This is a genomic window from Paenibacillus sp. ATY16 (genome assembly GCF_003399985.2).
Lineage (GTDB): Bacteria > Bacillota > Bacilli > Paenibacillales > Paenibacillaceae > Pristimantibacillus > Pristimantibacillus glycanilyticus.
Genome location: NZ_NMOK02000004.1, coordinates 330,386 through 554,927, shown reverse-complemented (window position 1 = coordinate 554,927; position 224,542 = coordinate 330,386). Strand labels below are relative to the sequence as shown.

Below are 224,542 nucleotides of genomic sequence, written 5' to 3'. Positions count from 1 at the left end.
GATCTTGGTACACAGACTATTTTACGTCATCTACACTAGCTACTCTCTTACCCAATAAGACCCTCACAGGGTCTTATCTGCCCGTCACCCCACCATATTCACTCTCCCAGCAGCACTTCCCAGTCGATAAGACCCTACCAGGGTCTTATCCTCTCCAAACTAGCTACTCTCTCCCTCTATAAGACCCCCGTAGGGTCTTATCCATCCGCGACTCCACCTTTTCCCTACTCCAAACTGCCACATCCATTTAATAAGACCCTGGCAGGGTCTTATCCCACCTACACTAGTTAGTTTCTTACCCAATAAGACCCTCACAGGGTCTTATCTGACCGTCACCCAGCCATATTCTCTCTCCCAACCGCCACTTCTCATTCGATAAGACCCTACCAGGGTCTTATTCCACCCAAACTAGCTACTCTCTTCCCCAATAAGACCCTCGCAGGGTCTTATCGAGTCCTTCGGGCCGATGTCCAGCCCCCAACCCCCAGAAAACACAAAAAATCCCGCGTCTACGACACGGGACTCTATTATGCACCTGTAACCAGACCTGATCTGACTTCGGCCGCCTGATGGCGGGCCGCTTTTCACCGGGTTCCTGCCTCTCGCATGCAGCTTTGGTCTGCCTTCGATCGAGCCCCTCGCCTCCTGCGCGCCGATTAGGCCCAGCGCACTTCGCGTGTGAAAAAAGCTAGCCCGGCTACAGCGTTACCCAGCCATATTTGATGGATTGAATAACCGCTTGCGTGCGGTCGTCAACCTCCATCTTTTGCAAGATGCTGCTTACATGGTTTTTAACGGTTTTCTCGCTAATGAACAAATACTCGCCAATCATCTTATTGCTCTTGCCTTCCGCCATAAGACGCAGCACTTCCGCCTCGCGGCGAGTCAGCGGATTGTCTTCGCCCGCTATGAACTTCACGCCTGGCTCCATGCCAGCCGCAGCGCCCGAAATCACGCCCATCTCATCGAGGTAAGTCATGCGGCGGAGCTGATTGATCAGCTTGCCTGTCACCTTCGGGTGAATATAAGCATGCCCGTTCACGACGGAACGGATCGCGTTAATAAGCGACTCCGCTTCCATGTCCTTCAGCAAGTAGCCGGTGGCCCCTTTGCGGAGCGTCTCGAATACGTAGCTTTCATCATCATGGATGGACAGAATAATGACTTTTACGTCAGGGAAAATCGTCTTCAGCCTCTCGGTCGTTACAACGCCGTTCTCGATAGGCATGTTAATATCCATTAACACGATTTCCGGAATCGTGTGGTTGCAAAACTCGAGCACTTGTATGCCGTCTCCGCATTCCCCAATGACCTCGAGATCGTCTTCCATGTTCAAAATCCGTTTAAGCCCTTCGCGGAAAAGTTGGTGATCATCCGCTAGCAATACTTTTATCTTGCGCTTACTTCCCGGCGCAGCCTGGTTCATCGTCATCTTACTCCTTTCTACTCTCTACGGTAATTGGGATGTTGATTATAATCTTCGTCCCTTGTCCTAATTTTGAGTCGATTTCCATCCTCCCTTCAAGAAGATCCACACGCTCGCGCATGCCAATCAAGCCGAAAGAAGAGTTGCTCTGCGCATGGGCTTCCGCCTGCTCGCTATGGAATCCAATACCGTTATCCACGATCGTAATCGTGACCGTCTCTGTCGTAAAAGCAACCTCCAGCGTAACAAAGGATGCTCTTGCATGCTTCTGTGCATTGGTGAACGCTTCCTGAACGAGACGGAAAACACCAGCCTCCATGGCTGACGGCATCCTGACTTCTTTACCGTTAAGCTCAAAGATTGTCCGGATCTTTGTCTTATCTTCAAAGTCGTGAGCGAACTTGCGAAGTGCAGGTACAAGACCCAAATCATCCAAGGCCATCGGACGCAGGTTGAAAATAATTTTTCTTATTTCCTCCAGTCCGGAACGAACCTGACCTTTCAGATCTAATAATTCGTCCTGCACCATTTGAAATTCCTTCTTTAGTAGCATTCTTTCCACAATTTCTGTTCGAAGCACGATATTGGCAAGCGATTGAGCCGGTCCGTCATGAATTTCGCGAGAAATTCGCTTCCGTTCCTCCTCTTGCGCCACGATGATTTTTAGACCTATCATCTGTCTCGTCTTCGCCGACTCCAATATGCGCGATACCTGGTTCAGGTCGCCGGACAAATACTGGAGCACCACATTGATTTGCGAGGCAATCGTCTCCGCCCGCTCGATCGACTTCTCGACATTGCGGACCCGCTTCTGCAGATCGTCCCGGCGAGTTTTCAAATACGCTTCCTTCTCCCGGTAGACCATCAGATCGAGCTGAATTTGAGTCGCCTTCTCGTAGGCGGTTTTGATGTCCTCTTCTTTATATCGAACAAAGTCTTTGCTAACTTCAGTCAGTCGAATGCGAGCGCGCCGGTAGTCCTGCTCCAGTTGGTCTACTCTTTCGATTGTCGTTAACGTTTCCGCCAGTACAATCTCGAGCTCTTGACCAAGGGATTCAAGCTCCTGGCGCGCCGATTCGCATATTTCGTAAATTTGCAGTTTGCTGTCCTCCATGACGGAGATCGCATTCGTAATCACTCTATTAATATCGACTATGTGCTGGTCCAAAACAATCGGCAACCTTTCTTACCACATCAGAAAGTATAAGTTTTCGAACTCGAAAACTAGCTTTCTGATTGGGGATAAAAACTACCACTGAAACGCGGCCCTTCATCTTCGAAGTACTTCGATAGAAGTTTTTCTCAAATTCTAAGAATATATAAGTTTCACCTTATAAATAGCGCTTAGAATTCTCGGAATGAAACACCACCCGCTCTCCAAGGAAAGCGAGGCCGTTTCACCTTGTTAAAGGCTATTCCCCTTTATCATAACACAGGTTGGTTGCCGCTCGTCCACCATTAATCGATGGCAATCTTTTTCGTTTTGTTATCGTAGGTGACCTTTAGACCCAATTTTTCGGAAACGAGACGGATCGGAATCAACGTTCTTCCGTTCTTGATCATTGGAGCAACTTCCGTCTGGGAGAGCGCGCCGTTGATATTAATTTCCTTTTTGCCGATAACCATTTCAAGCATTTTCGAACCGTTCAGAACGGTGACGCGATTGAGCTTATTGTCCCATTTCAGGGTAACGCCCATCGCATCGGTTACAAACCGAATCGGTACATAAGTCGTACCGCCCGTCTCGAACGGAGCTACTTCCATTGCAATGGTCTTGCCGTTGGATACGGCCGATTTTTTGCCAATCGTCATTTCGATATGGCCCTTAGTTGGTGTTGTCGTGGAAGACGCATATTGCAGCTTAATGTTATCAATGCCAACCGCGCCTGTTGCGGCACGCTCATCCTGACCGTCCGGCGTTGTCACCACGTAAACGCGCTTCAGCTTAACCGGATACGCCATTCCTTTGGCAGACAAGTCGGCTTTAACCGATTTCCAGCCTGTCCAGTCGAGCTGCTTCGCCAGGTCTACGAGGTGGACCGTGCCGTTGGCATCCACAAATTCGGCACGCAGCCAGTTAAGGCTCTTATCGCCGTATACGTCCATGGTCATCGATACCGGCGAGCCGTCGATCGATTTTCCGGAGCTGCCGTTAAACTGCGCGTATACCGCTTTTGTACCAGTTCCGGCACTAAAGTCATAGGAAATTTGCAGCGCTTTGCCTGACGTTTGGCCCGGCAGGTCCGTAACCAGCTTCACGCTGCCCGTTGTTGTCGCAGCAGGCGTCACCTGCGGATTAATCGCATAGGATACATTTTCGAATGTTTCAAACGTTTTCTCGGAACCACCCTGCGTGAACGGAAGCATAGTCCCATATCCATCGTAGCGGCCAATCGCGTAGCCCGTTGTCGTGCCCGGATTGACGGAGTTAACCGTAAGCGTGTCTCCGCTTGTTGTTGCGGTAAAACCAGTGAACTCCCATTGCAGCGAGTCGCCGGTCAGCTTGTAGGTTTTGCCGTTCTTCAAGGTAACTTTTACCGGAATGGACACCGTTGCGCCCTTCGACAGGACGCCTGCCGCCGTGTCGAGCTTCAGCTCCGCAATCTGGTCTTTGCCGATAACCTCAACCGGATAGGTAGCCGTTACGGAGCCGGATTTTACCGTAATGTTGGTTGTGCCCGGCTTGGAAGCCGTAAACGTATTGCCGCTGAACGAGCCAACGCCCGTAGTGCTGCCCCAGCTTGCGTTCGTTCCGTCTACCGCATAAGGATTGTAATACGTATCATAGCCTTTTACCGAGAAGGTTGTCTTTTGCCCCACAAAAAGAACGTTCGAACCGCTAATCGCAATCCCTTTCAGATTGCCTTGCGGCGCCGTTGTGAATACCCCAATCGAATTGGAAATGCTGCGCTGCGTTGTATCGTATTGCGTGGAATGAGCCAGACGAAGCGAAGTTTCGCCAAGCGGACGCTCAATCATCGTTGTTGAACCGCCGCCGTCGAGGTTGATCCCTTTGTATACGCCAAGCTTCACCATAACCTGCTGCAATTCTTTCAGATTAAGCCCCGTGCTGTCCCCGTAGTCCTCGCTTGTAATCAGATAAACCTTTGTACCGTCTTTGGAATAACCAACCGCCGTACGGGATACGTAGGAAGAGCCGCTTACGCCCGTAATATCGCGGGAGAAAGTCGCAGCCGCACCGTTATTAACGAGAATCGTATGTCCGCCTACCAGCATTTCAAAGGACGTAGGATCTACCTTTTGCCCGGATGTGGCGGATACGAGCGAGTAATCGGATGTTACGGACTGACCAACCTGCAAATGCTCGAGAATAAATTGTGCCGCAGTCCCGTGACCGCGCAGGATATAACCGTCTGCCGGAATCGCCCCGGTTAACGGCTTGCCGTCCGAAATTTGCTGAACAACTCCGTTTACGACAAGGGCTTCCGTTGGAGTCGTAGACGAGTTCTTAGGGCGCTCCGCGCCGCCCCAGGCGCTATTGTAAATATAGAGAGCGTTAAGATGGCTGTAGTTCGAAGAACCGCCCTCCGGAATATAAGCGGACTGGTTCAGCCCTGCCAGCGTAAAGCTGGAGCCGTCTGCGGACGTCACTTTACCGTCGAAGGTATAACTGTCGATGACCGGCTTGCGGTCTTTGGTCACGGCAAAAGCGTACATGCCCTTAATTTGCATCGGGCTGGTCATAAGCGTTCCGCTTGTTACCTGCGCGCCCATCGGCGAGCCTTCCGTTGTCGTGATAAACACGTCGGCGTTGATGCCCGCAACCGCGCCGTTCTCTTTCGTCATATTCATAACCGTATTCAGCTTGCCTACGGTATCGTTCTTGCCGCTCATCGTGTTCAAGTTCACATAAGGATTGGTGAGATCGACTTGAATGACATGGATATTCGCTTTAGCAGCTTTTCCGCTGCGCGTTGTCGTCCAGAGATAGTCCATTCTTTGCGCGCCAGCCGTAATATACGACTGTTGGAGAAGCTTGAGGGATGGCTCTGCCGTAGCAGCAGCCGCTGTACCTGCTTGGAACGGATTCAAGTCTAAAGATATAGCTGACGAGACTGGCTGAGCCAGCAATGTGCCACCGATTACGACAACCGCGATCTTTTTGCCTAGACTTCCCGTCTGCCGGACTTTGCTGTTATGTACCTTACTCATCGTTATAGCAACTCTCCTAATCTATTAATCTATCTATTATAGACTATTAGAAGGGGAGAAAAGTTCCGAGTATAAAAATTTCTTAATAAAAATGGGAGGATGGTCGTGCTGTAGTGTGGTAAAAAGGTAGGGCAAGGCTGCGAGAAAAGGTCATTCTTCCGATCGCTGTTGCAGACGAAATCTTTGAATTTAACGATGCTATCGTTAGATTTCGTCCTGAAAAGGCGAGCACTTCGTTTCTCCAGAATGACCTTTTCTCTCCGCCCCCTACCTGCCCCATCCCCAGCACTTGGGGGGATGGCCGAAAGAAAATAGGTCATCGCGTGGGCCTACTACCACCCACTGATGACCCACAGGTTCTATCTCTTAAGGCCCCTAGGGCCTTAACTAATTCTAAAGGTCCCTTAGGGACCTTTACTTCCCGTGCTACCCCACGGTTCCACCATTTCCAGCATCCTCTAGGTCAATAAGACCCTGGCAGGGTCTTATCCACATCAATCTAGCTACTTTAACTGCCATTAAGACCCTCGCAGGGTCTTATCACGCTACATCCCCACCATTTTTTCGCTTCCGTCAGCCTTCTCCCGGTTAATAAGACCCTGGCAGGGTCTTATCCACTCCAAACTAGCTACTTTCACTACCATTAAGACCCTTGCAGGGTCTTATCACGCTGCATCCCCACCATTTTGTCGCTTCCGTCAGCCATCTCCCGGTTAATTAGACCCTGGCAGGGTCTAATCCACTCCAAACTAGCTACTTTCACTACCATTAAGACCCTCGCAGGGTCTTATCACACCATAATCCCCACCGGCCGGCCCAGAAGACAGAAAAAGCCCCGTCGCAGCGACGGGGCTTTTAAATAGATTAAATTAATCTAATAGATCTACATACTCGAGCAATCGTTTAATCATAACGATCGCTTCGGCGCGAGTAGCGTTTTTGGTTGGACCGAAGGTGGTTTCGGTCTGGCCGGTGATAACGCCCATATATACGGCTTTAGCCAGGTCGCTTTTCGCCCAGGACGCTACTTTCGTCCGGTCGCTGAATTTGGACAGGTAAGTCGTTTCCGACTGTGGAAGCGAGATCGTAACCGCAGCAGCCTTTGTCGCGCGGGACATCATTACCGCCATCTCCTGGCGGGTAATCGGGCTGTTTGGCTTAAACGTACCGTCAGTATTACCCATTACGATACCAGCTTTGGAAGCAGCGCCGATATAAGCGGCTGTAGCGGTTCCCCCTGCTACATCCTTGTACTTCGAAGCATCGCTCCGGCTTCCGGACAAACCGAGGCCTCGAACAATATAAGCCGCGAATTCAGCGCGAGTAATGGAGCTTTGCGGATCAAACTTCGTTGTGGATCCCGAGCGGCCTTCGATAATGAATTTGTTCGACATCATCTTGATCGTTGAACCCGCCCAATGCGAGCCGATATCGGTAAACTTCGATGAACCGCTGACCAGAGCATAAGAGCTGTTGCCCTTCCGCTTGAACGATACCATATTCGTACCGTTCTCCGTCGAGAATGTGGTTGGTACGTACGACAGCTTGCCGGTTTGCGGATCCAGCCATACTACTGCACTGTTCGTAGCATTCACGGACGTCAGAGACTCAAAGCTCCGTTTCACATAGCCGCCAAATTCCGATAGATTCTTTTCGGTCGTCCCATTCACGACCGAGGTCTCAAACGTGATCGGCGTCGACAAGAGGGATGCTCCTGCTTTGCTGATAGCCGAAGTCAGACCGCTGGTATTGGAGTTAGAACCTTTTTCAATCTTAATCAAAAGGTTGCCGGTTGTTGAGCTCGATCCCATAAGAGAAGCCATGCTCTTGAAGGCTAGTGCGCTAAGCGGAATCTCATAAGAACTTGTTCCGTACTGGACCACAAAGGACGCGCCGCTACTTGAACGGTAAGCCGTCTCCAATACCGTTAACGGAACGGATACAACTGCCGCTCTCTCGGAGCTTGGCACCTGGAAAACAACGCGCGCATTGCTGATTCCCGCGCCTTTTGCTGCGGTATAAGCGGTAGACAGCTTATCGGCTTGAATCGTATAACGGGTAGTTGTGTAGCCAGCAGGCGAAATATCCGATGTCTGCGTCGCCATCGATGTCGTTAATCCAATACCTCCACCGCTTGCTTCTTCATAACCGCCTGGCAGCGAATCAATAAGCGTTGTCTGATTGGCAACCGTCACATTCGTAAAGCTGTTGATAACCGTGCCGTCTGACGTACGCAAGCTGTTAGTAGAAGTTGCGTAATAAGTAACGGTTACCGCATCGCCAACGCCTGGCGCTTTGGCAAGGGTCAATACGGCAGTATTGCCGCTAATGGTTATATTAGTAGCCGGATCAGCCGAATTATTAACCTTCACCGAGAAGTAGGCGGAGGAAGGCACATAAGAAGAGCTGAGCGTTTTCCAGAAGGACAAGGTCAATTTGGTTCCTTTGACAACCGCCCCGTATAACCCGGTATCCGAAGACGAACCGTTTCCTACCGAAGCCGTTGCATTCGTAAAGGCTGCCGCTTCATTGCCGGACAAATCAGCCACAGCTGTGTATAACTTGGAATAAGACACCTTCACCGATGAACCGGTTGGAATATCCGGACTTACCGTAAGAAGAACCTGTGAACCTGAGACGGTTACTTGCGTTACGCTGCGCAGCGAGTTGTTAACAATCACGCTGTACTGGCTGGTTGACGGTCTTCTGGCCGAATCCAGCGTTTTATTGTAAGTAATGATGATAGAAGTACCGTATGCGTCAATGGTTTGCACCGTGGGCAGCGATGTATCTACCGAGCTTGATAAGGAATAATTGCTGAAATTGCTTACCTTGTTGCCTGCGGCATCCTGCAGTGGGTAAGATCCGGCGCTGTAGGATACTCTAACGCTCGAGCTTGAATCGATTGAAGTATTCACAGCTAGGATAACTTTATTTGCCGTGCTATACACAGATGTTGGCGTGTAGTAATTACCCCCAACATAGACGCTGAATTGTGAATAAGCATAGCTGCTGACCGAAGCCAGATTTTTCGAGAAGATCAGAGTTATGATTCCGCCTGCAGCGGTTCCTCCCGTCAGCTGAGGCAGGGTTGTGTCCACAGCGGTAGTTACCGTCTGGGAAGCCAGGCTGAGTGCCTGGTTGCCCGAAAGATCCCGAATGCCAAGCGTTGCAACCGAAGGCTTGGAATACGACAGCTTCACTTGCTGCCCGTCTACGATGTTACTGGACAAGGTCAACGTGACCTTTGGTCCGGATACCGAAACCCCGATAACGGAGCGGTATGCGCCATCAACCGTGATATAGAAGCTTCCTGCCGTAGGAATCGAATTCTCCATTAGATCTTCGTTATAAGTCATTACAATCGTTGATCCGTTGGCTTCCAGTTTCGATATCGCCGGAGGAGTCGTATCTCCGCCAAGCGTCTTGAATGCCCATTGGTATTCGTTCTGAATACCGTTAAACGTATTGCCCGCAAGATCGGCTACCGCATCCGGGTCAATAACGACATAATAAGCCGTTCCTGCCTGCAGCGCCTGGTTTGGCGTAATAATGAGCTTCTTGTTGTTCAGCGGATCTACGGAAAACGAAGTTCCTACCGAAGGTGTCGCGCATTGACTGCTGGTGCTGCTCACGCACTGAATCCAGATCTGTCCGCCGCCCGGTTGTACGGCTTCGCTAAACGTGGCGGACATAGTCCCCTTAGGATCAGCCGAGGTTGAACTATTAGCCGGTGAAGTAGCGACCAAGGTCGGCTTCACATTATCTTGCGTAACCGTAAATCTCCAGTTGGATGAACTCGTTAACCCGTCATAATACAATCCTACACCGTCTTTAAAAGCACGGCTTCCGACAGTGACGTAGTATGCCGTATTATTCACAAAAGCTTTTGCGGACTCGCCGCCGTAAGCGCTTGTTGCGTCAATGGTAATCGTGTCCGTACCGCCGCCGGATACCCGGCCCGAAGTAACCGGAATGGAGCGGAACAACGTGCCGCTTGTTACCGTACGGATCTCGATCGTACCGCTATCCTGGAAGACAGGCTCCGTAAACGTTAATACAAGCTTGCCTGTTGTAGCGGTCAGAATACCGCCTGCTGTTGGCAAGAGGCTTTTAAGAGCCGGCTTGGTTGTATCATTGCCATACCCGGTTGTAAAATTCCACGCCGCAGCATTAGCAATTCCCGGGAACGGATAATTAAAGCCCGAATCCGTCTCGACAAAAGCTCCTGCATCCACAAGCACATAATAAGAGGTGTTCGCGTTAAACCTAGGACTTGCCGGCAAATTAACGGTTGCTGTCACTCCCGTAATCGCCACTTGAGACGAGCTTGTTTTGATTCTGGCAAAAGTCGTGTTGTTCTTCACGTCTCTGATTTCAATATACTTTTCGGCTCCGGCCGCAATGTTATGGTCGAACGTCATGGTCAGCTTATCCGTCAGGACGGATACAGAGGTCGCATAATTGGCGGGCGTAACCGTGACGATATTAAGAGGAGCAAGATCCGTACGGAAGCCCCAGCTTACATAAGAAGCTCCACCCAATTCCATCGCATTGCCCGCAGCATCCTGAAAAGCGGTTCTAGGGATCGTAACCGAATAGTCGGCGTTGGAATCCAGCGGAGTATTTGGCGTAATCGTGATGGTGCTTGTACCGCTGCCTTGCACCATGCTTGAGGTTACCGGAATATTTTTCGTATCCGTTACGCTGCTTAGCGTCACGCTGCCGCTTGCCGCATAGACAGGCTCGTTAAACTGAAGAATCATTTTACTGTCCACAGCCACTTTGGTTGCGCCCGAATCCGGCGACTTCGCAAGGATCGACGGCCCCGTTGTATCGACAACCGCTGCCGTTCTGAAGTTCCATGTTGTCGCACTGGAAATACCGGCATAATAAGCACCGTTAGATACGTTGGCAAAAGCGCCGTAATCAATCAACACGTAATAATCCGTATTTACATTTAAGATGGCATCCGGATTAATGGTTGCCGTGCGGCCTGTGGCATCGAGTCTGATTTTGTAGGAAGACATCGGAATGCTCTCGACAATATCGCTTGTATTATAGTTATAAATGGTAATAACGGCTGAATCGGCACCTTTTGTTACGGCCTCGTCAAACGTCAGCGTCAAATCGCTTGCAGGCGTAACGCCAATTGCATTATCCGCTGGACTCATGCCTACAACGATAGGTCCGCTTGATGCAGCTTGTGCCACGCGAGTGTCCACTGACCAACCCGAAAGAACGAGTTGGAGCACTAATAAGACAGCTATCATGAAACTTAATCGGCTTCGTACTAACATTTCCCGCAATCACTCCCCAGCTAAATACACTTGTACCCTATTTGTCGGCAAATCAACTTGAAAAATTTAGGCTAACTAGGTATTAGTCGAGGATCAGCGCGAAAAGGTTGCACTTTCCAGATAAAAAGAGTAAACAAAAAGCCCCGAATCCGAGGATTCAAGGGCTTTGATGTGAAAGCAATTATTTCGCAGCAAGTGCATCTGCTTTAAGGTTCTCTGCTTTGTCCACGCGCTCCCAAGGGAGATCCACATCCGTACGGCCGAAGTGACCGTAAGCAGCGGTTTGAGCGTAGATTGGACGGCGAAGGTCGAGCATTTTGATGATGCCTGCCGGGCGAAGATCAAAGTTCTTTTTGATCACGTCAACCAGAAGCTCTTCGGATACTTTGCCAGTGCCGTAAGTGTCAACGTTAATCGATACTGGTTGCGCTACGCCAATGGCATAAGCCAATTGGATTTCGCATTTGTCAGCCAGACCTGCGGCAACGATGTTCTTAGCTACATAGCGAGCTGCATAAGCTGCGGAACGGTCAACCTTCGTTGGATCCTTACCGGAGAATGCGCCGCCGCCATGACGTGCATAACCGCCGTAAGTATCAACGATGATTTTCCGGCCAGTCAGACCAGCATCGCCTTGAGGACCGCCGATTACGAAACGGCCTGTAGGGTTAATGAAGTATTTCGTTTGCTCATCGAGCCATTCAACAGGAACAACCGGCTTAATAACATGCTCAAGGATATCCTTTTGGATTTGCTCCAGCGAGATCTCTTCAGCATGCTGAGTCGATACGACGATTGTGTCTACGCGAACCGGTTTACCGTCCACGTACTCGATTGTAACTTGCGTTTTGCCGTCCGGACGCAGGTAGCCCAGCGTGTCGTTCTTACGAACTTCAGACAGGCGGCGAGCGATGCGATGCGACAATGCGATTGGCAAAGGCATCAGTTCAGGAGTTTCGTTCGTAGCAAAACCAAACATCAGGCCTTGGTCACCGGCACCGATATCTTCGTTTTCCTTCTGAACGTCTTTCCCGTCGCGGCTCTCAAGCGCAGCGTTAACGCCTTGCGCGATATCCGCGGATTGTTCATTAAGCGATGTCAACACCGCACAAGTGCTGGAGTCAAAACCGTATTTTGCACGCGTATAACCAATTTCTTTAATGGTACGGCGAGCAATAGCGGAAATATCGACATAATCAGCACGGGAGCTGATTTCTCCAATAACAAGTACAAGACCAGTTGCAACCGAAACTTCACAAGCTACGCGAGCGTAAGGGTCCGCTTCCAGAAACGCGTCCAGAACAGCATCCGAGATTTGGTCACAAATCTTATCCGGGTGGCCTTCTGTAACCGATTCCGATGTAAACAAGTGACGACCTTTTACAGACATCCGTATCAACCTCCTACAGCTAGTATGAAATAAGTGCAGACATCCTACACAAAAAATGAACCTTTTCCCGTAGGAAAAGGTTGTTAGACAACTCTCTAAAACAGTATAATACCGAAAATGTCGCTTGGTGTCAACGGATACCAATTTTTGATACAATATAAGTTTCCGGGCTAAAGTGAAAACGGCTCCGCCGTCCTTAGGCGGCAGAACGCGTTTCAATCCGGATAATTCTAAGCCATATATATAAGAAGAAATTTATAATCGCTTAGAATTTAAACGTAGCCGTTTAACACTTTTTCGGCTTGGGCAACCAGACGCTGCGTAATGCTGCCACCGATCGAACCAACATCGCGGCTTGTTACTTCCCGCCATTGAATGCGAGTACCGCCGCTTACTCCGCCAAGCTCGTCTGCAAACTCTGTGTCAGCACCTACGCTCACACCATGAGAAGCAAATAAGCCAAGCTCAGCTGCAAGTTCATACTTCATTTGGTTTAACGCTTCCTTACACTCAGGTACAACCACTCTGTTGGAAGAACGACGACTCATAATAAGAACACCTCCATTTATATTTAGGAACGTGGCTTTATTGTGTGTCCTTCCGGGCGGTTTGAAGCGTATAACTTATTTACTGTACGGGTAAAATGTTCTATAACATCCAAGCTTATTGAATTACGTAGCTGCCGCGTACCAATACAGTTAACGAACCTTTATAGGTAGGAGCAGTAGTAATACCACGCCCTGCGCGCGGGAACAAAATGTGATGGTTTGCCGTGATCGACTTGCCGTTGGTTAAATCTTTGCCATCCGTTAAATCCGCAATACCATTCGCGTCCGTACTATATACAACGGCTTTACCTGAACGCACGACTACCTCGGTACCTTCGTTCGCAATGAGGATTTTACCGTTAGGGACAGATACAACTTCAAGCTTTGCGCTTGCACTGCCTGTTTCCGGCTGCGTTGTTCCGCCGCCATTAGAACCGGAACCAGCCTTGGCAATCTGTTCATCCACATAGCTCTTGGTTACAACCGGATCATCGGCAGAACCTGGCACTGCCGCATTTGATTCCGCCTCAAGGGTTGTCGGCCAGTTCACCCCAGCAATAATGCCTGCTCCTACAAGAACAACAGCGAGTACAATCCGTAGTGCATACTTCTTCAATTTCGACAAGCTCCTTTCTTAACGCAATTACGCAAAATTACGCAAACAAATCTAGTATCTTCTATTAAGATACTAGATTTGAATGGGATTAACCAGTTATTTCTTACTTTAAAATTTCCTCATAAACTAGATTAGTTGTTTGTTTCAGCCAACCAGTTATACGAAGGAGCAAATTTCACGTCTTTGGAGAACAGCTTCTTCTTGTTGCCGTTAAACACTTCATACACATTTAATGTATAGTTGCTCCAATATTTATTATCTTTTTGTGTTTGAGTAATCTCGTTTGTATTATTACCGACTTTCCATTGCAGGCTGTTATCTGCTTTGCCTTCCAGGCTAACATTTTGCGTCCACAATACATCACCAGTTGGTTCATATACCAGTTCATATTGCAGTTTCGATTGTGTGAATCCATCATAGTTGTAATCACGGTTAACTGTGCTAGCCAGATTGATAACAACATTGAGTTCATTTTGAACAAAGATGCTGAATTGGGTAAGATCTACGGTATAAGGGCCGATTTTAATTCCTTTATTGTTGTTAAGCGTTGTTGTTTCGGCTGGAATTCCAAACAAAACCCCACGAATATAGCCGGTGGGTGTTCCTGTTGCACCTTTAAGCAATCCGTTTGTATCAATAGCTTCACCCATTAATAGTTGAAGCCCTTCTCGACTTACATTAGAAGGTAACTGAGTGTAAGCGATAACCTGCTCTTTATTGCCTGGAGAGATTGTCGTAGCTGTTTTCACAAAAGTAACGTCATAATAATTACCGTTTGCTGATTTGAAATATCCAGTCCACTGCGGCATCGTTTTACTCCTGGATTGATTGTTTGTCACATCGAGATACACGGCATAGAGATCATTTGTATCTCCGCTGTAAGTACGAACATCCGTTACTTTGACGCTCATTTCAGAACCAATCGATTTTTGAGTATAAACGCTACCGGATGATACCGAGTAGATTGGTGTAACATCAGACTTTGTAACCTCGGCTACCTCGACCGTGTCATTACCGGATTTCTCGTTTAATTGCAGCTTAAACTTCTTCCAGTTGTATCCGGTTTGCAGTTTGCCGATGAAAGTCATCGTAGTAGTAGCGCCTGGTGCGATACTGATATCTCCGGCATTTTTAACCGTTTGGCTAGTCAGTGTAATCGAATCATCAAGCAGCATGGTACCTGTAAGATCAGGCAATGGCAGGTATGTTGTACCACTGTTCTTCACTGCAAGCTTAGCTACTACGTTATCTTCATTATTCCAAGGCATGCGTTGTACAGATTGTAATTCAACGTTATAAGTGCCATTAGCATCTGTGAATGTTTGTTTTGCTGTGCCAGTGCTTGTATTGCCAACGGATACTGGTGTTACAAAAGAAACGACAGGCAGTTCAACTTGCGTATTATCAGCAGCCGTTACTTTTTGGGTAACAATGAATTTCCATCCTGATGTCGAGACCGTGTTCGGAATCGTGCCTGTCAATTCAATTGTATTTAGTACCGATGGCGCGAGAAGCAGATTTTGATCAGCCGTATCTTTCAACGTCAATTTATAAAGGCCTACCGATGTTTTGATATAGTAGTTATACTCCGGGAGATTAACTCCAAATTGGCTTGTATTGCGTGCTACATAAGTAAGATTAACCGAGTAATTATCCACCGTCTTGCCTACCGTTGTTTTATTAACTCGCATGTTTACGCTGGAACCGCCAACTTTAACTGCTCGATAACCGCCGGCCTTTACGTCATTTGTGTAGCCAGCAGGGAATGTAAATTGGCCAATCGTTTTCTCATAGCCCGAAACGGAGAAGTCAAATTTCACAAAGTTAAGAATGAGTTGATCCATTGTTACTTTCGAGCCTACCGCACTGTAGAAAGTAAGAGTTGTACTAGACTTTGGACTAACTGTTTTTTTGGTTGCTTTGTCTAGCAGCGTAAGAGTATATTTTGTGCCGCTTTTTGTTTTCAAACGTGCCCAATAATCAACAAGATTAATAGGACTGCTGCTTCCGTTATAAAATTCAAATGTGAAGCTGGCCGTAGCGCCGTTAACACTTGGGATTAAGCTGGCATCCGTAAGCTGCACATAGGAATTACCTGATATGTACACCTTCTTATTAACCGATGATGCCGTTGTCGCTGCCGCGAAAGATACCGGAATGGCACTTAGAAGCATCACAAAAGCGACGAAGAGAGATACGAGCATTGTCGATCGTTTAAAGCTTTTCCGCATTGTCACATTCACTCCGTATAATTAGATTTACTTAAATAGACGAGAATGGAATCCTATAAGTTTCGGCACTTTCAAAAATGTTTCGCCCTCTTCACTCTGAATCCGCCTATACAAGTAACTATAACGTGTTTATATGAACTATGTATGAACGATTCTTAGAAAATAAAAAGAAAGCTGAGAGCAAAGCTCTCAGCTTTCTTTTTTATTGCAATATTAGTGAGCGATGACGTAGATAACGCCAGCTTCATTAACATTGTTGTAAGTGTTAATGCTGCCTTGTACAGCAACAGTGTACTTACCTGCATCTGTTCCATAGCTATCCCATGCAACAAGTACGTCTGCATAAGTAGTTGCTTCAACAGTACCATCTGTTTTGTAGATGAAGTATTGTGTAGCAGGTGTTACAACATATTTCGTAGCTGTGCCACCTACAGTTGCAGTAACGAAGTTATTGCTAAGATCTACAGTAAAGGCAGTAGCCTCATCATCTGTAGGTCTTGTAGCAGATTTGCTTGTTTTAATAATGCTAGCATCATCATATTTCGAATCGCCTGTAGCAGCGTCTTTCAGCAATACGATGTCATTTTTAACTGTCAATGCATCGTACACAGCTTTAGTTACGGAAACAGTCTTAACTTCACCTTTAACGTTAACATTAACGCTATAAGTAATATCCGTAGCCGAAGTAGCAGTGCTGGATTTGCTTACATACAAACCTTGAACTGCATCAAGTCCTGCAGCTTTGTTCGAAAGAATAACAACGTATTGAGCAGTACCGTTAGTAGCAGTTTGAATCGCTACTTCGCTATTCTCAGTAACATCAGCTGCAGTAGCAGTTGTTACAGAAGAATTGTCGACGTTGTTTACATCAACCGTTGCTTTCAGATAAACTGTGCTGCTGTCCAGACGGTAGCTAGCAGTAGGGTTAGCTTGACCCGGAGTGTTAACTGTCAGAGCGGACGAAGATACCGATTTAACAGTTACCGCAGTAGCAGAAGATCCTGCTTTAAGTACGCTAACACCAGCAGAAGCCAGATCAAGAGTGCCGTCAGTATTGTAAGTCAGTTCTACCAACTTACCTTCGCCAACTTCAACTCCACCAACGATCAAGTTTGCATTATGTTGAGTGTAGATAGTTTGCTTAGTGTTATCCTTCAGAGAGAAGTAAACAACTTTAGTCCAATGCTCAGACACTTCACCGTCTTTAATAATTGTTGTATCAGGTGTAATGCTGTTGATGATTGCATAGTTGCCACTTACAACTGCGCCAGTAGTTGCATACCAAGCAGCTTTACCGCTAGCATTCAGATAGAGTGTGTAGTCAGTTCCTACTGCAGCTGCTCCAAGAGCATCCTGAGTACCAACATACGAGTAAACTTTTCCGCCGATAGTAACTGTTGCGTTACCGTCAACGTCAGTACCGAATCCTTGAATTTTACCACTTGCTGTGTTACGAGTTGCCGTAATTTTCAGCGCAAGGTGGTCAGCATTCTCAAGGACGTTCAGAACGTCATTTTCTTTCAGGTCAGCCAGTGTAGCAGCTTTGCCATCCAGAGTGATTGCTGTGTTAGCATCAACTTTAACGTTGTAAGAAGTATTGCCTTTAGCAAAAATTCTGCTGTAACCACTGTATGCAACTACATTGTTCAACACATGGTTGTCAGTAGAATCGCTAATTACGATTGCTTGAACTTTACCGCTAGCATTCAGGATCAAATCAGCGGTTTTATCATTAGGAACAGTGTAGTTGTAAACTGCCGATGTACCAGTACCCGATTGAGTTGTAGGCAATTCTTTAGTGTTCAGGTACACTTTCAGACCAGGTGCAGTTGTATAAGTAGCAGCACCATTGTTTACTTTGAATGTTGCGCCACCAGCAGTTGCCAGTGTAGCAGCGTCAGTGGAAACAGAAACGATTTTGCTTGCAGCTGTAACATCAGTTACTGCAATAACTTCACCGTTTTTGTTTTTCAGAACGCTAACCGTATGACCAAGCAGTTCGGACAGTTTTTTACCGCCTGTAACAAAGAAGCTAGAAGCAGTAGGAACATCAGTGCCATTCAGGCTGATTTGACCATTGGAGTTCAAAGCTACAGAAGTAGAAACGTCTGCTGCATCAAATGTACCCAATTTGCTGATGAATGGTTTTGCAACATAAGCGTCGATCGTGCCGTTACCGTCAGTATCAACACCATTTGTCAATGGAACCAGGTTGCCGTCAGCATCGTAAGATACCAATTGTTTGTCGAGAGTATTAGCTGTCAGTTCAGCAACAATACCGCGGTTAGCATTCGTACCACTTTTAACGTCAATGCCTTCGAACAGACCAACTGTGTCAGCTTGAAGCAGGACGTTGTAAGGCCACGAACCGGACAGGTGTTTGTCTTGGTAACCAAGAGCACGAACCAGGATCGCTACAACTTCTTCAAACTTGATAGTGTCGTTAGGACGGAAGTTGCCGTTATAACCTTGGATGAAGCCTTTAGCAGATGCTGCATTGATGTAACCAGTGTACCAAGCACCTTTTTTAACGTCCTTGAACGAAGGAGCTGTGTTAGCCATCAATGTTGCTGCACTTTCGTTACCAGTAGCAACGATAACGATTTTAGCCAGTTCAGCACGAGTGATCGTGTTGTCCGGTTTAAAAGTACCGTCAGCATAACCTTGAACGATACCCAGTGCAGTGAGTTGTTCAACTGCGGATTGTACTGGTTTGCCAACTACATCAGATGGAGTAGCTGCAAATGCAGGAACTGCCAAAGCGGAAAGCATGGAGCCAGCGAGTGCCAGCGAAAGTAAACTTTTTTTCATAACCTTTTTTTCTCCTCCTCTAAATACCTTCGGTTGTTGAGAGTTTTGTTTAGAAAATGAATTGCTCGTTTTTCTCATAGCCGATTCACCCCCTTCCCCGAGTTAAGAGCATAAATTAATAAATGAATATAAATGATGTCTGCTTCCATGCTTCAACCCTATGTAAGAACATGTCGCAGAAACTCGTAAACCTACGAAAAAACCATATAAATATATTACTAGAGAAGACCTACCACTTAACATTATACAATGGGCTACTCACAGCGTAAAGAGGAAGTTGAGAAATCATTCCACTTACAGGAATAATAGTAGTCCCAAGGTACTACATGCCTCGTTTTTGCAATGTCATGTAATTAAACGCACAGTAGCTCAAAAAGTTGCGCTCAGTTCAAAAAACTTCTGAGATTTTTTTTCGATTCGGTTGTTTATGTATTGTTACCCTTCCCTAGGTATGTACTTAGTATAGCTTGGCCTATCAGTCTCGTCATTGCAAAACATTTTCCATGGATAAACTTACTTTAGAAAATATTGCTTTAGAAATTAATAGTAATTAGTAAAAATTAATAATAGAGCAGACCGGCCAAAAGCCGATCTGCTCTGCCTCATTAATTCGCGTAAATTGCTGGCAATGTTTTGTTGTTTGCCATAACTTTGGCCATTATGATTGCTGCATCACTGCGCAAAAGTCTGGCTCTAGGTTCAAATACATATCCTGCCTTCTTATCATTCGGATCAATCATTGAACCCTGAATGAAGCCTTTCTTTTGAATGGCAAGAATGGATGGGATAGCGTAATAATCCGTATTCCCCGAATCTTTGAAAGCTTTATCCAAAGCTGCTTTTGCTTTAGCTGCATTGGTCTCAAGCTTCAGGTTAAGCGCCTTAGCAAGGATAACCGTAGCATCCTGACGTGTCAAGCTTGAATCAGGCTGGAAGCTCTTAGGTTGTGTGCCTCTTACAATCCCGGCTCTTGCTGCTGTTTCTATAAACCGATAGTCATAAAGTGCTTTAGGATTAATGTTCGTATCCACAATGACATCGCTAAAATGCTGCGTTCCCGCATAATTCAGAGGAATGTTGAGCGCCTTAACAATCATTCGCGCAAACTCGCCACGGGTCACATATTGGTCAGCTCCAAAGATACCGGTTGGATCTGAAGCGTTCATAATCCCTTTGGAGAAAATGGCCTCCATCGCTTCACGGGCATAAGGATGATCATTGATGTCGTTATAACCGTAAGTAAGCTTGCTTACCACATAGTAACCGAATTTGCTGAATGGAACTTTAATCGTATGTTTCTTCTCATCAACTGTACCGCCGATATTCTCCCACAAATCTTCTACGGGATCGTAACGGAATACGGTCACGGCTGTACCTGCTCCCTGCGCGATACTTGGATCATAGGACAATGTTAACGAACCAATCTGAGAAGGAACAACTTCTCTATTGTTGTTGCGTCTTAGGAAGAATTGCTTATCCGGATCACCCTGTACCAAAGGATACGGATAAGGATCTAATCCCGTCGTGATAGGGTCATATCCAGATGTGCTATTATCATCAGCTTGTCCACCGTCTATCCAGAACAGCGGGCTGACTTTAATAAACCGTTCAGAGAAGTATTTGCTCATAATGTAACTACCGGTTTGATTTTCCAGCCAGAAATCCGCAGGCTGTTTCCGATATTCATAACGATTGACAATACCGTCAGTTGGATTGGCAATCCCGAACAGCAGTTGATTACCGCTGTAAATCTGGCTGGAGTTGCTAGCCGTCGAATTATACGAAGGACGGATCAGCTTTGTATTCTTAGGAAAAGTAAGGGCTACGCTGCCATTAAAAGCCTTGTGTGAAGTCGCCATTGTTTCCGTGTATTGAGCTCCTGGAATATTAGCAGGCTGATAGTTTACTTTAAGCGTATCGGTAATCTTGTCTTTACCTCTCGTAATGACAATTGGGATAGCTGTTTCTTTATTCTCTTTCAATCCCGTTACGCGTACCTTAAACGATTCAATAGGCGTCGGATTAACCGGATCATTAGAATAATCCAAATAATTAACTTTCTTCGCCGCGATCTTGTTGATAGTCATCGTTTCCGCGCCAGGCGATGTGATAATTACATCCACATAGTTCTGATTTAGATTACGCTCTTCCATGACAGGCGCGAGTACCGTATAAGGGATAGAGATCGGATCCACCTGCAGTCGATACGTCGCGCGGGGACCGGTTTTGCCTGTATTAAATACGGTAATCAGATAAATCTGCGAACTTCCGTCATCCGGAACTTCCTGATTGTCCAAGATAAAATAGAAGTACTTGCCGTTCACGTCATAGAATACTTGCAGATTCGGTATCGTGTTATCTTGACTTGGCGTGCTTGGATTTATAATTTGAATTCGTGTGCCGTTGGACACCAATGTGAATTCCTTCGACAAATCCCATTCGATATCGCTCTTAAAATTCGGAGAGCTGATTTGCAAAATGTAATTGGTTTGGGATCCACCCAAAGCCGTTACTTTACCCTGGATAAGATCCGGTCTTTCGCCCAGGTCAAGAAAAGCAAATGTACCATATACCTTCATTTGAGCTTCCTTCGTGGAGAAGAAGCTTGATACCTTTGTAAAATTCGGATCGTTGGGTAAAGGTTCATTCCTGCTGATGCTGTATGGATAAACCCCATCCGTATTCGGTGCCGGAATAGTAGGTAAATTAGTCGGCACGATATTAAATTTGACTGTATTCTCGTAGTTGTTCTTCGCAGTGGTGAATACAATTCGAATCGTATTCTCGCCCGTCTTATTCAAAATATTAAAGGCAAGTTCCTCGTCTGCAGGATCTATCATGAATTGAGACAAGGATGAATTCTGAGTCAAACCGATTGCAACATTGTTCAAGTAGAAATACACGGTTTGCGGCTTCGTTGAAGTTGCCTGTTTCGAATATACGATGTCACTCTCATTAGCTACGTTGGAGAACTGTCCTGCAAATTTACCTAGTTGACTAAGCAAAAAGGTCTTCCCTGCATCATCGCCCAAAGTTGTATCATACTTAACAACTAATCCATCATAAATACTGTCGTACTTCGCAAAAGGACCATACAGCAGTTTCACCGCTACTTGCTTCATGCCATCCTTATCACCGTTCAACATAAAATACAGATTCTGCGTGCCAGCAGACGGCATCTTGGATATCTCCATAAATATGCGAAGGAAAGGGCGCGATACTCCATTAACATTGCGGTAAACAACTTGTTCAAATCCTAGCTGACGGAAACCGTCCGTTAACTTAACGCCCGATGAGTTCGCGAGGCTCATAATATCCGTATAAGAACCGCTTAAAGAAGAATAGTTGCCGATTAGAACTTCAACCCCCATCGGGAGCGCAAAAATATTAGCGTTTTCGATATCCGTACCAACAAGCGACTGAAGCTGCGATGCCTTCGTACTCATATCGGACGTATACCCATTCAAATAATTGACGTCGTAAATATAGGGCTTGGTACTGTTATGAAGCTTGAACGTCAACGTATCGGACTGTTCGGTCTGCTTTTTTACAACGTTATAACCTTTCAGATTAAAAGTGTAATTTTTTTCAGCAGTAAAAGCGTTAATACTTCCAAGGTTCGCCGAGAACTCGACTGTAATAAATTTGTCCGTTGGTTTGTATGTTACTGCATCCGGCGTAGTTCGGGTTACGGTAATCGTCGGAGTAGTCGTAAATTGAGCGTCAGGTGCGAATATAAACTTCGATACAACATCGGCTATATCGGAAACCTGCTGAACAGGAACAATCGCTTTACCTGTTAGTGATAACGAGCCAGTACTACTCGTATCAACGGAAAGATCCGGTCCTTGAGAAAGGTCAGCCGTAGTGGTCCCGTCTGTCAAGTTCACATCGTAGAAGGTGACGCTGCCGTTATAGAAAGCAAGCTCTCTTGTCGTTTCGATCGTCTGACTGTCATTCGAGACACGAATCGTGACAATGTTTTTACCCGCCTTGATATTGAGCGGTGAGGCGATAAACTTATAATCTCCCGAGTCGGAAACCCGATATTCGTAGCTCTTGCCATTCATGACAACAACAACTTTCGTTGCATTCGGCGCTACACCGCTGATGGAAATATCTTCGCTATCTTTGCCTTCTGACATTGGAGATTGAAGAATCGTTGTTGCATCCTCCAGAATGCTATATTGAACGCCGCGGATATTCGCAGTCAAGTCATATAACAACGGGTTATCTCGATATTCGATATAAATGGATTCGGTAACAGTTGACGTACCATATATCCCTTTGAACGTAATCTTGTTCAGACCCGGATAAAGTTCCAAGTTAGTCACAGTGAGATTATTACCAGTCAGCTTGATGTTGGAAGTCTGGTTCTCAATACTTTTAACTGGAGCTTCTGTCGGATCATTCCTCTTAATATTGTAGACACTATAGCTGATCGAGTTGCCTACAACACTATTAATCGTACCCGTCAGTGTGATGTACTTATCGGTAGTCATACGTGCGTCCTTAGCTGCGTACATCTCGTTGTTGAACATAAAATACGTCCCCGCGGCGGATGCTTTGTGCGGTGTACTAAACGGCGGCAGCAGCGTAATTAGAAGCGCCAGTGACAGCACAAGGGATAATAGCTTTTTCAAAACGATGTTCCTCCTTTATGTAATGGCTGTTAGCGTAATGAATAAATGAACGATCGACGGTTCCAACTGGTTGACATTGCAATTAGAGGTCGATTGTAAATAAAGCTGTATGTTCCGATTTCCTTCCTCCCTCACACTCTTCGCCCGAAGAATAGTTCTGTACCATTGTTATCGGTCCGCCAGCCCTAAAATGTTAGTTCATTTGGCAGATTGGAATGATAAAGAAATTTTAATGATCGCACAAAAAAAAGGCTGTCCTGAGCGGACAACCCTTTAATCTTACTTGTATGAGTGAATAGCATAATTATTTCGAGCTTCTAGCATCGACCTTCGAGCGAAGCATGCGGTTCAAGAAGTTGATAAGCGGACGACGCGACTTATCTACGATACCGATAAGCTCCGCGCCAATCTGAAGGCTGAAGATCACCAGACAGATCACGATAAACGTAATCCAGTTCGCGGAGGAAGATTGCACGACGGTTGATTGCAGAACCGCAAATCCGCCGAACACCGCAGCCACACTCCAGATGATAAGAACGGTCTTGCGATGGCTGAAGCCAAGCTCTTGCAGACAATGATGCAGATGTCCTTTGTCCGGCGCAAAGATCGGGCGCTTGTTCACAAGGCGACGGATAATCGCGAAGAACGTATCGGACAGCGGTACACCGATGATAAGCAGCGGGGTTACGAACGATACGATCGTAATCTGCTTGAAGCTCGTCATCGACAGCATCGCCAGGCAGAAGCCCAGGAACAAGGAACCGGAGTCACCCATAAAGATTTTGGCCGGATGGAAGTTGAAGTACAGGAATCCAACGATACCACCCAAGAGCAGAACGCTGAGCAAGATAATCGGCACATTGCCCATAATGATCGCCATCACGAGGATGGTTCCGATCGCAATAGCGGATACGCCGCCTGCCAGCCCGTCCAGACCATCGATCAGATTGATCGCGTTCGTTACGCCCACGATCCAGAAAATCGTGATCGGAATGGAGATCCAGGCTTCAATCGGCTGCATCGTTGCGCCAAACGGCACGTTCAGCAGGTCGATCTTCACTCCGAAGCCGAATACCACGACGCAAGCCGCAGCGATTTGCGCTACCAGCTTCACCTTGGCCGACAGCTCGAAGCGGTCGTCAAACGCGCCAATGAGGATAATCATCGTACCGCCAACCAGAACGGCGCGGATCAGATTCTCTCCCTCATGGTTCAGCAATCCGTCCGGAATGAACGGCATCAGAATGAGAAATCCGACCGCGAAAGCAAGATAGATCCCGAGACCACCCATACGGGGCATAATCCGCGTATGTACTTTGCGGTGGTTCGGTTTATCGATCGCTCCAACCTTGAAAGCGAATTTTTTAACTAGCGGTGTCATAACTAGAGCTATTATTAGAGATATGATAAATCCTAGTGTGTACAGTAAGCCTGCTGGCATATTGTGCAGCTCCCCTTTTTCTTTCTACCGAAGTGAATTATACTCCGACAGAAGAAGAAACTCCAAATCCCGTTTTCACTTATTTTCAACGGTTTTGGGAGGTTATTACGTAGTAGGGCGTGGTTTCTTGACGTTTTCTTTATCGCGAACCACTTTCACGACGAATTTCGGCAATACCATCATTCTTGGCAGCCTTTTCGGCTCCTGTAATAACCGGTAAAACCACTCCAAACGCAGCTTCTGGAATAGCAATGGCGCTCTTTTCAGCTTGCCTGCAATAATATCGAAGCTTCCTCCAACTCCCATAATAAGCGGGACTCCAAGCTGCTTCTTATATTTGGCAATCCAAGGCTCCTGCGTATCCGCGCCCCGTGCCACAAACAGTAAATCCGGTGCTGCCTGCCGAACCGCTTCGATTACTTCCGCGTCCTGTTCAGGGCCAAAGTAGCCGTTGCGGCAGCCTACGATGCGAACCTGCGGATATTGCAGCTGCAGCTTCTCGGCCGCGGCTTCAATAATTTCCGTCGATGTGCCAAGCAAATAAGCTGTCCATTTCCGTTTTTCGCCCTCTTGCATAAGACGATGCAACAGGTCAAAGCCCGTTACGCGTTCTGTCACCGGGGTCCCCACATAATTGGCCGCCCATACGACTCCCGCACCGTCCGGTACGATAAGCTCGGCTTTTCTCATCATCTTGTAGTAATCCTGGCTTTCGACAGCCGACATTACCATAATCGGATTAGCCGTAATGACATGCGTCTGGCGCTTGTGTTCGATTGCTTCTGTTAGATATTTGACCGTCTCGTCCATGCTCATCTTGGAGAATGGAATTCCGTAAATCGGCACCGTTGGAACTTGTTTCGACAAGTGAAAATCACCTCGATATGGTATGACGCAATAACTGCGCAATTTGTTGCGCTGGCTGCTGCGATTGTTGTCTTAATCGTTCGATCGCTTCGCGATGCTCCTCTTTCCAGCCGTTTGCGTCGTCCAGCAGCCGCTGGGCGCTGTCCGCGAAAACGATTGGATCCAGCTGTTCCGTCGTGCCGACCGGCGTTAGACCGAGACGGTGAAGAAACTGATCGATCTTCGGATCGTACGATAAGCCAAGCATCGGAACCATCTGGTTCGCCGCGTAGATGAGCGCGTGAAGGCGCATGCCGAACAGCGCATCGCAGCGGCTTACCTCCAGCAGCATTTGCTGGGGATCGTCGCCAGGGGCGGCCAGCTCAGCCGAGCTTCCGCCGGCCAGCCTGCCGCTGAGCCGTTCCATGACCACCTTCGACGCTTCCGCATCGTCGGGGGTATGGAACGGTAAGAACCTCAGCCGCACCGGGCGGCGGCTGGCAAGCTCGGCCAGCGCGTCTGCCGCGCGGCCAAGATCGTCGCCGTCCTTGCGCCAATGCCGCAAGGACACGCCCAGCACGGGCACAGCCGCGGCTTCGCCTGCAGCGGCTGCAGCCCGCCCCGCTGCCGCGCCAGCCGGCAGCGGCAGCCCCATTACCGGATCGGGTACAACCTCGATCCGGCCAGCCGCAACGCCAATCCGCTTCAATAGCTCAGCGGATTCGGCGTCCCGCACAGACACATACGCGCTCTTCCGCATGCTTGAGCGGATGAGCGGATCCATCCAGCGGCGGTTCACCGGCCCGATCCCTTGCGAATAAATAAACGTCGGCTTGCCAAGCCATTGGGCAAGCTTGATGATTCCGGTGTAATACGGAATCGTCTTTGCGCTTGTGGCGTCCTGCAGCAGGCTTCCGCCGCCGCTGATCAGCCCGTCGCTTGCGCGGAGCGCGTTCAGCACGTCCTTCGGGTGCATCCTCCGGACGGCTTCCACACCGTACATGCGGCTTGTCCAAGCCGGGTCGGCCGACAGCACGACCGGCTGAATTTGAACACCGTTAGCTTCGCCCTGCTCGGCTAACGCAAGCAGGATCGAGCGGAGTACCGCTTCGTCTCCGCTGTTGTGAAAGCCGTAGTAGCCGGAAATCACTATTCGGTAATTTTTTTTATCAGTCCCGGTGACCATTTACGCCATACCCCTTCCACCACTTGCCACACGCCGATCAAGATCAGGCCGATAATCGCGCCAAGGCCAAGACCGAGGAATACGCGGATAATCGAAATGTACAGCGGCGTATGAATGTGAGCGAACGTATCGACCATCGACAGCTGTCCGATCGAGCCTACAATAATGAACACCCACGCTGCACGGTAGCGAAGCGCAAGGAACAGACCCGCCAAGAGCAGCGGATGCGCCAAGAGGAATTCCTTGCTGCGCGGACGAACGCCAAACGTCTGCTCCAGCCAGTTGCGGAATGTCAGCTCCAGCGAAGAAGCCGAACCTTCGTTGCCTGTCCGGGACAGGTAGTACATACCTACTACGGCAATTACCACAAAGGCCACAACCATAAACACCGTAATCGGCATATTGGCAAATTTGCGAATACGGCGTACCGGAGAATTGCCGGTATAGAGCAGCACGTAAATCGCCGTTAAGCCGATAGGCGCCAAATGAAGCAGGCTGACGCCGCGGAATTGCTGCAGCACCATGCTATACGTAATATTGTTCAGAAGACCAAAGACAAAAGGCACCGCCATCAGCGAAATCAGTGCGGTTACGATAAACCAGATCACCGCAAGGCCAAGGCGGCGACCTACCGTCAAGCCTTCGAATACCCATTTGCCTTCGCCAGGAGCGCCGGCTCGTCCATTCCAGGCGGCTCCGCCCACCGTGCGGAGGCTGCCCTCGGTACGGGAATAGACGCGATTCATGACCCAGACAAGCGCAAGGGTAGGAGCACTGATGCCGGCTCCAAGCGCCAGCGCCTGCTCGGCAAGCGGACTGTTAATCTGGAACAGGCCCGCAGCCCCAACGAGACCGATCAAATAAAGCGGAATCAGCGTACCTGGGATAAATACGTTAATGAGCAGGGCGATCAGAGCAACGGCGCCTGCAGCTACGACCATCTTAAGCGGCTTGATGTAAGACGGATGCTTCACGTCAAACGGCTGAGCCAGATTCGGAGAGAAGCCTTCATCGGTCATGCGCTGAACCAGGCCGTCCTTGCCCTTCATCGTGATATAGAGATTATCCAGACCGCTTACGACGGCCGACTTCTCCAGGCTTGTCTGCACGCCGGCATTCAGGAAGAACATCCGAATGTTGCGGTCCTTCGCGGCAAGCAGGAAGCGGTCGGTAAGCACCTCCGGCGATTTGCCGATAGCATCTTCAGCCGACAGGGAGTACAAGCGTACGATATTATAATTTGTAATATATGCTAATTTATTTATGCCGGATTGAGGTTTTTTCAAGTTCTCGATCGTTGCGATACCCATGCCGTATTTGTTCAGCAATTCAGCGAACGAATTAAGGCTATGAAGCTCGACTTGATCCTTAAAGCCCTTCACCGCAGCACCGTCAAACAATACGCGGGTTACGCCGACTTCCTTCAGACGGGCCAGCTGCGCATCCGTTGCGGACTCATCGTAAGGCAGCACGCGGTCCGAGAACCGGGCCAGAATGTGAAAACCTTTGTCGTGCAGGGTCTGAAGCGTAATCGGGTCAAAATCCATCGGCTGCAGCAGCACGGACTGCAGCGGCATTTCAACAACAAGTCCGTTGCGGCCGTCAAAGGACCAAGGACGGTACGTTGCACCGGCATGATCCATTGCCTGACGGACGATTGGTCCAATCTTCTCTTCCTCTTCTGTGCCACTGAACAAAATATAAGTAAAGTTCTGTCCTACCGGCTCCAGCTTGCTTTGAAGAAGAGCGATATCCTTCGAGCTGTAATATTTCAGGCGTCCGGCCTGGGAAAGCTCCTTAAGGGAGCTTTCGTACAGGGACATCGTCGTAATGCCGGCGCCTTTCATTTTCTCCAACTGCTCGTCGATAAACTGCTGCGGCCGCGTCTGGTATTCCGAGATTTCAACTAGATCGCGATAATCGAATACGTATTCCACGGATTTCGAGGATGCTTCCATATTCATTCGATTCATACCGATCGGCAATGCGGCGATTACGCCAATAATTGCAATAACCCACAGCCAGAGTATCGCTTTGCGGTTCCATTGCTGCCAACGTTGAAGCACAATAATCCTCCGTTCAATCTCTTGCGAATGTAATCCCTATCTGACAATAACCCGCCTCGGCGGATTAAGCTTTGTTGTCTACGCGTTCCATAACGGCTCCGCGGAGTTTTCCAAGCAGCTCGGCTGCATGCTCCGTGGACTCCCCGCGAACGGCGAAATACACTTTAATCTTAGGCTCCGTACCGGATGGACGCAGGCAGAACCACGATCCGTCGGCGAGCATGTATTTCAGCACGTTCTCCGGACGAAGTCCGTCAAGTCCGCCAAGGTAATCAAGCACTTTCTCCACCTTCACGCCGTTGATCTCGGCAGGCGGATTGTTGCGCCAGTCATTCATAATGCCGGCAATTTGCTGCACGCCGTCAAGACCCTTCAGCGTACGCGACTCAAGACCTTCGAGATAGAAGCCATGCTTCGCATACAGCTCAAGAAGAACGTCGTACAACGTTTTTCCTTGACTGCTATAGTATGCCGCCGCTTCGCAAATCAATAACGAAGCCACAACCGCATCTTTGTCGCGGGCATAATCGCCAGTCAAATAACCGTAGCTTTCTTCATAGCCGAATAGGAAAGTATGCTCTCCCGTTTGCTCGTAAGCCGTCATTTTCTCGCCAATATATTTGAAGCCAGTCAATGTATTCTCTACGGCTGCGCCATAGGAACGAGCGATATCGGCCCCCATCTCGCTGGTAACGATCGTTTTGATCACGACGCCGTTAGCCGGCAGCTGGCCGCGCTCCTTCAATTGACTGAGCACATATTCGATCATCAGGGCGCCCGACTGATTGCCTGTCAGGACGACATATTCGCCATTGTTGTTTTTAACAACCGCACCCATGCGGTCTGCATCAGGGTCCGTACCCATAATAATGTCGGCATTAATCTCTTGAGCAAGCTTCATCGCAAGCGTAAAAGCCTCGCGCTCTTCCGGATTCGGGGATTTGACCGTGCTGAAGTAACCGTCAGGCGCCTCCTGCTCGGCTACGATATGAACATTGCTGAAGCCCGCTTTGCGCAGCACTTCGCGGACAGGCAGGTTGCCCGAACCATGAAGCGGCGTAAAGACCACTTTGAATTTCTCGCCAAGACCGCTTTGCAGCAGCTCTTTGTTCAAGCTTTGCGCAACAACGGTATCCGTGTATTGCTCGTCTGCTTCCGCATCAAGCCATACAAGAAGGCCTTGCGCTTCCGCGTCCTCGCGGCTCATTCTTTTCACTTGATCAAAACCGGTTACCTGGCCGATCGAAGCAATAACTTGCTCTGCGTCTTCAGGGATCAGCTGGCAGCCGTCCGCGCCGTAAGCTTTATAACCGTTATATTCCGGCGGGTTGTGGCTGGCCGTAATCACGATACCCGTCGAGCAGCCAAGCGCGCGTACCGCGTAAGAAAGCTGAGGCGTCGGGCGCAGCGATGGGAACAGATAGGTTTTCACGCCGTTTGCGGCAAGCACCAGCGCGGAGTCAAGCGCAAACTCTGGCGAGTTGTTACGCGAGTCGTGAGCGATTACCGCGGATGGCTGACCCTCTACTCGGGAGAGGATCCAGTTCGCGAGACCTTGCGTAGCTTTGCCTACGGTATAAGCATTCAGACGGTTTGTGCCTGCGCCCATAACACCGCGAAGACCGCCTGTCCCAAACTCAAGATCGCGGTAGAAACGGTCGGTAATTTCCTTCTCTTGTCCATCAATGCTGCGAAGCTCTTCCTTTGTAGCCTCGTCGATAAGCGCATCATTCAACCAAGCTTGGTAACGTTCAATTGCTTTTTCATTTTGATTCATTAAACAGCTTCACTCCTTTTTTATAAAAAGATGATTTTGCTTTATGAGAAAACCTCTATCGAAGCCATTCGACGATGAGCGACCGCGTTTAAAGGTAGGTTTTATCGCCAAATAAAAATTTCAAACTCCACTATCCTGGAACTCATGAAATTTTATTGTGGTGAGAAAACCTCTATCGAAGTCATTCGAAGATGAGCGACCGCGTTTAGAGGTAAGTTTTATCGCCAAATAAAAATTTCAAACTTCCATTATTCCGGAACTAGCGTTCCGACAAGGCAAACATAAGCTCGCCTTCCGCAACCACCTGGCCGTCAACCTTTGCTGTCGCTTTCCCTTTGCCGATCGGCCCTTTAAGACGGGTAATTTCCACTTCCAGCTCAAGCGTGTCGCCCGGCTTTACCTGACCGCGGAAACGGAAGCCGTCGATGCCTGCGAAGAAGCCAAGCTTGCCGCGATTCGCTTCAACCATCAGCATGGCAACGGAACCCACTTGCGCGAGCGCCTCAACGATCAGTACGCCAGGCATAACCGGATATCCGGGAAAGTGCCCAACAAAGTGAGGTTCGTTCATCGTTACGTTTTTGATGCCTACGGCTCGGACGCCCGGTTCTACCTCCGTAATGCGGTCCACGAGCAGGAATGGCGGGCGGTGCGGAATAATTTCTTGGATTTGATTGATATCGAGCATGAATATTCGCTCCTTTCACGGGTTAACAGGTATAAAATACGTTTACAATACGAAAACTAGTAGTACCCTTCATCAAACTGCAGGTTGTGAAGGTTAAGATAAGGGGGCTTGGCTGGCGGATATCGATAATCCACGGGCCAAGCCTCTTTGTGTGCCTGCTGCCTATTGCCCCGGCCCAATGGTTTTGTTTTGTCCGGAGCCCGGCTTGTTCAGCGCCTGGAACAAAATAATGTACACAATCGCCGTAAGGAACGAGAAGGCAATAACTGCCCACAAGTACGAATCGGCAAACGGTGCTTCCAGAAATACAAACATGATGCCGATATAAAACAGCACCGTTGTCAATTTGCCCATCCAATTCGCCGGCACGGTCTTTTTCCCTTTAAAGTGAAACACCATGCCTCCGGCTATCATTCCCAAATCGCGCAAAAAGATCGCTGCAGCCGCTGCCCACGAGATGTGGCCGGCAAGGAGTAGCGATAAAATGACGGAAATGAACATTAGCTTGTCTGCGAGCGGATCGAGCATTTGGCCGACTGTCGTTACCTGCCCTGTGCGCCGGGCAATATACCCGTCGAGTATATCCGTGAGGCCTGCTGCCACGACAACCAGAAAGGCGTAAATCATGTGTCCCTGCGCGAAAATCGCGACATAGACGGGGATCATTGCAAAACGCAGCGACGTTAAAAAATTCGGCAGATTCAAACGCGCACGCCCCTCTACCTTTATCCGTTTCTTCCATACAAGGTTCCCAATCATTATACAACTACCATATGAAAATGAAAACAGCACCCACCGTCCGCGGGAAACCAAAAAAAAGCTGCTCCCCAGTCACCATAACATAATGACTTCCGGAAACAGCCCTTCATTAATAAATATTCATGTTCTACGTATCGGAGAAAACCAAATCATACATATGCTGCCAGGTTTCCCAATGGAATACATCGCTGCCCGGCTGCTTGCCTACAACCGCATACCCGACATACAGACCGGTGAAGAGCATAATAACCATGATGACCGGCACAATGCTTTTGCGCAAAATCCAAAATGTGATCCGCGCACCTGTGGAACGCTGCTTTTTCTCGGAATGGTCGCCGCCCACCGTGTTGCTTTTTTCCTCGACTGGCGGCTTTTCCTGATTTTTCGGCGCGCTCCGCGTCAGAACCGCCCGTTCATCCGTCATACTCTCACCCTATCTATTTGCGCAGGCTGTTGGCTAACCCCATCATGGTGTCGCTGGACGTTAAAGCTCTTGCGGCCATTTGGTAAGCACGCTGCACATTAATAAGCTCCGTCATCTCGTCACCCAGATTAACATTCGATTGCTCCAGGGCGCCCTGACGAAGCGCTATGCCATTCTCGCCGCTTGGCGTTACGTTCTGCAGCACGTCTGCCACGTTAATGCCGTCGGCTATTTCATACAAATTATCCGCTACCAGCGTTAAGGCTGCGGGGCGGGTTGCTTGAACCAGCTTGATGGAGCCGAGCTCAATCGTGCTTCCGTCAGTAGCCACGCCTTCCGCGGTACCGTCCGGATTAACCCGAAGCTGGTACCCGCTTGGCACGACCAGAGGTCCCTCGCCTGCCGGCGTATTCGCAACAACCGGATAGCCTTCCGGCGTTGCCAAAATCGTATCACCGTTTGCCGCAACCGTCAACTGCAGCGCGCCATTGCGGGTATAAGCGCGGTCTCCGTTTGCGTTAACGGCAACCTCGAACAATGCGTCGCCTTCAATCGCAAGATCGGTATCCTTTTCCGTCGTTTTGATTGTCCCTTGCTGCAAATTAGGCTGAATCATTGCAAGCCTCGAGCCCCAGCCTTGGTTGAAGTTGAGGGAAGTCAATCTTCCGGGCTGATTGAACGCATCCGGCTGCTTCCTTGTATTATTCAGCAAATCCTCGAAGGTAGCTTCCTTACGTTTATAGCCTACCGTATTCACATTCGCAATATTATCCGCCAGCATGTCCAATTTCTGCTGCAGGGCATTCATCGATACGCTGGCATTAATCATCGAGCTGTTCATTTATGTTATGCCTCCTAAAAAGAATTGCCACACAGAGTGCTTAACTTTAAAAACTGTGGTAATTCTTACTTCGTAAGCCTAAGCTATACCCGGCCTACTTGATTCACCGCTTTATCCAAGCTTTCGTCATAAAATTGGATAACCTTCTGGTTCGCTTCATAAGCGCGCAGCGCGGCCATCAAATCAACCGAGGATTGCGCGGCGTCAACATTGGAGCGCTCTACGTAGCCCTGCCGCACTTCAACGCGTTCACCTGCCGCAACGGGACGGACATCCTGGGCATCGCCGGCCAGACGGAATTTCCCGTCCCCTTCGCGGGCCAGCTCATTGGGATTATCGATCCGGGTCAGTAAAAGCTGTCTTCCCGAATCCGCTCCCGTCTTTGCGTCAACGAAACGCTGGTCCGCCGTCAAGGTCAGGCCGTCCAGGCTGACGCCGGAAGGGAATTGAATCGGGTTGCCGTCCGTCCCGAGCACATTCGATCCGTCGCCGGCTACCAGGAAACCGTCCGAAGTCAAGGTAAAGGAGCCTCCGCGCGTATAGCGGATCTCCCCGTTCTTGTCCTGCAGCGTAAAAAAGGCTTGAGGCTGGAACGTCACTTGGCCGTCCGGCGATACGTATTTGCCGGAGGCATCAAAAGCCATTCCCGGCACGTCAATATTGGAAACAAGGGCAAAATCCGAGGATTTGCCCGTCTGCATCAGGTCGCCCTGCAGATGAATCGCAAGGCTTTCTTCGGCGAACACGCCGGTGCTGACCTTGCCAATCTGCTTCTCTTCCTTCTGGTCTACTCCCGTCAGCGACAGCAGCATCTCCGGAAAAGAACGGGTTACCGCATAGGTTTGTTTATAACCAGGCGTATTAATATTGGTAATATTATTCGTTATCGTATCGTGTCTGCGCTGCTGCGCGGTCATACCCGCCGCAGCCGTATAAAGACCTCTTAACATGTGCGCCTCCCCGGCCGGTCCGCTTGCGAAGCCGTGCTCTTAGAAAAATCGTATCTCTTCTTATATAATATCGGCTTCGCGCAGAGCCGCCGTTATAGATCCTCCCTGCGACCTTGGACTCAATTTATGCCTTGGCACGCCCCCCACAGCGCCCTACCCGCACAAATTAGGCCCGGCTTTTTTTGCCGAGCTTGTCCAAGTTATCCAGAAGAATGCCCGTTCCCTTCACGACGCAATGCATCGGATCCTCCGCAATAAGAACGGGAACCTTAAGCTCGTCCGCAAGCAGAGCATCCAGCCCGTCCAGCAGCGCGCCGCCGCCGGTCAGAATGACGCCACGGTCGATAATATCGGCGGACAATTCGGGTGGTGTGCGCTCCAGCACCATTTTAGCCGCAGCCACAATCGACATCACCGGATCCCACAGGGCTTCTCGCACTTCCGCGGAACGAATTGTAATCGTCAGAGGCAGACCGGATACCATATCGCGTCCGCGAATGTCGATCTCGTCATGCCGTCCATCCTCGTACACCGTACCGATCTTGATCTTGATATCCTCGCTTGTCCGTTCACCGATCAGAAGACGGTACTTATCCTTGATGTACTTCATAATCGCCGCGTCGAACTTGTCCCCCGCGACTTTGATTGAGGATGAGGTCACAACGTCGCCCATCGACAGAACCGCCACGTCGGTCGTTCCCCCGCCGATATCCACGACCATGTTGCCGCTAGGCTGGAATATGTCCATTCCAGCCCCGATAGCGGCAGCCTTTGGCTCTTCCTCCAGAAACACTTCCTTGGCGCCGCTCCGTTCAGCCGCTTCGCGAATCGCTTTCTGCTCTACCGACGTAATATTGGTAGGAGCGCAGATCAGAATGCGCGGACGGCTGAACCATTTGCGGCCTTCAACACGGTCAATAAAAGCCTTAAGCATAATTTCCGTAATTTCGAAATCGGCAATAACGCCGTCGCGAAGCGGACGGATGGCAACGATGTTGCCGGGCGTCCGCCCAACCATGCGGTGCGCTTCTTCGCCAACGGCGAGCACCCGTTTCGAATCGCTTTCAATCGCGACTACCGAAGGCTCGTCGAGAACGACGCCCTTCCCTTTCACATGAATGGATACATTTGCAGTACCCAGATCAATACCGATATCCTTGCTGAGCATAAGGCTATAGTCCTCCAACCAATAATGTAATCATCCCGTCCATAAATAGTTCCCACGACATAGGACATACTGATGTACATTATTCGCCAAAAACCACAAAATTCCTCTTATCTATGCGCACAAAAACTCGAAAAATGTTTAACTTTTGCCAGCTGCGATAACTTCCCGTTTCTTCGTGCTGGTCTTCTTGTATTTAATCTTTGTAGCTTCGCCTCCCCTCAGATGCCGGATCGACTTGTGGTACTCGAGAATGTGCTTCACCTGGTCCGCCAGGTCGGGGTTGATTTCCGGCAAACGCTCGGTCAAATCCTTATGAACCGTACTTTTGGAAACGCCGAACTCTTTAGCGATCGTACGTACCGTATGTTTGGTTTCAACGATGCAGCGACCTATTTTAATGGTTCGTTCTTTGATGTAATCATGCACGTTCCCGCCTCCCTACTCGAGATAGTTTGGTACAGTATATGAGGGGTACGGGTATATATTCTTTATGGTCAAGCCTTAGTGGCGTGTTTGGCCTAAAAATTTCATAAAAAAACGAAACAGGCAGAGGTTTTCACCCCTGCCTGTGAGACTTTCGTCCTATTTTTTCTCTTGAGCGAGCGATTGGCCAACAATGGAAGCCGGGTTAACCGACTTGCCGTTCTCCTGTACGCTGAAGTGAAGGTGAACGCCGAGATCCTTCTCGAGATCGTTGCGGCCCGCTACAGCGATTTTCGTTCCTTGCTTCACATCGTCGCCTACGGCAACTTGGATGTCGCTAAGGCTTTGGTATACCGTTACGAGACCGTCGCCGTGGCTGATCTCTACAACGTTACCGTTTGTCGGATGCTTCTCAACGCGGGTTACTTTACCGGAGAGAGCAGCGAGTACGTCAAACGGTTGATCGCTTGGATCCGCAAAGTCTACGCCGGTGTGAGGAGCAAGCGTGTTATCGCCGATTTGGATAACGGCTTTCGCTTTCTCGTCGCTCGTTGCGTTTACGTCGTAGTAAGGAAGCACTTCATCCAGGTTGTCTTTGTTTGCTACCGGCCATTCCATTTTCTCGCCTTTTCTTTCTGCTTGGAGCGCTTGGTCATCCGGCTTCGCGGCATCGCTGCCTGCAACGGTCTCCGTGTTTTCGGAAGTCGTAGCTGAAGTTTCTTTGGTGGTGTCCGAACCCTGGTAGATCCACATTAAGGCTACGATGATTGCCGCGGCTGCCATAAACGCTGCCGGGGTTACCCATTTCTTCGACAGCAGTTTTTTAAAGCCATTGCTAGACTTAGCGGCAGATACTTCTCCTATTACGTTTTTAGGAGATTCTTGCTTTGTTTTGTTTTGATTTTCATTCATTTGATATCACCTCACTAGCCATTGTTGCCAGAACAACTAGCTTTATACGTGAGGGATTACTATTTTTTGAGAAAAGAAACTTTTAATGAAATTTCGCTGCAAGCTTCGAAGCTTGTTCGACTTTCGTGCCCGTATAATAGTAGGTTACGATTTGCTCGGCGCTTTTCCCTTCTTCCGCCATGCCGTTGGCTCCCCACTGGCTCATGCCCACGCCATGGCCGTAGCCGAAGGTGGTTATCTCAATCTCGTCCCCGTCCAGCTTCCATGTAAACTCAGAGGAAGCCAGTCCAAGCTTCTCCCGGACTTCCCGTCCGGTATACGTCTTGCCGTCTATCCGAATATCGGCGATCCGGTTGCCGGCTGTCTTATCCAATACCCGGATAACCGGCTTCTTCTTGCCGGCGAGCCCTAATCTCGCATAAAAATCAGAGAGTTGCAGCTTCACCGTCTCCTGATAGCGGGGCGAAAGCTGCTTGTCCCAAGGACTCGCTACGCTTCGAAGGTAAGGAAGCTCCTCCTGAAAATATTGCTCCGAGTTCTCCGTATACCCATTGCTTGTGGAGAAAAACACCGCCTGAATCGGCTCGCCTTCATAGGTGATTACTTCCCCGCGAGTTTCGCTTACCGCTTTGTTCAACTTCGCCATCCTGGACTCCTGTTCATCTTGTGACCAAAGCTCCTTTAGCTTATCTAGCGAAATATAGATTTGATGTTCTATCGTATCGGTGACATCCGCACGGGAAGCCGCGCCCGTTGCCGGCATGCCGCTGCGATCATCCAGCTCAAGCCTTCTCACTATATAAGTACGTGCGGCGATGGCCTGGGCCTTTAACGCCTCAAGGCCAAAATCGGCGGGCATTTCCCCCGCAACCACGCCTCTGACGTAAGTCTCCAGCGTAACCCGCTCCGTACGTTGTTCCTTTGTTAAATAGACCGTAATATACGTTTCCTTGCTGCCTGCTGCCTTTGCCGGCTTTTCGGATGGAGACGGCAAAGGCGCCTGCCCGAACCCGTCGGCAGACGCCTTATTGCTAGACGTTACGCCGCTCTTCTCCCCCTGGAACCGATCAAGTCCGGTACTGCTTGATTCCGCGTTCCGGTATGCGGAAGTCGCAAGCAGCACAGACATACTCATCGCAATTCCAATTCCGAAGGCCGTCCAGCATACAGCGGCCAGCCATCTGCTGCCGGGACGCCTGATCGCCCGTTTCGGTCTGCCTATTACGTATCTCATAGATCTCCTCTCCGCCTATAAGCCGCTTTAAGAGAGTGGACTCTCTTAAAGCCGCCTTGATGGATTTATTCTATGAGCCTGATTAATAGGATAGAACCCGGGGTTCCCGTTCAAGCACGACGTATATTCTATTTGTTTTTAGTCATGGCGTAGCGCATCTACGGGACGTAGACTTGCTGCCTTGTTGGCTGGCAAATATCCAAATACGACACCTACGAAGGCCGAGAAGCCAAACGACAGAAGCATCGTATTCATCGGCACTTCGGTTGGCGTTTTCATAACCTGGCCTATGATATAAGAGGCTATATTGCCGATAAGGATACCTAGTAGTCCTCCGAGACCGCTTATCACGACGGCTTCTACGAGAAACTGGAATAAGATGTCCCTCTTCTTCGCCCCTAGCGATTTCCGTATGCCAATCTCTCGGGTACGCTCCGTTACGGAGACAAGCATAATATTCATAATCCCGATTCCGCCAACAACAAGGGAGATGGCCGCCACGTAGATCAGCTGCCGGTTCATCGTTTCGTTAACGGAATTGAGCGTCTTCATCGCTTCTTCCTGATTAAGAACCCGGTAAGCATTCTCGTTGCCTCGGAACTTCTCGTACAAGTTAGCTTCTACCTCGCTCACAACCGAAGACATCTGCTTGGTGTCCGTGACCTTCATATTAATCGTGGTTACGCCATTAACCTGAAAGATCTTCTGGGCCGTCGAAATCGGAATGAGAATCTTCTCGTCATTGGAGCCCGTCAACGAGTCGCCCTTGGATTCGAGCAAGCCTACGATCGTGAAGATATAACCGTTTATCGTAATCTTGCGTCCGACCGCGTCCTCCGGATCCACTCTTTCATCCTCGAACAAGTCTTGAGCGGTCTGCGTTCCGATAAGCGCTACCTTTGTCTTGTTATTGATATCGGGAGCAGCAATGTACCGGCCGTCCTGCACGCTGAAGTCTTTGACTTCCTCATATTCCGGCGTAATGCCTTCTACGCTTACGGACACTTGAGTCCGGCCGTATTTGGCATAACCGGTTGTGCTTGTAATGGGAGCAACTCCGCTAACGTTATTCAAGTCGCCTAGCTTTAGCGCCTCATCGACGGACAAAGAGGTTACCGTACCGCGTCCCGTAATCGTAACGGAGAGCGAATCCGGGCTGCCAAGCGTCGAGACCTGGCTTGCCACTTCATTGGATGATGCCTTGCCCATTGCCACAAGCGCAATAACCGTCGCAACCCCGATCAGAATGCCGAGCATCGAAAGGATGGTTCTAAGCTTGTTCGATAAGACGCTTTTGACCGCCATTATGAGGCCCTGCGAAATCTTCATGGCTGTCCCTCCTTTTCTGCTCCGTCAGCACCCCATCCCGGATGATTACCGTACGGCTCGCACGCTGAGCGACCTCCATGTCATGCGTAATCAATACAATGGTCTGCCCGGCACGATTAAGCTCCTCCATCATGCCGAGCACTTCCATGCCTGTCTTGGAATCAAGCGCGCCTGTCGGCTCATCCGCCAGCAGGAGCGGCGGATTGGTGGCTAGTGCCCGGGCAATCGCTACGCGCTGCTGCTGACCGCCGGACAGCTCATTCTGGCGGTGACCCATTCTCTCGCCAAGTCCAACGCGCTCCAGCGCTTCCATCGCCCGGCTGCGTCTTTCCTTCGCAGACAGCCCCCGGTAGATAAGCGGAAGCTCGCAATTCTCAAGCGCCGTCAGCCTGGGCAGCAGATGATACCCTTGAAAAATAAATCCGATCTTCTTATTGCGCATCACCGTGAGCTTGTTGTCGCTTTGTCCGCGCACCTCCATGCCGTCAAGCTTGTAGCTGCCTTCATTCGGTACGTCCAGACAGCCGATGATATTCATCAGCGTGGATTTGCCCGAGCCGGACGGGCCAACGATGGCCAGAAAATCGCCATGGTTGACCGTCAGCGAGATATTATGCAAGACCGTCATTTTTTCTCCGGCCATTTTGTAATATTTGACGATATCATTCATTTCAATGAGTGCGGCTTGCCCGGTCATCGCGCACCACCGCCGAAGCCAGTTGCTGCCCGTGTCGAGGTTCTTACGTTTCCGCCTCCGCCTCCGAAGTTGCCTCCGCCGCCAAAGCCGCCTGCCGGGAAGCTGCCGCCAAAGCCGCCGCCTCCGAAGCCGCCGAACTGCTGTTGCTGTTGAGTCGAGGACGAGCCCATTCCTTGCGCGCCCGTTGCTACCGGAATCAATACGGTATCGCCTTCCGCAAGACCGGATTTGATCTCCACGTAAGTCTCGTTGCTAATCCCCACCGTTACTTCCTTCAGCTGCCCGCCAAGCGTAATGCTCTCTCTCATCTGATTAGCCATGCCGTTTCTTCCGCCTTGGCTGCCGGCAGCGCCGTTGCCTCCAGGGAAATTACCGCCCGATGCATTGCCTTGGCCATTTCCTCGCGGGGTCGTACCGCTGCCGTTTGGCGCGGTACCTTGCGCTGCTCCTCCCGGCTTTGTTCCCGTTCCGCTCTGATTGCCGCCGTCCGCAGCCGCAATATTGCGTCCCGTGCTTTTTCCTCCGTCTGCCGTCGTTGTCCCTCCGCTGGCACCGCCTTGGAAGCGACCGCCCCCACCTTGACCAGCCTCGCCGGTACGGCCTTGGAAACGTCCGCCTCCGCCTTGCCAGCCGCCGGCGGCAGCCGCTTCGTTACCCGCAGCCCCTTGCGTTCCTTGGCCTTGACCTTGACCGCGTTGGCCTTGGCCGGTTGGCGCGGCCCCCGTTCCCGTACCCGTTCCGCTTCCGGCACCAGGCACGCGGACATAGGATTTTCCGCCGAATTCAACAACCGCGTTAACCGGCACAAGCACGGCATCCGTGCTTTGTTCCGTTACGATATCCGCCTGGCCGGACATGCCCACCATAACGCCGTCAATATCATTGAGCAGCAAGCTTACGCTGTAGGATGCGGAGCCGTTGGAAGATGTACCTTCCTTCGCAATTTCGGATACCGTTGCTTCAATGGTATGGTCCGTAATTGCGCTAAGCGTGATCTGAGCGGTTTGCTTCAGCTTGACCTGTGCAATATCCAGCTCGTCAATGCTTGTAACGAACTCGAGATGCGTGTAATCTACGATCTCCGCAATGGTCGTGTTTGCCTGAACCTCATCCCCAACGCTTATATCGCTGGTTGTAACCTCGCCGTCAATCGGAGCGATAACCTGCTTTACTTCTTTCGCTTGATCCTCATAGATCTTTTGCAGCTGATCGTTGTAATCGTCGATGGTGGACTGAAGATCGTCAATCTCATCCTTGATCGATTTCGTCGATTGCTCTTCATTCTCCGTGCCGATCGCCTGTTTATATTCCTCTTGCTTGTCCGCGATCTGATCTTTCGTTTTGGTGATATTTTTGTTGATCGTCTCGATCTGATCATCATAATTATCGTTGTCCTCGAAAGTAGCAAGCACCTGCCCTTTCTTCACCTTGTCCCCTTCCTTGAAGGAGAGCGTTGCAATCGTGCCGCTCTTGCCTGCGGTTACCGTCTCTCTCGAATTGGCCTCTACCGAGCCCGTACCGCTTATCGAGGTCTTAATATCGCCTTTGATCGCTCGAGCCTGAACGGCAAGAGGCGTCTCGGTTGTTGCCTTGTCGTCGCGCATGTAATAGTAGTAATACGCGCCCCCGCCGGCGGCAGCAAGAATAATGATGATACCAAGCCATAATGTCCACTTCTTCATTGACTGTACTCCACCCTCCATCGGTCATATCTACCGACGAATATATCACGGGAAAATGAACAGAGCATGAACAAGCCTATGAGCATAGGACTATGGGCTTCAGATGCTTGTGACGTGAAACACGCATTAGCTCTTGGAATTGCGCACAAAAAAAGCTGCTTCCTTGTCAGGAACCAGCTTTTTGACTTTTATATCCGTTACGCCCAAGTAGGCTGCACTTTCAAGACTGCGGCTTCGCGCTTGTAGGCGCTGACCGGCTCAAGCTCGACAGCTGGCGCTGCGGCTACCGCGGCAACCGGAGCTTCCGATTCAACCCGTCTGATATCCGCACCTAGTGCGGCAAGCTTGCCTGTAATATCGACATAACCGCGGTCTACGTGGTAAATGCCTGATACTTCCGTCTCCCCGTCTGCACGGAGTCCCGCACAGATCAGCGCGGCGCCTGCGCGTAAATCGGTTGCGCACACTTTGGCACCAACGAGCGGTACATTCCCGGTTACGAACGCCGAGCGGCCTTCGACCTTAATCTGCGCGCTCATCTTCTTGAACTCCTCCACATGCATGAAGCGGTTCTCGAATACCGTCTCCGTTACGACCGATGTGCCTTCCGATACAAGCAAGAGCGCCATCATCTGGGACTGCATGTCAGTCGGGAAGCCCGGATGCGGCAAAGTTTTCACATCCACCGATCTGAGCGCTTTTGGAGCACGGACACGAATGCCGTTATCCGATTCCGTGACTTCCACGCCCATCTCCTGAAGCTTCGAGATGACCGGCGTCAAATGGTCGCCAATCGCATTTTCCACAAATACGTCTCCGCCCGTGATTGCCGCAGCAATCATATACGTGCCTGCTTCCACACGGTCGGGAATCACGTTATGCGTTACGCCATGCATACGGTCAACGCCTTCGATCCGGATCTCGCCCGTACCGGCACCGCGAACCTTAGCACCCATGGCATTTAAGTAGTTAGCAAGATCAACGATCTCCGGCTCTTTCGCCGCGTTCTCGATCGTTGTTGTGCCTTCCGCCAAAGCGGCGGCCATCATAATATTTTCCGTTGCCCCGACGCTGGCTACATCCAGATAGATCTTCGCACCTTTAAGACGCGCCTTCGTACTTGCTTCAATGAAGCCGTGTCCAAGCGTAATCTCCGCTCCCATTGCCTCGAAGCCCTTCAGGTGCTGGTCAATTGGTCTTGTACCAATCGCGCAGCCGCCCGGAAGCGAAATACGGACCTTGCCGATTCTGGCGAGCAGCGGGCCCATAACGAGGAAGGATGCACGCATCTTGCGAACAAACTCGTATGGAGCCTCAAAGGTGGAAATCGTACCCGCAGAAATCCGCATCGTCTCATTGTTGTAAGTAATTTTTGCGCCTAACGAAGCTAATACTTTCTGAATGGTCATTACATCGTCGAGGAGGGGAACGTCACAGATGACGCTGTCTCCTTCCGCCGCTAATAACGAGGCCGCCAAAATGGGAAGTACTGCATTTTTTGCACCGCTGACACGGACCGTTCCCGATAGACGCTGGCCTCCGCGGACGATAATTTTGGTCATCTTATAGTTCCCTCCGCGAACTGAATTTCTCCAAACATTAGTTCCATTTTTAGTATAAGAAAATGACAATTCCATGCTTTATCCAACCTTCATCTTATCATTCATTTACACAAATCGACAAGCGGTAAATTATTACCAGAAAGGTCGTCAAAAAGCACTAAAAAAACCGCTTATGCCGAGTCGAAAGCACTACCCTCCGTTGCCGTTCGGGCAGCATTTTCAATTCGAATCCGGGGCTTTATATACAGTTGTTCGTAGTCTCGTGTCATTTTCATACCGTCCTGTAGTATCCATTGTTGTCTTTTTTGAACGTTGTTATTCGACAAAATACCGCAGGAGCTTCGTCCAGTTCCAATAATCGAGTATGAAACCGGCGAAGCCGTGACCGATAACGACCGCCATGACAACCTGAAACATCCTTGCCTTAGGACTGCGCGGGAATTTAAAAAATACATCCAGCTTGATCTCCTGCAGGATATACCAGACGAATACAATACTGAATAAATTAACGACGATTGAAAATAACGCGATGGTCCCGGTTGCATTTTGCGCATCGTTCACCATTTGATCGATACCCATCTGGTTTAAATTTCCCTTCTACACAATATGTCTGATTCATGGTTATTGTCTATATACCCGGTATAAAATCGTTGTAAACTCCGCCCGGCTCGCTTTTTTGCCCGGCTCGTATGCATTGTCCTCCGTTCCGCTGATAACCCCCTTCAGCTTCAGTGCGTTCAGCATCGGAGCGGCCCAATGATTGCGCCCTACATCCCTGAACGGATTGCCAAGCGGCGCTACGGGCCTCACCTGATCCGCATAACCGATAATCATCGCCATCTCGGCTCTCGTTACCGGCTGATCCGGGCGGAAGGTCCCATCCGGGAATCCTTTGATCCATCCCTTCTGAACCGCTTTGGCAATCGCCCCGTAAGCCCAATGATCGTAATCCAGATCCTTGAACCGGACATCGGCAGGCATGCCGTACACAACCGGCTTATACGCTTTGATCGCCATCGCTACCGCTTCCGCGCGGGTAATCGGACGGTTCGGTTCAAAGGTGTAAGGACCGGTGCCGCTCACGATGCCAAGCCGGCTCATCTCCACGACGGCATCCCTCGACCAGTGGCTCGCGATATCCCGGAAGCCTGCCACGAGCGGATCGAACTTCACTTTAAAACGGTAATACTGCTTGTCGAAAGCGCCGTTAGCCGTAAGCTTTATGTAGTACACGCCGGGCTGCAGAACCTTATTTGCGGCTTGAAGCGATCCGCTCCGTCCGGTCAGCTGAGTGAAGACCAGCTTCTGCTTCTTATCGTATGCTTCCAGCTTCATCATTTTGCCTGCCGGAACGTTAAACAAATTCAGGTCTACGACGCTTGTGGACGCAAGTCGGATTTGGAACCAGTCAACATCGCTTGCGCTGCCGATTACCCCGACGTATTCCGTGCCGGAGGTTGTCATGAGCGCTTCGTAATATTTGTCGTTGGGCTCATTGGGATCCGCGTATTTCGGAACGTAGTCCATCTTCAGCGTGTAGGTTCCGACGGTGGGACTTGCTTCGGAAGATATCGCATTGTGTACCCGGATATAGTACTTGCCCGGAGAAACGGTCAGGACCGGAGACTGCTCGGCTTCGCCTTCCCGCTCCTCATCGTAAGACATAAGCGCCTGGCCGGCCTGCTGAACCGCAAGCTCGGGATCAATTCGCACCGTATTGGTCGTTACCCGGAGACTTAGCGTACCGCCCTGTGTAAAAGTCACCGCATACCAGTCCCTGTCGGCTAGCTGATGGAACGAACCGGTGATGCTCTGACTGCGCGGCTGAAGCGTAAACGCCTCATACGGTTTGTCATTAGGCTCGTAGCTGTCCGGAGCCATGCTGAAGGTTGCCGTCAACAGATATGGCAGCTTCAAATCCATGTCCTTGTTCATATATTGAATCAGAAAAGCTTGCTTGCCTTTTTTTACTGCAAAATCAATTACGCGGCTCCCCAGCTTGGTCTCTGCCGAAGCTTTCAGCGTATCGCCGGCATAATACGATAAACGGACAGCCGGCGTTGCGCTGCCCTCCGGGGTCAGCTCCTCGAAATTCAGCGTGACGATGCCGTCGTAAGGAGCATCTAACGTATACCAGTCCAGATCGCTGCCGCCGGATAGCAGCGCCGTAACCTGTTTGCCTGCCGGCAGCGGCTTGGCGCTAGCACGGGTGCCGTTTGGTTCAAAGCGGTCGGACTTCGCCGTCATCGTAACGGCTTTATCCACCTGCAGCAGACCGTATCCGGATTTGTCATCCAGGCCGGGGGCACCGATATCCTTGGCGGACTGGCGGAGAAGCTCCCTCACCTGGTAAGGCTCAAGCGAAGGATAACGGGCCCAGACCAGCGCTGCCGCAGCCGCAACCTGCGGGGCCGCCATGGACGTCCCTTCTTCTTTCTTATAGCGTCCACCTATTGCGGTTGTATATACATTCCAGGATGCCGCAAGATCGATTTCCGGTCCGGGGTTCGAACGGGGATCCGGCGTATTGTCCGGCTTCGCTCCGCTGACGCCTAGCACAGTCGGGTAAGCAGCGGGGTACTTGACCTCCGCTTTATCCCCATGGGTCAACCCGTCGTTGCCTGCGGCCGCCACAAGGAGCACGCCTTTGCTTTCGGCGTAATTGACGATGTCCAGCATATAAGGCGAGTAACGGTTAAGACCAACCGACATAACCACAATCCGGGCTCCGTTACGGACCGCGTACAGGATGGCTTCCCCTAAATCGCGTTCCGTACCGTCTCCTTGCGAGTCAAGCGCTTTAATTGGCATCAGCTTGGCTTCCCAGAGGATGCCGCTTACCCCTACGCCGTTATCGCCTTCAGCCGCAATAACGCCGGCCACCGCGGTTCCGTGGCCGTTATCGTCATCCGGCGGTTTGTTCGGCTGCACGAAGTTGGTGCCGGGAACCAGATTCCGCTTCAAATCCGGGTGATCCAGATCAATCCCCGTATCCACGATCGCAATGGTCAGATCGGTCTGCGTCCGCACGGTTTTCCAGGCTTCCGGCGCGCCGATCTGCTTCAGGTAGGTCTGCTTGCCGATTTCAGGATCATCCGCCGCGATTTGCTCCGCGGCGAGGATGTGCACCCGCTCATTCGGGTGCACGTATTCCACGCCCGGCTCGCGTTGCAGCCGGGCGGCCCAGGCGCTGGCGTCCGCCCCGCCGTCCGCGGGCTGGACGAGCCAGACCTCCGCCGCCTCGCTGCTCTGGCGGCGGAGCACTCGCGTCCCGCGCAGCTCATGCGCCTGCGCGGGTTCGCGCCATTTGAGGAGCCAGCCTTGCGGCTCCTCTTTTGCCCCGGCGGGGGCGCCGGCGGCGGCTTTGCTCGCCGCAGCGGCCCCAGCCGGGGCTAAGCCTGCAGGGGCGGCGGGCATAGCCGCCCCGCAGGCGAGAATCCCCGCGAGGAGAAGCGCGGGGAGGGATCTTTTCAATACGCTGCCGAGAGCATCTCTTCTCATCAGTTTCTGCCTTTATCGGTATATTTGTCTCCGTCTCAAATTATACGTATGCTCTTGCCACACGTTTCTCTATGACCGTTTAATAGTCTCTATTTATCTCCTATTACCATTCGATTTCCGGCCCCCGATCTCCTGTCTCTAGCAAAAGATAATTACCTGTAAAGAGGATGATACAACCATGATATGGCTAAGTTCGCCTATCCTCCTACTCTTCCTTCACTCTCTAATCACTTTGGAACCTTAACCTCCACCTACCCCGGCATTTCCGCCGCATTCCCACCTTATTAATTAGGCTCCGCGCTTACTCCCCATTTTATATAAGACCCTGTCAGGGACTTATTCAATCCAACCTGGCAGCCCGCTAACCTGATAGAGGACCCGCAGGGTCTTATTCTATGCGAGCAAGCTGCCTACGGAGCTAGATTACTCCACTTTCAAAGCGATAAGACCCTGTCGGGGTCTTATCCTCCCTATTCCAACCCCCAACCAACTGGATAAGACCCTGACAAGGTCTTATCCTTCCACTCCCCGCTTTCCCACACCCCGCAAAAGAATCCCTAGCCGCCATACGCTTTTTCATCTCCATCCGATTCCCACCCCGCCTCGCCCCACGAAAAAAAAGCCCAGCGGCTCCAGCCGCTGGACTCCAACGAAATCTACCTCACGAACAAATCCGCCTGAATCGTAAACACCGCATCGATCCATTTCATCAGCGGACCCGGCAATACGCCAAGGGCAACCGTTGCGGCGGCGCAGATCCAGATGACGACTCCCGTTACAGCCGGCACATGGATGCGATCCTCTTCCTCGCCGTTCGACCGCATAAACATCTGCCGGATTATACCGAAGTAGAAGTAGTAGGAAATGACGGTGCTAACCACCATAATGGCTACCAGCCAGTAAGCTTTTACGCTGGCCGCGCCGAACAGGATGAATAGCTTGCCGAAAAATCCGGCCGTAACCGGCAATCCCGAGAGCGACAAAATAAAGATCAGCATAGCCGCCGCTGTCCACGGGGCCCGGTAATAGAGACCGGAGAAGCCTTTCAGATCTTCATGTCCCGCCGCGCTCGCAACTACCGTTACGACGGCGAATGCGCCTACGTTCATGAGCAGGTACGCAACCAGGTAAAACACAAACTCCGCGAAATTGTTGCTGTGTATGATCGTCACCGAGATTGCAATCGGAACAAGCAAATACCCGGCATTCGCTACGCCGGATAAGGCGAGCAGCCGTTTTACCTGCTTTTGCCGCAATGCAGAGACCGTACCGGCTATCATTGCGGCAGCGGCGATGACCAAGAGAGCGAAGAAGACATCGTCACCCGCTTGCTTTTCCGGACCGCCGGTGAGGAAGAACGCGCTGCTGTACAGGAAACGGAATACCGCTGCAAGAGCAGCCCCCTTCGCAATAACCGCAAGGAAAGCGGAAACCGGCGTTGGCGCTCCTTGATACACATCCGCTGCCCATACGTGGAACGGAGCAGCCGCGATTTTGATTCCGAAGCCCGCGATCAGGAAGAAGAATCCTACATAAACCAAAGCCTTATAGTCCGCAAACGCCTGCGGCAGCGCCGTCGGGAAATCCGCCAGACTTACCGAGCCGGTCACGCCGTACAGATAAGACATCCCGAACAACACAAAGGCTGACGCGATACCGCCCGTAACCACATACTTGAAAGCTGCCTCGGCCGACAGCGACGAGCGCTTCCTCAAGCCAACCAGCACGTAAGTCGTGATGCTGAGCAGCTCAAGCCCGATATACAAGGTAACGAGGTTTCCGGAGGAGGCCATCATCATAGCTCCGGCCGCTGCCGGAAGCAGCAAGTAATAGAATTCGGCTTTGTCCGTCACCGCGTCATCCTTTTGCGTGGAGCCAAGCCCCAGCAATACGACTAATGACGTACCGACCAGGAAGATTATTTTCAACAGATTGCCGTAATCATCCACCCGGTAGCTGGCGCCAAGGAGCGAGATGGCTTTACCGGCTTCAGCCGCCTCCGCCGCCGATACGCCGGAAGGATTCATATCCATCATCCGCCAGATGACTGCCGCAAGCGACAGCAGCAAGCCTGCTAAAGACAACCAGCCGATAACCGCGCGGTTCGTCCTCCACGGAAGAAGCAAGTCCGTTACGATAAGGATAAGGAACATGGCGGCAAGGATAAGCTCCGGGGCGAGATACAACGTATCCTGCCATGTCAGCGGTACGAATTCGGTCATCGCTTATCCCCCCATCCTTAACGAAAATAACGGCTTGAACAGGCCGTCGACGCTGTACTGGAACGTATCCGTCAGCACGGACGGGTAACAGCCCAGCAGCAGGATAAAAGCCAGCAGCACGATCATCGGCAGAGCTTCAACCAGCCTAGCGTCTTTTACCGCGAGATACCGTTCTTCAATAGGGCCAAAGGTTGTTTTCAGCACAGCCCTTAGGACATATACGGCGGTCAGAATGACGCCGATGACCGAGAAGCCGGCAATCCACGGCTGGCTGTCGAACAAGCCGAGCAGCGACAGGAATTCGCCCACAAAGCCCGATAGACCCGGCAGACCCAAGGATGCAAGACCTCCGGCAAGCAGAATGCCCGAGATAAACGGCATCGATCGCGCCAGCCCGCCAAGCTCGGATAAGGTTGTCGTCTTCGTTCTCTCGTACAGGCTTCCGACAATCAGGAAGAGAAGCGCCGAGATCAGGCCATGCGAGACAAGCTGGAACACGGCCCCCTGCAAGCCTATCTGGTTAAAGGCCGCAAGCCCCAGCAGAACGATCCCCATATGGCTGATCGAGGAATACGCGAGCACCAGCTTGAGGTCCGTCTGCCGGAAAGCAATAAGAGCCCCGTACAAGAGATTCGCGAGACCAAGAGAAGCCAGTACAATCGCCCAATCCTTCGCCTGCTCGGGGAATAACACAATACCGAACCGGATCAGGCCGTATGCCCCCATCTTGAGCAGCACGCCGGAGTGAATCATAACGATTGCCGGATGCGCCTCATTGTGTACCCTCAGCATCCAGGTATGGAACGGCAGAACCGGAAGCTTGATCCCAAACGCCACTACCAGCAGGAGAAAAATAACCGTATGCATCGCAGCCGACATATGGAACGGGTTTAGTCCGCCCGTCTGATCCGGAGCAAGGTTCACCCAAGCCGAAGGATCGGATAAATTGCGGACAATATCCGCATAACTGCCGCTGTAAATAAACGATGACGTCTCCTGATCGATATGGAAGCCGGCCGTATTCACGAGAAGGATAAAGGCAATCAGCATGATAGCCGACCCGAGGCCGTTATAGATAACGAAGTGATTAGCGGCCCGCTCCCGGTTGAAGTAACCCCAGATCCCGATCAGGAAGTACATCGCAATAAGCGTAATTTCGAAGAAAATAAAGAACAGGAATAAATCCCGCGCCATAAACACGCCAAGCACGCCCGTCTCCAGGAGCAGGAACCAAGCGTAAAACGCCTTCCATCGCTTTTTCACGTGAACGGAAGCAAAAGCCGCCATCGCCGTAATCAGCGTCGTCAGAATGACAAGCGGCAAGGACAACCCGTCGATGCCCACGTCATACTGGAACGACAGCGTATAGCTCGTTACCCCATTCGAGGCTTGCGTCTCTTTGTTTAACGGAACTTCTACCCAGGCAGCCGTCTCCTCAAAGGAGTTGCCGCCCTGATGCTTGTCGTAATCGGCATACAGCCATAGGGACAAGAGAAGCGGAATCAACGTAAACACAATAGCCGCAGTCTGCAGCCACCGGTTACGGTGCTTCGGCAGCAGAAGAATAACCAGAAGCCCGATAAGCGGAGTTACGAGAATAATCGATAGAATCGGAAGATCGGTCAGGTCCGTCATTTACCAAAACCTCCTTCCAACGATTGCCGCGATAATAACGATAAGACCTATAATTGCGGTCAAGCCGTACGTTTGCGTCTGTCCGTTATTCAGTCTGGTCAGCACCCGGCCGCCCGCTCCAGCCGTAACACCCACCAGCCGGACTGCGCCGCCAATCACGTATTCGTCGAAAGCATTCAGACTCTTGCCCACGGCGCGAACCGTTTTGACAATAACGGCGTCATAAAATTCGTTTACGTAATATTGCCGCTCCAGCAGATGAACAAGCCACGGCATCTTGGCTCCCGCAGCGCCGCGATCGATGCTGCCTTTGCCGTACATAAGCCATCCTACATAGATGCCAAGCACGCCAACGGCTATGGAAGCGACAATCGCGGCGCCGCTTGCATGAACGTCCTCCGCGCCATCCGTCAGCCAGCCGCCCAGCCAACCGTTCCAAGGCGTTTCGATAAAACCCGCTCCAACCGATATAACGGCAAGCACAAGCAGCGGAATGGTCATCACCTTCGAAGATTCCTTCACCTCGGCCGACTGCTGTAGACGGGATTTGCCCGTGAAGACGATAAAAAACAACCGCGACATGTACAGCGCCGTACAGAAGGCCGCCGCCAGTCCAACGGCAAACAGGAACGGATTCTCGTTAAGCGCGGAAGCAAGAATCGCATCCTTGGACCAGAAGCCCGAGAACGGCGGGATGCCGGATAGGGATAACGCTCCGATCGCAAAGGTCCATGCCGTGATTCGCATTTTGGAGCCAAGGCCGCCCATTTCGTGAATGTTCTGGGTATGTACCGCATGAATCACGCTGCCGGCCGCCAGGAATAATAGCGCTTTGAAGAAAGCATGCGTGAACAGATGGAAAATACCGCCCGTCATCGAGCCAAGTCCCATCGCCATCACCATGTAGCCAAGCTGGCTGATGGTTGAGTAGGCCAGAATCCGTTTAATGTCGTTTTGCGCGAGCGCTACGGTTGCGGCGAAAATCGCCGTAAACCCGCCGAAGTAAGCGACCGTATGCATCGCGGCAGCGGAGGCCTCGAAGATATCAAACGTTCTCGCCAGGAGAAATACGCCGGCCGCTACCATCGTCGCGGCATGGATCAAGGCACTGATCGGCGTGGGACCTTCCATCGCATCCGGAAGCCATACATGCAGCGGGAATTGACCGGACTTGCCGATAACCCCCATGAACAGAAGCAGAGCAATCGAGGTTGTAATGGTCGTCGTAATCGTACCGGACTGCCCTTCGGTAAACACATTATGTATACTGCTGAAATCAAGCGCATGGCCGGGCATATACCAGAACAATACGATAATGCCAAGCAGCAGCCCCGCGTCGCCGATTCTGGTCACGATAAACGCTTTTTTCGCCGCAGCGCGGGCCGCAGGTTTCGCATACCAGAAGCCAACAAGCAAGAAGGAGCAGACGCCAACCAGCTCCCAAAAAATATAGAAGACCAGCATATTATCGGACAGCACCAGCCCCAGCATCGCAAAGGTAAAGAGCGCGACATAGCCGTAAAAGACAGTAATCCGCTCATCCTTTTTCATATAGCCGGCCGAATACACGTTTACGAGAAAGCTGACCACCGTCACGATAACAAGCATAAGGGCATTCAGATTCGTAATTTCAAAACCGATTTTAAGCGTATATTCGCCAAGACCAATCCATTTGTAGCTGTCGCCGCTGTAATCTACCGCATTTGGTCCCAATCTCTCGATAAAAACGAGCAGGGACATGACCAACGACGCAAGCGAGCCGATCGAACCGATCAGCACGCCCGCCAGCCGGTAGCTTCTGCCCAGGGCCGTCAGCAGAAGGAAGGCAGCAAACGGGAAGAGCGGAATGAGCCACGCTGCTTTCGTTAATTGATCCACGGGTCACATCACCTCTTCATCTCGTCGAATTCATCTACGTTAACGGTACCTCGCGCGCGGAACAAGGCGATCAGCACCGCTACCCCAACGGCAGCCTCCGCCGCCGCCACCGTAATGGCGAACAAAGCGAATACCTGGCCGGTCAGGGACGGTACAACCCCGTATTTGGAGAACGCAACTAAATTCAAATTGACCGCGTTCAGCATAAGCTCAATCGATAACAGGACGATCACGGCATTCCGTTTCACCAAGGCTCCATACAGCCCGATGCAAAACAGGATCGCCGCCATCGTCAGATAGGATGGAAGCATGTTAATCCGCCCCCTTTTTCGCAATGGCAATCGCGCCGATAAAGGCAACCGTCAGCAGCACCGACAACAGCTCGAACGGCACGACGTATCCCGTATACAGCAGCTGGCCAATGCTCGACGTATTATCCTCCACCGCTTGCAGCGGCTGGGCATCGGGAAAATCCGTCGTCCGGATGGCATAGAACAGAATCCCGAACAGGCATAACGCTCCTACAGCGGCCAGCGTCTCGTGAAGAGGCTTAACCGGATCAGCCTGTTTATTCTGATGATTGGTCATCATAATGCCGAATATCATCAGAATGGACACGGCTCCCGCATAGATCAGCACCTGGACGAAAGCGACAAACTCCGCATCCAGCAGCACGAACATCCCGGCCAGGCCGAGGAACACCGCAGCCATGGAGATGACCATATGCACGACCTTTTGAAGGCTAACCATAAGGACAGCCCCGATGATCATAATCGCCGAGAAGATAAAAAAGGTGGCGAACTCGCCATTAAAATCAATATTGAACAACTTATTTGGCGCCTCCTTTCGCAGGAGCACCGATGTTATTGTTATCTTGACGGACCAGCGTATCGTTGTCGGTCAGCCACTGCACATCCTTGAACAGATCATCCCGGCTGTACGCGGACAGCTCGAAATGATTGGTCATCACAATCGCTTCCGTCGGGCAAACCTCGGTGCATAAATCGCATAAGATGCAAATTTCGAAATTGATATCAAACGTGTCGATGACCTTGCCTTTTTTGGCCGGATCGGGGTTTGGCTTGCCGGTCAGCGTAATGCAGTCGGTTGGACAGATTCTTGCGCACTGGTTGCAGACGATGCAGAGGTCCGGAATAAAATGCTGAATACCGCGGAACCGGTCCGGCATAACAATCGGCTCGTCGGGATAAGAAGTCGTCACTTTTTTCGATACCATTGATTTGAGCGTCACGCCAAGCCCTTGCACAAGTCCATTCATGGCTAGATCCTCCTAAAAAGAATTGCTTCGCAAGCATGAGCTTAAGAATTTCGAAGCAGCCTTTATTTTACGAACAGCTCCAGGTAACCTGCCGTCAGAAATACGTTCAGCAGCGATACCGGCAGCAGCACCTTCCAGCCCAGACCCATCAGCTGATCAACCCGGATACGAGGGAAGCTCGCCCGGATCCAGAATAAAAAGAACACGATAAACGCGAATTTGAGCAGGAACCAGATGATTCCCGGCACAAAATCAAGAAACGGCGCCGGCGCGTGCCAACCGCCGAGGAACAGCACGGTCGTCAAAGCCGCGATCGCGTAGACGTAGACATACTCCGACAGCATAAAGAATGCAAAACGGAAGCCGCTGTACTCCACGTGATAGCCGGCAACCAGCTCCGATTCAGCCTCGGGCAGGTCAAACGGCGTACGGTTCAGCTCGGATACCGCCGCAATCATAAACACAACAAAGCCGATAATTTGCGGAATGAAGTTCCAGTCCCAGAACCATCCGCCGGACTGCGCCGCCACGATATCCCTCAGATTAAGGCTGCCGCTAAGCAGGATGACGCCTACAACGGAGATAACGAGCGGAACCTCGTAGCTGATCATTTGCGCAGCCGAGCGCATGCCGCCAAGAAGCGCGTATTTATTGTTCGAAGCCCAGCCCCCAAGCACAATGGCCAAGGTGGAGATGCCCGATAAGGCGGCGTAATAGAGCAAACCTACGTTCAGATCGGCGAAATAAAGCTTTTCCGTATAAGGAATAACCGCGAGCACCGTAAAAGCGGGTACATAACAAAGTATAGGGGCAAGAACGAACAGGAGGCGGTCGGCTTTGCGCGGAATCGTGTCTTCCTTAATGAGAAGCTTGAATATGTCGGCCACCGTCTGGAGAAGGCCCAGAGGACCAACCCGGTTTGGGCCGATCCGAAGCTGCATCCAGCCGATAACCTTCCGTTCGAAATAAATGGCGTAGGTGACAAAGCCAAGCACAACGAACAGGAACACCGCGCCCCATAGAAAAATAATAACCGCATTGCCCCAAGTCATCGAGTCATGCAGCCATGCTCCCATCAGCAATCAACCTCCCCGACTACAATGTCGACGCCGCCGAGGATCGTAATCAGGTTGGTCATCGTCTCTCCAACAAGCAGCTTAGGCAAAATCTGCAGGTTTACAAAGGACGGCCGCCGGAACTTCAGGCGGTAAGGCTCTGCTTTTCCTTTCGAGACGATATGACAGCCGATCTCCCCGCGGGGCGATTCAATACGGACATACACTTCTCCCGCCGGAGGACGGATAACGCGGGGCACCTTGCCCATCGTCTCGCCGCCGGACGGCATTTGCTCAAGCGCCTGCTCGAGAATACGAAGGCTCTGCTTAATCTCCTCCAGCCGGATGACGTAACGGTCGTAGCAATCTCCGTTTTTGCCCAGCGGTACATCAAATTCGAAGCGGTTATACAAACTGTACGGTTCCACCTTGCGCAAATCCCAGTCCACGCCGGTACAGCGCAGGTTGGCGCCGGACAGACCATAGTCAATCGCCGTTGCCGCATCGTATCGGCCGATGCCTTTGATCCGGGCGAGGAAAATCTCGTTGCCGCTCACCAGCTTGTCGTATTCCTGCAGCTTGCCGTACATGTACGGAATGAAATCCCGCACTTTATCCAGCCACCCAGGCGGCGCATCCCATTTCACTCCGCCAACCCTCATATAATTGTAAGTCAAACGAGCCCCGCACAGTTCATTAAATAAATTAATAATGATCTCCCTATCGCGAAAGGCATAAAGGAACGGGCTCATCGCCCCGATATCCAGCAGGTAAGTACCCCACCAGACGAGGTGACTGGCAACCCGCTGCAATTCCATGACGATAAGGCGCATAAACTCCGCCCGCTCGGGAACTTCAAGCCCCATCATGGTCTCGACGGCATGAACCAACACGTAGTTATTGGTCATGGCCGCCACATAATCCATCCGGTCGGTATATGGGATAATCTGCGTATAATTCAGTTGCTCGGCAAGCTTCTCGGTACCGCGGTGCAAATACCCCATAACCGGGGTTGCTTCCGTGATGACTTCTCCATCGAGTTTGACAACGATACGGAATACGCCATGCGTGCTGGGATGCTGGGGACCCACATTTAGTAGAAGTTCTTCGGTACGAATCACGCTGCAGCTACACCTCCGAATCGAGCGGCTCATAATCTTTGCGCAGCGGATGCCCGACCCAATCGTCGGACATCATAATGCGGCGCAGATCGGGATGGCCCGGGAATGTTACTCCTAACAGATCATAGATTTCGCGTTCGTTCCAATTCGCGGTTGCCCAGACGGGCGTCGCCGAAGCGATAACAGGATCACTTCGGTCTGCCTTCACCTTCACCGCCAGCTCCCGCCGGCTTTCGAGATGAACCAGGTGATAGACAACCTCCAGATGCGTCTCGTAGTCCACGCCGGATACATTCCGCAAATAAGTAAAATGGAGCTCTTCATGCCGCTTCAGCAGTTCGGCAGTTGCGGCCCAATGCTCGTTCTTCACGATAATCGTCGGCATATGCCGGCTCATCTCGTTAATATAAGCATCCTCCAGCGCCTCTTCGTGAACGAGGCTGCGAATCAGCTTTGCTGCCGCATCAAGCTCCGGCTGCTTGGGCGACGGCTCCGGCGGTGGCGGCGGCTCCGCGCCCTCCGGCGCTGCTCCGCCCGCGTTCGCGGCTTCCTTCGCCGCCGCTCTCGCGGCGCGCGCTTCCGCCGCCGCCTTCAGCTTCGCCTCCCGCTCCGCATCCACCGCGCCCTCCGGCGCTGCTCCGCCCGCGTTCGCGGCTTCCTTCGCCGCCGCTCTCGCCGCGCGGGCTTCCGCCGCCGCCTTCAGCTTCGCTTCCCGCTCCGCATCCACCGCGCCCTCCGGCGCTGCTCCGCCCGCGTTCGCGGCTTCCTTCGCCGCCGCTCTCGCCGCGCGGGCTTCCGCCGCCGCCTTCAGCTTCGCTTCCCGCTCCGCATCCACCGCGGTCGCTGGGGCCTCTGCCGGAGATTGCGGTAATTCCGCGGCAGCCTTCGTTTCCTCTTCAGCTTTTATCTCTTCCGTCTTTATCTCTTCAGCCTTTATCTCTTCCGGCTTTTGCCCTTCGTCCTTCTCCTCGCTCATCGGTCCGTCACCCGCTTCCCGGTCTTCGCTTCGTAACGGATTTTCTCTTGCAGCTTGTTAATGCCGTAGATCAGCGCCGCCGGATTAGGCGGACAGCCCGGTATGTAAACATCGACGGGGACGATCTGGTCTACGCCTTTCATCACCGCATACGACTTGATATACGGTCCGCCGGCCGTCGCGCAGGAGCCCATTGCAATCACCCATTTGGGCTCGGGCATCTGGTCATACAGGCGGCGCAGCAGCGGTCCCATTTTCTTCGTCACGGTACCGGCGACAATCATCACGTCCGACTGGCGCGGCGAGGTACGGAACATCACCCCGAACCGGTCAAGATCGTAATGGGAAGCACCGGTTCCCATCATTTCAATCGCGCAGCAGGCCAGACCAAAGGTCAGCGGCCAGAGCGAGTTGCTCCGCGCCCAGGCTTTAAGCTGCTCCAGCGTTCCCATAAATACGTTGCGTTCCAGCTCCTTGCGTTCCTCCAGCGATATCGACTCTAAACTGAATTCCATTTCAGCACCTTCTTTTTCCAGGCATATAGAAGTCCGATAAATAGCATTGCCGCAAAAATGAACATCTCAACCAGCACAAAAAGGCCGAGCTTATTATATGCGACGGCCCAAGGGTATAAGAAAACGGTTTCCACATCAAAGATGACAAACATTAACGCAAAGATGTAATACCGGATGTTGAAGCGCACTTGCCCTTCGCCGACCGGCTCATTGCCGCTCTCGTAGGTTGCTTGCTTCGGATCATTCGGCTTATGCGGTCTGAGCAGTCTACCGACGGTCAGCGCCGCTGCCGGGAGCAAGATCCCGAGAAAAATAAAAATAGCCACGACGACATACTGGTTGACGTAATTGTCCACACCATCGCCTCCGTCAAAGCGGACCAGCCGCTTGGTCATTTTTCCTCACAATTATAACAAAAGCTTCCACAGCCGTCTATGAGAGAGTTGTTCGATTCCGCTTCCCCGAAGAGCCGGACAAGCCCATAACGGCGCGGCTTCCCGGGAACCGCGTGTCACCCGCCGGACGCCCGGTCAGCACGATACCCGCCTGTCACACTATTAGCCTATGCTCGCCACCCCTTGCGATATCCCAAAGTTAAACAAATCCACTCGCTCATCCTAGAACGGCTATTGGCATAGCGACTCTCTTAACGATATCCCGTATCGTTAAGACTTCCACTAGCACCCGTTCTGCCAATCTTAACGATGTCCCGCATCGTTAAGCAGCCCAGAATTCGCACGCCATTGCCACTTTTACCGCTTCACGCTTCTCTTAACGATGTCCCGTATCGTTAAGACTCCCACCAGCACCCGTTCTGCCCATCTTAATGATGTCCCACATCGTTAAGCAGCCCAACTCGCGCTGCTTGGCGGAATCACTCCCCCTCAACGCAATAAAAAAGGCAGGAAGGACGCCATCCACCAGGCGTCCTTCCTGCTCCTACACTTATCTAGACCGCGACTCCGTCAGCTTGAACTGGCCCACCAGCTGCTGCAGGAACTTCGTAATCGACTCTACGCTCTCCGAGGTTTGGCGTACGCTGTCCATCTCTCCGATCAGCTCCTGGACTTTGCCCTCCACGTCGGAGGAGACCTTGCGGTTCTCCATGCTGACGAGGGCAATCCGTTCCATCAGGTTCACTACCTCGTCTACGACCTGCGATTTCCGGCTGTCCTCGCTTTGCGCCGTCTGCAGCGTGCTCGCCGCGGCCGCAACGAGCTGCGTGCCTTCCTCGACGACCTTTGTCCCTTCGTCCATCGACGCGTAAGCCTGCTTCGCTTCATCATAGATTTGATGCGTAATCTGATGCACTTCCTCCGTGGAACGGCGGGTCATATCGGCCAGTTTGCGGATTTCCGATGCCACAACGGCAAAGCCGCGCCCCTGCTCGCCTACGCGTGCCGCCTCGATGGAGGCGTTTAATGCAAGCAAATTCGTTTGCGCCGAAATCTCCTCGATAACCTGCAGAACGCCGCGAATCTCTTCAACCGTATGCATAAACCGGCGGATCGTATCATTCGTATCGCCGACCTTCGAGGAGATATGCTGCATTTTATCCCCGATCCGGTCCACTTCCGATTGCGCCACGGCAATCTGCTCGGCAGCCTGCAGCTCCAAGAGTCGCAGCGTATCCCTCATCTCGTCGGCGGAATGCTTCGCCATATCGATATCCTTCAGCTGATTGCGGATGCTGCCGATCATATCGCCAACCTTGCGACTGACCCGCTCCGTCGACTTCGCGGTAACGGCCGCCGATTCATTCATGACATTTTGGCTGGATAATACGTCCGATGCGGCCAGCTTCACCTTCAGCATGATCCCCTCAAGGGAGTCGATCATGTTGTTAATCCATTTGGCAAGCTCTCTCGTCTCATCGTTGTCGAACTTGGCAGGCTCAAGACGCTGCGTCAAATCCCCTTTACCCTCCGCGTTAATACGAATGAACCGGTTGATTCGCCGCAAATTACGGACAACCCGGCGGGATTCCTTCCGCTGCACAGCACCGGCGATAAATTGTCCGAATACCAAAGTCCAGACGCCTGCAGCTGCCGCAGTTACCCATACCGGAGCTGCCGAGGCAAGAACCGCTACCAGCACGGCTACCAGCACGGCCTGAATGAGCGTCTGCAACAGCTGAAGCTTGCTGAAGCGCCAGCGGATACTGCGAATCCGATACACCTCTTCCAGGTCGCCTTCGCACATCATCCCCCATACATCCGGGCAATGCGGCATCTGCAGCGTTACGCCCTTCCCGATAACCGGGATATGGCGGTAATCCGAATAACCGGGGAATTCCACAAACAGGTTGCTGCCGTTATCAATCGTGTTGCGGACGCCGGGATGAAGCTGGCCCGTAGCCGGATCGGTGAAAATAATCTCCAGCTCCGTATGCTCCTTGATCGAGACCATTCCCCAGTCCGTCGTAACTCCATCCTTCAAATTCTCGCCAAACGTAAACGTCCGGTCCTCGAAGCGGCTTCGCGACAATGCGGTTCCAAGCGCGATATGCTGATTCAGGTGCGGTTTTGCCATAAAAATATAGTTGTCGCCCGAGTCCGGATAGACGTGGCCGGATTCCCTCTGGATCAGATCCCCCAGCACATCGTTCGGAACCCGTCCGCATAACGTCCCTGCATATTCTCCATTCACAGTAAGGGGAAAGATGAAGAGCAGGGTCATTTTATCGTGAAAAGAGGAGGATCTTGCTCCAAGGCTTAACGTAACCGGATCGCCGTAAGGTCCATACAAGCACGGCCGCGGCTTGCCGCCGGCTCTTGCGTAGTTAAGACCCGGTTCAATCACGCTCCCGCTGCCGTAAACCGTCCCTCCATGTTTCTCGTAGGTGGAGATGAGAACCTGTCCTTCCCGGTCAAGCAGGAACAGCTCCGTCCAGTCATTCCCTCTGGCATATGTACGTTCGAGCAGACGGGAAACGGCCAGCTTTTGTTCTTCCTGATGCAACGATTTGCCATCTATGGATACAGCCGCTACCTGCTCCGCCAGCCGCTCGATGTACCCCCAATATTCATGCGCCCAAGAAGTAAGCAGCTCTTTGCGCGTTTCCGCGATGCCTTCAAAGATCTGTTCAACGTCTTTCTTCATCCCATGATTCAAACGCCATGAGACCCAAAGCGGCAGTCCTTTTTTTGTACCCAGCCAGTCGAACATGTGCATCCCCCATATCCTGGTCATCTAGTATTTATGTCATATATACTAACATATGAGTTGATAAATTTTGATAGATATGTAAGGTATTTTTCGCCATTTTGTATAATTTTTTAAACTTTTTTGTTACATAAGCACTAAATGCGTCGAAAAAGACCGCCCTTAGACTCATATGGCGAGCCTTAGGACAGCCTTTCTTCCATAACTTTCTATTTTTTACCAGAACGATACATCAGATACATAAAATACGGCGCTCCGATAACCGCCGCTACCAGTCCGGACGGCAGCTCTTTGGGAGCAAGCAGCGACCGTCCCACCGTGTCGGCGAGGACCAGCAGCAAAGCCCCGAGCAAAGCCGTTAAAGGAACAAGCTTGCGGTATTTCGGTCCAACCAGCATGCGCGTCATATGAGGGGCGATGAGTCCGATAAAACCAATCGAGCCTACCGTCGCAACGGCTGCCGCCGCCATGGCAACGCCAACCCCGCCAATGACCAGACGTGTCCGGTCAACGCGAAGTCCCAGATTAGTTACGGTCGCATCCGAGAATTGAAGAACATCCACTTTGCGTGCCAGGTACCAAGCAACCGGCAGCAGGATAATCGGCCAGAACACGAGCTGCCAGAAATCATCCCAATTGCGCGCATAAGTCGTACCGGATAACCATACAAGCGCAGATGCCAGCGTCAGCTTCATGCGGATAACGAGCACCTGAACGATTGCGCTGGCCATCGATGAGACGGCAAGACCAATCAAGGCGACGACCGAAGGATTAAAGGAGCTTTTTCGCCCGAGCAGGAACACGATTACCGCAGCGCCTACAGCGCCGATAAAAGCGCCCGCAGGCAGCCATTGCACCGATACCTGCGTAAATACGGCGAGCATCAGCATAGCCCCAACGCTAGCCCCGCCTGTTACGCCGATAATGGACGGATCCGCCAGCGGGTTCCGGACAACTCCTTGCAGCAGCAAGCCGCTTACGGCAAGCGTGGCGCCGGCAAGCGCGGCTACCAGCGTACGAGGAATCCTCATCTCGACAATACGCTGCGTACTGTCCGCCCCGTGGCCGAACAAAGCGTTAACGACATCCGCAACCGGAATGCGCAAGCTTCCGAATGCAAGACTGACAATAAGACTTGCAACGAGCAGCAGCGAGAATATCGCCACCCACCAGCCAAACGGTACTTTCGTAGCCGAACGTCCAGGCGAAGTCCCTGTCTGCGGCGCCCCTTCCTTGCGGGCCTTTACCGTACGCAGAACAAGCCAAGCAAGCCATGGTCCTCCGATAAGCGCGGTTACGGCACCGGCAGGCAAAGGTCCAAGCGAATATTTGAAATGCATCGCGATGGCATCCGAGCCAATAACGATAATAGCTCCCCATAGGAAAGACAGCGGAAGCAGCACAGCATGCCGTTTAGCTCCTAACATCCGCATGAGATGCGGCGCTATCAGGCCCACGAAGCCGATGGGACCAACGACGCTGACGGCAGCTGCCGCGAGCAATACGGCGATGCCAAGACCCGTAAGGCGGATCCGTCCGACCTTTTGCCCCAGCGAGGTAACCGTATCCTCATCGAGCTCCATTAGATCCCATTTGCCCGCGAGCAGAAAAGCAAGCAGAAAGCAGCCGATAATCCAAGGCCATGCGTGCTGAACGCCGCCCCAATCATTTTGCACAAGCGAACCGGAGCCCCACATGAACAACCCTTGCGTCTTTTGTTCATGAAATAATTGAAGCACGCCCGTAAAAGCAGCCGCGGTCATCGTAACGATCATCCCGGACAAAGCAAGCCGCACAGGAGACGCCTTTGTACCTCCTGCCATGACAAAAGCCGCCGCGGCAGCAGCAATTGCACCGATGAACGTAAGCAGCAGGGGGAAGCCCATTGCAAGCCCCGGGAACATAATCGTTCCTACCGTCAGGGCGAGAAAAGCCCCCGCGTTAATTCCCAGCGTGCCGGCGGACGCGAGCGGGTTGCGGGTTACATTTTGAAATAACGCGCCCGCCACGGCCAACGCTCCGCCTGTCAGAATGCCGATCACCATGCGGGGCAGCCGGACTGTCCACAATATTTGATGCTCCAATACGGGAGTCGATTCAAAAATAGCCCGCCATACGGTCTTCACCGGTATAGCGGCTTCCCCAAGTGTCAGGTGATAAGAAGCTAAAGCAAGGAGCAGCAGAAGACCCGCCGCTGATAACAGCAGCGGGCTCCAGATGCCCTTACTTGTTTCCTTTGTAATTTGAAGGTTCGTATTCATTAGCCGAGCGCTTCAAGCGTGCGTTCTACAAGAAGCTTTGCAGACAATGGACCGCCAAACGGCCAGATGCCTTTCATGTCGTACACGCGATTTTCTTTTGCAAAGTTCAGGTTCTTGTATACTTCATTCTTGGGAAGCAGCTCGCTAAAGACGGTATCCGTCGCGCTTGTCGTGTACAATACGCTTGCGTCCGGCGTTTTGGTCAGACCTTCGATATCCGTTTCCGAATAGCCGTATTGCTGGAACGTGCTGTCCTGATGCGCATTCTTCAAACCGATCTTCGCGAGAATCGCCATAGCCATCGAGTTGTCGGTGAACAGACGGAAGGTTGCTACGCCTTCATTGGTCCAAGCTTGCGTGAATACAACCTCTTGCCCCTCTTTGCCTGCGCTAGCCAGCTTCGCTTTGGACTCATCGTAGTAGCTATGCAGATCGGCCAGTACTTTCTCGCCTTCCGCTTTTTTGCCCAAAGCATCCGCAATGGCCGAGAAGGTTTGTTCCATTTCGCTGTATTGGTCAAGTCCGCCCTCTTCCGGATACGGGTTAAAAATAAGCGTTGGCGCAATCGCCGACAATTGATCGTAAATCGCTTCGTGGCGGAAGTTTACGCCGATAATCAAGTCCGGCTCAAGGCTGGTGATCGTCTCGATGCTCGGCTCTTGGCGCGTGCCTACATCAACAACCGTTGCATCCAGCTTTGGATCAATAGCTCCGTACCATTCCCCGTAGCCCTTCACATCCGCTACTCCTGCAGGCTGTACGCCAAGCGCGATCAGATCCTCTGCATAGGTCCACTCCAGAACAACGATCTTCTTAGGCGTTCCGGTAATTTTCGTTTCGCCAAGGGCATGCTTGATGGTGCGTTCCGCCGTCTCGTCAGCTGTTGTATTTGTGCTTGCATTTGCATTCGCGTTTGAGCTTGCTTGCTCGGACTCTTGCTTGTTATTCCCTGCGTTGTTGCCTCCTCCGCATGCAGCGAGGAATACCATCATTGCCGCAAGAATGAGACCTGTCCATTTCATTTGTTTCATTGCTAGACCCCCATAAAATGATTATCATTCTCAACGATTACTTTCTCAATGATAAGGATTATCATTATCTATGTCAATAGAAATGAACCATCTTTTGGACAGAAAAAATAACCTGTCACCACATGATCATAAATTGTTCATGTCTGACAGGTCATTTATTTATCGCTAAATCTTTTATTTGCCGAACAAGGATTTAATCTTGCCCCAGCCCCCCGATTTCGCAGCCTGCTGCACAAGATTCGGTTGATCGGATAACTCTCTGGCATTCCAGATCGCCTGCGCATTACGTTCGAAATACCTTCTCCATACCGGCCCAAGCTCGGATTCGATCCGTTCATAGGCCTCCTTCATCTTGAAGCTCCGCCACTCCAGATGATGAGCATCGGAAGATACCAAATGAATAAGACCACGCCTGCAGAGCGTCCAAGCCGATTTCTCAATCCCTCTTCCGAAGCCCCCCAGCAAGGAATGAGTCGTTACCTGCGCATAAGCGCCAAGCTCTACCAGCTCAGCCAGACGGTCCGGATTCTGAACCACCTCCGCATTCCGCTCCGGATGGGCTATGACGGCACGGACGCCTAGCAGGCGCAGTTCGTATACGACCTGCTCCATCGATTTGGGAATCTGCGAGGAGGGCATTTCTATGAGTACATAAGGAGATTCGCCCATCGTCAGCAGCTTTCCGCTTTGCCAGTTGGACAAAAACTCGGAATGGATCCGTATCTCCTGCCCCGTCTGAATCTTCAGGGGGATAGCGAGCTCGCTTAATCTACTGTTCAATTCGGCAACCAGCTCTTTTACGCTTTCTTTGTCATTGCTATATTTGCCGTCGTAATGATGGGGAGTCGCTATAATCCCCGTAATTCCTTCAGCAGCCGCTGCACGGGCCATCTGAATCGAGTGATCCCAATCCGCCGCACCATCGTCGATGCCAGGCAAAATATGTGTATGTATATCAATCATGCCAGTGCCCCCTGCTCTACCGTTCATCTTATTTCCTCCATTGTGAGAGATTCTTATATTGAAGTCAATGAGACGCAAGTCGGCATTATGACAAAATCGCGATAAAACAATTGTCGAAATGAAAAAGCCGTTCAAATCTCTTTAGATGAGATTTGAACGGCTTTAAGTTCTTAACGTTCTGTAACGTTGATCCGGTTCGTTGCACGCTGCAGAGCTAGCTCTGCGCGCTTGAAGTCGACTTCGTCACGCTTTGCGGCCAGGCGCTCTTCAGCGCGCTGTTTGGCAGCTTGTGCACGGTTAACGTCGATTTCGGAAGCCAGTTCAGCGCTTTCGGCCAGGATAACCACCTTGTCCTTACGGACTTCGATGAAACCTCCGCCTACAGCAAGAACATCAACTTTACCGTCGCGCTTAATGCTGACCGGCGCAATACGCAGCGGCGTTACCAGCGGAATGTGGTTCGGCAAAATGCCGAGCTCGCCCGCGATCCCTTTAACGCTGACCATATTAGCCGTCTCCGCATATACCTTGCGCTCCGGAGTTACGATTTCAACCAGAAAAGTACTCATGTGGATTCCTCCCGCCTTTCGCTATTACAGCGTTTTGGCTTTCTCCACGGCCTCTTCAATCACACCTACATACCGGAAAGCTTCTTCCGGAAGGTCGTCATGTTTGCCCTCGAGAATTTCTTTGAAGCTGCGAACGGATTCTTTAACAGGTACGTATTTACCTTTGATACCTGTGAACGGCTCGGCAACGTGGAACGGTTGGGACAGGAACAATTGAATGCGGCGCGCGCGCGATACAGTCAGCTTGTCTTCCTCAGTCAACTCGTCCATACCAAGGATTGCGATGATATCTTGAAGCTCTTTATAGCGCTGAAGAATTTTCTTAACGCCTTGAGCTACGTTGTAATGCTCTTCGCCCAGAATGTCCGGGTTCAGGATACGGGACGACGAAGCAAGTGGATCTACCGCTGGGAAGATACCCATCTCGGAGATTTTACGCTCAAGGTTAGTTGTAGCGTCCAAGTGAGCAAACGTCGTTGCAGGAGCCGGGTCAGTATAGTCATCGGCAGGTACGTAGATCGCTTGGATCGAAGTAACCGAACCTTTTTTCGTCGATGTGATACGCTCTTGCAATTGACCCATTTCAGTTGCCAGCGTTGGCTGGTAACCTACCGCGGAAGGCATACGGCCGAGAAGGGCCGAAACCTCGGAACCTGCTTGCGTGAAGCGGAAGATGTTGTCGACGAACAGAAGTACGTCTTTGCCTTCAGCGTCACGGAAGTATTCAGCCATTGTCAGACCCGTCAGGGCTACGCGTTGACGTGCGCCCGGCGGTTCGTTCATTTGTCCGAATACCATCGCTGTTTTTGGAAGTACGCCGGAATCTTTCATCTCGTGGTAAAGGTCATTACCTTCACGAGTACGCTCGCCTACGCCGGCGAATACGGAGATACCGCCATGCTCTTGCGCGATGTTGTTGATAAGTTCCTGGATTGTTACCGTTTTGCCTACGCCCGCGCCGCCGAACAGACCGATTTTACCGCCTTTTGCGTACGGAGCAAGCAAGTCGATAACTTTGATGCCTGTTTCGAGAATTTCCGATTGCGTGGACAATTCGTCGAATGCAGGAGCTTGACGGTGAATCGGAAGGTTAATTTCCGAAGTTGCGTCGCCAGCTTGGTCGATTGGCTCGCCCAGTACGTTAAATACGCGGCCGAGTGTTGGCGCACCAACTGGAATTGTGATTGGCGCGCCTGTGTCTACAGCTTCCATGCCGCGGACCAGACCGTCAGTTGTGCTCATCGCAACAGCACGAACCAGGTTATCACCCAGGTGAACTGCTACTTCAAGCGTCAGATTAATATCGATGCCGCCTGCTGGGGCCTGTTGAACGATTTTGACGGCGTTCAAAATTTCCGGCAGGTTACCGCGTTCGAACTCCAAGTCAACGACTGGACCCATGACGGATACAACGCGTCCTTTTTTCATGGTTTTCCCTCCTGGTACTTTCTTTTACTTCTATATGCCTTATGCCTGCGCGTTCGCACCGGCAACGATCTCAGAGATTTCTTGCGTAATCGCCGCTTGACGAGCCCGGTTGTAGGTCAGCGTCAATTGGTTGATCATTTTGTTAGCATTCTTCGTCGCACTGCCCATGGCTGTCATGCGAGCGCCCTGCTCACTGGCTTTGCCGTCAAGCACCGCGCTGTAAATAAGCGTCTCCGCGTATTTAGGCAGCAGCACCTCCAGAACACCTTCCGGGGACGGCTCGTACTCGTACGAAGTTACCGGACCGTTGCCGCTTACTTCCTGCAGCGGAAGCAAACGAGTTTCTGTCGGGATCTGAGTAATGGCGTTTACGAATTGGTTGTAGCAGATGTACAGCTCATCGTATTTGCCCTCAGAGAACATTTTGACTGCGTTATAAGCGATCGATTTGATGTCCGCGAACGTTGGCGAATCGGAAAGACCGATAACCTCGTCGATGATCGGCATATTGCGGCGGCGGAAGTAATCCCGGCCTTTACGCCCGATTACGAACAATACGTACTCATCATTCGATTTGTGCTTCTCGCGAATCGTTTGCGTTACTTTACGAAGAACGTTCGCATTGTAGCCGCCTGCCAGACCACGGTCGGAGGTGATAACGAGGTAACCCGTTTTTTGCACCGGACGCGTCTCGAGCATCGGGTGTTTCACGCCTTTCGTGCCTGCTGCGATGCTTGCTACTACTTCCTTCAGCTTATCCGAATAAGGACGGGCTTTCGTTGATGCCTCTTGCGCTCTTCTGAGCTTGGAAGCCGCAACCATCTCCATCGCTTTCGTGATTTGCTTCATGTTTTGTTTACTTTTGATTTCGCGCTTAATATCGCGCATGCCTTTTGCCATTGCATTGTCACCCGCCTTTGTTGCTTTGCTGCTTTGATGGCGATGGATCGCGTGCTGGGCTATTTGTTACAGGAGTCTGTATTTCCCTTGTCCGCCATTGAATCCGTATCCTTTTGAACAATCACCTCGCGGTGAGGATACGGATCCAAAAGCGGAACGTAAACTCTTCGGCTCATACAGACCCTTTCACAAACGCCACGCGTTTAAACCTTCACGCAAAAAAACTAGCAAAGCCTGGTGTTAAGCGCCTGCGCCCGTACGAAGACGGGCGCGAGACATTTATTTAGAGGCTTTTATAGGCGATTAAGCCGTTACAGAAAAGCCTTTTTTGAACTTCGCAATCGCGTCAACAAGAGCTTTCTCGTTGTCGGCAACGAGGTCTTTCGTTGTACGGATGGACTCGCCGATTTCCGGATGGTTGGAATCCAGGAATGCCAGGAATTCTTTCTCGAAGCGCAGAATGTCCGCAACCGGAATTTCGTCCAGGTGGCCTTTAACCGCGGAGTAGATCGAGATAACTTGCTTCTCAACCGGCATCGGCTGGTTAACGCCTTGCTTCAGGATTTCCATCGTACGAGCACCGCGGTTCAGACGGGCGAGTGTCGATTTATCGAGATCGGAGCCGAACTGCGAGAACGCTTGAAGCTCGCGGTAAGCCGCAAGGTCCAGACGGAGTGTGCCGGCAACCTTTTTCATTGCTTTGATTTGAGCGGAACCGCCTACGCGGGATACGGAGATACCTACGTTAACCGCCGGACGTTGGCCGGAGTAGAACAGGTCGGATTCCAGGAAGATTTGTCCGTCCGTGATCGAGATTACATTCGTAGGAATGTAAGCCGATACGTCGGACGCTTGAGTCTCGATGAACGGAAGTGCCGTCAGCGAGCCGCCGCCAAGTGCGTCGCTAAGTTTAGCAGCGCGCTCGAGCAAACGGGAGTGCAGGTAGAATACGTCGCCTGGGTAAGCTTCCCGACCTGGCGGACGGCGGAGCAACAGGGACAATTCGCGGTATGCAGCCGCTTGTTTCGACAAGTCATCGTAGATAACGAGAACGTGCTCGCCTTTGTACATGAAGTACTCACCCATCGAGCAGCCTGCATAAGGAGCCAGGAAGAGCAATGGAGCCGGTTCGGATGCGCCAGCTGTTACGATAATCGTGTAATCAAGAGCACCGTGCTTGCGAAGGGTTTCAACAACGCCCGCAACAGTGGATTGTTTTTGACCTACGGCAACGTAGATACATTTCACGCCGTTGCCTTTTTGGTTGATGATTGCGTCGATCGCAATCGCCGTTTTACCTGTTTGACGGTCACCGATGATCAGCTCGCGTTGACCGCGGCCAACCGGTACCATCGCGTCGATTGCTTTAATGCCCGTTTGCATTGGCTCATGTACCGATTTACGGTCGATTACGCCAGGAGCCGGGGATTCAATCGCACGGAATTGAGTTGTGTTGATTGGGCCTTTGCCGTCAAGCGGCTGACCCAACGGGTTAACAACGCGGCCCAGAAGCTCTTCGCCTACTGGCACTTCCATGATGCGGCCCGTGCGTTTTACTTGGTCGCCTTCACGGATATCCGTGTAAGGACCGAGGATAACGACACCGACGTTGCTTTCTTCCAAGTTGAGCGCCATGCCTACAACGCCGTTGGAGAATTCGAGCAGTTCGCCCTGCATCGCATTTTCCAAACCGTGTACGCGGGCAATACCGTCACCGACATTGATTACGGTGCCGACGTCAACGACTTGAATTTCGGATTTATATTGTTCGATCTGTTGTTTAATCAGCGTGCTGATTTCATCAGGTCTGATACTCAATTCGTTCACCCCTATCTACCTGCATTAGATTTTAAACGATTTTTGTAAACGTTCCAGCTTGCCGGACAGGCTGCCGTCATACAGACGGTCGCCGATGCGTACTTGCACGCCGCCGAGCAAATCCGGTTTAACGATTTGTTCTGCAACAATTTTCTTGCCGCTGAGCTTGCCGAAGCTAACTTCTACCTCAGCCAGTTCCGAAGCCGACAAGCTATGGGCTGTATATACAACCGCATGCGCTTGGCCAAGCGCTTCGCCGGCGATTTTTGTATACGCATCGTATACATCCGAGATCAGCTCTTGGCGCCCGCGAACAAGAATAAGTTCAAGCGTATGAAGGACAAGCGCGGATACGTGATCGCCGAATGCGCCTTTCAGCACAGCGATTTTTTTCTCCGGCTCGATGCTAGGAAGCTCCAGGAATTTGCGCGCTTCGGCATCATTTTTCAGTCCTTGAACAATCAGCTTAAGCTGATCTTCCGTTTCCGACACGATGCCTTGCTCGTTAGCAAGCTCAAACAGTGCTTTAGCGTAGCGCTTCGCTACGACAGTATCCCGGCTCATTTGCTTCCAACTTCTTTCAGGTATTGGTTAACCAATTGCTCCTGGGATTTCTCGTCCACTTGCTTCTCGATAATTTTCGACGCGATTTTGACGGAAATACCGCCAACCTCTTCGCGAAGTGCAGCAACCGCTTTGTTTTTCTCGCTCTCGATATCTTTAACCGCTTCGTCCTTCAGACGAGTGGATTCGGATTTCGCAACTTGAATAATGTCATCGGCTTGTTTCGTGCTTGTAGCCTTAGCTTGCTCAATAATGTCATAAGCTTCTTTACGAGCTTCCTGAAGTGCTTGTTTTTGTTGCTCCAGCTGCTGTTCAGCTTCTTTCTTGCTTGTTTCCGCATTAGCGATTTGCTCTGCAACATACTGTCTGCGTTGTTCCATTACGCTCAGCAATGGGCCAAATGCGTAGCGTTTCAGCAAGTACAGAAGGATCAGGAACGCAACTAGCTGGATGACAAGACTCGACCATACGATATGCAAAAAACGTCACTCCCTTCTATAGCTTAAAACAATTTCATTCGAATTGCCGCCCCGCTGTGCGGGGCTGAACAAAAAGGAAGGCGTGGAGGCAAAGCCACACTCCCCGCCATGTTTATGCTTGCGATATTAGGATTTACCCAAGAAGATGAACGCGAGTACCAGTGTGATAACTGGAAGTGCTTCGACGAGTGCGACACCGATAAACATTGTTGTTTGAAGAGTACCGCGAAGTTCTGGTTGACGGGAAATACCCTCAACTGTGCGACCTACGATCAGACCGTTACCAATACCTGCGCCAAGTGCGCCCAAACCGAATACAATTGCTGCTGCAACTAATGCCAATGCTCCCATTAGAAAAATCCTCCTCAATTTTCGTGAAAATAGTTTTTTATATTTACCGCCGGTATTCCGCCGGTTTGAAGCCTTTAATGCTGCTCGCCATGCTCTTCATGCACAATCGCTTGCGACATGTAAACCATCGTAAGCATACAGAATACGAATGCTTGTATTGCACCTACGAATACGCTGAAACCTTGCCACACGACAAGCGCCGGGATACCCCAAACACCCATTCCGAGGATTACGGCAATCATGACCTCGCCCGCGAAGATGTTACCGTATAGACGCAAAGCAAGCGACAACGGCTTCGATACTTCTTTGATCAGGGACAGAGGCAGGAAGAGCCAATGCGGTTCAACATAGTGTTTCAGGTAATGCTTCGTGTTGAGACGAAGACCCTCGATATGCGTCAGCAGGATAACGATCAGCGTCAGAGCGCCTGTTACTGCAACGTCAGCAGTCGGTGATTTCCACCAAGCGATATGCGCTTCTTCTTCCCCGCCCAAATCAAGGTTCATACCGAAGATTGACGCACCGTGATGCACTTCAGTAACGATACCCAGCGGCAGACCAAGCATGTCGCCGACAAAAATATACATAATCAGGGTGAGACCGAGGATAAGATATGGACGGCCTTTCTTGAGGTCCATAGACGTACCGATAATGTTCTGCACGAATTCGATAACCCACTCCAGGAAGTTCTGAAGCTTCGTCGGATTCGTAACCGAAATGTTTCTCACTGAGAGCTTCGCAAGTACAAAGACAATGATGCTAGTGATCAAAATCATCGCGATTACGGCCAAATCAAATTCGATTCCAGCTACATGAACGATAGGAGAAATATGATCCATTAGTTATTTTCACCCCTTTCATCGGTAGGATTCGACGCCATCAGCTTTCTTCTGGACAAAAATCCCAATATGAGTGTTGCCAATTGTGCGACAAATAATCCGGCAACAGTCGCTGAAAGCTGAAACGTGTATGTTTGTGTCGCAATCACAACTGCCAACAACGCGACGCACGCCCGGGTGAAAAAGCCGATATTCATCCTTTTCGTACCTTGCGCGGCGGCATTCGCTCCGATCTTCGTAACCTTCCAGCCAAGTATTCTTGCGTTTACTAGACTGGCTGCTCCCCCGATCATCAGACCGCCCCACCAGCTCTCGTACTCGGGCAGCACTGCCCAAGCGATACAGCATAGGGACATGAATAAGAAAGTAACTCTTGTAACGGCTTTCAAGTGGGCCGACAAATCGTCCATTATTTCGCTTTGCCTCCCGCAAACGTCCGAATCAGGAATATAACCGTAATGATGCCTATTGCAAGGCCCGCTACCAGTCCGATGATGGAATAGTATTCGGTACCGTTTGCAAGATCGGCTTTATGACCGAGCCAGTAGCCAAGCCCCAGACATGCGGCTAGATCGGCCCCAATAGTGCCGACCAATCCCATTGCTCTCCAAGGGTCGTCTCCGAAACTGCCATGATCCGACTTATTCTGATTATCTTTGGACGGTTGTTCTTTGGATGGATCCATGCGGAATCACTCCAAAACTCTCATTTATTTTATCGAAGCTGTTAAACTTTTGTCAATTCATTTAAATTCAAACATTTAGTGAACAGCGGCCCGAAAATCCTTATAAATAAAGGATTTTCCGAGCTTCAAACCGTACAGTACCACTGTATGCTGTACATTGCTTATCTAGCAGCTGTCCGCTTCAAAAACTATGAACGTTGTGTGAACGGTTCTGGGCGCTCGCCAGTTCTTCCAAAATGATGCAAAATCGCCTGAACAATACGCGCGGAAGCTTGTCCGTCGCCGTATGGATTGGCAGATTTGCTCATTTTTTCGTACAAGGCCGCGTCGTTCAGAAGAGCGCGCGCACGGTTGTATACCGTGTCTTCATCCGTTCCGACCAGTTCAAGCGTTCCGGCTTCGATTCCTTCCGGACGTTCCGTTGTGTCCCGCAGCACCAGAGTAGGCACGCCGAACGACGGCGCTTCTTCCTGCAGGCCGCCGGAATCGGTCATAATCATATAAGCATGAGGATAGAAATTATGGAATTCGAAAACATCAAGCGGTTCGATTAATTGAATACGCGGATGATTGCCAAGAATTTCGTTAGCCGGCTCTCTTACCGCCGGGTTTGGGTGAACGGCATAAACGATTGCCACGTCTTCATGCTCGTCCGCAATCCGTTTAACCGCGCGGAAAATGTTGCGGTGCGGCTCGCCAAGCGCTTCGCGGCGGTGCGCCGTCATCAGAATCATGCGCTTGCCCTTCGCCCACTCGATGACCGGATGGGAGAACGACGGGTCAACCGTATATTGGAAGACATCCGTTGCGGTATTGCCCGTTACGTAAATCGACGCTTCCGACTTGTTCTCCTTGCGCAGGTTGCCAGCAGACCATTCCGTAGGGGCGAAATGCACATCCGACAGAACGCCCGCCAGCTGGCGGTTCATTTCTTCCGGATACGGGGACAGCTTGTTCCACGTACGAAGACCGGCTTCGACGTGGCCGACCTGAATTTGCTTCAGGAAGGACGCATAGCTCGCGAGGAACGTCGTCTGCGTATCGCCATGCACAAGCACGATATCCGGCTTCGCTTCCGCGAGAATAGGGTCCAGGCCCTCCAGAACGCGTACGGTTGTCTCGGTCAGCGTCTGGCGGTCCTTCATGACATTCAGGTCGTAGTTCGGCTGAATCTCGAAGAAATCAAGCACCTGGTCGAGCATTTGGCGGTGCTGCGCCGTAACGCAGACGATCGATTCGATCTGATCGGCATGCTTGTTCAATTCCAGTACAAGCGGAGCCATCTTTACGGCTTCCGGACGGGTACCAAAAATCGTCATTACTTTCAGTTTAGACAAAACGACTCACTCCTAAAATGAATGGTGACTTAAAGAGCTCAATTAGAGCGATTTGCGACATTCATCCTTATTAATTCGTACCGAACAGACGGTCGCCGGCATCGCCGAGACCCGGCACGATGTAGCCCTTCTCGTTCAAAGCATCGTCGAGGGCGGCAAGGTAAATATCGATTTCCGGATGCGCATCCTGTACCGCCTTGACTCCTTCAGGAGCAGCGATCAGGCACATCAGCTTGATCTGGTCGCAGCCGCGCTTCTTCAGCGAGTTGATCGCCGCAATCGCCGAACCGCCCGTAGCCAGCATCGGATCGATAACGATCAGCTGACGGTTAGCCGCATCCGTAGGCAGGTTAATGTAGTATTCGGTTGGCTGGAGTGTTTCGTGGTCGCGGACAAGTCCGATATGACCAACTTTTGCGGCCGGAATCAGCTTAAGCATCCCTTCAACCATACCAAGTCCCGCACGCAGAATCGGGATAAGCCCCAGCATGCGTCCGGACACCACTTTCGCTTCCGTCGTTGCGACTGGCGTCTCCACCGTAATGGTATCAAGAGGTACGTCTCTTGTAATTTCGTAAGCCATCAGAGTGGCTACCTCGTCAACCAGTTCACGAAAGTCCTTCGTATTGGTATCTTTGTTTCTAATAAAGGTCAGCTTATGCTGAATCAATGGATGGTCGCATATAACCACTTTGCTCATGGAGCGTAATTCCTCCTGTGTGAATAAGTTATCCCTATAGTCTTGGACACAATCCCGTTTATTATATCATTCCGCCCCCTGCGATGCATCCAGAGTTTTATGGCTATATAACGACGGTTTGTCTACAAAAAAAGGACGAAACAGATGTAATCTCTGCTTCGTCCTGTAAAATTATACCGATGCGTAGTGGCAAGAAGCAAAATGCCCCTTTTTCACTTCGACAAGCTTAGGTTCAACGGTTTTGCATTTATCCGTCGCCATCGGGCAGCGGGTGTGGAACTGGCAGCCTGCAGGCGGATTAATCGGGCTCGGCAGATCGCCGGCGAGTACGATACGCTCGCGGGTAGCTTCAATTTCCGGATCCGGAATCGGATTGGCGGACAGAAGAGCACGCGTGTAAGGATGCGCAGGGCTGCTATACAGCTCGCTGCTTTCCGCAAGCTCAACGATTTTGCCGAGATACATAACCGCAACGCGGTCGCTGATATGTTTAACCATCGACAGGTCATGGGCAATAAACAGATAAGTCAGGCCCATTTTCCGCTGCAAATCCTGCATCAGGTTCACGACCTGAGCCTGGATCGACACGTCGAGCGCGGAGATCGGCTCGTCCGCGATAATAAACTTCGGATCAACAGCAAGAGCGCGGGCGATACCGATCCGCTGGCGTTGGCCGCCGGAGAACTCGTGCGGATAACGGGTAGCATGGTCCGGATTCAGACCAACCAGATCCAGCAGATCCTCAACCTTCCGCTTGCGCTCGGCGCGGCTTCCCGCCAGCCCATGGATATCAAGCGCTTCGCCGATAACGTCGGTAATGGTCATCCGCGGATTCAGCGACGCATAAGGATCCTGGAAGATCATCTGCATATCGCGGCGCATTTGCTTCAGCTTGGCGCCTTTCATCTTGTAGATGTCCTCGCCGTTAAACGTAACGTTGCCGCTCGTAGGCTCGTACAGACGCAGAATCGTGCGGCCGGCCGTGGATTTGCCGCAGCCGGATTCGCCAACAACGCCAACGGTCTCGCCTTTGGCAATGGAGAAGTCGATCTCGTTGACCGCCTTCAGAATATTTCCTCCGCCCAAGTTGAAGAACTTGCGCAGATTGCTAACTTTTACTAACGGCTCGCTCATACGGACACCTCCCGTTTCGCAGGCTTCGCGTAAGGATGCGCCATCCAGCATGCCGATTTATGCGATTCATTGCCGTCAACCGGCAGAAGCTCCGGATCATTGTCGACGCAGACGCGCATCGCTTCGTCGCAGCGCGCGCAGAAGCTGCAGCCTACCGGCGGCTTGATGAGATCCGGCGGAGTACCGAAGATCGGAATCAGCGGCTCGTCTTTTTTCTGGTCCAGACGAGGCACGGAACGAAGCAGGCCTTTTGTATAAGGATGCTTCGGATTTTTGAAAATTTCCCACTTGGTTCCGGTTTCTACTACTTTACCTGCATACATAACGATAACGCGGTCGCAAATATCCGCAACGACGCCAAGGTCATGCGTGATCAGGATAATGGAAGTCCCCATGCGCTCCTGAAGGTCCTTCATCACGCGCAGAATCTGCGCCTGGATCGTTACGTCGAGCGCCGTAGTCGGCTCGTCGGCAATAAGAAGCGAAGGATTGCAAGCAAGCGCGATAGCGATCATCGCACGCTGGCGCATACCGCCGGAGAACTCGTGCGGGTATTGGTTAAACCGTGCCGCCGGGTTCGGAATGCCTACGAGACTCAGCATCTCTACCGCGCGGGCGCGGGCAGCCGAAGAGCTCATGCCCTGGTGCTTAATCAAACCTTCCGTAATTTGACGGCCGATGGTCAGCGTCGGGTTAAGCGAGGTCATCGGATCCTGGAAGATCATGCCCATCTCTTTGCCGCGGATGCTTTCCATTTCTTTCGGAGTTTTGGACAAGATCTCTTGTCCTTTGAACATAATCGAACCGCTGGTCATCGCGGGCGGGCTTGGAATAAGGCGCATCAGCGTTTGCGCCGTTACGGACTTACCGCAGCCGGACTCACCAACGATCGCCACGGCTTCGCCTTTATTTATATGAAAGTTAACGCCTCGTACCGCTTGTACGGTACCGCCGCGAACTTTGAAATTAACACGAAGATCATTCACTTCGAGCAAACGTTCCATAGTTGCACCTCCTACTTTTTCATCTTCGGATCAAGTGCGTCACGCAGACCATCACCGAAAATATTAAAGCAAAGCATGGTCAAGCTGAGCAAAATTGCCGGGTACAGCATACGCCATGGATATACAGTCATCGCCTTGATGGCGTCATTAATCAAAGTACCGAGTGACGCGGCCGGCGATTGAACGCCAAGACCAAGGAAGCTGAGGAATGCTTCTGCGAAGATCGCATTCGGAACCGTCATCGTGATCGTAACGATAATCGGGCCCATCGCATTCGGGATAAGATGTTTGAACATGATTCGAACAGGGTTTGCACCGAGTGCACGCGCGGCAAGAACATACTCTTGATTTTTGAGCTGCATGATTTGACCGCGAACGATCCAGGCCATGTTGATCCAGCCCGTAATACTTAAAGCGACGATAATGGTGAACATGCTTGGTTCCATAACGACAATAAGCAGGATAACGACAAGCAAGCTCGGGATCGAATATAAAATTTCGCAAATACGGTTAAGAATTTCATCGACTTTGCCGCCGAAGTAACCCATGATACTGCCCATAATAACGCCAACGATCAAATCGACAATCGCTGCGTAAATACCTACCTGAAGCGAAATGCCCGCACCCATCCATGTTCTTGCGAACATATCGCGGCCAAGGCCGTCCGTACCGAACCAGTGATTGCCGGATGGCGCCTGGTTGGTTGCCTTCAGATCATTTGAAGAGAAATCATTGCCTGTAAACTGATGAGTAATAGCTTGACCGAAAATCGCCATCAGGACGATAAGGGCTAATATCCAAAGGCTGATCATTGCCATACGGTTAGATTTCAGGCGAAACCAGGCGTCTTTCCAAGCGGAAATGCTTTCGCGGACAACCGTCTCCGGCTGCTTCTCGTCATGGCTCAGCTTTTCGAAATCGTTAGGCTGCAGCACAGCTTGTTCCTTCATCGATTAGCCCCCCTTCCTGCTGGTCATTTTAATACGCGGATCCACGAATCCGTAAGCAATATCGGTAAGGAAACGCGCCAGCATCAGAATGACGGCATAGAACAGCGTGAGTCCCATAATAAGCGTATAGTCACGGTTGGTAATACTGTTGACGAAGAACTTGCCAAGACCGCCGATACCGAAAATTTGTTCAATGACAACGGAACCGGTAATGATGTTTGCCGTCATTGGACCGATGTAGGTAACAACCGGCAAAATGGCATTGCGCAAAGCGTGGCGAACGAGAATCACGCGGCCGGACAAGCCTTTGGCGCGTGCGGTTTTCATATAGTCGGCGCTAAGCACTTCCAGCATGCTGGAGCGAACAAGTCGCGCAATAAACGCGGCCGGCAGGAAAGACAAAGCAATGACCGGCATAATAAAGTCCGTCGGGTCATTCAATCCGGCTACGTCGAACCAGCGCAATTTGACGCCAAATACATACTGCAAGAACGGAGCGACAACGAAACTCGGTATCGATACACCAAGTACTGCCAGCAAAATCGTAAAGCCGTCAAGAAACTTGCGGTGGTTAAGCGCAGCAATCAGACCGAACAAAACGCCTGCTGCAATCGCCAAAATAATGGCGAAGATACCGATTTGGAGCGAGTAGATAAAACCTGTCTTAATAATATCAACTACAGTAACGTACTGTTGTTTCATGGACATCCCGAGATTAAAGTGAACCAGGTTGTTCAAATAATGCAAATATTGAACACCCAGAGGATCATTAAGTCCGTACGCTTCATTCAAACGCTCTTGAATGGCGGGAGGAATGTTCTTCTCACTTTGGAACGGGTTGCCTGGAATGGCCTTCATCAGAAAAAAAGTGGCCGAGGCCAGTACAAAGATCGATACGATCATGAACAACAGCTTCTGAAGCACATAGCGGACCAAACGTCATGGCACCTCCTGAAAAGAATGATCACACAAAATGCCATTACCATGGTTATTTGTGATGATTCTTACATCGTAAGCATGGACTTTAAATGAACGATCACCCGAATAGCCATTATCAGAGCCATTATGATGATTCATTACTTAGAAAGCATAAGCTTTCGAAAATTAAAAGGTTTAAACTTCCGAAAGTTAAAAGTGAAAGGGGATATATGCAGCTATCATAGGCCGCATATATCCCTCAATCCGTGCCGAGCTTTAATTACTTCGCTTCGTAGTATCCGCGGTTGTAATCAATGTCGCCTTTGTAGTCGATAAAGATGCCTTTGAATCCAGGCTTAATCATATAAACCGTGCTGTAGTAGTAGATCGGCATAATCGCGCGAGTACCAACTACAAGCGATTCAGCTTTGGACATTGCTTCCATACGTTTAGCTTGATCGTCAGTGCTGTAAGCTTCTTTGATCAGAGCATCGTATTCTTTGTTGGCAAAGCCAGTGTTGTTGTTGCCGGATTTCGACGAGAACAGGTCGATGAACGTCATTGGATCATCGTAGTCAGCGCCCCAACCGCCGCGCGCCACATCGTAGTTCAGATGGTTACGGTTGTCGAGGAATACGCCCCATTCTTGCTTGCTAACTTCGGTTTTGATGCCGAGATTTTTGCTCCACATTTCGGCAATTGCTTCAGCAACCGCTTGGTGCAGTTCGTTTGTGTTGTAAGTCACTTTAACCGTAGGCATAGCCGTCAGGCCTTCTTCTTTCAGACCTTCAGCAAGCAGTTTTTTCGCTTCTTCAACGTCTTCTTTGAAGTAGTTGTCCGGATGCTCCGTACGGTAGTCTTCTTTCTCGCCTTTGATACCTGGAGGAACGATACCGTAAGCAGGCTTTTGCTCGCCTTTTGTTACGTTGTCAACGATATCTTGACGGCTGATTGCCATCGAGAGAGCTTGACGGATTTTTTCGTTATCGTAAGGCTTTTGCGTTGTATTGAACAGGTAGTAGTAGATCGATGCGCTGCCTTGGATTTTGAACTCATCCGGATTGTTTTGCTTCAATGTCGGGAATTGTTCGTTAGGGATCAAGCCAGTAGGCATACCCGCATAATCCAGTTCGCCTGTTTGGTACATGCTCAGCTCTGTATTCGAGTCGTTAACTTCAGAGAAGACAACCTTGGAGAGCTTGATATCGTCTTTTGCATAGTAGTTGTCGTTCTTAGCGATCGTAATGGAGTTGTTCTTTTTCCACTCGCTCATTTTGAACGGACCGTTGGATACCAGAGTCGAAACGTCAGTCGCCCATTGCTCGTTTTCTTTAACCGATTTGTGAACCGGATAGAAAACAGTGAAGGACATCAGACCAAGGAAATAAGGAGTTGGCGAGTTCAGCTCTACTTGCAGCGTGTGGTCGTCAACCGCTTTAACACCTACATCGTCAGCTTTTACGCCGTCAGCGGCAGTGTTGTAAGCTTCCGCATTCTTGATGTAGTACAGCTGGTAAGCATAAGCAGATGCTGCTGGCTTCAGGTTAGGATCGAGGGCACGCTTCCATGCGTATTCGAAGTCACCTGCAGTTACCGGGTCACCGTTGCTCCATTTCGCGTCATCGCGAATGGTGAACGTGTAAGTCTTGCCGTCGTCGGAGATTTTCCACTCTTTAGCGACAGCTGGTTCAACTTCGCCCTTCTCGTTCTTACGAGTCAGACCTTCAAACAAACCGTTTACAACAGTTGCGGACACTTGGTCTTGTACCTGAGCCGGGTCAAGGGACGGCGGTTCAGTTGCAAGGTTCATGCGGAACACAGAGCCTTCGCTGCTTCCGGACTCTTGCTTAGGTGTACAGCCGACAGCTACGAGAGCCAGTGCAAGCAGTACGGAAATCATGGTAAAGCCATACTTCTTCTTCGACATTTTACTTCCTCCCCTGGATCTTCTCCTCTTGCTTGCTATTGTAATAATTTGACATTACATAATTAAACAATGCGAGAAATAATACGAAACATTGAATATTTATCAATGAACATATGTTCAATCGCCCTGTTTTACAAATGTTCAGGCCAAATTAGTACAAAAGTAATGTTAATTAATATACCATTAACAAATATACATAATTTATAATGATTTGTCACGCCCCAGAAATTACATTTCTGAAATTGTCGAATTTTGACGAGATATGTAGTTTCGTGGAACCCGCTTATATATCATGCTGCATTCGCTTTAACTTAATTCATAACACCAAGGCGAAACGGCTATCGCGCTCCAAATGCTCCCCTTTCAAATCATAGAGAACGATTAAACAACGAACAATTCCATTCCTTCTATATCTGCGTAGCGAAATGACTATATCTAAATAAAAAAGAGGCCGTTCCCAAGCGGTCGATTGGACCTTTGGGAACAGCCTCTTTTGCAAAGATAGCTATTAGTATTTCATGTTCGGGTAAAGCGGGAATTGAGCAGTCAGGTCGCGGACCATGCCGGTTGCTTTCGCCAATACCGCTTCGTCTTTCGGGCTCTTCAGCGTCATTGCGATAATTTCGCCGATTGTTTTCATGGCTTTCTCGTCCATGCCGCGGGAAGTGGCAGCCGGAGTACCTAGACGGATACCGCTTGTTACAAACGGGCTCGTTGGATCGAATGGAATCGCATTTTTATTCGCCGTAATGCCGATCGAGTCAAGAACGTGCTCAGCGTCGCGGCCCGTGATGTTCAGGCTGCGCGTGTCAATCAGCATCAAGTGGTTGTCAGTACCGCCGGAAACGATGTTGATGCCTTCCGCAATCAGCGTCTCGGACAATACTTTTGCGTTGTTGACTACTTTTTGCGCGTATTCTTTGAAGGATGGTTGAAGCGCTTCGCCGAATGCTACCGCTTTTGCTGCGATAATGTGCATCAGAGGACCGCCTTGCGAACCAGGGAATACCGCTTTATCGATTGCCGCTGCCCAAGGCTTGCGGCAAAGAATCATGCCGCCGCGAGGACCGCGGAGCGTTTTGTGAGTTGTTGTTGTAACAAAGTGCGCATGAGGCACTGGGTTCGGATGCAGACCTGCCGCAACAAGACCCGCGATATGAGCCATATCCACCATGAACAATGCGCCTACGTCTTGAGCGATTTGGCCAAGCTTCTCGAAATCGATGGTGCGCGGGTATGCGCTCGCGCCGGCAACGATCAAGCGAGGACGGTGTTTGAAGGCCGCTTTGCGAACTTCTTCATAGTTGATTGTAAACGTATCTTCTTCTACGCCGTAAGCAACGAAGTTGTACAGAAGACCGGATGCGTTAACCGGGCTGCCGTGCGTCAAGTGACCGCCGTGTGCCAGGTTCATGCCAAGAACCGTGTCGCCTGGTTTGAGGACGGCAAGGTATACCGCCATGTTCGCTTGCGCGCCGGAGTGAGGCTGAACGTTCGCATGCTCGGCGCCAAAAATTTCTTTCGCGCGTTCGCGTGCGATGTCTTCCACAATGTCCACATGCTCGCAGCCGCCGTAGAAACGTTTGCCAGGGTAGCCTTCTGCATATTTATTCGTCAGGACCGAACCCATAGCTTCCAGAACCGCTTCGCTTACGATGTTCTCGGATGCGATCAGTTCGATGTTGTCGCGTTGGCGCTGCAGCTCAAGGCCCATTGCCTTTAATACTTCAGGATCTTGGTTACGTAAGTTTTCCATTGTGAAAAGCCTCCTAAATATAATTAGTCGCAAGTTCCTGACGTCTGCTCTGACGCCAGGCCGCTGTCTTCCAAGGTGTATACCGCGCGCGCTCCGCCAATCAGCTTAGGCCGCGAAAAAGCCATCGTAACATGGGCTGCGCCAATCGACCGGATGGACGGTCTGACCGGAACGGCAACCCGGCGCAGGTGCATGCCGATAAAGGTATCGCCGATATCGATGCCCGCATGCGCCTGAACCGTCTCAACCAGACAAGCATTAGGCAGATGCCGGAAAGCGTAAGCGGCCATTGAACCGCCTGCCTTCGGAACGGGTACGGCAGCAACCTCATCCAGCCCGTATTTGTCCGCCGCCTCGCGGGGGAGGACAAGCGCCCGGTTCAAATGCTCGCAGCATTGATATACCGGATAAAAGCCCACGTCCTTCCGGACCGCTTCAATGCCTGCATAGATCTGGGCGGCCGTCTCGACCGTTCCCGAAGTTCCGATTCTTTGGCCAAGCACCTCGCTTGTGCTGGTGCCGACAACCAGCAGCTGGCCGGCTCTCAGTCCCCCTGCTACAACAAGTTCCCTTACAATAGTCTCCACGTCGGCTGCAATAGTAATGGTTTCCTTTTGATTGTTCATTGTACATACCTCCTGTGAATACAAAGAATGATCACACGAATCGCTTAAGGATTAATTACACCGATGGCCAGTTAATTAAGCGGTTAATGATAATTCTTGCTTCGAAAGCATGGACCTAAGGATGAACCGTATACTGCTGCTCGATTTCCTTCACTTTCCGGACACGCCCAACGTGGCGATCGCCGCCAGAGAACGGTGTTTCCAACCAGATGCGGACAATTTCCTGCGCAAGACCAGGGCCGATAATACGCTCGCCCATCGCAAGCACGTTTGTATCGTTATGCTCGCGGGTGGCTTGTGCCGAAAACATATCATGCACCAGCGCGCAGCGGATACCAGGAACTTTGTTCGCCGCGATTGACATGCCGATACCCGTGCCGCAAATCAGAATGCCTCGGTCAGCCTGACCGCCGGCCACTCTGTCTGCCACAGGCAGCGCATAATCGGGATAATCCACCGACTGGCTGCAGTCGCAGCCCAAGTCTTCAATTTCATGACCAAGCGATAAAAGAAACGGAACAATTTCATCTTTCAGACGGTAACCCGCATGATCTGCACCAATTGCAATTTTCAACGCAAAACCCTCCTGCTAGTTGTCGAATCATACGGACTTATTATACCTAAAATCCTCAAAAAGACGAAAAAAGAGCATGACATGCTATCACTAGCATGCTGCTCTTTGCCCAGGCGACCGGCCGTATGTTCCGATGCTCCACCGTGGTTACCCACTTCCGTCGCCAGTTACATCGGAAACCGTCTTTGTTACCTTCATGATAGCTTATTCAACCGTGAAAATCAATCAAATATACGCATAAATCGGGCCTATTTCCGGCATGGAATATCATCCCTTTTGAAGCATTTGAAGGAGGGCCTTCAGGCTCTCTTCGATTTCCTTGGCGCAGCTTTCGTACATGCCAAGCGTTCCGCCGAACGGATCGGCGATATCGAAGCTTGGGATCCGGCGCTCCAGCTCCAGAAGACGGGAACGTTCCGCAGTCGACAGCTGCTGGCCTAGCGCCTGCTTCATATGCATCTCCGTATACAGGCGCTCGAGCTCTTCAATGTCCGCCTGAACGGCCGTATCCTGGTTAACGTATTCCTTGAGCGTATAAGCTTTATCCACGGCTTCAGGGAAATAGTTGAGCAAGCCGCGTTTGTGTCCGGCTGTCATCGTCAGAATGAGATCCGCCCATGCAACGGCTTCTCCGCTTAACGCGCGCGACGAGCCGCGGTGCTCGACCGATTTGCCCCGCAGCGTTGTTGCCGCATGCGACGAGATCGGCAGTCCGTCAATGGTAGATACTCCGGCGGAACGAACCTCCAGCGATATCCCCTTCTGCTCCGCCATCGTCCTCAGCATGGCTTCCGCCATCGGCGAGCGGCAGGTATTGCCGGTACAAACAAACAAGATGCGCGTCATGCTGCATTCCCCTTTCTGGTATGGCTGATTCCATTGATGTATTAAAATATAAATAAAAGACCGAAAATGAGCAAGATCGTCCCTCCGAGCGCCTCCCCGTAGCCGCCCAGATTTTCGCTGACCCGGCGCCCAAGCAGCAGTCCCAGTACGGACATTAACCCGCCGAAAAACCCAAACAATAACACCGTCAGCAAAATATCGGCCTCGAACATGCCGAGTGTTACGCCAACGGAGAAGGAGTCGATACTGACGCTGAACGCAAACAAAAACGTTCCGATCGAGGAACGGTAGTCCATCGTTTGGACCGATTCCCCTTTGAGCGAGCTGTAAATCATGTGCCCGCCAAGCAAAAGCAGCAGCACGCCCGCAGCCATCGTCGCAACATGGCCAAGCAGTCCGCTGACAAAATGTCCGGCATATATGCCGCCAAGAGGCATCAGCACATGGAATAACGCGATAATGCTGCTTAACCGGAGCACATCCCGCAGGCGAATCCCCTTCAGCCCGATTCCGATTCCTAACGAAAAAGCATCCATGCCAAGCGCAACCGCCATAATGAGCAGTGTCGCGAATTGTCCGGCATGCAAAGTTGCATCAGTCACGCTATCGCCCCCATGTCCACATCCATTCTTAACCAAGATATGCGGACAAGGGGACAAACATACTACTCTATACGCGGACGATTTGATGCCCCGCCGCTTTCGCCAGACGATTCATCAGAGCAAGTCCGATCCCTTCCTCGGAGCAGCCTTCCGCCCATATGCGCTGCACGCCTTCCGAGTCGAACCGGCGGAGTGCCGCATACAGGTTATGCGCCGCCTGCTCCGGATGCAGCTCGCTGCCGTAACTGAGGATCAGGTCGGCATCATACGCGGCAGCTCTTTCGTCGAAAGTGAGAACACCGGTCTTCACAGGCGTTGTTTTGGCATGATTGAGTTGCTCCTGAATATAACGGACCGCATTCGCCGGTTCGCCCAACACGATCCAAAGATCGCCTTTCGGCGCATAATGCGTATATTTCATGCCCGGCGAGCGCGGCGCCTCCGTCACATCCGGATTCGCTGCCGCTGGAGCATCGATTACCGCCTCCGGCGCGGCGCTCTGCAGCTGCTCGGCCGTAATCCCTCCGGGACGGAGAATACGGATGGTATTCGAATCCGGCAGCTCAATAACGGTTGATTCCAGTCCGACGCCAGTCGCGCCTCCGTCTACGATGCCGCTGATTTTTCCTTCCAGATCCTCCAGCACATGCGCTGCAAGCGTCGGGCTGGGCCGGCCGGAGCGGTTCGCGCTGGGAGCTGCTACCGGACAGCCGGATTGCCGAATGAGGGCAAGCGCGGCCGGATGATCCGGCATCCGGATGCCGACGGTCGCGAGCCCTGCCGTAACAAGCGGAGATACCGCGCCTGTGCGTACCGGCAGCACGATCGTAAGCGGACCCGGCCAGAACTCTTTCATCAGCCGGGTCGCAAGCTCCGGATAAGGAAGCGCAAGCTCCGCCAGCTGATTTTCATCCGCGATATGCACGATGAGGGGATTATCCGACGGTCGTCCTTTTGCCTTGAATATGCCTTCAACCGCCTTTGTGTTCCGGGCATCCGCACCTAGGCCGTATACCGTTTCGGTCGGAAAGGCAACCAGCTCTCCTTCCCGCAGCAGCGCCGCCGCTTCCTCCAATTGTCCGGCCATCGCATCGGCAGGAGCAGCCTCCGCAACCCGCCAAACCTTCGTTGTTGTCATCTCTATCCTTCAATCCCTGCTATTCGAAAGTAATCGTTCGTCGTCTAACTGCCCCCATTATAGCATATACAACCTGAATTGCGGAGCGGCGGCCCTTTGCCGGGCGACTATGCGCCTTGAAAGAACCGCCGCGGGCAGCTTGCTTTAGAACAGGCTTTTCAGCCAGTTGATGAATTGCTCGATAATTTCCAGCAGGAAAAACTTCGCTTTCGGCGCTTCGCCTTGCTTATTCTCGTCTTGCGATTTTTGAACGGAAGCTTCGGATTTGCCTTCTTTGCCGTCAGAAGCTTTTTCAACCTTTGCGTTATCTTTATGATCGGCGGAAGCCGTTTTTACCGTCTCCGCTTTCGCGGCGTCAGCATCCGGATCGGCAGCGGCGGCTTCGCCGGTTGCCGCGTCGATGAAGCACAGCGGAGGAAACAGCACGCACCACCAGTTTTGGCCTTTGCCTTCGCCAAGCGTAATCAGGAGAGCTTCGTAGTTGCCTGCCGGATACACTTCGTTGCTGTACATTTTTGTCGGGAACGGAACCTGGCCCAGCTCTGCATGATAGCTATAATCGAACCCGCGGCTTGTCAGCACGTCAGCTACGATACCATTGATTTCGTCCATATGATCAAGCACCGTTTGGCGCGCTTCTTCAATCGTTTGCGGACCCGTTACCCAAGTGTCCATGGCTTTCACCACGGCATCGCGGACAACGCGCTTTACGGCCTGGTCGGCAGGGGAATCAGAATTAGCCAAGATGCGCAGGCGAATGGAATCTTGCGGAATAATCGTATCGACCACAGCCGCATCCGTACGCTGCTGCTCCCAGCTCATCACAAGAACAAACAAAACGATAACCAACAAAGCATAAGATTTACGGAAATAAAAAAGGGAATTAGTGCGGTTGATCATAACACAAGCTCCTCTCGATCGCACCCGTCGGTGCATCAGCTTGCGTTCCGGAACGTATCTATCCGTCATTATGTCCGCGTTCCCGGCTCTATAAACCTAGCAGAAAAAATGAAAATGATAGAGTTGTTTTCATAACACACGAGGCCGGTGAGGGGAGGGAGCGGGGAATGGCGTAGGGCGAGGTACGGGGCAGGGGGCTGTAACACGGTTTTTCCGTGTTGCAGCGGAGTTAACAAAAAACACGCTGCCGGCATCGGATGATGCGCCGGCAGCGTGTTCAATAAACTTACTATTTTGTGCGGACGGCGATGACATGACGCTCGATGCCGCCATAATCGGTAATGATGCGGATGTCGTCCCATTCGCCGACATTCCGCAGCAGCGCGGCAACGTCCTGGGCTTGGCCCATGCCAAGCTCGAAGGCGACAATACGCGGCAGCTGCGCAAGCGACGGCAGCTGCTCCACCATGCGACGGTACGGATCCAGTCCGTCCGCCCCGCCGTCCAGCGCGAGGCGCGGCTCGTAATCGCGCACCTCGGGCTGGAGGCCCGCAAGATCATCCGCCGGAATATACGGCGGATTGGACACAAGCACATCGATGCGGATGTCCTCCGCATCGGGTGCCGCCCCTGCGGCGCCGCGCTTCGCAAACGGCGCCAGCAGGTCGCCCTGCACGAACGCCATGCGCCCCGCCGCCTCATGGCGGGCCGCGTTCGCGCGGGCGACCTCAAGCGCGTCCGGCGAAAGATCGGACGCGCATACGCGCCATCCGGGACGCTGCGAAGCAAGCGTCACGCCGATGGCGCCGGTGCCGGTGCCGACGTCAACCACCGTCGGCGCTTCAGCCCCGTCCGGCGGCCATAGCTTGTCGGCCGCCTCAAGCACGGCCTCGACGAGCAGCTCCGTCTCCGGCCGCGGAATAAGCGTAGCCGGCGTAACCGTAAACGGCCGGCCGTAGAACCATTCCTCGCCGATGATATACTGCACCGGCTCGCCCGCCGCCTTGCGGCGGATCAGCTCGACCCATTCCACGGCATGCTCCGCCGGAAAGGGCTCGCCGAAGTCGCGCAGCATCGCTGACCGCTCGATGCCAAGCACGTGCATCAGCAGCCGCTCTACGTTAGAGCGCGGCTCCATAACGCCAAGCCCCTCCAAAAACGAAGAAGCCTGCATGCAGGCTTCCCTAATGGTAAACGACGGTGCAAAAAACACCCGTTCGTCTGTATGATCGTTCATCTCTCTAGCTTCCCTTCCTCGGGAGTCTTTGGACTCGAAGGTTTTAGTTAAGCTCTCTCTCCAGCAATTCCGCCTGCTCGGCAATGGTCAAGGACGATACGATCTCTTCCATGTCGCCGTTCATAACCGAATCCAGCTTGTGCAGCGTCAGACCGATACGATGGTCCGTTACGCGGCTTTGCGGGAAGTTATACGTGCGGATGCGTTCGCTTCGGTCGCCCGTGCCAACCTTCAGCTTACGCTCGCCTGCGTATTTCGCTTCCTCTTCCTGGCGGCGGATATCGTAGATGCGGGCACGCAACACTTGCAGCGCCTTCGCTTTGTTCTCGTTCTGCGATTTGCCGTCCTGGCAGGTCGCCATAATGCCGGTAGGCACGTGAAGCACGCGTACCGCCGATTTCGTCGTATTAACGGACTGACCGCCTGCACCGCTGGAGCAGAATGTATCGATCCGGATATCTTTATCGAGAATTTCAACCTCGACTTCTTCAACCTCCGGCATAACCGATACCGTCGAAGTAGAGGTATGAATACGGCCGCCCGATTCCGTTACCGGAATACGCTGAACGCGGTGAGCGCCGCTTTCGTATTTCATTTTGCTGTAGGCGCCTTTACCGTTGATCATGAAGATAACCTCTTTGAATCCGCCCAGATCATTCTCGGAAAGGTCCATGAGCTCTACGCGCCAGCCCTGAGTATCCGCGTATTTCGTATACATGCGGTACAGATCGGAAGCGAACAGCGCAGCTTCGTCCCCGCCTGCCGCACCGCGGATCTCGACGATAACGTTCTTCTCGTCGTTAGGGTCCTTCGGCAGCAGGACGATGCGAATTTTTTCGTCCAATGCGGTCTTGCGCTCGGACAGCTCTTCAATCTCCATCTTGACCATCTCGCGCATTTCGTCGTCGAGCTTCTCGCCTTGCATAAGCTTGGCATCTTCAAGCTGTTCCGACACTTGCTTATATTCTGTGAAGGCTTCATAAGCCTCTTGTAAATCCGATTGCTCCTTGGAATATTCCCGCAGGCGCTTCGGATCACTGGCTACATCCGGATCGCACAACAGTTCACTTAACTTCTCGTAACGGTCTGCGAGCGCTTGTAAACGGTCCAACACAATGATTCACCTCTATGATTTTCCTTAATGGTATCACTCATTATAGCACAAAGGACCCGCGTTTTCGACTGGTGTATTTGCCTAAGTCGCCCGAAAGGGGCTCCGCGTCTTCCTTAAGGAAAACGGAGCCCCTTCATTCTGTTTATTTCTTGTTTTTTCTAGCCGCAAGCACGACGGCAGCCAAACCAAGCACAACCGCGATAATCGATAACGTAAGCGGAAGCGCCGAGTCGGAATCCGAGTCCTTCGAATCGCCTGCATCCGCCGCGGCGCCGGCATCATGGCCGTGTCCGTCGCCTTCCGCGACAGCCGCCGTTACGGTTGTTACGGAAGCCGGCTTATCCGAGCCGTCTGCCCCGACCCATTCGACAACCTTGTTGTCGCTGTAGGTCTGGTAAGCTTTCCATACGAGCTGGGTAGCGTCTTCGTTTACTTTGCCGCTCATGCGGAACTCGGTGAATTCCGTTTCGCTGAGACCGCCGCCTTCCGCAGCCGTCCAGGTAATGGTTGTCACCACGCCGTTAGCATCCTTTTCAAGCTCGCTGGTCCAGCCCGGCTTGGGCTCAACGCGGGAAATGACCGCTCCGTCCGCCACCTTAACCTGTACCTTGACGGTGTTAACGCCCTTCTCCTCGCTAGGCACGCGAACCGCGAATACCTGGTACGAATTCGCCGGTACGGATGGCGGCTGAACCGTTACGTGGGCGCTTGCCACTCCTGCGAACATCATCAGGCATACGGCCATCGCAGCCGCTATTACCCATTTTTTCATCTGTTTCTTCATCTGACGCATCTCCCTTTCTGATCATAAGCCTGTCGTGCGCTTCTCTGAGAAGAGTATATAACCGCGCGGAATGCCTGACATGACTCGAAAGGGCTACCCGGATATGACTATTATGTGTCCGTCCGTTCTAATAATTCCGGAACGCGGTTTCCCGGACAAGCTCATTATCGTCCTGGTCCATGACACGAATCTCTGCCGTCCATTTGGAGGCGTAGGGAAGGAATGGACCCGTCGCCTCATAGGACGCGCTGATGTAGCCCGGGAAAGCATCGTTAGGCTCGCTGTCGTCCTTCACCAGCGGAATATCGATCGGAGCGTCCTTCCTGCTGTCCGAATGCAGGCGCAGAATAACCGACTTAGGCGCCCCCGACTCCTCCGGCAGCCAGACATGGAGGGAAACCGTATTGTCCCCGCCGGGTACGTTAGGCGAAACGTTAAACGTTACGTGCATATCCTCGCCCATCTGGTGGAAGTTATACGGCTCGTTGGGAGGCAGCGGGCTCATATAAGTAAACACGGCTGCAATCGCCACGATACAGGCCATCATAATGGCATCCGCCTTCAGCAGGCTTCCGGCCGGGAAGCCGCTCTTTTTCATCCGGAGACGCAATAGCGTACCCGTCACAAGCACCGCGACGACAAGAACAACCTTTACGGTAAGCAGTCCGCCCCATGTGGTCAGCCACAAATACGACAGCTTCGGCAGGAACAACAGCGTCATCGTTACCCCGCTGATGACAAGCACGGCAAGGGAGATCAAAGCGCCCTGCGAGAAGCTTGCTCCAAAGCGCCCCGCTTCCTTCCGGTCCGCGTACCAGACGTACAGGAGCACGGCCAGACCGCCAGACCAGACCGCGGAGGCAATCAAGTGGATAAAGTCAAAAGCAATCGTCAGCACCTTCTGGTCATTTGCCGCCGGATGGCCGATCAGGCTTTCCACGCCAAGCAGCAGTACCACCCACAGCAGACTGACAAACCTCTCTTTGAACCGCTGGGCTGCAAAACCAAGCAAAACCAGGATAATGAGCTCGAGCCATGCCCGTCCGGTAGTCGTATTCGTAAACAGCGACCCCCAGGAGGAAATCGGCTGGCCTTTCATCAATTCGTTAACCTGCAGGAAAATATGAACCAGTACCGTAAGCAAAAGCGCCCGCATGCCAATCAGGGACAAACGCTTAAAGGCTGATTGCAGCGATTCGCTTGGCTTCCGGATAAAGACCGACCATAAAGCGATGCCCGTGGCCAGCAGCAGCGCGGCATAATAAAGCACCCGCACGGCATACAGCAGGTTTTGCTGCATCCCCTTTGAATTGCTTGCTTGCGTGGCAAACGTCTCCCCGTCCTTCCAATCGGGCGGATTGCCGACAACAAAAGCATAAGAGCCGCTGATCGGATGGCCGTCCTCCGAAATGATATGGTAAGAGACCGAATAAACGCCGTCCCCAAGCGCGGGAAGACCTGCCTTAAGGGTTGTTCCGCCGTTCTCCAGAACCGGCTCTTCCGTCTTTATTTTGTTTGACTTCGAATCCACGACTTCCAAGGATCCGGCACTCGGCTCAACCGCCTCGTTAAACGTTAGCTCCACAAAAGGCGGCGACTCGGCAAGCTTCACGTTCGCGGCAGGAACGGTCTTCTCCAGTGTCGCATGCGCGAAAGCCTGCGGCGCAAGCGTTAATGCCAATACGACAAGCAGCATCACCGCTGCCAGCATTCGTTTCGGTAACGTCGGTAACGTATGTAAAGTCATAACACCATGCTCCTATTCTTTAGCTTCCTTCCCATTGTACGACTGCCAACCGCTTTCCGCATGACTCGTTCGAGCTACGCTTGGATAAAAGCGTTTTCCGCAAGAACAGAGCAAAGCGGTATTGCTCTCCCAAATGAGAACAATACCGCCTTCGTCCCGCTGCTATTAAACGTTGAAACGGAAGTGCATAACGTCGCCGTCCTGCACCACGTATTCTTTGCCTTCGAGGCGCAGCTGGCCTCTTTCTTTTGCCGCGTTCATCGTACCGGCGGCAGCCAGGTCCTCGAACGACACAACCTCGGCGCGAATAAAGCCGCGCTCGAAGTCGGTATGGATAACGCCGGCCGCTTGCGGAGCCTTCATGCCTTTACGGATTGTCCAGGCACGAACCTCCTGCACGCCAGCCGTAAAGTACGTATACAGGCCAAGAAGCTTGTAAGCCGCGTTGATCAGACGGTTAAGGCCGGATTCCTGCAGGCCCAGCTCCTCGAGGAACATCGCTTTGTCTTCGCCTTCCAGCTCAGCGATTTCTTCTTCCACCTTCGCGCTGATTGGCACCACTTGCGCGCCTTCGGCAGCCGCGAATTCGCGCACCGCTTGCACGAACTTGTTATTATCCGTATCCGCAACCTCCGACTCGGCTACGTTTGCGGCATACAGCACCGGCTTCATGGTGAGCAGGTGAAGATCGCGGATAATCAGCTTCTCGTCATCCGACAGCTCTACGCTGCGCGCGGGCTGGTCGTTGTAGAGAGCTTCTTTGACGCGTTCCAGCACTTCCACTTCCAGGGCGATTTTTTTGTCGCCGCCTTTCAGGTTTTTGCGGGAACGCTCGATTTTTTTCTCAACGGACTCGATGTCCGCCAGAATCAGCTCAAGGTTGATCGTCTGGATATCGCCGAGCGGATCCACTTTGCCGTTTACGTGCGTGATGTTCTCATCCTCGAAGCAGCGTACAACGTGAACGATCGCGTCTACCTCGCGGATATGGGCGAGGAACTTGTTGCCAAGGCCTTCGCCTTTGCTTGCGCCTGCCACAAGACCGGCAATATCAACGAATTCGAAGGCAGTCGGAACCGTTTTGTTCGGCTGCACGAGCTCTGTCAGTTTGTCCAGACGGTAGTCCGGCACCTCTACCACGCCCACGTTCGGGTCAATCGTACAGAAAGGATAGTTTGCGGATTCCGCGCCTGCTTGCGTTATTGCATTAAATAAAGTGGACTTGCCGACGTTCGGCAATCCCACGACACCTGCTTTCAAAGCCATGAAATAAGACACCCCATTTTCCGAAGTAACAATCTCACGTCATTATACCCGATGGCCGCTTACAATAAAAGCCCTAGTACAAGGTAGACAGTTCTTCCAAAAATGGGGCGTTGCCGCCTTTATCCCGCTTTCGTCAGGTTCGCTTTTTACGGCATACCGCAATAACGTACATCGGATCGCAGCTCTTGAACCTCGCAAGCGGCAGCGGTTCATGCCCTTCGGCCCTAAGCAGGCGCTCCTCGGCTCTTCCCAGCGGCAGACCCACTTTTTCCCGCATCCAATTCATGGAGAGCAGCCTTGAATCGTCAACCGGGTTCTGCCCGAACATCTCTTCAATGTCGTAACAGGCCAGCAGCTCGCCCACCAGCTCCGAGGTCCGGTATTCGAAGCGGTGATATTCGTTAAAAGGCTGCTCTTCGTAATATAGCGGAGGGTTCGTTACCGAGCGGTTAGGCGTGGACACGATAAATAACCCGCCGGGCTTCAGCACGCGGGCCGATTCCCGGATCCATGCCGCTCCATCGCTTACGTGCTCAATCGTCTCGAAGGAAATAACCGCGTCAAAGGATTCGCCTGCAAAAGGAAGCTTTAGTACGTCGCCCGTTTCAAACCGTATCCCTTCTCCGCCGTAATCCCGTTCCGCAAGCCGGGCGGAAACGGCGTCGATATCGATGCCCGTAACCTCCGAAGCCCCCGCATGCTTCAATAATGCTGAACCGTATCCCGCTCCGCAGGCGGCATCCAGCACCTTCAGGCCCCTGACATAACGGCACGCCAATTCGTAACGGTACAGATGCTCCTCGTATACATCGGCATACCGCTCCTTCACCTGCCGGTTGACCACAAGCCGTTCGCCGCTGAACACGACATCGTTTTGTTCCTTGAGCGGCTGTTCGGGCACTACCTGCACTGCTTCCTCCACCGGAGGCAGCGGCAACGGCAGCTCTTCCGCAACCGCCGCCACGGCCGTGAACTCCTCAGACTCAAGCTCGGTTACCGGGGCGGGCGTCAGCTCCGGCTTAACGCTTATGCCAAGCGTAATAATGCTGCCCGAGGTCAGCCTCCCCTTCACCGGGTGCTTGCCGTTTGCCATCCGCTCCAGCAGGCTGAAGTCTTCGGCGCTGATATCCGAACCGGGGCGCCCATCCTTCCCGTCATCGATAAGCAGGGTCGAAACGGCAGCAAACCCGGCATCCGCATACAGCTTCCTCACCTGCTCAATGGAATACAGATAAGCGGACTGCTGCTGGGCATCGTCATTATCCGGCTGCAAATAACGCAGCATAAACGGATAGTAATGACGGTTCAGGAACGTTCCGATCAGCCAGCCGGCAGGCTTCAGCAGCCGCTTCAGCTTCCGCATCGCCTCGGGCGTCCCGCAGATGTGGGCATCCCCGATAAGGATGCCGTCTAACGAGCCAGTCTCCAGGCCCCATTGCTCCGGATCCTCCGAGCCGAACACCCGGATGCCGGCCGCTTCCGCCACCTTGGCCGCTTGACCGTTTTTTTCGACTCCATACAGCAAAGCACCGGGAAACCGGTGCCGCAAGCTGAGCAGCGTCGCTCCGCAGCCGCAGCCGATATTCAGAAATCTTGGACTTCCGCTCCCGCCGCCGGCAGCGGATACCTCCCGGTCCAGCAGCCCAAGCATATCGGAATGAATGATCAGCGCCTCCGAAGAAGCGAATCCCCATTTTTCGCGAAAAAGCTGATTGTTGCGGGCGAACAGCTGCAAATACATGGCCGAATCCGCCCGGAAGCTGACGCTGCCGTAATGATGGATAAAGGTATCGCGGCAAAGCATAAGCTTATACCCGAGAAGCTTTAATCGCAGCGACAAATCATCATCTTCGTAATTGCCGATGCCAAACCGCTCATCCATCCCGCCGGCCTTCTCGTAGGCCTCCCGCCGTAGCAGCATGCAGAAGCCGATCAGCTTCAGCCGCTCCTCCATGGGATGGCTTCCCGCAGACCGTCTCACCGATTCGGAGAAACGGTCGAGCTCCTCGATCGTCGAATAATGGCTCGGAATCTGCGTATAGTAATAGGCCGAGTTCGTGACCGGCCCCACCGCACCGATCGAAGGATCGCTAAGCAAACTGCGCTTCAGACCGTCCAGCCAATCCGGCGTCACCAGAGTATCGTTATTCAGCAGGAGCAGCAGCTCGCCGGATGCGGCCGATGCCCCTTGATTGCAGCCTTTCGGGAATCCGGCGTTACCGTGATTCGCGATCAGAAGGATATCCGGCTCGGCTCCCGCCCAGTCGACCGTCCCGTCCTCCGATCCGTTATCGACAAGGATCAGCTCGTAGCTGCCCGCCGCCGTATGTCGCCTGATGCTTTCCACGCATGATTTTGTATAATCAAGCCCGTTTCTGGTCACCAGGATTATGCTCGTCAGCACCAATCTCTTCACCGCCCGGCACATAGGTTCATGCCAACAGCATATGTAGAAGGAGCCCGGATGCAAAGGCTGTTCGCCTACTGCCCCGAGGCGTTATTTTTTATAGAAAGATAAACCGAACAAATAACCGGCCAGCACGTTAAAAATCGCTTCGTTCTTGTCATCGAGAATGATCCGGCTCAGCGTCCCGTATGTCCCTTCGGCGCCGGTGTACAGCTTGCCGTAATTGACGGCCGCCACATAATTCAGGACTACGATTACGATCGACAGCATTAACGTGAACTGCGTTTCCTTTATACGGAACCCGAACTCGCCTTTGCCGATCAGATGAAGGCTTGCTCCAAAGCCGAATGTAATGCCGAAAAGAACAAACAGGAACTTGGCCGTCACATCGGGATCGCCGTTGCGCATTAGAAATTCGTTGCTTGCGTAAACAACAAGCATGGTGAACAAAAGAAAGAGGACAAACACCACATACTTAAATAACGCTGACTTCTTAACCATTTTCTGCACCCCTTATGTTGTCGAACACGATTGCATGCCAAACCCTCCCCCCGCCCATACTAACAGGGACCAGGAGGTGAAAACTACACGATGGAAAATCAAACCCACAAAGGCAATTATAAAGGGACAACGGCCATGAAGGCAAAGAACCAAGATATGGCATTTGTCAACGATACGATTGAGGATGCGAAATCCGTTACCAACTTCTCCTCCAAGAACAAAAAAACGGACTAATCCCAACATAAAGCCCCCGCCTGGAAGCTGCCACGGCAGCGAACCAAACGGGGGCTTCTTTATTGAACCGACCTCAATTGCGCAGCGGCGCCTCCTGAAGCTCCGCCCTTGTCTGCAGGAAGCGGAAGAAGGCTACGGAGGCTTCGGCTCTCGACACCTGCTTAGCCGGCTGGAAGTTGCCGCCCGATAGCGTCATAATCTTCAGTCCGACAACAATAGCCGCCTGGCCCTTCTTCTCCATTTTGTCCGCGTCCTTGAAGCTGATATTGAACAAATCATCGTAATTGGCGAGGGAGTTGTACCCAAGCGCGCGCACAATCAACTCCGCCATCTCCTCGCGGTCCACCTTGCCGTCCGGATTAAACGAACCGTCGCCGATGTCGATCAGATTTTGCTGGAGCGCGCTTTCCACGTATGCATAATATTGATTTTTCGTGCCGACATCGGCAAATGAAGCGGATGCCGTTGAATCCGCCGACCCTGCGTACAATACCGGCGGACGACCGCTGTTCATCGCCAGCACAAGCATTTTGATCAGCTCGCCGCGGGTTACGATTTCATTCGGACGGACCTTGCCGTCCTTCACATCAAGCGCTTTGTAAGCCACCATCAGCTCTAACTGGCGCTGCGCCCAATGACCGTCAATATCGGTAGCCTTCGGTTTCTCCAGCTGGGTAACCTCTCCGGTGTCCCGGCTTCTCCAGCTGCCCGATTCCGCATCCAGGAAGATGGACTCATCCAGCTGGCGCGGCACTAACCGGTAGATGAGCTGAGCGTTAGCGTTGGATTCCACATCCGACGGCTGAATCACCCCGGCAGCCAGCATCGTCTTATATTTCTCGACGGGAATCGGCTGGCCCTGGTACACGTAATTTTGCGTCAAATAATAAGTCAGCTCCGTCCGGTAATAAGTCATCCACTTCTGAATGGCTTGCGCCGGCGTAATAACCTTAGGCGCCGTCTCCGGGTATTTATACGGATGGATGCTGGCATCGTAGCTGCGCACCGCGCCCGTATTCGAGTCAATGGATACGTTCACGTTGTCATAATCGGCCGTTGCGCCGTTAATCTTGTGAACGAAGCTGAAATAATACGTATCGATATACGATACTTTATCCGGGTCGTACTGCGACTTATCGCGCTTCACGATATACAGCTCATCCGCCGCCCAAGGAAGCTGCTTCTTCACCGTTTCAATGGCTTTGGCTTCCGCTTGGTCATAAGACAAGGCAGGCTTCGCGCTCGCATTCTGGTTGTTCTGATAGGAATAGAAGCTGTTGATAAATCCCGTCCGGCTATTGATTAATGCCGATGCGGAGCCGACCGTGTCTTTTCCGTTCTTCAGCTCCCACTCGAGCCGCCAGCTGGCAACCGTCGCACCGGCACCGTCATCCGTATTCTCGTAATAGCTTGCGCCGGTGTACACCGCGTTTGAAGGAATAGAGAAGGCTGACAGCACGGCTTGCTTCGCCTGCTCTTCGGTCAGATTCACCGCTCCGGGAGCTTCGCCCAGCGGTTTATCCGCTATCGGGGTCCCTGATACCTGGTTGGGATCAATGTATCCGCTTTGCACTTCTTTGCCGGTAACCGCATCAATCGCAAAAGCTCCCATATCGTAGCTCAGCACCGGTTTGATAGGCCCTTCCGGATTATTAGGGATAATGTAACGCAGCTCCGGCTTTGCCTGCTCGATAAGCTTTTTCTTCGCTTCATCGGCCGTCAGCCTGGCATCCGCCTTCGGAAATTGAATCGTATCATCCCACTGCAGGGTGTAGCGCAAGACATGCCCTTCGCTGTCGACATCAAGCTCGATATAGTTATCCACGTAAGGAATATCATTGACAACCCGGTCAAACCTGAGCGTGTGGCGCATCTCTCCCGTCAGAGGAGGAAGCTGCTGCGCGCCGTATTCCGGATTAAATTTCACTTGATCCTTGTAAGTTGGCGCTACCTCCGACAAGAAGGAATAAGCAATCTTCTGCGCGGCCTCCCGCTCAACCTTCAGCGGATAAGTAGGCTTGGCGCTTGGATTATCGAGGTAGGTGCTGTAATCAAGAAGCTGGCCGGTATCCGCATTTAACCGTACATAGATGCTGCCCTTGTTTTTGCCGTTTACCTTGTACACGAAATCCAGACCCCATACGCTGCGTTTGCCGCCAGCCAGCGTATCGGACGAGAGCGAAGCCCCTTGCAGCGCGTATTCCTTCGGGACGCTTACGGTCTGTCTGGCGAGAGATTCCGCCTTTTCCTTCGTCACCTTCACATTAACGGGAGCAACCGCGTTTCCGTCCGATCCGGCAGCATCTCCTGATACCGATACGGCCGAAGCTGCCGGTTTGTCAGCGCTTTCGGCAAAGGCCGGGGCAGGAATACTGCTCGTCAGCATAACCGCGGTTGCCAGCACGGCCAGCTTCTTGCGATGATTCATCACCATAACGAACCTCCTATCCTTTTCCATTCTTGTTAATCAGCTAAATAGACGCGGCAGCCGCGCCAGAAGTTGCGTCCCGTCCCAATATTTTCATATTATCATTTTTCACACGGTCACGCGCCTTCCTCCAGAGGTGCTTTGCTGCACTAAAAAAGCCAGGGACCCGCGTTATACGCAGGTCCCTGGCTTTTCATGCTTTGCAGCCAAATCTTACAGTTGGCCGGAGATTTTTGCTTTCAGAGCGTCTTTGCTTTGTACGCCGACCATTTTGTCAACGGGTTGACCGTCTTTGAACAGGATCAGTGTAGGGATGCTCATTACGCCGAATTGGGAAGCCAGCTCTGGCTCTTCGTCAACGTTGATTTTTGCGATTGTAGCTTGGCCTTCCAGTTCAGTTGCAAGCTCTTCTACGATAGGGAGCTGCATTTTGCAAGGTCCGCACCAAGGTGCCCAGAAGTCTACCAGAGAAACGCCGTTTTCCACGCTAGTTGCAAAGTTATCTTTTGTCAATGCTACTGCCATTGTCAATCATCCTCTCCAAAATAATATGATAAGGGAATTCCGCCACGTACCGTTTTATTGTAGCCTAATCGCAACCACAAGCGTGAATTTGCTTTAGTACATCGGAAATCGTGATGCCGCTGAAGTAGCCTTCCAGCTGCTTCTCGGCTGTACAGAAGATCCCGAACATCACTTGGTTCATATTCGAGCCAACGACGCAATCCATGCCCGGATCACCCGAGCACCAGCTCGGAATAAACGAGCCTTGCGCCATGACGCGATATACATCGCCAAGCGTAACGACATCTGGATCAATTGTAAGCCTGTAGCCGCCTCCTGCGCCTTCTCGTGTATCGACAAAGCCGCTTTTGCGCAATCCGCTCATAACTTTGCGGACGCGCGCGGAGTGCGTGCCTACGTTGTCGGCGATCATCTCACTGCTCGCCATCCGCTCGGGCAGATAGGCTAAATAAACGAGACTGTGTACGGCAATCGTAAATTCGCTGTTCAATGTGAACGGCCTCCCTGTTTAGTACTGTAATAATATCAATTACAGTTAACATTGTCAATAGCAAGGCCGCCCGATTTCCGCCACAGTCATAGGGTGCGACGGCGGCACCCCCCTTATTCGCTTAGCTTGTTGTTAGAAATTGAAATTCATGGGGTCGGATCCAAAGCGGCGGCCGACATTCAGGCCATTGATCTTCTCCACCTCTTCGGCGGTAAGTTCAAAGTCGAAAATGTCCGCGTTCTCGATAATCCGGCTCTTCGTAACGGACTTCGGAATGGTGACGACGCCGCATTGCAAGTCCCAGCGCAAAATAACCTGCGCAGCCGATTTGCCGTGAGCTTGTCCGATTTCCTGCAGCAGCGGCACATCGAGATTACCTTGGAGTAGCGGACTCCATGCCTCAAGCTGGATGCCGCGCTCTTTGCAATAGCTCTGCAGATCAGGCTGAGTCAGGTAGGGCTGGAATTCCACCTGATTCACCGCAGGCACCACTTCGCAGCTGCCAAGCAGATCGTCCAGATGAGGTATCAGGAAGTTGCTGACGCCAATTGCCCGCACATGCCCTTCCTTGTACAGCTTCTCCAAAGCACGATAAGTATCCTTGTATTTGCCCGCCACCGGCCAGTGAACGAGATACAAATCGATAACGTCCAGCTTCAGCTTGCGGCGGCTTTCCTCGAAAGCCTTCAACGTGCTCTCGAAGCCCTGGTTGCTGTTCCATACCTTTGTCGTAACGAACAGCTCCTCGCGCTTCAGACCGCTTGCGGCAATCGCGTTGCCTACGCCTTCTTCATTCCCGTAGATCGCCGCCGTATCGATGCTGCGGTAGCCTGCCTCCAGGGCATCCGCAACCGCTTGCTCGACCTCTTCGCCTTCCTTTGTTTTGAATACGCCAAAGCCAAGCCAAGGCATCCGAATTCCGTTGTTCAATTCCGTGGTTTGCGTAATGGATGTAAATTTGCTCACAACTCTTCTCCTCCCTCATTCTAAAAATGCTGCTTCTCAGCTCCCCTATTTTACCATTGATCTTCCCCTATGAACAATTAAGCCGCTATCGAATAATTAGCGGGATGTTCCCAACAAACCTGTCATGATGGTGGGAGAGGCGAATACATATGTACGGAATGGCGAATCAGCAGGCGAAGGAGGTGTGTTGGGGATGGTGCTGTGGTGGAACCGATGGACTGCCTTCCGGACTGAGGCCGGATCCCGGGCTGATGAAATCGACAGGCTGCATGCGTATTTCAAAGTTAACGGTTTAAAATCAAAGGTAACCCTGGATGGCTCTTTAAAACGGATTCATGTACGCAGCAACGATGAAGCACGCGCCAAGGAGCTTGCGGCTTCATTCGATGCCGAGCATTCCTGATAAGCTTTTGATTCAGCCGCAATCCGCAGGTTTTCGTAGGCTGCACCCGTACCGAAGCAAGCCCCAGTCCCCTTGAGACTGCGGCTCCTCTGTCCGGGTGCCGCCATTTTTTATCCTTTTTTCAGAGCCTTGATCTTCGGGGGGAAGTGTGTATAATACAGGTTAGTGGTTTTCTAGGGTTCCGCTAAGCGAGAGGCTTAGGTCTGGTCCGAGGGAAAACTCACAGCGATAGCTGTGATCACGGAAGGATAAAAACCTGGGAGTCGCCTGCGCCAGCAGTGTACTCCCGGGTTTTATTTTTGTCTTTTTAAATATTACATCACATGTAAGGGGGAAGAATTTTCATGAAAAAGCAATGGTTGCAAGTTTATGTTGCTGCAATTTTCGAAGTCATGTGGGTCACCGGCCTCAAGCATGCGGACCATGTCTGGAGCTGGGCGGGGACGTTTATCGCGATTGTGCTCAGCTTTGTCCTGCTTATCAAAGCTAGCGGAGAGCTTCCCGTCGGCACGGTATATGCCGTTTTTGTAGGACTTGGCACGACCGGTACGGTTATATCGGAATCGGTCTTTTTCGGGCATCCGCTGCATGCGGCTAAATTGTTGTTTATCGTCCTTCTTTTGATTGGCATTATCGGTCTTAAGCTTATTACGCCGGAGCACGGAAGTGCGGGCGAGAAGAAAGGAGCATCCTCCAAATGAACTGGTTAGCCTTGATCTGCGCGGGTCTATTCGAAATGCTGGGCGTCGTTATGATGAATAAGGTCAATGAGAAGAAAAGCGTGAAAAACATCGCGCTTCTGCTAATTGGCTTTGGCATGAGCTTTGTCTGCTTGTCCTACGCGATGCAAACGCTCGAGATGAGTATCGCTTATGCCATTTGGACGGGGATTGGCGCTACAGGCGGTGCAATTCTTGGCATGGTTCTGTACGGAGAGCCTAAAAACATGCTCCGGATCCTCTTTATCACCCTCATTATCGGGGCCGTAGTTGGCCTCAAGCTGGTGGCCTAATTGCGGTTGGAACGAAAGCAAGGGGCTGTCCCGCAGCTTTATCAGCTAACGGGACAGCCCCTTGCGTGTATATATCGGCTCACTAAACAAAAAGAAGTGGACTGGTTAGGTGCCGATTACACTTCCATGATGATAGGAAGGATCATCGGCTTTCTTTTCGTTTGTTCATATAAGAATCGTCCAAGCGCGTCTTTTACGTTTGATTTAAGTGTTGTCCATTGGTTTACGTTATCGCTGATGGATTTCGTAATCGTTCTAGTTACAATTCTGCCTGCTTCCTCAAGCAGTCCTTCCGACTCCCGTACATAGACGAAGCCGCGGGAAATGATATCCGGTCCCGATTTGATCGTCTTGTCCTGCTTGCTGATGGTTACTACAACAACAAGAATGCCGTCCTGGGACAGGTGCTTGCGGTCACGAAGTACAATATTGCCAACGTCTCCGATACCAAGTCCGTCGATATACGTATTGCCAGCCGGCACTTTGCCGGATTTGCGTGCATCGCCGTTTACGATTTCCACGATTTCACCGTTATCCACGATGAAGGTATTGCCTTGCTCTACGCCAACGGCTTCAGCCAGCTTCTTATGATGAAGCTGCATCCGGTATTCCCCGTGAATCGGGATGAAATACTTTGGAGCCATCAATTGAAGCATCAGCTTCAGCTCTTCCTGGCTGCCGTGGCCAGATACGTGCATGCCTGTTTGCGTGCCGGAGCCGTAAATGACATTCGCTCCGAGACGGAACAGCTCGTCCACCGTGCGTCCGATGCTGCGTTCATTGCCTGGGATTGGCGTTGCCGAAATAATAACCGTATCGCCTTCCAGAATCTCTACCTGACGGTGATTCGAACGGGCCATCCGCGTAAGAGCGGACATGGGCTCGCCTTGGCTGCCTGTGCAAAGAATAACGACTTGATTATCCGCATAGCGGTTCACTTCGTTCGTCTCGATTAGCATGCCGTCCGGGATATCGAGATAGCCCAGCTCCGAAGCAATCGTAATCATGTTGACCATGCTGCGCCCGATAATCGCCAGCTTCCGTCCCGATGCCGCCGCTGCATCCACAACCTGCTGCAGACGGTGCACGTTCGAGGCGAAGGTAGAGACGATCACGCGGCGTTCCGCTTTGCGGAAAGCATCAATGAAGTTAGCGCCGACGATCCGTTCCGATGGCGTAAAGCCTGGACGTTCGGCGTTTGTGCTCTCCGACAGCAAAGCGAGGACACCTTTTTTCCCAATCTCGGCCATCCGGTGAATGTCTGCGTGATAATCGCCTACCGGTGTTTGGTCGAACTTGAAGTCGCCCGTATGGACAACGACGCCTTCCGGTGTATCCAGCACGACGCCGAGGGAATCCGGAATACTGTGGTTCGTCTTGAAGAACGACGCCTTCATCGAACCCAGCTTGAGCTCGGAATCGGAATGAATCAAATGCCGCTCCGTCGATCCGAGCAGTCCGGCTTCCTTCAGCTTTCCTTCGATCAATCCCATCGTAAGACGGCTTGCATAGACCGGCATGCTCAGCTGCTTCAGGATATACGGCAACCCGCCAATATGGTCCTCATGGCCGTGCGTGATGAGCAAGGCTCTAACCTTGTCCTTGTTCTCGATGAGGTACGTGATGTCCGGCACGATGATGTCGATACCGAGAAGCTCCTCATCCGGGAATTTGGAACCGCAATCAATTACAATAATGTCGTTCGCGTATTGTACCGCGTACATGTTCTTGCCAATTTCGCCTACGCCGCCTAAGGCAAAAATGGTTAGTTTCTTATCCGTTTTATGGTTATTCAAAAATAATCCTCCTATTTATAAGACTGACGACGATTGTTATACTCCAAACATAAAAATCCGAACCAGTCACTTGCCACCATTATAGCACGAAAAAATAACAAAATGGAAATAGGCTTAAATAGCCTTTTTATACCCTGCTGAACTTCCTCCAAGCCGCAATCGCCGCGTTCACGGTTAATCCAAGCGCCACGCCCAGTACTACCGCTGCCAAATTCAATCCGTGTATGAACAATAGCAGCATGCCTGCGCCATAATCATCCTCCGGAAGCGGAAAAACCGCCCCCATCAGATAACCGGTAATCATCAGCATCGGCACCCAAATAACAGGGATAAACAAAGCAAAATACCAATATTTTCGGCGAAAACACCATATAACAGGCAACGCGTATACTGCCGATGTTATTGCAAAAACGATGTAAGCCTCATCTATAGCGGCACTATAGCGATAGGCCAGTTGAAAAAAAGTATTCCCGATTACCGCATAAATAACGCTTAAGAGAACAACGAAAAATGCAGCCCGTTGATAGCCGGGTTTTACCTGCGGCCTCATTATCGCTTAATGATCTCCTTGAGTGCCTCTACAAAAACAGCCATCTCTTCGTCCGTGCCAACCGTTACGCGCAAATATTGATCAATTCGTGGCTGTTTGAAATACCGGACAAGCACGCCGCGTTCGCGCAGCTGCTGGAACAGAACCTCTGCCGCATGCTCCGGATGGGAGATGAAGACAAAGTTCGCCGCCGAGTCGGTTACGATAAAGCCCAGCTCTTTCAATTCCTTCGTCACCGCTTCGCGCGTCGCGATTACCTTCGCCGTGGTCTCCAGGAAATAAGCCTCGTCCTCAAACGCCGCTACCGCGCCCGCAAGCGCAAGGCGGTCAAGCGTATAGGAGTTGAACGAATTTTTAACGCGGTTCAGCCCGTCGATCAGCTCTTCGCTGCCCAGCGCCCAGCCTACCCGCAGACCCGCAAGCGAGCGGGACTTCGATAGCGTCTGAACGACGAGCAGATTCGGATATTCGTTCACCAGCTTTGCCGCCGACTCGCCGCCGAAATCGATATACGCCTCGTCAATCAGAACAACCTGATCGGGGTTTTGCGCAAGCAACGTACGGATATCGTCAAGCGAGATCAGCATAGCCGTTGGCGCATTCGGGTTCGGAATAACAATGCCTCCGGTATCCCGGCCGCTGAATTCGTCAACCGGCAGCTTGAACTGCTCGCCCAGCGGAATAATGTCCGCCTTCAGCTGGTAGAACTCCGCATACACCTTATAGAAGCTGTATGTAATGTCCGCGAACGCGACCGGTTTGGCCGGATTAAAGAATGCCGCGAAAGCAAAAGCAAGCACTTCGTCGGAACCGTTGCCTACGAATATTTGATTCGGAGCAACATCGAAATATTCGGCGATTTTGCGGACAAGCGCATCGCAGGTTGGATCGGGATAAAGCCTCAAATCATCATTTGTTACCGACCGGATGGCCTCCAGCACTTGAGGCGAAGGCGGATACGGGTTTTCGTTGGTGTTCAGCTTAATGTATTTTTTGTCCTTCGGCTGCTCCCCGGGAACATAAGGGACTAAAGAAGCCGTAAGCGGACTCCAAAACTTGCTCAATGTTCATTCTCCCCTGTCGTCTTTTCATCCTATTGCTTCCAGCATAAATCATTTGGCAGGAATCACCAAATTAGTCGTCATTAAATCTTGCGTCCGACAATAATCAAATCCCGCTCTACCCCGTCAAGCTCGGCTACCTTCGGCAGGTTCGCCCACTCTTCGAAGCCAAATTTCCGCAGCAGGGCAAGGCTAGGCTCATTGTGGCCAAATACAAATCCGAGCAGCGTGCGAAGACCAAGTCCCGGGCTTGCTTCAAGCGCCTTCTGAATCAGGAACGAGCCGATACCGCGCGCGCGGTATTCCTGATCGATATAAATGCTGATCTCGGCCGTTGCGTTGTAAGCCGGGCGTCCATAGAACGATTGGAAGCTCAGCCACGCTATCATTTTTCCGTCTTCCTCCAGCACCCATAACGGGCGAAAATCCGGTGAATGCTCGTCATACCATCTCATTCTGCTCTCCACCGATACGGGCTCCAGATCAGCCGTTACCTGGCGGGATGCGATAGTAGAGTTGTATATTTCGACGATGCGGGGCAGATCCTCTACCCCGGCATCTCGGATCGTAAAATCATTGTTCATAACTAGTTCTCTCCTTGACCTCATGTTTCCTTTATTTGATTGTACAGCCTGTACGATTTTTGCGCACGTGTAAATAATTTAACCTTTCCTACCCTCTAAAAACCAGCCTAGAACTCTACCTTCCGCTAGTTTCACAGTTTAAGGTCTCGCAGAAACCTTAAGAGCTAGACCGATCTTTTCAAAATTTAACAATAAATTCGTTTTTGCTGCGCGGTTAAGGCCCTTTAGGGACCTTATTGGGCATTATGAAGGCAAAAACAAAGCCCTTAAGGTCCCCAAGGGGCCTTAAGGGCTTGACGATCTCTCAAAATTAGACCAAAAACCTGCCTCTCGCGTAATTAAGGCCCTTTAGGGACCTTATTGGGCACTACAATGGGAAAAGCAAAGCCCTTAAGGCCCCCGGAGGGCCTTAAGGGCTTGACGATCTCTCAAAATTAAACCAAAAACCCTGCCTCTCGCGTAATTAAGGCCCTTTAGGGACCTTATCAGGTATTACGAAGGCAAAAACAAAGCCCTTAAGGTCCCCAAGGGGCCTTAAGGGCTTGCATAACGATTTACTCGTCCCCGTCGTGAACAACAACCGTGCCCGCGATAAAATCGTGAATGGCGCGTTTGTCTTCGCGCAAGCCGACCATAAACGCGCTGACAACCGCGGCGATGCCAATGGTTACGGCATAGACGAGTCCGCCCACGACATTGCGCAGCAGCATCGTGCCGATGCCCGGCGGCCTGCCGTCCAGGCGGCGGATCTGAATGCCGCAAATCTTTTTCCCGATCGTGTAGCCGTTCCACAGAACCGGAATCAGCAAGGAATACAGGAAAGAAATAATGTTCGTAAACGAATTCTCCCTCTCGCCCGAAATGATAAAGGCCAGAATGGTAAGCGGAATGCCGATAATAAGGCCGTCCAAAATATTGGCGCCCAAACGTCTCCAGAATCCTGCGCGGTAATAAGTATCCATGTTGTTCCTCCCTATTTTTTTCTCTGTTGGCTTATAGGCTTTCTTTAGCCTATTACCACCTATATGGGCTTATGACTCCCGCTTAAAGCCCGGACCAGACGGTTCACAAGAAAGTTCGCCATCATTCTACATTTTCCTTCTATTTACCATTTTTATAAATTCAAAGAAAAGCCGGACTATCCCGTAAGGACAGCCCGGCCTGCTCAGCCTATGGCGATTATTTAAGCTTTGGACGGATCAAACGAGCTCTTCAGCGAGACAATCCGGTTGAATACCAGCTTCTCTCCCGTCGAATCCTTCGGATCCACATTGAAGTAGCCGTGGCGGAAGAACTGGAACTTGTCATGGCTCTTCGCATCCTTCATGTTCGGCTCAACAAAGCCTTGCAGCACTTGCTGATTGTTCGGATTGATGCATTCGAGGAACGGCTTGCCTTCCTCTTCGGCTTCGCTAGTAATAAGCGGCTCGTACAGACGGAAGTCCGCCGGCACGGCTTGCGAGGCTTCGACCCAATGAATCGTGCCTTTTACTTTGCGGGCATTAAAGCCCGAACCGCTCTTGGTAGCCGGATCGTACGTACAGCGCAGCTCGATCACGTTGCCGTCCGCATCCTTGATGACTTCCTGGCACGTAATGAAGTAAGCATGCTTCAGACGCACTTCGTTGCCAGGGAACAGACGGAAATATTTCGCGGGAGGATTCTCCATGAAATCGTCCTGTTCGATATAGATTTCGCGGGAGAACGGAATTTGGCGCGTGCCCATTTCCTCGTTCTCGGCATTGTTCTCCGCTTCAAGCATCTCGACTTGGCCTTCCGGATAGTTCGTAATAACAACCTTCAGCGGCTGCAATACGGCCATCGTGCGAAGCGCCTTCAGCTTCAGGTCTTCCCGGATGAAATGCTCCAGCATCCGCTCGTCGACCGTGCTGTTCGCCTTGGCTACGCCAATCTCGCGGCAGAACGCGCGGATCGCTTCCGGCGTATAGCCCTTGCGGCGCAGACCGCTGATCGTCGGCATGCGAGGGTCGTCCCAGCCGGTAACGACGCCTTCGTCCACGAGCGCTTTCAGCTTTCTTTTGCTCATCACGGTATTCGTAATGTTCAGACGGGCGAACTCGTATTGCTTCGGCACGTCAACCATTTCGCATTCCGCGATGGTCCAGTCGTACAGCGGACGATGGTCCGCGAACTCCAGCGTACAGATCGAATGCGTAATGCCTTCAATCGCGTCGCTGATCGGATGCGCGTAGTCGTACATCGGGTAGATGCACCACGCGTCTCCCGTGCGGTGATGGTGCGCATGGGCAATCCGGTACAGAACCGGGTCGCGGAAGTTGATATTCGGCGAAGCCATGTCGATCTTCGCGCGCAGCACCTTCTCGCCGTCCTTGAATTCGCCTGCCCGCATTCTAGCGAACAGATCAAGATTCTCCTCGACCGTGCGGCCGCGGTAAGGGCTGTCTTGCCCGGGCTGCGTCAGCGTGCCGCGCGTCTCGCGGATCTGCTCGGCAGTCAGGTCGCACACGTAGGCTTTCCCTTTGCGGATCAACAGAACGGCGCGGTTGTACAATTCTTCGAAGTAGTCGGATGCAAAACGAAGATCATCCCAGTCAAAGCCGAGCCAGCGTACATCTTCCTTAATCGACTCTACGTATTCCGTATCTTCCTTTACCGGATTCGTATCGTCGAAACGCAGATTTGTCCGTCCTTTGAATTCATCGGCAAGCTCGAAGTTCAAGCAGATCGACTTGGCATGTCCGATGTGCAAATATCCGTTAGGCTCCGGCGGAAAGCGGGTCACGATTTCCTGCACGTGGCCTTCTTTCAAATCTTCGACGACGATGTTTTTGATAAAGTTAGAGGATGATACCTTATTCTCCACTGTGTTTTCCACGGCGACCAACCTTTCCCGTAATTAATGATCTTCCTATCATACACAAAATTACGAGAAAATACACTGTCTACTGCTAGGGAGAAACACTATCCTTTAAATAAAAAGTCCAGTGCGCCGGCGGAATAGAGCAGAACCAGAACGACGAGTATCGGGGCGATATAACGCACCATAAACAACCAGATCCGAAACCACGCCGCCGTAAGCCCCGCTTCTTCGGCCGCGTTTTTCCAAACCCAGCCCACAAAGATCGTCACGATCAGGCCGCCAAGCGGCAGCATGATGTTCGAGCAGACGAAATCCATCCAGTCGAAAAACGTCTTGCCCCCGAAATCCAGTCCGCTTACCGCCCCGCCTACCGACACGGCCGAAGGGATGCCAACCAGGAAGAGAAGCACCGTAATCACCGTTACCGCAAGCCCGCGGCTCCAGCCATACCGCTCGCGAATAAAGGCAACCGGCACTTCCAGGAGACCAACTGTCGAAGTTAACGAGGCAACCGCAAGAAGGATAAAGAATAATCCGCCAAAAAGACTGCCGAGCGGCATCGCTGCAAAAGCAGCCGGCAACGCCACAAACACAAGACCCGGCCCTTGGCCTGGCTCGATCCCGAATGCAAAGGACGTAGGGAAAATAATCAAGCCTGCCAGGAAGGCATACAACAGATCGCCTAGGCCAATCGCCATCGTGCCCGCGCCAAGCGACTGTCTCTTGTCCACATAAGCACCGTACGTAATCATTGTTCCCATGCCAAGGGAAAGGGAGAAGAACGCATGTCCTAGCGCAACCAGGGCCGATTCGGCCGTCAGCTTGCTGAAATCCGGACTAAGGAAGAACGATACGCCCTCTCCTGCCCCGTCAAGCGTCAAAGCGCGGACAACGAGGACCAGAAGCAAAATAACAAGGCCCGGAATAAGGATCTTGTTAAACTTCTCAATCCCGGCCGACACGCCTTTAATAATAACTGCCGCCGTAAGCACCAGCGCCAGAAGCATCCACCATACCGGCTGCCAGCTGCCGATGAAGGCATTGAACTGGCCGGAGTAATCCGTCGTCGTAAACAGCTGACCCGAGAATGACCGGACCGCATAATACATCGTCCAGCCTGCGACAACGGAATAGAACGATAAAATCAAAAATGGCGCTGCGATCATGAGAAATCCAAGCGCTCCCCAGCCCTTTTGCTTGGTCAGCCGGTTAAAGGAGGTCGATACGCTGCCGCGGCCGCCGCGGCCGATCGCAAGCTCGGCCATCAGGACCGGCAGGCCAACAGCGAGAAGGCAGACAATAAACATGAGGAAAAATGCCGCGCCGCCGTATTTGCCGGTGATATAAGGGAATTTCCACATGTTGCCGAGACCAACCGCACTGCCGATCGCCGCGAAAATGAATCCTGATTTCGAGAACCGCTCTTCCCCATCGGCAAGCGATGGAGCAGCCGTACTCTTGTTTTGATCAACCATCTTACAAACCTACCTCTTTCCTTGTGTCTTCACCAGATGTCGTTAAAACCTATTATTTGCTCCCAGTTCGAGAAAAAACCGGAATGGTTATCGTACTATTTTTCATACGTTCATACAAGAACCAAATGAGTGGAACGGATGGTGATCGCGCCATGGCAGCACAACCGATTGTCGTCTTCCCTCCCGGCGGCTGGCGCGGAATTCCGTCAGGCGTTCAGGACTGGCTGGAGGAGCTCGCCGCAAAAAGAAAGCTGCTGGCATTTGCCGACGATGCTCCAAACGGAATCGAGTCTCTCGGCTTGGAGCAGCTGAATAACGTGGAATGGGGCAGCGTCGCCGCTATTGTTATGCACCCCGCCTGGGTGCATATTGCCGTGCCGCTGAAGCCGCACTGCCTTATTGCCATGCTGCCCGGACCGGAATCTAATGAAGAAGAGTTGTGGAGCAAATGCCGCGCCTGGCTATGCGCGTATGCCACGCTTGTCGTGGCCGGTACGGAGGCCTTCTATCTGGAACAGTGCTTCCGCCGCGGCAGCGTCTTTCTAATGGACGGGATGGACGAAACCTCCGATCTGTTCGCCCGGCAGGCGGTGGAATGGCATAGCGACGGCTTCGAGTCCGACATGCTTATCCGCCTCCAGCAGCGTCATAGGGCCAACTGGCGGAATGAGCTGCTTCGGAAGCAGGAGCAGGAGCAGGCGGCGGGCAGCAAGCCAAGCGGCTATGCAGACGGTCTCTTTTTCCATTCGGTCTACCGGTATTTGACCGGCGAACCCGAATACGCGCGACAGCATCTGCTTGCCTCCTTCGAACAAATGCTGCACGAGGGCCGCAGGGATACGCTTCAGAACGTCTACCGGTTCCTGTCCGCCATCGAGCTGGAGCAGGGACATGTTCAGGACGCCGTACGGACCTACGGCTACACCGCCCAAGGAGAAACGGAATGGCGCAATGCCGAACAATTATCCGGATGGCTGGCTGCCGGGAAGCGGGAGCTCGCCAAAGCCCAGCTATACCGGCTGAATGACGATTACCGCAAAGCGGCAGCTCTGCTGGAGCCGCTTGCGGATGATCCGGAAGCCCGCGCGCTGCTTGCTGCTACTTACATTACGACGGGCCGGTTAGACAGCGCTCTCTTGCTCGGCAACGACGGGCTCCGCAGGTCGGCGGGCGACCGCCGGCAGTGGCAGCGTCTGCAAGGAACGGCTCTTCTGCTTAAAGGCAAGCGGCATGAAGCCATCCACTGCTTTCTGGAGGCAGGAGAGCACAGGCAGGAGGAATTAAACGGCATGATTGACCTGGCGGTTATGGATGGCGTTGCGCGGGAGCTGACACGGGGAGATAAGGAGGCTGACTAAAGAATGGCCAGCGGTCTCGGAAAAGGCGGAAGAAAAATAACGGGCAATAAATTGACCGCCATCATGCAGGTCCGCAACGAAGCCGGACGTTATCTGGAAGCGGCCCTTGCGGATTTGTCCGGCTTTGTAGACGAGATTGTCATCGTGGATGACGGAAGCACGGACGATACGCCGGAGCTTGCCGCATCGTTCGGGAAGGTTGTGAAGCTGGTACGGAATAAGGATTCGTTGTTTCATAAAGAATGGCTGCTGCGCGAGCAGCTGTGGCGGGCGGCGGAGGAAACCTCGCCGGATTGGCTGCTGGCCGTGGACGCGGATGAATTTTACGAGGACTGCGCAAAAGCGGCCATGAGGGAGCTTATTAACCAGGATGACTACGATACCGTTTCCTTCCGGATGTACGATTTCTGGGATTCGGTCACCCACTACCGGGAGGACGACTGGTGGAATCTCCATCAGCGGCCTATGATGACGCTTGTCCGCTACTTGCCCGGCTTCCATTATGCGTATCCGAAACGGGCGCATCACGCCACCCGCCTTCCTTTTACCTATAACGCATTGCCGGGCCTCGATACCGACCTTCGGATCAAGCATTACGGGTGGGCGGGAAGCACCGAAGAGCGGCGGGCGAAATACGACCGTTATATGAAGCTCGACCCGCAGGGACAATGGGGCAATCTCGGCCACTACGCTTCGATCCTCGATCCGAATCCAAGGCTGATCCGATGGCAGGAGAGGGAGCGCCGCGATGGGTAAGACGATGGCAAAGCCGAATGCCGTAAAGACGGTGACGATATTGACCCACAGCTATTTGAACGCTTACGGACAGGATTATTCCCGGTTGTTCGGAGGCGGGCTGGAGCGGTATGTCCATATGTTATGCCGGGCGATCAAGGAGCTTGGACTCACTCCGGTTGTTTATCAGATGACGTATTACGAGGCTTTTGACACCATGTACGAAGGCGTTCGGGTACGGGGCTGGCCTTTTGAAGCCGATAAGATTACGGAGGCTTTCGAGCGGATGGCGGAATCCGCGGAAGGCCTGCTTATCTATGCCAGCTGCATCTGGCATCCGATCCGGTACCGCCCGGGAAGCATCGGCATCTGCCACGGCATCAATTGGGACACTCCTTCCATTGCGGCCGAGACGAAGGCGGCGATCGCCCGGCATATTAATCAGGCGCTTCGGCAATTGGACCTCGTGGTGTCGGTCGATTCGCATTTTCAGACGTATTGCAGGGCGGTGTGCGAGTATGAGGATCCGGCCGTTATTACCCTGCTTCCCAATCCCGTGGATACCACGCGGTTTGTTCCCCGGAGAGGTGGCGCTTCTCTTTCCGCGGAAGGGCTGCGGGTGCTTTTCCCGAGAAGGCTAAGCTTTGAGCGGGGGCTTGTTACGATGATGCTGTCGGCGGATGAACTGCTGAGCCGGTACCCGGCTCTGACCGTGGAATTCGCCGGCGAGCTGATTGACGGGTCTATGATGGCGGCGGCCTTTTATTTATGGAAGGAGGCTCATCCTCACCGCGACCGCATCCTCCACCGGACATATACGTTCGAGACGATCCGCGAGGCTTATCGTCAAGCGGATATTGCGGTCATCCCAACGTTGTTCTCGGAAGGGACCTCCCTCTCCTGCCTGGAGGCGATGAGCTGCGGCTTGCCCGTTGTCGCGACCAATGTCGGCGGGCTGAACGATCTTATCGTCAACGGCGTAAACGGCCGCCTGATCCCAACTTCGGCAGAAGCCGCCACCGCGGCCGTCAGCGAGCTGATCGAGCAGCCTCGATTGCGCCGCCGGTTGGGCGCAGCCGCCCGGCGGGCGGCGCTCGCATTCGATCAATCGCGCTGGCTCGCCGAATGGAAGGCGATTATTACTGCGCAGCTTGCGAAAAGAGAGGCGGAAAGGCGCTGATGGCTCAGTGCTATCGCCTGCCTGCTACGTTGCACGTTGTACAGGATATTCGCCGATCTAGGCTGTTTCTACGGAATACGCTGCGCAATTTGCAGTATAACCTTCAGAGATAGGCGAATTGAGGTAGGTTTTAGCGCAATATCCTGCAGAAAGCGCAGGATATACCTGTAAATGGACCTGCAAATTCCAATTACACTGTATTTCGTGCAATGGAAGAAGTCATATGCGCAAGGGTTCGCAAGCTGTATAGCACGGAACATAAGAGCTTACAAGCTGTATAGTACCGAGGTTACACGCAGCATCAGCTCCCGCTCGCAGAGCAAGGGCGCTGCGAGCGCAGGGACCTGCGCGGCGCCACGGGCGCGCGCCGCCAGCGCTGCCGCGAGCCCCGCCGCTGCGGCTCGCGAGACCCATGGCTGCGCGGCCGCTTCGCGCGCAGCCGCAAACTGCGCCGCCGCGGCGGGCATGTCGCCCGCGGCGAAGTGCAATGCGCCCGCGGCAAGCCGCGCGGGCGCCCCGGGCTGCGCTGTCGTGCGCAGCCTCTGTGCCGCGGCCAGCGCGGGCACAGGCGGCGCTGCGCCTAGCAGCGCGCACCACTGCAGCGGCGCCGCGGGAACCGGCGCCGCCATAGGCGCTGGCGCGGTTGGGCAAAGCCGCAGCCACGCGGGCCAGGCACGCACGCGGAGCAGCGCGTGCGCAAGCCCGGCGGGCGGCGGCTCAGCCCGCCCGCGATCCACCCAGGCAAGGGCGGCGAGATACTCGCCCTTGCCTGGGTACGCATCCGGCAGCTGCGCCCAGCGCTGCCGGGCAGCGGACGGATCGCCCTGCTGCGCGGCGAGCAAGCCGCTCCAAAAAGCTTCCCCCACCGCCAGTCCTTCCATCAGCCGGCCGCTTACCTCGGGCTCAAGCTGCAGTCCGGCGTCAGCCAGCAGCTCCAGCATGAAGCGGCAAAGCCTATGATCGCCGGTGGCTGCCGCGCGGTCGGCAGCAGCCATCCAATGCCTTCTATATTCAGAATCAAGCGTACCGAGCAAAATCAGCCTTTCCCATGCCGGCCGATAGCCGGGATTAGCCTCAAGCGCTGCCGCATAGGCTTCGGCTGCCCGATCCCAGTTATAGCTGCGTTCCGCTGCATAACCGGCGGCGAGCATCGTCCGGTAGCTCCCGGAGCCAGCGGCGGAAGAGTAACGCGCGGACGGTATGCCAGCCAAGCATGCCCGCTCCAGCACCAACCCGGCCTCGCCCGGCCGATCCATCTCCATCAGCACCGCCGCGTAAGCTTCATGCAAATCCGGAAAATCGCCGTACCTGGTTAACCCGCTCCGGGCATACCGCTCCGCTTCCTCCAGCCTGCCAAGCGCCCGCAGCGCATGGACCAGCTTCAGCCATATGTCGGATAAATAGCCGGAGTCTTCAGCCGCTTCTTCCCCGTTCACCATAGGCTCCAGCCATTCGGCCGCCCGCTCCCAGTCCCCGTAAGTAAAATACTCCGTCCCCATCGCATACCGCAGAACCGGATTTTCCGGTTCACGGTTCAGGGCAGCGAGCAAGATCCTTTTATTTCGCTCTTTCTTCCCGCGTCTCACCATAACGGCCTGCCGGTACCCCTCATGAAGCACTTCAACCGGGGCAAAACGCAGGGCTTCTTCTCCGCAGGCCGAGACGGCCGTTGCCGCTTCCTCGTGAATAGCACCGGAGAACCGGATCCTCGGATCGTTTCGGAAAAGCCGGCAGACCGCGTCCGAGACCTCTTCCTCCCCGCCTATGCCTTCAACCCTGCTTCTGATCTCTATTAAATAGCCGTAGCATTGCTCTTCCGACAGCAGCAGCCGTCTCCAATCCTCCATGGGAAGCGGGAGAAGCCGTTCATCCGCATCCAGCACCAGAATCCACGGCTGAGAGGCCTGCTGGATTGCCGCATTGCGGGCCAATGCAAAATCATCCTGCCAGGCAATCCGCAGCACATTTGCACCGTAAGCTTCCGCTATGTCTGCCGTCCGGTCTGTCGAGCCCGTATCCGCCACTATGATCTCCGAGCAATAAGGAGCCGCCGCGGCCAGACAATCCGGCAGGAATAATTCCTCGTCCCGGACAATCATGCACAGCGATATCGGAAGCTTCTCTTCCATCCCGGCCCCTCCTTACCACCCTTCAAATCCGGGTAGCAGCAGGCGGATGCTTTGAAGGGCTTGCCTTTCGGCAGAGCGCTCCTTCGACTGCTGTACCCGTTCCAAATACTGCTCCGCACGTTCCCTCCAGTATGCCGCGGATGACAGCGTATCTTCCGCCTCGTCCTTGCCAAGCCAGCCCGCAAAAGGCAGCCCGCCGTAATCCCCGTCGCGCAAAGCATTCGCCTGCACGGAAAGAGAGTGCCGGAGCCCGGGCTCCTTATACAGTTCCGCTTGCCATTCCAAATACGCAACCGCGCTGTCCGGACAGCCGCTGGCAACCATCACCCCGGCCAGCTTCAGCATAGCCGCTTCATCCGGGCAGGAGATCCGCCTTGCCATCCATGCGGCAAGCTGGCCTTCGCGGCCGGCGGCCCGCATGTATTTGCAAAGCCGGAAAAGCGGCGGCAGCAAGCTGGGCTTAAACCGCAGCGCCTTCATGTAAGCTTGCTCCACGCCCTGCTCGTCATGCATCGCTTCATAGATTCGTCCTTGCAGATAAGCCGTCCGGAACGTCCCCATTCCGCCCTCCGTATGGTAGCGGGCGGGCGCCGCTCCTAGCTCCAGCGCTTTTTCGGCGGCTTCCATCGCATTCTTGAACCGCCCGGTGCTTGCTGAGCAAAGCGCGATATAATGCCACAAATCCGTATAGTCGGGAAAAATAGCCGTGCCTTCCTTCGCCGCAGCCGCGGCTTCCTCCCATCTGCCAAGCAGCTGAAGGCTAAGAGATTCGTATTTCAGCACCAGATGCGCGTATGAGAGCTGCTCGAAGCCGACGGAACGCTTGGCAATCCGGAACGCTTCGAGCGCTTCCGCCGCCCGGTTATTCCGTAAATATTCAACCCCGATATTATAGCGGTGGAACGTATTGCCCGGGTCCTCCGCAAGCGCGAGCTCGAGCAGCTCCATATTGCGCTGCAGCTTGTTTTTCTCCGCAACCACCTGGGTCCGATAGCCATAGTGATGGATAACGACATCGGTGAGGTGAAAACGGGCCGTTGGGTTTTTCCGCAAAATCGAAAACGAAATCTGTTCATGAATCCGCCCTTCGAACCGGTGGGCAGGGTCATTCCGGAACATCCGAAGCACGGGATGGATTGTCGAGCCTTGATCATGGTCCGGCCCAACCTGGTTTCTGATCTGAAGGAGCAGGGCGGACAGTTCCGCATGGCCGGCATACTCGAGCAGCTGAGATTTTGTTGCCGCATCCAGCTGTTCATCCGCGTCAAGAAACAGAATCCATTCCCCGCTGGCCCGCTCCACCCCTATGTTGCGCGCTTTGGCAAAATCATGCTCCCACCCGCTCCGGATTACCTGCGCTCCGTACCGCTCCGCTATCGCAATGGTCTCATCGGTCGAACCGGTATCGACGATAATGATCTCGTCAGCTATGCCAAGCACGCTGTCGAGACAGCCGGGCAAATGCTTCTCCTCGTTCTTAACGATCATGCATAAGGAAATCCGCTTCCGCTGTTCCGCCATTCACGCGCCTCCTTTGCCGTCCGTTCCAGCTGGTCTGCCAGCCCATCCACTCCACTCGGAGCAATGCTTCCTGCAGCTTCATCCGGTCCGGCTCCGACCAGCTGCCATCCCAATTGCGGGTTCCGCTGTACTCATCCGGCTGGAGAGCTTCAATAGCAAGCTGCAGGCATGCGGCAGCGGCTCCCAATCGCGCTCTTTGCGCGTAAACGCCGCTTTTGTCGCTTTCCGCCGAACTATCGAACAAGGATAAGGCTTCGTTGTACAGTTTTTTCAAATACAGCAGTTCCCCCAGACGGAAGGCTTGCTCCCCGGTCAAACGGCCCTCCTTCTCGAAACGGTCCAGCATTTGTTCAGCGGCGGCATCCACGTAACCGTGGTCATAGAGGAGGGTTTCGAAGTATGGCTTCAGTCCGTAAAAGCCGCCTGCCAGCCGGTGCGCAAGACGCAGCATTCCCCGGCTCACCGCCGTATCCAGCCAGCGGACGGCCGCAGCGAGCTCCTGCTCCTTCGCGATTTTGTCCCGCGGCCCTTGCCCCGCAGGAAGCCAGCCGTTCAGCTGCTCCGCCTCGCGGGCAACGCTTCCTCCTCCAAGAACAGCCGCCAGCTCCTCCCGGCTGATCTGCACCCCGTCATTCCAGCGGCATAAAGCCCAGTCCATGCCTAACTGAAGGGTCTCAATGGAAGGCTCTTCTTCTGAGTACGGATGAACCGCCTGAAGCCAAGCCCGAATTTGCGAGGCCGCCTCCGCATATTGACCGGTCCCGATCAGACAGTCCGCAAACCCTCGTATATCGGACAAAGTAAGCTTTATTGCTATCGGGTCGCCAACTGCTGACGCGGATGTTGACTGGACCGCTTCCCTCCATAGAGGCAACGCCATACTGTTGGCGCCGATACGGCTTAAGACGCGAGCCATCAGCTTATGCGGCTCTGCACCTTCATTACCGGTAAAACCGCTTAACTTCTGACGGATCTCCTGGTCGGACACGCCAAGCTGCTGAAGGTAATCCGCCCAGGCAGACAAAGCCTCTTCCCATCCCGGCTTGGCGCCAAGCAAGGTTTCGTATGCCAGCAGGGCTGCATTAGCCTCCCCTGTCCGCTGCAATACGGATGCCAGGCGAAGCTGTGCCAGGTAGCTGCCCGCTCCATTTTCGGAAATATAGGAATGGGGTTTTGCGCCTGCTTCGAGAGCAGTCTCATAAGCCTCCTTTGCCTCCATCAGCATTCCTGCCGCCGACAAGCTGTTGCCCTGCAACATATACAGGTCCGGGTAATCGGGATACCGGAGCGTCTCCCCCCGAAGCAGCTCGGCAGCCTCCCCATTCCGGGATAGAGCAAGGAGCGCGGTTGCGTAATCTCTAACCAGCGTCGGCCGGTAGGGAGCGGTCAGAGGCGTGTAGACAAGCGCTTTGTCGAAGGCCGCCGCCGCTTTTTCGGCATTTCCAAGCTGGCATAACGTAACCCCGTAATTGTATAGACAAAAAGGGTCATTCGGCCGCTTGGTCAGCTGCCTGGAAATGACCCGTAAATTTCGTTCCGCTTTGGATTTGCGCCGCAGCACATCCGGCATGTACCCGATATGGGCAATGTGAGGAGTCCCGGCGCATAGCGGACCGTCCACATCCATCATGATGCTGCCGCCCTCCGTCTCCCGGACACGGACGAGCTGCTCGTGAATTTCTCCATAATAGGAGTAGCCGCGGTCCGCACGGAACAGACGCACGGCTTCGCTCGTCATGCTGCGTCCCGTATTGGAGGCATCGAGCAGATGCTCCATTCGCAGCCGGTAAGCGGACGAGTCGGCTTTTCGCAGCCTCTGCCTCAGCGACTGCAAATCGCCCCTCAGCCGTTCATCCGCATCCAGAACCAGAACCCATATGGTGCGCGCGTGCTCTAATGCCAGATTGCGGGCGGAGGAGAAGTTATCCTCCCACTCCGCCTTAATCACTCTTGCTCCATACCGCAGGGCAATGTCCACCGTTCCGTCCGTCGAACCCGTGTCGACAACGATGAGCTCATCGGCTATGCCGCGAATGCTGTCCAGGCATTCCGGAAGCATATCCTCTTCATTGCGTACGATAATGTGAACACCGAGCAGCATTTTATAACCCTCCTAAAAAGAATTAGCGCGGTTTTTGCGATAATTCTTACTTCGTAAGCATAAGCCAAGAATTAGCGCGGTTTTTGCGGTAATTCTTACTTCGTAAGCATACGAGCGCGGTTTTTCGATAATTCTTACTCGTAAACCTGCGCTTATGTGCCTTGGCCATTGAAATATACGTCGACGGTGGTTGGGCTTCCGGTCGTTGTCGAACGGTAGGCCAGTCTCGTATATTTCAGGAAACGCTGCGGAACCAGTACGTCAACCGAGCCTACCGCGATTCCCGTTACGCTCTCCACGTCGGTATACCAGTTCGTTCCGTTGGCGCTGATCTCAACGCGTGCAGTCGCTGCATTGGTTCCCGGGCCTTTGTTGTAGACAAAGTAAGAATAAGTGCCGAATACGCTGGTCGTAATGGCCGGCACAGCCGTATATGCATCTGCTGTTAGGTTATTCAGGTTCGCTACTTCTTGGAAGCTCTTTTGAGAAATTGAAGTGACGCTGCTTAAAGTTCCCGCCGTAATCGTTGCTCCCAGCAACGCAGTCACGGTACCGGCTGTAATCGTCGTGCCAAGTACGGCATTTAACGTACCTCCGGTTATCGTTGCTGCAGACACCGCTACTGTACCTGCGGTAATTGTCGTGCCAAGTACCGCCGTCAACGTTCCGGCCGTAATCGTTGCTCCTAGCAACGCATTCAGCGTGCCCGCTGTGATTGTTGCGCCAGACACTGCCACCGTGCCGCCCGACAGCGCAACTGTCCCTCCGGAGATAGCCACCGTACCGGCTGTAATCGTGGTGCCGAGCACGGCTGTAATCGTTCCGGCTGTAATGGTTGCTCCCAGCAACGCATCCAGTGTTCCTGCCGTGATCGTCGCGCCGGACACTGCCACCGTGCCGCCTGACAGCGCAACGGTCCCTCCGGAAATCGCCACCGTACCGGCTGTAATCGTCGTGCCAAGTACGGCATTTAACGTGCCTCCGGTTATCGTTGCTGCAGACACCGCCACTGTACCTGCGGTGATTGTTGTTCCAAGTACCGCCGTCAACGTTCCGGCCGTGATCGTTGCTCCTAGCAACGCATCTAGCGTACCAGCTGTGATTGTCGCGCCAGACACTGCCACCGTACCGCCCGACAGCGCAACGGTTCCTCCGGAGATCGCCACCGTACCGGCTGTGATCGTCGTGCCAAGTACCGCCGTGATAGTACCGGCCGTGATTGTTGCTCCTAGCAACGCATCCAGTGTTCCGGCCGTGATCGTGGCACCAGACACCCCCACCGTGCCGCCCGACAGCGCAACGGTTCCTCCGGAGACCGCTACTGTACCCGCCGTTATCGTGGTGCCGAGCACGGCTGTAATCGTTCCGGCTGTAATGGTCGCGCCTAACACGGCATCCAACGTTCCTGCCGTAATCGTCGCGCCTAGCAAGGCATCCAGTGTTCCCGCCGTAATGGTTGCCCCCAGCAACGCATCCAATGTGCCCGCCGTAATGGTCGCACCGGACACTACCACCGTTCCCCCGGCTATTTCGAAAGTACCGCCCGATACCGCGACTGTACCTCCTGAGATCGCTACCGTACCCGCCGTTATCGTGGTGCCAAGCACGGCGTTGATGGTTCCTGCGGTAATGGTGGCGCCAAGCACGGCATCTACCGTCCCGCCCGTAACCGTTGCGCCAGACACGGCGACTGTGCCGCCCGATACTGCGACCGTTCCTCCGGAAATTGCCACCGTACCGGCCGTAATCGTGGTGCCAAGTACGGCGCTGATCGTGCCGCCCGTAATTGTAGCGTCTACCGTTCCTCCGGACACGGCCACCGTTCCGGTCACCCCAACCGTGCCGCCGGAGATAGCGACTGTCCCTGCCGTAATCGTTACACCCAGAATACTGCTGATCGTACCGTCAAGCATTACGGTAACCAGATTACCGCTTGTGTCCACAGCCAGCGGCCGCGCCGTATCCGTACTGTCTTTTCCAAAGATTAAAGTGCGTAAATTATCCGGATTCGGATTAAATGTCGAAAAATTGGGCATTCCTTCCCATCACCTATTTTCTCTTAGAAAATGAAATTCATGAACCGGAGCCATCCGGGCCCGCTGCGCCTGATAATACACCTGGATTAAAGTTGGAGCCCCTGGCTGCTGCGACCTTATCGAGAGTCTTGTAAAATGCATAAATCTCGATGCAGTCATAATAGCCATGCCACCCGGCTCAACAACGCTCTCGTAGTCGCTTGCGAAATCCACTCCGTTCGGGCCAACCTCCAGGCGTACAACGGCTGTATTTTTCCCCCGATTCAGTACTGCGTAAGAAAACACCAAGTCCAAAGCCGTGTCTTGTTTGGGCATTGGGACGAATTCATCCGAGGTCGCAGCTTCTTCATACTCAATGGATCGGAAACTTTGACAACAGCTGCCGTCTTTGCCCTTGCGGCAAACACGTCTACGGGGGATATGGCGTTTTCCGGGCTTTAAAGGCTTTTTGCGGCAACGGCGTGGTCTTCTATGTTTGCATCCTGCTGCTTTTCCCATTTCTCCTCTTCTCCTCGATGTCCATGCTTCCATTACTTTATGTGTAAATGAATTTGTCCGCGGCGGCGATTGGCGCCTGTAGATTCACCTAACTTCCGTCTCATCGGTAAATCCCCATACGAATCCGGCTTTTCCACCATATAATGTGGCAAGCATTTCGATACAAGAGGTGGGGACAATTGACATTACTCCGTATTCAACAGCGAGAACAATCCGCTTTATATTTTGCTGAATAACCGCTACAGCAGTCCTGCCATCGTGGCTCCTCCTGAAGAAGACGCTGCTGCGAACGGCCGGTTTTTTATGGTTACTTCGGCTAGCACGGCCGTAGGGGCGGGCTCCAACTTATTGATTCAGATATCCAATCCAAACGGCAGCGGAAGGTCGCTGTATGTTTCAAAAATTAGCGGTGGGGTGCGGCAACGGTGAACCTTTATTCGGGAGGTACGGTCACGGGCGGTACGACCCCAACTCCGTTTAACATGCAGCTTGGCAACGCCACAACAAGCGTGGCTTCCGCAAGGGTTGCCACGGGCAGCGTATCGGGCACGCCAACGTTGTTCTATACCACGCTGCTTGCAGCGGGGATGTTCGAGGTTGCTTTTACGGGAGGACTTATCGTCGCGCAGAACCGTTCCGTCACCATCTCTGTCGGTACCGGTTCCATAACGGCGGCGGCCAATATTTCGTGGTGGGAGTTTTAATGCCGAATAACCCGATATTCGATGGCTCCAATGGGCCCTTGTACGGAGCGGCAGCCAACTCCTACACGCAGCCCGGATCCGAAATTCCGGCTCAGTCCGGCACCTCCGTGCAAGCCGGCGGGGCCTTCGCCATTAACGCTTCTAACAGCTTGTCCTTAGGGGTATTAGGAGGTAGCGTCAATAGCTCGATCCGCATTGCCAATCCTTCGGGCAGCGGCAAGACCGTATACCTTGGACAGATTATCGGGTATACCAACATTTCGTTAAGCCTGCTCTCGAGCTTTTCCGCGCAAGTGACGGTCTACAGCGGCGGAACCGTCGCTTCTCCAACGACCGTAACGCCGGTCAATCTTAACTTGGGAAGCGGGACGGCCAGCGTTGCTTCCGTTACCACCTCCATTAACGCCGTAACGGGCGGGACGGCTTTTACTCTTTATCCGCTGCAGCCGGGGCCGTTCACCTTTTCCGTTGGCGGAGGCGTCGCGGTACTGCCGGGACAGACTTTAACCGTTAACGTAGTAGGCTCTTTGACCGTACTTGGCCTGCTGGGGGTTGGAGCGGAGGTCATCTGGTGGGAGGTTTGAGCTGCACAGCAAAAAAGCCCATGCGGCCTAATTGCGGGCAGCATGAGCTTCTCATTAACGCCGTATGGGATTACAGCAGTTTTTGAATATCTTCGACCATGTTCAGCGGCTCGTCCGTCGATTCGAACCGTTTGATTACATTGCCCTGGCGGTCAATGAGAAACTTCGTGAAGTTCCATTTCACGTCGTTTCCTTCCAGGTAATGAGGCAGCTTCTCCGATAGGAAAGCATGAAGCATCTTTCCGCTTGGCTCCGAGGTGTCAAAGCCGTGGAAAGGAGCCTGCTCCGTCAAATATTTGAACAAAGGATGAGCAGATTCCTCGCGGACATCCGTTTTCGCAAACAGCGGGAAGGATACGCCATAGTTGATCTGGCAGAATTCCTGCACATCCGAGTTCGATCCCGGCTCCTGTTCGCCGAACTGATTGCTCGGGAAGCCCAGAATTTCGAGTCCTTGATCCTTATATTGCTCGTATACCTTCTGCAGATCGGAATACTGAGGCGTGAAGCCGCATTTGCTTGCTGTATTTACGATGACCAGCACCTTGCCCTTGTAATCCTCCAGGCTAACCCGCTGCCCTCTAATTGTATCCGCTTCAAATGAATAAACGCTCATGATGAATCCTCCTCTGAACAAAAATGGTTTGATCAAAATTAAATTGTATACAATTTATATCATATTCCGATACCTTGTGTCAAACATTGTGCTGACCATTACGGATACAAATTTAAGAGGAAGTTTCCCTCTTGCAGCTACCGCTCCACCTCAACGCACCGGGCAACAAAACCAATAAGTCGTCTTGATTGCGGTCAAAAAAAAGAGCGTGCACGCGGCACGCCCCCCCCACTCCTTACATTTCTGCCTTTTGCAATCGCATATAGTCGCCAACCATAGCGAAACGCCACGGGAGAATCATCCCAAACGCGAGCAGGTAGAACAAAGCGCCGGTCTGCGGGATCGACATATATTGCTCGACTACGCTGTGCAGCGCCAGCCGGATGGCCAGCAAGGTCAGCATGATAAAGATAAACGCCTTGGAACGGCGGACGAATATATCGGATTCGACTCTCTCGAGACGTGTCGTGACGATAAGCGGGAACGAGAAGATTAAGAGCCCCGTGCCGAAAGCCGATAACCCCCACAGCCAGTGGATATGGGTAACCGGAAAAGCAAACATGATAAAGCCCGTCGACATGCCAAGCGGCGGTGCGATGATTTTACGCAGGTTCGTCGGCTGTTTGCCCGCCCGCATGCGAAGAATGATAAGCGTCAGACCGGCACATACCGAAAAAACGATGGACGCCACTTGAATGAGATGTGTATTTGCAGATAGCATCGTTATCTATCCTCATTTCAAAATAGGTTAGCTAGATCCATCGTACTGCAAAATTTTCAACAGTGCAAACCTTCATCGCTCGCAAGTTTTTGCCTGTCGAACGATCCAATTAGTAGGATCCGCGGATAAACGGATGAACCTGTTCCTTATAGAATGCCGCAAGACGCTCACGCTCTTCAGCCGTAAACGAAGGCACTTCCAGAGCCGCAAGATTATCCTCCACCTGACGGACGTTGCGGAAACCCGGGATCACGCAAGTGACGGCTTCATGATCAAGCAGCCAACGCAGCGAAGCACGCGTCATATTACCGCGGTCGTCCTCAATCCAGCGCAGCTGGTCGGCCAGCTCAACGCCTTTGGCAAAGCCTAGTCCGGCAAATGTCTCCCCCACGTTAAACGCTTCGCCGTTCTCGTTAAAGCGGCGGTGGTCATCCGCTTCGAAAGTGGACGATGCCGTGAACTTACCGGTCAGCAGACCGCTAGCAAGCGGCAGGCGAACCAAGATTCCCACTCCGCGCCGATGCGCTTCATTGAGCAGCTCAAGCGGCTTCTGGCGGAAAATATTATAGATAACCTGAAGCGCGCGCACATTCGGCTGCTCCAGGCAGAAGAACCCTTCCTCCACCGATTCCACGCTTACGCCGTAATGACGGATTTTGCCTTCCTGCTGCAGCTTGTCCAGCACCTCAAACACGCTTCCATCCTTCAGGATCGACATTGGCGGGCAATGGATCTGGTACAGATCAATCCGCTCGCGCTCCAGACGCTTCAGGCTGGCTTCGCAATAAGCGCGGACCGAAGCCTCCGAATAGGTCGCCGGATCATGAATATCTCCCGCGCGGCAAAATTTCGTCGCAATATAAATCTCATCCTCGCGCCCTTTGGTAGCCTGCGCGAGCAGCTGCTCGCTGTGGCCGTCGCCGTACACGTCGGCCGTATCGAAGAAGTTGACGCCTTTATCGATGGCAGCCTCAAGCGCCAAGAGCGATTCCTTATCGTTGACGTTGCCCCAGGCACCGCCAATCGCCCATGTTCCGAAGCTGATCTCGCTAACTTTCAATTCCGATGAACCTAACCCGCGATATTGCATCCTCTCACCTCACTATGTAATCGGTTACGAAGATAGTGTAACAAAAATAACGGCCGAAGCTCAATCGTCAATCGATCGGCTTCGGCCGCTTAACTTTTCTATGATTAACGCTGGTGCTGCATATATGCGCTGATATCTACGCCAAGCCCTTTCGAAAGGCGGATACCGAATTCCACGTTAGCGCGGAAGAAGTTGCATACGGCACGCAGCTGAATATTTTCGCTTGTTTGCTTCAGGTCGTTTACCAGATTGCTCACCAGATTGTCCCGCTGCTCCGGCGGCAGCGACAAGTAACGCTCCCCTGCCTGCGTGAAATCGTCGGTCTTGTCGATCTTCTGACGTCCGGCATAGCCATGCAACGAGGTACTGCTATCCTTGTACTCTTGAGCTTCCCGCGGACTGTCGGAAGAACTGCTTGGCTCATAGTTAACGGTTGAAGGATCGGCCTTCATCGTCATCGCTCCATCACGCTGATGGTTGCGAACCGGCGCGTAAGGGCAGTTGACCGGAATATGAAGATAGTTCGCGCCAAGACGGTAGCGCTGCGCATCCGGGTACGAGAACAGACGGCCCTGGAGAAGCTTGTCTTCCGAAGGCTCAATGCCTGGGACTACGGCGCTAGGCGAAAAAGCGGACTGCTCGACTTCGGCGAAATAATTGTCCGGATTGCGGTTCAGCTGCATAGTACCGACAAGCTGCAGCGGGTACATATCCTCCGGCCAAATCTTCGTTGGATCAAGCGGATCGAACGAATAACGGTCCAGATGCTCGACCGGCATCAGCTGCACATGCAATTCCCATTCGGGGTAGCGGCCTAATTCAATGGAATCGTACAAATCCCGTGTCGCGTGGTTGAAATCCTTGCCTTGCATCTCGCCGGCTTCGGCAGCCGTGAAGTTGCGGACTCCCTGCTTCGACTTCCAATGGTATTTCACATACGTTATTTTCCCATCTTCATTAATCCACTTGAACGCGTGAACGCCAAAGCCGTCCATTTCGCGGTAGGAAGCCGGGGTACCGTCATCGGAGAATAACCAAGTGAGCATATGGGTCGATTCCGGCGACAGCGTCATGAAATCCCAATAGCGCTCCGGCTCTTGAATATTCGTGCGCGGAGACGGCTTAAGCGAATGCACCATATCCGGGAATTTAATCGCATCGCGGATGAAGAAGACCGGCAGATGGTTGCCGACGATATCCAGATTGCCCTCCTCCGTATAGAACTTTACCGCAAAACCGCGAGGATCGCGTGCCGTCTCCGGCGAACCCGTCCCGTGGATAACGGTGGAGAACCGGACAAATACATCCGTTTCTTTTCCCGCTTCCCGCAGGAAAGCTGCTTTCGTATGGGCACTCATGCTGTTTGCGGCCCGGAATACGCCATATGCGCCAGCTCCGCGAGCATGCACGACGCGCTCCGGTATACGCTCGCGGTCAAAATGGGCAATCTTCTCGATCAGATGGTAATCCTCCAAAAGTGTCGGGCCGCGTTGTCCCGCTGTCCTGGAGTTTTGGTTATCGCCAACTGGCGTGCCTTGATTAGTCGTTAAACGGTTGATCATATCGGTACCTCCGGATTATTTATATTTAGACTTGATCTAAATCTTATAATCCTATTGTACGTTTACGGATCAACGCTGTCATGAACGTTGGATGAAAACCTAATGAAGAACAGATGAAGAAGGTCCCTGCATTCCTCTAATTGCCCCGCTCTTCTACCAGCCGATAGCCGACTCCGCGAACGGTCGCGATATAATGAGGAGCTACCGCGCTGTCCTTCAGCTTGCGGCGGAGCGTCTTGATATGCACATCCACGACATTGCTGCCCCCGAAATACTGGCTTCCCCATACCGCGTCAAACATCGCTTCGCGCGTGAGCACCGCTCCGCCCGAGGTTAGAAACATAAGGAGAAGATCGTATTCCGTCTTGGTCAGCTCAATCCGCTCGCCGCCGCGGAACACCGTCATTTTCTTCAGGTCAACGGTCAGGTCCTTGAACCGGTAGCTGGACAGGTCGGGAGCCTTCCACTCGCCAAGCATCCGGTTAATCTGGTTAAGGGCTTCCTGCGGATTCGAGGGCCATACGAGCAGCTCGGCGTGTTTCGGAATAGCCGCTGCCATAACCCGGGCATCCTCGTGAACCAGATACAGAAGGGATGCGCCGTTGATGGGAGAAGTCTGCGTCATCGCCGCATGAAGGGCATCTACGGCATCGGGAATAAGCGGGTGCGGTGTGGCATCGTAAATAATCAGCTCCGGCTGCAGGCTGCTGACGAAAGCCTTGTTCAAATCGTGGAGCGAGAACAGATCGAAGCATTCCGCCGTAAGCAGATGCAGAAGGCTGCTCATCCGTTCGGGAAAAGGACTAACCGTCATAATCCGCTTGGTCAGGGAACAGGCCTTCCCCCCCATCGACTCGCCGGATGGCGGCCCCTCCATACGGTTATCCTCTACTTGCTGGCGCATAATTCGCATACCCCCTCTAATACAACGTGTGCATCCTGAACTTTAAAATTGGTTTCCGCGGCGATTTTCTTCAGCCATTCCTCGGGCAGCTCAGTCAACACTTCCTCTACGCGCCCGCATTCTTTGCACATAATATGATGGTGATCGTCCATTCTGGCATCATAGCGGCTGACGGCCTCGCCTAGCTTGAGCTCCCGAATAAGTCCGGCATCGGTCAAATAACGGAGCGAATTGTATACCGTTCCGTAGGCAAAGCTGACGCCCTTGTCGCGTAGTCTTTCAATAATATCCGCCGCTGTCGGGTGATCATGAGACTCTTGAACCGCCTCGAGAATCGTTTTGCGCTGTACGGTTAAATTTATCTTGGTCATCATCATTCATTCCTTTAATACAAGTTAATTTAGACTAAGTATAAATCTAAGAGCTAGGAAAGATCAACCGGAACTCACTGCCTATATGCGCTATTCTCCCTCCTTAGAAGGAGTAGCCAAACTTTGCGAAAAATAATTATCAGAATATTTACAAAATTGAAATAATAGTTTATGATAGACCTACACCACACGAGAGGGGATAGACCATTGAAGTAAGTTAGCGATGCATGTCCTCACTATTTCCGGGAAGGAGATCGCAAGGTAAACCGGACATGCGGGAACTCAAATTCGTCTCTTGTCACTTAGGTCCGATTAATACTTATTCGTTAGCAAGATTAAGGCAACGCAAGTTGTAGAATGGAGCGTTACGGAATTGAATAATTGCGATTCAGAAAGGTAAAGGGATTCCGGTTATCATTGATAAGCGGAATCCCTTTTTGCGTGCGTATTTTATAGAATAGGCGATAACAGCCGGGCAATGGACTCTTTGAACTTGTTCATAAGAGGCCGCTTCAAATAATCCTCGAAGGTTAATTCATGACAATCCTGCATGTCAAGGTCAAACAATCTCTCCAGCTCGCCTGCCGTTGCGCTGTCATAGATAAAGGCGTTCATCTCGAAGTTCAGCTTAAAGCTCCGGTTGTCGATATTGGCGGTACCGACGGAAGCAAGCTGACCGTCAATGACAAGCGTCTTCGCGTGCAGGAAGCCCCGTTCGTAAATGTAGCATTTGCCTCCCGCAGCGAGCAGCTCGTTTAAATACGAATGGGTTGCCCAATACACGAAGAAATGATCGGGCTTGCCCGGCAGCATGACCTTCACTTCAATCCCCGACATAGCCGCCGTCTTGAGCGCGGTCATCAGACTCTCGTCCGGGACGAAATAAGGCGTCTGCAGACAGATGCTCTTTTTCGCGAAATAAATCATCTTGATGTAAGCATCCTTAATCTGCTGGGATTCCGAATCCGGTCCGCTTGCCACGACCTGCATGCCGATCGTCCCCACGGCTTGGAAGTGGCGCGGGAAGTAATGATAATCAAGCTCCACCATCCCCGAGGAAGCCAGATTCCAGTCCATCAGGAACTGAGCCTGCATTTGCAGAACGGCTCTTCCCTCGAGACGCAGATGCGTATCCCGCCATTCGCCGAAATACTTGTCGCGCCCCATATACTCATCCCCGATGTTGAAGCCCCCGATATAGCCGATCCGCCCGTCCACGATAACAAGCTTGCGGTGATTCCGGAAATTGATCTTGAGATTCAAGTAAGGAATCCTTGAAGGGAAAAAGGCTGCCGCCTGCCCGCCGGCTTCGCGCAGCTCCTTGAAAAACTTCCGCGGAAGACCTTTGCTGCCGATATGGTCGTACAGGAACCGAACCTGCACCCCCTGTCTCGCTTTTTCCACCAACGCCTGAATCAGGCGGTTGCCAAGCTTGTCGTCGCGCACAATGTAATAGACAAGGTGAATATGATGTTGTGCGGACTCGATATCGCGCAGCAGCGCATCGAACTTGCTTTTCCCCGTCGTGAAGATCTGTACCGCATTGTTCTGCGTATACAAGGAATAGCTGCCTACCAGATTCATATGAATCATGCTCTGATAATTAATGGTAGCGGGATCGTTAAAAATGATGTGCCGCTCCTCTAATTGAAGCTTCTGAGCTTCAATCGAATCTTCAATAATACGCTGGCTTTCGAGCAACATCTTGTTCAGCTTCCGCTTGCGCAGCCGCTGCCCGAGAATAAGATACAGCACGAATCCGACCCCTGGCAGGAAATACAGCACCATCAGCCAGGCCCACGTCGATCTCGCATCCTTTCGCTCGAGGAAAATAACGGTCAATGCCAGCAATATATTCAAGACGATAAAGACCGTGGAAACATCCTGTAAGACATTCATAGCTAGACGAGCCCCTCAATATATGGATAAAAACATTAACTAGAGCATACCTCAAGCAGGAAAGATGTTCAAACCTTACACAAACATTCTTATTAAGAAACAAATATGTTACAATTTTCAGAAAAAAAAGTGCGGGCGGCATAGGAGGAAAAACCATGGACTTACGCAAATTTCGATTAGACGAACCAGCGCTCGGCACATTCAGCGAAGAACGCGACGAATACGAACGGGATTACGCCAGACTTATTCAATCCCCCGCTTTCCGGCGGCTGCAAGGCAAATCCCAAGTGTTTGGCGCCGGATCGGGCGACTATTACCGGACGAGATTAACCCATTCCCTGGAGGTATCGCAGATTGCGCGCGAAGTGGCGAGACGCCTGGGGAAGCAGTACCCTTTTCTGAGCAAAAAAGAGCATCCCGGCCTCATCATGGATCCGTCCGTCGTGGAAATCGCCGCGCTTGCCCATGATCTCGGGCATCCGCCGTTTGGCCATAAAGGCGAAGAGGTGCTGAACCGCCTATTGCTCGAGGAGCATGGCCTTGCCTACGAGGGCAACGCGCAAAACTTCCGCATCCTCATGTTTCTGGAGAAACGCGCAGGCAGCGGCAGCGGCCTGGACCTAACGGCAGCCGTGCTGCTTGCGGTCAATAAATACCCTTATTCCCTGGACGAACCGGGCAGGCTGAAGGGGCTGTACAGCTCCGAATGGCATGCCATTCACCATATCCGCCAGCAATGGGCAATGCCCGCGGGCTGCTCCACTCTGGAAGCTCAATTGATGGACCTATGCGATGACATCGCTTATTCCACCCATGATATTGAAGACGGCATCCGCGCCGGCAAAATTCAAATGAACCGCACGTTCTTTGAGGATCAGCGGCTGATCGACAATCTGGTGCAGGAAATCGTAGAGGATCAAGGCAACATGGACGTTGGCTGGGATCAGGTGGATATTCCGGCGATGGTTAAGCGCGTGCTCGCTGCTTATCTGCAGCAATGGGAAGAGCTATATGCCCTGTACGATCATGAATCGTCCCGGACGCGCAGAGAGATGAAAGCGCGGTGGGTCAGCGTATTTGCCGGGCGCGTCGGAATTATCGAGGATCCGGCAAGAGGCTGGAAGAAGGTGACGTTCGTGCTGGATGGCCAGCAGGATATCGACCTGCTGCGCACGATGGAAATATTGAAGAAGCTTGCGTGGGTAACGCTGATCAAGGATTTCCGCGTACAGCGGCTGCAAATGCGCAGCGAAATCATGATTCGCCGGCTGTGGGAAAGCTTCATGAGGCCTGAGCAAGGCCGCCTGATTCTGCCGCCGGACTGGGTGGCAAGCTTCGAGCAGCACAAGCACAATTGGACCTGGGCCCGCTTTATCGCGGACTATATTTCCGGCATGACCGATGCGTATGCGGAGAAGGTCTATGCCGAGCTGTACGCGAGCAAATCCGGTTCGATTTATGAGATGGACTAACTATTCCGCGGGATTAAGCACAGCGTTCTGCGACAGCGTTGTAATGTAATCGAAGAACCGTTCCGGCTCCACGTCATAAACAAGGCTCACCGGCCGTCCATCCGCCGTCTCGACTGTTCGGCCTTGGCTTGGGCCGTCCGCGATGACGGCGCTGTGGACGGTCTTCATTTCGACCAGGCTTGGATCGCCTACGACCGCGGTCGTCAGAACATCCCACAAGTAGTAAGTGGAGTTGGTTTCCATAAAGACAAGCGGCGGACATGCGGCATAACATTGCCCCACGAAATCCAGCCCGGCATGCCTCCGAAGCGAGGCCCAGCGGTTGCGCACCGGCACGGTAAGCGGCACTTTATTGGTGCTTTCCAGCGCTACGAGCTCGATCTTGATTCCGCTGTTCCATACGCGATCCACCGCTTCCGGATCCCAGAAGGCGTTCCACTCCGCCGTACCGTCATGCTCCGGCTCTTGAACGTTTCCTTTTTCGTTAAAGGTACCGCCCATCCATACCAGCTTGTCGATCTTCTCCTCAATCTCCGGCGCTTCGTCAAGCGCTCTCGCCAAGTCCGTCAGCGGACCGGTGAACAGCAGAGTCACTGGCTCATCGGACGCCAGAAGCTGCTGAATCATATGCTTATGGGCAGGCAATCCCGCCTCGCGCGTATGGATAACGCCAGGTTCGTTCAGAATCGGCAGCGCATCCACGAAAAACGTATGCATCCGCCATTCCGCCGGAAACGGATTGCGTCCTCTCGAATTCGAGCGGGCCACTTCCACTGTTCCGCTTGCTCCCGGCGCTCCGAAACGGTCGATGATTTTGCGGCTTGCCGCCATCCCCGGCTCCAAATAACCGTCTGCCGGAATTACCGATACTCCGATCAATTCGACACCCTTCATCTGCAGAACGAGAAACAGCGATACAAGATCGTCAACCCCCGCGTCATGATTAAAATAAAGCTTTTTTCCCATTGTTGTTCCATCCCTTCATTAGTATAAAACGGCTTTGCGTTTGTCCATCCTAAGGCTAGGAGCCCAAGCTATGTCTCAGCAAGGCTTATGCCTTGAAAGCTTGAATCCTTCGTTTTTACAGGGGCCCCGCAGCATTAACTTCACTTTGTGGGGCAATTTAAGGAGGTGATGATCATCATGGCTAAAGATGTACTGTGCGAAGTAAACTCCTGCAAGTATTGGGCTGCAGGCAATCATTGCGCTGCTTCCTCCATTTATGTAGTGAACAACCGTTCCAAACAAGCTAGCAACTCGGAAGAAACCGACTGCAAAACGTTTGAGCCAAAGATCTAAAAGAACGGGTAACGGCGCACAGCCCCCTGCCATGTATGAATCACACGCATCGGTCGCTGAGCGCCGTCCCATTCGGCTTTATTATTTTGATACCGGAACCGCGTTATAATACTCCTCCAGAGTCAGCCCTTTATCGTCAATCTCCTTAGCCAGCTCCTTGCCTACATAGCGGAGATGCCAAGGCTCGTATTTGTAGCCTGTAATGGCATCCTTGCCCTCTGGATAGCGGATAATGAAGCCATATTCCGGTGCGTGATCCGCCAGCCATTCCGCTTCGGGAGTGCCGCCGAAGCAGTCCGTCGCTGCACACTTGCCGTCGCTGCCGGATACGTCGATCGCAAGACCGGTCTGATGCTCGCTTGTACCCGGGAATGCGCTGTACGTTTTTGCTTTTTCCAACCCATCTCTTGCCACATAGTTATTGAAAAGCTTTTTTTGCGTTTCCTGCGAGCGGTAGGCCGATACGCCTGCCAAATGAATACCGTCTTTCTCCGCGCCGGCAAACAGCTCTTCAAGAGCCCCCGCTGCTTCCTTGCGCATTTTGCGTTTTTCGATTTTCTCGCTGAACGTAAAGCGAACATCCGGATAAACAAGATCCTTCGGCTCGTAGTTGTCAGGCAGCTTGTATTGCTTGTCCACCAGCACGGCTATGCTTGCAGGCTGAGCGACAACCGCATAGCCGTCCTCTTCTCCCGCCGTAGCAATCGCAGGCTTGTCAGCCGGTGTGTTAGCAGGCTTATCCGTCTCGGACGGCGTATCGGAAGGTGCGTCCGACGGTTCGTCAGAAGGCGTATCCGTTGGCTCGTCTGAAGATGAACCTGCAGGCTCATCCGATGCCGTAGGAGAAGGTTGTTCTGAAGTCTGGCTATTAGCCGCTGTCTCTTCCGGAGCCTCGGCCGTCAAATTTTCGTAGCGGATAAACAGAATGACTGCTATAGCAACCACGCATACCGCCAGAAAAGCTAATCCGCGTCTTTTTCGTCTTTGTACGTTTCTTCTCATGCTGCTCTCCTTATTATTGCTTGTTTTTGTGTAGGAACGTAATCGTTCTTTCCTCTCTACTATAAACGAATAGACTCGATAATGTCTTAAAAAGTTGCAACATTTGTTTGCGTCATTTTCCCATCCCCGGCAGAGTGGCCCCGCCTTTGACATTCCTCTTCCAGCCAAGCATAATGATTACAATAGAGATATAAGACATTATGGAACAGGCTGCTTGTTGAGAAGCCTGTTTTATTGTGAAGGGCGGCGAAAACGTGTCAAATCTAGCACCAAAAAGGCTTTTCAGCAAACGACCCATTCTCGCATTCTCACTGATTGTTCTTCTTAAGAGCTTTCTAACCTGGATGGTCGTCTTTGGCGGTCCGAACTGGACAACCCTGCTCAAGGAAGTCCCGTTTGCGTTAATCGTGTTCTGTCTGATTGAATGGTTCGCGACCAAACGAAAGCTGGTCTATTATTTAAGCGCTAACCTGCTCATGACCGCAATCCTGTTCGCGGTACTTATGTATTACAAATATTATGGCGTTATTGTTACTTACTCAGCCCTCAATCAGGTCAATCAGGTTACGGCCGTCAGCAACAGCGTCTTCTCTCTGATGGACCCTTACTATCTGCTAGTCTTTATTGATATTGTCGTCATGGGTTATTATTTGATCCGGCGTCAGAAGGGGCAGTATTGGAAGGCGGCCAGCCAAAAACGTGTTAGCCGGCGCGTTCTTGCCACATTGTTTGGCGTTTCCCTTACGCTTTGCCTGTTTAACATTTTGCCGAACCGCGCGAGCATGAACGAGATCGTCAAAGCGGAGCAGATGGGCATTCTCAACTATGAGGCTTATACGATTCTATCCAATAAAAAGCAGGAGCTTGTCAATCCGTCCGAGATTACGCAGGCCAAGATTAATGAAATAAAACAGATTGAAAAGCCGGCATCCCCTAAGCTGTGGAATGCGGCCTCCGGCAAAAATCTGATCATTATCCAGATGGAATCGTTCCAAAACTTCCTTATCAATCTGAAGATCGACGGCCATGAAATTACGCCTAACATGAACAAGCTGGCCAACGAAAGCTACTATTTCAACAATTTCTATCAAGGCGTTGGACAAGGCAATACATCGGATGCCGAGTTTGTTGTTAACACTTCTTATTATATACCGCCAAACGGCGCGGCTACGCAGGTCTACCCGAAGAAGGAGCTGCCAAGCCTTCCAAGGCTGATGCAGCAGCATGGCTACGATACGGCGACCTTCCATACCAATGTCGTGGAATTCTGGAACCGCAGCGAGCTGTACAAGGCGCTTGGCTTCAACCGTTACTATGACAAATCGTTCTTCGGTGACGAGGATTCCGTTTTCTTCGCGGCCTCCGATGAGGTACTGTACGCGAAGACCGCAGCCGAACTGGAGAAGATGGACCAAGGCGACAAACCGTTCTATGCGCAAGTCATCTCGATGACGGCCCATCATCCGTTCACGATACCGGAACGCAAGTACAAGATGGAGCTTCCGAAGCGGTACGAGGGTACCTTCGTTGGCGATTACATCCGCGCCCAGAATTATGCGGATTACGCGCTAGGCTTGTTCATTGACGATCTGAAGCAGCGCGGCATTTGGGATAACAGCGCTATCGTGTTGTACGGCGATCATCTTGGCCTGCCGATTTACTCGCTGGATCGCGACGACAAAGAATTGATGCAAGAAATTTACGGACGTGAATACGGCTCTGCCGACATGATTCACATTCCCCTTATTATTACCGCTTCGGGTATCACCAAGCCGGAAGTACTCAATCAGCTGGGCGGCCAAGTCGATATTCTTCCTACGGTAGCCAACCTGTTAGGCTTCCCGCTGGACGACCAGATTCATTTCGGTCAGGATATCCTGAACAACACGTCGGTTAACCTGCTGCCGCAACGTTATTATCTGCCGACCGGTTCATTCGTCAGCAGCGATGAGCTGTTCCTCTCCGGCAGCGGATACGAGGACGGCACGCATCTTCCGCTCTCGGGGGCAAGTACCGTCTCCCTTGACTCGGCGGACGATTTCAACCGCGCGCTGGAGCTGCTGAAGCTGTCCGACAGTTATGTGAGCCAGCTTCCCAATTGGAAATGATTCGACAGAAAAAACCGTTCCTTAGTTATTAAGGATCGGTTTTTTTGCGCACTGGTTCCAAGGATTTATTTTAGCTATTTCCGGCTTAATCTACTAATTTTCTCTAGTACAATCCTCTCGCATCTGATAGTATCAGTAAGGGTCTATTTCCAAAATTCTTACATAAGAGAGGAATACGAAATGAAAACTTTTTCCCGTAGTTTTATTGTTTTTCTGGCGGCTATTGTACTGCTCGCGCTTCCGTTCCAGGCTTCCACAGTAAGTGCTGCGTCCGCGGAAGAAACGCTGAGCACATACTACCCTGGTGATATCGAAGATCACTGGGCTTATGACGAGCTCGACAACTTCGTTAATGCCGATTTGCTCAAGGGCTCCCTTGATTCGGAAGGCAATACGATGATTAAACCGGATCTGTCCGTTAGCCGTGCGGAATTCGTAGCCATTCTGGTTCGCGCTCTTGGCCTGACTACAACTGAAACCGGCAAAACCTTCGCTGACGTTCCTGCAGGCAAATGGTTCTCCGAGCCGGTTCGGATCGCAAGCTCCCTCGGTATCGTTAACGGCCTGACCGAGACAACCTTTGGTCCTAACGAACTGATCAAACGCGGCGAGATCGCTACCATGGTCGTTCGCGCATTCGAATCCTCCGTTAAGTTCGAAGGCGAAGCAAAGACCTTCTCCGACGTACCGGAATACTTCGCAACTCCGTTTATTGCGAAAGCAAGCCAGGCGGGCATCGTACGTGGCGCAACTGCTACAACGTTTAAGCCATACGCTAACGCAACCCGCGCGGAAGCAGTCGTTATGGTTCAACGCGCGCTTGATCTGCAAGCGAGCAACCTGCCTGAAGACGCTGCACTTACCGCTCTGATTGATGAATTCGAGGCAAAAGAAGCCGAGGTTGTTAACTCGCAGGACTTCGCTAAGCTTAGCGGCGTGCTGGATAGCTATATGACGGGTTACGCTAAGGCTGAGAACGCCTTTGAATACCAGGATTACTCGGAGCTGGCCAAGGAAGGCTACACGCTTACTTTGGAAATGCTGACTCCGCAAAAGTATGACATCGAATTGAAGACAGACCGTTTCGCAACCATTCATGCAACAGGCAGCACGTACAAAGTAACGGTTAAAGGCAAAACCGATGCCGATACGCAAACGCAGACCATTCCACGAGACGGCTATTATCTGCTGAAAAAAATGGAAGACAACAGCTGGAAAATCTATCTGTTCGCTTCGGATGCTGACGCATCCGGCACGGACGAAATCACGAAATAAGAACGAAGAAGGCTTGCGGATACCCGCAAGCCTTCTTTTTTTGTATGCCAATTATTTTCTCTAGTACTAAAACCTCTCATCTGGTAGTATCAGTATGGGTCATTTTTACAATATCTTTACATAAGAGAGGAATATGAAATGAAAGCTTTTACCCGCAGTCTTATTGTATTTCTGGCGGCAGTACTTCTGCTCGCACTCCCGTTCCAGGCATCCAAAGCTAGCGCTGCTTCCGCGGAAGACACCCTGTATGCTTATATCCCGATGGATATCGACGAGCATTGGGCTTACGATGCGCTGGACAACTTTGTTTCGGCGGATCTGCTCAAGGGCTATACGGACTCCTACGGCGATACTTATCTAAAACCCGATTTATCCATCAGCCGCGCGGAATTCGTATCCATTCTGGTACGGGCGCTTGGTCTGGCAACCGAGGAAGCAGGCAAATCCTTTGCTGACGTTCCTGCCGGCAAGTGGTACTCCGAGCCGATTCGGATCGCAAGCTCCCTTGGCGTTGTGAACGGTCTGACCGACACGACTTTTGGGCCTGATGAACTCGTTAAACGCGGCGAGATCGCAACGATGGTGGTCCGCGCTTTCGAATCTTCCGTCAAATTTGAAGGCGAAGCGAAGTCCTTCTCCGACGTACCGGAATACTTCGCAACACCTTTCATTGCAAAAGCTAGCCAAGCCGGCATTGTCCGCGGAGCTACCGCAACAACCTTTAAGCCTTACGCCAACGCGACCCGCGCGGAAGCCGTTGTTATGATTCAGCGCGCGCTTGATTTGCAGAAGAGCGATCTTCCCGAAGATGCCGTGCTTACCGCCGTTATTAGCGAGGAAAACGCTAAAGAAGCGGATGCCATTAATGCGGAGGAATACGGCAAGCTTGGCGAAATCCAGGCGCAATATTATACCGGTTATCAACTGGCGGCCAGCTACTGGGACGGCGAGGACTTCGCCGCTTTGAAAGAGCAGGGCTATAAATTGGCGTTTGAGCTGACTGCGCCGGCAAGTCTTGAGGTCATCTCCAAATCGAACCGTTTTGCCGTTATTCATACGACAGGCGGCAAAATCAACATGAAGCTGGAAGGCCCGGACATGACGCATACTCAGGTCATCCCTACGGATGCAACTTACTATCTGAAAAAAATGCCGGACAATAGCTGGAAAATCTATTACATGTATGAAGACGATCCCGAATACAGCGAAGATGAATTCGGATTGTAATAATAAACAAAAGGCTTGCGGATATCCGCAAGCCTTTTGTTTTATATGACGTATGACGAGTCCGGCTCAAACAAACGGCTGATCTGCTCATAATCCTCGCGGGTTAGCTTCCAGCGGGAAGCGGCGGCATTTTCCTGTACCTGGAGAGCCGTCTTGGCGCCGGCGATAACCGTTGTAACCGCCTTGTTGTAGAGCAGCCAATTGATCGCAACCTGACTAAGCGGCTTGCCAATGGACCTCGCGATTCCTTGCAGCAGCTCCACCTTCAGTACATTCCCCTCGAACTGGCCGCGTTTGTAGAGCGGATTGCCATAGGAGCGGATATCGTCATCCCGGAATTTCGTAACCGCGCTGAATTTGCCGGTCAGCAGCCCTTGCGCCAAAGGACTATAAGGGATAAAGCCCAGCTGCTGCTTCTCGGAATAAGGAAGCTCGGCATACTCGACTTGCCTTTGCAGCAGGTTGTACGGGGACTGCAGCGAGACGATGGAGGCAACGGACTGCGCCGCCACAAGCTGATGAACGGAGAAATTCGATACGCCGATGCTGCGGATTTTGCCTGCCTGGACAAGCTCGTTCAGAACCGAAAACGTCTCCTCGATGGGCACCTTGCCTTTAGGATCCGGCCAATGCACCTGATAAAGATCGATATAATCGGTATCCAGCCGAAGAAGGCTGTCATCCACCTCGCGGGTAAGGCTTGCTCCGGACAGGTCGATATCCACCTGGTAACGGTCATCCCAGACAAGACCGCATTTGGTGGCGATAATCACCTTATCCCGTACGGCCTTAAGCGCTTTTCCCAGCACTCTCTCCGATTCCCCGAATCCGTATACCGGAGCCGTATCGAAAAAAGTAATCCCCAGATCAATGGCTTTATCTATCGCCTGCCGGATCTCCTTCTCCTCTACAACTCCCCAGCCGTTTCGGCCTGCAGCCCATGCTCCAAAGCCAATAACCGACGGGTACAGCTCACTTGCGCCCAGCCTTCTTGTCTCCATTCCTCTGCCTCCTTTTATCCGCTCAACTTTTATCATATAATACCTATTTACTTACTTGGAATTATTTCTCATTATACTCTCCCCTTCGTTGCTTGACAACGAAAGAATGAATGCCTATGATGGGGTCAACCTAGAGGAGAAGGAGCAATGCAAATGGCACGCAAACGCGTCGATCACGTTGGAATCATGGTAAGGGATATGGAGGCAACCATCTGCTTCTACGAGGAGTTTGTGGGACTGACCCTGAAAGGCCGTCTGACTCATACGAATGGCGTTATTGAACTGGCTTTCCTTGGCTTCGGGGATTCCGACGAGACGGAGATTGAATTAATTCAGCATTATAACGGCGAGCTGCCCGTTGAAGGCCGCGTTCACCACTTCGCGATTCATGTGGACGATGTGGATGCGGAATTCGCGCGTTTGAAAGAGACAAGCGTAACGTTTATCGACGAGGACATTACAACGCTGCCTAACGGCTACCGTTACTTCTTCATCAGCGGTCCGGAAGGCGAACGAATCGAATTTTTCCAGCGTTAATACATAAAAAGAAGCCTCCATTTCCACCGTTTGCGGATTTGGAGGCTTTTTTCGTCTTTGCTTATTTTACCGCTTCGAGCACTTCAAGAACGTGGCCGTCTACCGATACGCTGCGCCATTCGCGCGCCAGTACGCCGTTCTCGTCGATTAGGAACGTCGAGCGCTCGATCCCCATGAACGTTTCGCCGTTCCAGGAACGCTCCTTCCATACGCCAAACAGCTCGGAAACTTCATGCTCCGTATCGGCCAGCAGCGGGAAAGGGAGCTGGAAGTCGTTAATGAAGGTGTCATGCGACGCAAGGTCATCCGGGCTGATGCCGATAACCTCCGTATTATACGATTTGAACTGCCCGTTGTAATCGCGGAAATCGCAGGACTCCACCGTGCAGCCCGGCGTATTATCCTTCGGATAGAAATAAATGACCAGCTTTTTGCCCTTGTAGTCGGACAGCGAGATATTGTTGCCCGTAGAAGCCGGCAGGGTGAAATCCGGTACAGCTTGTCCTACTTGCGCTTGCGCCATAAATGAACACCTCTCCTCAAAACGTTTTATACGCTCAGTTTACCACGATTAGCCACAAATTCGTAGAACAGCGGCTGCTCCATAACGAAGGCTTGAATCTCTTCTTTGCCAAGCGGCAGCGAGTATGCCAAAGTCAGCTTCATAAGCGCGGCTTCGACGGACATGTTCTCGATAAAGACCGCTCCCGCTTCCTTCAGAAGAATAGACGAAGCATACATCGCTTCGCTGCTGTCCTTGAGCGGACATAGATACAGGTCAACCCCTTGCTCCGCGCAATATCCGGCAAACTGCAAGAGAGAATGGGAATCCGCCCCGCTTGCATTCGCCGTTCCGGAGTGGAACAGGTCATGCAGCACGGCTTTTGGCTTATGCACGGAGAAATCGTAATACGAATAATTCAGCCCCGGAAAAGGACGGATATACAGCATGCCGGACTGGATGCCTTCGCCGTCTTCCAGCCACGGACTGCTCTCCGGCTGACGCGTGCGGAGCTCATCGTGAGCGGGGTTAAACGGATGGTCGTAACGGACCAGTCTTCCGCCTGTCATGGTGCCGTAAGGCACGCTGTAAGGGCTGTCGAACTGGTCGGTGAACGACTCGCATTGCGTAATGCGGCTGCCGAGATAAACGACCGATTCCCCTTTATCATTGCGGTAAATGACGAATACGCCCGGCGCCGCATCCTCCGAAATAAAGTCCACTGCTGCCGCAAAGTTGCTCAGACCGTTCGCCCGCTTGTCGCCAAGCGGATAATTGCTGGCTACAAGGACCAGCGGAATCGTCAGGTCGCATAAAACAAAGCTGAGAAGCGCCGCCGAAAAGGCCAGCGTATCCGAGCCATGCGTCACAATAATACCGTCGTACTTGGATTGATCAACAGCTCGGATGGCCGCAATCAATGTATTCCAGTCCGACGGCACGATATTTTCGCTCAATATATTCATCGGTTGAACCGTTTCAAGATCTGCATCCCGCTTCAGCGCGCTCGCCATGTAAGCATCAATCAAATGGTAGGAGCCTGCTTCATTCACCGAAATCGCGCCGTTGTCGTTCTTGCTGCCGATTGTTCCTCCGGTGAACATCACAAGTATTTGGCTCATCTGTAACTCCCTCTCCGTTTCAGCAATTGGCATATGGTTCTTGTACTCATTCGTCCCCATATGCACCCTAAATCATACTAAACCGGACTTGAAGCTTGCAAGCAAACGATTAGCGAACCCCGCTCCGCAGCGGCGATAGACCGTTGATTCGGCATTCGACGACATCGCCGCCCCGAATGACGGCCGCACCCGGCGTACCGGTCAGGATAACGTCTCCCGGCAGCAGCGTCATCACCTGCGAGTGGAAGGCAATCAGATAAGCAGGCGGAAAAATCATATTCGCCAGCTTGGCGGCATGCGCCAGCCCGCCGTTATGCCACGTCTCCACCTGAAGCTCCTTCAGCTCTCCCGCTTCATCCGGCGTGATCAGCTCGGAGCCAAAGGTGAAGAACGTATCAAAGCTTTTCGCCCGGGTCAAATACCGCATATGCCGGGCGTGAATATCTGCCGCCGTCGTATCGATCGCCGAAGCTATACCAGCAATGGCATGCAGCGCTTCGTCTTCCGATACGTTCCGGCATGTCCGGCCGATAACAATCGCCAGCTCCGCTTCGGCGGTTACCCGCTCGGATTGGGCAGGCAGCACAATAACCTCGCCGTCGCCGATTATGGACGTATCCGGCTTCATAAAGCTGACGGGCTCTTCTTCGCGAAGGACAGCAAGCTGACTCGCATCCGCGGTGTAATTCATGCCGATTCCCCATATTTTGCGGGGATGGCGGTAAAGCGGCGCGGGGCTTGCTTCCAAGGCCGAAATGACTGGCAGTGAAGCTAACTTCTCTTGACCGCCTTCGTTATACCAGGCCGTTAGCTCCGCCAGCTGGCCGCTTGTGATCAAGCTAAATACATCCTTCTGCCAATCTGAACCCGTGACGCGATTAAGCTCCGCCAGCGTTACATATCCTCCCGGCACAGCTATGCTGCCCTGCTCTACACCGTCATGCACAATCGTTGCCAGCTTCATCGTCCTACCGCCCCTTCTCGAATCGTTCCGCCCAGCGCAGCAGCTTAAGGTCCTGCTTCGCGCCCGCTATAACCGACAGCGCGATTGGCGCGCCGTCAACCTCGCCCGCCGGAATCGTTACCTGCGGAAGCCCCGACAGCCCCGCAATGCAGGACAGCTGCATCGTGCGGAACCGTCGTTCTTCAACGGCAGGCCCATGAATGGTCCGGCTTGGCGCCGTACCCGGGATGGTTGGAATGATGAGTAGGCCATCGTCGCCAAGCAGCTCGCGCAGCCGTTTCCGGATTATCTCCCGCAACGCTCCGTCCCTCTCGGCTTCGGCGCCCGTTATCGCGCTTGCCGAAGCAAATCTCGCGCCAATGCTTTCGCCAAACACCGGCTTCTCCTTCACAATCCATTCGCCATGCGTCTGCCAGATTTCCCTACCTTGCGTCGTGCGGAACGCATGGCTCCAGGCTTCCAGACCTTCCGGCGCGACCGATCGCCACTCCTGCGTCATGCCTTCTGTCTGTACAAGCTGTATGCAGGCGCTCTCCAGCGCCTTGCGGCAGGAAGGCTCCGCCTTCTCCCACGCTTCCTCGGCAAAGATCAGTCTGCGCAAATCCTGCCGAGGCGTTTCCTCATCGGCAGCCCCGGCTAACAAGACCTCGCTTACTTGGCGCAGCAGAGAGATGTCTCTTGCCATCCAGCCGACGGTATCGTAGCTTGGAGCAAGCGGAATAACCCCGTCTATGGAAACAAAGTCATGCGTCGGCCGGAATCCGTAAATCCCGCAATAAGCGGCGGGCACGCGGACCGAGCCGCCCGTATCCGTGCCAAGCGCAAAGTCGACGGCACCCGCTGCCACCGCCACCGCCGAGCCGCTGGACGAGCCGCCCGGAATCCGGTCCGGGGCCTTCGGATTAACCGGCGTGCCGTAATGTTCGTTTTGTCCGTTAATGCTGTACATCAATTCATCCGTATGGGTTGTGCCGGTGAGGCGCGCGCCCGATGCCAGCAGCTTGCTGATCGAGGAGGCCGTCTTCTCCCAAGGCGAATGCGTACGCAGCCAATCCGGATTGCCGGCCCCGCTCGTGTACCCTTTTATCGCAAATACATCCTTTACCGCAAATGTCAGGCCGCCAAGCGGTCCTTCTCCAACCGGCGGCAGCTCTAGCTCCGGCTGTACAAACGCGTTGTACGTATCGATCATGGAATAATCCCTCCCTCTTTTTTTTCGATCCGCCTACCAGCCGATGGCCGAACCGTCGCAGCGCGGGTCGGCGCCTCCGCTAAGCAGGCCGTCCTTATTTATCGCAATGGCATGAGCATGCCCCATTATCCCATCGAAATCAGGCAGTCTGCGGACAAGATGTCCCGCCTTCTCCAGCCTCTCGGCCGTCTCTTCCGAAATCCGTCCTTCCAGCTTCAACTCCTGCGTAGGCGCTCCCCAAGTACGTCCCCATACAAAACGCGGCTCGCTGACCGCCTGCTGAGGATTCATGCCAAAATCGATCATGCGCGTCAGCATCAGCGTCTGGGTCTGCGGCTGTCCTTCCCCGCCTTGCGTACCGTACAAGAAGCCCGGCTTGCCGTTCAAGCAAGCCATTGCCGGCATCAGCGTATGGAAGGTCCGCTTGCGCGGCTCCAGCCTGTTAATATGGTTCGGGTCAAGCGAGAAGAACGAACCGCGGTTCTGCAGCAGCACTCCCGTATTACCCGCGACAACACCGGAGCCAAATTCAAAGTATAAGCTTTGGATAAAAGAAACCGCGTTGCCGTCCTCGTCCACAACGGCCGCATAAGCGGTATCGCTGCCGACCGGCTGGCTGTTGATGTCTGCGGCAGCATCCTTTTTAATCGAAGCCGCAAGCTCTGCCGCGTATTCCTTGCCGAGCAGCCGGTCAAGCGGAACGGCCGAGAAGGCGGGATCCGTCAAATACCGGTTGCGGTCGCGGAAGCTCTGCTTCAGCGCCTCCGTCAGCACATGATAATACTCATAGGAGCCGTGCCCCATTGACGCCAGATCAAACTGCTCCAGGATTTGCAAAGCCATAATGCCGGTGAACCCCTGCGAATTCGGCGGCACCTGATAAATATCGTAACCGCGGTAGGAGCCGCGGATGGGCTCCACCCATTCGCCGCCATGCGCGGCGAAATCCTCCTCCGTCAGCAGCCCGCCTTCCGCCTGCAGGAAACGGGCAATCTCTTCAGCCACCTCTCCGCGGTAAAAGCCGTCCCTTCCTTTTTCCGCGATGGTGCTTAAGGTTGCCGCAAGCTTCGACTGGACAAACCTTTCTCCAGCCGGAATGGCGCGCCCGCCGGGCATATAGATCTCCGCCGTAGTTGGCTGCTCCCCCAGCATAGCGGCATGCTGCTTGGTGTGTTCATATTGATCGGGCGACATCGGGAAGCCTTCCGACGCATACGATATTGCCGGCTCCAGCACTTCCGCAAACGTTAAGCGGCCGTACCGGTTCTGCACCGCATACCAGCCGTCAACCATGCCGGGCACCGTAATGGCGCTTCGCGGTCCTCTTGTCGGAATGGATTCCACATCGGCAAAAGCTTCAATGGCTGCCTCAGCTCCCGACCGGCCGCTTGCATTGTAAGCCCGCACTTCCCCGTCCGAAGCGTGATAAGAAAGATAAAAAGCATCTCCCCCAACGCCCGTCATATGCGGATAAACAACCGCCAGACAAGCGCTGACCGCAACCGCCGCGTCAAACGCATTGCCTCCCCGCTCCAATACGCGGGCGCCTGCCGCCGTTGCCAAGTGATGCGGACTAACAACCATCGCTTTTGTACCCGTAACCGGCTTCTTCATCCCCATGCCACCTCGTAAGTCAGGTTTATTAACATTATAGATTCAACATAACACGCTCCCATGCCACCGGCAACAAAAAAGAAAGCCTACCCTGCATTTTTTGTTGATGATGAACAAAAAACGCTATATATTTATGCATATGGTAATGAATCTTTCGATTTTACATACCTTTTGCATATACAGGAGCTATAGAGAGGAGCTAGACTAAACATGCAGCACCGCACTTCAAGTCCAATCGAGAACGTTCAGATCGACGAGATCGATCGCAAAATCATTTCTGCCCTGCATCAGAACGGCAGAATTTCTTACACCGACCTGGCCAAAGACATCGGCTTATCCCGCGTTGCCGTGCAGGCCCGCATCAATACGTTAATGGAAGAGGGCGTCATCGAGCGGTTCACCGCCGTTATTAATCCGGAGAAAATCGGCATTACGGTCAGCGCTTTTTTTAACGTGGAGGTAGAGCCCAAGTATCTTCATGAAGCTGCGGACCTTTTAGCCGACGAACCGGTTGTGACCAGCCTTTATCATATGACGGGCCCTAGCAAGCTGCATATGCACGGACTGTTTACGAGCAATCAGGAAATGGAGACCTTTATGCGGGAGAAGCTGTACCCGCTGCCCGGCATTATGGGCGTCGACTGCCAGGTGCTGATTAACCGATACAAAAGTCGGATGGGAATGAGGCTGTAATATGGAAACAACAACGTCTTTGGAGCCGGGAACAAACCCGCCTCAGACCGGAAGACCTTCCGGCTTAACCGACTACGGCCATATCGTATGGGCCATGGTCAAAACCGGTGTATTAGGCTATGGCGGCGGACCGTCGGTTATTCCGCTTATCCGTTATGAAGCCGTTACCCGCTATCATTGGATCGATGATGATGAATTCGCCGAGATTTTGGCGCTGGCTAACGCCCTCCCGGGACCTATCGCCACCAAAATGGCCGCCTACCTCGGCTACCGACGCAAGGGCTGGCTTGGCGCAGTAGTCTCCGTTCTAGCCCACATCCTGCCTTCGGCCATCGCCATGATTGCGCTGCTGTCGGTGGTGCAGTATCTAAGCGATTCGACTGTCATTCAAGGAATGATCTCCGCCGTTATTCCGGTCATTGCCGTTATGCTTGGCGTTATGGCTTACGAATTCGCGAACCGTGCCGTCAAAGGACTAGGCAAATGGATGGGCTTCGCCATGTTTATCGTCGCCTTTCTCCTTCTGCAAGTTATTAATATTGAAGATGCGATCGTTATCGTCGCTTTTCTTGCGTACGGAGCGGTCCATTTCAAAGCGGCGGGCTGGGTTGCCAAGTGGAAAAGCAAACGGCGCGTACGCTCTGAGGGAGGCGAGGAATAATGGACTGGCTCGACCTTATTATCGGCTTCTTCGTTGCCAACGTCCTTGGGTATGGCGGCGGTCCTGCTTCTATCCCGCTGATGTATAACCAGATCGTTACGCACTACGGCTGGACGAACGACGCCGAATTCTCGAATATTCTTGCACTGGGCAACGCCTTGCCCGGACCAATCGCGACCAAGATCGCCGCGTTTATCGGCTATGACGTTGCCGGCTGGCCCGGCCTCGTGCTTGCGCTTGCGGCTACGATCATCCCTTCCGCCGTCGCGCTGATTTTCCTGCTTAAGCTGCTGCAGAAGCACCGTCAGTCCCCGATTGTGAAAGGAATGACGCTGCTTGTTCAACCGGTTGTCGCCATCATGATGGTGCTGCTCACCTGGCAGATGGTCGATACGTCGATCCATTCCACCAACCTGTGGCAGACGCTTGGCATTGCGGCCGTGGCTTACTGGCTGATGGAGCGCAAAAAGATCCATCCCGCCATCGTCATCTGCATCGCCTTTGTTTACGGCGGTACGGTGCTCGCGCATATCTAAGAGGAGGAACAGGAACCCTCTCATGCGTCATTTGGACGATGGAAGGGTTCCTGTTGATGGCTGGCCTGGCTGTGGTCAGCCGAACTCCCCCTGCTCGAAAAGCAGTATATTTGCCCAATATCGGATGGTCTAACGCATTATATTGCATGAAGTGCAGGATATTTCAACGATTTACGTCATAATAGACTCATTTGGGCTATTATGCTGCATTCCGTGCAGGATATTACCGATTACTGGGCTCACAAGGTCAATATGTTGTATTCCGTACCATGAATGTACCGAGCAGCGGCAGCAGGTGCGTTAAACTCTAACGCAAGCAACTTCCAAGGGTAAACAGATCGATAATTTCCAACGTAAAGTAACGAACTAGTTACTGACAGCGACGCGCCTTCTTCTATGTTGAAATGTTAGACAGCAGAAGAAGCCTTCCCCTATAGAAAAAGCGGCTGTGCCAGGGTTATCCCCGGAGCAGCCGCTTTTTTTACATATCTTTAGAATGCGTATGAACCTCTTGCCCTCTCAGAGGAACACCCCGCTCACCATCCTCTTTCATAAACGGCCAGTAATTCGCTTTGCCGAACATCCGCACCATAACCGGAATGAACAGAGGCAGCATCACCAGCGCGTAAAGGAACAAGCCGCAGAGCACGATTGTGGCGATCTGGAGGAGCGACATAACCCCCGAAGGAAGCATCGCCGCAAAGGTACCGCCCAGAATAACGGCTGCCGACATAATGACGGTGCCCATGTTTTTCATCGCCGCCAGAATCGCTTCGGCCTCCGAAAGCTGATCGCGGTACTCCTTGAAGCGGTCCATCAGGAAGATGCTGTAGTCGATACCCAGCGCCACGAGCATAACGAAGCCGAAGAACGGAACCGCCCAGCTGATGCCGGTATGCCCCAGCATGCGGACGAAGATGACCTCGGTGATTGCCATCGACGTGTAGAACGTCACGAGCAGCGAAGCAATCATATACAGCGGCATGATGAAGGAACGGAACAAGATAATAAGAATAATCGCGATGCCGATAATCATGAGCATAACCGTACGGGAATAGTCCGCATTCGAAATATTGCTCAGATCGTTGTTCATGCTGGAGACGCCGCCAACCGCGTAAGTGACATGACCGTCATAAGGAGTTCCCTGCAAGCCGCGTCCTACGGCCGCCTCCAGATCATCAATCCGCGACATCGTTTCCTCTTCGTACGGGTTGCCGCTGAAGACGACGTCAAACTTCGCCGATTTGCGGTCTTCGGACAAATAAACGTTCAGCGCTTGCTGGAAGTCGTCATTCTTAATCGCTTCAGCCGGAATGAACCAGCCCGTCATCTGCTTGTTCGGCGAGGAAGACAGTTCATTCAAATACCCTTTCGCCGAAGACAGTCCGTCCGTCACTTGCGTCAAGCCGTCGACGCTTTGATCCAGTCCATCCGTCAGTTGACCAAGCTGGCTGTTCAGCTCCGTAAAGCCGGATTGCAGCTCCTTCTGCCCATTCGACAGCTGATCCAGACCTTGCGTAACGCCAGGCAGCTTCGAGACGATCCGGCCTTGGCCGTTCGCCGCCTGCTCAATTCCTTTTTGCAGATCGGAAATGCCGTTTGCCAGCTTGGCGAGTCCCGCCGCAAGCGCCGCTTGCCCGTCAGCGGCTTGCTTGTAGCCGGTGTTGGCTTTGTCCAGCCCGCCGCTCACGCCGGTAAGCTGGGCATTAAGCTGGGACATCTGCCCGCTCAGACCGGAAGCTTGCTGCCCAAGCTGCTTCACCGAGCTTAACGCTTGCTGGTAAGCCGCATCCTCCGCGAGCTCCGGGTGGGTTGCGCTAAGTCCCGAAATGCCTTGCTCCAAACTCGACAATCCGTCCGCAAGCTTCGCCTGCTCGGATGCAACCGACTGATAAGCCTGCGTAAGCTGCGTTAATCCGCCGCCCGCCTGCTGGTAGCCCTTCAGCAGATCCCGGCTTGCAGCCGCTAGCTGATCGGCGCTTGCCCGGGCCTGCTTCAGCCCGGCCGTTAATTCCTTGGCTCCCGCCGAACCGTCCTGCAGACCGCGTTCAATCTGCTTTAGCCCGGTACCCAGCTGGTCGATGCCGCTCTTCAGCGCATTGGTGCCATCCACCAGCTTGCCGGCGCCAGCCGCCGCATCGTTCAGCTTTGGCCCGTTTTTGCTTAGCTCGGAGCTGGCGTCAGAGAGCCCGGAGCCGATTTTGCCAAGCCCGTCATTGCTTTGCCCAAGTCCGTCCTCCAGCGTACCGACCTGGTCCGACACGAGGAAATCGTCCATTGCATCGCCGGTCGGGCGCGTTGCGCTGCGGACCGTTTTTACGCCGTCAACCTTGCCAAGCTCGCGGCTGATCTGCTCAAGCGCCGCAAGTCCGTCAGAGGTATCCAGCGGTTTATCGGATTTCATGACAACCGTCGTTGGCAGTGATTCGCCTGGACCAAAGCTGTCCGCAATGATGTTAAAGGCCTTGACCGAATCATATTTATCGCCAATTTCGTCGAGCGAGTTAAATGACAAGGAGCCTTTGTATGCCGTAAGGAAAGGCACGACCAGCACCGCCAAAATAACGAGCGCCCAGATCGGGCGTTTCAGCGAGAAGCTGCCAACCGCTCCCCACAAGCCGCTCGGCTTATGCTCCAGCGAGCCTTTCGAAGGCCAGAAGAGCTTAGGCCCAAGCGTCGCCATGAAGAACGGCACGATCGTAAACAAAGCCAGCAGCAGCACGGCGATTCCGACGGCTACCGCCACCGCGGAGCGGTATAGAATAAAGGTCGAGAAGCCAATGGAGGCAAAGCCGACCAGTACGGCCAAGCCGGAGAAAAGCACCGTTCTGCCTGCTGTTTTGTAAGTAGCGACAATCGATTCCGGAATATGGCCGCCGCGGTGCGACAGCTCTTCCTTAAACCGGCTGATCAACAAAATGCAGTAGTCGGTCCCGATCCCGAACAATACGGCAACGAGGAAAATCTGCGTAAAGTTGGAGAGCGGGAAGTCCATGTATTTGACGAGAAAAGCAACGATGGACTGCGTCACCATGTAAGTAAAACCAACCGTCAGAAGCGGTACAATCGGAGCTACCGCCGAACGGAATACCACGAACAGAATGATAAGAATAAAGCCGACGGTAATAAATTCGGTTTTCTTCAGCCCTTCCTGCGAGCTTGTGACAACGTCCTCCGAAATAAGCCAGTTGCCCGTGTAATAGTGATCAATCTTGACGTCTTTAAGCGCGTCGTACAAATGATCGCGAACCTCGGCAAGCTCCGCTCCGTCCAGATTCACGTTGACGAGCGCCAGCACGGTGGAGCCGTCTTCCGCCACCATTTGCTTCGCCAGCTCCGGCGTATCGAAATGCGTGGTCAGCGAAGTGATGCGCAGCTCGTCTTTTTCTTCCTTCAGCTTGTTGATGCCGCCTTGTATGCTGGCCAGATCATCATCCGATAATCCGCCGTCCTTATGGAAAACGAGTACCGTAGAGGCACCGCCGCCACCGGCGTCCTTCGTGCCGATTGCCTTCTCCATGTCAGCAGCGATTGTGGAGGAATAGCCGTCGGGCACATTCACCTGCCCTTTCTCGCGGACAAGGTCCTGCATATTGGGTGCGCTTAGCATAAGCCCAACCATTACCGCGATCCAGACAACAAGCAGAATCCATCTTGCTTTGATTACCGTCTTCATTTTTTCTCTAGCTCCTCTCCATCTCCCGGCGGCTGTGACATAACCATGGCCAGCTTCTCATAAGTCTCAATAAACGCAAGTGCTTCCTGCTGGTCAAAATGCTGCAAATACTTCGCGATCAGCTCTTGGATCTTGCGTTCCACCGCATCGGCCATCCGTATGCCTTCGTCGGTCAGTCTCAGCAGCGTGACGCGGCGGTCCTTCTCGTCCGGCATTCTTTCCAGCAGCTGTTTATCGAACAAGCGCGTAATGATGGCGGTAATCGAGCTTTTGCCTACGCAGAAGGCATCAGCAAGCTCGGTAGACGTACACACCCCCATAGTGCGCAAATAACGCAGCGTCGAGGATTGATCAAAAGTCAGATCCTCCGGCATCAAATCGCGGAACATGGCCGTCAGCCTGCGTTCAACGGTAAAATGCGCCCCTTCGTATCGGCGGATGATCTGCCCCAGCATTTCGTTGTCTATAACCATAGGTGTATTCCTCTCGTCTTAATTATTTAGTTTCATTATTGAACTATTCGATAGTTGAACTATATCAAAAGGATTAGTCTTCGGTCAACCAAAATACAGCCATTAATTTGAAAATTTTATGAAAAAGCTGGAGCGATTGCTTGTCCCCATCGGCCGGACTTATAATATTGGTGAAACTTACTAATGTTACGTAGGAGGCTGGAATGATGTACGATATCATCGTTATTGGCGCCGGTCCGGCCGGTGCAAGCGCAGCAATCTTTACGGCAAAAGCAGGCAAGCAAACGTTATTGCTCGAGAACAACAAAGGCATGACCAAACGGGCATGGTTCGAGAATTATTACGGCATTACCGAGATTGGCGGCCCCAATCTAGTGGATACAGGCAAGAAGCAAGCCGTCCGGCTTGGCGCAGAGTTAAAAGAAGAGACCGTTACGGGCGTATCGCCAATCGAAGGCGGCTTGTCCGTTGTAACGGACCAGGGAACGTACGAGGCGAAGCATGTGCTGCTGGCAACCGGCGCTTTGGTTGATCTGGCGCAGCATATTGGCGTAGCGACAAAACCGGGCACGGAGCCGCGCATCAAAACCGTGGCGGATGTGGATCCGGCGGGCCGCACCAATATCCCTGGGGTATGGGCAGCAGGTACGGTTGCAGGCGTCAGCGTTCATGCGGTTATCACCGCAGGCGACGGCGCCAAAGTGGCAATCAACATCATCAGCGAGCTGAACGGCGAGCGTTACGTCGACCACGACGTATTGAAAGCCTGAATAATCGCACAAAAAAGGACGGAGCAGCTTCTGCTCCGTCCTTTCTTGTGCGCTCCCATAATGGTGGGTTGGCGTTCGCCACTACTATGGGGCTGTCGCTGCAGCACGGAAAAACCGTCTTATCTCGCTGCTTCGACCCCATGTGACCACTCACCTCCCACTGCAATACGGTTTTTTCCACTTATTTGGTTCTCTGCAGCCTGCACGCTACCAATCCGGCCCCTGTAGCACGGAAAAACCAACTTATTGAGCTATTTTGGACCCACGTGACCGTGCAAACCCCACTGTAACTCGGTTTTTTCCTCTTATTTGGCTCTTCACAGCCTGCACGCCACCACTCCAGCCTCTGTAGTACGGAAAAACCGTCTTATTGAGCTATTTTGGACCCACGTGACCACTCATCAACCGCTACAACACAGTTTTTTCTGCTATTCACCTCGCAAGCCACCAGCAGGACAAAAAAATGCGGTACTCGCAGTTGGCTACGAGTACCGCATTTTCTATTAAGCCATGGTCGAGCTTGAAGCCGCCGGCGCTGCCTGTTTGCCGGCTTCGCCTTGCAGCTTGCCGCCGTGACCGCCGCCGAAGTGGGCGCCGCCCCCAAAACCGCCGCGTACGCCTTTAGGCGCTTCCCACTCGCCGTTTACTTGCTTCGTCACCTCATCCGTGACCGCTTGCAGCTTCGCATCGTACTCCTCCTGCGTAACCTTGCCGCTCGCGAGCGCCTCCTCAAGCTTGGCCTTCACGGCGTTTACCCCTAGGTCGATCACGCTTTGCAGGCTTACGCCTTGCTTGTCCGCAATAGCGGCAAGTGTCTGACCGTCCTTCAGTGCCGTTTTAAGCTCCGTCGACGTTAATCCGAGCAGCTTGGCGAGCGCTTCCTTATCGCCAAATACGATAGCTCCACCATTCCCATGCCTTTTACCCGCAAAGCCTTTCCCGGCTGCCGCAAACCCTTTCGAATCCAGAAGCTTATCAGCAATAGCCGAGCTGTCCGGCTTTTTGACCGAATTACCTTCTGCCGCCGTACCATCCTTCTTCGGCGCGGCCGCTGCCGCAGCGTCGATCCATTCCACCAGCTTCGCTTTCAAATCCTCGCGGCCGATCCCTTGCGCCGCTCCAACCTCAGCCAAGGTAGACGTCTCAAGCTTGGTTTTAAGCTCTTCCGCAGACAGCTTCAAATAATCCGTCAGCTTGCTCTCCAGACCCGCCAGCTGGGCAAATCCGCCGCGCTTGCCGGCAAATTTTCCGTGCTTATCCTGCTGCGCTCCGGACGACGATGCCTGATCCGATGCCACAGAAGAGGAAGCCGATGCAGACGAGTCGGAGCCGGCCGCGTACGCCAATCCTCCTCCAAGCGCCAGGGTAAGGGCCATTAGGCTTGCCGCAATCGCTTTGCTTCTACGCATAACATTCCGCCTTTCCATCCAGGATTTACAATTACGCTTCCATTGTATCTCTCTTCTATGAACAGATTTTGAACATCACTCTTAATTAGCAGATTGCCAAAGATTAGAATTGTCTCAGAACTAAACTCCGGGTCCCCATGCGCCGAAAAAAAGAGTAAGTACCGATGCCAAATACTTTTCTAACATGGCCTCGCGAACTTACCTAATATATGGCTGTTATAGTTGGTTATAAGATGAAGACATCTTTGCTCAGGCAGCCGATCAACTACATAAAGAACGAGGGATAATGAATGTTCAAGAAGAGAAAAACCAGTTTAGCGCTCGTCCTTTCCGTTGTGCTCGCCCTTCTGTTTCTAGCCACTATCGGGGCAATGGTATCGATGACGACAAACAATCAGAAAGATGCCTATTTCGATGAAATGTCCCGTACGGTCAAGACCCTTGGCAATATTACCAGCGCCAAAATCGACCTGATTACCTCTGCGCAGGAGCAGCTGAATAAAGGAAAAACGCAGGGCTCCACGGAATTTTACAATCTATCGCTATTTTTGGAAGCCATGAACTCCAACGACCAAGTCTCCAACGTCTATGTTCTGCAACCGGACAAACTTGAAAAAGACGGCAAAACTTATCTCACCACGCTGCAGGGTACCGGAGCTCTTACGCAGGCTGGACTTACGCCGGGCACTCCCTACGAGCTGTCACCGGCATTTCTCAAGGGCTACGATAAAGCGATGAAAGACGGCTTTGCCCGAGTAGCTACCTACAAAGACGAAATGGGAACTTGGGTCAGCTATCTGATGGCCATCAAAGACAACTCCAATAAAACGGTTGCGATATTTGGAGCCGATTTCGACTATGACAACGTGCAAGCGGAGCTCGACCGCAGAATGTGGCAGGTCCTTAACGTCGGGATTACTTGCGATGCGATCGCCATTATCCTCATCGTAGTGATCGTGCGATATGCGATCAGGCCTTTGAAGCGTCTCAGCCAAGTAGCCGCCCTTGCCGCAAAAGGCGATCTGACCGCCACGGTACCGGTCACTACGGGCAACGAGATCGGCCAGGCTTCCCATGCCTTTAACGAAATGATCGCGAGCCTTCGTCAGCTGGCCAGCCATATTCGGTCTACCGCGGGCGAGGTTGCAGGCTCATCCTCCATCATGCAGGAAAGCGCCGAGCAGACCTCGCGGGCTACCGAAGAAGTCGCTCACGCCATTCAAGAGGTTGCCGCCGGAGCGGATACGCAGCTGCAAAGCTTCCAGGAATGCCAGCGCGCGATGAACGAGATGACCGTCGGCATCCAGCGGATTGCGGAATCCTCCGCTTCCGTATCCGAGTTGGCTACCGACGCTTCCGAGCTTGCCAATGCCGGCGATACGGTTATTAACCGGACAGTCAACCAAATGCAGGTGATTGAGCAAAATGTCGGCGAAACGGTAACCGTCATGCAGGAGCTGCAGCAAATGAACAGCCGGATCGGTTCCATTCTCGAGATGATTGGCGAAGTATCGAAGCAGACGAACCTGCTCGCTCTTAACGCATCGATTGAAGCAGCCCGGGCAGGCGAGCACGGCAAAGGCTTTGCCGTTGTTGCCCAAGAGATCCGCAAGCTGGCCGAACGCTCGAAGGAGTCATCGGATCAAATCAGCGAAATCCTGAGCGGCATCAGCAGCCGGACAAGCGAAGCCGTTGTCTCGATGGAAAAAGCGGCCGAAGGCGCCCGCGAAGGCCGCTCCGTCTCCCATCAGGCAGGCGAATCGTTCCGTTCCATTCACGAAGCTATCCGCCAGGTTTCCTCGCAAATCCAGGAGGTTTCAGCGGCTTCCGAGCAAATGTCGGCAGGCAGCGAGGAGATCGCGGCTTCGCTTGACCAGCTGGAGCATATTGCCGAAGCATCCTCCATCCAGTCCCAGCGCGTAGCCGCGGCTTCCGAGGAGCAGCTCGCTTCCATGCAGGAGGTGGCAAGCTCGTCCGCGCAGCTTCGCAACCTGGCATCCGAACTGAACAAAGCGATCGACACGTTCAAGACGGAATAAAAATCAAAGCCAAATGCCAAGAAAAAAAGCACCTCCAGCAAGCCAGCCGGCTGCATGGAGGTGCTTTTCTCATAACCGGAATCGGGGAGAACCCTTCCCCTATCCCGTCTTCGATTAAGATGCGGTAACAGCCGAGCCTTGCTGCAGCTGGTACATCGCGAAATATTTACCGCGGTGGTCCATCAGCTCATCGTGGTTGCCGCGTTCGACGATGCGGCCGCGGTCCAGCACCAGAATTTGATTCGCCTGGCGGATGGTTGATAGACGGTGGGCAATAACAAACGTCGTACGGCCCTTTTTCAGCACATCCAGCGCTTCTTGAATGATGGCCTCTGTCTCTGTATCGATGCTTGCGGTTGCTTCGTCAAGAATCAGAATCGCGGGATCGTAAGCGAGCGCCCGCGCGAACGAAATCAGCTGGCGTTGGCCGGCGGACAGCGTACTGCCCTTCTCGATCACTTCCGCATCGATGCCGCCCGGAAGCTGCGCGAACATGTCGTAGGCGCCAACGTCGCGGAGCGCCTGCTCCACCCGCTCCCGGCTGATCGCCGGGTTGTTCAGGCTGATGTTCGAGGCAATGGTGCCGGTGAACAGGAACGGATCCTGCAGAACGATGCCCATATGCTGGCGCAGATGCTGCTTCGGAATATCCAGCACATCCTTGCCGTCGATAATGATGCTGCCCTCATTGGAATCGTAGAACCGGAACAGCAGGTTCATAATCGAGCTTTTGCCGGAGCCCGTATGGCCAACGAGTGCCACCGTATCGCCTTGACGGGCGGTGAAGGAGATGTTTTTCAATACATACTCATCCTTCTTGTAGGCAAACGAAACGTTATCGAATTTCACTTCGCCCTTGTAACGCTCCATCATGCCCGGTTCAACCTCAACGCCCGGCTGATCCATCAGGGTAAACACCCGCTCCGCGGATACCCTTGCCGTCTCCAGATTGGACAACTGGTTCACGACACCAACGATCGGCTGGAACATCCGGTTCATCAGATCGACGAACGCGTACAGTACGCCTACCCCGATGGCAGCGCCGAACCAGTCGCCCCAGAAGAACCAGATGACGATAAGGAAGATGATGTTGCGGACGACGTTGACCAGGTTATGCGACGTAATCGAGTTCAAGCTCAGCAGCTTGTTCTGATACGTAAAATAATGCTCGTTCAGCTCGTCGAATTCTTTAAAGGTCTCTTTCTGACGGCGAAACGCCTGGATAATCGCCATCCCTTGGATGGATTCGTTGATCATCGCGTTAATCTCGCTCAGCTTCGTCCGGATAATCCGGTTGTAACGGGCCGCAAAGCGGCGGTACAGATTAATCCAGACGAGCAGGATCGGCACAAGCGGCAGCGCAAACAGCGCAAGTCTTGGATCCAGCAGGAACAACGCTCCGTAGATCGCCGTCATGTACACGATCGCGGAGAAGAAGTTCGCGAGTACCGCCACATACAGCTCTCGGATCGCCTCCGTATCGTTCGTAATCCGGGAGACGACCTGGCCTGCGGCCAGCGTGTCGAAGTAATTCACCGGAAGCCGCTGCGTATGGGCGAATACGTCATTGCGCATGCGCCGGACAATCCGGTTCGCGGAGGTCTGCAGCAGGAGCCGCTGTCCGTAAGTGAATACCGCGCCAAGCACAAGAAGTCCGACATAGAGTCCGGCAAGCTTCATCAGGCTTGGAATTTCCGGCTTGTAGAACTGATACAGCTCTTTAGCCGAAATCAGGGCAACCGGGAACGCGGCATTCTCTCCGGTTGTTTTGTCGGTGACGGTCATCTGGCCGTCCGCCACCTTGCGCACGCCTTCCACGGCGGGAAGGGTGCCTTCATACCAGTAAAATTTTCTGCCGGCCTGAAGCAGATGCACCTCGGCGCCTCTAGCCTCGCCGGCCGCGAAGTGGTCTTCGCGCTTATACCATTTATCTTTATAAGAAACTGCGTACGGCTCATCCGCCGCAACCTCGTACCAGCTCTTCTCGATGCCGAGAATATTCTGATCGATCATCCGCTTTGCAATAAACGGCCCCGCCAGCTCCGCGCATACGGCCAGCAAGAGCAGAACTAACGCTCCAATGATCGGTTTTTTATAAAGCATGGCGTATTGAAACAATCGTTTACCTGTTTGACCCATTGTTCGTAAACGCCTCTCTTTCCTATGATTCAATCAGCGACTCCAGCTGCTGCCGCTCGTACTGCTCTCTGTACCAGCCATCCTGCTTCACAAGATGATCATGGGTACCCTGCTGAACAATACGTCCTTCATCGAGCACGATAATGTGGTCGGCATGCTGCACCGCGGACAGCCGGTGAGTCGTAATTAGTGTCGTTTTGCCTGCGCGTTCCGTCCGGATGCCTTCGATAATCTCGGCCTCGGTCCGTCCGTCTACCGCGGACAACGCGTCGTCCAGCATCAAGATTTCCGGATCGGCGATAAGCGCGCGGGCGATGCTGACCCGCTGCTTCTGACCGCCGGAGAGCGCAACGCCCTTCTCGCCGACCATGGTTTCCAGCCCGTCAGGCAGGAATTGAATATCCTTGGCGAAGGAAGCCCTTGCAAGCGCACGCTGCATATCCTCTTCCGTCGTTTCGCCTTTCTTGCCGAACATAATATTCTCGCGAATCGTCTTCGAGAACAGGATTGGCTGCTGCGGCACGTAGCCGATCCAGCCAAGGAGCCGTTCCATCGGCAGCTTTTCAAGCCGCTGCCCGGTAATCTTGATCTCGCCGGCGCCAACCGGATATTCGCGCAGCAGCTGCTTGAGCAGCGTTGTTTTGCCGCTGCCCGTACGGCCGACGATACCTAGCGTCTGGCCTTGGCGCAGACTGATGTTTACATCGCTCAAATTATCTACCACCGACGACGGATAACGGAACGTTACATCGTCAAAAGCAATCGTTGCCGGGGCGGTCACATCAATGGTGTTCTCCGCATCCTGCACATCCGGCTTGTAGCCAAGCGTTTCTTCTACCCGGTCAAGCGAAGCGTTGCCCCGCTGCATAATGTTGATCAGCTCGCCAATCGCGAACATCGGCCAGATCAGCATCCCGAGATAGACGTTAAAGGAGACCAGCTCGCCGAGCGTAATCTCGCTATGGAATACGAGATAACCGCCATAACATAAGCCGATCAGATAACTGAGGCCGACCAGAATTTTGATCGTTGGCTCGAAAAGCGCATCGATCTTGGCCACCTCGATATTTTTCTGAAAGACCTCGTCGGTTTTCTTGCGGAATTGATCCTGACTTGCTTCCTCCTGCACGAAGGCGCGGATAACCCGTACCCCCGATACCGATTCCAGCACCTGGTCGTTCAATTCGCCGAAAGCGTCCTGCGACTGCATAAAGCGCTCATGGATTTTACCTCCGAAATGCTTCATCGCAAGCGCGATGAACGGCAGCGGCAGAAGCGCCGCCAGCGTCAGCTTAACGCTGATCATCGCCGCCATAATGCCGAGAATCGTCAGCATGAAGAAAGTGGAGTCAATCAGCGTCAGAATGCCGAATCCGGCCGTTGTGGCAACCGCATTCAGGTCATTCGTGGAACGGGCCATCAGGTCGCCCGTCCGGTTCCGTTCATAAAAGGTTGGCGACATCTTGAGGAAATGACGCATCAGTCTCGAGCGGAGCAGCCGCTCCAGTACGAAGGCACCGCCAAACAGCTTATAGTGCCACACGTAAGTGATCGCGTAGCCGACCACCGTTACGGCGACCCAGCCCGCCACGACCTGCATAAAGCCCGTAGCGTCCAGCCTGCCCTGATGAATCCCGTCAATCGTATGGCCAATCAGCCAAGGCGGAATGACGTCGAGAAACCCCGTGATGATGAGCAGCACGCAGGCTAGCGTATATCTTTTCCAATTCATTGCGAAAAACCATCGAAGCTTCTTAAGTACGATAAACATAGTTTCTGTTAGACACCTCCCGTTTCCATCCAAGCATCTTCCCCCACAAAACCGCAAAAAAAGGAAGCGCACCGTTAGATAACGATACGCTTCCTTTGGCAGTAATCGGGCACAAGTTGGCCCGCTGCATCAAAAAAGGCGCACGGTTACGGTTACGTAACCATGCGCCTTTGATTCTAATGGGATACCCCTAAAGATCAAAGAGATTCGACGCGCGGATGGATTACGCTCATAAATTTAGTATGCATTTGGTTAAATTGTTGATGAACGCCTACAATTGGATTCATGCCGTAATCCTCCTTTCGATTTGTTTAAGATATTTGTCACTTTACCATCCGAAGAAATAACTGTCAATCCGTTTTTTTGTAAAACCCCGCCTATTTTGGAGGATGATCACATAACCCAGGCTTCCGCCTGCCGCTCCGCCAGCAGAAGCTGCTCGCGAACCCTGACCACTTCGCCCACAATGATCAGCGCCGGGTTGACCACTTTAAAAGACACCGCCAGCTTATGAATGTCGGCAAGCGTTCCCGTAATTACACGCTGCTTGCTTGTTGTGCCGCGCTCAATAATCGCAACCGGCGTAGCTGCTGCCTTGCCATGCTTCAGCAGCTCCCCGCGGATTACGGCGAGCTGGCTGACGCCCATGTAGATCGCCAGCGTATCCACGCTATGCGCAAGCAAATCCCAGCGGACCGGCTCCTGGTCGCCATGGCAGCGATTGCCGGTCACGCAGGCGAAGGACGCCGCCTTTCCGCGATGCGTCAGCGGAATCGCCGCCGAAGCCGCCGCGCCAATGGCCGACGTGACGCCCGGCACGATCTCCCACTCGATGCCGTGCTCCGCCAGCTCCAGCGCTTCCTCGCCGCCGCGCCCGAAGACGAAGGGGTCGCCCCCTTTCAGGCGAACGACCGTCTTCCCTAGCTTGGCGTATGCGACAAGCGCTGCGTTAATCTCCTCTTGCGGCATCGCGTGAGCATTAGGCGCCTTGCCGCAGTACACCAGCTCCGCATCCGCGCGGGCGTAAGCGAGAAGCTCTTCATTCACGAGCCGGTCGTACAGGATCACGTCCGCCAGCCCGATTCGCCGCATCGCCTTCACCGTGATCAGCTCCGGATCGCCCGGGCCCGCTCCAACAATGTATACCTTACCCGCTGCCGCCGCCCGCATTACAGACCGCTTTTCTCGGCAGCAAGCGCCGGCTTGGCTGGAAGTCCCGACTTTGCGGAAGAGGAGGAGGAAGAGCTTTCGGAGTCCTTTGCCTTCTTGTTATGCGACCAGTAGAACATAAAGCCGGTAAACAAAGCGCCGCCAACAAAGTTGCCGAGCAGCACCGGAATTTGGTTCCACAGCCACCAGTCCGCTACCGATACGTCTGCGCCAAGCATCATGCCGGCAGGGATGACGAACATATTAACGACCGCATGCTCGAAGCCTTGCTCGAAGAACATCAGAATCGGCAGCCACATTGCAACGATTTTGCCCAAAGTCGATTTGGAGGTCATCGCCATGACGACGCCCAGCGTTACCATCCAGTTGCATAGAATCGCCTTAATAAACACAAGTACGATCCCGTCGAAGCCCATTTTTTGATAACCCAACGTCTTGGTCTCGCTGACTTGAATGAGCATTTGGGCAAGCGGATTCGTCATATCCGTCCCCATCTTCGTAACCGCCATGCCGTATAAAGCCGCGTATACCGCGCAGCCGATCAGGTGGCCGATAATGACAAGCCCGTAGTTGGCCAGCATCCGGGATAGGGAGGTTTTCCGTTTGAAGACCGATAGAGGAATAAGCGCAAAGCTGCCGGTCACGAGCTCAAGCCCCAGAAGAACGATGATGACAAAGCCGATCGGGAAAATAATAGCTCCGGTTAGAGCCAGTGAAGTTTGCGTTGTGGCCGTATAGGCGAGCGTAGTTGCGAATGCCAGAATGCCGCCGCCCAAAAATCCCCTCATCAGCATTTGCGAGGCGCTCATTTCCGCCTTTGCCGTCCCTGCCTCTACCATCGATTCCAGTACTTCAGCCGGTTTCACGTAGTCCATGTTCCATTCCTCCTAAAATGAATGATCACCGCGATAGCCCGTATATGGGCTATCGTGATGATTCATACTTCGAAAGCGTCCACCTAATGAATGATCACCGCCAGCTATCGTGATGATTCATACTTCGAAAGTGTCGGGCTTATTGTCTCTTTTCCGCTTTACAAGGTGATATAGATCTCGCCGCTGCCCGGGTCAATCTCCGTCTCGAACGTCTTGACGCAGCCGTCGTCCGGCTCATGCACGCGTCCGCTCTTCAGGTCTATCTTCCAGTCATGCAGCGGGCAGTGTACGGCCGTGCCGCACACCATCCCTTCCGAAAGCCTGCCGCCCTTATGCGGGCATTTGTTCTCGATTGCCTTCACGCTGCCGTCTGCCAAGCGGAAAATAGCAACGTCCGTGTTGTCGATCTGCACCGTTCGAGAGCCCAATACGTCGATATCCGTCATTTTCGCCACAAGCACCTTTGTCACCATATAGTAGCTCCCCCTATCCTTGCGCCGGCTGCGGAGCGGATAATTGCTCGAAGTTTTTGCGCAGCTCTTTGTTCTCTATAATTTCTTTCCAAGGGTCCGTAGTATAGCTGAGCGTCTTCTCCAGACGCTCCACCAAGGCCAGGCGGTCTTCCCGCTTCTCGAGAGCTTTCTTGACATGGTCCAGGCCAACGCGTTCAATCCATTGCGCGGTACGTTCGTTCCATGTCGCATTCTCGCGGTAATATTGCAGGTAAGCCGAGGACCATTCCATCACTTCATCCTCCGTCTTCACGGTACAGAGAAGCTCGGTCGCGCGGACGTGGATGCCACCGTTGCCGCCTACGTGAAGCTCCCAGGCGCCGTCGATCGCGACAATGCCAAGATCCTTGATCGTTGCTTCCGCGCAGTTGCGCGGACAGCCGGATACGGCAAGCTTTACTTTCGCCGGAGCCGTCATTCGCTCGTAGGCTTTCTCCATCCGGATCCCCATGGCGATCGAATCCTGCGTGCCGAATCGGCAGAAGGTGTTGCCGACGCAGGTTTTTACCGTGCGGAGCGTCTTGCCGTAAGCATGGCCGGAAGGCATGTCAAGCTCCTCCCAAATCTTCGGCAGATCCTCCTTCTTCACGCCCAGCAGGTCAAGCCGCTGCCCGCCGGTGAACTTCACCATCGGAACCTCATACTTCTCGGCGACGGTAGCGATTTTGATCAGATCGGACGGCGTGGTTACGCCGCCGTAAACGCGAGGCACAACCGAATAGGTGCCGTCCTTCTGAATGTTCGCGTGGTAGCGCTCGTTCGTGAAGCGCGATTCCTTCTGATCCTCGTATTCTCCCGGCCATAGCATGCCAAGGTAGTAGTTCAGCGACGGACGGCATTTCGTGCAGCCCCCTTCGTTCTTCCATCCCAGCACGTTCATGACTTCCTTGACCGTCATGAGGCGCATTTCCTTGATAGCCGCAACGATCTCGTCACGGGAATGCTCCGTACAGCCGCAGATGCCTTCCTTCATCGGCACGCCCGCCGCATCGCCGGCGTACAGCTTCAGCAAGCCTTCCACTTGAGGTTTGCAGCCTCCGCAGGAAGCGGAAGCTTTCGTGCAGCCTTTGAGACTGGCCATCGTATTGCAGCCTTTATTTTGAACGGCATCGGCAATGGCGCCCTTCGATACGCCGTTGCAGCCGCAGACGATTTCATCGTCCGGCATCGCAGCCAGCCGGTCCCCTGCGGAGGAAGTACCCCCGCCTGCAGGCGAGAAGCCAAGCAGCAGCTCCTTCTCCTTGCCTTCGATCGAATCGCCCTTCTTCATAATCGAGAACAGCTCGGCACCGTCGGAAGTATCGCCAAACAGTACGGCTCCTACAAGCTTGCCGTTCTTGATTACGATCTTCTTGTACGTACCCGCTACGTCGTCCTGAATGCGCAGGGCTCTCGTGCCCGGCCCTTCGTTGAATTGGCCAGCCGAGAATACGTCAACGCCGGATACCTTCAGCTTGGTTGAAGTAACGGAACCCTGGTAGCCTTCCGTCTCTACGCCGGCCAGCAGCTTTGCCAGAACGGCGCCTTGCTCATACAATGGAGCAACAAGGCCGTAAGCGATTCCCCGGTGCTCGGCGCATTCGCCAACCGCGTACACATCCGGAATATTCGTCCGCATGAAGTCGTCAACGATAATCCCGCGGCCGACTTCGATACCGGAAGCTTTCGCTAATTCAACGTTCGGTCGGATCCCCACAGCCATCACGATAAGATCCGCCTCCACCTCGCTGCCGTCCGCGAATTGCAAAGCCTTCACGCGGCGTCTGCCCGTAATGGAGGCCGATTGCTTGCTGAGCAGGAATTTCATTCCTTGCGCTTCGAGCTCGCGCTGCAGCATCCGTGCAGCCGGCTCATCCAGCTCGCGGTTCATCAGAATGCCGTTGATATGGACAACATGCACGTCCATGCCCAGATTCAGCAGCCCCCGCGCCGCTTCAAGCCCAAGCAGGCCACCGCCGATGACGGCTGCTTTTTTGTATTTTTGGGAAGTCTCCTGCATAATCTCTGTATCGCGGATATCCCGGAAGCCAATTACGCCCTCTTTGTTCGCGCCAGGCAAAGGCAGCATAAACGGATTCGAGCCCGTTGCCATAACCAGCACGTCATAGTCCGCTTCTACCCCTTGCTGGGAGTACACTTTTTTCCGTTTCGTATCAATTTTCGTGACCGTATGCCCGGCATGCAGCTGAATATGATTGTCCGCGTACCAGTCCCAGTCGTTAATGATGATATCCTTCATGTCCGTTCCGCCCGCAAGCACCGAGGATAACATAATCCGGTTGTAGTTCGGGTACGGCTCCGCGCCAAAAATCGTAATGCTATATGCATCCGGTGCGAGCTTGATCAGATGCTCGATTGCCCGCACCCCCGCCATTCCGTTGCCAACCAGCACCAATTTTTTTCGATCCGCCATTGTCATTCTCCTCTCCACTCTCTCTAGCTCTTAATCTGTATGGAAAAATAGAAAAAGCCTGCTTCGGATTCCGCGAGGACGCACTAGTGCATTCCCGCAAAAGACGAAGACAGGCTTCATTGCCGCTTCAAATGAATACGCCATTGTATTCACGAAAGTTTAAATTATAGTGCCGCAAAGCCGGAAGCTTTGTCGGTGTGTTACCGCTACTATACAATGCCGAAACATTCATGTCAACATACTTAACATAAAAAATGAACATTTGTGCGTATCGACAGTTTTACATGTTCCATGTTATATATAATAACAAATGAGATTCGTTCGTAGGGAAGAGGAGGATGACATGCGTTCTCTGTTAGTGATCGACAATCCCGGGGGAAAAGCGGAAGCGCAGCAGCTGGAACAAATGCTGGAGGCATACGGGTATTCCGTCCTGTATGCAAGCTCGGATGACACGGCCAAAAACCATCTGCCGAAGGCAGACGCAGTCATTTTTCACCTGCCGTTAGGTGAAGTGAAGGCTTGGGGCAGCCGGCTCTTGCAGCGCAAGAGGCTCCCTATGCTCTGGTGGTGCAGCGCGGATACGGCTACGATGTCCGCCGCCTTTTGCGAGGATGATCTGCCGATCGACGGCATTCTCGCGCCATCGATGAGCGAGCAGGAGCTCCACTGGGCGCTTCATTTCGGCTCGAAGGCCTGCTTCGAGCGGCAGCAGTGGCTGAACGAGCGCAAGCAGCTGGAGGCGCGGCTGGAAGAGCGGAAGTGGATTGACATGGCCAAGGGTATCCTATGTAAAATAAAGCAGGTATCCGAAGCGGAAGCTTACGACCTGCTGCGCAAGCAGGCGATGAACGAGCGGAAGCGGATCGTGGATGTCGCGACATCCATCGTGAAAGTCTATCAGCTGCTGCAAGAGCAGAAATAAAGGGGTGCTGACGATGTTTACTACACTATTAAAAGAAGTCGGCCGAGGAAAAAGGGGCGCCAGGGACTTAACCTATGAAGAGGCGCTGGAAGCGGCCGACTGGATCATGAGCCGGAAAGCGACCCCTGCCCAGATGGGAGCCTTTTTTATTGCCGAACGGATTAAGATGGAAAGCGTCGAGGAACTCGAAGCGTTCGTCAACGTATGCCGGAACAGCGCCTACCGCGCTCCCATTCAGGAAGGATTGGACTGCGCGGGACCATACGACGGGCGGGTAAAAACGTTCTTCGCCTCGTTCGCGACAGCCTTCGTGCTGGCTTCGGCCGGCCTTCCCGTTACGCTGCACGGCGCGAAATCGCTGCCGCCGAAATGGGGCGTAACGCTGCTGGATATGCTCGCCGAGCTGGGCATCGGGAAAGCGCAGCTGACGCGGGACCGCGTCGTGCAGGCGGCTAAAGCAACCGGCGTGCTGTTCGTCGACACCGAGGAATGGTGCCCGCCGCTGGGCGAGCTTCGGGGCATCCGCGAAGAGCTTGGCATGCGTACGGTGCTGAACACCGCGGAGAAGCTGATCGATTTCTCCCATTCGCCGTACCTCGTCTTTGGCGTATTCCATAATACCGTCTTCGACCGGATGAGCAAGCTGCTCACCGATTTGAAATACCGCCGGGCCCTTATCGTGCAAGGGACGGAGGGCTCCGAGGATCTGTTCATCGAGCGCCCTACCCGCACCTATATCGTTGAGGATGGCGAGGCGCGACTGCACGTCATTGATCCGGAGGAATTCGGCTTGGAGGCAACGCTGCCGGAGAAAACCGAATGGAGCGCTGCCGAGCAGATCGAGACCGTCGAGGCCGTCCTGCAAGGCAAAGCCCATATCGGCTACGTGAACCAGGTTCTGCTGAATGCGGCGGTTCGGCTCCGTCTGGCTGACCGCGCCGAATCCGTCGAGGAAGCGTTGTATCAATGCAAAGCGCTGCTCGACAGCGGGGCTGCGTGGGAACGTTACGCAGCTTGGCGCAGCAGCTTGCTCGGCGAAGGAACACCCTCCCCGATCGGCAGTGTGAAGTAAGGTAACATACGCGCTGGCACTGCAGTTGGGCAGTTGGGCAGCCCCCCACCTCCCTCTTAACCTAAGATGAACATAATCAAGAGCTTCTGACGGGACGATCGTCCCGTCAGAAGCTCTTTTCCTTTCCATTCCTCTCAATTCCCTATCCAGAGATACGCCCAACACCGCAAAAGGCGACGGACTGCTGCTGTTATAGACGGCTTAAGGTCCCTAAGGGATCTTAACAGCAAGAAGAAGTAGCCAGTTTTGAGGGTTAAGGCCCCTAAAGGGCCCTAACCCAACAATCTAGCCCGCCCGAAGCGGCATAAACAGGCCAAGGGCGAGAAATAAGACCCTGTGAGGCGCTAATCGCCTGTACCAGGGCAAAAAAAGCGGCGATAAGACCCCGACAGGGTCCTATCGCCGCCCAACAATGGCGCCATGCCTCAACCCGCGCTGTCCTAGCGCGAGCGTGCTCGGCGTACGAGCAGCGCATAGCTGAGCACGGCCGCGGTCTCCGCCGCGGCGATAACCATCCCCATCGGCAGCGCGGCTTTGCTGCCGCCAAGCCCCACAAGCGGCGCCATGCAGGCGCCAAAAACAAAGGACAGCAAGCCAAGCAGCGCCGATGCGCTGCCTGCCGCCTGCTGCTGGTTCTGCATCGCAAGCGAGAAGCTTGCCGTCTGCACAATCCCGACGCTGGCGACGACGAAGAATAAAGGCACCAGCACGGCGAACAGCCCCCAGCCGGCTATAATCGACATCAGCAGCGCCAGCCCGCCCGCAAACGCGAGGCTAAGTCCGGCAACAAGCAGCTTTGGCGCGCTTACCTTGCCGGCAAGCCGCCCGGCGATCTGGCTGGCCGCGATAATGCCAAGCCCGTTAATAGCGAAGCACAAGCTGTAGCCCTGCGGCGAGACGCCAAACAGGTTCTGGATCACAAACGGCGACCCCGAGATATAGGCGAACATCCCCGCTACCACAAAGCCCTGCGTCAGCGCGTAGCCCATAAAGACGCGGTCCGTCAGCAATCGGCGGAATTTCGCCAGCATATTGCGGACTCCGCCCTGCGAGCGGTTCCTCTCCTGAAGAGATTCCTTCATCCCGAACCATACCGCCGCAAACATCACCGCGCCAATCACGGTCAGAACAATAAACACGCCGCGCCATTCCGTCCATTTCAGAATTTGTCCTCCGGCAATCGGAGCCGCGATTGGGGCTACGCCGTTCACCAGCATCAGCATCGAGAAGAACCTTGTCATTCCCGCTCCCTCGAACAAATCCCGGACAACCGCACGCGATATAACGATTCCCGCCGCGCCGCCAAAGCCCTGCACGAAACGCAGCAGGACAAAGGTCTCAATGGACGGCGCCGCCACGCATAGAATCGAAGCCGCAATATAAACAATGAGTCCAATTAATAAAGGCTTGCGTCGGCCCCTGACATCGCTGATCGGGCCAATAAACAGCTGTCCCAGCGATATGCCCAGCAGGCAGGCCGTTAAGCTAAGCTGGGACATCGACGTCCCCGCGCCGAAATCATCCGCAAGCTCCGGCAAAGCCGGTAAATACATATCGATCGATAGAGGAGCAAACGCAGACAACGAGCCAAGCAGCAAAGCCATCCACAAGACCGCTTTTGGTGCCTGTGTCTGCGCCGAATCCTTATCTTTTCCCATTAGGCAACCACTCCAGAACCGTTTTATCGCAAACATTCTAATGACGATTCCGGGCCCTGTCAAGGAAACAAAAGAAGAGGATGCCCCTAAAGGCATCCTCCCGAGCGATCCAGCTATTCGGCCGTATTGACGACAGCGCTCAGCTTCACGGAATCATTCAGATTCACGATCAGAGGAAGCATCCTCTCCCCGCTGATCATTGGGGATTGGCACAACACGCAGGTCGGCGTTTGGTCAAAAGAGAAGTTGGCCCGCATCCAGCCATTGCAGTCCTCGCTTGCGCATGACCAAATTTTCGTGATGACCTCCGGAATATCTTCCTGAATTTTTTTTCTGTTATACATAGGTATGTATGCCTCCTTCTGCACATTAATCTGGTACGGACTCCATAAACCCCGTCACTTTAGAGTGCCTATAACCGCTAATTTCATACATAAAATTTCTAAGCGGAAGAGCAGGCGCAAAAAAAGCTCTCCCGCCTCCGTCAGGAAGCGAAAGAGCTTGAACTATGTAAGATTAAACGTTGTTTTTCCTTGGTACATCATTTATAGCTTATAGCCGAATTCATTCGGAATATATTCAATGCAGGATACCGCAATAAACGTCAGCTTCTCCCCGGCTGCATCGTATTTAACCGTATCGGCCGCAACCGAATACCAGATCTTCAGCGTTGGGCGACCGTCGTCGTATGTCCGGAAAATAAATACGTTCAGCTCCTGCTTCCACTTCAGAATCTCTTCTATTCCGGCATGCTTTGGCGTATGCACGTCGAATTGCCACTGCCCCGCTTCATGCGTCACCTCGTAAGCCACCGATTGCTTGGATGAATCCACAAAAGTCCTGCCGCCTACGGCGTGTTTGATAAGTAACTGTTCTTTCATGGTTGAACCCTCCTAAAAAGCATATAGCTCTCTTTCAGCCGCATTTCGCAAGCATGCCTTACGGCAGATCAATCAGCATCACAAAGGCGGATTCTTCGGCGGCGGACAACACGAAATCGGGCTCGAATTCCGCGCGGATCGAATCTTTGGGTCCCATCGCAATGCCATTCACGTTCAGATTCCCTTCCAGCACCATAACAAAGGCGCGGCGTCCGGTTTTCTGATTAAAAAAGATCCTTCTGCCCGGCTGCAGCCGGCCCAAATAGATCGTCATATCCTGATTGATGCTTGCCGTATCTCCCGCGCCATCCGGCGTCACAACCGGCAGCAGCGCATTCTGCAGCTTCGCTTCATCGTAGCTGGCCATTTCGTAGGAGGGAGCGAGCCCCCGTTCTTTCGGCATAAACCACAATTGCAGGAAGGTGCCTTCCTCTGTATCTGAATCGTTGTATTCCGCGTGAATAATTCCCGTTCCCGCCGACATGCGCTGAACTTCGCCTGCCGATGTTACTTCGATATTGCCAAGGTTGTCTTCATGCTTCAGTCTTCCCGTCAGCGGAATCGTCACGATCTCCATCTCGCTGTGCGGATGAGCGCCAAAGCCGCGCCCCGGTGCGATCGTATCATCGTTTAATACCCGCATGACGCCAAAGCTCGAATTGTCGGGATCGAAGTACTCCCCAAACGAGAAGCTCATCGCGCTGCGGAGCCATCCCAAATCGACAGAATGGCGGGCACTTGCCGGAAAATGTTTCATCATCGAAAAAACGCCTCCTTTTTCAATCAATATTCCGAGCCATATCCTCCTTTTATTGTAACCTCGGGCAGACAGGTATACCAAAAAAATATACCGGACGGGCTCGTGCTAAGACCTTATGTAATCGTAATGGTAAGTGAAAATATAGGGCAATCTAACGGCAGGAGCAAAAAAAGGGAGTGTGAACGGGCGATGGACAATAAGGATGATCTCGTTACGGAGAGAGATATCGATCCGAAATTCGGCTTATTTACAGAGGAAATGCCGCAAATCGTCTTGCCGGATGCAACAAGTAAACTGATCGATAGGTATCCGAAAAAGGGCGCAGCAGCGCCGCCTCCCAGCGGACCGGCTGACGGCTCGCGGTAAGGAGCTATAACAAGTATAGCACTTAAGGAGTGAGGTATACAGCCCCTTACGGCGAAATATCGCCAAATACGGGAAAATAAAAGGACGCATCAACCTGTGCAAACAGGCCATGCGTCCTTCTTCTTTTAACTCGCACGGGATATTATTTTGCCGAAACCGCCGGCGAATCGTTAACCCCCGCTGCAGGCAGCGTCGGGTATAGCTTCTTCGATACAAGCGTCTGAATGATCATAAACGTTCCCCCGACAACCCAGTACAGCGGCACCGCAGCCGGAGCGCTGAAGGAGAAAATCCCCATCATCACCGGCGAGAGCAAGCCTAGCATCGCCATTTGCTTTTGCTGAGCAGAGTCCACGCCAATCTGCGATACGCGGAACTGCACGTAATAAATCGCTGCAGCCAGGAACGGCAGAATATGATCCGGCGTGCCGAGCTGGAACCACAGGAACGAATGCTGGGCTAGCTCCGGCGTCATCTTGATCGCGTAATAGAGGCCGGTCAGGATCGGCATCTGAATCAGCATAGGCAGACAGCCAATCGCCATCGGATTAAACTGATGCTTGCTGTAGAGCTCCATCGTTTCTTTTTGCAGCTTGGCCTGGTTCTCAGGTGTCTTCTCTTTGTACTTTTCTTTCAGCTTGTTCAGCTCCGGCTGAATAACGCTCATCTTCTGCTTCATGCCTTGCTGGCCTTTATACTGCCGCAGCATCAGAGGCAGAAGGACGATCCGCACGAGCAGCGTCATGACGATAACGGCCATGCCGTAGCTGTCGCCAAAGAAAGAGGCGATGTGCTGAATCAGATACGAGAACGGAAAAACGACATAATGGTTAAAAAAGCCTGGCGTGTCGGAATCAATCGTTCCTTTGGCGCCGCAGCCGCTGACGATCACTAGGATCGCGATGGCTGCGAGAATTCTGTATTTTTTAGTAAAAGCGGTGAATGCATTGTTTTTGCTCATAATAGCCTCCTCGTTTGTGTGCGTGCTCGGTAATCCTCACAAACGAAGCGCGACAATCCGCTGATTCACCATCCGGTGCTTCTTTACGCTTAATCCTTCGGGCCAGCCAATGCTGGATCCTCTCCAGCCTGCTGATGACCACGACAATCGGAACAATCGGCTCCCATACAACTCGCTTCTGCAAGGTATTAAACTCCGCGTCAACGCTCTGATGGGCGAAATACGCCAGATAAGCCATCGAACATAAAATACTGATCGAGAAAAAATACGGGATTAAATCCTGCAGCTCTAACAATGCATTCACCTCCTTATCGTAATTAGCATTGTAAGCATTGCTGCTTGCTTTCCTCTAATACGGCTGCAGCCGGCATACGTTTCTTCTCCCGGCCCAAAGTCCAGTTCAAATCCCATCTCGGGACGGTTAAGGCGAATGTCCGCCGGCGCTACAATGAACTATGACTATATTATCACATCGCGGACAGGATAGCTTCCTTGGCTTCTTGGAATCCGATGCACTATTTTCCGCGGCAAAGTCCGGGACGGAGGAATCGATTGTATGTATTTTGCAGCTATTAGCGTGGCAAGGGGCTTTCTGCTTCTTACCCTGCTGCTCGCCTGGATTGCCGGCAACAAGGCGTCCGCCCTGCTATTCAGCGGTTCAGAGGCGAATTTAAACCGAAAAGCGCGTAAATTAATAACCTGGGCCATATTCTTGTCCATTTCCTGCGCGGGCGTTCTTGCAGGCATCATCTGGCTTATGGCGGTTACGGATTCCGTCTTCTGGCGGGACCGCCTGCTCATCCCGCCCGTCCTGATTGTTCCGATGCTGATGATATGGCTTGGCGCGTTCCCCCGCCTTCGCCGCATCCGGCAAGCGACGATGCGCAGGACGGAAGCGCCGCTTGACGTCAGACTGCTGAGCCGGGCTTCGCAGCCCGCGCTTGTTGCGCCTTACCAATTCGCAGCGCTTGGCTCCCTGACCGGCCTGTATTGGACGTTCACGACCACGATTCCGTTCGACGTCATGAACGGAACCATCCCGCTGGTGCTGCTTCTTGTCGCCGGAATGGTTCTCTGGCTGACGCATCTTAACCGTAGCTCAAGAGTAAGCTTGACCGGAACAAAGCCGGTTAACCGTCCCATGATGCGGTTCCTGCGACGGATGGCCGTATTCGCGGTTGTTCTGGCAATAGGAAGCATCCCGTTTTACAGCGGGTTAGAAGCCAGCAAGCTGCCCGAGAAGATCTCCATGACGGATGGTCCGATGGATAACGGAACGGGTACGGCACTTGCCCATGACCATCACAGCGGTGCCGTTACGGCATCGGCAGAACCCGTGAAGGAGATCTCCGTCGATAGTCTGACAGGCCCCGCGGAAGGAAAAGCAGATGTTTCGTTTACGCTAACCGCCGAGAAGAAGACCATTACGCTGGCTTCCGGACGAACGGTAGAGGCCTGGACCTATAACGGTCAGACGCCCGGACCGGAACTGCGCTTGAAGAAAGGGCAGCTGGTCGAGGTCAAGCTGATTAACAAAGATATCGAGGAAGGCGTAACGTTGCACTGGCATGGCCTTGACGTTCCCAATGCGGAGGACGGCGTGGCGGGAGCAACGCAAAATGCCGTCATGCCCGGCGATACCTATACGTACCGGTTCGTAGCCAATCAGGTCGGCACCTTCTGGTACCATTCCCATCAGGATTCGCAGGAAGCCGTGGAAAAAGGACTGTTTGGCTCGCTGGTGGTCGAGCCGGAGGAAGGAATGCCTCCAAATACAAAAGACATCACGGTGATGACCCATATCTGGGATCACCAAGGCGTTGCCATTGGAGATAACGAAGGCATCCAGCATGCAAAGATCGCGCCGGGAACTCCGGTACGTCTACGTCTGATCAATACGGACGACTGGGTCCGACAGTCATATACGCTGCTCGGAGCCTCATTCAAAGTGGCGGCCATTGACGGAACGGAGCTTCATGAGCCGCAGAATTTGAAAAATGTCAGACTTGATCTGATAACGGGCGGCCGATACGACGTGACCTTCACCATGCCGGATACGCCGGTTACCTTAAACGTGGGGTTAGGCGGCAAGCTGGGCATCGTTATGAGTCCGGATGGACAAGGCGATTTGCCTAAGCAAATCTCTAACCTGCCGATCTTTGACCCTACCCATTACGGGACGCCCGCTGCAACGCCTTTTGACGCAAACAGCCGTTTCGACCGGGAATTTACGATGGTGCTGGATAACCAGCTCGGGTTCTTTGACGGCAAACTCGCGCTCAATTATACGATTAACGGCAAAGTGTTCCCGGATACGCCGATGTTTATGGTCCGCGAAGGCGAGCTTGTGAAAACAACGATTATTAACCGCGGCGCCGTTGAGCATCCGATGCATCTTCACGGGCATCATATGCTGGTCCTGTCGCGGAACGGCGAAGCCGCAGACGGCAGCCCCTGGTGGACCGATACGCTTGATGCGGCTCCGGGAGAGGTCTACGAAGTTGTCTTTGTTGCCGACAACCAGGGACTGTGGATGGACCACTGCCATAACCTCGCCCATGCGGCGGCAGGCATGACGATGCATTTGATGTACGAAGGCATTACATCTCCGTATACGGTAGGTACGGCTACGCATAATCATCCAGAATAATAAACAATAAAAAAATCGCGAGTCTGCTCCTGTATGCAGGAGCAGACTCGCGTCATTTTATTTATGATCTTCCCCTTCGCGGAGCAGAGCGATAAACGCTTGAAGCGGCTGCGACATCCATTTGCGGGGATGAATCAAATACTGCAGGTCAAAACGGATTTCCGGATGAATAAACGGGAGAGCCGCCAATCGGCCCTGCTTCATATCTTCCGCAACAACCATGCGGGGCAGCAATGCGAGGCCCAGCCCGTTCACGACGCATTGCTTCACCGCCTCCGGATTGCCGAGCTCGAACAAGGCGTTAAAGGCGATCCCGCCCTCCCGCAGCACCTTCTCGAACATTCCCCGGTACACGCAGCTTTCCTCCGACATGATAAGCTCCATGCCGCTTAAATCTTCCAGCTCAATCCGGGGGCGATCGGCAAGCGGATGACCTGCCGGCGCAGCTAATACCAGTGGTTCTTCGCGCAGCGGCCGGCATTCCAGCGACGCATCGGCCGGCTTGGCGTCAAGCAGCAGACCGATATCGTATTCGCCGTCCTTCACCTTGCTGATAATGTGCGATTCGCGGTCCGGCTGAAGCTGGATGGTCAGCTCGGGAAACAGCTGGCGCAGCTTCTGCAGGTATGGAGGCAGGAAATAAGCCGCCAGCGAATCGATAGCGCTGATCACAAGCGTACCTCCCGCATAACCCGCGACCGTTTCCTTGGATTGCTCGTACAGCTCCAGCATTTGAACGGCCAATGCATACAGCTTCTCGCCGGGCGGCGTCAGGCGCATATGTCTGCCGAACCGCTCCAGCAGCGGCGCTCCGTATTCCTTCTCCAGCTTCTGAATCTGAATGGTTACGCTGGACTGCGCATAACCAAGCTCTTCCGCGGCACGCGTAATACTCCGCCTTCTCGCTACCTCGCAAAAGGTCTGCAAATAAACCAGCTCCATGCTCCCACCTCGGCTTTTATCTAATTATTAAAATTATTGATGTTAGTCATGAATCATTATAGATAACTGTAATACTTCAGCCATGCTACAGTAAAGACAGAATTCATAAATCAAACGGGAGGCGCTGGAAATGCTAACGGAAATGAAAGGAATTTACGTGCCGGTGGTAACACCTATGGGGGCTGGCGGAGAAGTGGACATCCGTTCATTCGAATCCTATGTGAAGCAGCTGGTTGAGGATGGCGTGAACGGGATCGTGGTAAACGGAACTACGGGGGAATCCCCGACGGTCACGCTGGAGGAAATGGCGGCTCTTACGGCAGCCGCGCGCTTGGTCTGCGGGCCTATGAACCGTCCGGTCATTGTTGGGACGGGAACGAACGATACGGCTTCCACCGTGAGGAAAACAGCAATTGCAGGAGAGCTTGGCGCGGATGCCGCCCTTGTTGTTGTGCCCTATTACAGCCGTCCTTCCCAGGAGGGCATCATTGAGCACTACAGACAGGCAGCAAGCACGGGCCTGCCGATCGTGGCTTATGAGATTCCTTCGCGCACGGGAATACGCCTTGCTCCGGATACGGTCCGCGCCATTCTGGACCTGGACGGCGTCATCGGGATCAAAGACAGCTCCGGCGGAATCGAACTGATGATCGAGCTAGCAAGCAGCGGGGATCACAAGCCGGTCTTATGCGGGGAAGATCGTTACTTCCATGCTATGCTCTGCTGCGGCGCAGCCGGTGGCATGCTGGCATCCGCTAGCGTTCGGACAACGGCTTTCGTAGAGGTGTATGAGCAGTTCATGCTGGGCCAGCTTGAAGCAAGCAGGCAGTCCTTCGGCGCTCTGCTTCCCTTGATCCGTCTGCTGTTCCGGGAGCCAAATCCCGCTCCGTTAAAATATCTTCTTGCCCGGCAGGGCAGCATAGCCTCTGAGCATATCCGCTTGCCGCTTACTCCGGTGTCGGAGGAGCTGCGGCAGCAGCTGAATGCCTGGCTGTAGCCGCTAGCCGGCCGGAATAGCTTCCCACAGCGGGGAATGAGTAAAGCCTTCCATCGACCGGATCGTGTAAGCCGGATGCGGGCTTGCCAGCTCGGCCATGTCTGCCTTGCGGTCAACCGGCTTTACTTCCATAACGGCGATTCCCGAGCCCACCGCATGGTCAATGCCTGCCGCGATCGCGGCGGCATGGCCGCAGCGGGCTGACAAATAGATCGCTCTCACGCGGATATCCGCCGCGCAAAAGACGCGCAGCATATCAGCCGACCGGTCTGTGCTGTAGTTATCGACAAAAATAAATTCGTAGCTGGCGGCGGCAGGCTTCATGATTTGCTTCAGGCGCTTATAGGCGCCAAACAGCGATTCCTCGTCATTGCAGACCGGCACGATAATCGAGTAGGTAACTGGCAGACGCGTCATTTTCCCCATCCCCTTCGGACAAAATGTTGCTCTATACTGCTACTATAATCGATACAGCTTAAATTCCCCTTAATTTAAGTATAAGTAAACGCTTTACTTTTATGTCAAATATAGCACGACAAGCCTGATTCGCATATAGCTTGTAATGCCCACATTTTGCTATACTAACTGCAACATTCATTTGATCCAAGAAAAGGGGATGACCTTAACGATGTTATACAACCGGCTGGGAGGAAGTGGACTGAAGGTATCCGCGTTAGGCCTCGGTACGAACTCCTTTGGTTCTCGGGCAGACGAAGCCGCTTCGGCGCGCATTCTTCACGCGGCCATCGACCGCGGAATCAATTTTATCGATACGGCTAATATTTACTCGGCAACGGCTTCGGAAGCTATCATCGGCGCAGCGCTTGCGGGCAGACGCCATGAGGTTGTATTGGCAACCAAAGCCGGGCTCGTCAGAGGAGAAGGTCCCAATGCAAAAGGCTCCTCCCGTTACCATCTGATGCTGGAGCTGGAAGACAGCTTGAAACGGCTCAAGACCGACTACGTTGACCTGTATCAAATTCACACCTTTGACCCGGAGACACCTCTCGAGGAAACGCTGCGGGCGCTCGAGGATATGATCCGGTCCGGGAAAGTCCGGTATATCGGCGCCTCCAACTATGCCGCCTGGGAGCTGATGAAGGCTCTTGGACTTAGCGACCGCCTTGGCCTGAACCGGTTCGTCTCCACTCAGACTAGCTATTCGCTGGCCGACCGGACGCCGGAGCGCGAGCTTGTGCCCCTGTGCCTCGATCAAGGCGTAGGCATTATTCCTTACTTCCCGCTGGCAGGCGGAATCTTGACGGGCAAATACCGCGCGGGCGAGGAAGCTCCTGAAGGTTCCCGTGCTGCGACCAACCCGGGCTTCACGCGTTTCTTCGGCGAGAGCAATCTTGCGCTTGGAAGCCAAGTAAGCGAGCTAGCGGGCAAGCTTGGCTGCTCTGCCAGCGTCTTGTCCCTGGCTTGGCTGATGAAGCAGCCTGCCGTCTCCACCGTTATCGTTGGCGCTACAAGCACGGAGCAGCTGGAGCATAATCTGGGCAGCGTGGAGCTTCCGCTTGATGCGGCGGCGCTGGACGAGCTGGATACATTAAGCCGTTCATTCCGTCATGGCGAACCGTTTGCGCTATACCGTTTGCCTTAGGCAAACGGATTCGCACGGGCAGGCATCAAGATCCCTTTAAATTTTGGATGAAACAGGATATTGACTTTTATACCTACTGAAAGGTAGAATGCGTACATGAACAGTAACAAAAACACGGCTGATTTGATCCTTGATACCGCCCAGGCGCTTGTGCAGGAAGTCGGATTTAATGGCTTCAGCTACGCTCACATTGCTGAGAAGGTTGGTATCCGCACAGCAAGCATCCATTACCATTTTCCGAATAAGGAGGATCTAGGGGAAGCGTTGATTACCCGGTATCATAAGGGATTCCTGGCTACCGTCGCTCAAATTGACGCCGATACGCAGAACAATCTGGACAAGATACGCAAATACATCAATATCTTCAGTATCCCGGTCGATAGTTATTGCACCTGCCTGAGCGTTATGCTTTCTTCGGATCTGGCTACCCTCTCGGAGAAGGTTGGGGCAAGGCTGGCGGATTTCTTTACCGCCAACTTAGCGTGGGTGGAGCGCGTTCTGGAAGAAGGCCGCCGTGAAGGTCATCTGCGTTTCGAAGGCTCGGCCAGCACGCGGGCGCATCTGATTTTGGCTTCCCTTCAAGGGGCGCAGCTGCTTGCAAGAAGCTACCGGGATGCAAACCGGTTTGCGATTATTGCCGATGGAGTTCTATCCGCTTTAGCTTAACGGGCAAAGCGGATCTTTTTCACCACACTACCTACCTTTCAGTAGATAGACAAAAAACAGCATTTATACCAACAAACGAATGGAGAGAAAATCAAATGAAAACACTCGTAATCGTAGCGCATCCTAACCTGGAAGCATCCAACTGGAACAAAGCATGGGTCGAGGAGCTGAAGAAGCAAGGCGATATCACGATTCACGATCTTTACAAGGAATATCCAACCGAGAACATTGACGTTCAGCGCGAGCAGCAGCTTGTGGAAGCGCATGACCGCATCATTTTCCAATACCCGCTCTACTGGTACAGCACGCCGCCGCTTCTAAAAAGATGGTTCGATTCCGTGCTGCAGTACAATTGGGCTTACGGTCCTGAAGCTACCGCAACAAAAGGCAAAGAAATCGGGGCCGCGATCTCGACTTACGGCACGGCGGATTCGTATCAGCCAACCGGTTCCAACGGCTTTACGCTGGAGCAGATCTTAGCGCCGCTTCAAGCGAGCGCGCGTTTCATCAGTGCCGTCTACCTGCCGCATTTCACGGTCAACGACACATCCGATGTAACGCCGGAGCGTCTGGCCCAGAGCAGCAAAGCCTACGTCGAACACCTTAGAACGGTTAGACCGCTGGCGGTGGCCAAATGAAAAACGTAACGATCGACGTTTTTATGGATACGGTATGTCCTTGGTGCCGAATGGGGGATGCTAGCCTCAGAACCGCGCTCAAGGAGCTTCCGGAAGGCGTAAACGCTACGGTACGATACCATGCGTACCAGTTAAATCCGGGCATTCGCAAGGAAGGCGAGGACTACCGGAAGGTGATGATCGGCCGATTAGGCGGAGAAGCGCAATTCGAAGCAAGAATGAAGCAGTATAACCAGACCGGCGCTCGTTTCGGCCTGAATTACAATATGGATCTCGTAAAACTTACGCCAAATACGGAATTGTCGCATCAGTTGATCGCGATCACGCCGGAGCACCTGCAGTCGAATTTGATTTTGAACCTGTATACGGCTTATTTCGAACAAGGATTGGACATTGGCAATGTGGACACGCTTGCGGAAATAGCGCAGGCAAGCGGAGTCGCGTATGATCGCGAGGATCTGAAAACCCGACTTGTCAAAGGGGAAGGACTTGATAAGGTAGAGGAAGGACAGCGCGACGCGCAGCAGCTTGGTATCCGGGGCGTTCCTTTTTACGTGATAAACGAGAAATATGCCCTATCCGGCCTGCAATCCCCTTCTGATTTGGTCCATGCCTTCATACAGGATTAGTAGATCAAACAACAGCCTTAAAAATCTAAAAGGAACGGAGAAGATGATTATGCCTATCGTAAACATTCAAGTCACGCGCGAAGGCACGTCGCCCGAACGAGATTCGATTACCGCAGAAGAAAAAGCCGCCCTTATTAAAGGCGTCAGCGAATTACTGCTGAACGTACTGAATAAGCCGCTCGAGTCGACCTTTGTCGTTATTGAGGAAGTCGATACCGATAATTGGGGCTGGGGCGGTCTGCCCGCTCTGGAGTATCGCCGCAAGGTTGCTGCCGAAAAGGCTGCCTCCAAAGAATAAGAATTAAGAATGAGCTTCAAACCGCAGGCTGTTCACCCCGCAATCCCATGCGAGGTGGACAGCCTTTCTATTAAGCCTGCTCCGGCCAGCCCTTTCGCTCCCGCAAAATCCCGATAAACACCTCGGCCGCCTTCGTATGCTGCTGATGCAATCCGGTTAGAAGCGAGAAATCGCGTTCCACCGGCTTGCCGCCAACGGTCAGCTTGCTGATGGTGCCAAGCGCGATCTCTTTGCGCACCGCCCAATGGGACAATAACGAGACGCCAAGGCCCGCTTCGACGGACTCCTTAATAATCTGAGTGCTGCCAAATACCATGCGCTTCTCCGGACTCAAACCCTGCTCGAGAAACATCCGATCGGTCACCTCCCGCGTCCCCGAGCCCTCTTCCCTGACGATCCAGGTCTCCTGCTGCAGCCTTACGGCATCAATATCGTCAGCCGCGGCATAAGGATGGGACGAAGCCGTCACCACGTACAGCCGATCCTTGGCCAAAGACTCCGCGTACAGCTTCCCATGCTCCAGCTCGCCTTCCACAATGCCGATATCCAGCTGCCCTCCGGCAACTAGAGAGCTGATCTCCTTCGTGTTGCCGATTGTAATGGTCGGCTTAATAAGCGGATAATGCACCTGCAAATAAGCAATGGCATGCGGCAGCACGTATTCCCCAAACGTATAGCTCGCGCCTATGGACAGCGTGCCGCTGGCGTTATGCATCAGATCGTCCACCAGCCGCTGCATGCGGGTATACAATCCCTCTATTTCTTTGCCATGCTTATACACAATCTCCCCTGCTTTGCTTAACCGGACATGCTTGTTGCTGCGGTCGAGCAGCTTGGTTCCGATGTTGCTCTCCAGCGCTTGAATATGCTGGCTGACGGCCGGCTGGGTCATATGAAGCGCCTCTGCGGCACGCGTAAAATGACGCGTCTCCGCAACCGTCATAAACACGAGTAACGACTGATCCACGCTTTTAATCAACCTCCAATCATAAGTAATTCATTATTATAATGATTATAACTATTTATTTTTCTTATCGTAAAGATCTGGTTAAACTAAACTCATCAACCAACAACAAACGTCGAGGTGACGACAGATGAGTACGTTAACCCATTCTACCTTTACTTCTAAAAATAAACGTTTTTTTCAGTCGCTGAACTGGCTGTGCGGCCTGCTGCTGACGGCCGCGATTGCAACAGCCGCCTATGAGCTGGCCCGCCTACCGGGACTTGATCGTCTCGGTCAGATGGCCTTGGCGCTGACGGGCACCATTATCGCCCGGCAATTTCTAGGTTACCCGGAGAGACTCCGGGCAGGCATTCAATTCGCTTCGAAGCATCTCCTTCGGCTCGCAATTGTATTATGCGGACTGCGGCTGAATATCAGTCTGCTGCTCCACCAAGGTCCGGCCCTCCTGCTGCAAGGCGCCGTTACGATCATCCTTGCCGTAGGGTTAACCCTTGGCATCGCCCGTCTGCTGAAGGCCGATGCTCCGTTGTCCCTGCTCCTTGGCATCGGCACCGGCATATGCGGAGCGGCGGCAATCGCTGCCGTATCCCCCATTGTGAAAGCCCGCGACGAAGACACCGCGGTCAGCGCAGGTCTGATTGCCTTAATCGGCACGGCCGCCGCTATCGGCTATACCGTTCTTCAGCCGCTGCTTCCGCTTACTGCCGGGCAATACGGAATATGGAGCGGTCTTACGCTCCATGAGATCGCCCATGTGCCTCTGGCTGCGGCCGCAGCAGGCCAGGACGCCGTTAACGCCGGTCTGCTTGCGAAGCTAAGCCGGGTGCTGCTGCTCGTACCGGTCAGCTTTATTCTGATGCTGATCATGAAACGCAGGAACAAGGGCAATAACGCCTCCGGAGCAACCATTGCCTTCCCGTGGTTCCTGCTTGGCTTCGCGGCTATGAGCCTCTTCGGGAGCCTGTCGCCCGGCACACCTCTAGAGCTGCCGGCCCATGTGACCGACCAGCTGCTGAATGCCCCGTCGTTCCTGCTTGCGATGGCTATGGTTGGCCTTGGCCTGAACGTGGATCTGCGAGCCTTGAAAGACAAAGCGCTGCGCCCGCTTGCCGCGATGGCAGCCGCTACCGTGCTGCTCTCGGCTGCGACTTACCTGCTTGTCCACTATGTGTATTAAAAAGAAGCTGGCCGCCCCCTTGCACGGGAAGCGGCCAGCTTTTCTCATCCTTGCAGCGCCTTGCGGACGCTTAATATATATTTGGACTGATCCAGCGGATTCACGCCGCGCCGCGTCCTTTCCGCCGCTACATCCGGCGGGCACTCCTCATACCCCGCGAAGAAGGTCGCCATCGTGCCGCGCCCCTTCGTGAGCGAGTTCAGCTCCATCGAGTATTCGAGCGACGTTGCCGCCGGCACGCGCCCTTCGATAAGAAGCCGGTCGCCTTGCAGCGTTGGCGCCTCGAACGTCCCCCGCATAAGGACGATATCATTCATGACGCGGCCTCCGTTCTCCTCCGGTACAACGATTCGGAATTGGAGCACCGGCTCTAGCAGCTTTGTGCCTACCGAATCCAGTCCGTTCATAATGGCCATTGGCGTCGCCACGACAAAATCAAGCGGATGCGTATGCCACACATGATGCTGGCCTTCGATCAGCGTAACCTTCAGGTCAACGACCTCCCAGCCCTTCAGCCCCTGCTGCAGCGCCTCCGGCACGCGTCTTGCCACCTCGTTCTGGTATTGCGGAAGCAGATCCTCCGAGCGGACAAACGCTTCGTAACGAAGCCCGCTTCCGCGCTCGCCCGGTTCAATGCGGAACCGGAGGATTGCCCAGCAAGGCTTCGGCATCAGATACGCGATATAGCCTTCGCCCGGCTGGCTTGGCGTCTCCTTGTAGATGACCGACGGCTGGCCGAAGCTCACCTGCAGGCCATACCGGTTCTCGAGCACGCTTGTCAGAATCTCGAGCTGAATAGGCCCCATCACCTTCACGTGCAGCTCCCGCTCGTCCTGCAGCCACTGCACGTCCAGCAGCGGATCCTCGTCCGACAGCTCTTGGAGCGCCGCCACAACGGCGGGATACTGCTGCTGATCGGCCCAATGCGCCTGTACCGTAAGCAGCGGCACCGCAAGCCGCACTTCCTCCGGCACGGCACCCGGATCGCCGATAATATCGCCGATCCTCACATGCGACATGCCGCATACGGCCGCGATATCGCCTGCTTCCAGCGTGCCAAGGTCCTCCGAGCGGCTGCCCTCCACCTTCCGGATTTGCGTGACCTTTTCCTCGATATTCTGCGTATAATTGCGGATCACGTCCCGGTTGCGCATCGTCCCTTCGTACAGCCGGACAAAAGCCATGCGCCCCATCGTCTTGTCGCGCTCGATCTTGAACACAATACCGGACAGCGGCGCTTCCCGATTCCCGCCTGGCTCAGGCAAATAATCGATGACGGCATCCAGCAGCTCGTTTACGCCGATTCCTCTTCCGGATGCGCCGTACAATACCGGGAACAGCTCCGCCCGCTTCGTCATTTTGGAAGCATGGCTTTTCCAATCCTCGGCTTCGCCGCTTATATATTGCTGAAGCAGCTCCTCATTCCGTTCCGCAATCGCTTCCACCAATGCGGTTCTTGCGTCCTCATCGGCATCCGTTTCCCACAAATCCGCAGAGCCCGCGAACTGCTGCTCATTTCCGATCGGATGCTGTACCTCTATCAAATCCGGAGTCAGATAGCTGCGGATATCCCGCAATACCGCTTCCCGGTCAGCCCCGATTCGGTCCATTTTATTGACATAAATAATCGTTGGAATACCCAGCTTGCGCAGCGCGCTCCAGATCATCTCCGTTTGCGCCTGCACGCCTTCCACCGCGGATACGATCAGAATGGCGCCATCCATCACCCGAAGCGAACGCTCCACCTCAGACAGGAAATCGACATGCCCCGGCGTATCCACAAGATTAATCGTTGTATCCCGCCATACGAAGGATGTCGTTGCCGCCCGTACCGAGATGCCCCGCTCCTTCTCCACATCCAGCCAATCCGTTAATGCCGTCCCCGCGTCTACGCTTCCAAGCGCACGCGTCCGTCCGCTGACGAACAGCATATGCTCGGTCGTTGTTGTTTTCCCCGCATCCACATGCGCGAAGATGCCTACGTTGCGCCGTCCGGCGCTGCTTCTGCCCGTCATTGCCCTGGTTCTCCATTTCTGCCGCAGCCTGCGGCATGCTGTACCTGCTTCTTCCTACAGACTAACGCAACCTGAACGGATGGACAATACCAAAAAAACAGCCCATCCCCGGATGAGCTGTTCCTAATAAAAATTAAAACGTGCGGTAAAACCGGCTCGCGCTTTCCTTCTCGGCAAGCGGCAGCCGAAGCTCTACGGGCAGCATCTCCGGGAAAGCCTTATGCGGCTCGCGCTGATACCAATACGCAACGGACGAATAGTCATTGGCCTGACAGTTGGCATGCCCGTGTTCGATGCTGAATCGTATGGATTTTCTGAAAATAATCGGATCGGTTATATGATAGCGGTATTGCGTCATTTTGCCGGAATAATCGTTAAACGAAATCGTATTGCTCTCCTTCCACGCATCGCCGTTCTCCCGAATCGGAGCGTATAGCGACAATCCGTGGTAAGGCGCGTAATATTGACCGGACGGATAACCCCAAGCGGCGCAAAAATAATCCTCCGTCCCCGTGCCATGCAGGCGCGGCGGCCAAGGCTCGCCGTCAATGAAGAACATGTCATCCCCTTCGCCCGGCCAGCTGAAGCCCGGAACGGGGTTGATGTGATCAATGCTCAGGTTGCAGCCTACGTAATGGCCTTCGCCTTCGGCATCCAGCAGGACGTAGTTCTCGTCGCCCGTCAGATTCTTCATCTCGCTCACCTTATCGTCTTGCGCGTAATTCGGCTTATGCTGCCGATCCTGCTCCGCCTTAAGCTGGTCAAGATCCGCCGTACCCTTGGTCGGATTCTCCCTTCTCCATGAGGCATGGAAATAGAAGCTGTCCTCGGACACCGGCTGCTTTACATAGTCCACATAGAAGTAAAGCACCATATCGTTCTCGCATTCGTTGACGATCTCGATTCGCGCGCTTTGGCGGAAGGGCATTTCGAAGAAGCAGTTCATGGCCGCTTTATTCTCCACCACGCCTTGGGTCGTAATCATGTTAAGCGGCATGGATACATAGTGGCTGGCCACGCCATGCCCAACCCCAAAGAAATCGCCAACGGGGGAATCCACGCTAGGCTCGGCCTCTCCGTCCCAAAACATGCGGATCAGCACTTTGCGGAAGGCGTATTTGTCCCGGGCGCCAATCGTCATCCAAATATGCTTGATAATGCCGGAGCCTTCGATATCGGAGATCACCGCCGTCGTTCCGGCTTTTATCTCCAGAAAATCCCGATTTCCGCCGGTTCTGTCCCAACTGGAATCGCGATGGGAAATACAATTCGTGCATCCTAACCGCTCCTTTTAAGCAGATAAATGAAAGATGACTCCCGAACATATTCGGGAGTCATCTTGATTTCACCTCTTATTTGCCTGTCGGTATAAGAAGCTTTTGGCCTACGTAAATCCGATTCGGATTTTTCAGCTTATTGTATTTCGCGAGTTTCTGCCAGGTAGTGCCGTAATTACGGGCAATCTCCCATAACGTATCGCCCTTCTTCACCGTGTAGACGATATCGGCAGGAGCCTCCGGCTTCGGATCGGGCTTTGGCTCCGGCTTCGCAGGCGGTTCCGGTTTCACTGGCGGCTTAGGATCGGGCTTCGCAGGCGGCTTGGGAACGGTTGTTGCCGGGGCCGCAAAGCTTAACTTAAACTCCGAGTAACCGTCCTCCGTTGAACCAACGTAAGAAAGCGATTTGACTTCTGCTGCCGCAGCTTTCGCATCCGGCGAAGTCTTAAAGGCAACATTCACCTTGTCATTGATCGGCGCAAGCGACCAGTTGCCGTCCGCTGTCGGGTTAATGGTCTTGAACGAGCGAATATAGTCAATGATGACCTGGCGGTTCTCGTCCGGCGAAGCCAGTATAATCCGCTTGCCGTCCGGATTCGCGAACTTGCTGGACGAAGCGCGGTAGTTGTTAGACGCAACGACGAATTTCTTCGCCGGATCAATAGGTTTTCCCTCGTATTTCAGATTCACAATCCGGCTGGACTTCGCGTTTAATACCGTCCCGTCAGCTTTATATTTCGCGGGCTTCGAGACGTCGATCTGGTAAGTCACCCCGTCGATAACGTCAAAGTTGTAAGTAGGAAAATCATAGTTGATTAACTCCTGCTTCTCCCTCGAACCCGGGTCAATCGTATTGAACTGGCCAGCCGACCATTCCAGCCATTCCTTCAGCTCTGCTCCGGTTACAAGCACCGCATTCACCGTGTTGGAATACAGATACAGGTCGGCTACGTTCTTAATCGCGATGCTGCCCGCGGGAATGTTGGTGTAATAAGCGGGACCTTGCCGACCGCCCGCCTTAAACGGCGCCCCTGCCGACAAGACTGGAATCCCTTCGTAATCGGTCCCCTGTAGCTGCTTCTCCACGTACCATTTCTGCGCATTGGTCACGATTTGAATCGACGGGTCATCCTGCACCAGCGCAAAAAAGCTGTTTATCGGAGCCGTCGTTGTCCCTACCGGTCCGCGAACGTAATCCAGCGTATGCTGATGGTCCTCGGCTACCGCATCCAGAACTTCCTGATCCGCGTCAACCAGCGGCTTCTTGTTCACCGTATCGAAGATCGGCTTCACCGCTGTTTTCGAATCCGCAACGGTCCATTTGCCGTCCGCCAGCTGCAGCTTCAGGTCAATAATGCCAAGATTGTTGCCCCAGAAGCCCGGTTCAACGGCCGGCACTCCGTTAATCGTCCCTTTCGTCAGATCAACGCCAGTCTTCCCTTCAAACGACTTGTCCGGAAATACCTTGTGCGCATGGCCGAACAGGATTGCGTTAATATCCTTCACTTTGCTTAAATAGAGCACCGAGTTTTCCATCTGATCCGTCTGCGGAATATCCTCAAAGCCGGAATGCGGAATCGCGATAATAATATCGGCTCCCTTGGCTTTCATCTCCGGCACGAATTTCTCGGCGGTCTTCACGATATCCTTCGTTATAACCTTGCCTTCCAGCTTGGCTTTATCCCACTGCAGAATCTGCGGCGGCACAAAACCGATTACGCCAACCTTCAGCTTATGAACGGCGCCGGTCTCGTCCTTCACTTCCTTGTCGAGAATAAGATAAGGGGTAAAATAGTTTTTGTCATTCGTCTCGTCTTTATCGCCGTCATCGATATACACGTTCGCGTTTACGTAAGGAAAGTCGGCTCCGCCAATCGAATTTTTCAGGAAATCAAGCCCGTAGTTGAACTCATGGTTGCCGATATTTCCCGCATCGTAATCAAGCAGATTAAGCGCTTTGTACACGGGATGCGTCTCCCCCTGCTTCAGAGGGTCAACCGTCGCCACATAGTCGCCAAGCGGGTTGCCTTGAATCAAATCGCCGTTATCGAACAGGAGACTGTTCGCCGCTTCCTCCCGCGCTTGCTTGATCAAGGTCGCCGTCTTGGCAAAGCCGTACTCGTCGGTAGGCTTGTCCGCGAAATAATCGTAGTTCACGATATTTACGTGCAGGTCCGTCGTCTCCATAATCCGCAGCTCAACCGTAGTCCCGCTGTCTGCCGCAGACGCGGCCGCGGGCAACGGCAACACTGTTAAGCCCGCTGCCACAACGGCCGAGAGTGTCCGCTTCCATGTTGATTTACTTGACTTCACCAAAGCAAAATCCTCCCTATCTATCCCTATTTGTCGATGCTCACCTTACACAGAGATGTAATAACAGGATGACGACGGCATCATTTTCCTCATTTTAGGGGAAGTAATCTGAATTGTCACGCAATTATTTTGTAATTTTATTACTAATTATGTAAGGTTTTCTTTCGTTCAGAAGGGGGCCTGAACGGATGTAAAAAAAAGGGGATACGGGATGAAAGCCTCAGCCATTCAACCCGTATCCCCTTATTCGCGGCCAATCGTTATTGCTCGGTCAGAATAACCGGACCGTTCGCCGTAATCGCAATCGTATGCTCATACTGGGCGGACAGCTTGCCGTCTCTTGTGCGCGCCGTCCAGCCGTCCGCGTCGATCTTCATTTGGTAGGTTCCCACATTCAGCATCGGCTCAATGGTGAAGACCATCCCTTCCTTAATCCGCGGACCTTTGTTAGGCGGCCCGTAATGCGGCACCTGCGGATCCTCGTGCATCTCTTGCCCGATGCCATGTCCGATGAAATCGCGGACAACCGAGAAGCCTTCGGCCTCGGCATAAGCCTGGATCGCATGGGACACGTCCCCGATCCGGTTGCCGGCAACGGCTTTTTCGATCCCTTTATAAAGGGATTCTTTAGTTACGCGCAGCAAGCGGTCCGCTTCTTCGGAGACATTGCCTACCGGATAGGACCAGGCGGAGTCTGCCAGCCAGCCGTTCAGGTTAACGACCATATCGATCGTTACGATGTCGCCGTCCTTCAGCTTCTCCTTCTTCGGAAAGCCGTGGCAGATGACATCGTTAACCGATGCGCAGGTTGCGTACTGGTAGCCTTTATAGCCCTTCTGCTCCGGAGTCGCGCCGTATTGCTTCATCAGTTTCTCGGCGAATTGATCAATCTCGTGCGTCGTAATGCCCGGTGCGATTAACTTCGCGATTTGTCTATGGATTTCGGCCAAAATCTTGCCGGCTTCATGCATGCGGTTGATTTCCGCTTCCGTCTTAATAATAATCATGTGTGCTTCTCCCTTATATGGTGTTCAATAATGAGCATACCAAAGCGACAAGCTTACATGCAAATACTATATCCCTTGCGCAAGCGAAAATAACCCCCTCCGTGTCCGGAGGGGGTTATTGAAAAACCGCTATATTTTATAAAATGACCGTAATCATTGTTCTTCTGCTTCGTCATCGGATGCTTCTTCAGCATCAGTCTCTTCTTCCTCGGAATCAGCAGCCTCTTCTTCGGCTACCGCCGCTTCTTCTTCAGCTGCTTCAACTACCTCTTCTTCGGCAGCCGCAACAACCTCTTCCGCGGATTCTTCAACAGCTTCTTCAGCCGCTGCTTGAACGACTTCTTCTTCATGGCTCATCGTAATCACCTCCTGTTTCTTTATACCTTAATAATAGCGCTTTCATAGAATCCTACAAGAGGTGTAAAATGTCGTAATCTGTGAGATTATGACTAATACGACGAATTTTTTACAGGACTGGACTTTAGTCGGGTTCCGGTTGTAGCCTAAAGAATGAGGACTTCCAAAAACCCGCATGATATGCTGTACCTAAAGGAGATGAGCGCAATGAATAAAAGGACCATTCTTGGCCCTGTATTTATTCTTCTCGGAGCATACTTACTGCTGAATAAGGGAATGCATTTCGGACCGGGTAACCTGTTCGGCTACTTCTGGCCAAGCTTGTTCGTAATCCCCCTTGGTCTGTTCTTCCACTGGCTTTATTTTTCCATGACGGGGAGAAAAGGGATCGGCGTCCTGATCCCGGGCGGCATCCTGCTGGTGTCCGGCGTGACGTCGCAGATCGCCATGCTCTTCAATAACTGGGAGTATATGTGGCCCGGCTTTATCGTCGCGGTTGCAGCCGGCCTCTTCGAGTTCTACTGGTTCGGCAACCGCAACAAGTGGCTGCTGATTCCGATCAACATCCTGCTCGTGCTGGGACTGTTGTTCTTCGCCGTGTTCTCGCTTGGAACATTCCTCAATCAAGTAGAGGTTGTACGTCCGTTCCTCGCTATCGCGCTGATCATTGTAGGGGCAGCCGCCCTGGTTATGCGCCGCAAAGAGCATTAGTGCGTTTTACGCTTCAAAACAGAAAGAGCAGCCTCAGGTTGGAGGATGCTCTTTTTCTATTTAACAATTAATCGATAGTTTCGACACAATCCGCTATGTTCCTGCTCTCCCAACTGCGATATACTAGATTCCATATGTAAAATAATCCTATTGCTGTGCACCTTCAGGAGGAATACCGTTTGTCTATCAAGACCAAGCTGGCCTGGTTCATATCGCTTACCGTCATTGTCATCCTAAGCCTAAACTTATCGATTTACTACTTCTCCACCTCTTCCCAGCTGCAAAGGGACGCCGAGCAGCAAATGGTGGGCATCGCCAAGCAGATTGGCGAAACCCTTGACGCCGCGCAAAGATCCAAGCAGCTGATCGAGGATTCCGTCGGCGAGAAGCTTCGGCTCGCTTCCATCTCCGCGCAAGGCAAGCTGGGTCCCGATATCAATAAGATTACGAACGGGCAGCTCGTCATGCTGAGCCAGGAGCTGGGCGTGGACTATATTACGCTCTGGGCAAAGGACGGGGACGACATCACCGCTCAGAAGTCCTCCAATCCCAAGGCGATTGGGGCAAGCTCCAAAGCGCTGGGTTATTGGTATACCGCCTTCAGCCAGCTGTTCGAAATGCGCCAGGTCATCATTCCCCAAGGACAGAAGCTGAATCATTTCTGGTCTCCGCCGATTACGATCATTCCTTCCGATTTGAATGACGTCAATAAATTGGGCTTTTATTATAATGACAAAACCAACTACCTGATCAATCCGATTGTCCATGCCGGTGCATTCTTTAATCTGGAGAACTTGAAGAGCAGCGATGCCATTGCACAGCAGATCATTGCGGATAACCCTTCCATTCTTGAAATTTCCGGGTTCAGTCCGGCCTTTTATAAAGATCCCCAAGTTATTTTAATGAAGGATAACGTACCTCCCTACAAGCTGGATAACAAGAGCATGATATTCGGCCGGTACAATTACGTCGATCTCCATGATTACACCAATCTGATGAAAGCCGATCAGACCGGGGCGATTGTCACGACAAAAGCAAAAATTCATGGCCATAAAGTGTTGAAGAGCTTTATCCCGATGTCGGGCACAAGCAAATCCGTCATTGTCGTGAACATCAATTATGCAGCCATCAAGCAGCCCTTGTACCACCAGCTGTTTATTCAAATTCTGATCTCGCTTGGCCTGATGGGCGCTGCCGTCGCCTGCAGCTCCTTCATTGCCGGATTCATGATCCGGACATTGGAGATGATTATGCAGCGGGTCCACGATATCTCGCGTGGCAACTTCGGCGAACAGATCGTTATCGACAGCAATAACGAGTTTGGCGCGTTAGCTTCGCAGGTCAACGCCATGAGCTCCAATCTGCACAGTTACCAGACGCAGCTTACCGCTGCGGCCAAGGAGCTCCTCCATACGAAGCAGTATCTGGAGTCCTTCATCAACAATACCTCCGATGCCATTCATGTCGTGGATCTTGAGGGCAGAACGATAGATGCGAACAAGGCCTTTGAGACGATGTTCGGCTGGACGCTGGCGGAGGCTGCCGGACAGAAGCTGCCCATGTTTAAACCCGAGATTTTGACCGAGCTTAGCGAGAAAGGAAAAATCATTCTGAACGGCGGGCAGGTAACGGACTACGAGACCGTTCTGTACCGCAAAGACGGGCAGCCGGTTGAAGTGAGCATTACGTTGTCCGGCATTCGGGACGAACGCGGATATTTTGTCGCTTACGCGTCCATTGCGAGGGATATTGCCGAGCGCAAACGGACGGAGGAAATCATGCGCCGGTCGGAGAAGCTGTCGGTTGTCGGGCAGCTTGCGGCGGGCGTCGCCCATGAAGTCCGCAACCCCCTTACCACCCTGCGCGGCTTCGTTCAGCTGATGCAGAAGGACAGCAGACTGGACAAATCTTATTTGAATATCATGCTTTCGGAGCTAGACCGGATTAACCTCATCGTAAGCGAGTTTCTCGTATTCGCGAAGCCGCAGGCCGATCGTTATCAGGAAGCGGATTTGTATGCGATCATGAATGATATTATCGTTCTGTTGGACTCCGAGGCCAATATTCATAACGTTCAGATGATCACTTGTCTGGAGCCCGGGGTTCCGCCACTTCGATGCGAATCCAACCAGCTTAAGCAGGTGCTTGTGAATGTGATGAAAAACGGCATGGAAGCTATGCCGGACGGCGGCGAGCTGACGCTGGAGCTTGCTCGGGAATCGGAAGAGAACATTCTGATCCGGATCAAGGATCAAGGAGTGGGCATTCCCGAGGAGGACCTTGCGCGGCTCGGCGAGCCTTTCTTCACGCGAAAGACCGAGGGCAACGGCCTCGGCCTTATGATCAGTCAGCAAATTATCCAGCATCATAAAGGAACGATCCGGTACGACAGCAAGCCCGGCGAAGGGACCTGCGTCGAAATCCGCATTCCCTTTCGTTAACCCTCTTCCGGCGGAGACAGCATAATTCTGCCGTTCTCCAGCTGGACCCGCGCCTTGCGGTGATCCTTGAATCCGGCCGCCTCCAAATAGCCATGCGGCACTTGCAGGCGGCCGGCTTTGTCCAGCACGGCATACTCGACATGAGATTCCCTCTCCGCCTCATCCTCCGCCAGCTCGGCAAGCTCCTCCATATACGATTTGCGGCGCAGCATCTCCGAAGAGATTTTGCCGTCCCGGATCGCTACCACGCGGTCCACCTTGCGGGCCAGCTCCGGATCATGGGTTACGATAACGACCGTAAGCCCAAGCTCCCGGTTAAGCGTGCGGAACAACTCCAGAATTTGCGCCGCCATCCTCGTATCGACCGAGCCGGTAGGCTCGTCGGCCAGCAGCAGCCGCGGATGATTGGCCAGCGCGATGGCGATCGCCACCCGCTGCTGCTCCCCGCCGGACAGCTGCTGCAGCTTATGATGGGCGCGGTGGGATAACCCCACCGCTTCGAGAAGCTCGCGCGCCCGCTGCTGCTTGCGGCGGCCGTTCAGCAGAATCGGCAGCTCGACATTTTGCTGCGCGGTCAGGTAGGGAATCAGGTTCCTGGCGTTATTTTGCCAGACGAAGCCTACGCTTTCCCGCTTGTATTTCACGAAGTCCCGTTCCTTGAACTTCATCAGATCCTTGCCGTCCACCGTCAGACTGCCTGCCGTCGGGCGGTCAAGCCCGCCCAGCATATTCAGAAGCGTGGATTTGCCGCTGCCGCTGTTGCCGATAATCGCCATCAGCTCCCCGGCCTCCACATGGAGGTCAAGGCCTTGTAGCGCGAATACTTCCAGTTCGTTTGCCTTGTAAATTTTGACCAAACCTTCGCAATGGATCAACGGTTAATCCTCCCCCAGCTTAATAGCCTGATGGATTTTGAGGCGCGAGAGCATGTAGCCCAGAATAATAAGGCCGATCAGAATGGTTGATCCCACAAAGACGTAGATCCGGATAGAATCAATCGGATCGACCATTACTTTAAACGGCGGTACCAGCTGCTTCGCGTCAAAGGCATTCTGGAACAGAGGAACAAACAAGCGGCTTGCCGTCACCCCCGTGACCAGACCGATCGCAATCGCAGCCCCGGACGTCAGCAGCTGCTCGACCGTCAGCATCCCGATTAATTGGCGCAAGGACAAGCCCATTGCCCGCATAATCCCGTTTTGCAGCATCCGCCCGCGCAGCACCAGCGTCCAATATAGCAGGAAGCCTGCAAAGCTGATGACAAGCGAGATAATAAAGCCAAGCGTTAAGGTGCCGTTAACCGCCATCAGGAACGGATCCGATTTGGCCGTAGTCAGCTTGCTCTTCATGTCGGATATATCAACAATGCTTAGCTTTTTGTCTTCGATATCCCGGTACAAATCGTTTACGCTTGCGCCCGGCTTCATCTTCAGCCATACCTGGTAAGGCTCAAGCGACAAATACGTCTGAATTTGCAGACGGCTGCCCACAATCAGCTTAGGCGCCGGCGTTTCCGCATCCCGCGGGTTCGGATTAAAGGTTGGGAAATAGTCCACCACCCCATATACGACAAACGGCTGCATATCGATGCCATCCCAGCCTACCCAGACCGTATCGCCGGCCTTCAGCTTATTCTCGTCGGCCAAGGTTTTCGAGATCAGCACCGCATTAGGCGCCGCAGCCATCAGATTCAAATAATCATAGAAAGGATAATCCAGCAGACCGTCGCGGAACCAAGCCGTCTGACCGAATTCATCCGTATCGATTCCGACCAGCTTGGCGGAGCCGGAGCCTTCCTCGGTGCTGTAGGATGCATTGTCATGGATCAGTACTTTTGCCGTGCTCTCCACGCCGGCAAGCTGGGTATAAGGCTCGAAAGGCGGCTCCGAATAGTGGATGACCGGCTTCGTCAGCGTGACGGCCGCCTGCTGCTGCTGGGGACCTCCTCCCGGATTTTCGGGCGGCTTGTCGTTTGGCCAGTTCGCCTGAAGGACTACATCCGCCCCGCTTGCATACCGGATCCGGTCTTCGCCGTTATGATTGATGGTGCGGGCGGCGCTTGCGCTAAACATGCCGGTGGCGATCGTCATCATGAGGAAGACCATCAGAAACTGATAACCCGCGCTCGAACGTCCGACCTGAATGAGCGTCGCATACATCGAAGGCGGCCACCATTTGCGCCCGATCCAATAGATTAATCGCAGGAAATAAGGGTATACCCTTAGCAGCAGCATGCCTCCGCCCAAAATAAACAAGGCGGGCACCGCGAACTGCAGCGGATCGATATGCAGCGCTTCATTATCGAGGCCAAGCGTCTGCAGCGTCTTCATCCTCTCGTGGAAAACTTTAAGACCGTACAAAGATACGGCAAGGGCAATCACGTCAAGGAACAGCTTATGCCAAAACGGCGTCTGCCGCATGCGGGCCAGCTGCTGCTTATGCCCGACAATGGTGGTTTTGGTCGCGAAAATGACCGGCACTAGCATGACGATCAGAGCGGTAACCGCTGCCGCTGCCGCATACAAATAGACCTCGCTGTTGAGATGAACGCGGATGCCGGTGCGCTGAACGAAGGACATAAAGCCGTTCGAGGAGCCCAGCACCTTGGTCAAGAACATGCCGAGCGGCGGCCCCGCGGCGACCGCTACCGCGCCAAGCAGCGTATATTCCGCCAGGTAGGACAGCATAATCTGCCAGCGGGCGGCCCCGCGGCTGCGCAGAACGGCAATTTCGGTCTTCTGCCGGTTCGTGATCAGATTCGATACCATAAAGACGTACAGGCCAAGCATCGCAAGCACGGGGACGTTGAGCGACCACATCAGAATGCGCAAATTATCGGAGCTCTTGAAATAACGATCGATAACGTCCACATACTGCGCTTCAAGCGTGTAATGGTAATTGGCTTTCACCTGCGCCTTCAAGGTTTCAGCCGCCTTCAAATACCCGTCAATATTGCGGAGCTCCAGATCCTGATATTTCGGTACGATATGCCAAGCGTTCGAATTGACAAGCAGGCGGTGCGTCTGGATAAACTCCTTGTCCAGCACGTCGCTGTTCATGATAAGCGAGCTTGTGAACCCACCCAAATCAGGGGACAGAAAGAAGAGATCATCATCATCCTTCTTCGTCATGACGCCAACCGGCTTTACACGGACCTCATTTTTATTGAGATCCTCGAAGACAAACACCGTGCCGAGTACCGTACGCAGCGTGTTCAGACCTTTTTCCGTCACGAGCACCTCGTATACGCCGTCGATCGGCTTATCCGCCGGCATCCGACCGTCGATCAGCTTAATATGCTGCTCGAGGTCTTTGACGCTGGTCAAGCTCGTGCGGTATATCTTTTTTTTCTCGCCCGGAGGCGGAGCCTGGTCAAGACTAAGATCAAACGCGGATGTGTATAAGTCGGAGGTCTTCTCGATCAGATCCACCGGGATCATCGGAAGCACTTTGCCCCTAATAAACTGCTCGTTCGCCTGCATCTGCTTGATGCGCTGCTCCGCGTTGTTCACGCCGATATACGTGTATTTCATATTCATCGTGCCCGGATAAGAGCTCAGCTGAGAGGCCTCCAGCTCCTTCACCAGCATGCGGGACAGAATGGCCTCCGTATACGTCGGAATGCTGGAGACTAGGCCTACTGTCAGGACAAGTCCGATCAGAAGGCTGAGCTCCAGCCATTTGTTTTGCGTCATTTTACGCACAATCATGGACAATAAAGCCACAGGAAAGCCTCCACTTCGCGAAAAAAATGAATTAGTTCAGAACGATTGTCTGGCCTTCCTTGAGCCCGCGGACGATTTCCACTTCCGTTGCCGATTGAATGCCTACCTCAACGTCAACTTCCCGCAATGCCTTGCCGTCCAGCACGCGGACAAACGTGCGTCCCAGATAGGAACGCAGTCCGCTCTTCGGAATAAGAACCGCATTCTTATGCTCCGTTAGGACGATGGATACGTTCGCGCTTGAGCCGATCTCCGCCCCCTCCGGAAGCTTGTTTACATTCACGTAAAGCGTGCTGCTGTATTTGGATTTCAGGTCGGGATCGGTTGTCAGCGGGGCGGAGGACGGCGTCTGCACGACCTTGCCGGTCGTTTCGAAATTTTTGCCGGCGGTAATAACCGCATTCATGCCCACCTGGACCTCGCCGATGCTGCCGGCATCCGAAGAACGATAGGAAAACCGCAGCTTTGTCGGGTCTGCCACCCGGACAAGCGTCTGGTACGGCTGCACGAAATCTCCCTCTGCCAGCTCCTCGACAAATATGACCTGACCGTCCATCGTTGCCCGCAGCTTGCTCTGTTCGGCCGTCTGCTCCAGCTTGTCCCGCTTCAGCTGTTCAATTTCCAGCTGCAGCTGGGCGATATGGATCTCTTGCGCATTGCCGCCCTGCTTCGCTTGCTTCAAGGCGTATTCGGCCCGCTCCGCCGCCAGCTTCTGCTCGAGCGTCTGCACGTCCAGACCGTCTACGACAAGCTCGGCCAGCAAATCGCCTTTCTTAACCGTATCGCCGGAGGAAACGTACAGCTTCTTCAGACGTCCGCCCTGCGATTTGAACTGGGCGTATTCGCTTGCCGTCGATTCGAACACGCCTGAGCCTTTTACTTCACGGCGGATATCGCCCGTCTTCACCTCGTCGGTTGAATAATTCTGCTCCGCCGGCTTTACGAGCGGCGGCTTCAGAGGCTCCTCCTCATTCGGGATAAGCGAGCAGCCCGCAAGCAGGGACAAGCTAACGCTCAAGGCTAAAGCTAAACTATAATTTCGCAGCTTCAACAATGGTTCCATCCTCCAGTTCATAGACTTCATCCACAATCTCCATTATGGCCGGGTCATGCGTCGTCATGACGACCGTCATGCCCTCTTCCCGCACAAGATTGCGCAGCACGCTTAATATGTGCAGCCCGGTCCGGCTGTCGAGCTCCGCCGTAGGCTCGTCGGCGAGGAGCAGCTTAGGCTTGTGGGCAATCGCCCGGGCGATTGCCGTCCGCTGCTGCTCGCCCCCGGACATCTCGAAGGGGCGGTGATGCATCCGCGGCTTCAGGCCGACGTAATCAAGCGCCTGCAGGGCCGCTTCCTTCCTCGCCGATGCCGGAACGCCGGCTATACGCATGGCGAATTCCACATTCTCGTAAGCAGACATAAGAGGAAATAACGCGAAGGATTGGAAGATCAGCCCCATCTGCGTCCTGCGGATATCCCCCCGTGCCTTGTCGGACAGCCCGCTAAGCGCAATGCCGTCGAAATTCACGGTCCCTTCCGTGGGCGAATCCAATGCTCCAAGGAGATTTAGCAGCGTTGTTTTGCCCGAACCCGATCTCCCCTTCAAAGCAACCAGGCGTCCGCGCGCAATCGATAGATTAACGCCCTGCAGAACAACCGCAGCGCCGGAACCGCGTCCAAATGTACGCTTGAGCCCATCCACCCGAAGCAAGGTCTGCTCTTCCGCGTAATCCCTGATTTCGCGAGCAGAATCCGTCATTCTCCTCATCCCCTTTTTCTTCAGGCATCCATTATGCCGCTTTTAATGTAACCGCTGTCAAATTTCGTCGTTGACTTGGATTTTACAGGAACTTACAGAAGGTGTAAATGCTATTTTTATAGGGTCGGTAGCAATTATCATATAAACGGTAAGAAAGAGCATACCTCCCGGCATGCTCTTCTCTTCCCCCTATTTGCCTAGTCTCGTGCAATAACGGAAGAACGGCTTCAGATTCGCCTGCTGAAGCAGCGGAACGGCCGCTTCGATCTGCTGCACCTCCCAATCCCACCATTTCACCTGAAGCAGTCTCTCGATGACATCGGGCGGAAAACGATACTTGATGACGCGGGCAGGATTCCCGCCAACGATCGCATAAGGAGGTACGTCCTTCGTTACAAGCGCATGAGTGCCTACAATCGCCCCGTGGCCGATCGTAACGCCGGACAATATCGTGGCGTAATGCCCAATCCACACGTCATTGCCAATCGTGACATTGCCATTGGAATAAGCGCCTTCCGTAAAATACTGCGTCATATACGCGGTAAAAGGGAACGAGCTGATCCATTCGTAATGATGATTGCCTCCCAGAAATATCGTTGCGGTGTTCGATACCGAACAGAACTTGCCAATCGTACCAATCGTATTTTCCGTCCAAGACAGCACGATTGGCGTGCCCATCGTAAACGGCCCGATAAACAGCTTATTGTTAACCTGACGCGGAGGCAGTGCCTCCAAAATCGTCTTCATATTAGTCACTGCTCAATCATCCTCCGAACTATCAACTTGCCTCGCTTAGGAGCAGTATATTCATAGAGCGTTTGCTCCGTACAGGCTACCCGGCAGGCAGCGGCGGATATATGGCGGTTGCCCGCATGCCTTGTTTTGGCGGGACGGTATCAGTATGATGGGAGTATCGGAATTGGTAGGAGAGGAAGATAAGAAAGATGAAATGGAGCGCTATCGAGCAGCTACGTGATCGGGGGCTTGTCCTGCTGGACCGGATGAACGATTTCTCGGAGGAAGATCCATTGTATGCCTTCGCCTTGGACGAGCTGCTGTGCAGAAGCACCGGGAGAGGCGGACCGGCCGTTTGCCATATGTGGCGCCATCCCCGCGCCTTCATCATGGGACTGCGCGACAGCCGCCTGCCGGGAGCCGGCGCGGCCCGTGATTTGCTGGAAACGGCGGGATGGGACACCGCGGTGCGCAATTCCGGCGGAGCCGCCGTTCCGCTGGATGCCGGCGTTGTGAACCTGTCGTTAATCTTGCCGAAAAGCGACGTGCTTGATTTCCACTTTCACGACAACTTCGAGCAGATGTACGAGCTCATTCGGCTGGCGCTGCAAGCATCGGGCAGGCAGGTCGACAAGGGCGAGATCAGAGGCGCTTATTGCCCCGGCGATTTCGACCTCAGCATCGGCGGCTACAAGTTCTGCGGCATTGCCCAGCGGCGCCAAGTCAATGCCGTCATCATTCAAGCCTTTATCGTGGCGGAGGGTTCCGGCGCGGAGCGTGCCCGGCTGGTCCGCTCGTTCTACGATATTGCGGCGGCAGGCGCGGATGCGGCCGACTTCCCCGTCGTGACGGCGGACAGCACCGCCAGCCTGGAGGAGCTTGCCGGGCTTGGGGCGGATGCCTCGCTTGCGTTCGCAGCCGCTGTAAAGCAGGTCATCACGGCCGCCCAGGAAGGCCAGCCCTCTGTTGGCAGCCTAATCCTGCCGACGGCCGAACAGGTCCGCGAAATGGCGGAGACCTTGCATAACCGCTACGCGATATAGCGCTGAAACGGAAATAAGACCCTGCGAGGGTCTTATTTCCGTTTCTATCCTTGGGGAAGCTTAACGATGCGCAGCATCGTTAAGCTCCTCGAAACTTGCCTTTGTCCATTCCTTTACGATGCGCGACATCGTTAAGACCAGGAAAAATTCACTCTTTTACAGCTTTTCGCTCTAATAATTCGAGCTTAACGATACGCCGTATTGTTAAGCCCTCTAAATGTTGTCCCAGCCTACTCCTTAAAGATGCGCGACATCGTTAAGCTTCAACCACATAGACACAATTGCGTATCAGCCCACAATCTCCAGTTCTTCCCCGAGCAGCTCCTTCAGCCTCGGCACGACTGCTGCCTTGAACCGTTGCGGATCTGCAGCGGTTATATACAGTACCGCACCGACATTCTCCTCCGTATAGTTAAGGAAATAACGGTACTCCTCCACACGCTTGTTCTGCTCCGCAATTGCGCAGGTAAACCACCAGTCCGTGAGCTCAAATGCGCGTACGATTTCCTCTTGTGCGTTGACCCGGTACCACAATATATTTTTCAAGTAAACCGGACGTTCGTTAGGCAGCAGCCACACCGTATTCGTATCGGCCAATCGGCTGTTTACGAAAGCTTGCGTGGCCTCACCTTCATCTTCCAGCGTATAAGTCCCATAAACCTCGTACACGGCAGACCCGATTTTGAGCAGCAGCTCTTCATTCAGCTCATCCAGCGGAACTTCCTGGAAGTAAGCCAGCAGCTGGTCCATTACAGCCTGACTCGCCTCCGGGTCGCGTTCCGGTGCATAGTGGCGAAGCAATATCTCCTTCACGGCCGTGCTAATCGTATGGTCCGGGTCAAGGATAGCACCGGCATGAAACGTCTCCGCCGCGTCCATCATCAAGCTCTCTTTATGCGGATCCTTATCCCGGTCCCAATTCGTGTATTGAAGCAGGACTTCCGTATCCGGCTCGCGAAAAGCCAATATAACCTTGGCCATCGTCTCATAAGCCGCTGGCCCATAACCTAATTCATCCCCTTGCTCCAGCCGAAAAGGATGCGAGTCGATCATCAGCTTCAAACGTTTTTCCTCCTTATAACAACAAAAGTGCCGATAAGCGCGTATCGACACTCCTCAGCTTATTAATTTTCCGGCTTATCGCCGATCATCTCGAGCAGCGCGATTGGAATGTTGAACTGCTGATTGTCGATTTGCAGCATGCGGAGCTGCTCCTCGGCATCAATCACGTTGTCTCCCTTAATCTCGCCCATCTCCATGTGCAGACGCTCCATCTGACGGTCAAGAGCCGTTACCGAGTCCGCAGCGGCCTTCAGCTCCTGCAGCAGACCTTCGGGTACCGCGGCATTGTATTTGTAGAATATTTTATGCTCCAGGCTTGCCCAGAAATCCATCGCGATCGTCCGGATCTGCACCTCGATGCACACATGCTCCACGCGGTCGGACAAGAAGACCGGCACCTCGATAAGCATATGCAGGCTTTTGTACCCGTTAGGCTTCGGATTCTTGATATAGTCCTTAACCTCAAGCACCTTCAGGTCTGACTGTCTCTTCAGCATTTCGGAAATAAGATAAATATCTTTAATAAAAGAGCATGTAATGCGCAGACCCGCGATATCCCGGATATTGTTCTTGATGCTTGGCAGCGAAATCTCCAGATTTTTGCGGACCAGCTTATTCATAATGCTCTCCGGGGATTTCAACCGGGATTTGGTATGCTCGATCGGGTTATAGTCATGGAGCATTTGAAATTCCTCTTTTAGAATTTCGATCTTGGTCTCCATTTCATCCAGCGCAAACTTATACGTCATCATAAACCGAGTAATCAGTTGTTTCAGTTGTTGGAACTGCGATACACTGCTAAGAAGATTCATGCTTCTTGCCTCCTGGCTCCGGTCGCCTCTTTGTATGAAGACCGGTAGTATTCCTATTCAGTATAACGCCCGCAAGGCCGTAATCGCAATTTTACAGCCTGCCAACCACGCTCAGCCCTCTTTATTCGCGTAGCATATCCCGTTTTTGCAGCCGTAGGAATAGATCTCCCCTGTATCCGGGTAGGTCATTCCCTTTCTATCGAAATCAGAAGGCTCCACCCCATCAATCCTTTGCTTTAAGAGGTAGGCCATCTCGGCAGACAACGGCACATCCTGCTTCCCCCCGATTGCAAATCCCGACTGACCCTCATAAGCCGTCAAAATCCAGCTGCTTCCGTCGCTCCTCTGTGCTTTGATGACATAGGTAAAAGCTTGTTCCATATTAGTGGACTCCTCATTGGGCTCACCAAACAGGGTTAAAAGACATCCCCTGTATCTAGCTATTTCTTCCGACTCATACGCATAGCCAACAAGCTTTGATGTCCCCATCGTATCCGCATTCACTTTGGTGAAAGTGACATCTTTAATTAGGCTGGCGGAATTTCTTATCTCCTCTTCAACAGCTTGATAATCATTTAGAATATCTGCCTGAATAATCTTCGAGTTGGAGAGTTTAGATTGTTCTTTTCCTAAGTATACGCTTAAAAATAGATAGACCAAGACCCCTACAACAATCAAAAAAAACAGGGATTTTTTTCTGTTCACAGCATACCTCCACCGAACCATTCACATTGATCCCGTACAGCAAAGTACTCAATTACATCCACTCGCCCTTCGCCACGAGGAACACTTTGCCGCCTATCTTAATCTCGAATTCCCCGTTCTTCTTCGAGGCATCAATCAGCAGCAGGGAGTCCCGTCCAACGGAGTAACCTTGCTCTACCCGAAGCTGGATATCGCTTGCGCCAAGCACCTCATGCTCCAGCAGATAACCGGCCAGATTGCCGTTTGCGCTGCCCGTTGCCGGATCCTCGTAATACCCGGTATCATTCACAAACACCCGGACATGAAGGTCGTTAGCCTCATGCACCGTTTCTTCCGTGAACACAAGAAGGTTGGCATCCGCTGTATCCTTGAGGAACTGCCCGAACTTCTGATGATGGATGGAGCAGCGCTTTACCGCGTCCAGCGTCTTCACGGGTACGATAACGGAAGGCAAACCCGTTGAAGCGACCCGGATCGGCAAGTCTGCAGCTAGATCTTCCACGTTGATCTGGAGGATGTCCGCGATAATCGACGGATCAACGCTCTCGCCAAAAGCCGGCTGCTTCTGGGTCATCCACAGGACGGGATTCTCCCCTTCCGCAAACGAGACGGGAATCTGACCCACGCCAAGATTCAACCGCACAGGCTCCTTCCCTTCCTTCTCGTACAGATGCCGGATGACATAGGCCGTCCCTAGCGAAGGATGGCCCGCAAACGGAATTTCCACGTCAGGCGTAAAGATGCGGACGTTATATCCCCCGTCAGCCAACTTGTCCGACATAATAAAGGTAATCTCGGAGTAATTGAACTCCTTCGCAATCAACTGCATTTCGGAAGTCTCAAGCTCTCCGTCCGGCAGCAGCACCGCCAATTGATTCCCCTGATATTTCCGCTCCGCAAACACATCGACCATATAAAACCGCATTCAACTTCCTCCTCCCGAAAAATGAGAAAAGAACGCCTCCGCCTCATGCGCGGACACGCCCTCCTATATACAACCCTATAACCGCTCCATACGGCGTATCGTCTGGTTGACCACCTCTGACAAGACGAGACCAATCGCAATCGTGCCCGAGATCATAAAAGCTTTGACGCCAAGCTGAACCGCGACATCATAGTCGTTCTCCACGACCCTGCGCATCGCATCGTAAGCAATGCCGCCCGGCACAAGCGGTATAATGCCCGCAACGCTAAACACGATAATCGGCGTCTTGTACAGCTTCGCGAACAGCTGGCTGATCACCGCTACGATAATGACGGCAATCAGCGTAGACGGAATCGCCTCCAGTCCCATTTCCGTGCAGGACCGGTACAGCAGCCAGCCTACCATTCCAACAACGCCGCATTGGGGGAGCATCTGTCTAGGCGCGTTAAAAATAAGGCCAAACGCCGCCGATGCAATAAAGCTTGTAACCGCTTGTTCGATCCACAACACTCCCGACATGCCCGTCCCCTCCTCAACCTTAATAAAATGACAGCACCGCCGCTATTCCCGCGCCGATCGCAAACGCCGTCAGAAAGGCTTCTACTCCCTTGGACAGTCCCGACACAAGATGGCCCGCCATCAAGTCCCGGACGGCATTCGTAATATGCAAGCCGGGCACCAGCGGCATAACGGAGCCGATAATGACGGTATCCATATGGAGGGCTAGTCCGCTTTTTACAAGCAGAATCGTTACCCCGCCAAGGATCAGGGAGGCTACAAATTCCGCAAACAGCTTAACCGGCACCAGCCGGTGCAGCAGCACCATGCTCCCGAAGCCTAATCCCCCGGCCAAGACGGCCGACAGAAAGTCATGCCACGGACCGCCGAACATGACGAGGAAGCAGCCGCTCGAGACCGCGGCCACAAGCACCTGCAGCCAGGTCGGATAGGCGAAGGACGACTCGTCGATCTCCGTCAGCAGACGGTGAGCCTCGCCCGCCTCCAGCTTCCCTTGGCTGATGCGCCGCGAAATATCGTTTACAAGCGTGACCTTGCGAAGGTTCGTCGAACGCTCCGAAATGCGAATCAGCCTTGTGGTCGGTACGGAAGCGTCCATCGCGAACAAAATGCCGGTTGGCGTGACGTAGCTCTGCGCATCCGAAATACCGTAAGCAGCGGCGATCCGCACCATGGTATCCTCCACACGGTACGTCTCGCCGCCGTTCTGCAATATGATTTTGCCTGCGAGCAAGCAGGTTTGCGCGATCAGATGATAAGAATTGATCGGCTGCTCCATTACAGTAGAAGTCATGGCTTAATGCTCCTTATGCCAATGTTACGTTGCGGTCGTCACCGGTTGATCCGCGGGAGTCCGCTTCACCAGCGCATGCTTCTCCCACGCCCGGCTCCGCCAGCGGAAGAACATCGCAAAGGCCCGCAGCCATTCATCGGCCGCAATCGCAAGCCAGATACCGGGAAGACCCATATCAAGCTGGAACACGAAGAAGTAACCAAGCGGCAGGCTCATGCCGACCATCGACACCGTACCCGCCCATAACGGGTACTTCGCATCGCCGGAAGCGCGAAGCGAGTTCACGAGAATAATGTTGATTGTGCGGCCCGTCTCCAGAATCACGCTGTAGAGGAGGACGTTCGCTCCCAGCCGGATTATTTCCGGATCGTTCGTGAACATGGTCATCAATTGCTCGCGGAAAATCATCACCACCGCAATCATCACCGCGGTTGATGCGGAAGCCCAGCCCGTGCTGTACCATACCCGGTAATAAGCATCGGTCTGCCGGCCCGCGCCGATCATCCGGCCTACGATAATGGATGTGCCTAATCCAATCGAGAAGGCCATTAAATAAATGAACTGCGAGACATTCGCCGCGTACTGACGGGCGGCAAGCGATTCTTCGCCTAAGAAGGTCGCATAATACAGGAAGACCATCTGGCATCCTTGATACATAACCTGTTCAAGAGCGGACGGAATGCCGATTTTTAATATTTTGCCAATATACGACTTGGATAATGTGAAATAATAACGCAGCTTTACGCGAACTTCCATAATGCGATACAGCATCCAGAAGAAAACGACCAGTGCCAGCGCCCGACTGATGACCGTTGAAACCGCCGCACCGTGAACGCCCATCTGCGGGAATCCGAAATGCCCGAAAATAAGCGCGTAGTTGCCGATCAAATGGACGATATTCATGCCCAGCGATACGAACATCGCTTCCTTCGTGAAGCCATGCACCCGGATAATCGCCGACACGGAGTTAATTAACGCCTGCAGAAAAATAAACCCGCCTACGAAGGACAGATAAGACTTGGCATGCTCCAGCACTTCGCCGTGCAGGTTCAGGCTTTGCAGGATCAGCCCGTTAAAGATAACAAACACGATGCTGAGCAAGAGCCCGACAATCAGGTTCAGCGTAATGCTAAGCGCCGAAATTTTGGCGGCTTCCTTCATCTGCCTCGATCCGATATATTGCGCAACAACGATCGAAGCGCCGTTGCCGATAACCTCGAGCACAAGCAAAGCAATAAACAGATACTGATTGGAGGCGCCCACGCCCGATACCGCATTATCCGAGATTGCGCTCAGCATAAAGGTATCGGCAAGCCCCATCAGCATAAATAACAATAATTCCAGAAATATCGGCCATGTCAGAAATAAGAGATTAAACTCCTTCGATGGCTTCCCCGCCTGTGCGGCCGTCATGATGGCACCTCTTCTTAAGTCAAATTCTTCTACGGCAGCTGCTTCAGCACCATTACGGCCGCACCGGCCGCAACAGCTTCTTCCTTAAGCAAACCTTTCGAGAACAACGGCTTATATTGCGGGTAATAATACGTATGGCTTCTTGCTACCTCCACCGCCGTCTCAAACACGCATTCATGCGCATTAAGAAGTGCTCCCCCCAGAATGACCTTCTCCGGATGCAGCACGTTTATCAAATTCGCTAGTCCGATTCCGAGATAAGCAGCAGCCTGCTTAAATTTCTCCTGCACCATTATATCACCGGCCGATAAGGCATGGAGCAGTTTTTCGAAACTCCAAATTTCGCCGTTGCCGCCATCGCTGCCGCTGCCACGGACTTCCCGGCCATGCGTCAGTGCTCCCGCCATGGCTAGTTCACGCACTTCGTTCTCGATAGCATGAACCGACACAAAGGACTCCAGCGACCCGTTAATCGCGCTGCCAGGCTGCGAGAGGTCGCCGGCCTGGATAATCATCCGGCCAATCGCCCCTTCCATATCGGTTGCTCCGTATACCAGCTGGCCGTTCGACATAACCGCCGAGCGGAGACCGGCGCCCACATGCACATACAGCATATGCTGATAGTACTCGCTTCTCAGCGCCCAATGCTCTCCCACAAGCGCCGTATTCGCGCCGTTATCGAGCAGAACCGGGAACCCCAGCCGTTCCTCGAGCAGCTCGCAGATCGGCAGGTTATGCCAGCCCTGGGCAGGAAAATAAACGGGATCCAGAATAAGACCCCGTTCACGGTCAAGCGGACCTACCGCTCCAACGCCCATTCCGACAATGCTGGAAGGCTGCAGGCCATGCTCATGCAAGAACCGGTCGACGGCCCCCTGCACCCTGGTCAGAAATTCGTCCGGCGTCATGCTCTCATCCATCTTCCAACGTATGGCCGACATCCGGTTCATATGCATGTCGTATAGACCGATGGAGGAGTAGATCCGTGAGATCTCGAGTCCAAACAAATAGCCGTAGGTTGGATTCGTCTCGTAGAGAATGGGTCTTCTCCCGCCGGTAGAGCTGCCGCGCCCATGCTCGCGCAGCTTGTTTCCTTCAATCAACTCATCCAGCAGCCGCGTCATGGAGCTGCTTGGCATCGAGAATTCCTTGATCAGCTCAGCTCGCGATACGACGCCTCGCTGAGCAATGTAGGTATAGACCTGATTGGCCGGTGTCTTGGTAATGGACATAGGACTCCTTCATCTACCCGAATGTGTGTTTTCAATAAGATTACAACGGTTTTTCAATACCGTCCATCCGGTGGCGCTGACGGAACTCCGACGGCGTCTCCCCGTACTTCTTGCGGAACAGCTGCGAGAAGTGGCGCATGTCCTGATAGCCGATCCGCTCAGCCACATCCGCAAGCTTCAGCTTGGGATTCAGCAGCATCTGCTTGGCCTGCTCCAGCCGCAGCCCGATAACATATTCCTTAAAGCCCGCACCCGTCTTCTGCTTGAACAGCTGGCTGAAGTATACCGGATTCAAGTAGACGATCGCCGCGACCTTCTCAAGCGATAGATCGGCGTGATAATGGGTTCGGATATATTGCAGGGCAACCTCGATGGATTGGTCGCTTCCGCTGGCGTAATGCTCATACACCTGCGTTGACGATGCCTGCCTCATCCGCTGCACTTCTCCCGGTACGGTATCGATATCTTCAATACGGTCGGTATGCATGATCTGGAACGGCACGCGCAAATACTTGATCAGATGCGTGCGCAGCTCTTCCAGCAGACTTGTAATTGTTCCGCCCTCCGGAAGCGTTACAAGGCCAAGCAGGCTCTTACTGTCGTAAATCGTGACAAACCCTTGACCATGCTTCTCGATCAGCTCGCCCAACACGTTCTCGATCATGAAATGCTCGAGCTGAACAACCTTGTCGCTCTCCATCTTGACCATAATCAGGTTGAAATGCGGATGGCTGTCCATAAACGGCGTCATATCGAAGCGTCCGATATCAAGCCCTTGGGCCCAGCGCTGAAAAACAGCCTCCCGCAAATAGTTGCGGTTCAGCTTCAGCAGCTCGGCTTCCTCCGTCTGCTCCCGCTCTTGCTCGATCTCCCCGCTGATTTTCTCGATCATCTCGGCCAGCATTTCCTTGCCGATCGGCTTGAGCAGATAGTCCTTCGCTCCAAGGCGTACGGCCTCCTGGGCATAGCTGAATTCCGAATAGGCCGAGATTACAACCCATCTCACCCGCGGATACATGCTGCGAGTCAAATTCATCAGCTCCAGACCGGTCATGCCCGGCATTAAAATATCCGTTAGCACGATATCGATGTGATGCTTGCGAAGCTGGGTAACCGCTTCATCCGCGTTGACGGCCAGATAGGTGCTGTATGCCGGAAACCGGTTGTTTAATGTCCGCTGAATGCCTTCCCGTATAACGTTCTCGTCATCCACGATTAATATGTTCATCGCCCGTTTTACCTCCTATAGCAGGCAGTGGTATTGCGATAATAACCGTTGTCCCTTTTCCTACTTCACTTGTAATCCGCATGCCATAAGGCTCCCCGTACATCAGAACAATACGGCGATGCACATTCGGCAAGCCAATCCCTCTTCTTCCTTTACCTTCCGGTAAAGGATAGTTTCGATTAAGGCCCGAATGCTGCAGCATCGTCTGCAGCTCTTTCAAGGCACCCTCTTCTATTCCTACTCCATTATCTTCAATGACAATCCGCAGCTCGTTAGCTTCTTCATCCGCCACTGCGGACACCCGCAGAAGCCCGGGCCGGTCAAGCGGCTCAAGACCGCTCTTCACCGCATTTTCAATAACAGGCTGAATCGTCATCTTTGGAACGATCGCACCGAGCCACCTATTGTCCACCTGAATCTCCGTGCTAACACGGCCTATAAGGCGGTTCTCAATAATTGTCATGTAATGGCGCATTTGCTCAAGCTCCTGGCCAAGCGTTGTCTTCGAAGCTTCTTCCCAGTCGCTGCTGTATCGAAACATATGAGACAATGATAAAATAACGCGGCCAAGCCGATCATTCTCGCGTTCGTCCAGCATCCAATAAATCATATCCAGCGTATTGTACAGGAAATGCGGATTAACCTGGGATTGGAGTGCCTGCAGCTCCGCGTTTTTTTCGCTTATGGAGGAAAGCGTTATGCGTTCAATAAGCTCATCCATTCGCTGCACCATCCGGTTGAAGGAGGAGACCAGACTGTTGATCTCCTCGAATGATTTGACGTCCACCGAGCCTCTGAAATTACCTAGCTCCACCTGCTTCATCTCTCTGATCAAAAGCTTCAGCGGAGAGGATATATTCCGCGAGATCAAGGTTGCCAGCATAATCGACAACAAGATAACCGCGATAATGACGGCAAGCAGATATAATCTAGTCTGCACCAATTCTTCGCTAATGTCTGCCTTCGGTGTCAGACCAAATACCGTCCAATCCGCTACAGCTGTTTTGGCAGCAACCATTAATTGATTGGTCTTATTATCAACTACGATCTCATTGCCCTTAGGTCTAGGCAACCCGTTAAAAGAAGGTACCGCCTGCGGCTCGCCCGTTGGCTCCATCGACAGATCATCCTGATTTTTATCCGTCGATGCGATTACGCCATTGTTCTTATCAACGATAAATACCCGGCTGTTTGGGCTGATCGACGCGTTAGACAAGGCCGATAGAATCGGATTTGGATCCGACTCGATCAAGACAATGCCAACCGGCTTATAGTTATTAAGATCAAACAGCTGACGTCCGAATACAAATACAGGCTCTGGCAGCATGCTGTTAATAACCGAGCCTTTCATTAAGCCAAGCCATACCATTTCGCCTTTTGAATTTTTAAGCTTGCTGTACCAATCAGCAGACGTGTAATCCTGATTGACTAGACCGGCAAACCGCCGTTCATAGTTGTACAGCTTTCCGCCATTGGTCATAACATGGATGCCTACAATATCATCTCGCGAAAAGTATGCGGCTCCAATAATATTCGTAATCGCCCGTTCATTCATGACACTGACGCTTATATTCTTCTCTTTGTCTGCTTCCTTGAGCAGTCTGGTCAATTCATAGTTACTGTTCAGCGATTTGGTCACGCTGTCATATCCTTCAAGAAGCAGATCAAATAACCCTACCGTTTGGGAAACGTTCTTCTCCGCGAGATCACTGATTTTTGAATGAATAATCTGGGCTGTCTTTTGATAATAAAGGAAGCTGACCAAGATGAGCAGCGTCATCATCGATGAAAACAGCAATAAAAACAACCGATTCTGTATAGAGTGCATTCCATGATAACGAGCCAACTTTGGATCCTCCTAAAAGAATAATGCTCATTCCCTCATTGTAACACATGGCGAAACGGTTACGCTGACCTTTGGCAGCGCAACCGTTTCGTATAGTAAAAATTTACGATTTCCTAAAATTCAAAAAAGCGGAGAAGGGGATTAACCCTTCACCGCGCCTGCTACCATGCCTTTTGTAATCTTATCTGCGAGCAAGAAGTAAATAATAATGACCGGCAGCGCCCCGAGAACGAGGAATGCGCCAATCGCTCCGTAGTTAACCGAATACTGGCTGACGAAGCTGTATACCCCGAACGGCAACGTTTTGAGACGTTCGGTCGAAATAAAGGTTGCGGCCAGGATGTACTCGTTCCAGATGTTGATAAAGGTCAGAATACATACCGTCATCATCGGCGGAACCGACACCGGCAAGATAATGCTCCAGAATATCCGGAACACGCCTGCTCCGTCCACGATTGCCGATTCTTCAATTTCATTAGGAATCGACTTCATGAATCCGCTTAGAATAAATACGGCAATTGGCGTTTGGAATGCGATGTAAGGCAGAATAAGCGACCAATGCGTATTCAGGATATGAATGTTTTTGAAGATGATCATCAGCGGCAAGAGTGTAGCCTGCATCGGAATCATCATCCCGATCAGGAAGAGCACCATAACGGCTTGGCCGTATTTCCACTTGAAGCGGCTGATGGCAAACGATACTAGCGAGCTGAGGAACAATACGCCAACCATTGTAATCAAGGTAACCTTCAAGCTGTTAAGCAAATATTTAACGTAATTGCCCGACTCCATCGCAGAAGTATAGTTGCCCCACTGTAGAGCATGCGGCAGAGCAAAGAATTGGCCGGACAGAATTTCTTCGTTAGTCTTTAACGAATAGATAGCCAGCCACAAGAGCGGATACAATTGGGTGACTATCAGAGCTGACAGAAGAATCCACATCAATATTTTCCCGATCGAAAATTTTCTTTGCGGCTTTATTCTTGGCAGCGCTGCTGTAGTTGTACTTTGGCTCATAGTCGTATCCCTCCTTCGTTACGTGTATTTCCGTTCCAGACGGTTGAATCCATAGTTGATGACCACTGTTGCTACAAGACAGACTACAACCAGAATGGCTGCAATGGCACTTCCGTATCCGTATTTCATCGACAAGATTGACATTCTGTACATATGCGTCGCGATAACGTCCGTTGCATTACCAGGACCGCCGCCTGTCATAACCATAATCATGTCGAACGATTGCAGCGAGCCGATAAAGGCAAGAACAATCGAAATCTTGAAGATCGGAACGTTCATTGGCAAGGTAATATACCAGTCAGCCTTCAAGCCTTCAGCGCCATCAATTTTGGCGGCTTCGTAAATATCCGACGGAATGTTCTGGATACCCGTAAACTGAATGAGGGTGTGATAACCAAGGTATTGCCATAAAGCAACGAAGTACAAGCTGTACATCGCGATATCTGGATCCGTCAACCACTGCTGGGACCAGCTGTGCAGGCCTACCCAGTCAAGCACCTGGTTAAGCATGCCGCCCATGGACGCAGGGTTGTAGATAGTTTTCCAAAGTTGTCCGATAATAACAACCGACAAAATTACCGGCATAAAATAACTGGATACAAGGAAATTCGGCTTCTTAACGAAGCGGCTAAGTAAGATTGCGACAAACAAAGCAATTGGAATTTCAAGCATGGAAAATACAGCAAACATCAGGGTATGACGTACAGCCGGCCAAAATACGGCATCATGGAATAACAATTTGTTGAAGTTGTCCAGACCGATAAATTTTGATGCGCCGATCCCGTTCCATTCAAGCGTACTCGTATACAGGGAAACGATGATTGGGACAAAAACCAGACAGACATAGAGTAACAAGCACGGCAGCACGAACAGCGCTATCGTCAACTTCGAAACCTTCAGTACGTTCATCTCGTGTGCCCTCCTATCTTTTAGCTATTTTTTTAACATCCGTACAAAAGGGGTTCCTGGGAGAGAACCCCTTTTTGCACGGTGTGCAGCTTTTTTTGTATTTTTATCTGTTGATTAAAGCTTATTTATTGCTTTCGAAAGCCGTTTGATGTTCTTTTGCAACTTCAGCCGAATCTTTCTTCTGAACGAAGATGTTTTGGATAGAAGTCAAGTGTCCTTGGGAAGTACCAGGGTTCATTGTGTTATCGAACGACAGGTCGCCGCCTTTAACATCTTTGAACAGGTCCAGTACGCTGATCGCCATGTCGGAGTAGCCAGCAGCTTTGAAGTCGCCGTCAACTTTTTGAGCAAGACCTACAGCGCCTTTAACCGCAAACGCTTCTTTAGGGAAGTTCAGCATGAAGTAGTTCAGGAAATCTTTTGTTTCTTGCAGGTGTTTGCTGTCTGCAGAGATCGCGAATGCGGAACCTGGAGCAAGCATGAATTGGTTAGGGTCGCCTTTGCCGTTAACCGTAGGGAATTTGAATACGCCTACTTTATCCTTCAGAGCTTCGGAAGTTTCGATACCGCCAGTTGCCCACGAACCCATGTAGTACATTGCAGCTTTACCCGTTTTGAAAATGTTCTCGCCAGCGTTATAGTCGAACGATGTAACGCCTTCTTGGAACGCTCCTGCTTGAATCAGGTTTTGCATAGCGTCTACAGCTTCAACGAATGCCGGATCTTCGAATGTTTTCTTGCCAGCTACAACATCAGACAGGAAGCCAGGGCCGCCGTTTGTGCGAAGCAGGATGTTCATGAACAGGAACGAACCCGTCCAAGTATCTTTTTCACCGATTGCCATTGGCTGGATGCCTTTAGCTTTCAGGGTTTTAACGTCCGCGATCATTTCTTCGAATGTTGTTGGCGGGTTAGCGATGCCAGCTTGTTGGAACAGATCTTTGTTGTAGTAAACTACGCCGATGTTGTTGCCGTCCGGCAAGGCGTACAAGTTATTGTCGAATGTATAGAAGTCAAGAACGCCGTCTTGGAATGTATCCTTCAGGCCGTTTTGCTCAACCATGTCGTTCAGCGGTGCAAACAGTTTTGCATCAACGTACGGCTGCATTTGAGCTGCCGGGTTAACGATTGTGATGTCCGGCACTTCATGCGAAGCTGCTTGCGTTTTCAGCTTTTGTTTTTGTTGGTCTGTATTCAAGGAGTCCAGCTCGATCTTCACGTTTGGATGATCAGTTTCGTATTGTTTTACGATCTTTTTCATCATTCCGTTTTTAGGATCCGTTGGATCTGGGTAAATGTTCTGGAAAGTAATCGTAACTTTCTCGTTGCTTGCCGGCTTCTCTGTAGCCGCGTTAGTTGCTCCCGCATTGTTGGAAGCGCCGGAGTTGGCATTTTTATCGCCGTTATTGTTATTCGAGCCGCATGCTGTCAAGCTGATTGCCAAGGAACCTGCAAGTACAAGACCAAGAACGCTCTTCATATTCATTTTAGCCATTTGTTTATCCCCCTTGTTTGTGATGCTTTTATTATCTTGAAATCTGCAAACCCTTACAATGCGTGAACTTAGGATATCAGGTAGGTTTTCTTTAGGTCTTGAGATTCCCCACCTTGAAAAAGCCCACTCGAAAACTGTCGAACTTTACTGAACCATGCGGTTATTATTTGTTCTTTCCTGCCTCCAAATCCCTCCGGAACGGATTGCCAGGTTATGAGCTGACAGAAAAAGAGCTGCATCCCGGGTCCGATTGACCGAAGGATGCAGCTCTTTTATTGGGAATTCGATTATTTTATGCCGCCGTCGCCGTAATTTTGTATTGTTTCTTATGCTTGCTCCAGCTGAACTTCATGCCTTTCATCTTGCAATACTCCTTTAGCGGAATCATCACGCCATTGGGTCCTTTGTAGGGCTGCTCTTTAAAAGCGGCGTTCTGGCCGTCCATATGGACCATAACCGGGGCATTGTCCAAATCCAGCGCCTTCAGCTTCTCCATAAGCTGTTTGGCTGACTCCCCTTCCCTCGCGCCGTTCACGCGGAAGCCGTTTGTCTGTCCGCGTCCGTTGATCCCTTCTTTGACCGTGAAAGACAACGAAATGCCTACTTCCTTCAAAATATCCAGTACTTCCGCATTATAAGCCCCGTAAGGAAAAGCGATAATGCCTTTTGTATTGCCAAGCTCCGCTTTCAAGTGCTGCTCCGCTTTCTCGAGATCCGTCTTCACGCGGGTATGATATTCCTCGTCCGTCTCGACGCGCTGCTCTTTCTTCAAATATTGATGGCGGGTCAGAACCGGCTTCGTCAAGCCGTCGGCGCGCATAACGCCGTATTTGTGGCTGTCATACGTATGGTTATAGAAGGACATGCCGGACTTTTGCATCTCGCGCATCTGGGTCCAGGTCATTTTCGGACGGCCGACCTGCTTCGGTTTGTCCGCATTGTCCGCACCGGAGACAATCACGAAGTTAACCGCCGGGTAGTTGTGCTGTTTCAGCACCGGGAAAGCCTTCGTATAGAAGCTCTCATACCCGTCGTCAAAAGTCAGCAGTACCGCATTATCCGGCACATTGCCTTTATTCGCGATAAAGTCCGCATACTGGTCGATTGAAATGACATGGAAGCCGTCAGTCCTTAGCAGCTCCATCTGCTCCTTGAACAAGTCAAGCGAAATAGCGGATTCTGCCTCCGCGTTATTGGTTTTTTTGGCCGATTTGTCCGACAAATCATGATACATCAGTACGGCAACCTTATCCGAATAATAAACGCCTCCGCTTACCGGATTTTCCAGCGTCCATTCCAGCTTCGATTTAAAGGTTGACTCCAGAAATGAGGCCGGCACCATCGGTTCGCCGTCGACCAGATCCACAGCAGGAGGCTGCTTGAGCTTCTCGCCGTTGACATAGAAGCTGACCGATTGATTGCTTTCCGGCACGGAACAAGCAACGGCTAGGAGCCCTAAACATATGAGCAGCAGAGTAACATTGGTCCAAAGAGCTACGCGAGCACGAATCATTCACTTACTTCCCCCTAAATAATCAATCCATTTCATAGTTTTACAAATACTGGACATCATTAGACAAAAAAATATCCGCGATCTAATACAACTATTAAACGCAGTATACGGCTGGAATGTTGCTCCATTATGATAATTTTTTAATGTACAATTCATTATATAGGGAGGGGAATGAAATGAAAATCGCTATTTTCGGGGCAACAGGCCGTGTCGGGCGTATTGTTACGACTCTTGCGCTTCGCGACGGTCATACGGTGAAAGCACTCGTGCGTACGCCGGATAAATTAAAGGAGCTGGCGGACAGCTCGCCCGGACTGAAACTCGTGGAAGGGAATGCGGCTTCCGCCGAGGACGTCGGCGAAGCCTTATCCGGGACGGATGCCGTCATCAGCGCATTAAGCACCGACGGCGGTTCTCTCTTGTCGGACAGCTTCCCGCTTATCCTCGAAGCCATGAACCGGCTTGAGATTAGACGGATTGTCGCCATTGGCACGGCTGGAGTACTGGGTAGCCGGACTGAACCGGGCTTGCTGCGGTATCAATCGAGCGAATCAAGAAGAACGCTCACCCGTGCCGCCGAGGAGCACCATGCGGTGCTGCGGCTATTGGAGGAATCCCGGCTCGATTGGACGCTGGTCTGCCCGACTTATTTGCCCGACGGTCCGGCCGAGGGAGGTTATCGCGTAGAGCGTGGCTGCCTTCCGGAGAATGGAACCCGGATTACGACAGGCGATACCGCCGAATTCGCCTATGCACAGCTGTTCAGCGAGCAATACATAAGGACGAAAGCGGGTATTGCCTATTAGAAGAAAAAGCCGGGCTTGTGCGTTTAATGCGCAAAGCCCGGCTTTTTCTCAAGTTGGCGAATTACTTGCTAAGCAACGCCTGGATCTCGGAATCGATTCGCTCCGGCGTCACGTTTGGTCCAAACCGCTTTACAACCTTGCCTTCCTTGTTCACCAGGAACTTCGTAAAGTTCCATTTGATGCGCTTCGAACCAAGGATGCCGCGCGCGTCCTTTTTCAGCTTTTGGAACAGGGGATGCGCAGAGTCGCCGTTAACGTCAATTCTTGCGTACAGCGGGAAGTTCACGCCAAAGTTCAGCTCGCAGGACTGCGCAATCTCCGCGTTATTCTCAAGCTCCTGATTCATAAACTGGCTGCTCGGGAAGCCTAATACGGCAAAGCCCTTCTCTTTGTAAGTGTCATGGAGCTTCTGCAATCCTTTGAATTGCGGAGCGAATCCGCATTTGGTCGCCGTATTTACGATCAACAGTACTTGGCCTTTGTACGGGGCCAGCGTTTGCTTCTCGCCTTTGATCGTGTTTACTTCAATATTGTATAAAGACATTTCTGATACAGCTCCTTTTAAAATGAATTGTTATTGATTAAATTGTATGCAATTTATATAGCGTTGTCAAATACCGATTTTTTCTTTTTTGACACGTTTCAGAGGCGGTGCTACAATACAGTCACCCAATTAATTTGCATACAATTTATATAGAGAAGATTAAATCAACAAAGGGGCTGCTGCCATTATGGACACCAACGAACTGCTGAAGCTGGAAAATCAGCTGTGCTTTGCTTTTTATTCATGCTCGAGAGAAATTACGAAGCTGTACCGTCCTTTACTCGCCGAGCTTGGTCTTACTTATACCCAGTACATTACGATGCTTGCCTTGTGGGAGCAGGACAATGTATCCGTGAAGGAGCTGGGAGCGAAGCTCCTCCTTGATTCCGGAACGCTCACGCCGCTGCTTAAGAAGCTGGAATCCATGGGGCTTCTGACAAGGGCGCGGGACAAATCCGATGAACGGCATTTGATCGTCCGCCTAACCGAGCAAGGTCAAGCGCTTAAGGATAAAGCCTCTTGCGTGCCCCTGCGGCTATTTGAAGGCACGGCGGTTGAGCCGGAAGAAATCTTCGCGCTGCGAAGTCAGGTGCAGACGCTGATGAGCAAGATGAACGACGCTACCTAATAGGAGAAGACTTTCTGTTATAAACAGGAAGTCTTCTCCTTTTTTGTTATGCCTATTGACTCCGTATAACGTATCTTGTATAGTTGGTTACATGAGTAACCAACCACTCAGGTAACTAAGAGGTGAGGAAAACACAATGACCTTAATCATCGACGATAGTCGCCCTATCTTTGTACAGATCGCAGAACGAATCGAAGACGACATCATTCAAGGAAGGCTTCCGGAGGAATCGCAAGTCCCTTCGAAGAACGAATTCGCCTCCTTTTATCAGATTAACCCCGCTACGGCGGCGAAGGGCGTCAACCTGCTGGTGGACGAAGGAATCTTGTATAAGAAAAGAGGGATTGGGATGTTTGTAGCTACAGGCGCGCGTGCCGTGCTGGTCGAGAAGCGCAAGGAGCAATTTTTCGAGCAATACGTCGTAACCATGATGCGGGAAGCCGAGAAGCTGGGCATTTCGGCGGATCAATTAACGGAAATGATTCGGAGAGGGGAGGTCAAATAATGAGTAACGTTGTCGAGGTAAGCCGTTTAACCAAATCGTACGGAAATGTTACGGCCGTTAGCGAGGTATCATTCAAGCTTGAGGCTGACAAAATTTACGGCCTGCTGGGAAGAAACGGCGCCGGCAAAACCACGATCATGCATATGATTACCGCTCAGCTGTTCGCCACAAGCGGCGTGCTGAAGGTATTCGGCGAAGAGCCGTACGAGAATTCCCGCGTGCTCAGCCAAATCTGCTTCATTAAGGAAAGCCAGAAATACCCGGACAACTATACGGTAAACGACGTGCTGGAGCTATCCTCCTCCCTGTTCCCGAACTGGGATAGAGAGTTTGCGAATGATCTGGTCATAGACTTTCAGCTGCCGCTGAAGCGCAAGATGAAGAAATTGTCCCGCGGCATGCACTCTTCCGTCGGGATTATCGTCGGGCTGGCCAGCCGCGCTCCGCTTACGATCTTTGACGAACCGTATCTGGGTCTCGACGCCGTTGCCAGAGCTTTGTTCTACGACCGGCTGATCGAGGACTATTCCGAGAATCCGCGGACGATCGTCCTGTCGACGCATTTGATCGATGAGGTAAGCCGTCTGCTCGAGCATATCATCGTCATCGACGGAGGCAAGGTGCTTATTAATGAGGATGCCGAAGAGCTGCGAGGCTCCGCCTATTCCGTGGCAGGCACCGCAACCGCGGTTGAAAGCTTTATCGCCGGCAAAACCGTCATTTCGCGGGAACCGTTCGGCGCACTTCTGACAGCGGGGATTACCGGCAGGTTGTCTGAACAGGATCGGAAGAAGGCCGATGCTCTTAACCTTGCACTCTCTCCGATTTCCTTGCAGCAGCTTATCGTACAGTTAACGGGCAAAAAAACGGATGTAAAGGGAGGCTCCCCTAAATGAACCGAATTGGCAATGTACTGAAAATGCATCAACGCGACAAGTTCGCGTGGCTGATCATCCCGTTCATGATTCTCGGCTCCAGCTTTGTGATCAATCTGATCGTCGGGTTTCTGAGCGGCGTCGGGATTTACACCGGCGGTCTGATGTCCATCTTTATCTACATGTTTGTGCTTGGCATCATTGTTCTCCCGCAAACCTTTCCTTTTGCGATCAGCTTCAGCGTCCGGCGAACCGACTATTACGCGGGTACAGTCATACACGCATTGATCTCCGGCGGTTTCACGGCTATTATTCTGCTGCTGCTCAGCGCGATCGAGAAAGCGACCAACTTCTGGGGTACGGGACTACACTTTTTCCATCTTCCTTTTTTGACAGACGGCAATATCGTTCAGCAGTTTATCTTTAACTTCCTGACCCTTGTCCTGCTCTTCTTCTGGGGCTTTGCGATCGGCAGCGTATTCCGGAAATTCCGGGCGATTGGCCTATTCGTTCTGACGCTGGCCTGCCTGCTGGCCACCACCATTATGATGGTTCTCATTATCTCCAAAGACTGGTGGGATGAGATCGCGAACTGGTTCATGGATCTTACGGCCTTTGAGCTGTCGCTGTGGTTCCTGCCGGTCATCTTGATCTTCGCTATCGTCTCGTTCGCGCTGATCCGCAGATCGACCGTCTGATTTTTGCTCCCCCTTATCCGGGCATCTAGTGTCATCGGCTGTTGCTGTTGAATACAACGGTAATACCAATGCTGCTGGACTGCCAGACAAGGGGGATTTTTTATATGGATTTGCGGAGCTTGTTAAACCTTGATGACTATGAACGGCTGGAGGTAATCCATGATGCGCGCAGCGGACTTACCGCCGTTATCGCAATCCATAGCACAAAGCTTGGCCCCGGGCTTGGGGGCTGCAGAATGTGGAACTACCCCTCCGTGGAGGATGCAATCATAGATGCCGTCAGGCTGGCCCGGGGCATGACCTATAAATCGGCGATGGCGGAGCTGCCCTTCGGCGGAGGCAAAGCGGTTATTATCGGAGACCCGGGCAAGGACAAAAATGAACGGCTGTTCCGGGCTTTCGGGCGTTTCATTAACCGGCTGCAGGGCGAGTATATTACCGGCATGGACGTCGGAACAACCTCAGCGGATATGGACTGGGTGTTCCAAGAGACGAATTACGTTACCGACATCACCGGATCGCTTGGCGCGGCGGGTACTTTTACGGCCGATATGACTGCTTACGGCGTCTTTCTGGCGATGAAGGCCTCCCTGAAAAAGCTGGACGGCTCGGAAAGCCTGTCCGGCAAAGTCGTTGCGGTTCAGGGACTCGGAAAAGTCGGCATGTTCCTCTGCCGATACCTGGCGCTTGCCGGAGCCAAGCTGGTCGTGTCCGACCTGAACGATGAGCTCGTCCGGAAGGCCGTGCAGGACTATGGCGCCCGGGCCGCAGACGTGGATCAAATCGCGCGCGAGCTGTGCGATATCTTCTCCCCTTGCGCGCTTGGCGGCATCATTAACGATGCGAGCATCCCCCAGCTGCAGTGCCGGATTGTTGCCGGAGCCGCCAATAATCAGCTGGCGGAGGAACGGCACGGCGATGTGCTGAATCGGCGGGGCATCCTTTATGCGCCGGACTATGTAATCAACGCCGGCGGCATCATCGTGACCGCCGCCGAGCTGAACGGCAATTCCCCGTCCTACGCCAGAAGCCGCGTCGAACAGATCTACCGCACGCTGACGAACGTGTTCGACTGGTCCGACAAGCATGGCGTATCCACCGCCAAAGCCGCAAATCAGCTGACCGAGCAACTGCTCGGCGAGTAAGGCGGTTCACACGCAGCAAGGGCTGCTCCCTGGTCGCCATGACCATGAGGAGCAGCCCTTGCTGCCGTCTTTCGGTTATTCGATTTCTGCCCTCTACTCCTTTATAATGGGAACATAAGCAAGATACCCGAAAGGAGCCGGAATAAATGAAAGAAGAAATTATTAAACGACTGACCTCGTATGTCATCGTCGATACCCAATCCAATGACGAGAGCGAGACCTGCCCATCAACGCCGGGCCAGCTTACGCTTGCGAACCAGCTTGTCGAAGAGCTCAAATCGATCGGGATGCAAGAAGTTACGATCGACGCCAACGGTTACGTAATGGCGACTCTGCCGGCTAACACCGATAAACAGGTACCAACTATCGGCTTCCTGGCACACGTGGATACGGCAACCGACTTTACCGGCAAAAACGTAAAGCCGCAGCTGGTCGAATACGAAGGCGGCGACATTACGCTGAACGAGGCGCTGGGCGTCGTGCTGTCGACGAATGATTTCCCGGAGCTGGGCAATTACAAAGGCCATACGCTGATGACGACGGACGGCACAACGCTGCTTGGCGCCGATAATAAAGCCGGGATTGCCGAGATTATGACGGCCATGGCCTATCTGATCGCGAATCCGGACATCAAGCATGGCAAAATCCGCGTTGCTTTCACGCCAGACGAAGAGATCGGCCGCGGCCCTCATCGCTTTGACGTCGCCGCTTTTGGCGCCAAATATGCCTACACCGTCGATGGCGGTCCGCTTGGCGAACTGGAATACGAAAGCTTTAACGCGGCGGCTGCCAAAATTACCGTCAACGGCACCAACGTCCATCCGGGCACGGCCAAAGGCAAAATGGTCAACTCGATGAAAATCGCCATGGACCTACACAGCCGCCTTCCGGCTGCCGAAGCGCCTGAGTTTACCGAAGGCTATGAGGGCTTCTATCATCTGAACACGCTGCAGGGCGATGTGGAGCAAACCAAAATGTCCTACATCATCCGCGACCATAACCGCGAGAAATTCGAAGCGAAGAAAGCGAATATCTCACGTATTGTTGAAGAGATGAAAGCGATCCATGGTCCAAACAGCATCGTACTTGAGCTGAAAGACCAGTACTATAACATGCGCGACAAAATCGAGCCGGTATTACATATCGTCGAGATTGCCCGCGATGCGATGGAGAGCCTGGATATCAAGCCGCTTATCAAGCCGATCCGCGGCGGTACCGACGGCTCGCAGCTGTCGTACATGGGCCTGCCGACTCCGAATATTTTCACCGGCGGCGAGAATTACCACGGCAAATTCGAATATGTCTCCATCGACAACATGGTTAAGTCCGTGCAGGTAATTGTCGAGATTATCAAACGTTTCGAGGCACGCGGCGAAGAGTAATTAGGAAGGCCGTTCTACTTCGAACAGCTCGCCAAGCTTCGCGTACGAAGCGCCTGCCAGACGGCTGACCGGTTGAAGAGCTGCCGCATCGACATGATTCCGTTCATCTAAGATGGATTCATGAAGATGATAGCGGACAACACGGCCGATCAACAAGTCAACTGTAGGAGCTTCTGCTTCTGCCGATCCGCCAAGCGGAATCGCCTTCTCCAGCACGCATTCCAGCCGGACCTTGGCTTCCGCGATGCCGGGGACGGAGATTCGTTCACTAGGCACGGCGGTCAGACCTGCGAGAGCAACCTCGCTCTCTTCCGGCGGCAGGCTGGCTGCCGTAGCATTCAGCTTTTCCACATACGATTCATCCGCAATGTGAACGACAAACTCGCCTCTTGCGATGGCATGACGAGAGGTATCCTTCCGGATACCTTTTTTGCGCTGCACGGATACGGAGATCAGCGGCGGATCAGCCGTTATAATATTGAAATAACTGAATGGCGCCGCGTTCAGCACGCCGTTCTCGGATAAAGTCGTTACCAGAGCAATCGGCCTTGGAATAACCGTACCCGTAAGCAGCTTGTAATTCTCTCGCTCGCTTAAGGTTTCTGCATCAATCCGGATCATGATTCCGCCGCCTCCTTTTCTTAGAAATGATCTTTATACCAAGCTGCAGCCGCCGCCACTTCCGAACGGGTAAGCTGATGGCCGAACCGTTCCCAATGCACGTCTACCGTTGCGCCCGCGCCGCCAAGCAAGCCTTCCAGCTCGTTTGTCTCCTCGGGCGAGCAGATCGGATCGTTCTCGCCTGCCCCGATAAATACCGGCACTCCGGACAAATCCGGCAATTCTAGACCCCGGATCGGCACCATCGGGTGATGCAGAATAGCCCCGCGCAGCGAGTCCTTGTAGTGGAACAGCAGGCTGCCTGCGATATTGGCACCATTGGAATAACCCACGGCTACCAGGTTATTTCGGTCGAACCCATACTCCTCTGCCGCCTGGTCAAGGAAATCATTCAGTTCCTTTGTCCGGAACACCAGATCCTCGAGATCAAATACGCCTTCCGCAATGCGGCGGAAATATCGCGCCATTCCGTTCTCGGATACATTGCCCCGGATGCTGAGTACGGACGACTCCGGCGAAAAAGCTGCAGCAAGCGGCAGCAGGTCATGCTCCGTGCCGCCTGTGCCATGGAAGAGGACGAGGACCGGCGCTGCCGGATTCGTCCCCTGTTTGAATATATGCTTCATGGTATATACCTCCTAAAATGATTTCTGTTCATTAACGATCCAGTTCCATTACCCGTACATCAAACGGTGTGAGCAGTTGCTCCAGCGTTGCGCGGTGCTGCTCGTACCATGCCGGCAGCATCAGTTGCTCGCCAAGATGTTCAGGATCTTCGTCGCGCGCGAACCCTGGAGGATCCGTAGCGATCTCGAACAGTATGCCGCCTTGCTCACGGAAGTAGAGCGCGTTAAAGTACTGACGGTCGACGATTGGCGTTGGCTGGAAGCCGTTTGCCGCTACATGCTGCTGCCAAGTGAGGTGCTCGGCATCGTCTTTTGCTCTCCAAGCGATATGGTGAACGGTACCATGACCGCCATGACCGGCCGCCATTGGCTCCGTATTCACGTCGATGATGTTGCCGAGTTCGCCGAACGATTGGTAACGTGCCAGACCGTTCTCTTCGTCCACTTTCGACAGGCCCATTACATGCTCCAGCAATTGTGCGGTGGCCGCAGGATTGGTGCTGTACAGAATAGCGCCGCCAAAGCCTTTGATCGCATTATCGGCCGATACGCCGCCAAACGACCATGTGCTTCTTGGACCTTCTTCGCGTGCTACCAGTTCTACAAGCAAGCCGTCCGGATCGGCGAATTGCAGGTACTGCTCGCCAAAGCGGGAGGTCTCATTGAATTCGATCTGGAATTTTGCAAGGCGTTCTTTCCAGAAGCCCAGCGTGCCTTCAGGTACAACGTAAGTGGTGTAACCTACTTGACCGCCGCCTACGACGCCTTTACGGGAGTTTTCCCAAGGGAAGAACGTGATGATTGTGCCAGGGCTGCCGGCTTGATCGCCGAAGTACAGATGGTACACTTCCGGTGCGTCAAAGTTGATTGTTTTTTTCACGAGCCGGAGACCAAGCACCCCTGCGTAAAAGTCTGTAGTCACCTGAGGATGTTTTACGAAAGCCGTAATATGATGGATACCTGCTGTACGTTGATTTGTCATTATTTCCACTCTCCTAATGGGTTAGTTTTAAAATTTTTAAGAATCTTTAATTTAAGATATATGGCCTGACTAGTTGTATATGGCTACGACCAACTCTATTTGTAGGTCGTCTGCGCGAACTTGCCTAATTTCTTGAGTAGTAGGCTTGCCGCCTGCTTCTCTTCCGCTGTCAGTCCTCCGACCGCTCCCTCAATTACGAGGGTATGCTGCGGGAATACTTCTTCAATGAAGCGTGTCCCTGCTTCGGTAATTTCGGCGTAGATCAGCCTCCGGTCTTCGGTTGAAGCTCTGCGGCTGACGAAGCCTTTCTTCTCCAGCTTATCGATGACGTAAGTGATATTGCCGCTGCTCATCAGCACCTTCTCGCCGATTTGCTGCAAGGGCTGCGGACCTTTGTGATACAGAAGCTCCAGCACTCCGAACTCGGTCCGGTTAAGGCCATGCTTGCGGATATCCCGGTCGGCATGAGCGTTGACCCATTGGCTTGCTCTGGCAAGCGCGATGTAAAGATCAAGGGAATCGTCTTTTTCCTTTTCCATTTGCTCGCCTCGCTTTCGTTTATCTTGATTTTAAGATACTTTATTTCGAGGCAAATGTAAAGAGGTTTTTTAAAAAAAGTTTTTAGGGGCTGTCCAATACCCAATACTGGACAACCCCTTTGCTATCTTTGCCTCTATGCGGGGTTTAGCGCAAATTAGGCGCGGAATTTTCGCTTGGCGCTTTGTTAGGCGCCGGATTTGGAGCTGCGTTTGGCGCTTGATTGTTAGGCGCGATGTTATTGCCGCCGCCATTGCTGCCGCCGGTACCGCCACCACCGAATCCTTTGCCGCCGCCGGTACCGCCTGTACCACCGCCGCCAAAGCCTTTACCGCCTTTGCCGCCTTCCTGCATTTGGCCGCCTCCGCCGCCAAAGCCTTTACCGCCTTTGCCGCCTTCCTGCATTTGGCCGCCTTCTTGCATTTGGCCGCCTCCGCCGCCGAAGCCTTTACCGCCTTTGCCGCCTTCTTGCATTTGGCCGCCTCCGCCGCCGAAGCCTTT

Annotated in this window: 195 protein-coding genes, 1 pseudogene and 2 riboswitches; of the genes and pseudogenes, 41 read left to right on the top strand and 155 right to left on the bottom strand. The window is 52.8% G+C overall.

Annotated elements, in window-relative coordinates:
- Positions 1–697 precede the first annotated feature (697 nt).
- The 76 genes from CFI03_RS05520 to CFI03_RS05145 form a co-directional block, all read right to left on the bottom strand.
- Positions 698–1,426, bottom strand: coding sequence for a response regulator (locus tag CFI03_RS05520; RefSeq protein ID WP_127499480.1), 729 nt, complete (start codon positions 1,424–1,426; stop codon positions 698–700).
- Positions 1,427–1,433: 7 nt separating this feature from the next.
- Entirely contained in the window at positions 1,434–2,594 is a 1,161-nt protein-coding gene (locus tag CFI03_RS05515) for a sensor histidine kinase (protein WP_283094412.1), read from the bottom strand.
- Positions 2,595–2,884: 290 nt separating this feature from the next.
- Positions 2,885–5,599, bottom strand: a complete 2,715-nt coding sequence (locus CFI03_RS05510; RefSeq protein ID WP_248756738.1) for a stalk domain-containing protein — start codon at positions 5,597–5,599, stop codon at positions 2,885–2,887.
- Positions 5,600–6,468: 869 nt separating this feature from the next.
- Complete coding sequence (locus tag CFI03_RS05505) at positions 6,469–10,812, bottom strand: Ig-like domain-containing protein (RefSeq protein WP_248756737.1); 4,344 nt, start codon at positions 10,810–10,812, stop codon at positions 6,469–6,471.
- A 268-nt stretch (positions 10,813–11,080) separates the two neighbouring features.
- Positions 11,081–12,289 carry a methionine adenosyltransferase gene (gene metK, locus CFI03_RS05500; RefSeq protein WP_015847319.1) on the bottom strand — a complete coding sequence of 403 codons (1,209 nt, stop codon included), beginning with the start codon at positions 12,287–12,289 and terminating at the stop codon, positions 11,081–11,083.
- Positions 12,290–12,561: 272 nt separating this feature from the next.
- Positions 12,562–12,837 (bottom strand): alpha/beta-type small acid-soluble spore protein, encoded by a 276-nt coding sequence (locus CFI03_RS05495; protein ID WP_248756736.1) that lies wholly within the window; start codon positions 12,835–12,837, stop codon positions 12,562–12,564.
- Between the two features lie 115 nt (positions 12,838–12,952).
- Positions 12,953–13,453 carry a hypothetical protein gene (locus CFI03_RS05490; protein WP_248756735.1) on the bottom strand — a complete coding sequence of 167 codons (501 nt, stop codon included), beginning with the start codon at positions 13,451–13,453 and terminating at the stop codon, positions 12,953–12,955.
- Between the two features lie 131 nt (positions 13,454–13,584).
- Positions 13,585–15,684 (bottom strand): hypothetical protein, encoded by a 2,100-nt coding sequence (locus CFI03_RS05485; protein WP_248756734.1) that lies wholly within the window; start codon positions 15,682–15,684, stop codon positions 13,585–13,587.
- Positions 15,685–15,897: 213 nt separating this feature from the next.
- Complete coding sequence (locus tag CFI03_RS05480) at positions 15,898–18,573, bottom strand: S-layer homology domain-containing protein (RefSeq protein WP_248756733.1); 2,676 nt, start codon at positions 18,571–18,573, stop codon at positions 15,898–15,900.
- 527 nt (positions 18,574–19,100) lie between these two features.
- On the bottom strand, positions 19,101–23,138 hold the full coding sequence (locus CFI03_RS05475; RefSeq protein ID WP_248756732.1) for an S-layer homology domain-containing protein: 4,038 nt from the start codon (positions 23,136–23,138) through the stop codon (positions 19,101–19,103).
- Between the two features lie 304 nt (positions 23,139–23,442).
- Entirely contained in the window at positions 23,443–24,579 is a 1,137-nt protein-coding gene (locus tag CFI03_RS05470; RefSeq protein WP_201002414.1) for a glycosyltransferase family 4 protein, read from the bottom strand.
- 105 nt (positions 24,580–24,684) lie between these two features.
- Complete coding sequence (locus CFI03_RS05465) at positions 24,685–25,395, bottom strand: WecB/TagA/CpsF family glycosyltransferase (protein ID WP_236013263.1); 711 nt, start codon at positions 25,393–25,395, stop codon at positions 24,685–24,687.
- Between the two features lie 58 nt (positions 25,396–25,453).
- Complete coding sequence (gene csaB, locus CFI03_RS05460) at positions 25,454–26,611, bottom strand: polysaccharide pyruvyl transferase CsaB (RefSeq protein WP_248756731.1); 1,158 nt, start codon at positions 26,609–26,611, stop codon at positions 25,454–25,456.
- A complete protein-coding gene (locus CFI03_RS05455) occupies positions 26,575–28,677 on the bottom strand; it encodes a DUF5693 family protein (protein ID WP_248756730.1) in 2,103 nt (700 codons plus the stop codon). The genes csaB and CFI03_RS05455 overlap by 37 nt, the downstream gene beginning before the upstream one ends.
- Before the next feature lie 64 nt (positions 28,678–28,741).
- On the bottom strand, positions 28,742–30,454 hold the full coding sequence (locus CFI03_RS05450; protein WP_248756729.1) for a phospho-sugar mutase: 1,713 nt from the start codon (positions 30,452–30,454) through the stop codon (positions 28,742–28,744).
- Between the two features lie 259 nt (positions 30,455–30,713).
- Positions 30,714–31,142 (bottom strand): 3-hydroxyacyl-ACP dehydratase FabZ, encoded by a 429-nt coding sequence (gene fabZ, locus CFI03_RS05445; protein WP_015847330.1) that lies wholly within the window; start codon positions 31,140–31,142, stop codon positions 30,714–30,716.
- A gap of 162 nt (positions 31,143–31,304) precedes the next feature.
- A complete protein-coding gene (locus CFI03_RS05440; protein ID WP_127499029.1) occupies positions 31,305–31,847 on the bottom strand; it encodes a CDP-alcohol phosphatidyltransferase family protein in 543 nt (180 codons plus the stop codon).
- A 181-nt stretch (positions 31,848–32,028) separates the two neighbouring features.
- Positions 32,029–32,325, bottom strand: a complete 297-nt coding sequence (locus CFI03_RS05435) for a DNA-directed RNA polymerase subunit beta (RefSeq protein ID WP_248756728.1) — start codon at positions 32,323–32,325, stop codon at positions 32,029–32,031.
- A 13-nt stretch (positions 32,326–32,338) separates the two neighbouring features.
- Complete coding sequence (locus CFI03_RS05430; protein WP_201002420.1) at positions 32,339–33,166, bottom strand: flagellar hook-basal body protein; 828 nt, start codon at positions 33,164–33,166, stop codon at positions 32,339–32,341.
- A gap of 83 nt (positions 33,167–33,249) precedes the next feature.
- Complete coding sequence (locus CFI03_RS05425; RefSeq protein WP_201002422.1) at positions 33,250–34,116, bottom strand: flagellar hook-basal body protein; 867 nt, start codon at positions 34,114–34,116, stop codon at positions 33,250–33,252.
- 166 nt (positions 34,117–34,282) lie between these two features.
- Positions 34,283–35,284 (bottom strand): rod shape-determining protein MreB, encoded by a 1,002-nt coding sequence (gene mreB, locus CFI03_RS05420; RefSeq protein WP_248756727.1) that lies wholly within the window; start codon positions 35,282–35,284, stop codon positions 34,283–34,285.
- Between the two features lie 138 nt (positions 35,285–35,422).
- The gene (gene spoIIID, locus CFI03_RS05415) at positions 35,423–35,710 is read right to left on the bottom strand and encodes a sporulation transcriptional regulator SpoIIID (protein ID WP_015847336.1); all 288 of its coding nucleotides are present in this window, start codon (positions 35,708–35,710) and stop codon (positions 35,423–35,425) included.
- Between the two features lie 156 nt (positions 35,711–35,866).
- Positions 35,867–36,619 carry a M23 family metallopeptidase gene (locus tag CFI03_RS05410; protein WP_248756726.1) on the bottom strand — a complete coding sequence of 251 codons (753 nt, stop codon included), beginning with the start codon at positions 36,617–36,619 and terminating at the stop codon, positions 35,867–35,869.
- Positions 36,620–36,701: 82 nt separating this feature from the next.
- Complete coding sequence (gene spoIID, locus CFI03_RS05405) at positions 36,702–37,853, bottom strand: stage II sporulation protein D (protein ID WP_248756725.1); 1,152 nt, start codon at positions 37,851–37,853, stop codon at positions 36,702–36,704.
- 138 nt (positions 37,854–37,991) lie between these two features.
- Positions 37,992–39,182: an ABC transporter permease gene (locus tag CFI03_RS05400; RefSeq protein WP_248756724.1), complete on the bottom strand. Its 1,191-nt coding sequence runs from the start codon at positions 39,180–39,182 to the stop codon at positions 37,992–37,994.
- Positions 39,124–39,879: an ABC transporter ATP-binding protein gene (locus tag CFI03_RS05395; RefSeq protein WP_127499046.1), complete on the bottom strand. Its 756-nt coding sequence runs from the start codon at positions 39,877–39,879 to the stop codon at positions 39,124–39,126. The genes CFI03_RS05400 and CFI03_RS05395 overlap by 59 nt, the downstream gene beginning before the upstream one ends.
- Positions 39,876–41,561 (bottom strand): efflux RND transporter periplasmic adaptor subunit, encoded by a 1,686-nt coding sequence (locus tag CFI03_RS05390; protein WP_248756723.1) that lies wholly within the window; start codon positions 41,559–41,561, stop codon positions 39,876–39,878. Before CFI03_RS05390 ends, CFI03_RS05395 begins: the two co-directional genes overlap by 4 nt.
- A 197-nt stretch (positions 41,562–41,758) precedes the next feature.
- Positions 41,759–43,123 (bottom strand): UDP-N-acetylglucosamine 1-carboxyvinyltransferase, encoded by a 1,365-nt coding sequence (gene murA, locus CFI03_RS05385; protein ID WP_248756722.1) that lies wholly within the window; start codon positions 43,121–43,123, stop codon positions 41,759–41,761.
- Positions 43,124–43,438: 315 nt separating this feature from the next.
- Complete coding sequence (locus CFI03_RS05380) at positions 43,439–43,702, bottom strand: DUF1146 domain-containing protein (RefSeq protein WP_015847343.1); 264 nt, start codon at positions 43,700–43,702, stop codon at positions 43,439–43,441.
- A 42-nt stretch (positions 43,703–43,744) separates the two neighbouring features.
- Entirely contained in the window at positions 43,745–46,624 is a 2,880-nt protein-coding gene (locus CFI03_RS05375; protein WP_248756721.1) for a S8 family serine peptidase, read from the bottom strand.
- 656 nt (positions 46,625–47,280) lie between these two features.
- Positions 47,281–48,846, bottom strand: coding sequence for an NADH-quinone oxidoreductase subunit N (locus tag CFI03_RS05370; protein WP_248756720.1), 1,566 nt, complete (start codon positions 48,844–48,846; stop codon positions 47,281–47,283).
- Positions 48,847–48,849: 3 nt separating this feature from the next.
- Entirely contained in the window at positions 48,850–50,481 is a 1,632-nt protein-coding gene (locus CFI03_RS05365; RefSeq protein WP_248756719.1) for a complex I subunit 4 family protein, read from the bottom strand.
- Positions 50,482–52,359 carry an NADH-quinone oxidoreductase subunit L gene (nuoL, locus tag CFI03_RS05360; protein WP_248756718.1) on the bottom strand — a complete coding sequence of 626 codons (1,878 nt, stop codon included), beginning with the start codon at positions 52,357–52,359 and terminating at the stop codon, positions 50,482–50,484.
- Positions 52,360–52,367: 8 nt separating this feature from the next.
- On the bottom strand, positions 52,368–52,670 hold the full coding sequence (gene nuoK / locus CFI03_RS05355) for an NADH-quinone oxidoreductase subunit NuoK (protein ID WP_015847348.1): 303 nt from the start codon (positions 52,668–52,670) through the stop codon (positions 52,368–52,370).
- 1 nt (position 52,671) lies between these two features.
- On the bottom strand, positions 52,672–53,187 hold the full coding sequence (locus CFI03_RS05350; protein ID WP_015847349.1) for an NADH-quinone oxidoreductase subunit J: 516 nt from the start codon (positions 53,185–53,187) through the stop codon (positions 52,672–52,674).
- Between the two features lies 1 nt (position 53,188).
- Positions 53,189–53,638 carry an NADH-quinone oxidoreductase subunit NuoI gene (gene nuoI, locus CFI03_RS05345; protein WP_201002443.1) on the bottom strand — a complete coding sequence of 150 codons (450 nt, stop codon included), beginning with the start codon at positions 53,636–53,638 and terminating at the stop codon, positions 53,189–53,191.
- A gap of 62 nt (positions 53,639–53,700) precedes the next feature.
- Entirely contained in the window at positions 53,701–54,714 is a 1,014-nt protein-coding gene (nuoH, locus tag CFI03_RS05340) for an NADH-quinone oxidoreductase subunit NuoH (protein ID WP_127499457.1), read from the bottom strand.
- Positions 54,714–55,814, bottom strand: coding sequence for an NADH-quinone oxidoreductase subunit D (locus CFI03_RS05335; protein ID WP_248756717.1), 1,101 nt, complete (start codon positions 55,812–55,814; stop codon positions 54,714–54,716). The genes nuoH and CFI03_RS05335 overlap by 1 nt, the downstream gene beginning before the upstream one ends.
- 7 nt (positions 55,815–55,821) lie before the next feature.
- The gene (locus CFI03_RS05330; protein ID WP_248756716.1) at positions 55,822–56,790 is read right to left on the bottom strand and encodes an NADH-quinone oxidoreductase subunit C; all 969 of its coding nucleotides are present in this window, start codon (positions 56,788–56,790) and stop codon (positions 55,822–55,824) included.
- Positions 56,787–57,305 (bottom strand): NuoB/complex I 20 kDa subunit family protein, encoded by a 519-nt coding sequence (locus CFI03_RS05325; RefSeq protein WP_127497877.1) that lies wholly within the window; start codon positions 57,303–57,305, stop codon positions 56,787–56,789. Before CFI03_RS05325 ends, CFI03_RS05330 begins: the two co-directional genes overlap by 4 nt.
- On the bottom strand, positions 57,290–57,700 hold the full coding sequence (locus CFI03_RS05320; protein ID WP_127497879.1) for an NADH-quinone oxidoreductase subunit A: 411 nt from the start codon (positions 57,698–57,700) through the stop codon (positions 57,290–57,292). Before CFI03_RS05320 ends, CFI03_RS05325 begins: the two co-directional genes overlap by 16 nt.
- A 550-nt stretch (positions 57,701–58,250) precedes the next feature.
- Positions 58,251–60,473 carry a methyl-accepting chemotaxis protein gene (locus CFI03_RS05315; RefSeq protein WP_248756715.1) on the bottom strand — a complete coding sequence of 741 codons (2,223 nt, stop codon included), beginning with the start codon at positions 60,471–60,473 and terminating at the stop codon, positions 58,251–58,253.
- Positions 60,474–60,679: 206 nt separating this feature from the next.
- The gene (gene fhuB, locus CFI03_RS05310; protein ID WP_248756714.1) at positions 60,680–62,731 is read right to left on the bottom strand and encodes a Fe(3+)-hydroxamate ABC transporter permease FhuB; all 2,052 of its coding nucleotides are present in this window, start codon (positions 62,729–62,731) and stop codon (positions 60,680–60,682) included.
- The gene (locus CFI03_RS05305; RefSeq protein WP_248756713.1) at positions 62,731–63,762 is read right to left on the bottom strand and encodes an ABC transporter substrate-binding protein; all 1,032 of its coding nucleotides are present in this window, start codon (positions 63,760–63,762) and stop codon (positions 62,731–62,733) included. The genes fhuB and CFI03_RS05305 overlap by 1 nt, the downstream gene beginning before the upstream one ends.
- Before the next feature lie 174 nt (positions 63,763–63,936).
- Entirely contained in the window at positions 63,937–64,725 is a 789-nt protein-coding gene (locus CFI03_RS05300; RefSeq protein ID WP_248756712.1) for a tyrosine-protein phosphatase, read from the bottom strand.
- A gap of 170 nt (positions 64,726–64,895) precedes the next feature.
- Positions 64,896–65,294, bottom strand: coding sequence for a F0F1 ATP synthase subunit epsilon (locus CFI03_RS05295; protein ID WP_127497889.1), 399 nt, complete (start codon positions 65,292–65,294; stop codon positions 64,896–64,898).
- A gap of 24 nt (positions 65,295–65,318) precedes the next feature.
- Positions 65,319–66,722, bottom strand: a complete 1,404-nt coding sequence (gene atpD, locus CFI03_RS05290; protein ID WP_248756711.1) for a F0F1 ATP synthase subunit beta — start codon at positions 66,720–66,722, stop codon at positions 65,319–65,321.
- Between the two features lie 39 nt (positions 66,723–66,761).
- Entirely contained in the window at positions 66,762–67,622 is an 861-nt protein-coding gene (gene atpG / locus CFI03_RS05285; protein WP_127497894.1) for an ATP synthase F1 subunit gamma, read from the bottom strand.
- A 303-nt stretch (positions 67,623–67,925) separates the two neighbouring features.
- Positions 67,926–69,440, bottom strand: coding sequence for a F0F1 ATP synthase subunit alpha (gene atpA, locus CFI03_RS05280; protein ID WP_127497896.1), 1,515 nt, complete (start codon positions 69,438–69,440; stop codon positions 67,926–67,928).
- Between the two features lie 24 nt (positions 69,441–69,464).
- Positions 69,465–70,004 (bottom strand): F0F1 ATP synthase subunit delta, encoded by a 540-nt coding sequence (locus CFI03_RS05275; protein WP_127497898.1) that lies wholly within the window; start codon positions 70,002–70,004, stop codon positions 69,465–69,467.
- On the bottom strand, positions 70,001–70,483 hold the full coding sequence (gene atpF / locus CFI03_RS05270; RefSeq protein ID WP_015847363.1) for a F0F1 ATP synthase subunit B: 483 nt from the start codon (positions 70,481–70,483) through the stop codon (positions 70,001–70,003). Before atpF ends, CFI03_RS05275 begins: the two co-directional genes overlap by 4 nt.
- Positions 70,484–70,609: 126 nt before the next feature.
- Positions 70,610–70,834 carry a F0F1 ATP synthase subunit C gene (atpE, locus tag CFI03_RS05265; RefSeq protein WP_015847364.1) on the bottom strand — a complete coding sequence of 75 codons (225 nt, stop codon included), beginning with the start codon at positions 70,832–70,834 and terminating at the stop codon, positions 70,610–70,612.
- A gap of 74 nt (positions 70,835–70,908) precedes the next feature.
- Positions 70,909–71,673 (bottom strand): F0F1 ATP synthase subunit A, encoded by a 765-nt coding sequence (gene atpB, locus CFI03_RS05260; protein ID WP_127497900.1) that lies wholly within the window; start codon positions 71,671–71,673, stop codon positions 70,909–70,911.
- Positions 71,673–72,083 (bottom strand): ATP synthase subunit I, encoded by a 411-nt coding sequence (locus CFI03_RS05255; RefSeq protein WP_127497902.1) that lies wholly within the window; start codon positions 72,081–72,083, stop codon positions 71,673–71,675. The genes atpB and CFI03_RS05255 overlap by 1 nt, the downstream gene beginning before the upstream one ends.
- Positions 72,083–72,358, bottom strand: coding sequence for an AtpZ/AtpI family protein (locus tag CFI03_RS05250; RefSeq protein WP_127497904.1), 276 nt, complete (start codon positions 72,356–72,358; stop codon positions 72,083–72,085). Before CFI03_RS05250 ends, CFI03_RS05255 begins: the two co-directional genes overlap by 1 nt.
- Positions 72,359–72,546: 188 nt before the next feature.
- Positions 72,547–73,695, bottom strand: coding sequence for a non-hydrolyzing UDP-N-acetylglucosamine 2-epimerase (gene wecB / locus CFI03_RS05245; RefSeq protein WP_283094410.1), 1,149 nt, complete (start codon positions 73,693–73,695; stop codon positions 72,547–72,549).
- A gap of 70 nt (positions 73,696–73,765) precedes the next feature.
- On the bottom strand, positions 73,766–74,395 hold the full coding sequence (gene upp, locus CFI03_RS05240) for a uracil phosphoribosyltransferase (RefSeq protein ID WP_127497908.1): 630 nt from the start codon (positions 74,393–74,395) through the stop codon (positions 73,766–73,768).
- A gap of 171 nt (positions 74,396–74,566) precedes the next feature.
- Positions 74,567–75,529: an ABC transporter ATP-binding protein gene (locus CFI03_RS05235; protein ID WP_127497911.1), complete on the bottom strand. Its 963-nt coding sequence runs from the start codon at positions 75,527–75,529 to the stop codon at positions 74,567–74,569.
- Positions 75,526–76,533, bottom strand: a complete 1,008-nt coding sequence (locus CFI03_RS05230; protein WP_127497913.1) for an ABC transporter ATP-binding protein — start codon at positions 76,531–76,533, stop codon at positions 75,526–75,528. The genes CFI03_RS05235 and CFI03_RS05230 overlap by 4 nt, the downstream gene beginning before the upstream one ends.
- A gap of 11 nt (positions 76,534–76,544) precedes the next feature.
- Complete coding sequence (locus CFI03_RS05225) at positions 76,545–77,483, bottom strand: ABC transporter permease (protein WP_248756710.1); 939 nt, start codon at positions 77,481–77,483, stop codon at positions 76,545–76,547.
- A gap of 3 nt (positions 77,484–77,486) precedes the next feature.
- Entirely contained in the window at positions 77,487–78,419 is a 933-nt protein-coding gene (locus tag CFI03_RS05220; protein WP_201002468.1) for an ABC transporter permease, read from the bottom strand.
- 262 nt (positions 78,420–78,681) lie between these two features.
- Positions 78,682–80,328, bottom strand: coding sequence for a peptide ABC transporter substrate-binding protein (locus CFI03_RS05215; protein WP_248756709.1), 1,647 nt, complete (start codon positions 80,326–80,328; stop codon positions 78,682–78,684).
- Between the two features lie 508 nt (positions 80,329–80,836).
- Entirely contained in the window at positions 80,837–82,084 is a 1,248-nt protein-coding gene (locus CFI03_RS05210) for a serine hydroxymethyltransferase (RefSeq protein WP_248756708.1), read from the bottom strand.
- 23 nt (positions 82,085–82,107) lie between these two features.
- Positions 82,108–82,710, bottom strand: coding sequence for a TIGR01440 family protein (locus CFI03_RS05205; protein ID WP_248756707.1), 603 nt, complete (start codon positions 82,708–82,710; stop codon positions 82,108–82,110).
- 115 nt (positions 82,711–82,825) lie between these two features.
- Positions 82,826–83,284, bottom strand: a complete 459-nt coding sequence (rpiB, locus tag CFI03_RS05200) for a ribose 5-phosphate isomerase B (RefSeq protein WP_127497925.1) — start codon at positions 83,282–83,284, stop codon at positions 82,826–82,828.
- 100 nt (positions 83,285–83,384) lie between these two features.
- A riboswitch (ZMP/ZTP riboswitch) is annotated at positions 83,385–83,465 on the bottom strand.
- An 86-nt stretch (positions 83,466–83,551) separates the two neighbouring features.
- On the bottom strand, positions 83,552–84,130 hold the full coding sequence (locus CFI03_RS05195) for a low molecular weight protein arginine phosphatase (protein WP_201002472.1): 579 nt from the start codon (positions 84,128–84,130) through the stop codon (positions 83,552–83,554).
- A 41-nt stretch (positions 84,131–84,171) separates the two neighbouring features.
- Positions 84,172–84,684: a manganese efflux pump MntP gene (locus CFI03_RS05190; protein WP_283094428.1), complete on the bottom strand. Its 513-nt coding sequence runs from the start codon at positions 84,682–84,684 to the stop codon at positions 84,172–84,174.
- 115 nt (positions 84,685–84,799) lie between these two features.
- Positions 84,800–85,870 (bottom strand): L-threonylcarbamoyladenylate synthase, encoded by a 1,071-nt coding sequence (locus CFI03_RS05185; protein WP_248756706.1) that lies wholly within the window; start codon positions 85,868–85,870, stop codon positions 84,800–84,802.
- A 144-nt stretch (positions 85,871–86,014) separates the two neighbouring features.
- Entirely contained in the window at positions 86,015–86,770 is a 756-nt protein-coding gene (gene spoIIR / locus CFI03_RS05180; RefSeq protein WP_248756705.1) for a stage II sporulation protein R, read from the bottom strand.
- A 289-nt stretch (positions 86,771–87,059) separates the two neighbouring features.
- Positions 87,060–88,007: a peptide chain release factor N(5)-glutamine methyltransferase gene (gene prmC, locus CFI03_RS05175; protein ID WP_248756704.1), complete on the bottom strand. Its 948-nt coding sequence runs from the start codon at positions 88,005–88,007 to the stop codon at positions 87,060–87,062.
- 43 nt (positions 88,008–88,050) lie between these two features.
- Complete coding sequence (gene prfA, locus CFI03_RS05170) at positions 88,051–89,121, bottom strand: peptide chain release factor 1 (RefSeq protein WP_248756703.1); 1,071 nt, start codon at positions 89,119–89,121, stop codon at positions 88,051–88,053.
- Between the two features lie 142 nt (positions 89,122–89,263).
- Complete coding sequence (locus tag CFI03_RS05165) at positions 89,264–89,905, bottom strand: YcnI family copper-binding membrane protein (RefSeq protein ID WP_248756702.1); 642 nt, start codon at positions 89,903–89,905, stop codon at positions 89,264–89,266.
- 127 nt (positions 89,906–90,032) lie between these two features.
- Entirely contained in the window at positions 90,033–91,652 is a 1,620-nt protein-coding gene (locus tag CFI03_RS05160) for a copper resistance CopC/CopD family protein (RefSeq protein ID WP_248756701.1), read from the bottom strand.
- A 165-nt stretch (positions 91,653–91,817) separates the two neighbouring features.
- The gene (gene ychF / locus CFI03_RS05155) at positions 91,818–92,918 is read right to left on the bottom strand and encodes a redox-regulated ATPase YchF (protein ID WP_127497942.1); all 1,101 of its coding nucleotides are present in this window, start codon (positions 92,916–92,918) and stop codon (positions 91,818–91,820) included.
- Between the two features lie 133 nt (positions 92,919–93,051).
- Positions 93,052–95,322 carry a methyltransferase domain-containing protein gene (locus CFI03_RS05150; RefSeq protein ID WP_248756700.1) on the bottom strand — a complete coding sequence of 757 codons (2,271 nt, stop codon included), beginning with the start codon at positions 95,320–95,322 and terminating at the stop codon, positions 93,052–93,054.
- A gap of 93 nt (positions 95,323–95,415) precedes the next feature.
- Positions 95,416–95,826 (bottom strand): hypothetical protein, encoded by a 411-nt coding sequence (locus CFI03_RS05145; protein WP_127497946.1) that lies wholly within the window; start codon positions 95,824–95,826, stop codon positions 95,416–95,418.
- A 90-nt stretch (positions 95,827–95,916) separates the two neighbouring features.
- Between CFI03_RS05145 and CFI03_RS05140 the strand changes: the two genes are divergently transcribed.
- A complete protein-coding gene (locus CFI03_RS05140) occupies positions 95,917–96,060 on the top strand; it encodes a hypothetical protein (protein WP_201002494.1) in 144 nt (47 codons plus the stop codon).
- A 73-nt stretch (positions 96,061–96,133) separates the two neighbouring features.
- On the opposite strand, the gene CFI03_RS05135 is transcribed toward CFI03_RS05140, so the two are convergent.
- The 4 genes from CFI03_RS05135 to CFI03_RS05120 all read right to left on the bottom strand — a co-directional run bounded on the left by CFI03_RS05135 (position 96,134) and on the right by CFI03_RS05120 (position 100,415).
- Positions 96,134–98,494: an S-layer homology domain-containing protein gene (locus tag CFI03_RS05135; protein WP_248756699.1), complete on the bottom strand. Its 2,361-nt coding sequence runs from the start codon at positions 98,492–98,494 to the stop codon at positions 96,134–96,136.
- A 207-nt stretch (positions 98,495–98,701) separates the two neighbouring features.
- Positions 98,702–99,013, bottom strand: coding sequence for a thioredoxin (trxA, locus tag CFI03_RS05130; RefSeq protein ID WP_015847398.1), 312 nt, complete (start codon positions 99,011–99,013; stop codon positions 98,702–98,704).
- 64 nt (positions 99,014–99,077) lie between these two features.
- The gene (locus tag CFI03_RS05125; protein ID WP_015847399.1) at positions 99,078–99,503 is read right to left on the bottom strand and encodes an RrF2 family transcriptional regulator; all 426 of its coding nucleotides are present in this window, start codon (positions 99,501–99,503) and stop codon (positions 99,078–99,080) included.
- Positions 99,504–99,635: 132 nt separating this feature from the next.
- Positions 99,636–100,415 (bottom strand): aldo/keto reductase, encoded by a 780-nt coding sequence (locus CFI03_RS05120; protein ID WP_248756753.1) that lies wholly within the window; start codon positions 100,413–100,415, stop codon positions 99,636–99,638.
- Between the two features lie 247 nt (positions 100,416–100,662).
- On the opposite strand from CFI03_RS05120, the gene CFI03_RS05115 reads away from it, so the two are divergent.
- The 3 genes from CFI03_RS05115 (at position 100,663) to CFI03_RS05105 (ending at position 101,884) form a co-directional block, all read left to right on the top strand.
- On the top strand, positions 100,663–100,872 hold the full coding sequence (locus CFI03_RS05115; RefSeq protein ID WP_248756698.1) for a hypothetical protein: 210 nt from the start codon (positions 100,663–100,665) through the stop codon (positions 100,870–100,872).
- A 162-nt stretch (positions 100,873–101,034) separates the two neighbouring features.
- Positions 101,035–101,137, top strand: a riboswitch (guanidine-I (ykkC/yxkD leader).
- Between the two features lie 79 nt (positions 101,138–101,216).
- Positions 101,217–101,573: a DMT family transporter gene (locus tag CFI03_RS05110; RefSeq protein ID WP_248756697.1), complete on the top strand. Its 357-nt coding sequence runs from the start codon at positions 101,217–101,219 to the stop codon at positions 101,571–101,573.
- Complete coding sequence (locus CFI03_RS05105) at positions 101,570–101,884, top strand: DMT family transporter (RefSeq protein WP_127497955.1); 315 nt, start codon at positions 101,570–101,572, stop codon at positions 101,882–101,884. Before CFI03_RS05110 ends, CFI03_RS05105 begins: the two co-directional genes overlap by 4 nt.
- A 116-nt stretch (positions 101,885–102,000) precedes the next feature.
- On the opposite strand, the gene CFI03_RS05100 is transcribed toward CFI03_RS05105, so the two are convergent.
- The 7 genes from CFI03_RS05100 to CFI03_RS05070 form a co-directional block, all read right to left on the bottom strand.
- Positions 102,001–103,680: a ribonuclease J gene (locus CFI03_RS05100; protein ID WP_283094408.1), complete on the bottom strand. Its 1,680-nt coding sequence runs from the start codon at positions 103,678–103,680 to the stop codon at positions 102,001–102,003.
- Between the two features lie 127 nt (positions 103,681–103,807).
- On the bottom strand, positions 103,808–104,230 hold the full coding sequence (locus tag CFI03_RS05095; RefSeq protein WP_248756696.1) for a hypothetical protein: 423 nt from the start codon (positions 104,228–104,230) through the stop codon (positions 103,808–103,810).
- Positions 104,230–105,294: a histidinol-phosphate transaminase gene (gene hisC / locus CFI03_RS05090; RefSeq protein WP_248756695.1), complete on the bottom strand. Its 1,065-nt coding sequence runs from the start codon at positions 105,292–105,294 to the stop codon at positions 104,230–104,232. Before hisC ends, CFI03_RS05095 begins: the two co-directional genes overlap by 1 nt.
- An 80-nt stretch (positions 105,295–105,374) precedes the next feature.
- Positions 105,375–105,875, bottom strand: a complete 501-nt coding sequence (locus CFI03_RS05085; protein WP_248756694.1) for a GNAT family N-acetyltransferase — start codon at positions 105,873–105,875, stop codon at positions 105,375–105,377.
- 554 nt (positions 105,876–106,429) lie between these two features.
- Positions 106,430–106,837, bottom strand: a complete 408-nt coding sequence (locus CFI03_RS05080) for an RDD family protein (RefSeq protein WP_248756693.1) — start codon at positions 106,835–106,837, stop codon at positions 106,430–106,432.
- Positions 106,838–107,058: 221 nt separating this feature from the next.
- Positions 107,059–108,720 carry a glutamine--tRNA ligase/YqeY domain fusion protein gene (locus CFI03_RS05075; RefSeq protein ID WP_127497981.1) on the bottom strand — a complete coding sequence of 554 codons (1,662 nt, stop codon included), beginning with the start codon at positions 108,718–108,720 and terminating at the stop codon, positions 107,059–107,061.
- 98 nt (positions 108,721–108,818) lie between these two features.
- Positions 108,819–110,192 carry a sodium-dependent transporter gene (locus CFI03_RS05070; protein ID WP_248756692.1) on the bottom strand — a complete coding sequence of 458 codons (1,374 nt, stop codon included), beginning with the start codon at positions 110,190–110,192 and terminating at the stop codon, positions 108,819–108,821.
- Between the two features lie 152 nt (positions 110,193–110,344).
- Between CFI03_RS05070 and CFI03_RS05065 the strand changes: the two genes are divergently transcribed.
- Genes CFI03_RS05065 through CFI03_RS05055 form a run of 3 tightly spaced genes read left to right on the top strand, consistent with a single transcriptional unit; the run spans position 110,345 to position 113,465 of the window.
- Positions 110,345–111,550: a tetratricopeptide repeat protein gene (locus tag CFI03_RS05065; RefSeq protein WP_248756691.1), complete on the top strand. Its 1,206-nt coding sequence runs from the start codon at positions 110,345–110,347 to the stop codon at positions 111,548–111,550.
- A gap of 3 nt (positions 111,551–111,553) precedes the next feature.
- Entirely contained in the window at positions 111,554–112,306 is a 753-nt protein-coding gene (locus CFI03_RS05060; RefSeq protein WP_248756690.1) for a glycosyltransferase, read from the top strand.
- A complete protein-coding gene (locus CFI03_RS05055) occupies positions 112,299–113,465 on the top strand; it encodes a glycosyltransferase family 4 protein (protein ID WP_248756689.1) in 1,167 nt (388 codons plus the stop codon). The genes CFI03_RS05060 and CFI03_RS05055 overlap by 8 nt, the downstream gene beginning before the upstream one ends.
- A 266-nt stretch (positions 113,466–113,731) precedes the next feature.
- On the opposite strand, the gene CFI03_RS05050 is transcribed toward CFI03_RS05055, so the two are convergent.
- The 5 genes from CFI03_RS05050 to CFI03_RS05030 form a co-directional block, all read right to left on the bottom strand.
- The gene (locus CFI03_RS05050) at positions 113,732–115,594 is read right to left on the bottom strand and encodes a glycosyltransferase (RefSeq protein WP_248756688.1); all 1,863 of its coding nucleotides are present in this window, start codon (positions 115,592–115,594) and stop codon (positions 113,732–113,734) included.
- 12 nt (positions 115,595–115,606) lie between these two features.
- Positions 115,607–117,115, bottom strand: a complete 1,509-nt coding sequence (locus CFI03_RS05045) for a tetratricopeptide repeat-containing glycosyltransferase family 2 protein (RefSeq protein ID WP_248756687.1) — start codon at positions 117,113–117,115, stop codon at positions 115,607–115,609.
- Positions 117,072–119,216: a glycosyltransferase gene (locus CFI03_RS05040; RefSeq protein WP_248756686.1), complete on the bottom strand. Its 2,145-nt coding sequence runs from the start codon at positions 119,214–119,216 to the stop codon at positions 117,072–117,074. Before CFI03_RS05040 ends, CFI03_RS05045 begins: the two co-directional genes overlap by 44 nt.
- Positions 119,217–119,368: 152 nt before the next feature.
- Positions 119,369–121,252 (bottom strand): DUF6385 domain-containing protein, encoded by a 1,884-nt coding sequence (locus CFI03_RS05035; protein ID WP_248756685.1) that lies wholly within the window; start codon positions 121,250–121,252, stop codon positions 119,369–119,371.
- Positions 121,253–121,261: 9 nt separating this feature from the next.
- A complete protein-coding gene (locus CFI03_RS05030; RefSeq protein WP_248756684.1) occupies positions 121,262–121,567 on the bottom strand; it encodes a DUF6385 domain-containing protein in 306 nt (101 codons plus the stop codon).
- 608 nt (positions 121,568–122,175) lie between these two features.
- Here CFI03_RS05030 and CFI03_RS05025 point away from each other — a divergent pair.
- Positions 122,176–122,454 (top strand): hypothetical protein, encoded by a 279-nt coding sequence (locus CFI03_RS05025; protein WP_248756683.1) that lies wholly within the window; start codon positions 122,176–122,178, stop codon positions 122,452–122,454.
- Complete coding sequence (locus CFI03_RS05020; protein ID WP_248756682.1) at positions 122,454–123,038, top strand: hypothetical protein; 585 nt, start codon at positions 122,454–122,456, stop codon at positions 123,036–123,038. The genes CFI03_RS05025 and CFI03_RS05020 overlap by 1 nt, the downstream gene beginning before the upstream one ends.
- A gap of 70 nt (positions 123,039–123,108) precedes the next feature.
- On the opposite strand, the gene CFI03_RS05015 is transcribed toward CFI03_RS05020, so the two are convergent.
- The 7 genes from CFI03_RS05015 to cls form a co-directional block, all read right to left on the bottom strand.
- A complete protein-coding gene (locus tag CFI03_RS05015) occupies positions 123,109–123,654 on the bottom strand; it encodes a glutathione peroxidase (protein WP_248756681.1) in 546 nt (181 codons plus the stop codon).
- Positions 123,655–123,889: 235 nt separating this feature from the next.
- Positions 123,890–124,375: a CcdC family protein gene (locus CFI03_RS05010; protein WP_248756680.1), complete on the bottom strand. Its 486-nt coding sequence runs from the start codon at positions 124,373–124,375 to the stop codon at positions 123,890–123,892.
- A gap of 109 nt (positions 124,376–124,484) precedes the next feature.
- The gene (locus tag CFI03_RS05005) at positions 124,485–125,465 is read right to left on the bottom strand and encodes an aldo/keto reductase (protein ID WP_248756679.1); all 981 of its coding nucleotides are present in this window, start codon (positions 125,463–125,465) and stop codon (positions 124,485–124,487) included.
- Between the two features lie 104 nt (positions 125,466–125,569).
- Positions 125,570–127,027, bottom strand: a complete 1,458-nt coding sequence (locus CFI03_RS05000) for a catalase (RefSeq protein ID WP_248756678.1) — start codon at positions 127,025–127,027, stop codon at positions 125,570–125,572.
- A 136-nt stretch (positions 127,028–127,163) separates the two neighbouring features.
- Positions 127,164–127,931 carry a winged helix-turn-helix domain-containing protein gene (locus tag CFI03_RS04995; protein ID WP_248756677.1) on the bottom strand — a complete coding sequence of 256 codons (768 nt, stop codon included), beginning with the start codon at positions 127,929–127,931 and terminating at the stop codon, positions 127,164–127,166.
- Positions 127,916–128,302: a Fur family transcriptional regulator gene (locus CFI03_RS04990; RefSeq protein WP_248756676.1), complete on the bottom strand. Its 387-nt coding sequence runs from the start codon at positions 128,300–128,302 to the stop codon at positions 127,916–127,918. Before CFI03_RS04990 ends, CFI03_RS04995 begins: the two co-directional genes overlap by 16 nt.
- Before the next feature lie 450 nt (positions 128,303–128,752).
- Positions 128,753–130,201: a cardiolipin synthase gene (gene cls, locus CFI03_RS04985; protein ID WP_248756675.1), complete on the bottom strand. Its 1,449-nt coding sequence runs from the start codon at positions 130,199–130,201 to the stop codon at positions 128,753–128,755.
- A 155-nt stretch (positions 130,202–130,356) separates the two neighbouring features.
- On the opposite strand from cls, the gene CFI03_RS04980 reads away from it, so the two are divergent.
- A complete protein-coding gene (locus CFI03_RS04980; protein WP_248756674.1) occupies positions 130,357–131,673 on the top strand; it encodes a deoxyguanosinetriphosphate triphosphohydrolase family protein in 1,317 nt (438 codons plus the stop codon).
- On the opposite strand, the gene CFI03_RS04975 is transcribed toward CFI03_RS04980, so the two are convergent.
- A complete protein-coding gene (locus CFI03_RS04975) occupies positions 131,674–132,639 on the bottom strand; it encodes a nucleoside hydrolase (RefSeq protein ID WP_248756673.1) in 966 nt (321 codons plus the stop codon). It abuts the gene before it with no gap.
- 177 nt (positions 132,640–132,816) lie between these two features.
- Between CFI03_RS04975 and CFI03_RS04970 the strand changes: the two genes are divergently transcribed.
- Positions 132,817–132,972 carry a DUF1540 domain-containing protein gene (locus CFI03_RS04970; RefSeq protein ID WP_132308684.1) on the top strand — a complete coding sequence of 52 codons (156 nt, stop codon included), beginning with the start codon at positions 132,817–132,819 and terminating at the stop codon, positions 132,970–132,972.
- A gap of 81 nt (positions 132,973–133,053) precedes the next feature.
- Here the strand turns inward: CFI03_RS04970 and CFI03_RS04965 are convergent, their stop codons facing one another.
- Positions 133,054–133,974, bottom strand: coding sequence for a D-alanyl-D-alanine carboxypeptidase family protein (locus CFI03_RS04965; RefSeq protein WP_248756672.1), 921 nt, complete (start codon positions 133,972–133,974; stop codon positions 133,054–133,056).
- A gap of 254 nt (positions 133,975–134,228) precedes the next feature.
- Between CFI03_RS04965 and CFI03_RS04960 the strand changes: the two genes are divergently transcribed.
- The 3 genes from CFI03_RS04960 to CFI03_RS04950 all read left to right on the top strand — a co-directional run bounded on the left by CFI03_RS04960 (position 134,229) and on the right by CFI03_RS04950 (position 138,584).
- The gene (locus tag CFI03_RS04960) at positions 134,229–136,082 is read left to right on the top strand and encodes an LTA synthase family protein (RefSeq protein ID WP_248756671.1); all 1,854 of its coding nucleotides are present in this window, start codon (positions 134,229–134,231) and stop codon (positions 136,080–136,082) included.
- Positions 136,083–136,262: 180 nt separating this feature from the next.
- The gene (locus CFI03_RS04955) at positions 136,263–137,357 is read left to right on the top strand and encodes an S-layer homology domain-containing protein (protein ID WP_248756670.1); all 1,095 of its coding nucleotides are present in this window, start codon (positions 136,263–136,265) and stop codon (positions 137,355–137,357) included.
- A gap of 138 nt (positions 137,358–137,495) precedes the next feature.
- Complete coding sequence (locus CFI03_RS04950; RefSeq protein WP_248756669.1) at positions 137,496–138,584, top strand: S-layer homology domain-containing protein; 1,089 nt, start codon at positions 137,496–137,498, stop codon at positions 138,582–138,584.
- Between the two features lie 41 nt (positions 138,585–138,625).
- On the opposite strand, the gene CFI03_RS04945 is transcribed toward CFI03_RS04950, so the two are convergent.
- On the bottom strand, positions 138,626–139,585 hold the full coding sequence (locus CFI03_RS04945; RefSeq protein WP_248756668.1) for an aldo/keto reductase: 960 nt from the start codon (positions 139,583–139,585) through the stop codon (positions 138,626–138,628).
- A 153-nt stretch (positions 139,586–139,738) separates the two neighbouring features.
- On the opposite strand from CFI03_RS04945, the gene CFI03_RS04940 reads away from it, so the two are divergent.
- Complete coding sequence (locus CFI03_RS04940; RefSeq protein ID WP_248756667.1) at positions 139,739–140,122, top strand: VOC family protein; 384 nt, start codon at positions 139,739–139,741, stop codon at positions 140,120–140,122.
- 61 nt (positions 140,123–140,183) lie between these two features.
- On the opposite strand, the gene bcp is transcribed toward CFI03_RS04940, so the two are convergent.
- The 5 genes from bcp to ggt all read right to left on the bottom strand — a co-directional run bounded on the left by bcp (position 140,184) and on the right by ggt (position 145,515).
- Positions 140,184–140,645: a thioredoxin-dependent thiol peroxidase gene (gene bcp, locus CFI03_RS04935; RefSeq protein WP_248756666.1), complete on the bottom strand. Its 462-nt coding sequence runs from the start codon at positions 140,643–140,645 to the stop codon at positions 140,184–140,186.
- Between the two features lie 26 nt (positions 140,646–140,671).
- Positions 140,672–141,745 (bottom strand): asparaginase, encoded by a 1,074-nt coding sequence (locus CFI03_RS04930; protein WP_248756665.1) that lies wholly within the window; start codon positions 141,743–141,745, stop codon positions 140,672–140,674.
- A 109-nt stretch (positions 141,746–141,854) separates the two neighbouring features.
- Complete coding sequence (locus CFI03_RS04925) at positions 141,855–142,709, bottom strand: fumarylacetoacetate hydrolase family protein (protein WP_248756664.1); 855 nt, start codon at positions 142,707–142,709, stop codon at positions 141,855–141,857.
- Positions 142,710–142,713: 4 nt separating this feature from the next.
- Positions 142,714–143,901: an amidase gene (locus CFI03_RS04920; protein ID WP_248756663.1), complete on the bottom strand. Its 1,188-nt coding sequence runs from the start codon at positions 143,899–143,901 to the stop codon at positions 142,714–142,716.
- Positions 143,902–143,934: 33 nt separating this feature from the next.
- Positions 143,935–145,515, bottom strand: a complete 1,581-nt coding sequence (gene ggt, locus CFI03_RS04915) for a gamma-glutamyltransferase (protein ID WP_248756662.1) — start codon at positions 145,513–145,515, stop codon at positions 143,935–143,937.
- A 210-nt stretch (positions 145,516–145,725) separates the two neighbouring features.
- On the opposite strand from ggt, the gene chrS reads away from it, so the two are divergent.
- Genes chrS through chrA form a run of 3 tightly spaced genes read left to right on the top strand, consistent with a single transcriptional unit; the run spans position 145,726 to position 147,405 of the window.
- Positions 145,726–146,208 carry a chromate efflux transcriptional regulator ChrS gene (gene chrS, locus CFI03_RS04910; protein WP_248756661.1) on the top strand — a complete coding sequence of 161 codons (483 nt, stop codon included), beginning with the start codon at positions 145,726–145,728 and terminating at the stop codon, positions 146,206–146,208.
- A gap of 1 nt (position 146,209) precedes the next feature.
- A complete protein-coding gene (gene chrB, locus CFI03_RS04905; protein ID WP_481857650.1) occupies positions 146,210–146,869 on the top strand; it encodes a chromate efflux transporter ChrB in 660 nt (219 codons plus the stop codon).
- Positions 146,869–147,405: a chromate efflux transporter ChrA gene (gene chrA, locus CFI03_RS04900; protein ID WP_127496139.1), complete on the top strand. Its 537-nt coding sequence runs from the start codon at positions 146,869–146,871 to the stop codon at positions 147,403–147,405. Before chrB ends, chrA begins: the two co-directional genes overlap by 1 nt.
- A 481-nt stretch (positions 147,406–147,886) precedes the next feature.
- Here chrA and CFI03_RS04895 read toward each other — a convergent pair whose 3' ends face one another.
- Both CFI03_RS04895 and CFI03_RS04890 read right to left on the bottom strand, forming a co-directional pair.
- The gene (locus tag CFI03_RS04895; protein ID WP_248756660.1) at positions 147,887–151,081 is read right to left on the bottom strand and encodes an MMPL family transporter; all 3,195 of its coding nucleotides are present in this window, start codon (positions 151,079–151,081) and stop codon (positions 147,887–147,889) included.
- Positions 151,078–151,554 carry a MarR family winged helix-turn-helix transcriptional regulator gene (locus CFI03_RS04890; protein ID WP_248756659.1) on the bottom strand — a complete coding sequence of 159 codons (477 nt, stop codon included), beginning with the start codon at positions 151,552–151,554 and terminating at the stop codon, positions 151,078–151,080. Before CFI03_RS04890 ends, CFI03_RS04895 begins: the two co-directional genes overlap by 4 nt.
- A 206-nt stretch (positions 151,555–151,760) precedes the next feature.
- Between CFI03_RS04890 and CFI03_RS04885 the strand changes: the two genes are divergently transcribed.
- The gene (locus CFI03_RS04885) at positions 151,761–152,324 is read left to right on the top strand and encodes an FAD-dependent oxidoreductase (protein WP_248756751.1); all 564 of its coding nucleotides are present in this window, start codon (positions 151,761–151,763) and stop codon (positions 152,322–152,324) included.
- Between the two features lie 503 nt (positions 152,325–152,827).
- On the opposite strand, the gene CFI03_RS04880 is transcribed toward CFI03_RS04885, so the two are convergent.
- Positions 152,828–153,733, bottom strand: a complete 906-nt coding sequence (locus tag CFI03_RS04880; RefSeq protein ID WP_248756658.1) for a hypothetical protein — start codon at positions 153,731–153,733, stop codon at positions 152,828–152,830.
- A 290-nt stretch (positions 153,734–154,023) separates the two neighbouring features.
- Between CFI03_RS04880 and CFI03_RS04875 the strand changes: the two genes are divergently transcribed.
- Positions 154,024–155,772 carry a methyl-accepting chemotaxis protein gene (locus tag CFI03_RS04875; protein ID WP_248756657.1) on the top strand — a complete coding sequence of 583 codons (1,749 nt, stop codon included), beginning with the start codon at positions 154,024–154,026 and terminating at the stop codon, positions 155,770–155,772.
- Positions 155,773–155,886: 114 nt separating this feature from the next.
- Here CFI03_RS04875 and CFI03_RS04870 read toward each other — a convergent pair whose 3' ends face one another.
- The 6 genes from CFI03_RS04870 to nirB all read right to left on the bottom strand — a co-directional run bounded on the left by CFI03_RS04870 (position 155,887) and on the right by nirB (position 164,652).
- Positions 155,887–157,911, bottom strand: coding sequence for an ABC transporter ATP-binding protein (locus CFI03_RS04870; RefSeq protein WP_248756656.1), 2,025 nt, complete (start codon positions 157,909–157,911; stop codon positions 155,887–155,889).
- A gap of 22 nt (positions 157,912–157,933) precedes the next feature.
- Entirely contained in the window at positions 157,934–159,682 is a 1,749-nt protein-coding gene (locus CFI03_RS04865; protein ID WP_248756655.1) for an ABC transporter ATP-binding protein, read from the bottom strand.
- Positions 159,683–160,075: 393 nt separating this feature from the next.
- The gene (gene cobA, locus CFI03_RS04860) at positions 160,076–160,852 is read right to left on the bottom strand and encodes a uroporphyrinogen-III C-methyltransferase (RefSeq protein WP_248756654.1); all 777 of its coding nucleotides are present in this window, start codon (positions 160,850–160,852) and stop codon (positions 160,076–160,078) included.
- Positions 160,852–161,727, bottom strand: a complete 876-nt coding sequence (locus tag CFI03_RS04855) for a formate/nitrite transporter family protein (RefSeq protein ID WP_248756653.1) — start codon at positions 161,725–161,727, stop codon at positions 160,852–160,854. Before CFI03_RS04855 ends, cobA begins: the two co-directional genes overlap by 1 nt.
- 158 nt (positions 161,728–161,885) lie before the next feature.
- The gene (gene nirD, locus CFI03_RS04850) at positions 161,886–162,200 is read right to left on the bottom strand and encodes a nitrite reductase small subunit NirD (RefSeq protein WP_248756652.1); all 315 of its coding nucleotides are present in this window, start codon (positions 162,198–162,200) and stop codon (positions 161,886–161,888) included.
- Between the two features lie 13 nt (positions 162,201–162,213).
- Entirely contained in the window at positions 162,214–164,652 is a 2,439-nt protein-coding gene (gene nirB / locus CFI03_RS04845) for a nitrite reductase large subunit NirB (RefSeq protein WP_248756651.1), read from the bottom strand.
- A 343-nt stretch (positions 164,653–164,995) separates the two neighbouring features.
- Between nirB and CFI03_RS04840 the strand changes: the two genes are divergently transcribed.
- Both CFI03_RS04840 and CFI03_RS04835 read left to right on the top strand, forming a co-directional pair.
- Entirely contained in the window at positions 164,996–165,577 is a 582-nt protein-coding gene (locus tag CFI03_RS04840) for an ANTAR domain-containing response regulator (RefSeq protein ID WP_248756650.1), read from the top strand.
- Positions 165,578–165,590: 13 nt separating this feature from the next.
- A complete protein-coding gene (locus tag CFI03_RS04835) occupies positions 165,591–166,649 on the top strand; it encodes an anthranilate phosphoribosyltransferase (protein ID WP_248756649.1) in 1,059 nt (352 codons plus the stop codon).
- A 440-nt stretch (positions 166,650–167,089) separates the two neighbouring features.
- Here the strand turns inward: CFI03_RS04835 and CFI03_RS04830 are convergent, their stop codons facing one another.
- The 4 genes from CFI03_RS04830 to CFI03_RS04815 all read right to left on the bottom strand — a co-directional run bounded on the left by CFI03_RS04830 (position 167,090) and on the right by CFI03_RS04815 (position 169,948).
- Positions 167,090–168,307 (bottom strand): multidrug effflux MFS transporter, encoded by a 1,218-nt coding sequence (locus CFI03_RS04830; RefSeq protein ID WP_248756648.1) that lies wholly within the window; start codon positions 168,305–168,307, stop codon positions 167,090–167,092.
- 113 nt (positions 168,308–168,420) lie between these two features.
- A complete protein-coding gene (locus CFI03_RS04825; RefSeq protein ID WP_127496152.1) occupies positions 168,421–168,651 on the bottom strand; it encodes a cold-shock protein in 231 nt (76 codons plus the stop codon).
- Positions 168,652–168,852: 201 nt separating this feature from the next.
- On the bottom strand, positions 168,853–169,188 hold the full coding sequence (locus tag CFI03_RS04820; protein WP_248756647.1) for a hypothetical protein: 336 nt from the start codon (positions 169,186–169,188) through the stop codon (positions 168,853–168,855).
- A 58-nt stretch (positions 169,189–169,246) separates the two neighbouring features.
- Positions 169,247–169,948 (bottom strand): pirin family protein, encoded by a 702-nt coding sequence (locus tag CFI03_RS04815; protein ID WP_248756646.1) that lies wholly within the window; start codon positions 169,946–169,948, stop codon positions 169,247–169,249.
- A gap of 189 nt (positions 169,949–170,137) precedes the next feature.
- Between CFI03_RS04815 and CFI03_RS04810 the strand changes: the two genes are divergently transcribed.
- Positions 170,138–170,314 (top strand): hypothetical protein, encoded by a 177-nt coding sequence (locus CFI03_RS04810; RefSeq protein ID WP_164775514.1) that lies wholly within the window; start codon positions 170,138–170,140, stop codon positions 170,312–170,314.
- Positions 170,315–170,456: 142 nt separating this feature from the next.
- On the opposite strand, the gene yidC is transcribed toward CFI03_RS04810, so the two are convergent.
- A complete protein-coding gene (yidC, locus tag CFI03_RS04805; RefSeq protein ID WP_127496155.1) occupies positions 170,457–171,275 on the bottom strand; it encodes a membrane protein insertase YidC in 819 nt (272 codons plus the stop codon).
- Positions 171,241–171,570: a hypothetical protein gene (locus CFI03_RS04800; protein ID WP_248756645.1), complete on the bottom strand. Its 330-nt coding sequence runs from the start codon at positions 171,568–171,570 to the stop codon at positions 171,241–171,243. The genes yidC and CFI03_RS04800 overlap by 35 nt, the downstream gene beginning before the upstream one ends.
- Before the next feature lie 261 nt (positions 171,571–171,831).
- Between CFI03_RS04800 and CFI03_RS04795 the strand changes: the two genes are divergently transcribed.
- Positions 171,832–173,925, top strand: coding sequence for a multicopper oxidase family protein (locus tag CFI03_RS04795; protein ID WP_248756644.1), 2,094 nt, complete (start codon positions 171,832–171,834; stop codon positions 173,923–173,925).
- Positions 173,926–173,982: 57 nt separating this feature from the next.
- Here CFI03_RS04795 and CFI03_RS04790 read toward each other — a convergent pair whose 3' ends face one another.
- Positions 173,983–174,867, bottom strand: a complete 885-nt coding sequence (locus CFI03_RS04790; protein WP_248756643.1) for a LysR family transcriptional regulator — start codon at positions 174,865–174,867, stop codon at positions 173,983–173,985.
- A 130-nt stretch (positions 174,868–174,997) separates the two neighbouring features.
- Here CFI03_RS04790 and dapA point away from each other — a divergent pair, with 130 nt between their 5' ends.
- Entirely contained in the window at positions 174,998–175,864 is an 867-nt protein-coding gene (dapA, locus tag CFI03_RS04785; RefSeq protein WP_248756642.1) for a 4-hydroxy-tetrahydrodipicolinate synthase, read from the top strand.
- A 3-nt stretch (positions 175,865–175,867) separates the two neighbouring features.
- Here the strand turns inward: dapA and CFI03_RS04780 are convergent, their stop codons facing one another.
- Entirely contained in the window at positions 175,868–176,281 is a 414-nt protein-coding gene (locus tag CFI03_RS04780; RefSeq protein ID WP_164775515.1) for a glycosyltransferase, read from the bottom strand.
- A gap of 211 nt (positions 176,282–176,492) precedes the next feature.
- Here CFI03_RS04780 and CFI03_RS04775 point away from each other — a divergent pair, with 211 nt between their 5' ends.
- From CFI03_RS04775 to CFI03_RS04755, 5 genes are all read left to right on the top strand, one after another.
- Positions 176,493–177,467 (top strand): aldo/keto reductase, encoded by a 975-nt coding sequence (locus CFI03_RS04775; RefSeq protein WP_248756641.1) that lies wholly within the window; start codon positions 176,493–176,495, stop codon positions 177,465–177,467.
- Positions 177,468–177,563: 96 nt separating this feature from the next.
- Positions 177,564–178,133 carry a TetR/AcrR family transcriptional regulator gene (locus tag CFI03_RS04770; protein ID WP_248756640.1) on the top strand — a complete coding sequence of 190 codons (570 nt, stop codon included), beginning with the start codon at positions 177,564–177,566 and terminating at the stop codon, positions 178,131–178,133.
- A gap of 95 nt (positions 178,134–178,228) precedes the next feature.
- Positions 178,229–178,771 carry an NAD(P)H-dependent oxidoreductase gene (locus CFI03_RS04765; protein WP_248756639.1) on the top strand — a complete coding sequence of 181 codons (543 nt, stop codon included), beginning with the start codon at positions 178,229–178,231 and terminating at the stop codon, positions 178,769–178,771.
- Complete coding sequence (locus CFI03_RS04760) at positions 178,768–179,400, top strand: DsbA family oxidoreductase (protein WP_248756638.1); 633 nt, start codon at positions 178,768–178,770, stop codon at positions 179,398–179,400. Before CFI03_RS04765 ends, CFI03_RS04760 begins: the two co-directional genes overlap by 4 nt.
- Before the next feature lie 49 nt (positions 179,401–179,449).
- Complete coding sequence (locus CFI03_RS04755; RefSeq protein WP_127496165.1) at positions 179,450–179,698, top strand: tautomerase family protein; 249 nt, start codon at positions 179,450–179,452, stop codon at positions 179,696–179,698.
- A gap of 70 nt (positions 179,699–179,768) precedes the next feature.
- Here the strand turns inward: CFI03_RS04755 and CFI03_RS04750 are convergent, their stop codons facing one another.
- Positions 179,769–180,665: a LysR family transcriptional regulator gene (locus tag CFI03_RS04750; protein ID WP_248756637.1), complete on the bottom strand. Its 897-nt coding sequence runs from the start codon at positions 180,663–180,665 to the stop codon at positions 179,769–179,771.
- 127 nt (positions 180,666–180,792) lie between these two features.
- Between CFI03_RS04750 and CFI03_RS04745 the strand changes: the two genes are divergently transcribed.
- Positions 180,793–181,842, top strand: coding sequence for a YeiH family protein (locus CFI03_RS04745; protein ID WP_248756636.1), 1,050 nt, complete (start codon positions 180,793–180,795; stop codon positions 181,840–181,842).
- Positions 181,843–181,886: 44 nt separating this feature from the next.
- Here CFI03_RS04745 and CFI03_RS04740 read toward each other — a convergent pair whose 3' ends face one another.
- From CFI03_RS04740 to CFI03_RS04720, 5 genes are all read right to left on the bottom strand, one after another.
- On the bottom strand, positions 181,887–183,857 hold the full coding sequence (locus tag CFI03_RS04740; protein ID WP_248756635.1) for a GTP-binding protein: 1,971 nt from the start codon (positions 183,855–183,857) through the stop codon (positions 181,887–181,889).
- 133 nt (positions 183,858–183,990) lie between these two features.
- The gene (locus tag CFI03_RS04735) at positions 183,991–185,043 is read right to left on the bottom strand and encodes a glycoside hydrolase family 172 protein (protein ID WP_248756634.1); all 1,053 of its coding nucleotides are present in this window, start codon (positions 185,041–185,043) and stop codon (positions 183,991–183,993) included.
- Positions 185,044–185,209: 166 nt separating this feature from the next.
- Entirely contained in the window at positions 185,210–187,447 is a 2,238-nt protein-coding gene (locus CFI03_RS04730; RefSeq protein ID WP_481857649.1) for a bifunctional 2',3'-cyclic-nucleotide 2'-phosphodiesterase/3'-nucleotidase, read from the bottom strand.
- Between the two features lie 260 nt (positions 187,448–187,707).
- The gene (gene map, locus CFI03_RS04725) at positions 187,708–188,454 is read right to left on the bottom strand and encodes a type I methionyl aminopeptidase (protein WP_127496170.1); all 747 of its coding nucleotides are present in this window, start codon (positions 188,452–188,454) and stop codon (positions 187,708–187,710) included.
- Between the two features lie 153 nt (positions 188,455–188,607).
- Positions 188,608–188,811 (bottom strand): hypothetical protein, encoded by a 204-nt coding sequence (locus CFI03_RS04720; RefSeq protein WP_164775516.1) that lies wholly within the window; start codon positions 188,809–188,811, stop codon positions 188,608–188,610.
- Positions 188,812–189,018: 207 nt separating this feature from the next.
- Here CFI03_RS04720 and CFI03_RS04715 point away from each other — a divergent pair, with 207 nt between their 5' ends.
- Positions 189,019–189,522: a hypothetical protein gene (locus CFI03_RS04715; protein WP_015847483.1), complete on the top strand. Its 504-nt coding sequence runs from the start codon at positions 189,019–189,021 to the stop codon at positions 189,520–189,522.
- Positions 189,523–189,701: 179 nt separating this feature from the next.
- Positions 189,702–191,963 (top strand): ATP-binding protein, encoded by a 2,262-nt coding sequence (locus CFI03_RS04710; protein WP_248756633.1) that lies wholly within the window; start codon positions 189,702–189,704, stop codon positions 191,961–191,963.
- Here the strand turns inward: CFI03_RS04710 and CFI03_RS04705 are convergent.
- The 5 genes from CFI03_RS04705 to CFI03_RS30970 form a co-directional block, all read right to left on the bottom strand.
- The gene (locus tag CFI03_RS04705) at positions 191,960–192,838 is read right to left on the bottom strand and encodes an ABC transporter ATP-binding protein (protein WP_127496172.1); all 879 of its coding nucleotides are present in this window, start codon (positions 192,836–192,838) and stop codon (positions 191,960–191,962) included. The two genes, CFI03_RS04710 and CFI03_RS04705, sit on opposite strands and share 4 nt — an antisense overlap.
- 3 nt (positions 192,839–192,841) lie before the next feature.
- A complete protein-coding gene (locus tag CFI03_RS04700) occupies positions 192,842–195,688 on the bottom strand; it encodes an ABC transporter permease (RefSeq protein ID WP_248756632.1) in 2,847 nt (948 codons plus the stop codon).
- Positions 195,689–195,719: 31 nt separating this feature from the next.
- On the bottom strand, positions 195,720–196,742 hold the full coding sequence (locus CFI03_RS04695; protein ID WP_248756631.1) for an efflux RND transporter periplasmic adaptor subunit: 1,023 nt from the start codon (positions 196,740–196,742) through the stop codon (positions 195,720–195,722).
- Entirely contained in the window at positions 196,720–197,445 is a 726-nt protein-coding gene (locus CFI03_RS04690) for an ABC transporter ATP-binding protein (protein WP_248756630.1), read from the bottom strand. Before CFI03_RS04690 ends, CFI03_RS04695 begins: the two co-directional genes overlap by 23 nt.
- A gap of 189 nt (positions 197,446–197,634) precedes the next feature.
- Entirely contained in the window at positions 197,635–198,192 is a 558-nt protein-coding gene (locus tag CFI03_RS30970; RefSeq protein WP_164775518.1) for a CatB-related O-acetyltransferase, read from the bottom strand.
- 197 nt (positions 198,193–198,389) lie between these two features.
- Here CFI03_RS30970 and CFI03_RS04680 point away from each other — a divergent pair, with 197 nt between their 5' ends.
- On the top strand, positions 198,390–199,223 hold the full coding sequence (locus tag CFI03_RS04680) for a lipoyl protein ligase domain-containing protein (protein WP_248756629.1): 834 nt from the start codon (positions 198,390–198,392) through the stop codon (positions 199,221–199,223).
- Between the two features lie 288 nt (positions 199,224–199,511).
- Here the strand turns inward: CFI03_RS04680 and CFI03_RS04675 are convergent, their stop codons facing one another.
- The 14 genes from CFI03_RS04675 to CFI03_RS04610 form a co-directional block, all read right to left on the bottom strand.
- Complete coding sequence (locus CFI03_RS04675; RefSeq protein WP_248756628.1) at positions 199,512–200,285, bottom strand: hypothetical protein; 774 nt, start codon at positions 200,283–200,285, stop codon at positions 199,512–199,514.
- A 62-nt stretch (positions 200,286–200,347) separates the two neighbouring features.
- Complete coding sequence (locus CFI03_RS04670; protein ID WP_201002641.1) at positions 200,348–201,097, bottom strand: GTP pyrophosphokinase; 750 nt, start codon at positions 201,095–201,097, stop codon at positions 200,348–200,350.
- Positions 201,098–201,208: 111 nt separating this feature from the next.
- The gene (locus tag CFI03_RS04665; protein WP_248756627.1) at positions 201,209–201,802 is read right to left on the bottom strand and encodes a hypothetical protein; all 594 of its coding nucleotides are present in this window, start codon (positions 201,800–201,802) and stop codon (positions 201,209–201,211) included.
- 52 nt (positions 201,803–201,854) lie between these two features.
- Complete coding sequence (locus CFI03_RS04660; RefSeq protein WP_248756626.1) at positions 201,855–202,727, bottom strand: PhzF family phenazine biosynthesis protein; 873 nt, start codon at positions 202,725–202,727, stop codon at positions 201,855–201,857.
- A 75-nt stretch (positions 202,728–202,802) separates the two neighbouring features.
- The gene (locus CFI03_RS04655) at positions 202,803–203,246 is read right to left on the bottom strand and encodes a threonine/serine exporter family protein (RefSeq protein ID WP_127496180.1); all 444 of its coding nucleotides are present in this window, start codon (positions 203,244–203,246) and stop codon (positions 202,803–202,805) included.
- 19 nt (positions 203,247–203,265) lie between these two features.
- Positions 203,266–204,039: a threonine/serine exporter family protein gene (locus CFI03_RS04650; RefSeq protein ID WP_248756625.1), complete on the bottom strand. Its 774-nt coding sequence runs from the start codon at positions 204,037–204,039 to the stop codon at positions 203,266–203,268.
- Positions 204,040–204,063: 24 nt separating this feature from the next.
- Positions 204,064–205,452, bottom strand: a complete 1,389-nt coding sequence (locus tag CFI03_RS04645; RefSeq protein WP_248756624.1) for an MATE family efflux transporter — start codon at positions 205,450–205,452, stop codon at positions 204,064–204,066.
- 29 nt (positions 205,453–205,481) lie between these two features.
- Positions 205,482–206,684: an ROK family protein gene (locus CFI03_RS04640; protein ID WP_248756623.1), complete on the bottom strand. Its 1,203-nt coding sequence runs from the start codon at positions 206,682–206,684 to the stop codon at positions 205,482–205,484.
- 40 nt (positions 206,685–206,724) lie between these two features.
- Positions 206,725–207,912, bottom strand: a complete 1,188-nt coding sequence (locus CFI03_RS04635; protein WP_248756622.1) for a response regulator transcription factor — start codon at positions 207,910–207,912, stop codon at positions 206,725–206,727.
- Positions 207,890–209,740, bottom strand: coding sequence for a cache domain-containing sensor histidine kinase (locus CFI03_RS04630; RefSeq protein WP_248756749.1), 1,851 nt, complete (start codon positions 209,738–209,740; stop codon positions 207,890–207,892). The genes CFI03_RS04635 and CFI03_RS04630 overlap by 23 nt, the downstream gene beginning before the upstream one ends.
- A gap of 159 nt (positions 209,741–209,899) precedes the next feature.
- On the bottom strand, positions 209,900–210,700 hold the full coding sequence (locus CFI03_RS04625; RefSeq protein WP_481857651.1) for a carbohydrate ABC transporter permease: 801 nt from the start codon (positions 210,698–210,700) through the stop codon (positions 209,900–209,902).
- A gap of 93 nt (positions 210,701–210,793) precedes the next feature.
- On the bottom strand, positions 210,794–211,684 hold the full coding sequence (locus CFI03_RS04620; protein ID WP_127496186.1) for a carbohydrate ABC transporter permease: 891 nt from the start codon (positions 211,682–211,684) through the stop codon (positions 210,794–210,796).
- Between the two features lie 121 nt (positions 211,685–211,805).
- Positions 211,806–213,179 carry an extracellular solute-binding protein gene (locus CFI03_RS04615; protein WP_127496187.1) on the bottom strand — a complete coding sequence of 458 codons (1,374 nt, stop codon included), beginning with the start codon at positions 213,177–213,179 and terminating at the stop codon, positions 211,806–211,808.
- A 292-nt stretch (positions 213,180–213,471) separates the two neighbouring features.
- Entirely contained in the window at positions 213,472–214,692 is a 1,221-nt protein-coding gene (locus CFI03_RS04610) for a polysaccharide deacetylase family protein (protein ID WP_248756620.1), read from the bottom strand.
- A 176-nt stretch (positions 214,693–214,868) separates the two neighbouring features.
- Between CFI03_RS04610 and CFI03_RS04605 the strand changes: the two genes are divergently transcribed.
- Entirely contained in the window at positions 214,869–215,498 is a 630-nt protein-coding gene (locus CFI03_RS04605; RefSeq protein ID WP_248756619.1) for an NAD(P)-dependent oxidoreductase, read from the top strand.
- Positions 215,499–215,559: 61 nt separating this feature from the next.
- On the opposite strand, the gene CFI03_RS04600 is transcribed toward CFI03_RS04605, so the two are convergent.
- Positions 215,560–216,042, bottom strand: coding sequence for a glutathione peroxidase (locus tag CFI03_RS04600; protein WP_201002658.1), 483 nt, complete (start codon positions 216,040–216,042; stop codon positions 215,560–215,562).
- A gap of 187 nt (positions 216,043–216,229) precedes the next feature.
- Between CFI03_RS04600 and CFI03_RS04595 the strand changes: the two genes are divergently transcribed.
- The 6 genes from CFI03_RS04595 to pepT all read left to right on the top strand — a co-directional run bounded on the left by CFI03_RS04595 (position 216,230) and on the right by pepT (position 221,275).
- Positions 216,230–216,670, top strand: a complete 441-nt coding sequence (locus CFI03_RS04595) for a MarR family winged helix-turn-helix transcriptional regulator (RefSeq protein ID WP_248756618.1) — start codon at positions 216,230–216,232, stop codon at positions 216,668–216,670.
- 136 nt (positions 216,671–216,806) lie between these two features.
- On the top strand, positions 216,807–217,175 hold the full coding sequence (locus CFI03_RS04590; protein WP_248756617.1) for a GntR family transcriptional regulator: 369 nt from the start codon (positions 216,807–216,809) through the stop codon (positions 217,173–217,175).
- Positions 217,175–218,071, top strand: a complete 897-nt coding sequence (locus CFI03_RS04585) for an ABC transporter ATP-binding protein (protein WP_248756616.1) — start codon at positions 217,175–217,177, stop codon at positions 218,069–218,071. Before CFI03_RS04590 ends, CFI03_RS04585 begins: the two co-directional genes overlap by 1 nt.
- Positions 218,068–218,748 (top strand): hypothetical protein, encoded by a 681-nt coding sequence (locus CFI03_RS04580; protein ID WP_248756615.1) that lies wholly within the window; start codon positions 218,068–218,070, stop codon positions 218,746–218,748. The genes CFI03_RS04585 and CFI03_RS04580 overlap by 4 nt, the downstream gene beginning before the upstream one ends.
- Before the next feature lie 104 nt (positions 218,749–218,852).
- A complete protein-coding gene (locus CFI03_RS04575; protein ID WP_248756614.1) occupies positions 218,853–219,893 on the top strand; it encodes a Glu/Leu/Phe/Val family dehydrogenase in 1,041 nt (346 codons plus the stop codon).
- A gap of 146 nt (positions 219,894–220,039) precedes the next feature.
- Complete coding sequence (pepT, locus tag CFI03_RS04570; protein WP_248756613.1) at positions 220,040–221,275, top strand: peptidase T; 1,236 nt, start codon at positions 220,040–220,042, stop codon at positions 221,273–221,275.
- Here pepT and CFI03_RS04565 read toward each other — a convergent pair whose 3' ends face one another.
- The 5 genes and pseudogenes from CFI03_RS04565 to CFI03_RS04545 all read right to left on the bottom strand — a co-directional run.
- On the bottom strand, positions 221,276–221,896 hold the full coding sequence (locus tag CFI03_RS04565) for a flavin reductase family protein (RefSeq protein ID WP_248756612.1): 621 nt from the start codon (positions 221,894–221,896) through the stop codon (positions 221,276–221,278). It abuts the gene before it with no gap.
- A gap of 20 nt (positions 221,897–221,916) precedes the next feature.
- Entirely contained in the window at positions 221,917–222,522 is a 606-nt protein-coding gene (locus tag CFI03_RS04560) for an alpha/beta hydrolase (protein ID WP_248756611.1), read from the bottom strand.
- Positions 222,523–222,553: 31 nt separating this feature from the next.
- A complete protein-coding gene (locus tag CFI03_RS04555) occupies positions 222,554–223,504 on the bottom strand; it encodes a VOC family protein (protein ID WP_248756610.1) in 951 nt (316 codons plus the stop codon).
- Between the two features lie 95 nt (positions 223,505–223,599).
- Positions 223,600–224,043, bottom strand: coding sequence for a MarR family winged helix-turn-helix transcriptional regulator (locus CFI03_RS04550; RefSeq protein ID WP_248756609.1), 444 nt, complete (start codon positions 224,041–224,043; stop codon positions 223,600–223,602).
- Positions 224,044–224,188: 145 nt separating this feature from the next.
- A pseudogene (locus CFI03_RS04545) lies at positions 224,189–224,542 on the bottom strand (peptidoglycan-binding domain-containing protein); the annotation flags it as partial.

Excerpts from the sequence above, each read along its gene's own strand:
- CFI03_RS05520 (WP_127499480.1), bottom strand. The coding sequence starts at position 1,426 with ATGAACCAGGCTGCGCCGGGAAGTAAGCGCAAGATAAAAGTATTGCTA.
- CFI03_RS05510 (WP_248756738.1), bottom strand. The coding sequence starts at position 5,599 with ATGAGTAAGGTACATAACAGCAAAGTCCGGCAGACGGGAAGTCTAGGC.
- metK (WP_015847319.1), bottom strand. The coding sequence starts at position 12,289 with ATGTCTGTAAAAGGTCGTCACTTGTTTACATCGGAATCGGTTACAGAA.
- CFI03_RS05495 (WP_248756736.1), bottom strand. The coding sequence starts at position 12,837 with ATGAGTCGTCGTTCTTCCAACAGAGTGGTTGTACCTGAGTGTAAGGAA.
- CFI03_RS05485 (WP_248756734.1), bottom strand. The coding sequence starts at position 15,684 with ATGCGGAAAAGCTTTAAACGATCGACAATGCTCGTATCTCTCTTCGTC.
- CFI03_RS05480 (WP_248756733.1), bottom strand. The coding sequence starts at position 18,573 with ATGAGAAAAACGAGCAATTCATTTTCTAAACAAAACTCTCAACAACCG.
- CFI03_RS05470 (WP_201002414.1), bottom strand. The coding sequence starts at position 24,579 with ATGCCAGCAGGCTTACTGTACACACTAGGATTTATCATATCTCTAATA.
- CFI03_RS05465 (WP_236013263.1), bottom strand. The coding sequence starts at position 25,395 with ATGAGCATGGACGAGACGGTCAAATATCTAACAGAAGCAATCGAACAC.
- csaB (WP_248756731.1), bottom strand. The coding sequence starts at position 26,611 with ATGGTCACCGGGACTGATAAAAAAAATTACCGAATAGTGATTTCCGGC.
- CFI03_RS05450 (WP_248756729.1), bottom strand. The coding sequence starts at position 30,454 with ATGAATCAAAATGAAAAAGCAATTGAACGTTACCAAGCTTGGTTGAAT.
- fabZ (WP_015847330.1), bottom strand. The coding sequence starts at position 31,142 with ATGCTCGATATCAATCAAATCCAAGAAATTATTCCGCACCGCCCGCCA.
- CFI03_RS05435 (WP_248756728.1), bottom strand. The coding sequence starts at position 32,325 with ATGACGGATGAACGGGCGGTTCTGACGCGGAGCGCGCCGAAAAATCAG.
- CFI03_RS05430 (WP_201002420.1), bottom strand. The coding sequence starts at position 33,166 with ATGAACAGCTCGATGATTAATGCCAGCGTATCGATGAATGCCCTGCAG.
- CFI03_RS05425 (WP_201002422.1), bottom strand. The coding sequence starts at position 34,116 with ATGTTAAGAGGTCTTTATACGGCTGCGGCGGGTATGACCGCGCAGCAG.
- mreB (WP_248756727.1), bottom strand. The coding sequence starts at position 35,284 with ATGCTCAGCAAGGATATCGGTATTGATCTGGGTACTGCAAATGTATCC.
- CFI03_RS05410 (WP_248756726.1), bottom strand. The coding sequence starts at position 36,619 with ATGAATGAAAATCAAAACAAAACAAAGCAAGAATCTCCTAAAAACGTA.
- spoIID (WP_248756725.1), bottom strand. The coding sequence starts at position 37,853 with ATGAGATACGTAATAGGCAGACCGAAACGGGCGATCAGGCGTCCCGGC.
- CFI03_RS05400 (WP_248756724.1), bottom strand. The coding sequence starts at position 39,182 with ATGAAGATTTCGCAGGGCCTCATAATGGCGGTCAAAAGCGTCTTATCG.
- CFI03_RS05395 (WP_127499046.1), bottom strand. The coding sequence starts at position 39,879 with ATGACCGGGCAAGCCGCACTCATTGAAATGAATGATATCGTCAAATAT.
- CFI03_RS05390 (WP_248756723.1), bottom strand. The coding sequence starts at position 41,561 with ATGAAGAAGTGGACATTATGGCTTGGTATCATCATTATTCTTGCTGCC.
- murA (WP_248756722.1), bottom strand. The coding sequence starts at position 43,123 with ATGACCAAAATTATCGTCCGCGGAGGCCAGCGTCTATCGGGAACGGTC.
- CFI03_RS05380 (WP_015847343.1), bottom strand. The coding sequence starts at position 43,702 with ATGGGTATCGATCAAATGGTGAACGATGCGCAAAATGCAACCGGGACC.
- CFI03_RS05375 (WP_248756721.1), bottom strand. The coding sequence starts at position 46,624 with ATGAGAAGAGATGCTCTCGGCAGCGTATTGAAAAGATCCCTCCCCGCG.
- CFI03_RS05370 (WP_248756720.1), bottom strand. The coding sequence starts at position 48,846 with ATGACCGAATTCGTACCGCTGACATGGCAGGATACGTTGTATCTCGCC.
- CFI03_RS05365 (WP_248756719.1), bottom strand. The coding sequence starts at position 50,481 with ATGACGGACCTGACCGATCTTCCGATTCTATCGATTATTCTCGTAACT.
- nuoK (WP_015847348.1), bottom strand. The coding sequence starts at position 52,670 with ATGCTTCCATCCTATCTGACGATGGCGGCGATCCTGTTTTGCATCGGG.
- nuoI (WP_201002443.1), bottom strand. The coding sequence starts at position 53,638 with ATGAATGGACTTGTGCAAGGGCTTGGCGTGACGCTCAAATCAATGGTA.
- nuoH (WP_127499457.1), bottom strand. The coding sequence starts at position 54,714 with ATGGGAGCATGGCTGCATGACTCGATGACTTGGGGCAATGCGGTTATT.
- CFI03_RS05330 (WP_248756716.1), bottom strand. The coding sequence starts at position 56,790 with ATGAGCGAGGAGAAGGACGAAGGGCAAAAGCCGGAAGAGATAAAGGCT.
- CFI03_RS05325 (WP_127497877.1), bottom strand. The coding sequence starts at position 57,305 with ATGGAATTCAGTTTAGAGTCGATATCGCTGGAGGAACGCAAGGAGCTG.
- CFI03_RS05320 (WP_127497879.1), bottom strand. The coding sequence starts at position 57,700 with ATGACCAAGCGGCTGGTCCGCTTTGACGGAGGCGATGGTGTGGACAAT.
- CFI03_RS05315 (WP_248756715.1), bottom strand. The coding sequence starts at position 60,473 with ATGTTCGACTGGCTGGGTACAAAAAAAGGACTGCCGCTTTGGGTCTCA.
- fhuB (WP_248756714.1), bottom strand. The coding sequence starts at position 62,731 with ATGAATACGAACCTTCAAATTACAAAGGAAACAAGTAAGGGCATCTGG.
- CFI03_RS05305 (WP_248756713.1), bottom strand. The coding sequence starts at position 63,762 with ATGAAACAAATGAAATGGACAGGTCTCATTCTTGCGGCAATGATGGTA.
- CFI03_RS05300 (WP_248756712.1), bottom strand. The coding sequence starts at position 64,725 with ATGATTGATATACATACACATATTTTGCCTGGCATCGACGATGGTGCG.
- CFI03_RS05295 (WP_127497889.1), bottom strand. The coding sequence starts at position 65,294 with ATGAGTACTTTTCTGGTTGAAATCGTAACTCCGGAGCGCAAGGTATAT.
- atpD (WP_248756711.1), bottom strand. The coding sequence starts at position 66,722 with ATGAAAAAAGGACGCGTTGTATCCGTCATGGGTCCAGTCGTTGACTTG.
- atpG (WP_127497894.1), bottom strand. The coding sequence starts at position 67,622 with ATGGCAAAAGGCATGCGCGATATTAAGCGCGAAATCAAAAGTAAACAA.
- CFI03_RS05275 (WP_127497898.1), bottom strand. The coding sequence starts at position 70,004 with ATGAGCCGGGATACTGTCGTAGCGAAGCGCTACGCTAAAGCACTGTTT.
- atpE (WP_015847364.1), bottom strand. The coding sequence starts at position 70,834 with ATGGGAGCATTGGCATTAGTTGCAGCAGCAATTGTATTCGGTTTGGGC.
- atpB (WP_127497900.1), bottom strand. The coding sequence starts at position 71,673 with ATGGATCATATTTCTCCTATCGTTCATGTAGCTGGAATCGAATTTGAT.
- CFI03_RS05255 (WP_127497902.1), bottom strand. The coding sequence starts at position 72,083 with ATGGACGATTTGTCGGCCCACTTGAAAGCCGTTACAAGAGTTACTTTC.
- CFI03_RS05250 (WP_127497904.1), bottom strand. The coding sequence starts at position 72,358 with ATGGATCCATCCAAAGAACAACCGTCCAAAGATAATCAGAATAAGTCG.
- upp (WP_127497908.1), bottom strand. The coding sequence starts at position 74,395 with ATGAGCAAAGTGGTTATATGCGACCATCCATTGATTCAGCATAAGCTG.
- CFI03_RS05235 (WP_127497911.1), bottom strand. The coding sequence starts at position 75,529 with ATGAGCGAGCCGTTAGTAAAAGTTAGCAATCTGCGCAAGTTCTTCAAC.
- CFI03_RS05230 (WP_127497913.1), bottom strand. The coding sequence starts at position 76,533 with ATGGAACGTTTGCTCGAAGTGAATGATCTTCGTGTTAATTTCAAAGTT.
- CFI03_RS05225 (WP_248756710.1), bottom strand. The coding sequence starts at position 77,483 with ATGAAGGAACAAGCTGTGCTGCAGCCTAACGATTTCGAAAAGCTGAGC.
- CFI03_RS05215 (WP_248756709.1), bottom strand. The coding sequence starts at position 80,328 with ATGTCGAAGAAGAAGTATGGCTTTACCATGATTTCCGTACTGCTTGCA.
- CFI03_RS05210 (WP_248756708.1), bottom strand. The coding sequence starts at position 82,084 with ATGGAAAACTTACGTAACCAAGATCCTGAAGTATTAAAGGCAATGGGC.
- CFI03_RS05205 (WP_248756707.1), bottom strand. The coding sequence starts at position 82,710 with ATGAACAATCAAAAGGAAACCATTACTATTGCAGCCGACGTGGAGACT.
- CFI03_RS05195 (WP_201002472.1), bottom strand. The coding sequence starts at position 84,130 with ATGACGCGCATCTTGTTTGTTTGTACCGGCAATACCTGCCGCTCGCCG.
- CFI03_RS05190 (WP_283094428.1), bottom strand. The coding sequence starts at position 84,684 with ATGGCGGTTGCGCTTGGCATGGATGCTTTTTCGTTAGGAATCGGAATC.
- CFI03_RS05185 (WP_248756706.1), bottom strand. The coding sequence starts at position 85,870 with ATGACAACAACGAAGGTTTGGCGGGTTGCGGAGGCTGCTCCTGCCGAT.
- spoIIR (WP_248756705.1), bottom strand. The coding sequence starts at position 86,770 with ATGATCAACCGCACTAATTCCCTTTTTTATTTCCGTAAATCTTATGCT.
- prmC (WP_248756704.1), bottom strand. The coding sequence starts at position 88,007 with ATGAACGATCATACAGACGAACGGGTGTTTTTTGCACCGTCGTTTACC.
- CFI03_RS05165 (WP_248756702.1), bottom strand. The coding sequence starts at position 89,905 with ATGAAGAAACAGATGAAAAAATGGGTAATAGCGGCTGCGATGGCCGTA.
- CFI03_RS05160 (WP_248756701.1), bottom strand. The coding sequence starts at position 91,652 with ATGACTTTACATACGTTACCGACGTTACCGAAACGAATGCTGGCAGCG.
- ychF (WP_127497942.1), bottom strand. The coding sequence starts at position 92,918 with ATGGCTTTGAAAGCAGGTGTCGTGGGATTGCCGAACGTCGGCAAGTCC.
- CFI03_RS05145 (WP_127497946.1), bottom strand. The coding sequence starts at position 95,826 with ATGGTTAAGAAGTCAGCGTTATTTAAGTATGTGGTGTTTGTCCTCTTT.
- CFI03_RS05140 (WP_201002494.1), top strand. The coding sequence starts at position 95,917 with ATGGAAAATCAAACCCACAAAGGCAATTATAAAGGGACAACGGCCATG.
- CFI03_RS05135 (WP_248756699.1), bottom strand. The coding sequence starts at position 98,494 with ATGGTGATGAATCATCGCAAGAAGCTGGCCGTGCTGGCAACCGCGGTT.
- trxA (WP_015847398.1), bottom strand. The coding sequence starts at position 99,013 with ATGGCAGTAGCATTGACAAAAGATAACTTTGCAACTAGCGTGGAAAAC.
- CFI03_RS05120 (WP_248756753.1), bottom strand. The coding sequence starts at position 100,415 with ATGCCTTGGCTTGGCTTTGGCGTATTCAAAACAAAGGAAGGCGAAGAG.
- CFI03_RS05115 (WP_248756698.1), top strand. The coding sequence starts at position 100,663 with ATGGTGCTGTGGTGGAACCGATGGACTGCCTTCCGGACTGAGGCCGGA.
- CFI03_RS05110 (WP_248756697.1), top strand. The coding sequence starts at position 101,217 with ATGAAAAAGCAATGGTTGCAAGTTTATGTTGCTGCAATTTTCGAAGTC.
- CFI03_RS05105 (WP_127497955.1), top strand. The coding sequence starts at position 101,570 with ATGAACTGGTTAGCCTTGATCTGCGCGGGTCTATTCGAAATGCTGGGC.
- CFI03_RS05095 (WP_248756696.1), bottom strand. The coding sequence starts at position 104,230 with ATGAGGCCGCAGGTAAAACCCGGCTATCAACGGGCTGCATTTTTCGTT.
- CFI03_RS05085 (WP_248756694.1), bottom strand. The coding sequence starts at position 105,875 with ATGAACAATGATTTTACGATCCGAGATGCCGGGGTAGAGGATCTGCCC.
- CFI03_RS05080 (WP_248756693.1), bottom strand. The coding sequence starts at position 106,837 with ATGGATACTTATTACCGCGCAGGATTCTGGAGACGTTTGGGCGCCAAT.
- CFI03_RS05070 (WP_248756692.1), bottom strand. The coding sequence starts at position 110,192 with ATGGTTGATCAAAACAAGAGTACGGCTGCTCCATCGCTTGCCGATGGG.
- CFI03_RS05065 (WP_248756691.1), top strand. The coding sequence starts at position 110,345 with ATGGCAGCACAACCGATTGTCGTCTTCCCTCCCGGCGGCTGGCGCGGA.
- CFI03_RS05060 (WP_248756690.1), top strand. The coding sequence starts at position 111,554 with ATGGCCAGCGGTCTCGGAAAAGGCGGAAGAAAAATAACGGGCAATAAA.
- CFI03_RS05055 (WP_248756689.1), top strand. The coding sequence starts at position 112,299 with ATGGGTAAGACGATGGCAAAGCCGAATGCCGTAAAGACGGTGACGATA.
- CFI03_RS05050 (WP_248756688.1), bottom strand. The coding sequence starts at position 115,594 with ATGGAAGAGAAGCTTCCGATATCGCTGTGCATGATTGTCCGGGACGAG.
- CFI03_RS05045 (WP_248756687.1), bottom strand. The coding sequence starts at position 117,115 with ATGGCGGAACAGCGGAAGCGGATTTCCTTATGCATGATCGTTAAGAAC.
- CFI03_RS05040 (WP_248756686.1), bottom strand. The coding sequence starts at position 119,216 with ATGCTGCTCGGTGTTCACATTATCGTACGCAATGAAGAGGATATGCTT.
- CFI03_RS05035 (WP_248756685.1), bottom strand. The coding sequence starts at position 121,252 with ATGCCCAATTTTTCGACATTTAATCCGAATCCGGATAATTTACGCACT.
- CFI03_RS05030 (WP_248756684.1), bottom strand. The coding sequence starts at position 121,567 with ATGCCCAAACAAGACACGGCTTTGGACTTGGTGTTTTCTTACGCAGTA.
- CFI03_RS05020 (WP_248756682.1), top strand. The coding sequence starts at position 122,454 with ATGCCGAATAACCCGATATTCGATGGCTCCAATGGGCCCTTGTACGGA.
- CFI03_RS05015 (WP_248756681.1), bottom strand. The coding sequence starts at position 123,654 with ATGAGCGTTTATTCATTTGAAGCGGATACAATTAGAGGGCAGCGGGTT.
- CFI03_RS05010 (WP_248756680.1), bottom strand. The coding sequence starts at position 124,375 with ATGCTATCTGCAAATACACATCTCATTCAAGTGGCGTCCATCGTTTTT.
- CFI03_RS05005 (WP_248756679.1), bottom strand. The coding sequence starts at position 125,465 with ATGCAATATCGCGGGTTAGGTTCATCGGAATTGAAAGTTAGCGAGATC.
- CFI03_RS05000 (WP_248756678.1), bottom strand. The coding sequence starts at position 127,027 with ATGATCAACCGTTTAACGACTAATCAAGGCACGCCAGTTGGCGATAAC.
- CFI03_RS04995 (WP_248756677.1), bottom strand. The coding sequence starts at position 127,931 with ATGCGCCAGCAAGTAGAGGATAACCGTATGGAGGGGCCGCCATCCGGC.
- CFI03_RS04990 (WP_248756676.1), bottom strand. The coding sequence starts at position 128,302 with ATGACCAAGATAAATTTAACCGTACAGCGCAAAACGATTCTCGAGGCG.
- cls (WP_248756675.1), bottom strand. The coding sequence starts at position 130,201 with ATGAATGTCTTACAGGATGTTTCCACGGTCTTTATCGTCTTGAATATA.
- CFI03_RS04980 (WP_248756674.1), top strand. The coding sequence starts at position 130,357 with ATGGACTTACGCAAATTTCGATTAGACGAACCAGCGCTCGGCACATTC.
- CFI03_RS04975 (WP_248756673.1), bottom strand. The coding sequence starts at position 132,639 with ATGGGAAAAAAGCTTTATTTTAATCATGACGCGGGGGTTGACGATCTT.
- CFI03_RS04970 (WP_132308684.1), top strand. The coding sequence starts at position 132,817 with ATGGCTAAAGATGTACTGTGCGAAGTAAACTCCTGCAAGTATTGGGCT.
- CFI03_RS04965 (WP_248756672.1), bottom strand. The coding sequence starts at position 133,974 with ATGAGAAGAAACGTACAAAGACGAAAAAGACGCGGATTAGCTTTTCTG.
- CFI03_RS04955 (WP_248756670.1), top strand. The coding sequence starts at position 136,263 with ATGAAAACTTTTTCCCGTAGTTTTATTGTTTTTCTGGCGGCTATTGTA.
- CFI03_RS04950 (WP_248756669.1), top strand. The coding sequence starts at position 137,496 with ATGAAAGCTTTTACCCGCAGTCTTATTGTATTTCTGGCGGCAGTACTT.
- CFI03_RS04945 (WP_248756668.1), bottom strand. The coding sequence starts at position 139,585 with ATGGAGACAAGAAGGCTGGGCGCAAGTGAGCTGTACCCGTCGGTTATT.
- CFI03_RS04940 (WP_248756667.1), top strand. The coding sequence starts at position 139,739 with ATGGCACGCAAACGCGTCGATCACGTTGGAATCATGGTAAGGGATATG.
- bcp (WP_248756666.1), bottom strand. The coding sequence starts at position 140,645 with ATGGCGCAAGCGCAAGTAGGACAAGCTGTACCGGATTTCACCCTGCCG.
- CFI03_RS04930 (WP_248756665.1), bottom strand. The coding sequence starts at position 141,745 with ATGAGCCAAATACTTGTGATGTTCACCGGAGGAACAATCGGCAGCAAG.
- CFI03_RS04925 (WP_248756664.1), bottom strand. The coding sequence starts at position 142,709 with ATGAAGCTGGCAACGATTGTGCATGACGGTGTAGAGCAGGGCAGCATA.
- CFI03_RS04920 (WP_248756663.1), bottom strand. The coding sequence starts at position 143,901 with ATGATCGATACGTACAACGCGTTTGTACAGCCGGAGCTAGAGCTGCCG.
- ggt (WP_248756662.1), bottom strand. The coding sequence starts at position 145,515 with ATGAAGAAGCCGGTTACGGGTACAAAAGCGATGGTTGTTAGTCCGCAT.
- chrS (WP_248756661.1), top strand. The coding sequence starts at position 145,726 with ATGCAGCACCGCACTTCAAGTCCAATCGAGAACGTTCAGATCGACGAG.
- chrB (WP_481857650.1), top strand. The coding sequence starts at position 146,210 with ATGGAAACAACAACGTCTTTGGAGCCGGGAACAAACCCGCCTCAGACC.
- chrA (WP_127496139.1), top strand. The coding sequence starts at position 146,869 with ATGGACTGGCTCGACCTTATTATCGGCTTCTTCGTTGCCAACGTCCTT.
- CFI03_RS04895 (WP_248756660.1), bottom strand. The coding sequence starts at position 151,081 with ATGAAGACGGTAATCAAAGCAAGATGGATTCTGCTTGTTGTCTGGATC.
- CFI03_RS04890 (WP_248756659.1), bottom strand. The coding sequence starts at position 151,554 with ATGGTTATAGACAACGAAATGCTGGGGCAGATCATCCGCCGATACGAA.
- CFI03_RS04885 (WP_248756751.1), top strand. The coding sequence starts at position 151,761 with ATGTACGATATCATCGTTATTGGCGCCGGTCCGGCCGGTGCAAGCGCA.
- CFI03_RS04880 (WP_248756658.1), bottom strand. The coding sequence starts at position 153,733 with ATGCGTAGAAGCAAAGCGATTGCGGCAAGCCTAATGGCCCTTACCCTG.
- CFI03_RS04875 (WP_248756657.1), top strand. The coding sequence starts at position 154,024 with ATGTTCAAGAAGAGAAAAACCAGTTTAGCGCTCGTCCTTTCCGTTGTG.
- CFI03_RS04870 (WP_248756656.1), bottom strand. The coding sequence starts at position 157,911 with ATGGGTCAAACAGGTAAACGATTGTTTCAATACGCCATGCTTTATAAA.
- CFI03_RS04865 (WP_248756655.1), bottom strand. The coding sequence starts at position 159,682 with ATGTTTATCGTACTTAAGAAGCTTCGATGGTTTTTCGCAATGAATTGG.
- cobA (WP_248756654.1), bottom strand. The coding sequence starts at position 160,852 with ATGCGGGCGGCGGCAGCGGGTAAGGTATACATTGTTGGAGCGGGCCCG.
- CFI03_RS04855 (WP_248756653.1), bottom strand. The coding sequence starts at position 161,727 with ATGGACTACGTGAAACCGGCTGAAGTACTGGAATCGATGGTAGAGGCA.
- nirD (WP_248756652.1), bottom strand. The coding sequence starts at position 162,200 with ATGGTGACAAAGGTGCTTGTGGCGAAAATGACGGATATCGACGTATTG.
- nirB (WP_248756651.1), bottom strand. The coding sequence starts at position 164,652 with ATGGCGGATCGAAAAAAATTGGTGCTGGTTGGCAACGGAATGGCGGGG.
- CFI03_RS04840 (WP_248756650.1), top strand. The coding sequence starts at position 164,996 with ATGCGTTCTCTGTTAGTGATCGACAATCCCGGGGGAAAAGCGGAAGCG.
- CFI03_RS04835 (WP_248756649.1), top strand. The coding sequence starts at position 165,591 with ATGTTTACTACACTATTAAAAGAAGTCGGCCGAGGAAAAAGGGGCGCC.
- CFI03_RS04830 (WP_248756648.1), bottom strand. The coding sequence starts at position 168,307 with ATGGGAAAAGATAAGGATTCGGCGCAGACACAGGCACCAAAAGCGGTC.
- CFI03_RS04825 (WP_127496152.1), bottom strand. The coding sequence starts at position 168,651 with ATGTATAACAGAAAAAAAATTCAGGAAGATATTCCGGAGGTCATCACG.
- CFI03_RS04820 (WP_248756647.1), bottom strand. The coding sequence starts at position 169,188 with ATGAAAGAACAGTTACTTATCAAACACGCCGTAGGCGGCAGGACTTTT.
- CFI03_RS04815 (WP_248756646.1), bottom strand. The coding sequence starts at position 169,948 with ATGATGAAACATTTTCCGGCAAGTGCCCGCCATTCTGTCGATTTGGGA.
- CFI03_RS04810 (WP_164775514.1), top strand. The coding sequence starts at position 170,138 with ATGGACAATAAGGATGATCTCGTTACGGAGAGAGATATCGATCCGAAA.
- yidC (WP_127496155.1), bottom strand. The coding sequence starts at position 171,275 with ATGAGCAAAAACAATGCATTCACCGCTTTTACTAAAAAATACAGAATT.
- CFI03_RS04795 (WP_248756644.1), top strand. The coding sequence starts at position 171,832 with ATGTATTTTGCAGCTATTAGCGTGGCAAGGGGCTTTCTGCTTCTTACC.
- CFI03_RS04790 (WP_248756643.1), bottom strand. The coding sequence starts at position 174,867 with ATGGAGCTGGTTTATTTGCAGACCTTTTGCGAGGTAGCGAGAAGGCGG.
- dapA (WP_248756642.1), top strand. The coding sequence starts at position 174,998 with ATGCTAACGGAAATGAAAGGAATTTACGTGCCGGTGGTAACACCTATG.
- CFI03_RS04780 (WP_164775515.1), bottom strand. The coding sequence starts at position 176,281 with ATGACGCGTCTGCCAGTTACCTACTCGATTATCGTGCCGGTCTGCAAT.
- CFI03_RS04775 (WP_248756641.1), top strand. The coding sequence starts at position 176,493 with ATGTTATACAACCGGCTGGGAGGAAGTGGACTGAAGGTATCCGCGTTA.
- CFI03_RS04770 (WP_248756640.1), top strand. The coding sequence starts at position 177,564 with ATGAACAGTAACAAAAACACGGCTGATTTGATCCTTGATACCGCCCAG.
- CFI03_RS04765 (WP_248756639.1), top strand. The coding sequence starts at position 178,229 with ATGAAAACACTCGTAATCGTAGCGCATCCTAACCTGGAAGCATCCAAC.
- CFI03_RS04760 (WP_248756638.1), top strand. The coding sequence starts at position 178,768 with ATGAAAAACGTAACGATCGACGTTTTTATGGATACGGTATGTCCTTGG.
- CFI03_RS04755 (WP_127496165.1), top strand. The coding sequence starts at position 179,450 with ATGCCTATCGTAAACATTCAAGTCACGCGCGAAGGCACGTCGCCCGAA.
- CFI03_RS04745 (WP_248756636.1), top strand. The coding sequence starts at position 180,793 with ATGAGTACGTTAACCCATTCTACCTTTACTTCTAAAAATAAACGTTTT.
- CFI03_RS04740 (WP_248756635.1), bottom strand. The coding sequence starts at position 183,857 with ATGACGGGCAGAAGCAGCGCCGGACGGCGCAACGTAGGCATCTTCGCG.
- map (WP_127496170.1), bottom strand. The coding sequence starts at position 188,454 with ATGATTATTATTAAGACGGAAGCGGAAATCAACCGCATGCATGAAGCC.
- CFI03_RS04720 (WP_164775516.1), bottom strand. The coding sequence starts at position 188,811 with ATGAGCCATGAAGAAGAAGTCGTTCAAGCAGCGGCTGAAGAAGCTGTT.
- CFI03_RS04715 (WP_015847483.1), top strand. The coding sequence starts at position 189,019 with ATGAATAAAAGGACCATTCTTGGCCCTGTATTTATTCTTCTCGGAGCA.
- CFI03_RS04690 (WP_248756630.1), bottom strand. The coding sequence starts at position 197,445 with ATGACGGATTCTGCTCGCGAAATCAGGGATTACGCGGAAGAGCAGACC.
- CFI03_RS30970 (WP_164775518.1), bottom strand. The coding sequence starts at position 198,192 with ATGAAGACGATTTTGGAGGCACTGCCTCCGCGTCAGGTTAACAATAAG.
- CFI03_RS04680 (WP_248756629.1), top strand. The coding sequence starts at position 198,390 with ATGAAATGGAGCGCTATCGAGCAGCTACGTGATCGGGGGCTTGTCCTG.
- CFI03_RS04670 (WP_201002641.1), bottom strand. The coding sequence starts at position 201,097 with ATGAATCTTCTTAGCAGTGTATCGCAGTTCCAACAACTGAAACAACTG.
- CFI03_RS04660 (WP_248756626.1), bottom strand. The coding sequence starts at position 202,727 with ATGCGGTTTTATATGGTCGATGTGTTTGCGGAGCGGAAATATCAGGGG.
- CFI03_RS04655 (WP_127496180.1), bottom strand. The coding sequence starts at position 203,246 with ATGTCGGGAGTGTTGTGGATCGAACAAGCGGTTACAAGCTTTATTGCA.
- CFI03_RS04650 (WP_248756625.1), bottom strand. The coding sequence starts at position 204,039 with ATGACTTCTACTGTAATGGAGCAGCCGATCAATTCTTATCATCTGATC.
- CFI03_RS04645 (WP_248756624.1), bottom strand. The coding sequence starts at position 205,452 with ATGACGGCCGCACAGGCGGGGAAGCCATCGAAGGAGTTTAATCTCTTA.
- CFI03_RS04640 (WP_248756623.1), bottom strand. The coding sequence starts at position 206,684 with ATGTCCATTACCAAGACACCGGCCAATCAGGTCTATACCTACATTGCT.
- CFI03_RS04635 (WP_248756622.1), bottom strand. The coding sequence starts at position 207,912 with ATGAACATATTAATCGTGGATGACGAGAACGTTATACGGGAAGGCATT.
- CFI03_RS04630 (WP_248756749.1), bottom strand. The coding sequence starts at position 209,740 with ATGCACTCTATACAGAATCGGTTGTTTTTATTGCTGTTTTCATCGATG.
- CFI03_RS04625 (WP_481857651.1), bottom strand. The coding sequence starts at position 210,700 with ATGTGGATTCTTCTGTCAGCTCTGATAGTCACCCAATTGTATCCGCTC.
- CFI03_RS04620 (WP_127496186.1), bottom strand. The coding sequence starts at position 211,684 with ATGAACGTACTGAAGGTTTCGAAGTTGACGATAGCGCTGTTCGTGCTG.
- CFI03_RS04615 (WP_127496187.1), bottom strand. The coding sequence starts at position 213,179 with ATGGCTAAAATGAATATGAAGAGCGTTCTTGGTCTTGTACTTGCAGGT.
- CFI03_RS04610 (WP_248756620.1), bottom strand. The coding sequence starts at position 214,692 with ATGATTCGTGCTCGCGTAGCTCTTTGGACCAATGTTACTCTGCTGCTC.
- CFI03_RS04605 (WP_248756619.1), top strand. The coding sequence starts at position 214,869 with ATGAAAATCGCTATTTTCGGGGCAACAGGCCGTGTCGGGCGTATTGTT.
- CFI03_RS04600 (WP_201002658.1), bottom strand. The coding sequence starts at position 216,042 with ATGTCTTTATACAATATTGAAGTAAACACGATCAAAGGCGAGAAGCAA.
- CFI03_RS04595 (WP_248756618.1), top strand. The coding sequence starts at position 216,230 with ATGGACACCAACGAACTGCTGAAGCTGGAAAATCAGCTGTGCTTTGCT.
- CFI03_RS04590 (WP_248756617.1), top strand. The coding sequence starts at position 216,807 with ATGACCTTAATCATCGACGATAGTCGCCCTATCTTTGTACAGATCGCA.
- CFI03_RS04585 (WP_248756616.1), top strand. The coding sequence starts at position 217,175 with ATGAGTAACGTTGTCGAGGTAAGCCGTTTAACCAAATCGTACGGAAAT.
- CFI03_RS04580 (WP_248756615.1), top strand. The coding sequence starts at position 218,068 with ATGAACCGAATTGGCAATGTACTGAAAATGCATCAACGCGACAAGTTC.
- CFI03_RS04575 (WP_248756614.1), top strand. The coding sequence starts at position 218,853 with ATGGATTTGCGGAGCTTGTTAAACCTTGATGACTATGAACGGCTGGAG.
- pepT (WP_248756613.1), top strand. The coding sequence starts at position 220,040 with ATGAAAGAAGAAATTATTAAACGACTGACCTCGTATGTCATCGTCGAT.
- CFI03_RS04565 (WP_248756612.1), bottom strand. The coding sequence starts at position 221,896 with ATGATCCGGATTGATGCAGAAACCTTAAGCGAGCGAGAGAATTACAAG.
- CFI03_RS04560 (WP_248756611.1), bottom strand. The coding sequence starts at position 222,522 with ATGAAGCATATATTCAAACAGGGGACGAATCCGGCAGCGCCGGTCCTC.
- CFI03_RS04555 (WP_248756610.1), bottom strand. The coding sequence starts at position 223,504 with ATGACAAATCAACGTACAGCAGGTATCCATCATATTACGGCTTTCGTA.
- CFI03_RS04550 (WP_248756609.1), bottom strand. The coding sequence starts at position 224,043 with ATGGAAAAGGAAAAAGACGATTCCCTTGATCTTTACATCGCGCTTGCC.